At 35.4% G+C, this 167,399-nt stretch carries 142 protein-coding genes, 1 tRNA gene and 1 pseudogene (1 of these 144 cut by a window edge); 66 read left to right on the top strand and 78 right to left on the bottom strand.

The features are described 5' to 3' along the window. From BKH45_RS01235 to BKH45_RS01220, 4 genes are all read right to left on the bottom strand, one after another. The coding region (locus BKH45_RS01235; RefSeq protein ID WP_143428363.1) for a hypothetical protein at positions 1–1,374 on the bottom strand (1,374 nt) is incomplete at its 3' end. A 413-nt stretch (positions 1,375–1,787) separates the two neighbouring features. Beyond that, positions 1,788–2,462, bottom strand: a complete 675-nt coding sequence (locus tag BKH45_RS01230; protein WP_095273646.1) for a YggS family pyridoxal phosphate-dependent enzyme — start codon at positions 2,460–2,462, stop codon at positions 1,788–1,790. A 39-nt stretch (positions 2,463–2,501) separates the two neighbouring features. Beyond that, positions 2,502–4,346, bottom strand: coding sequence for a menaquinone biosynthesis decarboxylase (locus tag BKH45_RS01225; protein WP_095273645.1), 1,845 nt, complete (start codon positions 4,344–4,346; stop codon positions 2,502–2,504). Positions 4,347–4,418: 72 nt separating this feature from the next. Beyond that, the gene (locus BKH45_RS01220) at positions 4,419–4,913 is read right to left on the bottom strand and encodes a hypothetical protein (protein ID WP_095273644.1); all 495 of its coding nucleotides are present in this window, start codon (positions 4,911–4,913) and stop codon (positions 4,419–4,421) included. A gap of 171 nt (positions 4,914–5,084) precedes the next feature. Here BKH45_RS01220 and BKH45_RS01215 point away from each other — a divergent pair, with 171 nt between their 5' ends. From BKH45_RS01215 to xseA, 10 genes are all read left to right on the top strand, one after another. Then, positions 5,085–7,172 (top strand): RNA degradosome polyphosphate kinase, encoded by a 2,088-nt coding sequence (locus BKH45_RS01215; RefSeq protein WP_095273643.1) that lies wholly within the window; start codon positions 5,085–5,087, stop codon positions 7,170–7,172. A gap of 1 nt (position 7,173) precedes the next feature. Continuing rightward, the gene (locus tag BKH45_RS01210) at positions 7,174–7,707 is read left to right on the top strand and encodes a gamma carbonic anhydrase family protein (protein ID WP_095273642.1); all 534 of its coding nucleotides are present in this window, start codon (positions 7,174–7,176) and stop codon (positions 7,705–7,707) included. 65 nt (positions 7,708–7,772) lie between these two features. Continuing rightward, the gene (locus BKH45_RS01205) at positions 7,773–8,831 is read left to right on the top strand and encodes a quinone-dependent dihydroorotate dehydrogenase (protein WP_095273641.1); all 1,059 of its coding nucleotides are present in this window, start codon (positions 7,773–7,775) and stop codon (positions 8,829–8,831) included. Between the two features lie 20 nt (positions 8,832–8,851). Further along, entirely contained in the window at positions 8,852–10,144 is a 1,293-nt protein-coding gene (locus BKH45_RS01200) for a pitrilysin family protein (protein ID WP_095273659.1), read from the top strand. A gap of 10 nt (positions 10,145–10,154) precedes the next feature. Next, entirely contained in the window at positions 10,155–11,036 is an 882-nt protein-coding gene (dapA, locus tag BKH45_RS01195; RefSeq protein WP_095273640.1) for a 4-hydroxy-tetrahydrodipicolinate synthase, read from the top strand. Then, positions 11,033–11,833, top strand: coding sequence for an enoyl-ACP reductase (locus BKH45_RS01190; RefSeq protein WP_095273639.1), 801 nt, complete (start codon positions 11,033–11,035; stop codon positions 11,831–11,833). The genes dapA and BKH45_RS01190 overlap by 4 nt, the downstream gene beginning before the upstream one ends. Before the next feature lie 78 nt (positions 11,834–11,911). Continuing rightward, a complete protein-coding gene (locus BKH45_RS01185; protein ID WP_095273638.1) occupies positions 11,912–12,604 on the top strand; it encodes a hypothetical protein in 693 nt (230 codons plus the stop codon). Continuing rightward, positions 12,601–13,152, top strand: coding sequence for a CDP-diacylglycerol--glycerol-3-phosphate 3-phosphatidyltransferase (gene pgsA, locus BKH45_RS01180; RefSeq protein ID WP_095273637.1), 552 nt, complete (start codon positions 12,601–12,603; stop codon positions 13,150–13,152). The genes BKH45_RS01185 and pgsA overlap by 4 nt, the downstream gene beginning before the upstream one ends. Continuing rightward, complete coding sequence (rseP, locus tag BKH45_RS01175) at positions 13,143–14,198, top strand: RIP metalloprotease RseP (protein WP_095273636.1); 1,056 nt, start codon at positions 13,143–13,145, stop codon at positions 14,196–14,198. Before pgsA ends, rseP begins: the two co-directional genes overlap by 10 nt. Next, the gene (gene xseA / locus BKH45_RS01170; RefSeq protein ID WP_095273635.1) at positions 14,198–15,448 is read left to right on the top strand and encodes an exodeoxyribonuclease VII large subunit; all 1,251 of its coding nucleotides are present in this window, start codon (positions 14,198–14,200) and stop codon (positions 15,446–15,448) included. The genes rseP and xseA overlap by 1 nt, the downstream gene beginning before the upstream one ends. 31 nt (positions 15,449–15,479) lie before the next feature. Here xseA and BKH45_RS01165 read toward each other — a convergent pair whose 3' ends face one another. Then, positions 15,480–16,160: a hypothetical protein gene (locus tag BKH45_RS01165; RefSeq protein WP_095273634.1), complete on the bottom strand. Its 681-nt coding sequence runs from the start codon at positions 16,158–16,160 to the stop codon at positions 15,480–15,482. A gap of 66 nt (positions 16,161–16,226) precedes the next feature. Between BKH45_RS01165 and glyS the strand changes: the two genes are divergently transcribed. The 9 genes from glyS to BKH45_RS01120 all read left to right on the top strand — a co-directional run bounded on the left by glyS (position 16,227) and on the right by BKH45_RS01120 (position 28,890). Then, the gene (gene glyS, locus BKH45_RS01160) at positions 16,227–18,272 is read left to right on the top strand and encodes a glycine--tRNA ligase subunit beta (protein WP_343286787.1); all 2,046 of its coding nucleotides are present in this window, start codon (positions 16,227–16,229) and stop codon (positions 18,270–18,272) included. Positions 18,273–18,283: 11 nt separating this feature from the next. After that, positions 18,284–19,543: a hypothetical protein gene (locus tag BKH45_RS01155; protein WP_095273632.1), complete on the top strand. Its 1,260-nt coding sequence runs from the start codon at positions 18,284–18,286 to the stop codon at positions 19,541–19,543. 66 nt (positions 19,544–19,609) lie between these two features. Next, a complete protein-coding gene (locus BKH45_RS01150) occupies positions 19,610–20,869 on the top strand; it encodes a TolC family protein (protein ID WP_095273631.1) in 1,260 nt (419 codons plus the stop codon). After that, positions 20,869–21,924, top strand: a complete 1,056-nt coding sequence (locus BKH45_RS01145; protein ID WP_095273630.1) for a sodium:proton antiporter — start codon at positions 20,869–20,871, stop codon at positions 21,922–21,924. Before BKH45_RS01150 ends, BKH45_RS01145 begins: the two co-directional genes overlap by 1 nt. Next, a complete protein-coding gene (locus tag BKH45_RS01140) occupies positions 21,924–24,980 on the top strand; it encodes an efflux RND transporter permease subunit (RefSeq protein ID WP_095273629.1) in 3,057 nt (1,018 codons plus the stop codon). Before BKH45_RS01145 ends, BKH45_RS01140 begins: the two co-directional genes overlap by 1 nt. Positions 24,981–24,989: 9 nt before the next feature. Next, a complete protein-coding gene (locus tag BKH45_RS01135) occupies positions 24,990–25,274 on the top strand; it encodes a DUF3240 family protein (RefSeq protein ID WP_095273628.1) in 285 nt (94 codons plus the stop codon). 232 nt (positions 25,275–25,506) lie between these two features. Continuing rightward, on the top strand, positions 25,507–26,598 hold the full coding sequence (locus BKH45_RS01130; RefSeq protein ID WP_095273627.1) for a tartrate dehydrogenase: 1,092 nt from the start codon (positions 25,507–25,509) through the stop codon (positions 26,596–26,598). Positions 26,599–26,607: 9 nt separating this feature from the next. Next, positions 26,608–27,891, top strand: a complete 1,284-nt coding sequence (locus BKH45_RS01125; protein ID WP_095273626.1) for an MFS transporter — start codon at positions 26,608–26,610, stop codon at positions 27,889–27,891. Between the two features lie 9 nt (positions 27,892–27,900). After that, positions 27,901–28,890, top strand: a complete 990-nt coding sequence (locus tag BKH45_RS01120) for an asparaginase (RefSeq protein ID WP_095273625.1) — start codon at positions 27,901–27,903, stop codon at positions 28,888–28,890. A gap of 64 nt (positions 28,891–28,954) precedes the next feature. On the opposite strand, the gene BKH45_RS01115 is transcribed toward BKH45_RS01120, so the two are convergent. Further along, positions 28,955–29,926, bottom strand: a complete 972-nt coding sequence (locus BKH45_RS01115; RefSeq protein WP_257874466.1) for an ABC transporter substrate-binding protein — start codon at positions 29,924–29,926, stop codon at positions 28,955–28,957. Positions 29,927–30,014: 88 nt separating this feature from the next. Here BKH45_RS01115 and BKH45_RS01110 point away from each other — a divergent pair, with 88 nt between their 5' ends. Genes BKH45_RS01110 through BKH45_RS01100 form a run of 4 tightly spaced genes read left to right on the top strand, consistent with a single transcriptional unit; the run spans position 30,015 to position 33,044 of the window. Continuing rightward, positions 30,015–30,671, top strand: coding sequence for a ThiF family adenylyltransferase (locus BKH45_RS01110; protein ID WP_095273623.1), 657 nt, complete (start codon positions 30,015–30,017; stop codon positions 30,669–30,671). A gap of 3 nt (positions 30,672–30,674) precedes the next feature. Beyond that, entirely contained in the window at positions 30,675–30,842 is a 168-nt protein-coding gene (locus BKH45_RS08785) for a hypothetical protein (protein WP_180675562.1), read from the top strand. A 3-nt stretch (positions 30,843–30,845) separates the two neighbouring features. Continuing rightward, on the top strand, positions 30,846–31,727 hold the full coding sequence (locus tag BKH45_RS01105; protein WP_095273622.1) for a carbon-nitrogen hydrolase: 882 nt from the start codon (positions 30,846–30,848) through the stop codon (positions 31,725–31,727). Between the two features lie 12 nt (positions 31,728–31,739). Next, positions 31,740–33,044 (top strand): SLC13 family permease, encoded by a 1,305-nt coding sequence (locus tag BKH45_RS01100; protein WP_180675560.1) that lies wholly within the window; start codon positions 31,740–31,742, stop codon positions 33,042–33,044. Between the two features lie 13 nt (positions 33,045–33,057). Here the strand turns inward: BKH45_RS01100 and BKH45_RS01095 are convergent, their stop codons facing one another. Further along, entirely contained in the window at positions 33,058–33,771 is a 714-nt protein-coding gene (locus tag BKH45_RS01095; protein WP_095273621.1) for a DUF996 domain-containing protein, read from the bottom strand. Between the two features lie 97 nt (positions 33,772–33,868). Here BKH45_RS01095 and BKH45_RS01090 point away from each other — a divergent pair, with 97 nt between their 5' ends. Both BKH45_RS01090 and BKH45_RS01085 read left to right on the top strand, forming a co-directional pair. Beyond that, positions 33,869–34,414 (top strand): methyltransferase domain-containing protein, encoded by a 546-nt coding sequence (locus BKH45_RS01090; RefSeq protein WP_095273620.1) that lies wholly within the window; start codon positions 33,869–33,871, stop codon positions 34,412–34,414. Beyond that, positions 34,414–35,748 (top strand): MATE family efflux transporter, encoded by a 1,335-nt coding sequence (locus tag BKH45_RS01085; protein WP_257874465.1) that lies wholly within the window; start codon positions 34,414–34,416, stop codon positions 35,746–35,748. Before BKH45_RS01090 ends, BKH45_RS01085 begins: the two co-directional genes overlap by 1 nt. Here the strand turns inward: BKH45_RS01085 and BKH45_RS01080 are convergent. The 4 genes from BKH45_RS01080 to BKH45_RS01070 form a co-directional block, all read right to left on the bottom strand. Continuing rightward, on the bottom strand, positions 35,741–35,998 hold the full coding sequence (locus tag BKH45_RS01080) for a hypothetical protein (RefSeq protein ID WP_095273619.1): 258 nt from the start codon (positions 35,996–35,998) through the stop codon (positions 35,741–35,743). The genes BKH45_RS01085 and BKH45_RS01080 overlap by 8 nt on opposite strands. Positions 35,999–36,086: 88 nt before the next feature. After that, positions 36,087–36,590, bottom strand: a complete 504-nt coding sequence (locus BKH45_RS01075) for a ferritin (protein WP_095273618.1) — start codon at positions 36,588–36,590, stop codon at positions 36,087–36,089. Between the two features lie 85 nt (positions 36,591–36,675). Further along, a complete protein-coding gene (locus tag BKH45_RS08780; protein WP_180675557.1) occupies positions 36,676–36,837 on the bottom strand; it encodes a hypothetical protein in 162 nt (53 codons plus the stop codon). An 8-nt stretch (positions 36,838–36,845) separates the two neighbouring features. Beyond that, complete coding sequence (locus tag BKH45_RS01070; protein WP_095273617.1) at positions 36,846–37,370, bottom strand: hypothetical protein; 525 nt, start codon at positions 37,368–37,370, stop codon at positions 36,846–36,848. A 94-nt stretch (positions 37,371–37,464) separates the two neighbouring features. On the opposite strand from BKH45_RS01070, the gene luxS reads away from it, so the two are divergent. Beyond that, on the top strand, positions 37,465–37,962 hold the full coding sequence (gene luxS, locus BKH45_RS01065) for an S-ribosylhomocysteine lyase (RefSeq protein WP_095273616.1): 498 nt from the start codon (positions 37,465–37,467) through the stop codon (positions 37,960–37,962). Between the two features lie 390 nt (positions 37,963–38,352). Here the strand turns inward: luxS and BKH45_RS01060 are convergent, their stop codons facing one another. The 14 genes and pseudogenes from BKH45_RS01060 to htpG form a co-directional block, all read right to left on the bottom strand. Continuing rightward, complete coding sequence (locus BKH45_RS01060) at positions 38,353–39,504, bottom strand: DegT/DnrJ/EryC1/StrS family aminotransferase (protein WP_095273615.1); 1,152 nt, start codon at positions 39,502–39,504, stop codon at positions 38,353–38,355. Positions 39,505–39,512: 8 nt separating this feature from the next. Beyond that, on the bottom strand, positions 39,513–40,283 hold the full coding sequence (locus BKH45_RS01055; protein ID WP_095273614.1) for a MetQ/NlpA family ABC transporter substrate-binding protein: 771 nt from the start codon (positions 40,281–40,283) through the stop codon (positions 39,513–39,515). A 37-nt stretch (positions 40,284–40,320) separates the two neighbouring features. Further along, complete coding sequence (locus BKH45_RS01050; protein WP_095273613.1) at positions 40,321–41,100, bottom strand: MetQ/NlpA family ABC transporter substrate-binding protein; 780 nt, start codon at positions 41,098–41,100, stop codon at positions 40,321–40,323. 11 nt (positions 41,101–41,111) lie between these two features. Beyond that, positions 41,112–41,756, bottom strand: coding sequence for a methionine ABC transporter permease (locus BKH45_RS01045; protein WP_095273612.1), 645 nt, complete (start codon positions 41,754–41,756; stop codon positions 41,112–41,114). Then, entirely contained in the window at positions 41,753–42,760 is a 1,008-nt protein-coding gene (locus tag BKH45_RS01040) for a methionine ABC transporter ATP-binding protein (RefSeq protein ID WP_095273611.1), read from the bottom strand. Before BKH45_RS01040 ends, BKH45_RS01045 begins: the two co-directional genes overlap by 4 nt. 371 nt (positions 42,761–43,131) lie before the next feature. After that, a pseudogene (locus tag BKH45_RS01035) lies at positions 43,132–43,248 on the bottom strand (MetQ/NlpA family ABC transporter substrate-binding protein); the annotation flags it as partial. A gap of 53 nt (positions 43,249–43,301) precedes the next feature. Beyond that, positions 43,302–43,871: a YceI family protein gene (locus BKH45_RS01030; RefSeq protein WP_095273610.1), complete on the bottom strand. Its 570-nt coding sequence runs from the start codon at positions 43,869–43,871 to the stop codon at positions 43,302–43,304. 100 nt (positions 43,872–43,971) lie between these two features. Further along, positions 43,972–44,814, bottom strand: a complete 843-nt coding sequence (locus BKH45_RS01025; RefSeq protein WP_095273609.1) for an ankyrin repeat domain-containing protein — start codon at positions 44,812–44,814, stop codon at positions 43,972–43,974. A gap of 13 nt (positions 44,815–44,827) precedes the next feature. Then, positions 44,828–45,316, bottom strand: a complete 489-nt coding sequence (locus tag BKH45_RS01020; protein ID WP_095273608.1) for an HIT domain-containing protein — start codon at positions 45,314–45,316, stop codon at positions 44,828–44,830. A 9-nt stretch (positions 45,317–45,325) separates the two neighbouring features. Beyond that, positions 45,326–46,810, bottom strand: a complete 1,485-nt coding sequence (gene murF, locus BKH45_RS01015) for a UDP-N-acetylmuramoyl-tripeptide--D-alanyl-D-alanine ligase (RefSeq protein ID WP_095273607.1) — start codon at positions 46,808–46,810, stop codon at positions 45,326–45,328. 11 nt (positions 46,811–46,821) lie between these two features. Beyond that, on the bottom strand, positions 46,822–47,094 hold the full coding sequence (locus tag BKH45_RS01010) for an acylphosphatase (protein WP_095273606.1): 273 nt from the start codon (positions 47,092–47,094) through the stop codon (positions 46,822–46,824). Then, entirely contained in the window at positions 47,091–47,807 is a 717-nt protein-coding gene (locus tag BKH45_RS01005; protein WP_095273605.1) for an alpha/beta hydrolase, read from the bottom strand. Before BKH45_RS01005 ends, BKH45_RS01010 begins: the two co-directional genes overlap by 4 nt. Further along, positions 47,807–48,850, bottom strand: a complete 1,044-nt coding sequence (locus BKH45_RS01000; protein ID WP_095273604.1) for a D-alanine--D-alanine ligase — start codon at positions 48,848–48,850, stop codon at positions 47,807–47,809. Before BKH45_RS01000 ends, BKH45_RS01005 begins: the two co-directional genes overlap by 1 nt. Before the next feature lie 222 nt (positions 48,851–49,072). Next, positions 49,073–50,935 (bottom strand): molecular chaperone HtpG, encoded by a 1,863-nt coding sequence (gene htpG, locus BKH45_RS00995; RefSeq protein WP_095273603.1) that lies wholly within the window; start codon positions 50,933–50,935, stop codon positions 49,073–49,075. 338 nt (positions 50,936–51,273) lie between these two features. Between htpG and ureA the strand changes: the two genes are divergently transcribed. The 11 genes from ureA to BKH45_RS09005 all read left to right on the top strand — a co-directional run bounded on the left by ureA (position 51,274) and on the right by BKH45_RS09005 (position 72,818). Next, positions 51,274–51,951: an urease subunit alpha gene (gene ureA, locus BKH45_RS00990; protein WP_095273602.1), complete on the top strand. Its 678-nt coding sequence runs from the start codon at positions 51,274–51,276 to the stop codon at positions 51,949–51,951. A 9-nt stretch (positions 51,952–51,960) separates the two neighbouring features. Beyond that, entirely contained in the window at positions 51,961–53,670 is a 1,710-nt protein-coding gene (gene ureB / locus BKH45_RS00985; protein ID WP_095273601.1) for an urease subunit beta, read from the top strand. A 69-nt stretch (positions 53,671–53,739) separates the two neighbouring features. Further along, a complete protein-coding gene (locus tag BKH45_RS00980; protein WP_095273600.1) occupies positions 53,740–54,252 on the top strand; it encodes an AmiS/UreI family transporter in 513 nt (170 codons plus the stop codon). A gap of 6 nt (positions 54,253–54,258) precedes the next feature. Further along, the gene (gene ureE, locus BKH45_RS00975) at positions 54,259–54,786 is read left to right on the top strand and encodes an urease accessory protein UreE (protein WP_095273599.1); all 528 of its coding nucleotides are present in this window, start codon (positions 54,259–54,261) and stop codon (positions 54,784–54,786) included. Then, entirely contained in the window at positions 54,787–55,470 is a 684-nt protein-coding gene (locus BKH45_RS00970; protein ID WP_095273598.1) for an urease accessory protein UreF, read from the top strand. Positions 55,471–55,496: 26 nt separating this feature from the next. Further along, entirely contained in the window at positions 55,497–56,105 is a 609-nt protein-coding gene (gene ureG / locus BKH45_RS00965) for an urease accessory protein UreG (protein WP_095273597.1), read from the top strand. Positions 56,106–56,206: 101 nt separating this feature from the next. Further along, entirely contained in the window at positions 56,207–56,983 is a 777-nt protein-coding gene (locus BKH45_RS00960; RefSeq protein ID WP_095273655.1) for an urease accessory protein UreD, read from the top strand. Positions 56,984–57,136: 153 nt separating this feature from the next. Then, complete coding sequence (locus BKH45_RS00955; protein ID WP_095273596.1) at positions 57,137–57,427, top strand: hypothetical protein; 291 nt, start codon at positions 57,137–57,139, stop codon at positions 57,425–57,427. Positions 57,428–57,837: 410 nt separating this feature from the next. Next, complete coding sequence (locus tag BKH45_RS00945; protein WP_095273594.1) at positions 57,838–58,500, top strand: phosphatase PAP2 family protein; 663 nt, start codon at positions 57,838–57,840, stop codon at positions 58,498–58,500. An 824-nt stretch (positions 58,501–59,324) separates the two neighbouring features. Then, positions 59,325–72,533: a hypothetical protein gene (locus BKH45_RS00940; RefSeq protein WP_095273593.1), complete on the top strand. Its 13,209-nt coding sequence runs from the start codon at positions 59,325–59,327 to the stop codon at positions 72,531–72,533. Between the two features lie 153 nt (positions 72,534–72,686). After that, the gene (locus tag BKH45_RS09005) at positions 72,687–72,818 is read left to right on the top strand and encodes a hypothetical protein (protein WP_257874464.1); all 132 of its coding nucleotides are present in this window, start codon (positions 72,687–72,689) and stop codon (positions 72,816–72,818) included. Between the two features lie 1,449 nt (positions 72,819–74,267). Here the strand turns inward: BKH45_RS09005 and BKH45_RS00935 are convergent. From BKH45_RS00935 to BKH45_RS00915, 5 genes are all read right to left on the bottom strand, one after another. Beyond that, positions 74,268–75,134, bottom strand: a complete 867-nt coding sequence (locus tag BKH45_RS00935) for a DMT family transporter (RefSeq protein WP_095273592.1) — start codon at positions 75,132–75,134, stop codon at positions 74,268–74,270. 24 nt (positions 75,135–75,158) lie between these two features. Beyond that, entirely contained in the window at positions 75,159–76,652 is a 1,494-nt protein-coding gene (gene putP, locus BKH45_RS00930; protein WP_095273591.1) for a sodium/proline symporter PutP, read from the bottom strand. 26 nt (positions 76,653–76,678) lie between these two features. Further along, the gene (locus tag BKH45_RS00925; RefSeq protein WP_095273590.1) at positions 76,679–80,221 is read right to left on the bottom strand and encodes a proline dehydrogenase family protein; all 3,543 of its coding nucleotides are present in this window, start codon (positions 80,219–80,221) and stop codon (positions 76,679–76,681) included. Positions 80,222–80,636: 415 nt separating this feature from the next. Beyond that, the gene (locus tag BKH45_RS00920) at positions 80,637–82,079 is read right to left on the bottom strand and encodes an amidase (protein WP_095273589.1); all 1,443 of its coding nucleotides are present in this window, start codon (positions 82,077–82,079) and stop codon (positions 80,637–80,639) included. Positions 82,080–82,123: 44 nt separating this feature from the next. Next, positions 82,124–83,614 (bottom strand): alanine/glycine:cation symporter family protein, encoded by a 1,491-nt coding sequence (locus tag BKH45_RS00915; RefSeq protein ID WP_095273588.1) that lies wholly within the window; start codon positions 83,612–83,614, stop codon positions 82,124–82,126. Positions 83,615–83,992: 378 nt separating this feature from the next. Between BKH45_RS00915 and BKH45_RS00910 the strand changes: the two genes are divergently transcribed. From BKH45_RS00910 to dxs, 8 genes are all read left to right on the top strand, one after another. Further along, a complete protein-coding gene (locus BKH45_RS00910; protein WP_180675555.1) occupies positions 83,993–85,327 on the top strand; it encodes an amidohydrolase family protein in 1,335 nt (444 codons plus the stop codon). Positions 85,328–85,372: 45 nt separating this feature from the next. Beyond that, entirely contained in the window at positions 85,373–86,707 is a 1,335-nt protein-coding gene (locus BKH45_RS00905; protein WP_180675555.1) for an amidohydrolase family protein, read from the top strand. Positions 86,708–86,750: 43 nt separating this feature from the next. Next, the gene (gene ald, locus BKH45_RS00900) at positions 86,751–87,869 is read left to right on the top strand and encodes an alanine dehydrogenase (protein WP_095273586.1); all 1,119 of its coding nucleotides are present in this window, start codon (positions 86,751–86,753) and stop codon (positions 87,867–87,869) included. 265 nt (positions 87,870–88,134) lie between these two features. After that, complete coding sequence (gene hisC, locus BKH45_RS00895; protein WP_095273585.1) at positions 88,135–89,250, top strand: histidinol-phosphate transaminase; 1,116 nt, start codon at positions 88,135–88,137, stop codon at positions 89,248–89,250. 31 nt (positions 89,251–89,281) lie between these two features. Next, positions 89,282–90,982: a flagellar basal-body MS-ring/collar protein FliF gene (gene fliF, locus BKH45_RS00890; protein WP_095273584.1), complete on the top strand. Its 1,701-nt coding sequence runs from the start codon at positions 89,282–89,284 to the stop codon at positions 90,980–90,982. Positions 90,983–90,991: 9 nt separating this feature from the next. Beyond that, the gene (gene fliG / locus BKH45_RS00885; RefSeq protein ID WP_095273583.1) at positions 90,992–92,023 is read left to right on the top strand and encodes a flagellar motor switch protein FliG; all 1,032 of its coding nucleotides are present in this window, start codon (positions 90,992–90,994) and stop codon (positions 92,021–92,023) included. Beyond that, positions 92,010–92,837, top strand: a complete 828-nt coding sequence (gene fliH, locus BKH45_RS00880) for a flagellar assembly protein FliH (RefSeq protein ID WP_180675553.1) — start codon at positions 92,010–92,012, stop codon at positions 92,835–92,837. Before fliG ends, fliH begins: the two co-directional genes overlap by 14 nt. Position 92,838: 1 nt before the next feature. Continuing rightward, entirely contained in the window at positions 92,839–94,689 is a 1,851-nt protein-coding gene (dxs, locus tag BKH45_RS00875; protein WP_095273582.1) for a 1-deoxy-D-xylulose-5-phosphate synthase, read from the top strand. A 19-nt stretch (positions 94,690–94,708) separates the two neighbouring features. Here dxs and BKH45_RS00870 read toward each other — a convergent pair whose 3' ends face one another. The 3 genes from BKH45_RS00870 to sppA all read right to left on the bottom strand — a co-directional run bounded on the left by BKH45_RS00870 (position 94,709) and on the right by sppA (position 97,016). Then, positions 94,709–95,245, bottom strand: a complete 537-nt coding sequence (locus tag BKH45_RS00870; protein ID WP_095273581.1) for a DsrE family protein — start codon at positions 95,243–95,245, stop codon at positions 94,709–94,711. 66 nt (positions 95,246–95,311) lie between these two features. Next, positions 95,312–96,142, bottom strand: coding sequence for a formyltetrahydrofolate deformylase (gene purU, locus BKH45_RS00865; protein ID WP_095273580.1), 831 nt, complete (start codon positions 96,140–96,142; stop codon positions 95,312–95,314). A 7-nt stretch (positions 96,143–96,149) separates the two neighbouring features. Continuing rightward, the gene (gene sppA, locus BKH45_RS00860; protein ID WP_095273579.1) at positions 96,150–97,016 is read right to left on the bottom strand and encodes a signal peptide peptidase SppA; all 867 of its coding nucleotides are present in this window, start codon (positions 97,014–97,016) and stop codon (positions 96,150–96,152) included. Between the two features lie 128 nt (positions 97,017–97,144). Here sppA and BKH45_RS00855 point away from each other — a divergent pair, with 128 nt between their 5' ends. Beyond that, positions 97,145–97,342, top strand: a complete 198-nt coding sequence (locus tag BKH45_RS00855; protein ID WP_095273578.1) for a hypothetical protein — start codon at positions 97,145–97,147, stop codon at positions 97,340–97,342. A gap of 684 nt (positions 97,343–98,026) precedes the next feature. Here the strand turns inward: BKH45_RS00855 and BKH45_RS00850 are convergent. From BKH45_RS00850 to purH, 5 genes are all read right to left on the bottom strand, one after another. Continuing rightward, positions 98,027–98,497, bottom strand: coding sequence for a hypothetical protein (locus BKH45_RS00850; RefSeq protein WP_095273577.1), 471 nt, complete (start codon positions 98,495–98,497; stop codon positions 98,027–98,029). Next, a complete protein-coding gene (locus tag BKH45_RS00845) occupies positions 98,487–98,762 on the bottom strand; it encodes an AtpZ/AtpI family protein (protein WP_095273576.1) in 276 nt (91 codons plus the stop codon). The genes BKH45_RS00850 and BKH45_RS00845 overlap by 11 nt, the downstream gene beginning before the upstream one ends. Before the next feature lie 3 nt (positions 98,763–98,765). Next, positions 98,766–100,061 (bottom strand): glutamate-1-semialdehyde 2,1-aminomutase, encoded by a 1,296-nt coding sequence (gene hemL, locus BKH45_RS00840; protein ID WP_095273575.1) that lies wholly within the window; start codon positions 100,059–100,061, stop codon positions 98,766–98,768. A 128-nt stretch (positions 100,062–100,189) separates the two neighbouring features. Continuing rightward, complete coding sequence (locus BKH45_RS00835; protein ID WP_095273574.1) at positions 100,190–100,750, bottom strand: YceI family protein; 561 nt, start codon at positions 100,748–100,750, stop codon at positions 100,190–100,192. A 153-nt stretch (positions 100,751–100,903) separates the two neighbouring features. Beyond that, on the bottom strand, positions 100,904–102,436 hold the full coding sequence (gene purH / locus BKH45_RS00830) for a bifunctional phosphoribosylaminoimidazolecarboxamide formyltransferase/IMP cyclohydrolase (protein WP_095273573.1): 1,533 nt from the start codon (positions 102,434–102,436) through the stop codon (positions 100,904–100,906). A gap of 130 nt (positions 102,437–102,566) precedes the next feature. Here purH and BKH45_RS00825 point away from each other — a divergent pair, with 130 nt between their 5' ends. The 3 genes from BKH45_RS00825 (at position 102,567) to BKH45_RS00815 (ending at position 106,184) form a co-directional block, all read left to right on the top strand. Beyond that, positions 102,567–103,538 (top strand): SLAC1 anion channel family protein, encoded by a 972-nt coding sequence (locus tag BKH45_RS00825; protein WP_095273572.1) that lies wholly within the window; start codon positions 102,567–102,569, stop codon positions 103,536–103,538. Positions 103,539–103,740: 202 nt separating this feature from the next. Then, positions 103,741–105,480 (top strand): HAMP domain-containing sensor histidine kinase, encoded by a 1,740-nt coding sequence (locus tag BKH45_RS00820; RefSeq protein ID WP_095273571.1) that lies wholly within the window; start codon positions 103,741–103,743, stop codon positions 105,478–105,480. Next, positions 105,477–106,184, top strand: coding sequence for a response regulator transcription factor (locus BKH45_RS00815; RefSeq protein ID WP_095273570.1), 708 nt, complete (start codon positions 105,477–105,479; stop codon positions 106,182–106,184). The genes BKH45_RS00820 and BKH45_RS00815 overlap by 4 nt, the downstream gene beginning before the upstream one ends. Positions 106,185–106,208: 24 nt before the next feature. Here BKH45_RS00815 and BKH45_RS00810 read toward each other — a convergent pair whose 3' ends face one another. The 4 genes from BKH45_RS00810 to miaA form a co-directional block, all read right to left on the bottom strand. Beyond that, positions 106,209–108,053, bottom strand: a complete 1,845-nt coding sequence (locus tag BKH45_RS00810) for an aryl-sulfate sulfotransferase (RefSeq protein ID WP_095273569.1) — start codon at positions 108,051–108,053, stop codon at positions 106,209–106,211. 30 nt (positions 108,054–108,083) lie between these two features. Beyond that, positions 108,084–108,746 (bottom strand): protein-disulfide oxidoreductase DsbI, encoded by a 663-nt coding sequence (gene dsbI, locus BKH45_RS00805; RefSeq protein WP_095273568.1) that lies wholly within the window; start codon positions 108,744–108,746, stop codon positions 108,084–108,086. Between the two features lie 10 nt (positions 108,747–108,756). After that, positions 108,757–109,422, bottom strand: coding sequence for a thiol:disulfide interchange protein DsbA/DsbL (locus BKH45_RS00800; protein ID WP_095273567.1), 666 nt, complete (start codon positions 109,420–109,422; stop codon positions 108,757–108,759). 184 nt (positions 109,423–109,606) lie between these two features. Further along, positions 109,607–110,482, bottom strand: a complete 876-nt coding sequence (gene miaA / locus BKH45_RS00795) for a tRNA (adenosine(37)-N6)-dimethylallyltransferase MiaA (RefSeq protein WP_257874470.1) — start codon at positions 110,480–110,482, stop codon at positions 109,607–109,609. Between the two features lie 230 nt (positions 110,483–110,712). Here miaA and BKH45_RS00790 point away from each other — a divergent pair, with 230 nt between their 5' ends. Next, positions 110,713–111,627, top strand: coding sequence for a hypothetical protein (locus BKH45_RS00790; protein ID WP_095273566.1), 915 nt, complete (start codon positions 110,713–110,715; stop codon positions 111,625–111,627). 420 nt (positions 111,628–112,047) lie between these two features. Here the strand turns inward: BKH45_RS00790 and BKH45_RS00785 are convergent, their stop codons facing one another. The 6 genes from BKH45_RS00785 to BKH45_RS00760 all read right to left on the bottom strand — a co-directional run bounded on the left by BKH45_RS00785 (position 112,048) and on the right by BKH45_RS00760 (position 119,359). Continuing rightward, positions 112,048–113,061, bottom strand: coding sequence for a formate dehydrogenase subunit gamma (locus BKH45_RS00785; RefSeq protein WP_180675551.1), 1,014 nt, complete (start codon positions 113,059–113,061; stop codon positions 112,048–112,050). Between the two features lie 10 nt (positions 113,062–113,071). After that, positions 113,072–113,725 carry a formate dehydrogenase FDH3 subunit beta gene (gene fdh3B / locus BKH45_RS00780; protein WP_257874463.1) on the bottom strand — a complete coding sequence of 218 codons (654 nt, stop codon included), beginning with the start codon at positions 113,723–113,725 and terminating at the stop codon, positions 113,072–113,074. Positions 113,726–113,734: 9 nt separating this feature from the next. Then, the gene (locus BKH45_RS00775) at positions 113,735–116,572 is read right to left on the bottom strand and encodes a molybdopterin-dependent oxidoreductase (protein WP_095273564.1); all 2,838 of its coding nucleotides are present in this window, start codon (positions 116,570–116,572) and stop codon (positions 113,735–113,737) included. A gap of 15 nt (positions 116,573–116,587) precedes the next feature. Further along, the gene (locus BKH45_RS00770; RefSeq protein ID WP_095273563.1) at positions 116,588–116,794 is read right to left on the bottom strand and encodes a twin-arginine translocation signal domain-containing protein; all 207 of its coding nucleotides are present in this window, start codon (positions 116,792–116,794) and stop codon (positions 116,588–116,590) included. Positions 116,795–116,873: 79 nt separating this feature from the next. Further along, entirely contained in the window at positions 116,874–117,653 is a 780-nt protein-coding gene (locus BKH45_RS00765; protein ID WP_095273562.1) for a molecular chaperone TorD family protein, read from the bottom strand. Then, on the bottom strand, positions 117,653–119,359 hold the full coding sequence (locus BKH45_RS00760) for a 4Fe-4S dicluster domain-containing protein (RefSeq protein WP_095273561.1): 1,707 nt from the start codon (positions 119,357–119,359) through the stop codon (positions 117,653–117,655). The genes BKH45_RS00765 and BKH45_RS00760 overlap by 1 nt, the downstream gene beginning before the upstream one ends. A gap of 114 nt (positions 119,360–119,473) precedes the next feature. On the opposite strand from BKH45_RS00760, the gene fdhD reads away from it, so the two are divergent. Both fdhD and BKH45_RS00750 read left to right on the top strand, forming a co-directional pair. Further along, a complete protein-coding gene (fdhD, locus tag BKH45_RS00755; RefSeq protein ID WP_257874462.1) occupies positions 119,474–120,370 on the top strand; it encodes a formate dehydrogenase accessory sulfurtransferase FdhD in 897 nt (298 codons plus the stop codon). Then, positions 120,367–120,708: a LysR family transcriptional regulator gene (locus BKH45_RS00750; protein WP_095273560.1), complete on the top strand. Its 342-nt coding sequence runs from the start codon at positions 120,367–120,369 to the stop codon at positions 120,706–120,708. Before fdhD ends, BKH45_RS00750 begins: the two co-directional genes overlap by 4 nt. Here BKH45_RS00750 and BKH45_RS00745 read toward each other — a convergent pair. From BKH45_RS00745 to tig, 6 genes are read right to left on the bottom strand one after another with little or no spacing between them, the layout of a single operon-like run. Beyond that, positions 120,698–122,758 (bottom strand): heavy metal translocating P-type ATPase, encoded by a 2,061-nt coding sequence (locus tag BKH45_RS00745; protein WP_095273559.1) that lies wholly within the window; start codon positions 122,756–122,758, stop codon positions 120,698–120,700. The genes BKH45_RS00750 and BKH45_RS00745 overlap by 11 nt on opposite strands. A 57-nt stretch (positions 122,759–122,815) precedes the next feature. Then, the gene (locus tag BKH45_RS00740; protein WP_095273558.1) at positions 122,816–124,327 is read right to left on the bottom strand and encodes a YifB family Mg chelatase-like AAA ATPase; all 1,512 of its coding nucleotides are present in this window, start codon (positions 124,325–124,327) and stop codon (positions 122,816–122,818) included. 22 nt (positions 124,328–124,349) lie between these two features. Beyond that, on the bottom strand, positions 124,350–124,868 hold the full coding sequence (gene def, locus BKH45_RS00735; RefSeq protein WP_095273557.1) for a peptide deformylase: 519 nt from the start codon (positions 124,866–124,868) through the stop codon (positions 124,350–124,352). Further along, positions 124,868–125,944 carry a diguanylate cyclase gene (locus BKH45_RS00730; RefSeq protein WP_095273556.1) on the bottom strand — a complete coding sequence of 359 codons (1,077 nt, stop codon included), beginning with the start codon at positions 125,942–125,944 and terminating at the stop codon, positions 124,868–124,870. The genes def and BKH45_RS00730 overlap by 1 nt, the downstream gene beginning before the upstream one ends. Before the next feature lie 24 nt (positions 125,945–125,968). Then, complete coding sequence (clpP, locus tag BKH45_RS00725; protein ID WP_095273555.1) at positions 125,969–126,556, bottom strand: ATP-dependent Clp endopeptidase proteolytic subunit ClpP; 588 nt, start codon at positions 126,554–126,556, stop codon at positions 125,969–125,971. After that, complete coding sequence (tig, locus tag BKH45_RS00720; protein WP_095273554.1) at positions 126,556–127,965, bottom strand: trigger factor; 1,410 nt, start codon at positions 127,963–127,965, stop codon at positions 126,556–126,558. Before tig ends, clpP begins: the two co-directional genes overlap by 1 nt. A gap of 81 nt (positions 127,966–128,046) precedes the next feature. On the opposite strand from tig, the gene fliI reads away from it, so the two are divergent. The 3 genes from fliI (at position 128,047) to BKH45_RS00705 (ending at position 131,664) form a co-directional block, all read left to right on the top strand. Beyond that, on the top strand, positions 128,047–129,348 hold the full coding sequence (gene fliI, locus BKH45_RS00715; RefSeq protein WP_095273553.1) for a flagellar protein export ATPase FliI: 1,302 nt from the start codon (positions 128,047–128,049) through the stop codon (positions 129,346–129,348). Between the two features lie 128 nt (positions 129,349–129,476). Next, positions 129,477–130,646: a NifS family cysteine desulfurase gene (locus tag BKH45_RS00710; RefSeq protein WP_095273552.1), complete on the top strand. Its 1,170-nt coding sequence runs from the start codon at positions 129,477–129,479 to the stop codon at positions 130,644–130,646. A 37-nt stretch (positions 130,647–130,683) separates the two neighbouring features. Further along, complete coding sequence (locus tag BKH45_RS00705; RefSeq protein WP_095273551.1) at positions 130,684–131,664, top strand: iron-sulfur cluster assembly scaffold protein; 981 nt, start codon at positions 130,684–130,686, stop codon at positions 131,662–131,664. A 62-nt stretch (positions 131,665–131,726) separates the two neighbouring features. On the opposite strand, the gene BKH45_RS00700 is transcribed toward BKH45_RS00705, so the two are convergent. Further along, positions 131,727–133,046, bottom strand: coding sequence for a M99 family carboxypeptidase catalytic domain-containing protein (locus tag BKH45_RS00700; protein WP_257874461.1), 1,320 nt, complete (start codon positions 133,044–133,046; stop codon positions 131,727–131,729). 120 nt (positions 133,047–133,166) lie between these two features. Here BKH45_RS00700 and BKH45_RS00695 point away from each other — a divergent pair, with 120 nt between their 5' ends. From BKH45_RS00695 to BKH45_RS08770, 10 genes are all read left to right on the top strand, one after another. Beyond that, the gene (locus tag BKH45_RS00695) at positions 133,167–133,745 is read left to right on the top strand and encodes a flagellar FLiS export co-chaperone (RefSeq protein WP_095273550.1); all 579 of its coding nucleotides are present in this window, start codon (positions 133,167–133,169) and stop codon (positions 133,743–133,745) included. A 53-nt stretch (positions 133,746–133,798) separates the two neighbouring features. Continuing rightward, positions 133,799–135,127 (top strand): glutamate--tRNA ligase, encoded by a 1,329-nt coding sequence (gene gltX, locus BKH45_RS00690; protein WP_095273549.1) that lies wholly within the window; start codon positions 133,799–133,801, stop codon positions 135,125–135,127. Then, a complete protein-coding gene (locus BKH45_RS00685) occupies positions 135,127–135,423 on the top strand; it encodes a YggT family protein (protein ID WP_095273548.1) in 297 nt (98 codons plus the stop codon). The genes gltX and BKH45_RS00685 overlap by 1 nt, the downstream gene beginning before the upstream one ends. 1 nt (position 135,424) lies before the next feature. Continuing rightward, positions 135,425–137,065, top strand: coding sequence for a lytic transglycosylase domain-containing protein (locus BKH45_RS00680; protein WP_095273547.1), 1,641 nt, complete (start codon positions 135,425–135,427; stop codon positions 137,063–137,065). After that, the gene (galU, locus tag BKH45_RS00675; RefSeq protein ID WP_095273546.1) at positions 137,062–137,883 is read left to right on the top strand and encodes a UTP--glucose-1-phosphate uridylyltransferase GalU; all 822 of its coding nucleotides are present in this window, start codon (positions 137,062–137,064) and stop codon (positions 137,881–137,883) included. The genes BKH45_RS00680 and galU overlap by 4 nt, the downstream gene beginning before the upstream one ends. 12 nt (positions 137,884–137,895) lie before the next feature. Next, on the top strand, positions 137,896–138,294 hold the full coding sequence (locus BKH45_RS00670) for a hypothetical protein (protein WP_095273545.1): 399 nt from the start codon (positions 137,896–137,898) through the stop codon (positions 138,292–138,294). Between the two features lie 3 nt (positions 138,295–138,297). Continuing rightward, positions 138,298–139,566 (top strand): UDP-N-acetylglucosamine 1-carboxyvinyltransferase, encoded by a 1,269-nt coding sequence (gene murA, locus BKH45_RS00665; protein ID WP_095273544.1) that lies wholly within the window; start codon positions 138,298–138,300, stop codon positions 139,564–139,566. 66 nt (positions 139,567–139,632) lie between these two features. Next, positions 139,633–141,045, top strand: a complete 1,413-nt coding sequence (aspA, locus tag BKH45_RS00660) for an aspartate ammonia-lyase (protein ID WP_095273543.1) — start codon at positions 139,633–139,635, stop codon at positions 141,043–141,045. A gap of 23 nt (positions 141,046–141,068) precedes the next feature. After that, positions 141,069–141,704 (top strand): uracil-DNA glycosylase family protein, encoded by a 636-nt coding sequence (locus BKH45_RS00655; RefSeq protein WP_095273542.1) that lies wholly within the window; start codon positions 141,069–141,071, stop codon positions 141,702–141,704. Next, positions 141,701–142,936, top strand: coding sequence for a hypothetical protein (locus BKH45_RS08770; RefSeq protein WP_095273541.1), 1,236 nt, complete (start codon positions 141,701–141,703; stop codon positions 142,934–142,936). Before BKH45_RS00655 ends, BKH45_RS08770 begins: the two co-directional genes overlap by 4 nt. Before the next feature lie 45 nt (positions 142,937–142,981). On the opposite strand, the gene BKH45_RS00645 is transcribed toward BKH45_RS08770, so the two are convergent. Next, positions 142,982–144,040, bottom strand: a complete 1,059-nt coding sequence (locus BKH45_RS00645) for a cytochrome-c peroxidase (protein ID WP_095273540.1) — start codon at positions 144,038–144,040, stop codon at positions 142,982–142,984. A 445-nt stretch (positions 144,041–144,485) separates the two neighbouring features. Here BKH45_RS00645 and BKH45_RS00640 point away from each other — a divergent pair, with 445 nt between their 5' ends. Then, on the top strand, positions 144,486–146,963 hold the full coding sequence (locus tag BKH45_RS00640) for an autotransporter outer membrane beta-barrel domain-containing protein (RefSeq protein WP_095273539.1): 2,478 nt from the start codon (positions 144,486–144,488) through the stop codon (positions 146,961–146,963). Between the two features lie 81 nt (positions 146,964–147,044). On the opposite strand, the gene BKH45_RS00635 is transcribed toward BKH45_RS00640, so the two are convergent. The 22 genes from BKH45_RS00635 to BKH45_RS00535 form a co-directional block, all read right to left on the bottom strand. Continuing rightward, on the bottom strand, positions 147,045–147,485 hold the full coding sequence (locus BKH45_RS00635; RefSeq protein ID WP_095273538.1) for a copper resistance protein CopD: 441 nt from the start codon (positions 147,483–147,485) through the stop codon (positions 147,045–147,047). Positions 147,486–147,791: 306 nt separating this feature from the next. Continuing rightward, positions 147,792–147,866 (bottom strand) — tRNA-Asn (locus tag BKH45_RS00630). Between the two features lie 95 nt (positions 147,867–147,961). Then, on the bottom strand, positions 147,962–149,233 hold the full coding sequence (locus BKH45_RS00625) for a nucleotide sugar dehydrogenase (RefSeq protein WP_095273537.1): 1,272 nt from the start codon (positions 149,231–149,233) through the stop codon (positions 147,962–147,964). Beyond that, positions 149,233–150,330 carry a DegT/DnrJ/EryC1/StrS family aminotransferase gene (locus tag BKH45_RS00620; RefSeq protein WP_095273536.1) on the bottom strand — a complete coding sequence of 366 codons (1,098 nt, stop codon included), beginning with the start codon at positions 150,328–150,330 and terminating at the stop codon, positions 149,233–149,235. The genes BKH45_RS00625 and BKH45_RS00620 overlap by 1 nt, the downstream gene beginning before the upstream one ends. Next, positions 150,320–150,895, bottom strand: coding sequence for an acyltransferase (locus tag BKH45_RS00615; RefSeq protein WP_095273535.1), 576 nt, complete (start codon positions 150,893–150,895; stop codon positions 150,320–150,322). Before BKH45_RS00615 ends, BKH45_RS00620 begins: the two co-directional genes overlap by 11 nt. Beyond that, entirely contained in the window at positions 150,892–151,848 is a 957-nt protein-coding gene (locus BKH45_RS00610) for a Gfo/Idh/MocA family oxidoreductase (protein ID WP_095273534.1), read from the bottom strand. Before BKH45_RS00610 ends, BKH45_RS00615 begins: the two co-directional genes overlap by 4 nt. Further along, positions 151,845–152,912 carry a UDP-N-acetylglucosamine 2-epimerase (non-hydrolyzing) gene (wecB, locus tag BKH45_RS00605; RefSeq protein WP_095273533.1) on the bottom strand — a complete coding sequence of 356 codons (1,068 nt, stop codon included), beginning with the start codon at positions 152,910–152,912 and terminating at the stop codon, positions 151,845–151,847. Before wecB ends, BKH45_RS00610 begins: the two co-directional genes overlap by 4 nt. Positions 152,913–152,933: 21 nt before the next feature. Beyond that, on the bottom strand, positions 152,934–153,707 hold the full coding sequence (locus tag BKH45_RS00600; protein ID WP_095273532.1) for a glycosyltransferase family 2 protein: 774 nt from the start codon (positions 153,705–153,707) through the stop codon (positions 152,934–152,936). Between the two features lie 79 nt (positions 153,708–153,786). Further along, on the bottom strand, positions 153,787–154,233 hold the full coding sequence (locus tag BKH45_RS00595; protein WP_095273531.1) for a hypothetical protein: 447 nt from the start codon (positions 154,231–154,233) through the stop codon (positions 153,787–153,789). A 75-nt stretch (positions 154,234–154,308) separates the two neighbouring features. Next, a complete protein-coding gene (locus BKH45_RS00590) occupies positions 154,309–156,456 on the bottom strand; it encodes a glycosyltransferase family 9 protein (RefSeq protein ID WP_095273530.1) in 2,148 nt (715 codons plus the stop codon). 9 nt (positions 156,457–156,465) lie between these two features. Next, positions 156,466–157,374, bottom strand: coding sequence for a methyltransferase domain-containing protein (locus BKH45_RS00585; RefSeq protein ID WP_095273529.1), 909 nt, complete (start codon positions 157,372–157,374; stop codon positions 156,466–156,468). Continuing rightward, entirely contained in the window at positions 157,371–158,231 is an 861-nt protein-coding gene (locus BKH45_RS00580; RefSeq protein WP_095273528.1) for a class I SAM-dependent methyltransferase, read from the bottom strand. Before BKH45_RS00580 ends, BKH45_RS00585 begins: the two co-directional genes overlap by 4 nt. Before the next feature lie 102 nt (positions 158,232–158,333). Further along, on the bottom strand, positions 158,334–159,317 hold the full coding sequence (locus BKH45_RS00575; RefSeq protein ID WP_095273527.1) for a polysaccharide deacetylase family protein: 984 nt from the start codon (positions 159,315–159,317) through the stop codon (positions 158,334–158,336). A 9-nt stretch (positions 159,318–159,326) separates the two neighbouring features. After that, positions 159,327–159,794, bottom strand: coding sequence for a methyltransferase domain-containing protein (locus BKH45_RS09000; RefSeq protein WP_257874460.1), 468 nt, complete (start codon positions 159,792–159,794; stop codon positions 159,327–159,329). Beyond that, on the bottom strand, positions 159,791–160,060 hold the full coding sequence (locus BKH45_RS08760) for a hypothetical protein (RefSeq protein WP_180675548.1): 270 nt from the start codon (positions 160,058–160,060) through the stop codon (positions 159,791–159,793). Before BKH45_RS08760 ends, BKH45_RS09000 begins: the two co-directional genes overlap by 4 nt. Continuing rightward, on the bottom strand, positions 160,044–161,330 hold the full coding sequence (locus tag BKH45_RS00565) for a glycosyltransferase (protein WP_095273526.1): 1,287 nt from the start codon (positions 161,328–161,330) through the stop codon (positions 160,044–160,046). The genes BKH45_RS08760 and BKH45_RS00565 overlap by 17 nt, the downstream gene beginning before the upstream one ends. A gap of 7 nt (positions 161,331–161,337) precedes the next feature. Further along, a complete protein-coding gene (locus BKH45_RS00560) occupies positions 161,338–162,234 on the bottom strand; it encodes a LicD family protein (protein WP_095273525.1) in 897 nt (298 codons plus the stop codon). A 12-nt stretch (positions 162,235–162,246) separates the two neighbouring features. Next, positions 162,247–163,290, bottom strand: coding sequence for a phosphonoacetaldehyde reductase (locus BKH45_RS00555; protein WP_095273524.1), 1,044 nt, complete (start codon positions 163,288–163,290; stop codon positions 162,247–162,249). Next, positions 163,287–164,435 (bottom strand): phosphonopyruvate decarboxylase, encoded by a 1,149-nt coding sequence (gene aepY, locus BKH45_RS00550; RefSeq protein ID WP_095273523.1) that lies wholly within the window; start codon positions 164,433–164,435, stop codon positions 163,287–163,289. The genes BKH45_RS00555 and aepY overlap by 4 nt, the downstream gene beginning before the upstream one ends. A gap of 101 nt (positions 164,436–164,536) precedes the next feature. After that, on the bottom strand, positions 164,537–165,856 hold the full coding sequence (gene aepX, locus BKH45_RS00545; protein ID WP_257874459.1) for a phosphoenolpyruvate mutase: 1,320 nt from the start codon (positions 165,854–165,856) through the stop codon (positions 164,537–164,539). Between the two features lie 2 nt (positions 165,857–165,858). Further along, positions 165,859–166,824, bottom strand: coding sequence for a hypothetical protein (locus BKH45_RS00540; protein ID WP_095273522.1), 966 nt, complete (start codon positions 166,822–166,824; stop codon positions 165,859–165,861). 170 nt (positions 166,825–166,994) lie between these two features. Then, positions 166,995–167,399: the end of a fatty acid--CoA ligase family protein gene (locus BKH45_RS00535; RefSeq protein WP_095273521.1), read on the bottom strand. It continues 975 nt past the right edge of the window; only the last 405 of its 1,380 coding nucleotides appear in the window; its start codon lies beyond the right edge, outside the window; the stop codon is at positions 166,995–166,997.

Below are 167,399 nucleotides of genomic sequence, written 5' to 3'. Positions count from 1 at the left end.
ATTTTCGAGTTTAGCACCCTTATCCAGAGAAATATTGCCTTTCCCGCCAACCCCACCGGTATTGTGGAGATTGATAGAGTGATCTTTCATGGCATAGCCATTTGTGCCATTGCCTGAGAAGGTGACGTCGGTATTTACTGAATTTACTTTGCCATAACCGAAAAATAGTGGAACAGATTGAGTAATATTCCCATCAAGTTCGCTATTTTTAAAAGTTAGTTTCGTTTCAATAGGTTGTCGGTTGACGGTTGCTGCTTGCTCAGATGCGCTATCACTGGTTGAATTTGTAGTTATATTCCCTTTCATTTTGGTATTATTGAAGGTTACATCCATTAAGCCTAACTCATTGGTGATATTCCCTTTCATAGCATAATCAGTACCGTCCTTGTTGCCGTCAAAAGTTACTTTAGTTTCATTTCTAGATCTTAATACTGTTTGGAATCTATAAGGAGTGTTAGAAATATTGCCATCTAGAGTAGAGTTTTTAAAATCAAGCGTTGTGTCCAAAGCAAGTATCCATACGTCGGCATTATTGGCTGTAGTAATATTCCCTACCATCTTAGAATTTTTAAAACTTGCCTTAAGTTTATTGCCATTGTTGGTCATACTGCCTGTTAGATTAGAATTATTATAATTGAGACTCAAAAAATGGGCATCAGTATTAGGGTTTGCCGGACTAATATTAACATTCCCTTTCATGTTGGCTTGATTGTTGAAGTTAAAGGTGGTTTGCCCTACAGTTTCAGAAATATTCCCTACATAGGCATAACCCTTCACGCTAGCATCAGAGTTACCCTGATAGTTCCCATTGAAACTGAATGAAGATGGATTGGAAAACCCACCCCCGGTATTGGTAAAATTCCCTTTCCATGCAGAATCTTTGAAATCAGCATTTATGGTAGATCCATTGCCAATGGTAATGCCGGAATTCATTTGAGCGATGGACTTATTGGCGTTAAACATGATGATTTTGTAAGCAGGATTGTAAAACCCTGTAGCCGTGATAGACTTTTCATCAGAAGTGGTATCCAGAGTATCGCTATAGGTCATTTTAACAGAAGCTACACCATTATTATCATAATTGATGCCAATACAAGCAGAACTTGATGAAGTGGAACAACCTGATTGTCCTAAGTTTGTCGGCGCTGCTAATACTTGGTTTGAAAAAGGCAAACTCAGAGCGCATAGGGCTACAGAGACTAAAGAAGAGAATCTTTTGATTCTGGGAGAAAGGGATTGGGTTGAGGAGTTATCGGATGTTAGAAGAGGATGGATAATGGGATTTTGAACCTGCGGGGTTGAAGATGAATCCGGATTTGCCCCCCCCCCCATAGGCGATAATATTAAATGCTTATTGTTGAAAGTACTTTTCATAACTATGGCTCCTTATGTGTTATTGATTTTAAAATTTCTGTAAAGCCTAAACGAAGCTTTTATTATTTTTTGGATGAAAAGCAATTAAAACAACTTTTAAATAAAAAATAGCTTAATTAATAATAAAATCAATTTTATTTTAGTGTCTATTAGAGAAATATTCTTGACAAATTATAGTTATTTTGATGATATTTTGGACAATTATAGTTATTTTAGAAAATAAATAATTTATATTTTAAATAAAATATTATTAAATAACATTGATTTTAAAATCTCAATAAATTTTATACCCTTAAACATTTATTTTGATATATTCTGACATTGGATTAGCATATTTTTAAAATATTGTATAAAAGATATTTTAGTCTTTATAAAGATAGATTTAGATTGGAGAAAAGAAAACAAAAAATAGATTATTTTTCAAACAAAATAGAACCGATGCGCACCATATTGGCTCCATAGGAAATAGCAATCTCAAAATCATTGCTCATCCCCATGGATAGGGTTTTTGCTCCATACGGAGAGAGTTTGTCAAAAATATCTTTTGTGAGGGCAAAGGAATCTTGTATTTTTGATATTTCTCGGGTGTGTGCCCCGATACTCATGAGTCCATCTAGCTCGATATTAGGGCAAGATTTGAGGATATCAAGATAAGTTTGTATAGCTTCTTGAGGTTTGAGACCACTTTTGGTGGGCTCATTTGAGGAGTTGATTTGTAAGAGTGCTTTGAGGGTGATATTCTCTCTGGCACATCGATTTTGGATAGCCAGGGCAAGTTTGAAAGAATCAAGAGAGTGCAATAAGGCGGGTCTGAGGGCAAGCAAGGCATTGATTTTGTTCTCTTGGAGAGTCCCTATCATATGCCATTGCAAGGGTAAATCATGGAGCGCTTGTGATTTTGTTTTGAGATCTTGGACTTTGTTTTCTCCAAAGCTACGTTGACCGCATTCATAAAGGGTTTGGATATCTTGGATACCGGAATATTTGGATACGCCTACAAGCCGGATAATTTGGTGTCTGCTATAAGCTATCCTTGCTTTTTCTATTCTGGAGATAACCTTATCGAGATTGTTTCTCAAAATATTCATTGGGCATCCTTATATGATTGTTTGGTTTTTCATCATTTTTTAGGTTTGGGGAGATTCGCAGATATGAAATCGTTTCATAAATCCTTCGGTAATATCTTGCAATAATCCCTTTTCTCTCAAAGACTCAATAACTTCCAAAGAGCAATCTGTTTCAAGAGGCCATTGTCTTTTGTAATGATCATATTCATTTTTGTCAGTAGCATCTACAAAAATCATATCTTTGTAAATAGCGATATCTCGTTTGGCATCGATATTGTTGGCAATTCTCCATACAAGCATATAGAGATTTGCTAAGTCATTTTTATTGGCATCTACAAAAATAACAATCCGCAAAGAGTTTTGTAATTTTTGCAAGCTATCACAGGCTTGTAAAATGCTGCGTTTAGATTTTTGGACACCAAGGATACAAATAGGGTTTTTGGTTTGAGTAAAATATTGCCTTAAAATAAGCGCTTCTTCCATGAGAGACTTGATGAGATGGAGTAACTCACAATCTGAATAAAGCTCAAAGTCTCTTTGGGCGCATTCATCACCATCACTGACATCAATGCCAAGCTTACCCCCCAGAGCGTATTGGGGAGAAGAATGATCGAGGGCATCACAAATACCCTCGCTAATAAGAATATTTTGCGTTGAGAAATGATTGAGGATATATTCGGTGATATTTTTATAATCTTGGAGTGGGGGGGCTTTTTCATCTACAAAAATAGCATGTTTGAGGAAACTCATTTGCCCCACTCCCCAAAAATTATGCATGATCTGCCTGGCATGGCCGGGGTATTGAGGGGCGATTTTTGCCAAAAGGAGATTATGAAAAACTCCATTTTCAGGCATATGATAATCAAGCAATCCATGGGCAGTGGTTTGAGATAAAGGCAAAAAAACTCTCTCAGTAAGATAGCCCATATATTTGTCTTCTAAGGGAGGTTTGCCCACCACGGTCGCAAGATAAATGGGGGATTTTTTGTGTGTGATCGCACTGACTTCCAGCACAGGATAGGGCTCAATAGGTGTATAAAATCCTGTATGATCTCCAAAAGGTCCCTCAAGCCTAATTTCATTGGGATCCACCCAACCTTCAATGACAATATCTGCATCATGAGGGACACAAAGAGGGTTGGTAATACATTTGGCGACTTTTGGACTTGCTGATTTGATAAAGCCATAAAGCATTAACTCATAGATGCCATAAGGGAGGGGCGCTTGCCCGCACCATGTATAGAGGGGATCTCCGCCAATCCCGATACTTACGGGCATTTTGATATTGTTTTTTTTGTATTCATGAAAAAAGTGATTGGAGTCTTTGTGGATTTGCCAATGGAGTCCCAGGTGATTTTTGTCATAAACTTGCAAGCGATACATGCCCAGATTTCTTTTTTTACCATCAAGACTTTGGGTATATACTTGTCCCATAGTGATAAAAGCTCCTCCATCTTTTTCCCATGTTGTAAGGATAGGCAAGTCAAAGAGATTGATAGATTCTTTGATGTGGATGATTTCTTGAGAGGGAGGAGTCTTTTTGATTTGTTTGGGTAGGGTGTGCCTTAGGGCAAAAAAATCCCTGAGTTGGGTAAAAATTCCTCTCCAGTTTTTGGGTGGGCTAAAGTGGATAAGTTTTTCTAGATGATCGGGGATATTTTGTATGGGTTGGTCAATGATAAGTTCCAGACGCGAATAAGAACCAAAAATATTCATCAAAACAGGGATATTAAAAGTTCTGTTATTTTTTTTGTCTATAGGGTGGGTGAATAATAAGGCTTTGCCCCCATTGGGTTTCTTGACTTCTAAATAGGCCAGATGAGGGATCTCTAAATAAATATCTAAAGGGGTCTGTATGATTTTTAATTCATCATGCTTTTGGAGTAATTCAACAAAATCTTCCATCACTCATCAATCCTCTTTGGTTTTTAATGAAAAGCTCAAAGGGATTGTAGCAAAATTAACAAAAATATTTCTTTAGAAAGACACACCGATAGTAACACCAAATCGATTCATATTGATTCGTCCAAGAGCGGTTGTTTTGGGTTTTTGATAAGAACCATCTAAGCCAACAGTTAGAGGGATAAGAGGTATTTTTACTTTGATACCATAGTTGAAAGAAACTGTATCTTTAAGCCCCACACCCCAAAAAGTAGAATAACTTGCTCCTATATAGGGAGTTAGAGGTAATATAGGCACTTCAAATCCAACAAGAGCACCAATTTGCATATTTTTATAAGCTGTACTCATGTGATTTGATTTTGTAATCACGTCGTATTTGAATTGGGGTGCCAATACGATACGTGAGACACCCAACCATACTCTAGCATAGCCGCCATAGGTGAAATCATTCTTGTCGCTTTTTTGATAACTTAGATTCGCGCCTATTTCAGGGCTGATTTGATAATTACCAATCCCAATTCCAAATAGACTTGTAGCAGTAATTAGCAACGCTAAAGTTACTTTTTTCATTTTTTATCCTTTTATTTTTGGGTATTTAATCTTGAAAGTATATCGGATTTTTTTGCAATCCTAAAAATTTTAAATAATGTTATTTTTGATTTTTGCAATATTTTGCAATCGATTCTCAGTTTTTAGATAGAATGCCGGAAGTTGCATAAAAATTTATTTTAAGGAGAAGATATGGAACTTTCTGATCCAAAAATGTTTTTTAATCGAGAGCTTTCATGGCTTAAGTTTAATACAAGAGTGTTGAATGAAGCCCACAATGAATCTTTGCCTTTATTGGAGAGATTGAAATTCTTAGCTATTTATGGCACAAATTTAGATGAATTTTATATGATTCGGGTAGCGGGATTGAAGCGGTTGTATGCAAGCGGTATTGCAGAAACCGGTGCAGATAAATTGACACCTTCCGAACAACTCAAGCATATTCGGGATTATTTGCACCAAGAACAAAGCTTTTTAAAATCTCTCTTTGATACAATTAAATCTCAATTGGCAAAATCAGGTCTCATCATCAAGAATTTTTCTGAATTAAGCAAAACTCAAAAATCAGGCATTAAAGATTATTTTCAAAGCTATCTTTATCCTATTATTGTCCCTATTGTTGTGGATTCTACTCATCCTTTCCCACACCTCAACAGCCTTAGTTTTGGTATCGCCCTCAAGCTTAAGGGTGAGGAAGATGATGAAATCAAATACGGGATGATACGAATCCCTAGAGTTTTGACAAGGTTTATAGAAATTGAAAAGGGCTTGTTTGTCCCTGTTGAAACAATCGTAGGGGAGTTTGCAGGGGATTTATTTGAAGGGTATGAGTTGATAAGTTATATTCCTTTTAGAGTTACGCGTAATGCTGATATTGAAATAGAAGAAGATGAAGCAGATGATTTTATTGAACTCATGAGTGAAGGGCTAAAAGCAAGAAAAAAAGGTGAAATAGTCAGGCTTGAAGTGGGATCAGGGGATGAAAATTTGCTTGAATTTGTTAAAAAACAAATTGTGGTTACAAAAGAAGATATTTATGAAAGCAAGATCCCCTTAAATCTAAGCACATTTTGGGAACTTGTTGCATGCAAAGATTTTGCTTATTTAACAAGTACTCCTTTTAATCCCAAAATACTTCCTCCTCTGGATTGTCCAAGCTCAATTTTTGATATTATTGATAAACAAGATGTGATGGTGTTTCACCCTTATGAAAGCTTTGATTCTGTTGTGAAATTTATCCAAAGCGCAGCAAAAGATCCTGATGTACTCTCTATACGAATGACTTTGTATCGAGTGGGCAAAAATTCTCCGATTGTCAAAGCTCTTACAGAAGCAGCAGAAAACAAACAAGTAACTGTTCTTGTGGAATTAAAAGCCAGATTTGATGAAGAAAATAATTTGCATTGGGCTAAGGCACTTGAATCTGCAGGAGCTCATGTTATTTATGGTGTGCCTAAATTAAAAGTGCATGCAAAGGTGGCTTTAGTCATTAAAAAAATAGGGGACAAACTCCATGAATATGTCCATCTTAGCACGGGGAATTATAATAGTATTTCTGCAAAAATTTATACAGATGTGAGTTTATTTACTTCAAACAAAGAAATTGCAAATGATGTTATCAAACTTTTTCATTCTTTATCAACAGGGACTTCTCATAAAACCGAGTTGAATGTTTTATGCTTAGCACCTTTGCAAATAAAATCCAAAATTCTTTCTTTGATAGAAAATGAAATTGCCCAGGCCACAGAGGGCAGGATTATTCTTAAGGCTAACTCTCTTGTAGATGCAGATATTATTAAAAGTCTTTATAAAGCTTCAAGGGCAGGAGTCAAGATTGATTTGATTATTAGAGGAATTTGTTGTTTGAGACCGGGCGTAAAAGGATTTAGCGAAAATATCCGTGTATTTTCTATCATAGGAAAATACCTTGAACATGCCAGGATTTATTATTTTAAACATGCCTTGCCTCAAATATATTTTTCAAGCGCAGATTTAATGCCCAGAAATCTTGAACGCAGGGTTGAACTCCTAACCCCCTCTACTTCGCCATTTATGACACAAAGATTATTGGAAATTTTAAATATTCAACTCCAAGATAATATTCAAAATCATGAGCTTGGAGAAGATGGGGAATATTATAAAATCTATTCAAAAGAGGAATCTTTTAGCTCTCAAGTTATTTATGAGGAATATACTAATGAGCTTTATAATGCTGATAAAAATGAACAAGAACATTTTAAAGCCAGAAAAATTTTAGAAAAAATAAAAGGAGATTTGTAAAATGAAAGGCAATATAATTGGTTTCAATCAAAACACCCCGCAGATCCATGCTTCTGCAATTGTTTTTGAGGGAGTCCAAATTATTGGGAATGTATCTGTTGAGCAAGAATGCAGTTTATGGTTTGGTTGTGTGCTAAGAGGAGATGTCAATTCTATCAAAATTGGAGCCGGAAGCAATATTCAAGATCTCAGCATCATTCATGTTGCTTATGAAAATGAACATGGCGGGGGCGTAGAGATTGGAGAGGATGTTACCATTGGGCATAATTGCGTTATCCATGCTTGCACAATTAAAAATCTTTGTTTGATAGGCATGGGAAGCATCATTATGGATGATGCTTGCATTGGAGAGATGAGTATTGTTGGGGCAGGGAGTTTGGTTACCAAAGGCAAGGTATTTCCTCCAAAAAGTTTGATATTAGGCAATCCGGCAAAATTAATACGTGTTTTGAATGAAAATGAGATTCAAAGTATTCAAGTTTCCGCTAATGAATATGTAAAATTAGCCAAAGCTTATCAGAAAAACTCACTCTAAGTTATTTTTCCTTAAATATTTTTTGAGTAAAATAATTTGGTTTGTAAAAATAATTAAGGTTATGAATGTCTGCATATAAGAGAATACGTAATATTTTGTTTAAATTTGATCCTGAAATTATTCATAGCATAACTGAAACTTTGCTTCAAAAGGCATCTTCTTTGAGTTTGGTCCAAGAGATTTTGATAAAAAATTTTTGTTATGAGAGTGAAAAATTACACAATAATATTTGCGGGTTGAACTTTTATAATCCTGTGGGGTTAGCTGCAGGGTTTGATAAAAATGCCACATTAATTCAAGGCATGGGTGCTTTGGGGTTTGGATTTTTGGAGATTGGAAGTGTTACTAAAAATGCTCAAAAAGGCAATCCTAAGCCAAGACTATTTCGTCATGTAGAAGAAGAAAGTATTCAAAATGCGATGGGTTTCAACAATCAGGGTTCTCAAAAAATTGCTTCAAGACTTGCAAAATCTTATCCTTTCGTGTTACCTATTGGGATAAATCTGGGGAAAAATAAATCTATACCAATAGAAGATACTTTGAAAAATTATGAAGAAGTACTAAAAGATTTTTTGAGTTTGGGAGATTATTATGTTTTTAATCTTTCCTCGCCAAATACCCCTAATTTGAGAGATTTGCAAAATACTACTTTTGTAGGAGAACTTTTTTTGATGGCTAGAGAATATACGAGTAAGCCTTTATTTTTAAAAATCTCTCCGGATATGCCAATAGATTCGCTGCTTGAAGTGTGTCAAAAGGCTATTGATAGTGGTGGGAGCGGGATTATAGCGACAAATACAACTATTGACTATTCTTTGGTTTGTTCTCCAAAGAATATAGGGGGGATTAGCGGGGGAGCTTTGAGGAATAAAAGCGCGGAGATATTTAAAGAACTTGCTAAAGTTTTTTTTGACAAAACGATTCTAATTTCTGCAGGAGGCATTGATAGCGGGGAAGAAGCCTATAAAAGGATTAAAATGGGAGCTTCTTTGGTGCAAGTTTATACGGGATTGATTTTTAAAGGACCTTGTTTGTGTAAAAATATCAATCATGAAATTGAGGAGCTTTTGAATAAAGATGGATTTTTAAGTTTAAAAGAGGCTATAGGAGTAGATTTGAAGTGAAAAATGTATTTTTTATTTTAATGAGTTTAGGAGTGATTATGAGTAATTTGAATGCAAAAGTGCATACGTCTCTTCCGAAGTATGAGCAAATACAGCTTGAAAATGGATTGCAAGTTGTTGTTGTGCCGATGAAAAATGGAAGTGGTGTGATTGAAACAGATGTTTTTTATAAGGTGGGATCCAGGAATGAAACTATGGGTAAAAGTGGCATTGCCCATATGCTAGAACATCTGAATTTCAAATCCAGCAAACATCTCAAGAGTGGTGAGTTTGACGAAATTGTTAAAAAATTTGGAGGGCTTAGTAATGCTTCTACGGGGTTTGATTATACGCGCTATTTTATTAAATCCAGCAACACGAATTTAGATAAATCATTGGAATTATTTGCTGAATTGATGGCAAATTTATCTCTAAAAGAAGATGAATTTTTGCCTGAACGCAATGTGGTTGCTGAAGAAAGGAGGTGGAGAACAGACAATTCTCCCACAGGATACTTGTATTTTAGATTTTTCAATACAGCCTTCATCTATCACCCCTATCATTGGACACCTATTGGATTTATGGAAGATATTCAAAATTGGAATATTGAAGATATTCGTAATTTTCACTCAATCTATTACCAACCCAAAAATGCCCTTATTTTGGTAGCAGGAGATATTGATCCGCAATTGGTTTTTCAAAGTGCTAAAAAACATTTTTCTAAAATAAAAAATACAATTACTAAAATTCCTGAAGTTTATATGCAAGAGCCCAAGCAAGATGGAGCAAGAGATGGGATTGTCCATAAAGATACCCAAGTGCAGTGGTTAGCACTAGGCTATAAAATCCCGAATTTTGCACATAAAGATCAAGTAGCCCTAAGTGCTATCGCTGATTTACTCAGTAGCGGGAAAAGTAGTTTGCTTCAAAGTGAATTGGTTGATAAAAAAAGATTAGTTTCTCAAATTTATGCCTATAACATGGACTTGAAAGATAAGGGCGTATTTTTATTTATCGCAGGGGCAAATGAGGGCATTGATGCCCAAATAGTTAAAAAAGAAATTATTACTCTGATTGATCAGCTAAAAAAGGGTAAAATTACCCAAGCCCAACTTGATAAAATTAAACTCAATTCCAGGGCAAGTTTTATCTATAGCCTGGAAGATTCATCAAGTGTTGCTGCACTTTTTGGAAGTTATTTTGCAAGAGGGGATATTCAACCGTTGCTAACTTATGAGGAAGCATTTGATGCCTTGAGTATCCAAGATATTCAAAAAGTAGCTAATAAATATTTTGTTGATTCTGCTTCAACGACGCTTATATTGAAAAAATAGGAGCTAAAGTATGCTAAATGGTGCTATGAGTGCTTTAATTACGCCTTTTAAAAATTCTATGATTGATGAGGTAACTTATGAATACCTTATTAAAAGACAAATCAAATATGGCATGGATGCCTGTGTGCCTGTGGGAACTACCGGAGAATCTGCTACCCTTACACACAAAGAACACATGCGGTGTATAGAGATCGTATTAGAAGTTTGCAAGGGCAGTGGAGTAAAGGTTTTAGCCGGCGCAGGGAGTAACTCAACAGCTGAGGCTATTGAATTGGCAAAATTTGCTCAAAAAAGTGGCGCTGATGGAATTTTGTGCGTAAGTCCTTATTATAATAAACCCAGTCAAGAGGGGATTTACCAACATTATAAAGCTGTGGCACAATCTGTTGAAATTCCCTTAATGCTTTATAATGTTCCCGGTCGTACAGGAGTGAGTATTGAGGTGCAAACAGCCATCAGACTTTTTAAGGATGTTAAAAATATTTTTGCTATCAAAGAAGCTGCAGGCTCCATGGAGAGAATTATTGAGTTAAACCAAAATGCAAGTCAGATAGAGATTTTTAGCGGTGAAGATGCCATTAATTATCCTATCTTGGCAAATGGAGGGAGGGGCGTTATTTCTGTAACCGGAAACTTGTTGCCTAATAAAATTGTAGAACTTACAAAATCTGCTTTAAATGGGGATATGACTCATTCTAAAAGAATTAATAATGAACTTTATGATATAAATAGGGTTTTATTTTGTGAAAGCAATCCTATTCCAATCAAAGCCGGAATGTATTTATCCGGACTAATTGATAGTTTGGAATATCGCCTGCCTTTGGTAGCGCCAAGCAAAGAACACATGAAATTAATTGAAAAAACTTTACAAAACTATGAGGTGTTAAAATGACGAGTTTGCAAAATACAACAAATTATATGAGAGGGAAGACTTTGGTTATAAGTGGGGCTACCAGGGGGATTGGTAAAGCTATTCTTTATAGATTTGCTCAAAATGGTGTTAATATTGCCTTTACTTATAACAAAAACGAACAAGAGGCACAAAATATCGCTCAAGATGTAGAGGCAAAATATTCCATCAAAGCAAAATATTATCCCTTGAATGTGCTTGAACCTGAGCAATACGTTGAATTGTTTAAAAAAATTGACCAAGATTTTGAAAGGGTCGATTTTTTTGTTTCTAATGCGATTATTTATGGGAAATCAGTTGCCGGAGGGTTTGCTCCTTTTATGAGATTGAAACCCAGGGGATTGAATAATATTTATACAGCCACTGTTCTTGCCTTTGTAGTGGGTGCTCAAGAGGCTGCTAAACGCATGAAAGAAGCCGGAGGAGGAGCTATTGTTTCTCTCAGCTCTACAGGTAATCTTGTGTATATGCCAAATTATGCAGGGCATGGGAATTCTAAGAATGCTGTTGAAACAATGGTGAAATATGCTGCTGTTGAATTGGGTGAATATAGTATCCGAGTGAATGCTGTGAGTGGGGGACCTATTGATACAGATGCCCTCAGGGCATTCCCTGATTATATCCAGATCAAAGCTGCTGTTGAAAATCAATCTCCCCTCAATCGTATGGGGACTCCGGAAGATTTGGCAGGGGCTGTTTTCTTTTTGTGTGATGATACACAAAGTGCTTGGCTAACAGGTCAGACTATTGTTATTGATGGGGGCACTACATTTAAGTAATTTTATACACACAAAAAAGGCAATCTTTGAGTGAATTTTGATAAAATAAATTTATTTTATAATTTTTAAGGTAAGCAAATGGATAAGATTATTACTTTGCATATTCAAGATACTCCCCAACTAAGGATTGCAAGAAATTTTTTGATCATAAGTGTATTGATTTATATGCTAAGTTCTCTAATTTATTTTTTATTTTTATTAAATCAGAAAATGATTACTCTAACGCCACTTATTATTGTATCTTTTATTCTCAATATGTTTGGGATTTATAAATTATCCAAACTTGGTAGAAATATCAGGTTGTTTAAATATTATATGTTTTTAGTGCTAGGGAGTATTCTTTATACATTGATAATGGCTCTGCTTTCTAAAATATTTTTGGATACTTGGAATTTTGATTTGACTATGCTGCATTTAGAATCTTCACAAGATAAGGGAACTTTGGATTGGTTGAGAGTGCTTATAGGTTTTTTAATGATGGGGTATGTTTTATTATATTTTTATTGTATTTATAAAATTGCTTCGGAGCTTACAGGTTTGAGTGGGGATAAACTTTTTTTGACGGGCTATAAAATAGTGGCTTTTTGTTTTGTTTTGGTAGGGATTGGTTTGTTGTTGCTTACATTTTCTGTTGGATTTGCCAAAATTTTGATGACATTTGGAGGGATTGGGATGATTGGGGGATTTTTTGTGTTTATAAGCGGGTTTTTTAGACTCAAGCAAATTACTTATTCTATCCCCTATCAAGTATGCAATGAGGATAAAACTTGAAGAATTTGCCAAATGTTTTAACCATTTCCAGAATATTTTTATCTGTTTTTTTATTAATTTTTATTTTGCATGGAGATATTATTTTCCCTCAATGGATGCATAAAAGTTGGATAAATTATTTTTCTTGTTTGATTTTTTGTATTGCTTCTTTGACAGATTTCTTTGATGGATATATTGCAAGAAATTACCATTCAAAATCCGTATTTGGAGAGGTCTTTGATCCTTTGGCGGACAAAATGCTTATATTAAGTGCCTTTATAGGGCTTTTGGTAATCAATAGAGCAAATCCTTGGGCAGTGTTTATTATCCTTAGTCGTGAATTTTTTATTACAGGACTTCGCGTAGTGGTTGCCGGTAGCGGTAAAAGAGTGGGGGCAAATATGCTTGGGAAATACAAAACAGGTATCCAGATTTTGGCGATTGCATTTTTGTTGGCAAACTTTTTTCCGGGGGGAGAAATATTGCTTTGGATAGCGACTTTTGCTACTCTATACTCAGGAGGAGATTACGCATTAAGATACTATAAGAGCATGAAAATATGTGGCTGATTTTAGCGCTTCTTATTTTGTCTTTTTTGGTATTTTTTCATGAGTTGGGGCATTTTTTGGTCGCCAAAATCTTTGGCGTTCATGTTGAGGTTTTTAGCATAGGTTTTGGCAAAAAAATTTTGAGTAAGACTTATGGAGGCACTCAATATGCTATCTCTATAATCCCACTTGGAGGTTATGTAAAATTAAAAGGGCAAGATGATGCCAATCCATTGGCATTCAATGGCGACAAAAACAGCTATAGCACAAAAAATCATTTTCAAAAAATATCTATTCTTTTAGCAGGTCCTGTTTTTAACTTTGTTTTGGCTTTTTTGATTTATGTAAGCGTTGGGATACTTGGACAAAAAGCAATATTACCTATCGTAGGAGGAGTCCAACCAAATATGCCTGCTGCTAAGAGTTTGTTAAATGAAAATGATTTTATTTTGTCTGTGAATGACAAAAAAGTCAAAACTTGGCAAGAATTAAATCAGGCAATTATGGATGCAAAAGGAAATATCCATATTGTTTTTCAAAGAAATGGGAAAATAATGGACACAAAGATTGTGCCTAAAATTATGGAATCTAAAAATATTTTTGGAGAAAAAATTCAAAGAAATTTCATCGGTATTGTGTCTAAAGGCGAGATAGGAATTATAAGCTATGATTTTTTTGACTCTATTGTTTATGCTTATCATCAAACATTTCAAGCAAGCAAAATGATTTTAGAAGGTATCGAAAAAATGATTTCCGGTATTGTGTCTGTAAGTGAGGTAGGTGGGGTGATCAGCATTTTAAGCTTCATCTCACAAGCATCTCAAAACGGTATGGTTACGCTGTTGATTTTGGTGGCACTAATATCAGTAAATTTAGGAGTTTTGAATTTATTGCCTATCCCTGCTCTTGATGGAGGGCAGATTTTGTTTAATCTTTATGAACTCTTCACAAGAAGAAAAATCTCTGAAAATAGCCTTTATTACTTGACAATTTTTGGGTGGATCTTATTGATTGGGCTCATGGGGTTAGGGATTTATAATGATATTCATCGTTTGGTAATGCAGTAATGGATTCCAGGATTGTCAGTGTAAGTGAAGTGAATTCTCAAATTAAATCACTGATGGAAACTACATTTTTGAATATAAGTGTAGAAGGAGAAATTAGCAACCTGACTAAGCATACAAGCGGGCATATTTATTTTAGCCTTAAAGATGAAAACTCTGCAATTAAATGCGTAATGTTTAAAGGAAATACAAGTAGCTTAAAATTTGATCTTCAAAGAGGGCAAAAAATCGTTGTTCATGGTGGATTGAGTGTTTATATCCCCAGAGGAGAATATCAAATTATTTGCAAAAATATCCAACCAAGCGGTATAGGAGCATTAAGTCTGGCTTATGATCAACTTAAAAAAAAGTTGCAAGATAAAGGCTATTTTGATAAAGATAATAAAAAAGAACTTCCCTTATTTCCCAAAAAAATTGCTTTATTGACTTCAAGTACAGGGGCAGCCCTACAAGATATGTTGCGTGTGGGAACAAATCGATGGGGATTGGTCAAAATGGTCGTTATCAATACTTTGGTACAAGGGGAAGGGGCAAAGGATGATATTGTTAAAAATATCCAATATGCAGATAGTTTTTATGGGAGTCCTGAAGCCTTTGATATAATTGTTATTGCCAGAGGCGGGGGGAGTATGGAGGACTTATGGGCGTTTAATGAAGAAATACTTGCAGATGCTATTTTTAAAGCCAAAACTCCAATTGTTTCAGCGATCGGTCATGAGGTTGATTTTGTAATAAGTGATTTTGTTGCAGATTTGCGAGCGCCTACGCCTTCAGCTTGTATGGAAATGATTTTGCCCGATAGAGAAGAATGGCTTATGCGTCTGGATGAGATAGAAAATCTATTGTATTCTCAAATGCAAAATATTTTTTATCAAAAACAACATCATCTTAAAATACTTCATGATGGGCTTAAGCAAGTGAGTTATGAAGCAAAATTTGAAAAAAATATTCATGAGATTCTTGAATTAAAAAATTATCTCAATAAGAGTTTTCAAAATATTTTATATGCAAAATCTCAAACTCTTTCGTCCTTGCATTTTGATTCTGTCATGGAATATTTCTTTTTGATAAAGATAAAATTACTTAAAGAATTACAGCTACTCATTGAGGGGAAAAATCCAAAGAATTTCATCTCTTCCGGATATGCCCAAATTTTACATGAAGGTAAAATTAGCCCTCTCTCATCTCTGCAAAAAGATGATGTCATTGAGCTTATAGACACGAATATACAACTCAATGCTCAAATTCTTTAAGAAACAAAATTTTAGATTATTAAAATGAAAATTAAGGTTCGGGCATAATAAAGATTTTCTCTTGTTTCTTGGAGGGCGTATTTTTTGTTTTTTTGAGTTCTTGAATTGCATTTTTAATACCTTGATTTTTGTTCTCAAGCTCAATTTTTAATGTATTGTTGTGAGTCTTGGTATATTTAGGGATGTAGTTACGCAGTTTAAGGACTTTAATTTTGATGTCTTGATAATAAGATTCTGCAGATTCGTTATTGCGTTTGCTTTTTTCCCAACTGAATCCTTTGTTATAAGATTTGATAATGTTTTTATAATTACCTTTGCGTGTTTTTTGCCAAAAAAGCAAGTTGTCTAAAGCAACTTTTGAGGCAAACTCATGATCGCGCATCAAGAGCTCTCCAACAAGATTGCGTATAAAACTTGTATCTTTGTATTTGCTATATTTTTTGATCACTCCGGGTATATGGGCATGATAAATCCCTGCACTTGGATCGGAAAAATTGACAAGATATTCCCCTGCGCAAGATTCTTGCCATGCAATAGCAGCCATTGTGTAGCCAAGCCCTTTGGACGCTCCATAGTTATAAGCATATAATATTACTTTTTGTTGTTGAGGACTAAAATCTTTTGGTTCAATGCATTTTCCTATAACTTTGTCAAGAGGGATTTGCGCATAGGTAAAAGTAATTAAAGAAAATATTAAAAATATTCGAATCAATCAGTGCCTTTAATTTAGTATTTTGGTAAAATGCGCTCAAAGTATTATACAGATAAAGGAATAATTTTGGATACAAAAAATTTATTGGTAGAAATTCTTGTTGAAGAACTCCCTGCTATTCCATTTTTGAAAGAATTTCCAAATATCGCACGCAAATGGCAAGAGAGTGCTTTAAATTATGATTTGAAAAGTAATCCTACTCTATTTTATACACCTAGACGTATCGTGGTGCTGGATAATTTTTTTCCGGCAAAAACACAAGAAAAAAAAGAAGAATTTTTTGGACCTCCTGTTGGTATTGGCTATATTGATGGGGATATAACAAAGGGTTTGAGTAAGGCAGGAGAGAGTTTTTGTAGAAAATGCCAAGGAGATCCTAAAGAATTAAGTAGAGTTATAAAAGGGGATAAAGAGGTTTTGTATTTTTCCAAACAAAAACAGGGGGTTTTTGCTCAAGATGTTTTGGGACAAATTGTGTTGGGATTTATTGAAAGTTTGAATTTTGGAAAATCAATGCGTTGGGGATCATTATCAGAGAGTTTTATACGACCTATTAGAAATATTTGTGTATTTTTTGGAACACAAAATGTCCCTATAAAAGCCTATGGTTTTGAAGGGAAAGGGGCTACAAAAGTCCATACAAATGTGAGTTTTGAATGGATAAAAATAACAAGCATTCCTCAATATCTCCAAACTCTTCAAGAAGGATTTGTTATCCTCTCTCAAGAAGAACGTAGAAAAAAAATTCTTGATGAAATAGCCCAAATTGAAAAAATCAAAAATATTCAAGTTGAAATTGATGGAGATCTTCTTGATGAGATTGTGAGTATTACAGAGTATCCAAGTGCGCTGTATGGAGAATTTGAAGAAAGATTCTTAGAGCTTCCCCAAGAAGTTATTATCACATCAATGAAAGAAAATCAACGCTATTTTGCTGTGCGTAAAAATGGTATGCTCCATCATGGATTTATTGTGATAAGCAATGCCACAACATCAGATACAAGTAAAATTGTTTCAGGGAATCAAAAAGTTCTTAGGGCTCGTCTTGATGATGCAATGTTTTTTTATCATAATGATTTAAAAGTGGGTCTTGATCCTGAGAGATTAAGGGAAATTAGCTTTGTTGAGGGACTGGGAAGTATGAGTGATAAGGTCGTGCGTGAAAAGAAAATTGCACTCTACCTCACTCAAAAATACCAAGCAATCCTCAATCTTCCTTTAGCCAAAGAAATGATGGAGGAAACACTCAGTATCGCCAAGGCAGATTTAATGAGCGAAATGGTGTATGAATTTCCTGAACTTCAAGGGCTTATGGGGTATTATTATGCTAAGGCAGAAGGCAGAGATATGCGTATTTGCACAGCTATTAAAGAGCAATATTTGCCAAATAAAGAAGAATCTTTATTGCCTACAGAATTATTTGGAGCCATTGTAGCCATGGCAAATAAGCTTGATAGCATTTTTGCGCTTTTTAGTATTGGCAAAATCCCTACCGGCTCCAGAGATCCTTTTGCACTTAGACGTGCAAGCAGTGGGGTAATAAAAATTATTTTAGATAGAAATATTGCATTTGATTTGGATAAAGATTTAAGAAACCTTTATGAGATAGGAGGGTATGCATCTTTAGATATCAGTAAGATTAGAGATTTTTTTATAGAACGTCTTGAGGGGATCTTGATGCTTAATCCTTCTATTTTAAGAAGTGTATTGGGTAGTCATGAATATGATGTAGGGGCAATCATAGCTAAAGCTAGAGCTTTAAATAATTTTTTTGAGAAATCAGATAAAGAAGCTTTTATTAGCACATTTAGACGGGTTGCCAATATTACAAAAGATATGCAATCTGTTCAACAAATCAATACAAATCTCTTAAGATTACCTCAAGAATTACAACTTTATCAAGCTTATAAAGAAATTTTTCATAAAATATTTGATAATATTGAAGAAAAAATTCAAGCATTATTTTCACTTAAGAAGCCCCTGGATGATTTTTTTCTAAATGTGATGGTTAATGACACTCATAAAGACATTAGAGAAAATCGTAAAAATTTGATTTTTAATATTTATCAAAAATTTTTAGAAGTGGGGGATATTAAAGAAATTGCGTTTTAAATGGTGTTTCAATGAGATTTGTTTTTATATTTTTATTAGTAGGGCAAGTTTGTTTTGTTTTTGGGAATGATGGAGAGCAAAAATATTTTGAAGTTTCAGATATTCAAATAGGGCTTTTTAGTTCCGGGGGATTTGGTAAAAATCAAGGCAAACCTATTTCGGGAGGATATACCAACATTTTTGGTTCTCTGGATGTTTTGACACAAAGTTTTTATGGATTTGATTTTGGTATTGGGATCAGCGCAGTAGCACTTTTACACAAGGTAAAAAATCAAGATGTTTATTCCAATATTAATAATAATCTTATAGGGATTGGGTTTCGGATCAACAATGATGAAGCCAAAGATTTTAGATACACAAGTGATGATGTAGTCTTTCATACGCTTTATTTTCGCTATAGCAATTCATGGGGGAGTTTGACTTTTGGGCGATTTCCTTTGAGTTTAGATTGGGTAGGGGATTATGCTCAAGGGGTTGGAGTGGAGTTAAATAAATTTGATCATTATCGTATCCGGGCGGGTTGGTTTGATGAGCAAGCGTATGCAAGCCCGGAAGAAAATGTTCATTTTGGCTATATGAATAAATGGTATGGCACTTATGAAGGTTATCATATTCAAAACAATTATTATTTAGACGTTAGATTTAAAAACGAATCTATTTATTGGAATGCTTATTATAATTATTTTCAAAGTTTATTTAATTTGGCAGGTATCAAAGCAAATTGGAAATTAATTTTGAATGATTGGGAATTTAAAAGCATGGCTCATTATGTGTTTGTAAGCGCAAGTTCGCAATCACAAGAATATTGCAAAGATCCCAACCTTTCTTCTATAGCAGGGCTTGCTTGTTATGTCCCCGGAAGTATGGGGAAAGTGAATGGGTATTTGTGGGAGATTGGAGAGAGGGTAAAGTATCAAAATTGGTATTTATCGTTAGGTTATTTGCAAAATGACAATAAAGGGGCTACAAATAATATAGCTATTTATGCAGATGATAATCCTTTAGAGTATAATACTGTTATTTATGGCAGTGGTTCAAAAACAAGCTATATTACTCTGAAATATGAATATGATGGAAAGTATTTTTTGGGGTTAAAATATGGGGTGAGTTGGTATGGAACAGGTGAAGGTAAGTCTTCTCAAGGTCAATTCAATGCGCTAGGGGGGATAGATTTCTCTCATATGAATGTTTCGGTAGCTTATGTGAATATCAATGATGTGAGTGGTTATCAAAATAATATTGCCAGGATCTATCTGGGATTAAAATTTTAATCAATCTTAACAAAAACACAATAAAGATGTAGTTTAATTTCATTAAAATTTGAGTTTGAGGTTGCAATGTATAGATTGAAAAAATGCTTGTTAGTGTGCGCGTTTATAAGTGGGGTGAATGCACAACATATAAGCTTGGAAGAATTTCTTAAGGCGGTGGAGAGAAATTCAATTGAATTGATCGGGAATAAGGCGCAATATGAAAGTTTGCTTGAAGAACAAAAGACTTTGATGTCATGGGATTATCCCTATGTAGAGACAGATGTTTCTATAGTCAAGAATTCACAAGGGATAAATCAACCCCAAACAACAGCGCTTCTGATGCTAATCCCCAAATTGCCTTGGGTAAGTTCTATGCTTGCTCAAAGCCTTCATATCAAGACAATCCAGTATAAAAAAAGCTATGAATTGAGTAAAAATCTAACTTTTATTGCAGCCAAACGCCTTTATCTCACTTATGTCATCACAAAAGAAAAATATGATATTTACACAAAGCGTGAAGATAATTATCGATCTCAATTGGATATTGCAAAAGAGCGATTAAAAGCAGGCAGCATGTCTAAAAAAGATTATATTAATTTCAAAAATTCTTATCTGGAATCAAGACTTGCCAAGACAAATATCCAATCCATATTGATTAATCTGGAAAAAACCCTTGATACTTTGCTGGGTATTTTACGTCCGGATTCTAATGGGGGCAATGAGATTTTTTTAGATCAAGAGGAGGGTGTGAGTGTTTCGGGATTAGACTTTGATTATATCAAACTTGAAGAACCTGCTTTGAAACAAATCCTTGATCATTCTTTATACGTAGAAATTATTGATTTGAGTGCAAAAGATTATCAAACCAATGCCAAACTTGCCAATAGAGATAGGTTGCATGCCTTTGAGATTGGAGCGGGGATTGAAAATACCAATGCAGCTACAAATCTTTCCTTGAAGTTACAAATACCTTTGCCTATCACACCTAAAAATACTCATTTAAAGAGAAAATATATGGCACTTGAGAGCGGGGCATTGGGACAGAGTGAGGTTACTAAAAGAAATATTGTAATTAAAGCAAATTCCTATAGAGATCAACTTACTAATAAGCAAAAATACATTGAAATTCAAAAAGAGAATATTGCAAATAAAAAACTTTTGATGGATATGGGGAAGATCGCCTATGATTCTCAAAAGATTGGTTTGTTTGAATACCTGGCTTATCAAAATTCTTATATGGACTCTCTTATCGGGTTAGCTGATGCTAAGCTTGATTATATTGATACGACTGCCTTATTAGAAGAAACTTTGGGTGAGACTTTGACAAATATAGGAGAAAAATAATGAAACAATGGTTATTTTTGATGTTATTTATTTCAATAATATGGGGATATGATGAAATAAAAATTTCAAACCAACAACTTGATAAGCTTGGTATTCATATTATCACAGTGGATAACAAAACTCCAAGCAAAGGACTTCCTTTTAATGCTTATATTGATTTTAATGACAAAAGCTCTACTACACAAAGCTCAAGTTTTGATGTTATTGTTACAGCGCTTTATAAACGTGAAGGAGAAAGTCTCAAAGAAGGAGATGTTATTTGTGAAGTCAGCTCTATTGATTTAAGTAATTTATATTTTGAACTCCAAAATACACAAAATAAACTCAAAGTAGCCCAAGATATTACCAAAAAAGATAAAGAACTTTATCAAGCAGGTGTTATTTCAAAAAGAGAATACCAAACAAGCTATTTGGCAAGTCAAGAAATGGAACTTAAACTCAAACAAATTGAATCTACTTTGAGTATTTTGGGGATTGACTCGCACAATCCAAAAGGGAAATATGGTTTTCGTGTTATTGCCAAAGATAATGGAATTTTATCTGTTGCTCCTATAAAAACAGGCGAAAAAATCCCCGCATTTACTCCTTATATCCGAATTTCACGCGATAGTGATTTGCTTGCTAGAATCAAACTTCCAATCAGTATTTCTGAAAATGTTAAAAAAGGTGCTGTTGTTTTTGATGAATATGGTAAAAAAATTGGAGTTATCCAATCTGTATCTGTTGTTCTTGATAAAACATCTAATACGATTTTGGCAACAGCACTTTTAGATAAGGGAGATTTTAGAGTAGGTCAGATGATTGATGTTTATATTGATGGGATAAGACCTAAGGACTCTATTGTCATTCCCTCAAGCACAGTTATCAAAAACGGCAAGGACTATTTAGTATTTCTCAAGACAGATGAAGGTTTTTTGCCAAAGGCTGTTAAAATTATCGAAGAAAGAGACAATCAATTTGTCATCAACAATAAAGAAATCAAAATTGGAGATAAAATAGCCTCCGGGGCATTGATTGCCCTTAAAGGCATTATCAATAATATAGGTGAAGAATAATGCTGGCAAAAATTATTGAATTTTCACTCCGTCAAAGAATAATGGTCATTATTTGCGCTGTTGTTTTGTTTCTTTTTGGGACTTATAGTTTTATATCTATCCCTATTGATGCCTTTCCGGATGTTTCTTCTACACAAGTCAAGATTGTTCTGAAGTCTCCGGGCATGTCTCCTGAAGAGATGGAAAATCGTGTTGTGCGACCTTTGGAGATGGAGTTGTTGGGATTACAAGGACAAAAATCTCTTAGAAGCACTTCAAAATATGCAGTAGCAGACATTACGATTGATTTTGATGACAAAGTAGATATTTATTTGGCAAGGAATATGGTCAATGAGAAACTTGCCACGACTTTGCCCGAATTGCCCGAAGGTGTCGAGGGTGGAATGGCGCCAATTGTAACGCCGCTTTCAGATATGTTTATGTTTACGATTGATGGTGATTTGTCTGAGGTGGAAAAACGCCAATTGCTTGATTTTGTCATCCGTCCTGCACTCCGCACGATTAAGGGTGTTGCTGATGTGAATTCATTGGGGGGTTATTCTAAGGCAATTGTTGTTATTCCTGATTTTAATGATATGGCTAGGTTGGGTATTTCTATATCAGGTTTAGAAAACGTATTAAAGGCAAATCTAAAAAATGATGGCGCGGGCAGAGTCGATAGAGATGGAGAGACTTTTTTAGTCAAAATCCAAAGCGGGGCACTCAATGAAGATGAAATCAAAAGCATTACAATCCCAACCAAAACAGGGTATATCCATATAGGTGATTTTTGCAATGTTGTCTCTAATTATCGCACAAGACTTGGTTTTGTAACAAAAGATGGCATAGGAGAAACCACTGAGGGGTTGGTGCTTTCTCTTAAGGGGGCAAATTCCAGAGATACGATTACCCAAGTGAAGAAAAAACTTGAAGAAATTAAGCCCAATCTCCCAAAGGGTGTGAGTATTAATCCATTCTATGATCGTTCTGAATTGACCCAAAAAGCTGTCGATACTGTTTCAAAAGCTCTTATTGAAGCAATTGCCCTCATTATTATTACCTTATTTTTGTTTTTGGGAGATTTGCGTGCGGCTATTGCAGTGAGTGTGATTTTGCCTCTTGCATTATCTGTAGCTTTTATTTTGATGAAAATAGATGGAATGAGTGCTAATTTAATGAGTTTGGGTGGGTTGGCTATTGCGATTGGAATTTTGGTAGATTCTGCTGTGGTGGTGGTTGAGAATGCTTTTGAAAAGCTTAGTGCCAACAAATCCACTACCAAACTCCATGCAATTTATCGCGCTTGCAAAGAAATTGCCGTATCTGTAGTTAGCGGGATTATAATTATTATCATCTTTTTTATCCCTATTCTTTCTCTTGAGGGACTCGAAGGCAAGATGTTTCGTCCTTTGGCAGCCAGTATTGTATTTGCTCTGTTGGGATCTTTATTCCTCTCTATCACTTTGATCCCTGTTATTAGCTCTTTTGTACTTAAAGTCAAAGAACACAAAGAAACTTTATTGACAAGATTTTTTTATTATCTTTATAACCCCATGCTTGATTTTTCGCTTAAACATTCTAAAATGATGTTTGGAGGTGCAGCTTTATTTTTGATCGCGAGCTTCTCGCTTTTTCCTTTTATAGGTAAGGCTTTTATGCCTACGCTTGATGAGGGAGATATAGTTCTTACTGTTGAAACTACTCCTTCAATTTCTCTAGCCCAATCAAGAGAACTTATTTTAAAAGTGGAACAAAAAATCCGCCAAGATGTTTCTGAAGTCAAAACAATGGTAGCTAGGACAGGTTCTGATGAGTTGGGATTGGATTTAGGAGGACTCAATCAGACAGATATGTTTATTTCACTCAAACCCAAAGATGAATGGAGTGTGAAAACAAAATCACAACTGATTACAAAAATCTCTGATTCTCTGGAAGATTTTAAGGGAATTAGCTTTATTTTTACCCAACCTATTGATATGCGAATTTCTGAGATGCTTACAGGAGTAAGGGGAGATTTGGCGATTAAAATTTTTGGTGATGATATTGATGAGCTTAACAAATTGAGTGCCCAAATTGCCGGGTTACTTAAGGGGATCAGAGGTTCAAGTGAAGTTTTTACAACATTAAATGAAGGGGTGAATTATCTTTTAGTGACTCCTGAACGTCATGCAATGGCGAATGTAGGCATTACAAGTGATGAATTTTCTAAATTTTTGAAGTCTTCTTTGGAAGGGATATTGATTGATTATATCCCTACGGGGTTTGCCAGGATACCTGTAATTATCCGTCAAAATCCTGAAATTTCTACAGATATTACGAAACTAAAAAGTCTGGAAATGTCTTCAGATCGAGGTTATGCTGTCCCAATTACTTCAATTGCCCATATAGATGAAATTGATGGTCCTGTAAGTATTGTGCGTGAAAATAGCCGTCGGATGAGTGTGGTGCGAAGTAATGTGGTTGATAGAGACTTGGGTGGTTTTGTCGATGAAATTAAATCTAAAATCGCTTCACAAATCAAACTCCCGCCTAATTATTTTATCACTTATGGGGGACAATTTGAGAATCAACAACGTGCTAATATGCGATTAGCAACAGTTATCCCTATTAGTATTTTAGTCATCTTTTTTATTTTATTTTTCACATTTAGAAGTATTCCTTTAGCATTGCTTATTTTGTTAAATATTCCTTTTGCTATCACAGGGGGGTTGATTTCTTTATTTTTATCCGGAGAATATATTTCTGTGCCTGCTAGTGTTGGGTTCATTGCTCTTTTTGGGATTGCAGTGTTAAATGGTGTTGTTATGATTGGATATTTTAAAGAATTGCTTAAGCAAGGTAAAAGTATCGATGAAACAGTTGTTATTGGAGCAAAAAGAAGGTTGCGTCCTGTATTGATGACAGCATTTATTGCCGGACTTGGATTGGTGCCCATGTTGCTTTCTCATGGAGTGGGATCAGAAGTCCAAAAACCCCTGGCTATTGTCGTTCTTGGTGGTCTGGTTACTTCAAGTATTTTGACACTTTTGCTTTTGCCTCCAATGTTTAGAGTATTGGCAAAAAAAATTAAGCTTTAAGGATAAGGGATGGTTTTGCTTGAAATTTATGCAGATATAAGGCTCAAAGATAGTATCGTAGATACATTGCTTGAAGATGGATTTGATGATTTTTATTATTTTGAGTGCCATAAATATGCTGCAACTTCTTTACTTCTGAGTGAAAAAGAACAAGTAAGTGGCAGGAAAGATTATGGAGTTTTTAGAATTTTCCTTACAGAAGAAATAGCTGGGGCTCTTATAGAAAAGATTTATAAACTTTTTGGAAGAAATGAGGTGCGAATCATGTTTTTATCTTCCGTCAATGAAGTTTAAAAATTGAAAAATTTTATTATCCAAATAGATCAAAAAATTCACGCTAACATTAGGAATTTATCAATCCATCTATCAGATTGATAAAGTTTATTTAATATTTTGAATCTTATATTCATTATTAAATGTATAATTATGAAACACACTCTAACAAATAAAAATAAAAAATTTTTAAAATTTTATTTATTTATGAGATACTTTGATTAAATTCCTGATGGAGTATTTTGGAGTATAAATGAAAAAAGATATATTTAAGATTGCTGTAATTTGTGGTGATGGGATTGGCAATGAAGTGATGCCTGAGGGATTGAAGGTTTTAGAATGTGTAGGAAAAAAATTTGGTTTTGATCTCAAATTTGATCACTTTGATTTTGCAAATTGCGATTATTATCTAAAGCATCAAAAAATGATGCCTGATGATTGGTTTGAGATACTTAAAGGCTATGATGCAATTTATTTTGGTGCTGTGGGGATGCCGGATAAAGTCCCTGATCATATTTCTTTGTGGGGTTCTTTGTTGAAATTTAGAAGAGATTTTGATCAATATATTAATTTGCGTCCCGTGAGACTTATAGAAGGGGTACCTTGTCCATTAGCAGGCAAGAGTAGCAAAGATATTGATTTTGTTGTAGTGCGAGAAAATACAGAAGGAGAATATTCAGCTGTTGGGGGGAAGATGTTTGAGGGAACAGAGAATGAATTTGTAATTCAAGAATCAATTTTTACAAGACGCGGGGTGGATAGAGTGCTTGCTTATGCCTTTACTCTTGCACAAAATTCAGCCAAAAAAACTCTTAGTTCGGCTACAAAATCAAATGGTATTGCTATTAGCATGCCTTATTGGGATCAAAGGCTTGAAGAAATGGCAAAACGCTTCCCTGATGTCAAATATGACAAACAACACATTGATATTTTATGCGCAAGGTTTGTTTTGCAACCTGAAAGATTTAATGTTGTAGTAGCTTCGAATTTATTTGGAGATATTCTTTCAGATTTGGGTCCTGCATGCGCAGGTACTATCGGACTTGCTGCTTCGGCAAATATCAATCCTGAAAGAAAATTTCCTTCACTTTTTGAGCCTGTGCATGGTTCTGCCCCGGATATTTTTGGTAAAAATATCGCCAATCCTATTGGTATGATTTGGTCAGGGGCGCTGATGTTAGAATTTTTAGATAATGCAGAAGGTATCTATAAAAAAGGGGCGCAAGCTATTTTACAAGCTATCCAAAAAGTTATCAAAGAAGGTGTTAAAACTCCGGATATGGGAGGAAAAGCAACAACTTCCGAAGTGGGGGATAGTATTTGTGAAGTTATTAAAAATATCTAGGAGGATTCAATGCAAGTAAGACATACAAATTTTCGATATAAGATTTTCTTTTTGGTGCTGGTGCTTGCCCTTATTAATTATATTGATAGGGGGGCTTTGTCTTATTCAGGGGAATTTATTATCAATGAATATGGTTTAGATAAGCCTTCTTGGGGAAATGTGTTGGGCTTTTTTGGTTATGGGTATATGTTTGGAGCGCTTTTTGGAGGGATGCTTGCAGATAAATTCGGACCTAAAAAAGTTTGGCTTGTAGCCGGGATTGCTTGGTCAGTGTTTGAGATACTCACTGCATATGCCGGAAATATTGGACTTATGTTTATGGGGGGTTCTGTTTTGGCAGGGTTTGGGGTTATGAGAATTTTATTTGGTTTGGCTGAGGGTCCGGCGTATTCTGTAATCAACAAAACTATCAGTAATTGGGCAGCCCCCAAAGAGAGAGGATTTGTTGTGTCTATGGGTTTGTTGAGTACTCCTTTGGGTGCTTTGCTTACTGCTCCTGTGGCAGTATTTTTACTCTCTTGGACGCAGAGTTGGAGGATTACTTTTATTGTACTTGGAGTTGCAGGGATTGTGGCTTTATTTTTTTTAATGCGATCAATGACAGATTATCCTCATCAAAACTCAAAAGTTTCAGAACAAGAACTTGAAATTATTGGTGATATTGCCACAACATATTATGAAGAGGACAGACATTTAAAATGGTGGCATTTTTTTAAGAGCCCGACATTGATTTTTAACACAGTGGGGTATTTTGCTTTTAATTATGTAAATTTTTTGCTTTTGACTTGGACGCCTAAATATTTACAAGATACCTTTGGATACAATTTATCTTCCTTGTGGTATATGGGTATGATTCCTTGGATTGGAGCTTGTGTGACGATCCTTTTGGGTGGAAAAATATCAGATTTTTTGTTTAAAAAAACAGGAAGTTTGCGTATTGCACGAGGGTATTTTAGTGCGATTTTATTATTCCTGACTACACTTAGTTTTTTATCTGTAAATTTTGCAACTTCAGCAGCGATGGTTATTGCGATTATTACAGTAGGTAATGCGCTGAACTCATTTGCCAATACGGTTTATTGGACGGTAGTAATTGATACTGCCCCTGCTTCAAAAGTAGGAACATTTAGTGGAATTATGCACTTTTTAGGCAATATTGCTTCTGTTTTAGCCCCTACGCTTACGGGCTATTTGGTTTGGGCTTCAGGTTATAATGCAATGTTTATGGCTGCAGGTGTAGTTACCTGTATAGGAATGTTTTGTATGTTAGCTGTAAAACCCGGAAAATTATAGGAGGAAATAATGTCATTATCAAAACCAAAAATATCTATCGGATCTTTGGGCGGGACAATTTCAATGACAAAAAAATCACAAGGACAAGGAGTTGCTCCAAGTTTGAATGCAGAGGATTTTATTGCAGCCATTCCGGGGATTGAAAAACTTGCTTGCCTTCATGCTCAAGGTCTTTTTCAGCTCCCTAGCGGGCATTTGAAATTTGAAATGATTATGGATGCTCTGAATTGGGCATTTAAACAAGTAGATGAGGGGGCAAGTGGCGTTATCCTTACACAAGGGACAGATACATTAGAAGAAAGCGCTTTTTTGTGTGATTTGTTATGGGATAGGGCAGAACCTTTGATATTAATGGGTGCAATGCGAACTCCTGAATCAATTGGGGCAGAAGGAGTTAGGAATCTTTATAATTCTATTATTTGTGCAATAAGTCCAAATAGCAAAAATAGAGGGGTGATGGTTGTGATGAATGATACAATCCACGCTGCCAGATGGGTGCGAAAATCCCATAGCTTGCTTGTAAATACCTTTGAATCAGATGGCAAAACTTATGGTTTGATTGCTGAGGGGAGAGTAGAATACTTCTATCCCCCATTGTATCGAAAAACTTTTGATCTACCTAAAAGGCTTGATAAAAAAGTGTTTTTATATGAAGAAGTTCTTAGTGGTGGGGTAGAGATAATAGATTGGGTAGAAAAAACCCAAGATGGGTTAGTCATTGCAGGTTTTGGGGCAGGGCATGTTAGCGCAGAAATGGCTTATAAGATTGGCGAACTTAACAAAAAGATTCCTGTTGTTGTTTGCACAAGAACAACAGATGGTCCCAGTGTATATCAGACTTATGGTTATATAGGTGCAGAGATTGATTTGATGGCACGAGGGATTTGTATGGGAGGGTATTTGAGTGAAAGAAAAGCAAGAATTCTTTTGTGGGTGATTTTAAATAACCATTTAGATATGCAAGCATTTAAAGATTATTTGCAAACACTTGTTTGTTAAATTTGTTAAATAGGATATTTTTCTTCCATAAGCCAAAAATGGCTTATGAGTTTTGAATACTATTTTAATCCCATAAGAATTTTTTTGTTTGTGATGGGGTTAGATTGAAGATGTCTTGGTAATATTCTTGCAATAAAGCATTGATATGAATATCTTTAAAAGCTTGCGGATAAGCTTTTAGGGCAACAAAAAGAGATATAAGAGGTGTGCGCGGTCCTCCAATATCAATAGGAGGGAGTTTATAAACTTGTTTATTCTTGACTGCATTGATAGTTTGGAATTGTGGATTTGAAAGGATGTCTTGAGGGTTATAAGGGCTTAGCCACCAAATAAAAATAATATCCGGGTTTTGAGAAATAATGTTTTCAAGGCTGATTTGCGCCCGACCATTTTCAACATATTCTAAAGCGATATTTTTAACCCCTCCTTTCTCCAAGATATCTGAATCAAGGCTGTTTTTACCACTCACTTGATTTTGTTGGTGAAAAATTTCGATAGCTTTCTTTTGATTGGGGATATGCTTGAGTTTGTCTTGTATAAGCGCTAGAATTTCTTCCATTTTGGCTATTTTGGGTAGAGTTTGAGTTTCTTTGCCCAGTACTTTTGCTTGTGTGGTAATATCAGAGATGACACTTTGAATATTTGTATTTTTGAAAGATAAAAAATTGATACCAAATTTTTTAGCAAATTTTACAGCTTGAGGATTTCCTACATAAGTAATAACAAGATCCGGGGAGAGTTTTTTAAGCTCTTCAATATTGAGTGCGGCATAATGATCGTCGCTTAGTTTTTTAATTTTGCTTAAGTTTTTGGCTGTTGCTTGGACAATATCGCTTTTAAATCCATATTCTGCCATCCCTACAACTTTATCCCAAATGCCTAGCATAGCAGGAACTTCTGCATAGCTCCCTAAATAAATGACGCGATTAATTGGTTGGGGTAGAGTTTGGATACCAAAATAGTCCTTTATTTCAATAGAATTTCCTGCATGAAGCAACCCCCATACAGATAATATTAATAAAATTATTTTTTTCATACTTGTTCCTTTCATGATAATCTCTTGAACTTTAAAAGCCTTTTATAGTATGTTAAAATAATAACAAAAATTATTTAAGGGAAAATAGATGGATGATAGATTCACACGGACAAAATTTTTGTTTGGAGAGGATTTTAAACATTTTAGAGATAAAAAATTGATTATATTTGGCGTTGGAGGGGTAGGGGGATTTGCTCTTGATTGTTTATACCGCACAGGGATAGGAGAGATTAGTATTGTAGATAGAGATGATTTTGATATTACCAATCAAAACAGACAAATTGGAGCACATAGAGTAGGAGAGGGTAAAGTAAAAGTTTTATCTGAAATGTATTCAGGGGTAATACCTATCAAGAAAACTCTGGATTTAGAATTTTTAGAGAATTTTAATCCTGCCATGTATGATTATATTATTGATGCCATTGATGATATCCCTGCTAAAGTAGCCTTAGCTAAAAAATGCTCTTACCTGCCTTATGGGAAATATATCAGCTCTACAGGGAGTGCTAAGAAACTTAATCCTCTAGAGATTCGCGTAGATTCTATTTGGAAAAGTTATGGGGATAAATTTGCAAGAAAATTTAGAGATTTACTTAAAAAAGAAGATTTTTGTGGTGATTTTAAGGTAATATTTAGTCCTGAAAATCCAAAATGTAAATTATTAGGTAGCTTTAGTGCAGTAACGGGAAGTTTTGGTTTGCAAATTGGAAGCGAAGTTATTCGGGATATTTTAGAGAGGAGATAGGTTATGCTGGCAAAACATATTTACAAAATGTATCAAGATGATGAAATTGAAGATGAAGACTATGATGACGATTATCAAGATGATGAGGATAATAGTGATCAAAACCCTTTATATAATGGCTATGATGACGATGATTATGAAAACTCCGATAGTGAGTATGAAGAAGAGTAATTGATGGATAAACTTAAAGTTGCTGCTTTGCAGCATAGTTTTAAGGGAGATAGGCTTGCTACCATGATGCATACAAAATCAATGATACAACAAGCTTGTGCTCAAGAGGTAAATCTTGTCGTGTTAGAAGAGCTCCATTGCAGTGAGTATTTTTGTCAGAGTGAAGATGTATCCAAATTTGATTATGGGAGTCATTATGAGGAGGATATTCAATTTTTTAGTGAGATTGCAAAAACTCATCAAATAGTTTTAGTTACCTCATTATTTGAAAAACGCACAAATGGGTTATACCACAATACAGCCATTGTGTTTGAAAAAGATGGGAGTATTGCAGGAAAATATCGAAAAATGCATATCCCTGATGATCCGGGATTTTATGAAAAATTTTATTTTACTCCCGGCGATTTGGGTTTTGAACCTATTGTTACGAGTGTAGGGAAGTTGGGTGTATTGATATGTTGGGATCAATGGTATCCTGAAGCCGCAAGGATTATGGCTTTAAAGGGTGCTGATATCTTGATTTACCCTACAGCTATTGGGTGGTTTGACAAAGATAAAGCTGATGAAAAACAACGCCAAAGAGATGCTTGGATAGGTGTGCAAAGAGGTCATAGCATTGCAAATACACTTCCTTTGGTCGCTGTAAATCGAACCGGATTTGAAAGAGATGTTTCAGGTGTGCTTGAGGGGATTGAATTTTGGGGATCCAGTTTTATTTTTGGTCACCAAGGAGAATTGTTGGGTTTGGCAGATATACAAAATGATGAGATTTTGGTAGCAGAGATTGATTTAAACAGATGTGAAGAAGTCCGTCGTATGTGGCCATTTTTTAGAGATAGAAGAATCGATGCTTATACAGAGATTTTAAAAAGATTTTGTGATTAAAGGGGGAAGGGTTTGATTTTATTCAATCCTGTAGTTGTAGCTGTATTTGTGATGAGCGTTTTATGTTTGTTTCGTCTTAATGTGATGCTTGCTATTATCGGAGCTTCTTTGGTAGCAGGGCTGATCTCAGGAATGGGAGGGATTCAGACAATAAACATCATGATAGCAGGCATGAAAGGGAATCTTGAAACTGCCCTTAGTTATGTGCTTTTAGGCGCTTTAGCAGTAGCTATTTCACGAGGAAATTTGACAAAAATTTTAATCCATAAAATTGCGGCAATCATTAATGGAAGGGCTATTTTTTTATGTTTTTTTATTGCTTTTATCGCATGTTTTTCTCAAAATCTTATCCCTGTTCATATTGCTTTTATCCCTATACTAATCCCTCCGCTTTTGGGGTTGATGAATCGCTTAAAAATTGATCGCAGAGGGGTGGCTTGCGCTTTGACATTCGGACTTGAAGCGCCTTATATTTGCATACCTGTTGGGTTTGGGCTTATTTTTCATACAATCCTAAGAGATCAAATGATCCAAAATGGTATTGATGTGAAATTAAGCGATATTGCAAGTGTGATGTGGATAGGTGGGTTGAGTATGCTTGTAGGGCTTATTGCAGCTATATTGGTGCTTTATTCTAAGCCACGATCATATCGAGAAGAAGTTTTTATTCAAGAAGAAAATAAAGTTGCAAATGCGCATTTAAGTTTGCAAGATTATTTTACGATGGCAGGAGCTGTTATTGCTTTTGGCGTGCAGATTTATACAGGATCTTTGCCCTTTGGAGCATTTATAGGTTTGATAGTTATGCTTGTGGGCAAAGTTATCAAATGGAATGAAATGGATATGGTCATTGATGAGGGAATGAAAATGATGGCATTTATTGCCTTTGTGATGCTGATTGCTGCAGGTTTTGGAGAGGTGCTTAAAGAAAGCGGGGGGATTGGTGAGTTGGTAAGCACAACAGCTGCCATGGTAGGAGGGAAACTTGGAGGAGCAATATTAATGCTTGTGATTGGCTTACTCATTACGCTTGGAATTGGAACTTCATTCGGCACGATTCCTGTAATAGCAGCTTTTTATTGCCCTCTGTGTGTAGCGCTGGGATTTAGCAGTAGCGCTACAATTTTGCTTTTGGGTATTGCCGGGGCACTAGGGGATGCAGGATCCCCGGCATCTTCAAGCACAATGGGACCCACTTCCGGACTGAATGCTGATGGGCAACATGATCATATTTGGGATACTTGTGTCCCTACTTTTATTGCTTATAATATCCCTTTGATGGTATTTGGTGTTGTAGGGGCTATGATATTGGGATAAATTGTTTTGATAGTTAGATTTCTCTGGAGGGTCTAATCGTGTCCATTGTAAGCCATCCAAATAAAAAGAGGATATACCCTAATATCAAAATAAACCCTCCAATAACTAAAAATAAAGTAATATTGCCTATAAGGTAAAAAATTGCATACCATTTAAAGAGTCCATTGTTTGTAATTATAGATAATTCTGACATGCTTTTATACAGATAAACAAAACAAATAACACTCCCTAATAAAATGATGACAAATACCATAAAAAAGCTTGTAAAAATTCCTGAATTAAATAGAGTAAAACTATTTGAAGATATAGAAAAAATAAATGTAGGTCCTATAATAAAAAGTGCGATAATGATACTTAAACCAATGGCTATGCTTGAAATAAAATAGTTTTTAAAAAGAGTTTTGCTTCCGGAGATTTGGCCAATACGATAAAAAATATACAAAAAAACAACCAAAGAAGCAATCGTAGGGATAATAAAAAATCCCCCTGCCATTCCGATTATACACCCGACCACACCAAGTATTTTCAAAAAAGTGAGATCTTGAGTTTGAGGAGGGGTTGTATCTATAATAAGAAAAATTTCTTTGGCATTTTGTTCTTGAGGAATAAAATCCAGGCGATCCCCTTTTTTGAGAGGATTTTCTTCTCTAATATCTATAGGAGAATAAAGATAACGCTTACCATCATCTCCTAAGATAACTCCATTTGTTAATAATATGCCTTTCATTGCTAAATCCTTTTTATTATTTTAGCAACTTAGTCTCAAAAATGGAAGTTATTCAACGTGTTTGTAGTATGATTTCATAAAATTTACGAGAATATAAATGAAAGAAGATGCCCTCAAGTGGGATAAAAAATACAAGCAAGATTTGATGCCTACAACCCCAAGTGATTTTTTGATAAATTTTGTCCAAATATTACCTGTAGGAAGGGTTTTGGATATTGCTTGCGGGAATGGAAGAAATACAAAATTTTTGGCTCAAAAAGGTTTTGTTTGTGAATGTGTAGATATATCTCAAGTAGGTCTTCTTTCGTTGAAAAATATAAAAAATACAATCCCTATTTGTTGTGATTTGGATAATTATGAGATAAAAACTTTAGCTTATGATGTGATTTTGAATTTTTATTTTTTAGATAGAAGGCTTTTTGAGGGCATCTCAAAAGGCTTGAAATGCGGAGGTGTTTTATTGATGGAAACATTTATAGAAGATAAGGATTTTCCAACAGATATTGCAGCTCAAAAAATTCTTCAAAAAGGCGAACTTGAAAAAGCATTTCATGATTTTGAAATTTTGCACAAACAAGAAAAAATTATCTGCCGAAACCAACAAAAAGCCAAAGTAATTGAATTTGCTGTTAGGAAATCGTAGTGGAAACCTATAGTTTTGCGCAAAAACTCAAAAAAATATTTAATATTGCCCTACCTTCAGGGGCAAATTCATTTTTAGATATTTTTGTCATTGCTATTTCTATGTTTTTTATGGGGAGACTCTCAAGCGAACATATTGTTGCTGTTGGCGTGGGGTTAAATTTTTTCATGCTATTTTATACGATTAACGCGATTTTTTATATCGGAACAAATGCCCAAATTTCAAGATTTTTTGGAGCCAAAGATAAAAAGAATGCTAACTTAGTGTTTTCTACATTGCTGATTGGGTCATTTTTTATCTGCATACCGGTGTTAGGCTTAGCATTTTGGGGGTATCCGAAATTTTTAGATTGGATTGATATGGGGAAAAATTCAAGAGAATTGGCTGAAATTTATTTAAAAATCGTTATTTACTCTTTGCCTGTAATGTTTCTAAAAAATATCATGATTTCAGCTCTTGCTGCTATTGGGGATACGCTTACCCCATTTATGATGAGAATCTTTACTACTGTTATTTGTGTGGGGTTAAATTATGGGCTCATTTTTGGGAATTTTGGATTTCCCAGGCTTGAAATTGTAGGGGCAGGATATGCTAATGTTGCGACTGCTTACTTGGAATTCATTATTTTATTGGGTTTAATGCTCCGAAAATCCGGATTTTTAAGTTTTGAACTCAAATTTCGTTATAGATTTTTTCAAAATGCCCTAAAAATTGGTATTCCTGCAGGGTTGGAGAGATTATTGACATTATTTTCGCTAGTTTTGACAACAAAGTTTTTATCCGGGTATGGAGATAATGTTTTAGCCGGGTCTCAAATTGGGACTCGCATTGAAGCATTTTCATTTATGCCCGGTTTTGGTTTTATGGTAGCAGCGATGGCTTTAATGGGACAAAATCTTGGAGCTAATCGCATTGTTTTAGCAGGAGATTTTATTAAAACAATTTTAAAAATATCTTCCGGAATTATGGGTATTTTAGGTCTCATTATGGCTATTTTTGCTAAAGAATTTTCTTCTGTTTTTGCCACTCAAGAAGAAGTTATCCATATATCTGTGCTTTATCTTTTGGCAGTGGGGTTATCACAAATTCCATTAATCTGGGTATTTGTCCTTGATGGAGCGTTAAGAGGGGCAGGGATTACGAAGATTTCATTATGGATTAATGCGCTGAGTATTTGGACATTTAGAATTTTTCCAATGTGGCTATTGCTCCATTTTGGATTTGGAGTAGAATGGATTTTTGTAATGATTTTTATAGAAACCTATATCCGTGCAGTCATTTTTTGGCTTGTGTTTCGCACAGGAATATGGAAAAAGCCCGGCAAAACTATTTAGAATCAGAATTTTCTTTATTTTCTTTGCAAGTTTTAGGCAATACTTTTTCATGCAAAGATCCTCTTTCCATAATCTGTGAAACAGATCCCGGAATAACCTCGTTATGATCATTAATAAAGGCTCGATATAGATACCCATCAATACATTTTTCGATATGTCGAGGAAATTTTGGAGTTTGATGAGAGACAGGCAGATTGGATGCGTTTAAAAATACAGCAGCCATAACTGAAAAAAATAAAATCTTTTTCATTGAAATTCCTTTGGAATTTGAGTTTGTTTATTGTATCTAAAAGTATTATAGAAAGAATTTAGATGGCATATTTGCCATCTAAAGAAGATTATTTTTTTCTTGCTAAGGCGATGTTTTTAATGTATTGATCGGCAAGATACAATCCATTTCCGTTATCACCCATTAATTTGAGTTTATCAACTATATCTCTAAAAAGAGCTTCTTCTTCATGTTGTTCATTAACATACCATTGTAAAAAATTGAATGTTGAATAATCTTTATTTTTAAGCATATGATCGACAAGTTCATTGATAGAAATAGTGATTTCTTTTTCGTGTTTGTAAGTTTTTTCAAATACTTCAACTAAATTTTTGAATTTATTCTCAGGGGCTTCAATTTTTGCTAACTCTACGTGAGAATCAGTTTCGTTGAGATAAGTTATCAATCTTTTTGCGTGATCGCTTTCTTCTTCTGCATGATCAAACAAAAATAATCCGGCTCCATCAAAACTATTTTCATAGCACCAAGAACTCATACTTAAATATAAATTTGAAGAAAACATCTCCTTTTGAACTTGAGAGTTCAACAACTTAATAACTTCTTTTGTTAACATAATGACTCCTTAATTTTTAAATTTGTATCATAATTCTATCATAAATGAGAATAGAAAAGTAAATGTAAAATAAACATAATTATCATTATTGTTTTTCTTGAAGCCCTATACATTTTTGGTTGCAATTTTTGCCATCACAAACCATTTCACACTGAATGGTTGTAAAGGTTTTTTGGATTTGAGGCTTTTTTTGGGCGCAACCATAGCTTATAAACATTATCATGAAGATAACAATTATATTTTTCATGTAATCCCTTATTGGAAACTTTTGATCACTGAATGGTAAGCAGCTTCAAAAGCTTTGGTTATGGATTGTTTCTTATCTTCTTGAGTGATTTGGGAATCTTGCCCAATGCTAAGAATCTTTTTTCCATCAATTTGTATGGAGTTTTTGCCATCAAATGATTTGGTAGTAGTGGCGTTTTTGAGCCAAAGATGCACTTGGGTTTGGATAGTATTTTGGGATGTGGAGGTGGCAATATTTTCTTTAGAGGCACTTTGAGCAGAGGTTTCATAAGTAATTTTCATTTCATAAGTATCCGCATCTGAGGTTTGAGTTAAAATCAAGCAATGATCTTGCAGATTTTTTTCTAAAAGGGTTTTGAGTAATTCAGGTTTGATTTGGAGATCATTTTTTTCAGATGTAATGGAGTCTAAATGAATTTTTGCAAGCGGGGTAGAACATTTTTGCGTAGGGATTGAGATATTTGGACTTTGTGGTTGGAAACAACCATAGAAAAATAACAAGGCGCCGGTGCCTATTACAAGATGGTATTTCATATGTTTCTCCTTAGTAACAATAGAATTTCACTTTTATTATATCTTAACTTGGATATAATAAAAACATGTTATACCTCAATATTAAGGAGTTTTTATGCCTTTATTAGATAGTTTCAAGGTTGATCATACCATTATGCCGGCCCCTGCTGTAAGGCTAGCCAAAAGTATGCAGACCCCCCAAGGAGATAAAATATCTGTTTTTGATTTGAGATTTTGCAAGCCCAATCAAGATATTTTGAGTGAAAAAGGTATCCACACTTTAGAACATTTGTTTGCAGGCTTTATGAGAGAACATCTCAATAATTCCAAAGTAGAAATTATTGATATCTCGCCTATGGGTTGTCGCACAGGATTTTATATGAGTTTGATAGGAGATCCCAATCCTTATGATGTTAGAGATGCTTGGGAAGCAAGCATGCGAGATGTTTTGAGGGTCAAAGATGAAAAAGACATCCCTGAACTCAATATCTATCAGTGTGGCACAGCAAAGATGCATTCTCTTAAAGAAGCTAAAGAAATTGCTATGAAAGTCTTAGATCAAGGTATAGGCGTGATGAATACACAAGATTTACTATTAAAAGATTTTAAATAACCAAAAATACAAAATATCTTAAAAATTAAAAATAACTTTAATTTGGGGATTATAATCCCCTCTTGAGTATGACTTATTACTTTTGAAGCAATTCCAATAAGCTGCAATTATTTTTATTTTAGTTTATTTCTTGATTATCATTTTAAGCACGCTTAAAATGAATTTCTAAAAATCTTCTTGCTTTGATTTTATGAGAGCCCAAATTAAGAAAATTTTTGGATTTTCTTAATTTGATGGCTTCAAATAACATAAATATCTTTTACATTAAGAATACCGGCAAAAAGCTTAAGATTCAAAATGAATTATTTTGATACTAATTAATCATAAGAAATATTTATTTTAGTGAGACTTTTTAGAAAATAGTTTTTAGCATAATGGAGTATTTTTATATTAAAAGTTGCATGAGGTTTCAAACTCTTGAATTTTTTGGCAAATCAATTGAATTTCTTTTTGGCTGATGTGATTGCCAATAGGGAGACTTAGAATTTCTTTGGCATATTTTTTGGCATTTTTATTTGAGATGACCTTACAATTACAATGAGTTGTGATTATATCCAGACTTCCCAAATCAGAAGGATAATGAATCCCACAAGCTATATTGTTTTGTTTGAGGTGTCTTATCATTGCTTCTCTTTTTCCTTCCCATGAACCTACCATTCTAATAACATACAAATGCCATACGCTATTATCTTCAAAGCCCTCCAAAGAAGGAGGGAGAATATTTTTAAATATACTGAGATTTTCATGATAGATTTTGGCAAGTTGTTGCCGATAGGTATTTGAAGCTTTTAAATATTTGAGTTTGATATTTAGAATTCCTGCTTGGAGGGCATCCAGTCTTGAATTTCTACCGATGAGGTGATGGTTGTATTTATCGTGATTTTTTATACCATGATTAGCGATTTCAAAGCAAGTCTCAAGCAATCCTAAATCATTGCTAATGATAGCGCCCCCATCTCCATATGCGCCGAGATTTTTACTTGGGTAAAAGCTAAAGCATCCTACATCTCCAATACTTCCTATGCTTTTCTCTTCTCCACATACAATCGCCTTTGCTCCATGGGCTTGCGAACAATCTTCGATAATCTTGAGATGATGTGTTTGGGCTATTTGGATAATTGTTTCCATATCGCAAGCTTTTCCATACAGATGCACAGGCATAATAGCAGCTGTTTTTTTAGTAAGCGCATTTTGGATACACAAAGGATCAATCAAATAATCTTCTTTACAATCAACAAATACGGCTTGATGCCCGTTATTGAGGATTGCTTCAGCCGAAGCAATAAAAGAATTCGCAGGTAAAATAATCTCACTATTTGGCTCTAAATTTAAAGCCTTGATGGCAATTTCCAGTGCGTCTGTCCCATTCCCCACCCCAACACAACCTCGGGCTTGCATAAAATGAGCAAAATTAGTTTCAAATTCTTGAAGGTATTTTCCCCCAATAAAGGAGCTTGATTGTAAAATCTCATCCATAATACAATCAATTTCAGATTTTAAATGCGCATATTCTTGGCTTAGATCAAGAAACTTAATTTCCATAAAATTTCCTAAAAAGCCGGGATAATTTCACCTTGATAGGTATCCAGGATAAATTTTTTTACTTCTTTGGTTTGTAAGGCATTTTTTAACTTGATAATAGCAGGTCTGTTTTCATCTCCTTCTCTAACCACCAAAATATTGGCATAAGGGGACTCAATCCCTTCTGTAAAAATAGCATCTTTGGTTTTAAGCCCGGCTTGAAGGGCATAATTTCCATTAATGATAGCTCCATCCAGATCATGAAGAGATTTTCCCAACATGGCAGCATCCAGAGGTTTGATTTTTAAGTTTTTGGGATTTTTGATAATATCAAACTCATTTGCATAGAGATTTTTGGGATCTTTTAGAGTGATAAGCCCTTTATCATGTAACAAAATTAATGCTCGCCCCTCATTGCTAGGATCATTGGGGATACCAATACTGGCGCCATTTTTAAGTTCATTGATTGATCTTATTTTTTTAGAATAAAATCCTAGCGGCTCAACATGAATTTTGGCAATCCCTATGAGATGCAAATTTCTATCTTTGTTTATCTTGTCCAGATAGGGTTTGTGTTGCATGAAATTTGCATCTAAAGATTTATCTGCAAGCGCTAGATTCGGAGTTACATAATCAGTAAATTCAATGACTTTTAAATCTATGCCTTCTTTTTTGAGGGCAGGGATCACAAATCTCAAAATTTGTGCTTGTGGAATGGGCGTAGCACCGACCTTAATAACTTCTGCAGAAAGAATATGGAATGTAGCTATAACCAGCAAAAAACTAATCATTTTTTTCATTTTTTCTCCTTAGGTTTAAATTTTAAAGTATCATATCTTAAAAAGCCGGGATAATTTCACCCTTATATTTTTGTAAAATAAATTGTTTCATTTCAGGGCTTAAAAGAACTTTTGTGAGTTTGTTAATATCCGGGTTATTTTTGTTATTTTCTCTCGTAGCAAGAACATTAGTATAGATAGATTTATCATTTTCGTGAAAAAAGGATTCCTTGATGCTCATCCCTGCTTGAAGGGCATAATTAGCATTGATAACTGCTCCATCAACACCATCCAAAATTTTTGGCAACATGGCAGCTTCTACTTGCTTGAATTTGAGTTTTTTGGGATTTTTGATAATATCAAATTCTGTAGAATCCAGATTTTTGGGATCTTTTAGAGTGATAAGACCATTGTCATTTAAAAGAATCAAAGCTCTTGAATAGTTGGTAGGATCATTAGGCAATGCAATAACAGCGCCATTTTTAAGCTCATTGATTGATTTTGCTTTTTTAGAATAAAATCCTAATGGCACGACATAAATTGGATGGATAGCTGCTAATTTAAAACCTCTATCTTTATTCATCTTTTCTAAAAATGGTTTGTGTTGATAAAGGTTGGCATCACTAGATCCCTCATTGAGTGAAATATCAGGGGTAACATAATCTGTAAAACTTTGGATAATAAGATTCACTCCTTGTTTTGCCAGGATTGGTTTAGCAAATTCCAAAATTTCAGCTGCGGGCACCGGAGTAGCTCCCACCTTTAAATCCCCGCCAAAAGCCAAAGTACTTAAAATAGCGCTCAATAGAATAATTTTGTATCGTTTTATTTGTTTCATTGTTTTTTCCTTTATTTATTTTTTCGTAATCTTTTCAGGATCAAATCGCCACTTGTTTGAATAATCTGCACAAACACAATAATAGTAATAACAGAATAAAACAAGACATCAGGGCGATAAGTTTGATACCCAATCCGAATAGCCAAATCCCCCAGTCCGCCTGCTCCAACTGCTCCTGCCATCGCAGAATATCCAATGAGTGAGATAGTAGTAATAATGATGGCATTACTGAGGGAAGGGAGACTTTCTGCAATCATCATTTTGACAATAATAAATTTGTTAGCCCCCATGCTAAGGGTTGCCTCAATAAGACCTTTATCGACTTCTGCCAAAGCCCCTTCAAAAAGCCTGGCAACAAAAGGGATAGCAGAAATAGACAAAGGAATAATGGCTGCTGTACTCCCAATACTTGTCCCAATAACCAGTCGAGATAAAGGGAGCAATAAAATAATAAGGATAATAAAAGGGAAAGATCTCGCTGTATTGACAATCGCCCCTAAAATTTTATTGAGTGTGGGCATGGGGAGGATAGAGTCCTTTTTTGTAATACATAAAAAAACCCCTAAAGGCAATCCGAATATTACTGAAAAAATACAAGAAAAAAATACCATATAAATGGTCTCTAGCGTAGAGTTATAAATCATATCAAAAATCATTGATTATCTCCTATTTTTTGAATGGTTACTCCCTTTTGTTTGAGATAAGCAATACAATCAGTAATTTTATTCTCTTCCCCATCAAATTTGATAACAAGATGCCCTACATTTTGGGTCGCAAGCTCTTCAATATTTCCTGAAAGGATATTAGCATCAATACCAAAGCGTTTGATAACATCTGAAATAAGAGGTTCATTGGCATTCTCTCCGGTAAAGATAATTTTATATACATGGGTTTTGTCTTTGAGATGGGAGAGAATGTGCTCATTATCACCGGGAGGGAGATAAGAAATAAGCTCCTTGGTAACTTCATGCTGAGGATTTCCAAAGACTTCATGAACTACACCCCGTTCAATAATCTCTCCATTGCTCATCACACACATTTGATTGCAAATTTCTTTGACAACCTCTATTTGATGAGTGATAAGCACAATGGTGAGATTGAATTTTTTTTGAATATTTCTCAAAAGCTCCAGAATTGATTTTGTTGTTTTGGTATCCAGGGCGCTTGTTGCTTCATCGCAGAGTAAAATCTTAGGGTGATTGGCTAACGCCCTTGCAATGGCTACCCTTTGTTTTTGCCCCCCACTTAACTGACTTGGATAAAAATGCGCTTTTTCTTTTAACCCTACAAGATCCAGAAGTTCATCAACCCTTGCAGAAATCTTTTGCTTTTCCCAATGGGCTATTTCAAGTGCGAAGGCAATATTTCCAAATACATCACGAGAACTCAAAAGGTTGAAATGCTGAAAAATCATCCCTATTTTTTGACGTGTTTTTTGTAATTCTTTTGGCTTGAGAGACAAAATATTGGTTTTATCTATAATGATTTCTCCGCTACTTGGCTCTTCTAGACGATTGATAATGCGAATAAGCGTGGATTTCCCCGCTCCTGAATAGCCAATGATCCCCATAATATCTCCGGCTTTGACTTCCAAATCAAGTGTTTTAATAGCACAAAATCCATTTGGATAAGTTTTTGTAATGCTTTTTAGAGTAATAATGGATGCCTCCTTATGAGAAATAAAACTCTGAATAAATGCGAATTCTACTCAATTTTTTATAAACACGATATGTATTTAAATAATATTTTTGAAAATTATAATATAATGTTACAAATATACTCAATATTTATTTTTAAATTTGTAAATTTAGATTAAAAAATAGATTTTTTGATTTATCAATAAATATTCTATAAATAGAGCATATTTTATAAGAAGCCACAAAAGTTAATTTTTGTCAATTTTTGAAGGGCGTTTTTTATGAAAGAAGTTGATAAAGTTATTAAAATAAACTATAGGGAGGATATGAGATCGTTGTTTATAATTTTTAGAGTTTTAGGGTAATAAGAAAGGTATTTTCAAAGAATACCATCCAAGATTTTTGGTAACATGGCAGCTTCTGCTTGCTTGAATTTGAGTTTTTTGGGATTTTTGATAATGCCAAATTCTGTAGAATCCGGATTTCCAGGATCTTTTAGAGTGATAAGACCATTTATTTTGAAAGTCTATTGAATAGACTTTCAAGAAAATCAATTATTTATTTCTATTTAATATCTGCTTCTATACCAACTTCGACTTCTGTCCAAGTTTTCTTACCATGAAGAGCAGCAATTTGTTTATCTGTAGAGAGTGCGATATAAGAGTTATTGAGATCGAAGTCTTTAGACATGTCAATAGTGCCGCTTGCTTTAAATTTTCCATCAGCGAGTGTATATTTTAAAGGCACTTCTTTAGTAACGCCATTGAAAGTAATTTTTGCATTGATAGTTCCGGCGCTGTCATCACCGGTAATTTTTGTAACCTCTGCATGGATTTTTGGATCTTTTAGTTTGGCTTCAAAAGTTCTTTTGATGTTATTATCCCTCATCTTGTCTTTGGTGCTTTTATTGGTAAAACTTGCATCTGCTTTTGCTTTGTCCATGATTTGAGCAATACTCCCATTTGTAGTCGCGAAACTAAACTTAGCATCTTGGATAACACCGGGAACTTTTGTTTTGTTGTTCAATTTATAGCCAACAAAATATATTTTAGTGCTTGCGCTATCAAGAGTAAGGGCAGAGAGGGAATAACCGAATATGCTTATAAAAGTAAGTCCTAATAAAATTTTTTTCATTTCAATTCTCCGTTTTTAAATATAATATTTATTATTATAATATAAATGTGTTAATATAAATCCATATTTTTAGAGCAAGTCTATAAAAATTATTTTGGAATTACCACATTTGCATATCCACTCTAGTTGTTTTATACATACTTTTACCACTTCCGTTAATACTGTATTCTATGGCAAAACCATACTTAATATTTACACTTCCGGAGCGTTTGAGAGATAAACTTTTATAGGCATCTTTGGTAATAGGTAAATTACCTATATTGCTTGAAGCTTGGGGGGGCAATGTCCTGTTGAGTTTGGTTTCTGAAATAAGATCCCCATTGATATAAAGAGCAGCATAAGTAATGGTGATGAAATTCCTTGTGAGATTAGCAATATTGAAATTTACAGATCCTTGAGCAACGTTAAAAGCATTTGAAGTGAGCATAATATCATCATTATTAACCCTCATAGAAGGGACATTGACTTTGGAGAGTATATAGCGTGCAGGGGTGTCTCCATTGTTATTTTGGATATACATATCCGCGCCATATTTCATCAAAAGTGCAATCATATTTCTATCGTGTTTGGCTACTGCATAATGCAAGGGTGTATCCCCTCGAATACTATCTTTGATATTAGGATCTGCCCCTTCTTTCAGAAGAATTTGTGCGAATTTTAAATTTCCAAATTGGACTATTTTGTGCAGGGCTGTTTCTCCATGGCTGAGGGCATTGACTTTGGCTCCTCTATTGATAAGAAGATACAAAATATCTACATTATTTTTGCGTGCAGCATCATATAAAGGAGTGCTGCCTCGAAGCCGTCCATTCACATCAGCGCCCAGATCAATCCCCTTCCTTACTTGCGTGTAATTATTGCTAAAAAGAAGGTAGTCATATTTATTTGCATAAACACTTGAAATAAAAATACAAAAAATACAAAATAAACCAATTTTTTTCATACCTGCTCCTTGTCTATATCTTGAAATGTTTTTTTGCTAATTCTTTGATTTTGCGATAGACACAATCAAAATCTACCCCATAAGTTCTTGCTTGGGCAACTGTGGTAAAAAAGTTTGTATCCCCAATATATCGAGGTAAGATGTGTAAATGGATATGTTCGGGTATGCCTGCTCCACCGGCTTGTTTGATATTCATACCTATATTGATCCCGCTAGCTCCATATTCATACAAAAGTGGGATAGATTTTTGGGAAAGCTTATGGATATGTAGCCATTCTTCTTGAGGTAAAAGTTCAGGGCTATCTGTATGGAAATGAGGGATAATCATAAAATGACCCGGTATGTAAGGGTAGCGGTTCATCACACCAAAACAAATTTCATCTCGATAAAAAACTCTATTTTCTTCATCACGTTCCGGATGTTGGCTAATATCACAAAATGTGCAGTTTTTGTTTTTTGTTCCAAAGTATTGGCTTCGCCATGGAGAGTAGATTGTATCCATATTTTTCTCCTAAATATAACTTGGGGCATCATTGGCAAAAAGTATCAAATCCCCTTCATGCGTGCTTGCTTTTAAGATATTCTCCAGTTGTGTTTTATCTTTGAGAATAATTTTTTGTGGGTTTTGAATATGTTTTGATAAAAGATTTGAATTTAATTCTCCTGTGATGACAGCAATATCAAATACATCATCAATAGCCTTGGCTAAAGTGATATTAGAGCTTTCATCACTTTCAACGAGTCCGGGTGTAATGATAATCTTACGTTTTTCATACAGACTTGAAAGCCTGATAGCCTCAAGCATACCTTTTAAATTTCCATTAAAGCTATCGTCAATAATAATTTTTTGATTGACAGTGAGTAGATTGAGGCGATGGGGCACGGGTTGGAGTCGTGAAATACATTTTTGAATATTAGCAATAGGGATTTTGAGTGCATGAGCAACCAAAATAGCCCCACTGATATTGGTAATATTAAATGTCCCTAATATTTTTGTTTGGAATAAATGCCACTCATCTTGGATTTTCATTTCAAATGAAGTTCCCTCAAGCGTAGCCAAGATATTTCTAAGTTCATTGGGAAAGGTTTCAATCATGGATTTTTTCTCTGCCGGAATAGACTCGGGAATTGTGTTTTTTTCATAAACAAAAGCTTTTTTGAGGTTTTTAGAATCCAGAAGTTCAAATTTTGTTTGGATGATATTTTCAAAGGTTTTAAAATATTCAATATGTTGGGCTCCAATTTCTCCGATGATAGCATAATGGTGTTGGAGTAACGAAGTAATTTCTTTAATATCTCCTTTTTGTCTGGCCCCTGCTTCTGCAATATAAATATCAGTGCCAAAATCCATATTTTTGTTGATATCTTCCATCAATCCCTTTAACGTATTGACACTTCTTGGAGTGGCATATACATTGTATTTGTCTTGGAGGATCTGATAAAGGAAGTTTTTGATACTTGTCTTGCCAAAACTCCCTGTAATGGCTATGATTTTTAAGGATGCCATGAGGGTTAGCTTGTCTTTTGCCATTTGTCTATAGCGATTAATAAGAAGGCTTTCATAGAGTTTTGAAAATATATAGCCAAAAGGAAGAGGTAAAAGATAGAGAAAGTGAAGGCTTTGATTGAAATTTTTATAAACAAGGGTAAGGACTTCATTGAAGCTCATAAATGCAAAGCAAATCGCAAAAAATCGGATCACACGTTTGGTAAAAACCAATCTTTTATCTAATTTTGTTGCCCAAATGGTCAAAAGAGGTATTTGTATCAAATATAAATAAAGGTAGAAAATAATATTTTTTTCATAAAAACCACAGATCAAAAAAACACACACAGGCAGGATAAAATGGAGTGTATGCCATCTTTTTTTATGGTGTTTTGTAAAGATACGATAAAGGCTATAGTTATACCACTGCAAATTTGTGATCAGATAATAACTGATACAAAATATAAAAAGCCATCTGGAGATTATATCAATTGCTTCTGTCCAATTCATTGTTATTCCCGTTATTGTAAGATTTCAAATGTTTTTAGTTGTTTATGGGTAACAACATGGAAGTGTATTCCTTCTACTTTTGCTTTTTGAGGACCTATTTTTAAGGCAGATAAGAAACACTCCAGTTTATCTTCTTCTCCACAAGCATAAATTTCCACGCTTCCATCTTTCAGGTTTTGAGCACTGCCGGTTATTTGAAGTTCGTCTGCTTTTTGTTTGGAAAAATTTCGATACCCTACTTGTTGGACTATTCCACGCACTTGAATTTGAATAGTTTTTTTCATTCTATTTCCTTATGGTGATATTTTTCATCAATTATTTTACCTTGTTTGAGGAAAAAATAATGATCCCCTTCCAAAACAAAAAATCGATTATCCCTCATGAGTTTGGCGATTTTTTCCCCTGAACTTAGGGGAGTAGCCAAATCATCTTTTCCCCAAAAAATAGTTGCTTTTTTATTAGAACTTGCATAAATATCACTAAAATCTTCATCAACAACCTTCTTGAATACTGCATACATGGCTTCATTGAGATTATTTGCATCTGCGCTTCTGAGAGCATTTGATTTGATTTTTAGGATTTTAAATATTTTAGCCAGCATGATTTTTACTTTGATTTTCAAAGGCTTGGGGGTAGGGATTCCTGCAGAACTCAAAAGAATAATTTCATGGCATTGGCAAAGAAGCGCTACTTTTCCTCCAAAACTATGCCCCACAATAATATCAGGAAAAATACCGACACAATTAGCAAAGCTGTCAATAATGGCTGCATAATCAAGTGTAGAAATAACAATATGATTGGGAGTGTTTCCAAACCCGGGCATATCCACATAAAAGTGATTGTAATCACTAAAAGTATCTCTAAAAGCAAGCTCCATGACTTCTTTGTTGCTTCCCCAGCCATGTAAAAAAACAATATTTTTTTGGCAATGGTGATGAGAAAATGTATAAGAAATTTCAAATTCATTGCCATTATAGACAATCAATCGCTTTGCCATTATTTGCCTTTGGCTCTTTGGATTTTTTCTATATATTGATAAGAAACCTTGATAGATTCTTTTTTGGGAAGGTTGAGACTAAGATTTTCAAGTGTATCTGTAAAATTATCAAAAAGATAGTTTGCCATACTTCCGGGAATGGGATTGATTTCATTTAGAAAAACCTCATTTTCAATGACAAAAAAATCACAACGAATCAATGCCCCTTCAAATTTGTTTGTATAAATTTTTTTGAAAGCCTCTTGAATTTTTCCTTCAAGCTCTTCGGAAATATCAGCTTTGATGGCTTGTTGAGTGCGAGAAAAATCAAGGTATTTGTTTTCGAAATTCAATAAATCTTTTTTGTCAGGCTCTTCAATCATAGAAAAAATAAATTCATTATCGCCTATTTTACATCCGGCAAGATTATACTCTTTCACCCCTTTTATGAAAGGCTCAATCAAAACTTCATTATCAAACTCAAAGGCGCAATCAAGCCCATAATCAAGCTCTTCTTCTGAAGCAATCACATGAACCCCAATAGAACTCCCTAATCGGTTTGGCTTGGCAATCATGGGAAAATCACTTTTTATATTTCTCAAACTATCCTTGCCTAAGAGTTTAGAAGGAAGAGTTTTTACTCCTTTTTCTTTGGCATATATTTTAGTGAGATGCTTATTGAAACTCAACACACAAGCTTCTATACGAGGTCCTATAAAGGATATTTTATAAAAATCCAAGAGTGAAGCCAAAATGCCATCTTCGCCATCTCCGCCATGAATAAGATTGAGAAGCATACCTACATGAAGAGGTTTTTTTCCAAAAAATGAAGAGAGATAAAAACCACCTAAATTCATTTCTATTTGTCTGCATTTTTTATATTCTCCGCAGGAGAAGAAACCGGATTTCATGTTTTGAGTTTCAATCAAGAAAAAGTGGTGAGTACTCTCAAGAAAAATAAAATACTCAATCTTATCTTGAAGTATTTTTTTGAGTGAAATAGCGCTTACAATGCTAATTTCATGCTCCCAGCTCATCCCGCCAAATAAAATACTAAATTTCAAAATTTATCTCCTGCTGTGTGAATTTATCTATGCTGTGAGTTTATCTAAAAAATACTTAATTTTTATATCACCGGAATGAAACACAAGAGATAATTTTAACATTCAAAAAATATTACGGAAGTATTCAAAACATACCATTGCTCATAAAAATCAAAATGATTTAACTTTTATTATGCGCCTATTAATATCTGCCCTCTACCCCTAAGGATAAGAGCAGATATTTTAGAGTGTTTTTAAGATGATGTCATTGAGTCTGTTAGCAAAATCTTTAGCATTTTGAATAGATCCTGATTCTAAAAGTTTCGCGCTATCATACAGAAGATGCGCTGTATTAGCAAGCAACTCTTTGTCTGAGTTGTCTTTGAGTTTTTCCAAAATAGGGTGGTGGATATTTAGCTCCATTGTCTTTTTTTGAGGAGGTAAGTTTTGACCCATCTGAGCCATCAAATTTGCCATCATGGGATTTTGTTCTTCACCCACAAGGGCTACCGGAGAATTGAGAGAATTAGAAAGTGTAATGTCTTTGACTTCTTCTCCCAGTACTTCTTTGAAGGATTTGATGAGGTTTTCAAAAGATTTCCGAGTTTCTTCATTGATTTTTTCAGCGCCCAATTCTTCAAGTGTTTGGCTTGCATTGGCATCTTTAAGGGCTGTTTTGTCATATTCGCCAATACCCGGAATTACAAAACCATCTACTTCATCTGCCATCAACAAGACTTCATAACCTTTTTGAGTATATTTTTCCAAAATAGGAGAAGCCCTTAAAAGATCTAAATTTTCACCTATCATATAATAAATGCTTTTTTGATCTTTGGGCATTTTTTCTTTATATTCTTTCAGAGAAATCATATCTTTTTGAGTAGAAGTATGGAATCTCAAAAGCTCCAGAATTTTGTCTTTATTTTCATAGTCCCCATAAAGTCCTTCTTTGAGAACCTTGCCAAATTGAGTATAAAATTTTTCATAAGCTTCTTTATCCTGAGTGATATTTTGTATTTCTCCTAATATTTTTTTTGTAGAAGCCGATCGGATATTAGCAAGTATTTTATTTTGTTGGAGAATTTCTCGACTGACATTTAAGGGTAAGTCTTCACTATCTATTACCCCTTTGATAAATCGTAAGTATTGAGGGAGTAATTCTTTATCATCATCAGTTATAAAAACACGTTTTACATAGAGTTTGACTCCGGATTTATAATCTACACGATAAAGATCAAATGGGGCTACTTGAGGGATGAAAAATAAAGTGCTGTATTCTAATGTCCCCTCAACTTTGGTGTGAATCCATTTCATAGGTTCGCTATTATCATGGGCAAAGCTTTTGTAAAACTCTTTATAATCATCATCCTTGAGATCATTTTTACTCACTTTCCAAATGGCTTTAGCTGTGTTGATCCGGTCTTTTTTATCTTCTTTGATTTCTTTTTTATCCTCTCCTTCGCCCTCAAAATTGGTTTGGGTGTAGTTGAGGTAAATAGGGAAGGGGATATGCTCAGAATATTTTTTAACAATATTTTCTATCTCCCATTTGCTTGCAAAATTAGCATCTTCTTCTTTGAGATAAAGGGTGATTTGCGTGCCTTGTGTGTCCTTTTTGCAAACAGAAATTTCATATTCACCCTTTCCGTCACTCACCCAAGCATAAGCTTTGTCTTCCCCTGCTTTCTTGCTCTGAACAATCACTTTGTCTGCAACCATAAAAGCTGAATAAAATCCCACGCCAAATTGCCCGATCAAAGCTGAGTCTTTTTTCTTATCCCCACTCAGAGAGGACAAAAAACTTTTTGTACCTGATTTGGCGATAGTCCCCAGATTATCTGTCAATTCTTTTTCATTCATCCCAATCCCATTGTCTTCGATACTAAGAGTCTTTTTTTTCTCATCAAAGCTAAGCTCAATGCGAGGATCAAAATTTAAATCTTTGAGTTTCTCATCTGTTAAAGTTAGATAATTAAGCTTATCTAGGGCATCTGAAGCATTTGAGATCAATTCTCGCAAGAAGATCTCTTTATGAGAATAAAGCGAATGGATCATGAGATCCAGAAGTTGGTTAATTTCAGTTTGAAAGGTATGTTTTTTGCTCATTTGAAGCTCCTTATGGATAAAATTTCCGGCAATTATAGCAGATAAATGCCACAATTCAAAATATTTATATCAATTATATTAATATTATTTAGTCTTATTATATAAAGTTTTATTAGTCAATAGACATTAGAAGGAGTTATTTTGAAGTCCGGAAACCCTTAAAGTATTATGATTTTATTTTTAATATTATCTTGAACAAAAATTGATCAAATTATGAATTTTATGTCAAGATTTGAACAGCTATTAACTAAATGGGATTAAAATTTCTCCGCGATCTAGTTATCATTATTAAGAAAACTACTTCACAGAAGAAAATTTCATATTAAAAAGGAGAAAAGATGAAACTCAATCCAAAAGAGTTAGATAAGCTAATGCTCCACTATGCCGGGGAATTAGCCAGGAAGAGAAAAGAAAAGGGCATTAAGCTTAATTATGCTGAAGCAGTGGCTTTGATTAGTTCTGAAATTATGGAATTAGCCAGAGAAGGTAAAAAATCAGTAGCTGATTTGATGAGTGAAGGTAAAAAGATTCTAAAAGCTGATGACGTTATGGACGGAGTAGCAAGCATGATTCATGAGGTTGGAATTGAGGCAGGTTTCCCTGATGGGACTAAATTAGTAACCGTTCATACTCCTATTGAAGACAATGGCAAATTAACTCCGGGTGAATTTATTCTAAAAGAAGAAGATATAGAGATCAATAAAGGTAAAAAATCTATTGAAGTAAAAGTTACCAATAAAGGGGATAGAGCCGTCCAAGTAGGATCTCATTTCCATTTCTTTGAAACAAATAAACTTTTAGATTTTGATAGACAACAAGCTTATGGTAAAAGACTCGATATTCCTTCCGGAACATCTGTGAGATTTGAACCCGGCGAGACCAAAACAATATCTCTTATTGATGTAGGCGGGAATAAGCGAGTATTTGGCTTTAATAATTTAGCAGATTCTCAAGTCAATGAAGACAACAAACAAAAAGCAATACAAAATGCTAAAGCCAATGGCTTTTCTAAATAAGGAGTGACAATGACAAAGATATCCAGAAAACTATACGCTTCCATGTTTGGTCCAACTGTAGGCGATAAGGTCCGTTTAGCAGATACTGAATTATTTGCAGAAATCGAAAAAGACTATACAACTTATGGTGAAGAAATCAAATTTGGCGGAGGAAAAACTATCCGTGATGGGATGGCCCAAAGTGTGAGTGCAGATACTCATGAGCTTGATTTGGTGATTACCAACGCAATGATTATTGATTACAATGGTATCTACAAAGCAGATATTGGTATCAAAGATGGAAAAATTGCAGGTATTGGCAAAGCAGGCAATAAAGATATGCAAGATGGTGTTTGTGGAAATATGACTGTGGGAGCAGCTACTGAAGCGCTTGCAGGCGAAGGTATGATTATTACAGCAGGAGGGATTGATACTCATATTCACTTTATTTCTCCCCAACAAATCCCTACCGCACTCTATAGTGGGATTACTACAATGATAGGTGGGGGAACAGGTCCTGCTGATGGCACAAATGCGACAACTTGTACTCCGGGCAGATGGAATCTCAAAGAAATGATCCGTGCAGCCGAAGAATATACAATGAACTTGGGCTTTTTTGGTAAGGGCAACAGCTCTAATGAAGCTGCCTTAGCTGATCAAATAAAAGCCGGTGCTTTAGGGTTGAAAATTCACGAAGATTGGGGCTCTACTCCTTCTGTTATCAACCATGCTTTGAATGTTGCTGAAGAATACGATGTGCAAGTAGCTATCCATACAGATACTCTCAATGAAGCCGGTTGTGTTGAAGATACTATCAAAGCTATTGGTGGAAGAACAATCCATACATTCCACACAGAAGGTGCAGGAGGCGGGCATGCTCCGGATATTATCAAAATTGCCGGTGAGCCTAATATCCTCCCTGCTTCTACAAACCCAACCATTCCTTTTACCAAAAATACAGCCGATGAGCATATGGATATGTTGATGGTATGCCACCACTTAGATAAAAGGATCAAAGAAGATGTCGCTTTTGCAGATTCCAGAATTCGTCCGGAGACCATTGCAGCTGAAGATGCCCTCCATGATATGGGGATATTCTCTATCACAAGTTCAGATTCTCAAGCAATGGGACGTGTAGGCGAAGTTATCACAAGAACTTGGCAAACTGCGGACAAAAATAAAAAAGAATTTGGCAAACTCAAGGAAGAAACAGGTGAGAATGACAACTTCAGAATCAAACGCTATGTTGCCAAATATACTATTAACCCTGCTATTGCTCATGGAATTTCTGAATATGTAGGTTCTGTAGAAGTAGGTAAATTTGCTGACCTTGTTATGTGGCATCCTGCATTTTTTGGAATAAAACCTGATATTATTATCAAAGGTGGAATGATTGTGGCTGCCAGAATGGGTGATCCAAATGCTTCTATCCCTACTCCTGAGCCTGTGATATATCGTGAAATGTTTGGGCATCATGGAAAAGCCAGATTTGATACAAGCATTACTTTTGTTTCCAAAGCTGCTTATGAAGAAGGTATCAAAGAAAAATTAGGGCTTGATAGAGTGGTTCTCCCGGTCAAAAACTGCCGCAATATCACCAAAAAAGATATGAAGAATAACGATGTTATCACTCATATTGAAGTCAATCCGGAAACTTATGAGGTCAAAGTAGAAGGTAAAAAGGTTACATCAAAACCGGCACAAAAACTTAGCCTCGCACAACTTTATAATTTGTTTTAATTGTATCCTCCTTCCGGAGGGTATGAGACATTTTGATTATTTTAATTATTTCAAAAAAAGGATCTATTTATGTTAGGACTTGTATTGATGTATGTAGCCATAGTTTTGATGAATAATGGCTTGTGCCGTTTGATGAAAGCTGATGGCAAAAGCACGGCTGTAATGAATGTGTTTGCAGGTTTGCTTTCTGTCGTCGCTAATATTATTGTGATTGTTCATGGAGACTTCCAAAACAATATTGTAGATTTGTATGCTGCGGCAACCGGCTTATTATTCGGCTTCACTTATTTATTTGTAGCCATTAATAATATCTATAATCTTGATTGGAGACCTTATGGTTGGTATAGCCTTTTTGTAGCTATCAACTCTCTTCCTGCTGCGTATTTAAGCTATATAAGCGGCACTGAAGAAGGCTTTTGGTTTGCTATTATTTGGCTCTTATGGGGACTTTTGTGGCTTACCGGTTGGATCGAAACCGTGCTTAAAAAAGAATTGCCATGGGTGCCTTATCTGGCAATCTTTGAAGGTATCGTTACAGCTTGGATTCCCGCATGGCTTATTATCACAGGCTATTGGGGTTAATCAAAGATGCTTATTTCACGCTTGGAGGGTAACCTCCATAGCTACGATATTTCGAAGTTCAAGATTGACACTATTGATATCCAATGGTATGATACAAGGAAAAAAATCGCCAGATGGAAAAGCAGAAATGGCAAAGATGTTGCTATGAAGCTAACAGATGCTCCAAAAATGGGATTATCACAAGGGGATATTCTCTATCAAAAAGGAGATGAGATTTTAGCCATTAATATTTTACCTGCTCAAGTTTTATGTATCTATGCTCAGAGTTCTCAAGAAGTGGCAAAAATATGCTACGAAATAGGTAACCGCCATAGTGCGCTTTTTTTTGGTGAGGATGCTTTTGAGTTTAGGACACCATTTGAAAAACCCCTAAAAGCTCTCTTTGATAAGCTAAATATCAAAAATAGTGTCTTAAGCGCAAGATTGGATTCTGCTTCCAGAATTTCTGTAAGCATGGCGCATGCTGAACCAAATGTGGCTATCAAAGAAAGCCCTGATTTTAAAATCACTTTGTATAAGCAAAAGGAGGAATAATTGGCACTCAATAAAGATTTTTTACTTTTACAAATCAATGATGCACTTTTTCCTATCGGGAGTTATACGCACTCCTTTGGATTAGAAAGTTATATTCAAAAAGGCGAGGTTATCAATAAAGATACAGCTTTTTCTTATTTGCATGCCAATCTCTCAACACAGTTTCTTCATACTGAACTTTTGAGTCTCAAGCTTGTTTATGAAAATGCTTTGAAAGAAGATTTATCTTCAATCCTTGAGATTGAAGAGATCGTAAGCGCTTCTACCTCCCCTTTAGAGTTGCGTCATGCTAACACTAAGCTTGGAGCCAGATTTTTAAAAACCATTGCAAAAATGCGCTTACCTGCCAAAGACTTTTTTCAAAAATATCTTCAAGCTTCTGTAAATTCCACTCATTCAAGTGCCTATGGGGTATTTTGCGCTACTATGGACTTAGATTTGGCTGGAAGTATGCAGCATTATTTGTATGCCCAAAGTTCCAATATGGTAACTAATTGCGTCAAAACAATCCCTCTCTCTCAAAATGATGGGCAAGAAATATTGCTAAAACTACAAGATACCTTTGTAGATATTCTTTGTGCTTCGGACACTCTTGATCGTTCTTTTTTATGCGCTTCAAGTATCCATAATGATATAAAAGCCATGCAACATGAAAGTCTTTATTCACGGCTTTATATGTCTTGATCTCAAAATTAAATTAAAGGAAAAATATGGTAAAAATTGGAATATGCGGACCCGTAGGTAGCGGCAAAACAGCACTTATTGAAGCTCTTACAAGAATGATGAGTGACAAATACAGCATAGGCGTGATTACCAATGACATCTATACCAAAGAGGATGCTGAGTTTATGAGTAAAAATTCTGTCCTTCCCGCAGAGAGAATCATCGGTGTAGAAACAGGCGGATGCCCTCACACAGCTATCAGAGAAGATGCATCAATGAATCTGGAAGCCGTAGAAGAAATGATGAAAAGATTCCCTGATATTGAGATCATGCTTATTGAAAGCGGAGGAGATAATCTCTCAGCCACTTTTAGCCCGGAATTAGCTGATGTAACTATTTTTGTCATTGATGTAGCCGAAGGAGACAAGATACCCAGAAAAGGCGGACCGGGGATTACCCGATCAGATCTTTTAGTGATCAACAAAATTGATCTTGCTCCTTATGTGGGGGCTGATCTTGGTGTAATGGAGCGTGATTCTAAGAAAATGCGAGGGGAGAAGCCCTTTATTTTTACAAATATCAGATCCAAAGAAGGCGTAGATAAAATCATCGCTTGGATCAGCAAAAATGCCCTTTTAGAAGATCTTAAAGATTAGACCGGAATTTATCAATAAAACAAATAGGATAATCAAAGATTGAGCACTCTGAGAAGATCTCTACAATGATTACAAAAAGATTAGACCAAAAAAGGGATAAAATGACCAATTACGCACAAGAGAGTAAATTATCATTCAAAACCAAACTAGACCCAAGAGGTAAATGTATTCTTGAAGATGTTTTTTTCACCCCGCCCCTAAAGTTGATGCCCCCTTTTTATGAAGAAGAGGATAGGGCAAATTTGATGCTTATATCTGTAAGCGCAGGGTTGATGGAGGGGGATAATCAAGAAATAGATCTCGAGATTGGCAAAGATTGCAACCTCAAACTTAGTTCCCAAAGTTTTGAGAAAATCCATGATACAAAAGATGGGTTTGCTTCCAGAAATACCCGTATTCATGTGCATTCAAATGCTACTTTTGATTTTGCCCCCTTGCCGATTATCCCTTTTAAAAATTCTTGTTTTAAGGGCGACACTACGATTACTCTTGAGCCTTCTTCACGGCTTTTTTATAGTGAGATTATTTGTGCGGGGCGAGTAGGGAGAGATGAAATCTTTGAGTTTAGAAGTTTCAGCACCGGGCTAAAGATTTTTTTACAAGAGAAATTAGTATTTTTTGACAATACAATTTTAGATCCCCAAAAGACAGAGCTACGAAATAAATGTCTTTTTGATAAATATACCCATTACCTCAACCTTGTGATATTTGACCCTTCTGTATGTATTCAAAATATTCGAGAAATTCTCCAACGCACCCATTTGAATGCAGGAGTGAGTGAGTTAGCCTATAATGGGGGAATATGTCTGAAGGCTTTGAGTGATACTTCTGAGGATTTGTTGTTGCTTCGTGATAGTGTTTGCAATCTGAGAAAATAACTCCCGGATCTCATCAAAATCCTTTGGGATATCAACAAACGGATAAGCCCGGAATATTGTTGATTGAAAAAAACATTTCTATAAAGTGTGTCAAAATCATCTCAACAGAGTCTTGATCGCCTTTTATAGGAGACAAAATATCTTTAATGAGTAATGAGTCCTGTAAAAATCCCCTTTATTAATTTGGACATTTTCTATAAAGAAAAATTTGGAGACTACAGACAATACACCCAAGAAGAAGTCCCGGAAGCCTCAAGAGAACTTTCTATGCTAAGAGAAAATTATTTTAGAAATAATCAAAGTTTTGTAATGGAAAAAATCATTCAAACCCCTGATTCTCCGGATAAGCTACTCCAAAAAGCCAAATTCTATGGCTTTGAAACTTCATTGTTTGATATTGGCACTAGTGATACACTTCAAACTTTTGTTTGTTTTTGTGTTTGAGATAGTATCCGGGCATGTTTGGATCTCAAAAATATGGATACCTTAATTTTTCAGGTTTATTTTATTTGTGTTTGAGAGTCTTTTGGAAACTCTATACTTGCAGATTTTATAAACTTTTCAAATCCCAAATATCTCCAAATATTTTTATCCATCAATATAAAAATCTTTCAATAGGATTTTATTATATTTATAAGAACGAACGCTATGAGATAAGTAGCTTTATATTTTTTGCTATAATGATGGCTTTTAGGTTTTTTATAAAATAACTAAAAACTAAAATCACAATACAGAGTCATAAGAACCATCAAAAACTATAAACAATGACTCTTTATGCTAAATAATGCCGGGAAATTTTAATAAATACAGAGATTTGTTTGATAAACTTTGAAGCCTGCAAGGAAAGGGATTTTATGAAAATCACGAAAACTCCAAAACCATTTTTTATCTTAGCCATTGGTTGCGCACTCTTGGTGCTTTTTGTCTTAGAGACTTATAGCATTGTCTCTCATGCTCTTTGGGTAGAGAAATGGGATACTTTTATCATCGCGCATATTCGCCATACCATCACGCCTGCTCTGACTTTTTTGATGAGGTTTCTCACTCATTTGGGATCTACAGAGACTATTGCTATATTGAGTATTTTTATCATTATTATTTTGTTTTGGAATAAGTATTTTAGATTGGGTTTATGGTTTGGGGGCACGATCATAATTTTCGGAGTGCTTCTGAAATACCTCAAGGTTTTACTCGCTCGCCCTCGCCCTGATAGCGCTACTTGGTTAGCTCATGCCTCAGGGTTTAGCTATCCCAGCGGGCATGCAAGTGCGACAAGTCTTTTTTGCACACTCATAGCTTTGTTTTTAATAGCCAACCCGATGAATATTTCTACGAAGATTTTCATTGGTTTGCTTGCTTTAGCCATGACTTTTTTGATCATGTTTTCTCGTATTTATTTGGGGGTGCATTACCCTACAGATGTGCTTGGGGGGTTTTTATCGGGTGGGGGCATAGGGTTTATTGGAGTAGGGAGTTATTTGTTGTTCCTTCCCTCGTTTAAGCGTGCAAAATCTTAGCCAATAACTCTTAAGAGGATTTTGTAACCCAAAATTCAATTTACTTCAATAACAATATTTTTACCCGGGAGATATTTGAATTCTCTTTTAAATACCGTTATTTTATTGAGTTTAAAAAATACCAAAAAATATATTTGATCAAAAATGTCTCAAGAAGTTATTAAAGACCCTGAAAAAATCATTTTGAAAATATCAGATATTAGCGCTTTTGAAAGATTAAAAGACAAATGAATGATTTTAGCGCGCTTCCTCAGGATGGCAACCAATTTATTATCACATTTTTGATCCGACATCTGAGATGACATGATCGTCTCTCAAACTTCTTGATGTTATGTTATTAATATGAAATTTAATCATAAAAAATTTAAATTATTTGAAGTTTAAAAATTTATAATCCAAGTAAAATAAATATTCAAAAATATTTTTTGCAAATTTCTCAAAAATACCGGTTTTTTTCATTTACTTTCCATTTACCTTATATTCACGGAGTTATCAAAAATACAAAAATACATATTGTATTTAATAAATTATTTCCTTCACTTTCTTTTACCTTTCTCAAAATCTCCCTATTTTTTTCATAAAGTTACATTTTTATTTTTATCTCAAAATTTTCTCCCTATAAGAATCAAAACAATCCCAAAATACGATACTCCCAAAAAATTCAAACAATAATATTTATCATCAATATTTTTAAATATATCTTCTATCTCACCCCCCCCCCCCCCAGAATTTTTAAGTATTTTTTTATCTTAATAGTGATTAAATGCTAAAAATAAACTTAGAGTAAAGACTGCTCTATAGATTTTTAGATAAAAAGGATTCTTATGACGTTTAAAGGTAATAAAGATAATAAAATCATCACAAAGTTTGACATCAATGGTGCTTCCGGCTATTGTAGCGAGGATTTGGCAGCCCGAAGAAACCAAACTAACCTACCAAGCAACGAAATCAAAACCGCTCAAGCCAACCATACCTCAAACAAGCTAAGCCAACGAGATCAAACCCGACTAAACCAAAGCCAAGCCGGCCAATCAAGCTGTGATATGCTCACCCCCCCCCCCCCACAATACGCTCAAAAGCCCTATATTCATGTCTCTAACGATCCGCAGAGACTCCAAGAATCCCAGTCCCACACATCTAATCCATACTCTCAAGCTAAGCCTTCCAAGAAAGCTTTTGCCCCTTTAGTTTCTTTGGTCCTTTCAAGTCTCTTGCTCTCTTTTAGCGCGGAGGCATTGCACGCAGCAGATACCAACACAGCCATCAATGAGTTTCTCTATAGCCCCAATAATATCTCTTGCTCTATAGATTCCGGCGTCCCTTGCGCGATCATCAGCTATACCGCACCCGGTAGTACGACCCTTGCAAAATACACAAATTTCAATGATATGTTCCAACTCTACATAAAAGATTATACCTCTGCTGCAAAACATGCTACCCTCACAGTCAAAGACTCTGTTATTGTTGTTGATGATTCTGACACTATTGCGGGAGCATATCTCCCCAGAAAAGAAAGCAACTATGCCGGGGTTGATTTTGTGAATAAAGGTATTTTGTCCTTTTCAAGCGGTGCGTATATGAATGCTACTTTTAAAAATTCTGCGCTAAAAGGGAATTTGGCTTCTTATGTCTCCCAAAATGGTAAAGGAGGAGATAAAAATCATGTAGTTATCCCCCATACCATAACCTTTGAGGGGAACTATGAGGGCAACTCCGATGTTGCTGTGAAAGGCTATGCACTCCTGGGCAATCTTTATCTGGGGGCGAATACTTCTAACATAGTCTTTGATAGCGCTAAGATGAAGGGGAATATTTACAATATGGGTACTTGGTATGATGTTAATGAGAAGTCTCCCATAAATGACGCCAATATTGTTTTTCAAAACAACTCTACTCTTCGAGGCAATATCGGAGTAGGGCAATATGCTGAGAGATCTTATCTCAATATCACATTTGATAATTCTACTTGGAATGGATCTATTAACACAAGTTGGGGAAATTATAACTTCGTTTTTAAGAACCACTCTACCATGACCGGAGAGTATGTCAATACGACCAATGCAACTTGGAATTGGAAAGTAGAAGATTCCACACTCAACCTCACCAGAGCAGAAGTAGGCAATTGGGCAAATTTTGAACTTAATCTCAAAAACTCTACCCTCAATCTCAAAAATGCTTCTAACCAACCCATCTCAGTGAAAGTTGGCGGGACCGGGGATTTTAAACTCAATCTGGATAATTCAAAAGCATATGGTCTCAAAGGTCTTAATCTCAATGGATCTAAGCTATTCACCATTACTCTGGCTAATAATTCTATTCTCACTTTGGATGCTTTTAGCGATGTTGCTGCCGCAGATAATTCCATCGGTCTGACCAGTTTAAGAGGCAAAAGCGCTATTACTTCTGACACTACCAAAATCCTCAAATACCAACAAGGAAAATTCATCTTAGATGTCGATGCAAATTCTAACATTTCCAATCTGGATACAATCTATATGGGAGGGAATCGCTCTAGGATCACTATCAATCTCAAAGGACACCATTGGGATAACAAACTCATCCTCTCTGATCACAACGGCATCACTTATAACTACAACCTTGATGAGGGCGCTTCTTTCAATACGGGCTTCCAAGATAATGAGAGCGGAGAAATCGCTAGCAATGAAACTCTCAATCTCTCTGCAAAAAACAAATCCACCTTCAAGCACAACGTCATCAACAATCAAGGAACTATACAAGGTAGTTTTGATGATTCTTATATGGAGAATCAATTTGTCCTCAAAGCAGGGACTACGAATGTTAGTTTTGCCAACAACTCCCAAGCCAGAGACGATTTTAACATCACCGGAGGGAATAACACCATTAGTTTTGCTTCAGGATCGCGTATGAAAAAGGATATGGCTGTTTCCGGAGGGACTACGAATGTTAAGTTTGATGGGAGTGGCACCGGAAATGACGCTACTTCCAAACTCAAATCTACCAAAGGAGGCACACTCAATGTCTCTGCGACCAATGGCGCTTATCTCCAAGGCCAAGTCCGATCTGAAGGGGGGATTACCATCTTGACCCTGGATAATGCCACTGCTGATGGGGTAGGCTATACGGGTGATAGTGGTGGGCAAGATAGCTATACCATGTATCTGAAAAATGGGGCAAAACTGGGGAGTTTTGGATTTGATGGGAGTAAGGCTACTGTCGTGGTCGATGGCGCTTATGTGAAGAACTTTGTCAATGGGACTTTCCCCGGAGCTAAGGGCACAAACTTTAGTCTCAGTGGGAAAAACTTGGATATGGTGAGTGATAGCAAGTATGGAGAGGGAAGTATTGATGCCTCTAATCCCAATGATTTCTCCACCGATCCTTCCAAAGCCAAAAATGACATCACCCTCTCTGATTCTAAACTCAACCATCTGTATCTCTCAAGATCTACAGCCAATGTTAGCCTCACAAATACAAGTTTTAGAAATTTCTACAATACTCACAAAACCTCTGTTTTTTCTATTACCAACACAAAAGCAGGTCTGGATATGGGAGATCTCAACTTGTGGGGCAAACTCAACTTAAAAACCACACTCTCTAATATAGGAGCTATCCACAACCATGATGCCAACTCTACTCTTGATCTTGGGCTTACTGTAGGCAAGAGTATTGGCAAAATCGATGGAGTTACCTACAGAGAAGATGGATCTAAGAACAAAGCCGGGGCTAGCGTGGTTACAGATACTGCATTTAGCGGTAAAAGTCTCAGCGCTACTTTTGACTTCAGAGATGCCACCAAAATCTCTGCTTATAGAGTCCCTAGCAGTTCGAATGCTGCAGGGGATTATGTAGGGGTGCAAACTTCTGCTCTCAAAACAGATGCACTGGCCACACAAAATCTCTCCAAATTCGATGGCTTCTTGCATGCGACTTCTGATCAAGCCGCATCTATACTCACCTTCAACGACGACAAAAGCACTTCCCCTGTTTATGGCAAAATAGACAATATTGTTACCACCGCCGGTGTGAAAAATAACCTTACTTTTATCTTTGGAGGTAAAGATACTTCCAAGTCTGATGGCTCTGTACTCAACAAACAAAACGTCACTATCACCGGAGGGAACAACCAATCCGGCTATACCTTTGTCCATGCAGGCACTCTGGATGCATCTAATTCCTCCTCTCTCGTTACTCTGGCAAAAAACACAGGGATCACTTTCTCTTCTGTCAAGGGAACTATAGGGATAGAGGCGACTTCTATTGTGCTCAAAAATGGCAATGCTTTAGACAAAGCCACTCTTGCATCTCTCACAGGGATGCCCAATACCACTGATTTCATAGGCTCTAAGCTTGTTTTTGGAAATGCCCGACTCATCTCAGATCCCAATGGACAATTAGTCTTGGTAGCCAACAACCCTACCAATCCAAGCGATATTGCAAGTTTTGCCACCCTCACCCAAAAGGGCAAAACTCATAACTCATCTGATAAATCCTTTGTGAGTTCGAAATCTTCAGATGGAGATATTGGCACTGGTAGTGATGGCTTCAGACAAGATGTTTCTTTCCTCTTTACCCCGGGCACCTTTGATATTGCCAAAAGACAACAAGGTTTTACAGGGAATATCAAAGGGGGTACCAAAGATTCAAGTTATACTTTTTATAACGCAGGTGTGCTCAATACCTCACAACTCTCTGATACCTTGAGCGGACAATCTCACCTCACTTTGGTCAATACTGCCCTTTTTGGGATCATTGGAGAATCTGTCAAATCAACTTCAGGAAGCAGTGCTACCCTCACTCCTGTAGATGTGAATTTGTCTCTTGATTATTCGGGGAATTCCCACCAATCCAAAGGTCTTGCTATTGTAGGGCAAGGCAAACATACCATTAGTTTTGATTTTACAGGCAATACCCAAGCCATTAAGTTTGAAGGAGCCCTTTTAGGAGGGAATTCTAAATCTGTTTTAAGTTTTATTAACCTCAAGGGTCTTGATACTCAGAGCACTTCAAGCACTACTTTATTGCAAGCCTTTAAAAATGCAGGGATTCGGGGGATAAACAACAAAGATTACTATTCTATCCGACGTGATAGCACAGACTTCTCTCTCTCAAGTGTTGATAACGCTGACAAAAGCCCTATAGACACAAGCGCCACTTTTGAACTCTTTGGGACTTCTCTCAAAGGAGATATCGCCCAAAAAGATTATGGTCTCACACTCCACTTTGATACCACCCCATCCGGAGGTACTTCTTCTGCAGGAGTGCCTTATGAGAGCGCAAGCTATAGTGGCAAGAACCTTGATTTATCCGGGAATACTCACCCTATTGTGTTGGATTTTATCGGGGCAGATTCTATCAACCCAAGATCTTCTCAAGCCCTCACTATCAAAGCTCCCTCAAGTAGGATCAATCTCAATCTCCAAGATACCGGGGCGACCATAGCCCTCCAAAATGCTGCTAATATATGGGATAATTCTTCTTTGAATGTCTCCGGGAGCAACTTCATTGGGGACTTTGTCAAAGGGAATATTACAGCTAATTTTGACAAAAGCCATAAATTCTATGGGACTCTAGGGGGGAATAAGACCAAAGATCTCAGCATAACTCTTGGAGAAGATTCTTTGTATGCCAACACCGACCTCACGATGAAAGCTTTGTATTCCGGTGTGCTAAAAGTAAGCACAGGATCTTCTAATGTTTATGGATCGAGTCTCTTAGATTTTAGCAATTCTGCTAAGAAACATTTGGTCTTGGAAAATCCGGGTCAAACTCTGGTACTCAAAGGACTCAAAGCTCCATCAACTTCAAGCGCCACAGATGGCTCTTATCTTGATAATACTTCTGTTTTGACTATCACAGATAACAAGACTTCTTTGATAGGGGATCTTTATGGCACTTGGGAGAGTTTCTCAAATTCAGGTGGCAATACCTTTAACAAATCTACCCTCCAAGTCAATCTCAACTTCGATACCTCCAAAGCAAACAAAGAAAATGGGGGGAATTATTATCAAGGCAATTTGATTGGAGAGTTGGCTACAGGTTCTTCTCTTAAATTCACAGGTCCTCATGCGATCCGATCGACTTCTTATAGTGTCGATACTAATGGGATCATCACCGATAGTGGCAAAATCTCTATTGCGCTGGGGGGAAGTGATAGTATTGACCTCACCCTCAATAATACCCAAGCCAATGTTACCTTCACCCAAGATGGCAACAAAACAGGTTGGAATGTAATGGGGAATTTTGATATTAGAGGGACAAATATTGTCTTAGATAATGGGCTGAATTCCGCTGATGTTATTTCTGTGAAAATGGCTTTTGCCAATGCCAGGGTTGATTCTAAAAACAACCTTCTCAAAACCAAAGACGGCTCTTTGCTCACCTCTGATAAAACTTTCAACGGGGTGGCTAAAGAGATTGATGATTATATTGCCAACTCTTCTTTGTCCATCAACCAAGCCGTAGTCATGAGAGGAGGGGATAATGTCTTTAGTTATTTTGGCGATGCTTCTTTAATCCCTTCCTCTCCAACTGCTACGCTCAAACTCAATAATGATGCCAAAGCCACTTACAATATGATCAATATGGGCAAAGCCCTCGAAACCAAGATTGGAACAGGAGATAACGCTAAGAGTGCGGCAGATTTGATTTTTGGAGGATCTAGCGGGGGGATCTCAGATCCTGATCAACTCCCAAGCTATACTTATAACCTCAGGGGGACTTCACTCAAAGATGCTCATTTTAATGCCGGTGCTATTACCTACCAAGTCAATTCTACAGACACCATCTCTAAAAAAGTAGCTATCAATCTCAATGCCATCTTTGATAATCGTGATGTTTCGAACAAATCTGAGGATGAGAAATACTACCATGATTCTACAATGGGCAATGCCCAACTAGAGATTGCCAAATCAGCCTTAGAGGGTAAATTGGTCTTAGATGATGGAGTCCATGCAGCAATAGACTTCATCGGAGAAGGGGCTTTTGCCAAAAATGCCCAAATTACCGGAGGAGCCGATGATTCTAATTTTACCTTCAGAGATACTACGCTTTATTTTGGGGTCAGTAGCGCACTCTCGAATCTGGACACAAAAGGTAATATTACTTTGGATAAAGCTAGCGCCCAAGGAGTCTTCAACCCTACCAAAAACACAACTTTTAGTGTTGTCGGACTCAAAAATAGCTCCGGGGGTGCTGTAGAAAAAAACAATATTTTGGTCTTCAAGGATTATAGCGATACTCAAATTTCAAGAACTTCTTTGAAAGATATCGGGGGTTATGATTATTCAGGAGTAGCGCAGGGATCTCATTTTATTGGTAGCCTGGCAGCAACTAATACTTCTTATATCTTTACCTTCATCGGAGAGAATGCATCCGGATTTGGCAAAAGCGCTACAGAAAGCGAAGATACAGATTCGCTCACCCCTGTCGCACCCCAAAACACCAAATTTGAAAGCGATGTGAGTAATTACACACTCAATTTCATTGATAGTGGTGTCCTCAAAACTTCAAACTTGGAGACTTTGAGTTCCGGGTCCAACAATGCTATCGCTCTGTATGGTAAGAGTGCTCTTAGCCTAAATACCAATACAACCACCGGCAAAAAAGAACTTTCCCTCAAAGCCCCTCTCACAATTAGTGCTACAATCAATCAAGATAATCTTGATCTTTGGGAAGGAGATAGCGATTCCAAAACACTCGATTTTAATATTACCTCTCCTGTTGGTTCTCAAACTCTCTATAACATCACTTTTGATGGAGGGATCTCTTACCCCAACCCTAATATTCAGTTTTTCCAAGGAAGCATTGGGACTTTGAATAAGGATTCAAGTTTTAGTTTTAAAAATGCAGGCTTCCTCCAAGATAGCCAAATCAACAAAACCCAAGCTTTAGTTACTCTGGAGAAAACCTTAGTCAAAGGTAACATTTCTATAGATAATTTAGTATTGGATTTTAGCCCTGTAGCTTCTATATCCGGAGCAGAGCAAGGCTTAGATGCCCTTAGTGGGAATATTATCTTGGCTAATGAGGACACTCATATCAAAGATATTACCTTCAACTTTAGCGGCAACTCCAAAGCAAGCAAAATCAAGAATGCTTCTGCTTCTGATAAAAAATATTATTTAGCAGGATCTTCAGGATCCGGTTTTAGTTTCGTCAATCTTGCCAATAGTATGACCCACACAGATACCCCTTCTGCTTTGGACTATATTACTTGGACGCATGAGGGAAGTAATGTAGCATCAAACAAAGGCAATGATAGTGTTTTCAAGACCTTAAGCGCTGCCGGGATTGAACTTCGCCCTGCTGGAACTGAGGAAAAAGCTTATGTGGAAGGCAAAGAAGTCAGCCAATCCTTAGATGCCAATACGACCTTTGGTTTTTATGGGAGCACCATCCATGCCTCCTCTGCCTTGAATAATACCTTAGATCCCATCAACTCTACCTATAACCTCAAAATGTCTTTTGATACCACAGGTTCTGTTAAACAAAAAGATATCCCTCTCTCCTCCTCTTCTCTGGAAGCTTCTAAGTTTGAGACACAAGGAGACTTAAGCCTGTCTTTTGTGGGCAAAGGATCACTCAACCCTGAGTCCTCCGCTCCTCTTACTGTCAAAATCGCTGCTGATAAATCCTTTAGCCTCAGAGCTTCTAACCCCAATAAAGATGGGCTTATTGGAGAAGTCAAGATCGATACTGCCGGGAATACTTCTTTCAAAGGGGGCAATCTCAATATTGATAACTTATCTTTAAGCGGGACTTATCTCACAGCCAAATCAATCCCGGCTAGCGCTGCAGTTACAGGGAGTGACGGATCTGTTACCACCCCGGCTACTCTTGGATCAGCTGATGGGAATATCTCAGCGAAATTTGACGATACAGCCCGTTTGGGAGACAAAAGCATTTTGGGTTCAAAAGACGGAGATGTCTCTATTTCTATTGCCAACCTCACTCCCTCGACCAATACTTCCTCCAATGCTCCTATCATTGTCATCGGAGATGGCAAAACCAATTTGAGTTTCAAAAATGCCGGTATCATCAAAATCAACTCCACAAAAAGCAAAATAGGATCCGGTAGTTTTATGATCTCTGAAGGATCTGCTCCTGTTGGAGGTGTTTTTACACAAGGATCTACCCTAAGCTTGCAAAATACAAGCTTGATAGGATCTCTTTTTGGAGATGTTACTAAGAATGAGAGCACTTCTTCTTCAACCCTCAAACTCAACTTAAGCTTTGATACCACTACCCTTAACCCGACTTATTATCAAGGCGATAATATTTCTGTGCTCAAGAGTGGATCGATCCTCTCCTTTAAGGGCAAAGATTCTATCAAGGCTCTAGCCGGCGGTGAAAACAAAGTCATTACCTTTGATATTGGAAGCACAGATACCCATTATGTCCTCAACAATACAGGGGCTTCTATTGCCTTCCATCAAAACGGTTGGAATACTGCCGGAGTCTTTGATATTCGAGGTACGAATGTAGTCCTCAAAGATAATCTGGATTCCGTTAGCAACATCCGCGTGCATATGGTCTATGCTAATGCCAATAGTGCCAAAACAAATCAGTTGTTAAAAACCAAAGACGGATCTTTGCTTACTGATACTAAATATACTTCTTTTGGTATGGATGATGGCTCTGATAGTGTGCCCGGAATTTCCATGATGGCGGATAAAGATATTGCTGATTATATCCTCCCCTCTACTTTGAGTTTCGTCTCCGGAGGAGCCAATCTCAGAGGCGGGAGCAATGACTTCACTTTTATCGGGGATAAGAGTGTGGATATGCAAGGTTTCTTTGCTCCCCTCACACTCAACTATAATGCCAAAGCTACCATCAACCTCATCAATATGGATAGTTTCTTGACCAACCAACTCCGAGATATCATGACAGCCAAACTCACTGCCATGACCAAAGGCTCCACTACTATTCCTGATAGCAGCACAATCACTACGATGCTCAATGCTGCTATCTCATCTCTCCCGGAGTCTTCCAAAATCACAACAGTAGCAGACTTACTCTTTATGAGTTCTGATGGAGGTGGCGATGGTAGCGTTAATTTTGTTTATAACCTTGCAGGGACTTCTTTGGGTGATGCTTATATCCGTAGCCCCAAAACCAAAACCTCCACTACTGCGAGCACTTATAACCAATCTAAGGTTACCTTGGACGCTACTTTTGATCAAAGAGAACTCTCAGCCAGAGAAGAAGCCGACAAATACTACACCAACTCCAATGCTATAGGCAATGCCCAACTAGAGATTGCCAAATCCAAATTAAGCGGTAAGCTGGAGCTTGATAGTTTTGTGAGCGGTCATTTGAAATTCTTAGGCACTACTGCCTTTGACTCGGGTGCTTCACTCTCAGGAGGCACAGCTGATTCTTGGGCTTTCTTTGATGGAGCTGTTTTTGGAGATTATTCTAAAATCAAAGATTTCAAAGGATCTATCCGTTTGATCAATGCTTCTTTGAACTCTGATTTGAAAAATACCACTGTTACTACCCCTGCAGTCCAAGTCAAATCCGCTGCCCCCTCTTTTGGGATTAGGGCAGTTTTCAATCAAGCTTATGATGATAATACCACTTTAAGCTCTCAAGCCCTCAAATATATCCAAGAAAATATTGATGCTTCTCTAACTCAAAGAGGCTATAGCTTTGATAAGAGTGAGTCGCATGTTTTTTCTTCCGGTATTGGTTATACCGCTTCTGCTTTGAAACTTGATTTTATAGGCAAGGACTCTGTAGATAGCACTAATTTTAAAATCGAAAGCTCTGCAGATAATATTGATAATGTCTATACCTTTATTGACTTTGGAAAAATCGATCTCAAAGCTATCTCTTCCAATGGTGATGGCAAAATCAATGGGAGTATCTATTGGATAGGGAACTCTTATCAAACAGGTTTGATTACCAATGGTGTTGATGCCTTTATTGATCTCACCCAAACCAATAATGATCTCAAAGACAATATTTATCGAGCCACAGAAGGGATTCAAAATATTACCTTTGATTTTGGAGGGAATAGTAGCCTTTCTACCGGGGTTATCCAAGATGGCAAATCCACTAATGCCAAAGGATATACACCCCGCTCCAATTATACCTTTAGCCATGTTAGTTCCAACTCGATTGTTTCGAATAAAAACTCTGATTTTACAGACACACTCAATCACATCCTTGTATCAGACTCAATTACAGATTCTTCCAAATCCCCTATTGCGCTCACTACAGGACAAATCACACTGGCTAATACTTCTGTGAAAGGAGATATCAAGCAGGGTATTACCAAAGATACTTCAGGAACTGTCTCTAAAGACATTGCTTTAGGACTCATCTTCAATACCTCCGATCACAAAGTCTATAACGTTCAGGACAAAACTATCCAAGAAGCCGCCAATAATATCTTTAGCTCTCTCTCAGGATCATTGAGTGGGGATGCCAAAAAAGAAGCTCTCTTTATTGGTGTCGGTGCCTTTGACTCTCAAAACAAAGATTCAAATATCACCGAGGGCACAGAAGATTCCAGCTACCGCTTTGTCGATAGTGGCTTACTTGATGATGATAAGCTTGATAATATTCTCAATGGAGGGCATTCAGCCAGAGGCGTGGGTGTGAAAACCAATAAAGGGACTTTTAGCTTTGATGGGCAAGGAAGCTTGCACGCTGATATTGTAGATCAAGTTTCTAATATGGAGAATATTAAAAACCAAGTCATTCATATTGCTCAAGATACTACTCTCTCTCCTTATGGGATGCAATTTGTAGGGAGTATTGCAACCCAAGCCAAAGAGTTCAAAGCCAGATTTGGACTCGGATCTGTAGTCAATATCACCAATAGGAGCGGGAATGCCGTTTATGATTTCTCTGCTTATGCCAATACTTCTATGCCTGTAGTCGCCAGTATCGATCTTGATTCTTATACTCAAGATACCCCCGCTGCGGTCAAAGGATTTGATGGAAATGTCTCTTTGATAGGAGCACTCCATGATATCAATACTGCTACAAACACTTATACCTTCAAAGGAGGCAGCCATTCTCCCAAAGGATCTCAATGGGCGATCCAAAACTCTTCAGAAGTCAATAAGGTTACTATTATTAATGATTCTTTGGACTCAAAAGACAGCCTGCTTCCAAGTATTGGCAATCACCTGGCGATTATTGACTTAAGAGGGGATAGAGATGTTCATAATAAGCATGCCTTAGAAGATGTCAAAAACTATGCTTCACCCAACCCCATCGCCCCTCAAAACCTCACTCAGAGTGCGACTCTTTTGGGAGCGCAAAATACGGGAGACAATGGGGTTGAAGGTTCTTTTGTCCCTCATAAGCTGACTATTGGTTCTTTGAATGCCAAAAATGCGCTCTTTAGAGTTGGGGTATCTCCTTCTAGCGGGCAAGGGGATGTCCTCCAAGTCGCTGCTATCTCTTCTAATAAAGATGCTACCAACTATCTCCAAGCTTATCTTTATGGAGAGGCTAAAGATATTACTTCTCCTATCCTGGTAGCTTCTATTGGAGATAAAGTAGATTCCAAATATCTTTCCGGCTTGGTTTCTAAACTGGGGATTTATCTTTATACCCCCACCCTTACAACCAAGGTAACACAAGTAGATTCCGGCAATACCGGGACTTCTGAAAGCTACAATACAAGTTTCTATCTCTCTCATCTGCAAGCATCTATCAATGCTGAGATCTCTGATCCTGTAATCAATGGTATAGGCAGCGTGTATAGAGACTTTAGAGTAGAAACCAATAACTTACATCTGAGAATGGGAGAACTTCGAGGGATCAAAGCCACACAAGGGGTATGGGCTAGAGTGGTCAATGGAATGGGATCGGATGCTTCTGACAACAGAGACTTCTATACCACACTCCAAGCAGGTTATGATTATAAGTTTGATGTTTTAGGCGGGGTGAATTATGTAGGAGTCAGCGCAGATGCCAGTTTGTTAAGCTCTAAGGGTGATGCTTATAACAGCAGTGGGAGAAATTTAGCTTTAGGAATTTATAATACCTATATCATGGATAATGGCTTTTATGTAGATGCCATCGCTAAATATATGAATCTCTACAATAATTTAAGTCTCTCAGGGAATTCTCAACAAATCTATAACAATGCCTTCTTATTAGGAGGAGAAGTGGGGTATCGTTATTCCTTAGATAATCTCTTTACTCGTATGAGGATCGCTCCAAATGCTTATACCAGAGGGTATTTTGTAGAACCTCAATTAGAGCTTATTTATGGGTATATTGGGGGATCTGACTTCTCATTCAAAGCAGAAGAAGGTATCATGGCTCAAGCCAACCTCGAAGGGAATAATGCCTTTATCACCAGGGTAGGTGGCGTGATTGGCAAACGCTTTGAAAGCAACACCGGGTTTAAAGCTGATGTGCGTCTGGGTCTTGCTTATCTCAATGAGATCAACACAGGGGGAGATGTGATTCTTAAAGATACATCCAACTTGGAAGCTTATAAAAAATCTACTCCTATGAACAATGCCCTTAAGCTTTCTTTGGGAACTAATATGATTATCAATGATGATTGGAGAGTTTATGGGGATATTTCCAGGACTTTCTTAGGAACATACAATATTGATTATAACCTCAATATTGGAGTGAGATGGAATTTTGGAACCAAAGGAGCTAAGAAGACCAAACCCAAAGCCACTCCCCAACAATATGCGCCCCAACCAAGCCAACCTCAAGCTAAACCGATGAGTCAAGAAGAAGTGGCTTTATTCAAAAATAAGCAAACAGTTATTTTCAAAGGAGGTAAGACTCAATGTCAAGGTTGCCAACCGGAGAGTGGGTATTACTTCCAAATCGTGGTGCTAAGCAAACCAAATGCAGCACTCACTAAAGAGTTGCAAAAATTCTCTTATCGTGCTTATTCCTTTAAGAATTTTAGCGGGCAAGTCCTCACACGCTATTTGGTAGGTCCTTTTAAAAGCACTCAAGAACTTCTCCAAATCAAACCTTTTGCAGATAAGCTGGCTCAAGAGGCTAACAACAACAAGCAAGCTTATGCTGTGGTTTATGAGATCAAAGACAAATAAATAAGTCCGGATGAGAGAAATAAAAACTGATGAGAGGAAGCTTCCGACTCTTCTCATCCATCAAAAACAAAGGAGCAAAATTTAAGAATATCAAAAAATAATCTCAGATAATCTTTGAGAAATGATCTCAAAAAGATCAACAAAAGATTCAAAATGAAGGGAAAATCCCTTGTGTTCTCTAAAATATTATTTGTTTGTTTGACTGATAGTAAGCTTGAAAATCACTCCAAGCGCTCCAAACCTATCCGGACTATGAAGGCAAAAACATCAGAAGTGAAAGTTTGACAAAGATGTTTGAAAGATTGCTTGCTTGGAGTTTGTTAGCTATATTGAGGGTGTTTATTTTGTGTTCCGTTATTACCCGTTAAAATTTCTGAAAGCGTTTTTTATTTTTTACCTATGTTGTTGTAAGTGGGTCTTTGGGGAGGAACAAAATAAATCTAATAAATCTTAAGTAGCTAAGTTAGCTTGAGCTACAAAAGAGCATCCAAAGTATATAAAAATTAAGAAAACAAATCATAACCGGCAAGGTTGCAGCAAGAGTGCAACAAAATCCTATTGAGAGATCGAGAGGTTTTTATATTGAGGGATAGGATTTGATAGATTTGTGAGAATGATCATTCCTAAAGATTAAGGATAAAACGGGGATCTTAATTGTGAGAAGCTTGGAGATATTTGGAAACTTTCGGGATTCCTAAAGTTGATTGAGTTTTGCAAGAATTTAGAGAGTTTCCGGAGGGTTTGCCAATTCATTTAGAATCTGAAGAGATTCCTAAATCCAAAGCATTGATAGGTTTAAAAGATTTGTAATGATCTTAAGTTTATTTGAAGATTTATAAAATTTTCCGGAGTTTATAAAAGATTCCTAAAGTATTTTTAAGTTTATTAAAAGACTTGAGACATACAAAGATCTGAAGAAATATTTGAAGTTTGAGAGTTTAAGAGATGATAGATACTTATTTCCTTATTTTGTTGTTGTCTATATTGGTGATAGGGTATCTCATCGCAGTGAGAGATTAAGTTTATTTGGTTTGGTTTTATTCCGTTATTACCCGTTAAAATTTCTGAAAGCGTGTTTATTTTTACCTATTATTGTTGTAAGGTAGGTCCTTTGGGGAGGAATACAAACCAAATCTTAAAGTGCCAAATAAATTTTTAAATTCTTGACTCTTAAAGATAGTTCTAATTATACAGAAATCATCAAGAATAGATTTCTAATAAGCAAGAATATAAAATAAAATATCAATATAAATATTAAATAAATAAAAATGAAATAAATAAAAAATTAAAGCTAAAAATAAGAAAAATAAATCTTTCAAAAAATAAAATATCCAAAAACTAAAAAAGAAGCAAGATAAAAAATAATCTTGAGTTTGATAGAATATTTGGCAAAATTCTAAAGAAAAATCCTAAAGAAGATGACTGATACTCATTCCCTTGTTTTTTGTCTTCCATCTTGGAGATAGAGTTGGAGAAGCGTATTTTATCACCATGAGAGATTAGAAGAGATTAGACTTGTTTGGATTAGCCGTTTTATTAGTCCGGTTTTGGTCGGCTTATTTGATTGATTTGATAATTTCCGGTTTTTAGTTAGGCTTGTGTTTGGTTTTTTATGTAAAAAACTGCACTTCAAGAAGATTGATATCAAAATCAAAAATGTTTTTTGAAGGCGAGTGAATTTAATCTTAAGGGTTGGTATTTTAGGTATGCTAACCTTAAAGTATTGGTTTATCTTTATCCGGACGAATTGTATTTTGGTTTTGATTGATAAAAATTGATAAGATAGATAGCCCCCAGTGCGATAGATCCGCCTATAAGGGTATGAATCTTGGGGGTTTCACCCAGAAGAATCCATGAAAATATCAGAGCCCCAATAGGGACTAACAAAATAAAAATACCCCCTTGCATAACCCCTAAAACTTTGATCCCTCTATAAAAAATCGTTGTAGCAAAAGTGGTGGATAAAATCGTTACATTAAACATCGCTATCCAAAAAGATAAACCTGTATTTTTAAGGGGCGCTAACTCTTGTGTGAATAAAAAGGGCAAAAATAAAACAAAAGGAAAAATAGAGCTATAGAAATTTACTATGATGGGGTGGCTTGATTGTGTAGCGTATTTTGAACTGATTGTAAGAGCTGCCCATAGGAGCGCTGCGAATACATAAATGATATTGAAAAAAGAAAACAAAGTATTAGGGTGGGCAATATCTACCAAAAAAGCTGCTGCAATAAGCCCTAAAAACAATCCAATCTTTTCTTTTTTCAAAAGGGTGGATTGTTTGATAAAAGTATAAATCACAGTGGCAAACAAAGGAGATAGCGCTTCAGCAATAACCCCTGCACTTCCGGCATCCCCATGTGGGAGACCAATCAAAAGGAGATAATTATAAATAGTATTAAAAATCCCTATTAAAAAAATAGGGATAAGGGATTGTTTGGGGATGCAAAAGGGGATTTTGAGATAAATTATCACAGGGATGAAGCTTAAAAATACAATCCCACATTTAAGACAAGCAATCTGAAAAGGGCTTACACCTGCTTCCATCATTATTTTTGATGCCGGCCATGTAAGCCCCCATAACATCATCGCCAGAAACATTAAACCTTTCATGAGGTGTTGTGATTAATGTTGGATACGAATTTCTTTCAACATGGTTTCAAAGGCTTCTTTTGTGCCTTTTCGAACGGGTTGCAACAAACTCACGATAATAATAGCGAGACTTGCACAAACAAATCCGGGAATAATTTCATAAATTCCAAAATGTTGAGAGAGAAAATTTTTATACACAACAACGACTACTGCTCCAACAATCATGCCCGCAATAGCCCCCATTCTAGTCATACGTGACCAAAAAAGTGAGAATAAAATAACACTACCAAAGCTTGCTCCAAATCCTGCCCATGCATAAGCTACGATATGCAATACGCTTGAAGTTTTATCTGTAGAGATAAAAAACGCCACACAAGCTACGATCAAAACAGCAATACGCGAAAAGAACATTACCTTTTTGGGAGAAGCTTCTTGATTGAACATTTTTTTATAAAAATCTTCCGCAATGGTCGAGGAAGAAACCAGAAGTTGCGAACTTGCTGTGCTCATAATAGCAGCTAATATCGCACTCAGTAGAATCCCTGCAATCCAAGGGTTGAAAAGCAACTGACTCATCACGATAAATATTTTTTCAGGATCATTGAGTGAGATATTGAACTTTTGAATATAGGCAATACCCAAAAATCCTAACACACAAGCCCCAATCAAACTAATAACCATCCATGAGATCCCAATGGTTGTCGCTGTGGGGATCTCCTTGATAGATCGGATAGACATAAAGCGCACGAGGATATGAGGTTGCCCAAAATAGCCCAATCCCCATGCCATGGAAGAAATCACCCCCAAAAGACTCACGCCTGTGCTAAAAGAAAGGGCTTGGGGCTTGATATCTCTGATTAGTGCGGTAGCCTCTCCTATCCCGCCTAAATGATAAAGCATTACACAAGGTACAACTACAAGCGCTCCCATCATCAAAAGCCCTTGAATCAAATCTGTCCAACAAACTGCCTTATACCCTCCAAAAAATGTGTAAGCTACAATGATTAACGTCCCTACGATTAAAGCATAGTTGTATTGGATACCAAAAGTAGCTTCAAAAAGTTTCGCCCCTCCTACAAGTCCTGAAGAAATATAAATAGTGAAAAATACCAAAATAACAAATGCAGAAATAATCCTTAAGATATGCTTGTCATCGGAAAATCTTGTTTCGAAATAATCAGGGATTGTAATGGAGTTGGCAATGACGCTTGTATAAACACGTAATCTTTTGGCTACAAAAGACCAATTGATAAAAGCGCCAATACTCAAACCAATGGCAATATAACTCTCAGCCAGACCCCCGACATATAATGCGCCGGGTAATCCCATCATGAGCCACCCGCTCATGTCTGAAGCTCCGGCTGAAAGAGCGCTGACAAAAGGACCTAATGAGCGGTTACCTAAAAAATAATCCTCCGTTGTTTTGTTTTTGCTGTAAAAATAAAATCCAATAAAAAGCATCACCAACGCATAAATGATGAAAGTCGCAATAATTGGGAAACTTAAAACAACGGTTTCTAAATTCATTTTTATCCTTTGTAAGTTAAATTAAGTTATGTTTTTTGAACTCCTTTTTGTAGAGCTCTAGCACCGAGATTACCATATCGATGATAAGATATACTAACAGATTTTTCCAAATGATAATAGAGTAACTCAAAACGACCATTGATAAGGGGTTTTGAAGAGGCAATGATAATTGCATTAGCTGCGCCGGCTTGATAAAGGTTGTCTTCTTTGTCCGGTTTGGCAAAATATCGCACACGTCCAAATGAAGAGATTTGTTTTGCAAATTCTTCCGAACTTTCGTAATGGATAGTGGCTTTGAGCCCCATTTTAGTGAGATTTTGTTCTATAAAAACAAAATAAGGGTTGCTTTCTCTGGAATCAATGCTTATAGTAAGAGGGATTTGACATGTATTCGCCCCTATAATCACGCCCATAATATCGACCAAATTGTCTTCTTTGGTAACACGATACCCGATAGATTTGACTTTTGTATAAGAGAATAAGTTGTCTTCACCACGGATATTAACATAGTCTTTTTTGGTTTCAAATTCATGCTTATGATGATAAGCATAACTTTTTGCCATAGCAACAATTGTTTTGAGTGCTTCTTGTTGCTCTTTGTTGAGACCTGTAGATTGCGTAAATTGTTCCAGTTTTTTGGAAATAGGGCAACTCAAGAGGTTAGCATCAGGGGTTTTTTGAGAAATATTCATAAATTGTGTTACATAGTTAAATATCCCTACTTTGCGTCCAAAACCAATGGCTGATTTTTTGATCCCGCCAAAGGGCTGGCGCAATACAATAGCGCCTGTTGTGGGCTTGTTAATATAGATATTCCCTGCTTCAATATGTTCAACATAATAATCCCATTCACGTTCATCCAAAGATTCTAACGCGCTTGTTAGTCCATAACCTGTAGCATTTGCCAAAGAGATAGCATGGGGAAGGTCTTTGGCGCACATAACAGAGAGGATAGGTACAAAAAGTTCTGTTTTGTGAGTATAGTCTCCTTCTTTTGTGCCATACTTGATAGCCGGTTTCATAAGGTAAGGATTTTTGTTTTCAAAACTTGGTTCAATCAGCCACTCTTCATAATCTTCTTTGGAGTCAATAGCTTTTTGGACTTTGTCATTAACTTTGTCTGCCAGAGTGCCTATTTTGTTTTTGAAAACAAAAGGATCGCCTACTGCCATGCTTTGAGCGGCATCAATAAAGGTTTTCTTAAAGTTTTCATCGTTATAAACTTCTTCTTCTAAAATAAGCAAGGAAGTAGCGGAGCATTTTTGACCTGAATTACTAAAGGCTGAATGAATAATATTTTTGATAGCTTGGTCTCTATCTGCCATTTTGCTAACAATAGTGGCATTCTTGCCTCCTGTTTCTGCGCTGAGGAGGAGGGCAGGATTGGCTTCAAGCATTCTATAAGCAGTATCTTCCCCACCTGTAAGGACAGAGAAACTGATAGCTTCATCTGTCAAAAGATATTTGCTAATATCAGATCCTTTTGCGGGGAGATAGATGAGGGCATCTTTTGGGATGCCTGCTTCCCAGAAACATTCACACAATAAATAACCTGTAACACCAGATAAGCTTGAGGGTTTGTATATTACACGATTCCCTGCTGCCAGAGGAGCTGCTATAGTTCCTGCTGAGATACCTACAGGGAAATTCCATGGGGCGATCACTACCCCGATACCTCTAGGGGCGAAATTTGTTTGTGGGTTTTGATCTTTGAGGGTTTGAAGGCTGTAGGGATAAAATTCCAGAAAATCAATGGCTTCACTGACTTCTGCATCCGTTTCTGCATAGGTTTTGCCTACTTCTAGAGCTGCTATACCGATGAGATCACCTCTTTTTTCACGCAATTTTTGTGCGACTTGGGAGAGGAGCTTGTGGATTTTATGTGAATCCATTTTTGAGAACCCGCTATTATCTTCTTTGGCGATGTTGAGGACTTGTTTGATTGCTTTTTCGTTCGCATTATGGATAGTGGCAATTTTTTTATTGACAATCTTGTCAAATATTTCTACTTTTTTCATGCCTTCAACTTCAAGCTTGTCTCCGGCAATCGGATAAATTTCTAAAGGAGAGAGATTTTGATATTTATCTTTAATATTTTTTGCCCATTCTCTGTTGTGAGCAAGGATGAAGTCTGTATCACTTTCATTGCTAAAAGTTTTGTGATCATAAGTGCTTTTGCCACTTTGCGGGAGGAGACGATTTTGTGTTCTATGGGTAGAATTGTCAAGCTTCGCGACATTTGCCAAGGAGTCTAGGAAGAGTTGTTTTTGAATTTCCCAATTTTTTGATCCTACTTTGAGATTGAAAAAATATCTCATAAAGTTATCTTCACTGGTATTTTCATCAAGTCTTCGGACCAGGTAAGCAATGGCATTATTAAAATGTTCTTCATTGCAAACAGGCGCATAAAGAATAAGTTTGTGCATATGGCTAAGCTCATAAGATGCTTGCAAACTCATTCCTTCCAGCATTTCAAAGGTGAAGCTATCTTGAGCGCCTTTTTCATAGATTCTTGTATAGGCATAAGCGATCTCAAAGATATTATGAGAAGCAATACCAATCTTGATATATTTATAGTTATCGCCTTTTAAGACAAAATCAAGCATTTTGTTATAGTTGGAGTCTGTATCCATTTTTTTGTCAAAAGTGGGAAGTGCCCAGTCTTTTTGGGAAGCAATGGTTTCTTCAGATTCCATATTGGCACCCTTGACGAAACGGATTTTAATGGCAGGTTTGCCGGATTTGACCCTTTCTTTTGAAAAGGCATGGAGTTTTTCCAGATACATCAATGAATCAGGGATATAAGCTTGCAAAACAATCCCTGCATTGATGTCAAATTTTTCAATAGATTCCATAAAGGCAGCTACTGTTAATTCCAAGTCCCTGAACTCTTCCATGTCTAAGTTGATAAATTTCTCTACACCATGGTTTTTCTCATATTCTTGAGCGATACTATAGAGAGCATCTAATCTTTTGACTACTTCGGATTTTGAGTATTCAAAATCAATGATATTAATTTGTGAAAAAATTGTAGTGATTTTGATAGAAATGTATTTGATATGCTTGGATTTTAGAGCATCTTCATATTTATGCATGCGGTAGTGAGATTCAGCTTCGCCCAAAACTTCTTCTCCAATAAGATTGACATTCAGAGTGATGCCTTGGGCATCTCTTTTGATGATATGGGCATCAAGTTTTGATTTTTCTTCATCTAATACCATAGTTTTGGTATCTTCTCGAATATAATTTACAAAGAAAGGCACACTCATATTAGGTGCAAGTTTCCCCGCAGAGAGAAAAGCCATTAAAAGAAACTTTTCATAAGCGGAAAAAAAGTCTGCAATTCCATATTTACCTAAAATATATTCAATTTCATTAAACCTGGCTTTGTTGTCAAAACATCGAAAACTCCTATCCAGTAATTCAATGAGCATTACTTTATTTTTAGGATTTTCTAAAAGTTTTTGCATCTTTTTATGGAATTTTTTTTCTACCGAAGAAATATTTTGAGTAATTTTTTCTTGCAATGTTTCTGCTAATTGAAGCGATTTAGAGACTAGTTGATCCATATTTTCATCCTCGACTTATTTTGAATTTTGCTAATAAGATATTTAATTTTTTCTTAAAATTTTAATAAAAATGATAGATAAGATGAAAATTTTTACTCAAAAGTGTAAAAATGCTACATAATTGGGTAATTTTAAGCTATTTTTGAGGATTCTTAATTATTGTTATTTATAAAAATTATTATTAAAATATTTATTTTTATAAGAATCATTACTATATTTTTAGTATCATAAATTTACAAAAATATTAAAAATTAATTTATTTTGCTTGCTATTTTTTGATGATAAAATAAGCAGCGTGTATCAAAGCAAATAAAAAGAAATATAATATAAGGATTATTATTTTCAGAGGGGTATCTTCTACCCCTTATTCTTTGTGTTAAGCTAAAGATTGTCCCCTTCTCTTTGTAAATCGGGATTAATCAAACTTGAAAGGCATTTTCGCATGGCGTTCAATATCTTCTGCTACTTGCAAGCATAAATCAGCTCGGTAATCAGAAGCAAAAAGTTGCACACCTTGAGGGATATGTCCATCTTTAAGTCCCGTAGGGACACTCATGCTGGGATAATTGAGACATACAAGGGCAAGCAAGGGGATTTGTGCAGGCATAATAACTTCTTTGAAATAATCATCGCCCCTTAAATCATCCCCATGTTTGAAGGGTTCTTTGCCTGATACAGGCAGCATAATTACAGGATAAACATCTAAGATTTCATTATAAATTCTTCTAAGCTCATCTCTTTTAGCAATCCCTAACATATATTCACGCATATCTTTTGCGCCCGGGGCTCCATACACCATTCCCTTCCAAGCTTGTTGTACATCTTTTGATCCATAATCATCAATATAATGACCTATCATGGTTGTTTTCTCGGCAATAAGGATCTTACCCCATACTTCCGCAGCGATATTAAAATCCGGAAGTTTGATTTCTTCGACAATATAACCATCTTCTTGAAGCCATTTAGCTGTCTTGATAAGATTTTCTTTGATGGACGGTTGAATTTCCATCCCATCAATTTGAGTTACCAGGGCGACTCTTTTAATCCTGCAATCATCATAAGTGAGTGGGGCAGGGACCCAAACTTGATCATAAAGACTGCCTTTGGAGAGGACTTCCAGACCCAATCGGATATCTTGGACATTTCTTGCCAAAGGTCCTTCAATAGAAAAAAACTCGCTTGCAAATGTTCTCCCTCCGGGACTGCTTGGATCAAATTGGGGGATTCTGCCCCATGTAGGTCGCAATCCTACCACGCCACAAGCATAAGCCGGGTAACGGATAGATCCCCCTATATCATTCCCATGCCCGATAAAACACATCCCGCTCCCTACTGCTGCAGCAGCCCCCCCACTGCTTCCCCCGGGTGTGAGAGAGTCATCCCATGGGTTGAGTGTCCTTCCAAAAAGAGGGTTTTCGCTAAACCACCTGATAGCAAACTCAGGAAGATTGGTCATTCCGATGGTTACACATCCTGCAGCATTAAAATTAGTAGCAATGGTGCTGTCACCTTGGCAAATTCTCTCTTTGAAAATCCCTCCGTTAGTGTTTCTTTCTCCTTTGACATCTACGTTATCTTTGATAGTTACAGGGACGCCATGTAATGGAGAGAGAATAATGCCTTGAGCGATGAGATCATCAGCTTGTTTAGCCTGTTTGAGTGCTTTTTCTTTCATCAAGTTGATAATAGCATTGAGTTTGGGGTTGATTTTTTCTATTCTGTCAAGCACGCTGAGAGTAGCCTCTGTAGAGCTAATGGCTTGATGCCTGATGCCCAGTGCGACATCTGTGGCACTCCACTGCCAAATAGGGGAGGTTGGAAGAGTTTTTTGTATTTCTTTTTCTCGATTAAAATTCATTTTTTTTCCTTAAAGTTTAAAATTGGTATTTTTATGGTTTTTACTTATCTAATTATTTTATTTCGATCACCATCATCACTGTCCCAGCATTCGGCATTTTTAATGCCGAGTTTTTTGGCATTAAAGGTGGGTTCTATCCCCTTTTTCCTTTGTGAAACGTAGTCTTTGAGGGCAATTTTGACTACATTGGCCAGCAAAAAGATGGCGATGATGTTAATAGTTGCCCCAATACCCATCACGACATTTGCTGTTCCCCAAGCAAGTGTCGATGAGGCTTGTGCCCCCACATAAACAATCACAATAGTAATCACACGATACAAAAACAAGACAATAGGGTTGTCCTTGAGGTATTTGACATTCATTTGTCCTACATAATAGGCTCCAATGATAACTGTCGCTGTTAAAACAACAATCAAGAAGGTGATATAATAATCTCCCCATATCCCAAAACTTTCTTTCATAGCCGCTTGCACAAGAGGCATATCTGTAAGTCTTTCTCCGGAAGCGTTTGTAACTCCTTGAGTATAAACGTCGCTAAAAAGGATAAAAAATACAGTTAATGTGGCAATGACGGTATCAATAAACACACAAAAAGCTTGCACGATACCTTGTTTGACGGGATGGCTTGTATGGGCTGATGAAGATGCTCCCGGGACAGATCCTAAACCTGCTTCATTGGCAAAAAGTCCTCTTTTTATCCCGATAACGACCACACTTCCGGCGAATCCTCCAAAGATTGTTTTAAAATCAAAGGCGCTTGAAAAAACTTCTTTGATAACATACAGAGTTTTGGTGTAGTGCATACCAATACTGATACAGGCAATAATAAGAAAAAGTCCTGCCATAAAAGGAGTAACATAACTTGTAAATTTAGCAATATAACGCCCCCCGCCAAAAAACATAATGCCGGAAAATATGGCTAAACAAATTCCTATATAAATACTGAGATTATTTGTTGTTTGGGCTATAGGGTAGGCTTCAAAGGAGCTATAAATAATGTAACTGTAGAGTCCAATAAAAGCCCATCCAATCAGTATTGTTACCACGCTATATAAAATAGCCGTTTTTTTGGCGTGGAGTCCTTTGGTCAAGTAATAAGCAGGACCGCCTTTAAATGCCCCTCCATCTTTGCTTTTATAAATTTGTCCCAGAGTATTCTCAGCAATAGCAATCGATCCGTTTAAAAAAGCAGCCACCCATATCCAAAATATAGCTCCGGGACCTCCCAACACAACAGCGACAGCCATCCCTACGATGGTCCCCATCCCTACTCGAGTCCCCATGGAGATCATGAGGGCTTGATAGGGGGATATATGATCTTTGTTGCCTTTGGCATTGGCGTCTCTTTCTGTGATGACATGGAAGGCATCTTTTGTGAGCACCACTTGAGGAAAACCTAACTTAAAACTATAGTAAATCCCGGCCAGAAGAAGAAGTACGACTAAATAATAACCCCAAATAAAATTATCTGCATTGCTTATAAAATCGGAAACAACGCTTATAAAATCAAACTTTCCAATATTTTCTATTCCCATAATGTTCCTTTAAGATTAAATTAAAGTTATAATTTCTTATCTTTTTTTATTCTACAAATAATATTTATTTTTATGCTATTTATATTTCTAAAATACCATGAAAATATTTTTATTTGTTACTTTTATACTCATTAATATTTTTAAAAACAGGATTAAGAGTGCTTTGAAAAGCCCTCTATATTTGATGAAAATTTACATGAAAAAATTAAAGGTATTATTTTTAAATTTAAAAATAAATAGCAATTTGTTATATTATGAAGAAAGTATTAGATAGTTATTTGATAAAAATAAATATTTTTGATATATTTGTTTTGCATTAAAGCTTGAAGAATACCATATTCAAGTTGATTATAGAAATATTTTAAAAAGGATTCAATGATGATGACAAGAAGAAAAGCCATTGCAGGTATGGGGGCTGTAGGGTTAGGGATAAGTTTGGGTTTTGGATCTGAAAAAAAACCTCAAGATAAAAATATTTTAATTAAAAATGCCGTTGTTTTTGATGGATACAATCAATTAAAAGGACTTCAAGATATCTTAATTAAAAATAACAAGATCACACAAGTAGCTCCCGGTATCAAAGCTCCTTCTGATGCTCAGATAATAGACATCAAAGGGAAATTTTTAATGCCCGGTCTTTTAGATGCTCATTGGCATACGATGCTCGCAGCTGCTCCTATGAGTGCTTATAATTTACCTGATGACGGGTTATTGGTAGCTGCGGCTGTAAAAGAAGCTAAAAAAACAGTTTTAAGAGGCTTTACCACCATAAGAGATATGGCCGGAGGAGTATTTGGAATCAAAAAAGCTATTGATGAGAAAATCATTTCAGGACCCAGAATTTTCCCTAGTGGCGCATTTATATCCCAAACTGCAGGGCATGGGGATATGAAACCCATTACGGATGCCCCGACATTTTATGGAGGGACACAAGTGCCTATGGAGCAAAGAGGTGATTTTGTTATTGCTGATGGTGTGAGTGAAGTTTTAACAGCTGTGAGATGGCAACTCAAAAAAGGAGCCAGTCAGATTAAGATTGGTGCGGGGGGAGGAGTTATCAGTGAATTTGATCCGATGGATTCCCTCCAATTTAGCCCGGAAGAAATGAAAGCTGCTGTTCAAGCTGCCTCTAGCTGGGGAACTTATGTATGCGCTCATGTTTATTCGGATGTTGGGATTAATCGTGCTGTGGATGCAGGGATTTTATCAATTGAACATGGACAATTAGCCGGTGAAAAAACAATCAAAAAAATGGCAGATAAGGGAGTGTGGCTAAGCACTCAAGCAATGGAGACCAATCAATATTGGCCTAAACCTCTAAGTCCCAAAGGAGCAATTTTAGATCGTAAATGGAGAAAAGTCCTCCAATATGCAATCAAAAATAAATGTAATTATGCTTTTGGGACAGATTTTTTATTCTCACCTCATGCTGCAAGTGGTCAGAATTATAGTCTTTACCTCTTTTCGGAGGTTTTAGGCGCTTTAGATGCCCTCAGAATGGCAACTTCAGGAAATGCAAAATTACTTGGAATGAGTGGGGAAAGAAACCCTTATATAGATGGTAAGATAGGAGTTATCCAACCGGGAGCTTGGGCAGATTTGATTGTTGTTGATGGCAATGTACTCCAAGATTTCAAATTGATCTATGAATATGAAGATAAATTTCATCTGATTATCAAAGATGGTGATGTGGTTAAAAATATTCTTGCATAAGTGTTGTATAAATAAAACTTAAATTACAAAAAAAAGGATTCAATGATGATGACAAGAAGAAAAGCCATTGCAGGTATGGGGGCTGTAGGGTTAGGGATAAGTTTGGGTTTTGGATCTGAAAAAAAACCTCAAGATAAAAATATTTTAATTAAAAATGCCGTTGTTTTTGATGGATACAATCAATTAAAAGGACTTCAAGATATCTTAATTAAAAATAACAAGATCACACAAGTAGCTCCCGGTATCAAAGCTCCTTCTGATGCTCAGATAATAGACATCAAAGGGAAATTTTTAATGCCCGGTCTTTTAGATGCTCATTGGCATACGATGCTCGCAGCTGCTCCTATGAGTGCTTATAATTTACCTGATGACGGGTTATTGGTAGCTGCGGCTGTAAAAGAAGCTAAAAAAACAGTTTTAAGAGGCTTTACCACCATAAGAGATATGGCCGGAGGAGTATTTGGAATCAAAAAAGCTATTGATGAGAAAATCATTTCAGGACCCAGAATTTTCCCTAGTGGCGCATTTATATCCCAAACTGCAGGGCATGGGGATATGAAACCCATTACGGATGCCCCGACATTTTATGGAGGGACACAAGTGCCTATGGAGCAAAGAGGTGATTTTGTTATTGCTGATGGTGTGAGTGAAGTTTTAACAGCTGTGAGATGGCAACTCAAAAAAGGAGCCAGTCAGATTAAGATTGGTGCGGGGGGAGGAGTTATCAGTGAATTTGATCCGATGGATTCCCTCCAATTTAGCCCGGAAGAAATGAAAGCTGCTGTTCAAGCTGCCTCTAGCTGGGGAACTTATGTATGCGCTCATGTTTATTCGGATGTTGGGATTAATCGTGCTGTGGATGCAGGGATTTTATCAATTGAACATGGACAATTAGCCGGTGAAAAAACAATCAAAAAAATGGCAGATAAGGGAGTGTGGCTAAGCACTCAAGCAATGGAGACCAATCAATATTGGCCTAAACCTCTAAGTCCCAAAGGAGCAATTTTAGATCGTAAATGGAGAAAAGTCCTCCAATATGCAATCAAAAATAAATGTAATTATGCTTTTGGGACAGATTTTTTATTCTCACCTCATGCTGCAAGTGGTCAGAATTATAGTCTTTACCTCTTTTCGGAGGTTTTAGGCGCTTTAGATGCCCTCAGAATGGCAACTTCAGGAAATGCAAAATTACTTGGAATGAGTGGGGAAAGAAACCCTTATATAGATGGTAAGATAGGAGTTATCCAACCGGGAGCTTGGGCAGATTTGATTGTTGTTGATGGCAATGTACTCCAAGATTTCAAATTGATCTATGAATATGAAGATAAATTTCATCTGATTATCAAAGATGGTGATGTGGTTAAAAATATTCTTGCATAAGTGTTGTATAAATAAAACTTAAATTACAAAAAAAAGGATTGTTATGATTATAGGTATTCCAAAAGAAACAATGAACCATGAACATAGGGTGGGGCTTATCCCTTCAGACGTAGAAAGATTGAAAAAATCCAATCTTAAACATCAAATTTTAGTGCAAAAAGGTTTGGGTGAGGCTATTGGCTTCACAGATAATATGTATCAAGAAGCCGGAGCAGAGATTATTGCAGATCCTAAAAATGTATGGGAAAAATCTGAATTGCTTATCAAATGTAAAGAGCCCTTAGAAGATGAATATCATTATTTGCGTAAAGATATGATTTTGTATAGCTTTTTGGATTTGGCATATTCAAAGGAATTAGCCCAAGCTTTGGTAAAATCAAAAGTAACTTCAATTTGCGGGGAAACGATACCGGGACCTAAAAATAATTATCCAATTTTAGCCCCTATGAGTGAAGTAGCCGGAAAGCTTGCTGCTCAACTTGTAGCAGAATATTTTTGCACCCAAAAAGGAGGCAGAGGTATTTTGATTGGTGGGTGTGCGGGTGTCCCTCCTGCTAGAGTTGTTGTAGTTGGAGGGGGTGTAGTGGGCATGAATGCTGCAAAAACTCTTGTAGGAATGGGGGCAGATGTATGGGTACTTGATGTTGATATGCATAAAGTAGCTACTCATCCATTGGTGATTGAGAATAAAGTTAAACTTCTTTATGCTTCTGAAGAAGGGATTAGAACAGCACTTAATGGCGCTGATGGTATTGTAGGAGCAGTTTTAGTAACAGCTACTCAAACCCCTAAAGTTATCAAGCGTGAGCATTTGAAATTAATGAATCCCGGTGGGGTGATTGTAGATGTAGCTTGTGATTTGGGAGGTTGTATTGAAACTATCCATCAAACTACACATGATAACCCTACTTATTTTGTAGATGGTATTTTGCACTACGGGGTGCCTAATATGCCCGGAGTTGTTGCGAGAACCTCAAGTATTTGTTATTCTAATGAGTCCATGCCTTATGTTTTAAGTATTGCTAATGAAGGTTGGAGAGAAATGCTTAAAATGCCTGGCGCTTTGATGGGGCTTAACGCTTATGATGGTAAAATTGGTCTCAAAACAGTCGCAGATGCTTTTGGGTTGCCTTATGTAGATGCAAAAACACTCATTCATTGAGTCTCTTAGAGCTTGTCTCTAAGAAGTATTGTGAAAAATTTTTAGAATTTTTATTTTTAGAATTTGGAGGATAAGACCCTTGTTTATAATATTTTTTTAAGTTATTTGTCCAAAGATAGGAAAAAAACTCATCTTTTTTCGTGCAATAAAATTTATTTTTTTATTTTTATTGAGTTTTTGCTATAAAAATATGTTCTTAAATGTTTTAAATTTTATGTGATTTTAGATACAATCTACACAAAAATTTTTAGCAAGAAAGGCTTTGATGAATTTTAACCGCGAGTTGGCAAATATTGTTGTTTATGAAGCAGGAAAACCTATTGAACTTCTTGTGAGAGAGTTTGGGATTGATCCAAATCATATTATTAAACTAGCCAGTAATGAAAATCCTTATGGTTGCTCTCCAAAGGCAAGTGCAGCTATTGAAGAAAATATAAAAAAAGTTAGTCTTTATCCGGATGATTCAATGTTTGAGCTCAAAGCCGGGTTAGCCCAAAAATATGCCTTAAAATCTGAAAATATTATCATTGGTTCAGGGAGTGATCAAATAATTGAATTTTGTCTTCATGCTAAATGCAATCAAAAAAGTTCGGTTTTGATGGCAAAAACAACTTTTGCAATGTATGAGATCTATGCCAAGCAAGTAGGTGCAAAAATTATCAAAACCCCTAGCCATAGCCACAATATTTCTGAATTCATACAATTATATAAACTCCATCTCCCGGAAGTTGTGTTTTTGTGTGTGCCTAATAATCCTCTTGGGGAATGTTTGGATAAAAACCAAGTGTATGAGTTTATTTCCCAAACAAGCCCGGATACTTTGGTAGTTATTGATGGGGCTTATCAAGAGTTTGCTCAAGCTAAGGATAAAAATAAAGCGATCAACCCTGCAGAGATCCTTGAAAAATTTAAAAATGTTATTTATTTAGGCACATTTTCTAAAGCTTATGGATTGGGTGGTATGCGTGTGGGTTATGGGCTTGCATCAGATGAAATTATTAAAATTTTGCATAAAATTCGTCCTCCTTTCAATATTGGTATTTTGAGTCTGGAAGCTGCTATTAGCGCACTTAAAGATGAAGAATTTGTTAAAAACTCCGTTCATGCAACTTTAAAAGAAATGCAAAAATATGAAGATTTTGCCAAAAAAAATGCGATTGATTTTATCCCTTCATGGACCAATTTTATTACTTTTATTTTGAATGATAATTTTTCGAGCACGCAATTATGTGATTGGCTTTTGCAAAAAGGGGTAATTATCAGAAATCTCAAATCCTATGGCATGAATGCTGTTAGGATCACTATTGGCAAACCCGATCAAAATCACAGAGTTTTTGAACTGATTGAAGAATTTTTAGATCACAGAAGGTCTCAGCATTGATTAAAATAAATAGAAATTTAAGAGGATAAAATTGGATATCAAAGCACTACTTAGGCAAGCTACCGGACTTTTTTCCAAACTCAATAAAAAACAAAAGATAATTATTATTGCTACGAGTGTTTTAACAGTCAGTTTTCTTGTATTTTTGTTAGTTTTTCCCATAGGAGGAAAAGATTATGCAAAGGGGAATTATGCTGTTTTGTTTGAGGGAATGAATCCCAGTGATAATGCCTTGGTGTTGCAATACCTTCAACAAAATCAAATCCCTTATAAAGTTCCAAGAGATGATACAATTCTTATCCCTAGAGATAGGGTCTATGAAGAGAGGATTGCACTAGCTACAAAGGGAATTCCCAAAACAAGTAAAGTCGGGTTTGAAATTTTTGATGTGAAAGATTTTGGAGCAACTGATTTTGATCAAAAAATTAAATTCATACGTGCTACAGAAGGAGAGCTTTCACGCACGATTGAGAGTCTCAATCCAATTCAAAAAGCTAATGTCCATATTGCAATCCCTAAAGATACAGTGTTTGTTAGCAAAGAAGTTCCCCCTACTGCCTCTGTAATGTTAAAAATCAAACCTAATATGCGTTTGACGCCTGCTCAAATCATGGGGATTAAAAATCTTGTAGCCGCTTCGGTTACAAAACTGACTCCTGAAAATGTTAAGCTTGTAGATGAAAATGGAGAACCACTGGGAGAAGGGGATGATTTTAGCACTTCTAAAGAGCTTGCTGCTACACAACTTAAATATAAACAAAATTTTGAAAATATTTTAGAAAATAAAATTATCAATATCCTTTCACCGGTTGTAGGGGGTGGTGATAAGGTTGTTGCACGGGTGAATGCTGATTTTGATTTTGCACAAAAAAAGAGCACAAAAGAAACTTATGATCCTAATAATGTCGTGCGTAGTGAGCAAAATCTTGAAGAAAAAAGAGAAGGCGGCCAACCCAAACAAGTTGGAGGAGTTCCCGGAGCAGTAAGCAATATAGGACCTGTGCAAGGGTTGGAAGATGAAAAACTAAAAGAAAAATATGAAAAATCTCAAAATACAACTAACTACGAAGTAGGTAAAACTGTCAGTGAGATTAAAGGAGAATTTGGGGTATTGTCTCGTCTGAGCGCGGCTGTCGTGGTCGATGGCAGGTATAAAAAAGTTACCAAAGATGGCGTAGAAACTCTGGAATATATCCCTTTAAATGAAGATGAAATGCATAAAATTGATTCTTTGGTCAGACAGGCTATTGGTTATAATCAGAGTCGGGGGGATAATGTTACGGTAAGTAACTTTGAATTTGATGCAAAAGCTGATAACTACGTGCCATTAGATAGGTTCGAAAAATTTTCTTTGACAGTTGAGAAATATCTGGGTCCTTTTATGCCACTTTTGAAATACCTGCTTGTGGCAGTAGTAATTTTTATTTTTTACAAAAAAGTTATTTCGCCTTTTGCAGAACGAATGCTTGAGATACAAGAAAACGAAGAAGATAAAGTCGAATCATTGTTTGAGATTAACGATGAAGATGATACTGATTTGAATAAATTTAGCGAAATGCGTAAGCGTATTGAAGATCAATTGGGGATTGGAGATAATTTTAGTGAAGATGAAGTAAAATATGATGTTTTACTTGAAAAAATTAAATCCAGCATTGAAGAAAAACCCGAAGAAATTGCTGCTTTGTTCAAGACTTTGATTAAAGATGAAATTGCCCCTGAGGGTAGGGGATAGGAGTAGATAATGGCTACAAAACTCACGCCAAAACAAAGAGCCCAGTATGATGAACTTTCTATGGCAGAGAAAATTGCTATTTTACTCATACAAGTAGGGGAAGAGACAACAAGTGAAGTTTTTAGACACTTAGATATTGAGAGTATCACAGAAATCAGCCGTCAGATTATGCAACTCAATGGCACAGATAAAGTCATTGGTGGGGCAGTGTTGGAAGAATTTTATGCTATTTTTCAATCCAATCAGTATATCAATAGCGGTGGGTTGGATTATGCAAGAGAATTATTGAATAAGACTTTAGGACCTGAAGAAGCTAAAAAGGTTTTAGATAAATTAGCCAAAAGCATGCAGTCTGCAAAGAACTTCTCTTATTTGATGAAAATCAGACCCCAACAACTTGCAGATTTTATTGTCAATGAGCACCCTCAAACAATTGCGCTTATCCTCGCTCATATGGATTCTTCAAGTGCTGCTGAAACTTTGGGTTATTTTCAAGATGATATGCGAGCGGAAATTTCTATCAGGATGGCTAATCTTGGGGACATCTCCCCGAATGTAGTCAAAAGAGTCTCAACTGTTTTGGAGAATAAACTTGAATCTCTTACAAGTTATAAGGTTGAAGTTGGAGGTCCTAGGGCTGTTGCTGAGATGTTTAATCGATTGGGACAAAAAGCAGCTAAAGCTACTATATCTTATATTGAACAAATTGATGAGCAATTAGCCAGTGAGATTAAAGAAATGATGTTTACATTTGAAGACATTTCTAAACTTGATAAAAATGCTATCCGAGAGATTTTAAAAATTGCTGATAAAAAGGACTTAATCCTTGCTTTGAAATCTTCTCCTGATGAACTTAAACAAAAGTTCTTGGATAATATGAGCACACGTGCCAGTGAACAATTTGTTGAAGAAATGCAATTCTTGGGCGCAGTAAAAGTCAAAGATGTTGAAAGCGCTCAACGAAAGATTGTTGAAGTTGTCCAATCATTGTCTGAACAAGGGTTGATACAAATTGGAGAGGAGGAAGATGTTGTTGAGTAACTTTGAAGAAGATAATTTGATCGCAAAAACTGATCTTTCTAAACATAATGTCCAGAAGTATGAATTCAAATCAATTGCTAAAAATACTTTAGAAGATTTTGAAGAAATTCCTGTGGTTGAAACTCCTATTCCTATTACGTCTTTGAATGTAGATGCTTCTCTTAAGGAATCTCAAGAGATAAAAAAATCCGGAGGTTCTTCATTGGAAAGAGATTTAATTGAAAGGCTATTACAAAAGACAGATGAACTCTCAAGCAATCTTGCTAAATTGCAAATTCAATTTGAAAAACAACAACTTGAGATTGAAGAAAGGGTGGCTTTAGCAAGAAGCGATGCCTATAAAGATGGCTTGAGAGAAGGAGAAGAAAAGACAAAAAAAGAAATGTTTGATGAGATTGAAAAACAAAAAGCCACATTGATTCAATCTGTTATTACTCTTGATAAAGAAATGCAAAAATCTCAAACTCATCTTGAAACGCTTGAGAAGGAGTTAAGTGGGATTGCCGTAGATATTGCTAAAGAAGTGATTATTAAAGAGATCGATACCAATAGTCAAAAGGTTGCGCTTGCTTTAGCAAAAGAGCTTTTAGGGGGTATTGTTGATGCAACAGATATTCATATCAAAGTCAATAGCATTGATTATCCTTATTTAAATGAGAATCTCAAAGATTCCCATAAAATTAAACTTGAAGCAGATGATGCTATTTTGAAGGGTGGTGTTATTATTGCGTGTAGCAATGGCAATATTGATGGCAATATCATGGCGCGTTATAAGGCGCTTAAACAAAGTGTATTGGATAATTTGAAGGTCTGATATGAATTCTCTTATTCCAACAAATTATTCAGATATTGCAAGAATGGATATGCCTGCTTTAAAAAAAATTTGTGAGGACATACGCAGCAGAATCTTAGAAGTAGTGAGTAAAAACGGAGGTCATTTAAGTTCGACATTAGGGGCTGTAGAGCTTATTGTAGCTATGCATTTTGTATTTAATTGCAAAGAAAATCCTTTTATTTATGATGTGAGTCATCAAGCTTATGCACATAAGCTTATTACAGGCAGATGGAAAGAATTTGAGACTTTAAGGCAATTTGGAGGGCTTAGTGGGTTTATAAATCCTTCAGAATCTGTTTATGATTATTTTATTGCAGGGCACAGTTCTACTTCTATATCTATTGGCGTAGGGATTGCTAAAGCATTTGTTTTGGAGGGCAAAACAGGTGTGCCCATTGCTCTTATTGGGGATGGGAGTATGAGTGCAGGGTTGGCGTATGAAGCACTTAATGAATTAGGTGATAGAAAATACCCTATGATTATTGTCCTCAATGACAATGAAATGAGTATCGCTAAACCTATAGGTGCGATCAGCAAATACCTTTCTCATTTGATTGCAGGACCCATGTACCAATCCTTCAAAGATACTGTTAAAAAACTTTTATCAAAAATGCCTGATAGTGCGACTTATATCGCCAAACGTTTTGAAGAGTCTTTTAAGTTAATTACACCGGGTATGTTGTTTGAAGAAATGGGGATTAATTATATTGGACCTATTAATGGGCATAATTTAGAAGAGATTATTCATGCCTTAAAATTAGCAAAAGAAATGAAAGCCCCTGTTATTATCCACGCCCAAACAATTAAGGGAAGGGGCTATGAAATCGCTGAGGGCAAGTATGAAAAATGGCATGGAGTAGGTCCCTTTGATGTTCATACAGGCAAATCAAAAAAAAATTCTTTTACCAAAAGCCCTACAGAAGTCTATTCAGAAGCTTTGCTTGAGGCTGCAAGTCAAGATGAAAAAATCGTAGGGGTAACTGCTGCGATGCCTGGAGGAACAGGATTAGGAGCATTGATTGACAAGTATCCACAGCGTTTTTGGGATGTGGCTATTGCCGAACAACATGCTGTTACTTCTATGGCAGCAATGGCAAAAGAGGGATTTAAGCCTTTTGTGAGTATTTATTCGACTTTTTTACAACGTGCCTATGATCAGATTGTTCATGATGTGGGTATTATGTCTTTGCCTGTAAAATTTGCAATCGATCGAGCGGGGATTGTAGGGGAAGATGGAGAAACACATCAAGGTTTATTAGATGTTGCTTATTTGCGCGTAGTGCCCAATATGGTTCTTTTTGCCCCACGTGATAATGCCTCATTAAAACAAGCTATAGCTTTTGGAACAAATCACTCAAGTTCGCCTTGCGCTTTTAGATATCCAAGAGGGAAATTTGTGCTTGATGAAGGAGTATTTGGAGATAATGGTTTTATAATAGGAAAATCGGAGCTTTTACTCAAAGGAGAAGATGTTATTTTGATAGGTTATGGAAATGGAGTGGGGAGGGCATATGAAGTTTCTAAGGTTTTAAGAGAAAGAGGAGTAAATCCAAGTCTCCTGGATTTGAGATTTGCAAAGCCTTTAGATGAGAATTTGAAAAATATATTGCCTTCTTATCGTTTTGCTTTTGTTTTTAGCGATAATTACAAAATCAACGGCATTGCTTGCGCATTGCTTGAATATATTGCAGAATACAAAATCAAACTTGAATTGCATACTTTTGAAGTAAAAGATAGCTATATCCCCCATGGAGAAACTTCTGTTGTTGAAAATTCATTGGGTTGGAGTACTTCTTCTCTTGCCCAAAGCATTCTGGAGAGGATCAGATAAGTCCAATCCTCTTTAGAATTTATAGAGGGATAAGCACATAACCTTTTTCTTGAAAAGAAATTAGTGTTGTAGCGCCTGAGAGGGCTAATAAAACATTTTTATATACCCATTGGGGTTTATAATCATGTTCCGCCCATGCTTGAGAGCATACGCTAATTTGTACTCCCAGTTTTTTGAGATCATCAATCAAGGCTAGATTGGGGTTATTAACACCAAATTTTTCATGATAATGGGCATTATCAAGAGCCAAAGGTGTTGCATCTCCACTCGCTACAGCAACAATTTTTAGAACTGAAGGCGAAATGCCTACAGCAGCATAAAGATTGATAGTCCTTGCTATTCTATCCAGAGAGGGATTGACTTCTTTAGGCGAAGAAGATCCTTTTGTCAGATCAAATACCATTTTGTGTTCAGGCATTGATTTATCGGGTTTGAATTGAGTATTTGGCATCAGATAAATTTTGCCATAAGGGGCAGGAATAGGATCAGTAGTTTTTGCAATTAAAGGCAAAAATAACATCCCTATTGAGAGTATAGAAAAAATAAAATAACGCATTAAAACCTCCTAAAGTGTGTTTAGGGATTTATTTTAATACATTTTTTCAAATAAAAAATACTCAGACTAAAATACAACTGTTTTGTTTCCATAAATAAATATTCTATCATTCAAAGCCAAAGTGATTGCTTTGGCAAAGACAACTTTTTCTACATCTCGACCTGCTTTTTGCATGTCTTGCCAGCTGTAAGTGTGATCAATTTTGATAATATCTTGAGTGATAATAGGTCCTTCATCTAAGTGATTATTCACAAAATGTGCTGTCGCCCCAATGATTTTGACTCCGCGCTGAAATGCTTGTTTATAAGGATTTGCTCCAATAAAAGCAGGCAAGAAACTATGGTGGATATTAATGATTTTGTTTTGATATTTTTCTACAAAAGAAGGGGAAAGAATACGCATATATTTTGCCAAAGCTAAAAAATCCACTTCAAATTCATCGCATTTTTCTAAAACAAGGCGTTCATGTTCTTCTCTGGAAATGTTTTGAGTAGGGATATGAAAAAATTGGATATCAAATTTTTTTACTAAATTTTCAAGATCTGTATGATTGCTGATGATGGCTTTGATATTGGCATCCAATTCGCCGCTATCATATCGAAGCAATAAATCTCCCAAGCAGTGATTTTCTTTTGTGCAAAGAATAATAATAGATTTTTTCTTTTGTTCAATAACATTAACTTGGGCTTGCGTAGGTAGGGAATTTTGAAGTTCATTTTTAAGTTTTAAGGAATCTGTATGTCCATTAGCAAGTGTGCGCATAAAAAACCAATTGCTTTGCTGATCGACAAATTCGTCATTGCGTTCAATATTTAGCCCATGTGCAAATAAAATAGAAGAAATTTTAAAAACCAAACCTTGCATATCCGGAGAACTAATAAGGATAGTATGCTTCATGGCTGTCTTATCGCAATTGATAACTCAAGGTATTTAACATCATTTGTGTGCTTGTTTTAATGATTTTATCCAGATAGGCTTCAAATTTATCTTTTTTAAGCCAAGTAGCATCTTTTACTTGTGAGAGATTTTTAAGCATATCAATGGCTTGAGCTTGTGTGCCTACAACATCAATAAGTCCAAGTTTAAGCGCTTTTTTAGCGCTAAATATTTTGCCTTGTGCGTATTGATTGGCTGCTTTGATTTCAAGCCCTCTGGCATCGGCAACATCTGAAACAAACATCTCATACTCTTCTTCAATAAGATTTTTGAGAAATGCTCTCTCATCGGGCGTCCATTTTCTCAAAAAAGTGCCCACTTCTTTATATTTCCCTGCTGCAATTCCTTGTTCTTTGATGCCTAATTTATTAGCAAGTTCTTCAATATTTGCTCCACTAAAAATCACACCAATAGATCCAATCAGCGATCCTCTGTTAGCATAAATCTTATCTGCATACATACCTGCATAATAACTTCCACTTGCCATTGCGCCTTGTACATAGGCAATTACAGGCATTTTTTCTTTAAGTTCTGCAATCATATCGCTGATTTCTACACTTGCTCCTACAGCTCCTCCGGGGGAGTCTATAACCAATAATACACCTTTGATGGTTGGGGTAGTCAAAATTTTGTCTATTTGTTCGTGAATATCTTCGCTGCTAAGAATGGGTCCTCGAAGATAAATTTTTGCCAAATTTGGGGGGTTGATTTTTGAATCACTTGGGATTATTGCAAGAATCAACAAGATTAGAATGACTAAAAATACTAATGCTTTAAAATATTTAGTAATAAAATCCAAAGGGATTGTAAAAATATGAAAAAATTTCTTTATCATTTTATGCCTTATAACTGGAATCTCTTGAAATTATATTTAAGAAATGCTTAATTTTATTTGATAAATGTATTTTTTAGTTCATTTGGGTTATGATAGAAAATCATAAAATTGATCCAAAAGGAATGATGATGGCATGTAAATTATGTCCTAAAATTAGGAAAATTGATATTATTTTTATCATCATAATTTGTGCGGGAATGTATGGTGTAGATAGATATCAAAGTCATAAAAAAGAAGTTGAAAAATTTAAAGCATTTGAGCAATTACAAAAAGATTGTTTGTTTGGAAATCAAAAAGCTTGTAGGGAAGTTTATGGAGAAAAATAGGATCTTTAGAAATAGTAAAATTGGAATAATTCAGACTTAGGAGGGTTCTAAGCCTGAATAAATTTGCGTTTTTATATTTTCTATTTTACAACATACAAACAAAAAAAGGAGGAGTCCATTAAATGATTAATGGACTCTTGTATTATAACTAATGATTTTGATAAACACAAATAATGGTTTTTAGAATCAAAAAATTAAATATTTTACATTATTTTTATAATAAAAAATAAATAGTATGAAATATAATTTTTAGATACTCCTATATTATGAATAAATATAATGGTATTTTAAGTTTTTTATTATAGAAGATGAAACTTATAAGCATTATTTAATGCCAATGAGATACGCCAAGATAGGTCTAAAAATTATATTTCATCCCTGATTTTATAAGAAATATTCAAAAATATTCAATAAATATAGCAATATAATATCTTATTATATTTAATTTATTAAAAATTTATTTTTAATAAAAAGTATTAAATTAAATAATTTTAAATTAATTTTAAAAAATTTTATAGGTTTAGAATGTGCATGGATAGTTTTTAAAAAGTAATGGGATAAGAGTAAAAATGAGAGCAATTTTTAGAAATACTCAAAGAATTCAAAAAATTAAGTTAGCTAATTAGGTATTATTTTTAGATTTGCAAATATTTCATTTAGAAGACTATAAAAAATATTTAGAATTTATTTAGAGGGAATTTTAGTTTTATTTTGATTTTGGGTATTGTTGGCTGCTTCAGATAGATATTTTAGCCCTGTAACACTGCTTAAACAAACGCCTATACCAATAATATAGGGGATAATCATAAATATATTCTTATTTATCAAAAGTATGAGAGTGCCAATCAAAATGATATAAGCAAAAATTCTAAAAAACCCCATAGAAAGCTCTAAGCCTAAGATAAGATTTGAAAAATTAAACTTAGTTTTAGGTTTTTTTTCTTCCGGATCTTGGGCTTGTGCGCTTGCTTGTGCAAGTTCTTTTTTGATTTTTCGTTTGAGACTTACATAAGTGCTATAAAGCACTAAAAAAAAGCTAAAAAAACCTACTTCAAAATTGAGTAGGCCAATTATTTCCCAAAAAATCACACATAAGATCGCACTGATTATGTTAATAAATAAAAATACCAAAAAACAGCTGTATTTACAACTCATCGGGATTTTCTTTATAGCTGTATTTGAGTTCTTTTGCCAGTTCATCAAATTCTTTTTTTGCTCTCTTGTAGGCTTTGTAGATATTAAGTATAGCCCCCCCAATTCCCCAAGCCACTCCAAGCCAAAATAACCAAGCAATGCCGCTAAATTTTTGGAGTAAATATCCAAGCCCTACACCCAACAAAATAGCAACAACTATGGAAATTCCAAGACTCAAATCATTTGCTCCAACTACCACTTTTTTAAATTTAGGATCTTTTTGCATGCTTTAGATTTCTCTTGAAATAGCTTCAAATGAATTTTTAGCTGCATTAATGGCTTCATCAATAATACTTTCATTCATTGATGTGCAAATAAAGCCGGTTTCAAATTGCGAACAAGCCAAATAAACGCCATTTTCAAGCATTTTTTGATGAAATTTTGCAAATAATTTGGTATCACTTTTTTGAGCATCTTCAAAATTATTAACCTTTGAGGTGTTGAAGAAAAATCCAAACATACTCCCGCGCACGCAAGTTTGTAGTGATATGCCATAGTCTTGCGCAGCCATTTGAAACCCTTGTGTTAGTCTGTCTGCCAGGGACTTGAGATATTCATAGATATGGGGATTTTTTTTGATTTTGCAAATTGAGGCGAGTCCGGCAGATACGGCAATAGGGTTACCACTAAGTGTTCCGGCTTGATAAACCCCACCTACAGGGGAAAGTAAATTCATAATATCATCTTTGCCTCCAAAAGCAGCCAATGGCATGCCTCCACCTATAACCTTCCCGAAACAAGCCATATCAGGGACAACATCACAATAGCCTTGCACACCCTTTAATGAAGCTCTAAAGCCACTCATTACTTCATCAAAAATCAATACTGCTCCATATTGATTGCATAACTTCCTGAGATCTTTGAGAAATTCTATTTTTGCAGGCACTAACCCCATATTTCCTGCAATAGGTTCAATAATAACACAACCTACATGACCGCTTGTTTCAAAACATGCTTTGAGTGAATCAATATCATTATATTCGGCGATTAATGTATGCTTGCTAAAGTCTTGGGGGATACCCGGAGAAGAAGGCGTTCCAAAGGTTGCGCACCCACTCCCTGCATTTACCAAGAGACTATCACTATGCCCATGATAACACCCTTCAAATTTGATAATATCATCTTTTTTGCTATAGGCACGAGCGAGTCGGATAGCACTCATTGTAGCTTCTGTGCCGCTGCTAACCAGACGTATTTTTTCTATCCCTTCATAAGATGAGATGATTTCTTTGGCAAGTGCGGTTTCTATTTCTGTGGGTGCACCAAAACTTAAGCCATTTTGTAGAGCTGTATGGACGCTAGCTTGAATATCAGGATCGCAATGTCCAAAGATTAGGGGTCCCCAACTTTGAACAAAATCAATATAACGATGGTTATCTGCGTCAAATAAATAACAACCTTCTCCTCTAAGAATAAATAAAGGTGTGCCCCCTACGCTTTTAAATGCTCTTACGGGTGAATTAACACCTCCGGGAATAACCTGTTTGGCTTCATTAAAATCATTGATACTATGCAATAAATCCAAGTATTTCTCCTAATTATAAAACTATTGTAAAACTTAGGGTTATTATACCTGTTTTGTATAAAGATTTTTGAGGGAATCCGGGGTTGCGGGAAAAACCCGCAATGATGTAAAAACTATTATTTACAAACTTATTGAATAGGAGCACTAAAACTAATGCTTACTTGAGACCAAGTCATGCCCTCATGAAGATCATGGCAACCAACTGCAAGTTGCTTGTAAGCTTCATTGAGTCCAAATTCTAAAACATCAAGCACTCCTGTTGCTGTAAATTTCCCATCTTTAATGCTATATTGCATAGGGACTTTGATGCTTCTTTCATTCATTTTTACAAGTGCCAGAATAGTTCCTTGATCTTTTCCTTCTACAACATTTTTAAATGTAACTTTAATTCCCCCTTTTTTAAAGTGAGAAAAGAAATAGTTTTTTACATTTTTATTTTTAGCATCATTATGCAAATTAACTTTCATCGGATCGATTGTGGCTGTAGCTCCTTCAAGGGTAGAGGCGATACTATCGTGTTTTTTACCAAATTTATATGCAATATCATCAAAAGTCCCTCCAACACCAACTTTATTGGCTGTTTTATAGGCTGTCCAACCGGTTTCTACCTTTGTAGTATCAATTGTGGCTGCGTTTGCAATCATTCCAAATAGGGCAATTGCCAGAATACTTGCTATAGATTTTTTCATTTTATCTCCTTTATAATTTATTTTGAATTTATAGCCTAAATACTTTAGTCTATAATTATTAATGGTTTGCTTATAGAACTTTATTTTAATCTTTATAATGATTATATTTAATTTTTGATTATATTTTGTAATTAGTTACCATATATTTATTTATTAATGTAAAAAATGTCGTATTCCTGTGAAATAAAGTGCAATATTATGTTCATTTGCGCTTTGAATTACTTCATCATCACGAATGCTTCCTCCGGGTTGAATAATGGCGCTCACCCCAATCTCTGCTGCCATATCAACACTATCGCGAAAAGGAAAAAATGCCTCAGAAGCCAGAGAAGATCCTTTTAGAGATATTCCCATATCTTTTGCTTTGCTTATGGCTGCTTTGGCAGCATCTACACGGCTTGTCATCCCCATTCCTATGGCAACGAGTGTGGCATTTTTTACATAAGCAACACAATTAGATTTGGTAAATGCAGCAATTTTATAAGCAATTTCAAGGTCTTGAAATTGTTCTTTGGTGGCTGGAGTTTGGCTCATTAATTTTGCATTTGAAATTTCATTATTTGCAATTATATCTGCTTGTTGATAGACAAATCCCCCTTCAATATGTTTAAAATCAATTTTATCTTGTGGAAATTTGAGTGTATTTTCCCCACAAGAAAAGATTTTTATCCTTTTCTTGGATTCAAAAACGCTTAGGGCTTGGGGAGTGAAACCAGCTCCAATGAGTACTTCAATAAAAGTTTGATTGATTTGTTTTGCAAGAGGTTCATCAATGATTCCATTCACAGCTACAACACCTCCATAGGCGCTGATAGGATCGCATTTCAAGGCTTCTTGATAGCTTGCAAGAAGATTTTCTTTGATAGCAAAACCACATGGGTTGGCATGTTTGATAATACAAACTGCAGGGGCATCTCCAAAATTTGTGGCAATTTTTATAGCAGCATTCATGTCTGTGAGATTATTAAAACTGATTTCTCCTTTGTGAATTTTGAATGTGTTATGGTAAAAATTGTCAAATTCATAAAGCGCTCCTTTTTGATGGGGATTTTCTCCATATCGTGTTTGATAAACTTTGGAACCTGTTATAAATACCTTTTCTCCCATACCCTGAGAAAAACGTTTATTCATATAATTGGCAATCAAACAATCATAAGTTGCTGTATGTTCAAAGGCTTTTATCATCATTTTGCGACGAAATTCCGGGGTATTTTGATGATTTTTGAGTGTTTGAATAACCAGGGCATAGTCGTTTATATCTGTGATGACAAGGACATCTTGGAAGTTTTTGGCGGCTGCTCGGATCATTGAGGGACCACCAATATCGATATTTTCAATGATTTCTTCAAAGTCATCTGTCTTTTGTGTGGTTTGTTTAAAAGGATAAAGATTGACACAAACAATATCTATGGAGACTATATCATAGTTTTTGAGTTGGGCTGAGTCATTAGGATTATTCCTGCGATGCAAAATACCTCCATGAATTTTGGGATGAAGTGTTTTTACTCTGCCATCAAAAAGTTCGGGACTTTGGGTATATTGGCTTATATTTTTAGCCTCAATAGAATTTTCTAACAGGATTTTAAGTGTCCCTCCTGTGCTTAATATTTCATAACCCATAAAACAAAGACCCTTGGCAAATTCGACAATCCCTTCTTTATTGCTTACACTTAATAATGCATACATAAATCTTTCCCTTCTTTTAGCTTTGAAATATTCTAAAAGTATAGCAAAAGCCATATTAAGATTTTATATTTTTATTTATTAGATAAAATTTTTGTTTAGATAAATTTTAGCATATATAATAGGAGAAAAAATGTTACAGGAAAAGGGCTATTTTAGCTATTTGCCCATAAGTTTATTTGGGAGTGTTATGGGGTTGAGCGGGTTGAGTGTTGCTTGGGAATTGGCATCTCAATTATATGGTATTACTCTTATTGTATCTCAAGTTGTTGGCTGGATTGCAATTTTGGCTTTTGTGATTTTGGCAATTGCTTATGGACTCAAAATAATTACAAATTTCGATAGTTTTTGTTCAGAATTTAAAAATCCTATTTTAAAAGGATTTTTTGGAACATTTATTATCTCACTTTTGCTTTTACCTATGGTGATTTATCATTATTCTCCTCTGATAGCCATGATTATGTGGATCATAGGAGTTATTTTAATGTTGTTGTTTGCATGGCATATGGTGAGTTTTTGGATTTGTTCCAAGCAAGAGCAAGGACATGTAACTCCGGCATGGATTATCCCTGTTGTTGGGACTTTGGATATTCCTTTAGCTTCTCATTTGTTTGGTTTTTATCAGAGGGTTTATTATTTAAATGTTTTAGCCCTTTGTATTGGATTATTTTTTGCCTTGCCTATTATCACTCTTATTTTATCTCGAATCTTACTGGTAGATAAACTCCCCAATAAATTAATGCCTACTCTGATGATTCTTGTAGCTCCTTTTTCGGTAGGATTTTCAGCTTATTTAAACATCGTAGGGGAGATTGATTTATTTGCATTGAGTTTATTTTTTTTAGGATTGTTTATTTTTTTGGTCTTGCTCCCTCAATATATGACAATAATTAAGTGCTGTCCATTTCGTATAACATGGTGGGCTGTAAGTTTTCCTTTGAGTGCGTTGGGAGTTTCTATGCTTCGGGTTGTAAAAGAATTTGATAGTCCTTATTTGCATTTTTTGGTTTTGTCGTATTTGATTGTTTTTACATTATTGATGTTGTGCTTGATAACTCGCACCCTTAAAGGAATATTTAATGGAGAGCTTAGAGAGTTGAGTTAAAAATCAATCAGTACCCAACTTTTTAATAAAGTTTAAATTAATATCAAATATAATACTCAGATTATAAAATGAATCTGTAATTTTTAAGGATTATGATTTAAATATATTTAAATTTTAAATCAAGAGGCAATTAGATTTGCTAAATTTAGCTAATAATCTGTAGATTTTATAAATTACAATTTCAAGCTAAAAAAGGTTGGATTTGGAGTTCTTTAACACAAAACAATTCAAACAATGGGGTAGTAAAATTATTCGCTTCGTTGTTCAAAAATCTTATCAATACAGGATCTATCTCCAAAAAATTGAGGATTATAAAGTCTATTTGATTTTGATTACTTCGGTGGTCTTTTTTGTGTTGATAGGAGCGAATGTTTTTTATCAGATTCAAAGCTTTATTCATAATCTTGCTCAACAAAATAAAAATTTAATTATTTCAGATATGAAATATATGATTGAATCTTGGATTAACAATAAAGTTTTGCTTCTTGAAGAAAGTTCTAACCATATTGTCAAAGCAAATCTGTTGAAACACCCTAAAGAATTTAAAACTTTTAGTGAAAATATTCTTAAGCGTTCTTCGTTTTCATTCGACTCTATTGAACTTTTCCTTGATGATGGTAAAATGTATATTGATGGTAAAAAATTTGACTATTCTACTTCCAAAATAAATCCTTTTAAGCAAGAGTGGTTTTTGAAAATCAAAAATTCTTTAATTCCATCTATCACCAAGGTAGATTTTCATCCATATTTAAAACAAGAGGCGATTAATATTTGCACACCTTTAAGTATTGACAAACTCAAAGGTGTGTTGTGTGGGGTTATAAAAATTCAGTCTTTGTTTGAGAAAATTCAATCGCTGCATACTTATAAGGCTTATTTTTTTATAACTGATGAGCATCTAAAAATTATCAATCATCTCCAAGATGAGAAATTTCAAAATAGCTTACAGAATTTCTTGGATTCTTTGAATTTTTCATTAAAAACTAACCCTATTGAAATCAATCAACACTCTATTACGCTTTTGCATTTAAAAAAATTTGATTGGTATATTGGAGTAGGCTTAGATACCAAAGAAATTTTGAAAGAAAATCTTAAGAATATTATTTGGCAAGAAGGGATTTTCTTTTTATGTTTTGTATTGCTGGTAATTATTACAAATACTTGTTATGAGTTTTTGCGTCGCAGGGTAGATTTGAAAAAAAAGGAATACGAGCACATTTTGATTTATCGATCTAAGCTGATTGAAATGGGTGAAAATCTCGGCGCGATCAATCACCAATTCCGACAACCCATCAATGCGCTTTCACTTTTGATTCAAAGCATGCTTTTATTGCAAAAAGATGGTATTTTAAGTGAAGATATTTTGATGCAAAATTTAAATTTATGCAAAAAATCTCTTGATGTATTAGAAAATACTATAGAGGTATTTAGAAAATTTTATCGTTATGAAGCTGTGATTAAAAATTTTAATCTTTCAAATTGTATTCAGGATGTTTTGGATATTTTGGGACCGGAAATGAATCTTAAAAACATTGCAATACAAACAAATCATTATCAAAATATTGAAGTTTGTTCATTTGAAACCTATATCCAACAAATTTTGTTTGTTCTGCTTCAAAATGCCAAAGATGCTCTTATAGAATCCAAAGCCAAAAAAATTCCCTGTGACAATAAGATTCTTATTTGCGTAGAAGAAAAAGATAATTTGGTTGCAATTAGCATTACAGATTATGGGATGGGGATTGGTGAGAAAATCAAAGCAAATATTTTTTTAAAAATTCAAACTTCCAAAAGTTCTAATGGAATGGGTTTTGGATTATATTTTTCCAAAAAAATAGCTCAAAAAAAACTCAAGGGTGATATAGAAATTACTTCATTTCAAGATCCCACAACTTTTAAATTGACATTTTCAAAATACTTAAATCAAAATGAGGGAACATGAATCTACAAACACTGAATTTACTCCATAATATTTCATGCTTATTGGTAGAAGATGACAAAATAGCTTCTATTGCTATTGAGCAGAGTCTAAAACCTTATTGTAAGAATTTTTTGGTTGCTAATGACGGGGAAGAGGGATTAAAATTATATAAACAGCACTTTTTTGATATGATTATTACAGATATTAATTTGCCCAAAATAAATGGCTTTGAAATGATTCGAGAGATTTTGAGTATCAACCCTATGCAACATTTTATTGTTATCACTTCTTATGACACAGATGATAATATCCTTACAAGTATCAAAGAGGGAGCTTACATTTATATGAGAAAACCTCTTAGCCTTTTAGAACTTCAAACACATTTAATTATGTTTTCTCAAAGAAATAATCTCAAAGATGATAAAATACAGCTTTCAAAAGATATTGTTTTATGTCTTCAAACTCAAATCATCTATAAAAATAATCAAGAAATTTTTTTATCCCCTAAACTCAATAAGATTTTTTGGCTTCTTTATTACAATAAAAATAATATTGTTTCTTATGATATGATTATTTCTTATGTTTATAACGATGAGGAAACTCATATCAATACGATTCGAATGGCTTTAGCTCGGTTAAAAAAACAAATTGGAAATGATTTGATACAAAACATTTCCAATATAGGCTATATCTTAAAAACAAATTCTAACAATACATCTTCATAAGCTTGCTTGCCCCTCCTTATTTATCTATTTACTAAAGGCTTTTTGCACGCTAAATGGAAATGCTTGATAGCCTTGTGTATCATGAATTTGTATTTCTACAGAAGGTTCTTTTTCAGGAGCAGGGGATTTGGGATTCCACTTAAACTCATTGATATAAGGACTTGGGGCAGATAAAAATGCTCCAGTTTTTAGATCAAATTCTGAACCTGCAGTAGCTGAATATACCATGACAGAATTTTTGTCTGTTTGGAATTCTACAAGGCTTGTTACAGGGCTAAACCATTTGTGACCTCTTTCTTTGCCATATTCCCACAGTTGTTGCACGGTTTTTTTAGCTTGGTCAATTTTGTAAATAACAGCTCGAGAGTATTTATCGCCCGGGAAGAGAGGTTGTTCCATACCTCTGGAATCACCATTATCAAAAACAGAGAGGTATAAAATATTGCCCTTAGATTTAGAATCAATTTTAAAGGCAGTATGTTGTGTCCATGTCCAATCAAAATTACCTTCACATTTGCTATTTTCACATTTGACTTTTTTGCCATTGGCATCTATAGGAGTGAGGATTTTGTCTTGAAATTTTTTATTCCAGCCTTCCGGGCTTGATAAAATCCATTTAATTTGTTTGTCTCTGCCTATTTTGACAACAGCGCTTTGATGTCTGGAACTGATAATGATGGAATCATCGGCATCATCATAATCAACACTATTAACATGCGCCCAATTTCTTCCGGCTCCGGTTCCTACAATATCCCCAAACAAATCAGAGCTATCCAGTGCTGCTAACTCTTCTTTTGTGAGTGTTTGACCGGCTTTTGAGTTGTCTATATTGAGACAAACAGCTCCTTGATCGAGTACTTTAAGGACAACATCTCTATAAGGATCTAAAATATCATATAATCTCCAATCATCAACGACATTGCCATTTTCATCAACTTCTGCAATCACATCTCGAACAGTCCTGACATTTTTGCCATCATCTCTTTTGTAGTTTGAGCTTCCTACGCGGAGGAAATAATGTCCATTAGAAGCATTATCCATAGAGTGAGAAAAATCATTATAACCTGCAGGCAATTCACGATTAAAAATTTCTCTACCTAAAATGTCATATTTGACATATCTTTGACCATATCCCCAACTCATTGCTCCATCTTTATTTTGCTTGAATCCCATCATAACCCCTGCATGATAAATAGTTTTGATATCATAAATTGGAGTAGCGAACATATACCATCTGACTTCGCCTTGTGTATCAATAATGAAATTCTGCGGATAATAATTCCATTCTAATGCTCCACCGGTTGGATTATTCCATACAACGCGAGTGCCTTGCCCATTTTTTTCTGCCAGGTTATTGACAAAATAAAGTCTATCTTTAAATTCCGGAGCTACTTTTTTAACACTAATAGAACTAAACATAACTCCTTTTTGCAAGGGCAGTCCTGTTACTTCTGCATATAGGGGTGGGGCATACATAGTATAAGTTTCTTTTAAATGATCCTTTTTTCCTTTATAAATCCTGTCATATTCAACATTGACTTGATTGATATAATCAGAATAAAGACCAAAAACAGGAATACCTCCATGTGTTCTCAGGTGTTTATCAGCAACTTGATAAGAAATACTCTGTCCTCCTTTTTTAGGGACAATGCTCACTTTAACATTGCTGAGTGTGTATCCGCCATCTTTAATGATAGCAGTAAGGGGCGCTATGCCATAAGGATTCATCACTACTTCTCCAATTTGCCCTTGTTTGACATAATCTGTATGTGGTCCGGACGCCCCACCAATAGCCATAGTTGCTGTAGGGATTAGTGATCCGATACAACCTGCAATTAAAATACTTGCTAAAATTTTACTTATTTTCATTGATACTCCTTTTTGTTTTTTTGGGTAATTTTATTTTTTGATTGCTTGATATATCCAACTTGCTGCCATTGCTATTAATATCACCAGACAAATTACATAAGCAAGCAAGCAAGCTTGTGCCATATTCATAAAATGATGAGAGGGGATTAAATACCACCCATCATTATAAAAATCTACCATTGCTTTTCTTATCCCTTCAAGCACAACTCCATCAGGAACCATTGGGTTGTCAAATCCACAATCCCCTGTGGGTTGAAACCAACCGGGAAACCATTTGTCTAAAGGGAGACCAAAAGGGAAACTAGGCTCTGCTGAACAACCTTGCACTCCAAACATAGCCTCAGGATCGGGACTATGGGCTGCATGATGGATATTATTTAATGTAAGGCTATAGCCAATACCAATAATACTTCCATAAAATCCTAAGATATAGCCAATAATTTTAAGAATGATTTTTTTGGGGTTAATAGCTGCAATAACCCCAGCAAAAAACATTACAAAAAATGCGTATCGGATATAGACACATTGCTCGCAAGGGAGCATATAAACATAGTCTTGAAATAGAAAATGGGCTACAAAAACCAAGCCTAGTGTAACAATTGCCATTAACAGCCATAAAAATCTTTTATTTTGCCATTTTGCAATTGTAGGGACAGGAGAGGAGATAAACTCTTTCCATAATTTTTTTATCATAACAACCCCTTTACATTTTTAGCAAATCGTTAATAATTTGCTCTAAATGATCAATAGAGCGGATTGATTTGGTGTAGATTAAATATTTTCCATTAACAACAAAAGCCGGAACACCTTGGATTTTGGCAATTTCATAACTAATATCCCATGTTTTTAAGAGATTCAATACCGCCGGGTTTGATTTTTCTGCATTGAATTCACTCTCACTCATTCCGACTGCATCAAGTCCTGTTTTTAAGAAACTTTGAGGATCAGCACCATCTTTCCAACGATTTTTTTTGACATGGTATTCATCAAAATATTTATATTCAGCTTTGTGAAACAAAGATGCATCGCTATTGATATCAATACCATTTTTTTGATCTTTAACAGCCAAGACAGCGAATAACTCACTTGCTTGCACGCCATATTTACCTTTTGTTTTAAGATGAAAAGGTTTAAAAGCCACACCTTTTGGGAGATCTTTGACTATTTTTGGAACAATTTTAGAATACTTAAAACAAAAGGGGCAATCATAACTGAAAACCTCTATAACACTATTTTGAGCATTGGGAACAGGATCGGGCAATACCATGTATTCTGTCCCTTCTTTTGCAGCATGTAAGCTTATGGATCCAAACAATACGGCTATGCCAATAAGCCTTGAGAATTTTGTCAATAAACTTGATTCTTTCATAATAACTCCTTCATGATTTGATAAAGAGATTATAAAAAGAAGGCATAACAAAAAAATCACATTCAGCTTACAAATAACTTAAGAAATTAAAGATTTATTTTTTGTAGAAAGATTTATGATGTAGATTTTATTTTAAAATTTTATAATTGAATTTTAATAATAAAAAATAAACCTATCTATTTTATTAGATTTGTTCAAGATTTAAGATAGCATTAAAAATTTCTTCTTTGCTTGATAAGGTGATGTCTTGAAATTGGGTTTTATTAAAGGTATTTTGACGTTTGGCAAGTTGTGTAGTATGGATGAAAATAAGATTTTCAAGCGCTTCTTGGGTGATGTTTCCTTCCAGATAAGAAATACATTCTTTGGGTCCGATAGCCTTAAAAGGTTGGGAATTTTTAGGGTATTTTTGTATTAAACCGGCAATTTCTTCAATAATACCCTCTTGAAGCATGGTTTGTGTGCGGTGCTTGATAGTTTCTCTTAATTTTTGGCGATCACAAACAATCCCATAAAGTTTTATAGGGTGCATAAAGGGTTGCTTAGGGTGTGTAGCAAAATAGAGACTTGGAGGGGTATGTGTAGCAAAATATATTTCCAAAGCTTTGTGAATACGATAAGTATCTTTAGATTTGATATTTTCGGCATAACAGACATCAATTTGTTTGAGAAAATCATAAGGAGATTTTAGAGCATTAATCTGTTTATGGATGTTTTGTTTTTGAGACTCACAAAGTGTAGGGACAGGGCTTAATCCTTCAATAATAGATTTGAGATAAAAGCTACTCCCTCCTGTGATAAGGAGTGTTTTTTTGGAAGTTTTTTTGATGGCCAGATCTAAAAAATTTCTAAATACCATTGCATTGTTGGGCTCTGTAATATCTAGTTCATTGATTCCATAATGTTTAATAGACATAAGTTGGGATTCTTTGGGTTTGGCAGAAGCAATATTGATCTCTTTGTAAATGCTGAGTGAGTCCAGAGAAAAAATTTCTGCATCAATAGTTTGGGCTATTTTTATGGCTAAAGCAGATTTTCCACTTGCTGTGGGTCCTAGAATTGCTAAAAGATTGATATTTTTCAAGTTAGCCAATGACTTCCTTATTTTTATTTTACAAAATAGATTATATAAAAATTCTCTATTTTTTTGGATTTTATAAATTATGGTTTGGTTCTTTGTGGTAAATTATCTCCGAATTGTTTGTGAGGGAATTGCACAATTTTATGTGCAAAATGTAGTCAGTATATGGGCGTTATATAAAAATATACAATTAAAATGGAGATAAGGAGATGAAAACAATTGATAGGATTATTGCCATTTATAATCGCTATGGTATGAGTATTTCAAGATTTTCTCAAATTATCAATAAAGATCGGAGAACATTGACATCATGGATAGATAAAAGCACTTCAAAAGAACCTTCCGGCCAAGTCAAAAATGCAATTTGCGCTTTTTTCAGATATCCTCAAAATATTTGGGATTGTCCTGATGAAGAATTTGAGGAGTTATTAGGAAAAATCCCTGAGGCGCAAGTTAGAATTATTGATGAGGGTTGTGATGGGGGACTTGCTTATATTTTTGACAAAGAAAGCGAAGAAAGACTCGTGATCCATTCTCGATTTCCGGGGTATGCTTATGAATATAAAATTATTGATTTTCTCTATAAAGATTATTCTTTTTTTGTTAAAAAATTCCAATCTCAAAGTGCAAGAATTCTAAATTACAGTTTTCGTTCTGTTGAATGGTATAGTATTGAATCTGTTTTGAAATTTGCATTCTCCCGGATTGGAAATTTTTATAAAAAAGATGAAAAAATCAGGATATTAAAACTTGTTTATGATACTTTTAATGACAACTACAACAAGGGTTTATATTTATTTGATTCCCATTCAACAAAAATGGATGGATTGGATAAAATTTATATTTCTATTAACAATAAGCAAAAAATTCTATTTTTTAAAATACCTATTGATTGGTTGATTGTTGAAGTTTCAAATCCGGCGCTTGTAGATAGGTTTCATCGATATTTTACATCAATGTCTCAAACACCTAAGCATATTTTACGCACAGACTCTCCAAAAATTTTATGGATACTGTTAGAATGTATCCAAAAGAATCAAACTTTGTTGGAATTTTATGAACAAGTATCTTCACAAACCTCTTACGGGAGTCTCTTTGCTAATAATATTTCTTTGGAAGTTTAATTTTATTTGTTTTGACTGAGTTTTTGCCAAACCCAAGATCATTTCGCAAGAAGCCTTGCTTACATTCCCAAGTGCAGGATTATATCCTGCTGATAGGGAGTATCAAAGTTTTATTTGTCTTGATTAGAGTTGCAAGCAACCTTAAGATCACTTACACGAATCCAATTCATATTCACTTTTAAAGTTATTGGGTTACATCCTGCTACCACAGGAGTATCAACCCGGTTTTATAGGATTTGATTGACATTTTTGGGAATGCTAAAACCACTCCTTGTATATTTGCCACTGAGTTAGCGCCCTATTTATCAGGGAGTGTGCAGGGGTAGGAGGGAGTTTTATAGACTGCCCAAAGATTTAAGATCGCTTAAGAAATCTGCCCCCTATCCCTTTAGAGACGTTTTTAAGATCTACGAAGAGGGGTTATTGTTTTGCTATTAGTTCTTTATAATAAAAACTATGCATAATAGCAAGTTCTTCTTCGCTCATATTGCCATCCAAAATGGAATCCAAAGCTCCCTCAATAGCAAATATAGACATATAAATATGCGTGATAAGCATAGCAATGACGCCAAAACCTAAAACATTATGAATAATAGCTGTAAGTCTTAAAAAATTAATATCGCCATAAAAATAGTGCATAATAAGACCTGTAGCTGCCATTATAAATCCACCTAATGTAGCGATCCAAAACCAAATTTTTTGTCCTGCATTAAATTTTCCTGCAGGGACAGGATTTTTGGCTTGAGAGAGATAGCCCCCCATAATCTTAAACCACCCTATATCATAGAGTTTGAATAAAGAAGGTTTCAGCCACATTAAAAACATCAAAATTCCAAATACTATGAAAACAAAAGTAGCTATGAAATGAATATTTTTGGCGCTCCTAATAAGCAAACCTCCCCCTAATTTATCTCCAAAAACCATCATTAATCCTGTAACACAGATAATTACAAAAGGTATAGCTGCTCCCCAATGGACAAAAATATTATATTTGGAAAATACTTTGAATTTTTTGCCATGATGATTGAACTTTCTAGATCCTATGATTTTGTAATGTCCAAAAAAAGCAGCAATTACAACAATAATAATCCCTAAAAATATAGGTGCAAAAAATTTGTTTTGCAAAAGAGTAAATATCTGTCCAAGACCGGAAATACCGCGTATGCCTGTAATTTTATCTCCGGAATCAAGCGCTCCGACACTCACTCCATGCATTTGCATGACAGAACCACTCACAACTCCTGCAGTTGGGGAAGAAATTCCCCAGTTTTTAATAGCTTCAATTTGATGGGTGCCATAAATTTTCTTGTTATAACTAAAATCAACAGGCTCTTTCACTCCTTGGTTTCCATAGCTTATCTGAAAACTTAAGGTTAGAAAGAGAACAAAAAACAAAATACTTTTAAGTGAAGAAATTATTTTTATTAAATACATCGTTTGCTCCTTAAGAGTCTCCATAAGCCTTACTCCAAGTGTAAGGAATTTCAGCTGTTTGACTTCCTCGATTAAATGCACGGGTCCTAATAATCAAGCTTACTTCTTTAGAACTTCCTGCCAAGAGAGCTTTGGTTGAGCACATAGCAGCGCATGCCGGGACTTTTCCCTCTGCAATTCTATTTTGCCCATAAAGTTCAAACTCTTTTTGACTATGAGTGGGGGCAGGACCTCCTGCACAAAAAGTACATTTATCCATAGAGCCTCTAGAGCCAAACACATCATCTGTTGGGAATTGAGGTGCTCCAAAAGGGCAAGCATAAAGACAATACCCACATCCGATACAAGTTTCTTTATTATGCAATACAATCCCATCTGATCGGATATAAAAGCAATCTACAGGGCATACTTTTGCACATGGAGCATCAGAGCAATGCATGCAGGCAATTGAAAGAGATTTTTCTTTGCCTGCAATACCTTCATTTAAAGTTACAATTCTTCTACGATTGACACCTACAGGTAAATGATGCGCTTCTTTGCAAGCAACATCACAACCATGGCAGTCAATACAGCGGTTATCATCACAATAAAATTTGATTCTGGAATGATCAGGAATATCAAATCCGCCATTATTTTTTGTAGCATTTGGCATTAAATTACTCATATTATCTCCTTATGCTTTTTCTATACGGCATAGCCCGCATTTAGTTTCGGGGATTTGAGTTACGATGTCATAACCATAATTGGTTACTCCATTGATATTTTCCCCTATGCTATAAGGGATATAACCTTGAGGGTATTTTTCACTCAAATCTTTTCCTCTGAAAATTCCTGCCCAGTGGAATGGGGCAAAGGCTACATTTTCTTTGAGACTATAAGAGAGTTTAAGCTTAATTTTTGCTTTTCCTCCCTCAGGACTATAAACCCAAACCATATCTCCTTCTTGGAGTCCCAGATTTGCTGCTGTGTTGGGATGAAGATTGATAAACATTTCAGGATTAATTTCGCTCAAAGCAAGACTTACTCTTGCCTCAATCCCTTGTCCATTATGAGTAACCAATCTTGCAGTATTTAATTGGATAGGGAAATCTTTTGTATAGTCTTTTTGCAAGGATGCGTATTTAGTATCCACACGCCAATGATTTGGTTTGTCTTTATAAGTGGGGTATTTGGCAATAAGATCGGGTCGTGGGGTATGAATGGGTTCTCTGTGGGTAGGAACTTTATCTACCCATGTGCTCACATACATTCTTGCCCTACCATTCCCAAATGGACATAAACCTGCTTCAAGGGCTTTATTAACAAGGATCATGCTCAAATCTGTTTTCCAGTTTTTGCCCTCAGTAATTTGCTTCTCTTCTTTGGTGAGTTTTTTGCCTGTGAGGGCTTCAATGTTTTGTGCGGTGATCTCAGGATAACCTCCATCCACGCTTGATCCTGGAGGATTGCTGCCATGAGCAGCAAGCATATCATAAGTTTTCTCACCTATTTTTTGAGTGAGCCCGAAGTTTTGTCTAAAGCCACTTCCCCCTTGAGCTACAGGTAAGCTATCATTATATAAATTAGGTGTTCCGGGGTGTTTTTCATTCCAACAAGGCCATGGAAGTCCATAATATTGATCCTTCATGGGACCTATACCTTTGAGTGTAATAGTGTCAAATAAACCCCAATTATCTGTATGTGCCTTGAGTCTCTCAGGTGTCCAACCACTAAGCCCAATTGTCTTCATTCCTAAATTGATCTCTCTTGTGGCATCTTCGGGCCATTGGAATTCTTTTCTTCCTTGCTGTTTGGCAATGCTGTAGAGAGATTTTGTAAATTGTTCATAAAATCCTAATTTTTTAGTCAATGCAAACAAAATATCTTGATCGGGTCGTGCTTCATAAATAGGTTTGACGACTTGATATCTCCACTGCCCGGATCGATTTGTGGCTGTTACAGATCCGCTCGTTTCAAATTGTGTGATGCCCGGGAGTAAATAAACCCCATCTTTTTTATCTGTATAAGCAATAGCATCATGAGGGAAAGGATCGACGATTACAAGGAGTTCCAGATTGTCTAGGGCTTCTTTGACTTTGTTGGTTTGGGCTATAGAAATGATACCATTCCCCATTACCATCATTCCACGTATCTTTCCTGATTTGCCGTTATAGATTTTTTCGTTATCTCCTTCCAGTACCCCTTGCCACCATCTGGCAAGCGTGAAGCCATCTTTGTTCATCATTTCAGGATCAAATCTTGTTTTTATCCACTCATAATCCACTCCCCATACTCCGGACCAATGTTTGAATGCGCCTTCTCCAAGCCCATAATAACCCGGGAGTGAATCTGAATTACAGCCCAAATCAGTAGCTCCTTGAACATTATCATGACCACGTAAAATATTAGTGCCTCCTCCACTCACCCCAATATTCCCAAGTATGAGTTGCAAAATAGGGGCTAAACGTGTGTTGCCTGTGCCAATGCTGTGTTGGGTTAAGCCCATTGCCCAAATAAGAGTCCCCGGTTTTGTAGTTGCATAGAGTTTGGTAACTTCAAGAAGTTGTTCTTTGCGAACACCACAAACATCAGCGACTACTTCAGGTGTATATTTTTGGGCTTCTTTTTTGATTTCATCAAATCCAAAAGTTCTATCTTGGATATATTTTGTATCTGCCCATTTATTTTGGATAATTAATCGAATCATTCCATACATGAAGGCAATATCAGTGCCTCCTCTAATTTGAATAAAAATATCTGCTTTCGCAGCTGTGCGAGTAAATCTTGGATCAATAACAATGAGTTTTGCCCCATTGATTTCTTTAGCTTTTAAAAAGTGTTGGAATCCTACGGGGTGATTTACCGCCGGATTGGCTCCAAAGATAATAATCGCTTTTGATTTTTGAATATCTGCCAGATGATTGGTCATTGCTCCATAACCAAATGTATTCGCCACACCGGCGACTGTGGAGCTATGTCAGAGTCTTGCTTGATGGTCGATATTATTGGTCCCAAACATAGCGGCAAACTTACGATAATAATAAGCTTGTTCATTCCCCAGTTTTGCAGAACCAAAAAATACCATACTATCAGGACCATGTGTTTCTCGAATATTTCCTAATTTTGTAGAAATTTCATCAAGTGCATTTTCCCAACTCACTCTTTCCCATTTGCCATTAACTTTTTTCATTGGATATTTGATTCGTTTGGCGCTTCGGACAGAATCAATCATATCTGCGCCCTTAGAACAATGTCCTCCAAGACTGACCGGATGATCTTGGGCGACATCTTGTCTAAGCCATACGTCATCTTTAACTTCTGCAATAATGCCACAACCTACAGAGCAAGCTGCGCAGATAGTTTTAATTTTTGAAGACCCTACATAGGCTTCAGTTAATTCTTGTTTGGTTGCTTGACGGACAACGCCCTCAGAGGCTACCAAAGACCCTGCGCTTATGCCCAAGCCTAATGCTGTCATTTTGAGGAAACTTCGACGGGAAGTTTTTGGGATATTTAGTCCTTGTTCGCTCATTTTCTTTCCTTTTTTTTATTTAGCTACGCGATAGTAGGCTTTCCAATATTTTGTATCTCCTTGATATAAAATCTCTTCTTTGTTTGATTTTCCTTCTATAACACCGCTTTGTTTAACTTCGCTATCACTGCAAGCGCTTATTGCCAATCCTCCTATAGCGGCAATTGCTCCTGCTTTTGTGGTTGTTTTGAGAAACTCACGACGAGAATTTTTTTCTTCCATTATTTCTCCTTCTCTTTAAGGTTATAGGATTTTATCCTATTGTATAAATTTTGATTTTAAATTCATACAATAGGATAATTTACTTATCTGCTTTGGCTACAATTTCCTCCATACTTATAGGTGTTTTTTGACGTTTTTTGAGTTTGGGATTTTTTTCTTGATATAAAGCTTCACTTTTATCAACAAAAGCTTGGTATTTTTGCATATGCGCATCTAAATAAATTCTTTCAAACTCCATAAAAGAGGATAAAATTCTTGCAACAGGTTTATAAAAAATTGCTTGAGTATTTTTGAGGATTTCAACAATAATATAATTAACATAAGGATTGATAATTTTTTCAAATATTTCTTTTGCAAGAAGAATGGATTCCTCTTTGGTATCATCTAATAAAGTTGCATTGAGCATACATAAAAATCCTAAGTCGTCTTCTGTTTCGACAAAGCTTTCATTTCTGCGGAATTTACTTTTTTTGATAAGTTGTTTAGCCAGAAGGTATTTTTCTCCTCTTTCATAGCCTTCATCATAATAAGACATTGTAAGATTGATAGCTTTTGTATTGAAATTATTGATAAATAATTCGTTAAATTCATAAGTTATATTTTTTGTTTGATGGGATTCAAGCTCCTTGAGAAGTTTGAATATATCATCTTTAGCGGTTTCATTCATTGGATTGGTAAAAATTTGTTCTAATATGTTGATGATTTTGTCATATTTTTTTTCTAATTCCCCATAGATAAATAAAATTCCAAAAAGATTATAATACATGCAACGAGCTTTGTTGATGACCGGTTGTTGATCTTGGGCTATTGATGAGGTTTTAGCTTTGTTTTTTTCGTTGTTGATATGAAGGATTTCCATCAGACTACCTTTTCAAAGTGGTTTGCAAACATTATTTTAACCTTGCAATCAGGGCAGCACTCCAGAGTTTTTAGTTTAAGAGGATCGTTTTTGAATAAGGGATTCATAATGGATTTTATTTTTTCTATAGATTTTTGTGTGGCAAAACCTTTTCCACATTCTACGCAAGTAAATATCTTGTCTTGAGCCATTATTTTGTTTTCAAACCAAGTTGGATTGAGTGAAATTCCGGAAAGTTCCAATGAAATAGCATCTTCAGGGCAAGAGTCCAGGCAATACCCACAAGTTGTGCAAACAGAAGCATTAAATAATAAAGAAAAATTTGCCCCATCTCCACTTAGACTTCCAACATTGCAAGCCCCCACACAACTCATACATAGAGTGCAAGTTTCTTGGTTGATATGGATTTGCCCATATCGAATAAGCTCACCACTTATACCACTGCTTACTTTGCCATAATCATTATCTTTGATGGCAAATCTCAAACGTTCTGAGAAATGTTTTCTCCTGTGTTCATCCGGACTTGGGGTATAGCTATAAGATTGGATTGGTTGTAAAGATTTGAGATGAGTGCGGAGTTCTTTAATATTTTTGGCTACGTAAAAACCTTTTTTTTGATAAATTTTTTGATAGATATCATTGATAAGAGTGATAGCTTCACTTGATGGACGAGAAATGATTTGGGAATAATACACACAAGATGCTCCACTTTCTTGCAATAAAGCTAAAATATGGGCTTCAGAGAGAAATTTTTCCCTATTGATAATAAGCGGGGAGATATGTTCAGGGATTTCAAAATCCTCAAGATCTTCTAAGAAGGGCTCTGCGATGAGGAGAATTTGAGTTTGATGATAATGCTTGAGCGCTGTATCAAAAGCTTCCATGCTAAAAGGTGCATAATCAATTGCCCCACTTGGACATACAGCAACACATCCCCCACATCCAATACAATCAAGCTGAGAAAAGTTTAATTCCATCAAAGAATCATCTTTGGTAGCACCAAATGTGGGGCAGACATTGACGCATTTATGGCAATACCCTTCTTGATTTTTATCAGGTCTGCGGTGATGATATTGACAACTTTGGGTTTGATAAGTAATAGTTGTTTTGTAATGATAAGTCCCTACACGAGAATCAAGTTTTTCTAGCAATGCTTGTGGATTTTTATAATCATTTGCTTTTTCAATCCCCATAAAACGCACTAAATCTTTATCTTCATAAAAAATCACCCCTTGCCCAAAACAGACTTGTTTGACTTCTCCTGCAATCATAAATTTTGCTTGAAACTCTCCCAAACTTCCTGAAATAGAAAGAATATCCTTAGGGGGGATCAAACCTGCTTCATAAGAGGTTTTTTTGTATTTTTGAACAAATTTTAGAAAATCTTTTGCTTCCTCATTTTCGCCTATAATGAGCAAGGTAGGGGGTGTAGGAGTAGAAAAATCCCTATCAGTGCCATATTCATAGCGTGCCATGCGAGAATAATACATACGCTTGATATTTTGAGCTTTTATTTCCGGAGATGCTTTGGAATTCTTGAGATACCAGTTAATCTCAGGAGCATAAATATCGCAATTTGAAGAATAATTAGAAACAACAGCATGATTCTTTGGAGAGGAGGAAAACTGAATTGAATCTTCCAATAAGGGTTTTATCTCATCAAATTGGTTGTCATCATTGATAAGTAAAAATTCGCATAAATCCATGATTAAACCTTCGCATTATCTCTTTGTAACTAATTATATATTTTTTTTGTTGAAAATGAGGAAAATAATTCTCCGTTTGTTTCTACTCTAACGTTGTTTTTATGGCTATACTTTATGGAAAATACACATAACGTAGGTTTTTATTCAAAAGATAATTGTATTTATTTTGCAAAATTTTTAAATCTCGATAAAATCAAAAAAAATTTAGGAGTTTATCTTATGGAAATACTCAAAACTATTGCAATCAAACGTTATGAAGATGGACATCAGTTCTCAAAAAATGATCTTGTAATCTTAGAAAGCAGAGTCAATATTTATCTTAATGGAGAAAAAATCATTTCTACAATGTGTATCCCAATGGATCAAGATGCCCATGCAATAGGATTTTTGCTTAGTGAGGGTGTGATTGATGGAATAGGGGATCTGGACTTGATTGAAGTGAGTGAGGATGGTTTAAATGTTAAAATTCAAGCACGTGTAAACCAAGCAAATTTAAAGAATCTTTACAAAGAAAAAACACTGGTTTCAGGGTGTGGGGGAGGGATAAGCGGGAATATTCAAGATAACATAGAAGTACCTTTTAATACAAGTGATTTGCAAGTAAATCCAAAGAGAATCTTGAAGAATATTACACAATTTTATAAAGAAAGTGAGTTATATCTCCAAACAGGCTGTGTTCATAAGGCGATGTTATTGTTTGAAAATGATGCAAAAATTGTGAGCGAAGATATTGGAAGACACAATGCCATTGATAAAGTTGCCGGAAAAGCAAAAATGAATGAATTAGATGTTTGTAGAGCAATTTTAATGGTTAGTGGGAGATTGAGCAGTGAGATGGTAATCAAAGCAGTCATGCACCATATCCCTATTGTAGTCTCACGCACAGCCCCTACTTTTCTAGGCGTCAAAACAGCACAGATTCATGGTATCACACTTATAGGATTTGCTAGAGGGAAGGGAATGAATATTTATACTCATCCATCAAGAATCCTCAATGAGGAAACATTATGAAAGTAAAAATAAAAATATGGCTTGAAGACGAAGAAGAGAAGATGGTCTTTGGTGATGGGAAGGCGAATTTACTTTTAAAAATCGATGAATTAGGTTCAATATCAAAAGCAGCTCTTGCTTGCGGGCTTGATTATAAAAAAGCTTGGAATCATATCAATGTACTTGAGAATAATATTAAAGAAAATATTATTATTCGTAAAAAAGGGGGGAGAGATGGGGGAGGGAGTGAGCTTACCCTTAAAGGCAGAGAGTTGGTGAGTGCGTATAAAAAACTTCGTGAGGTTATGAATAAAGAATGTCAAAAATATTTTGAAAAAATTTTTGATGTTAATTTTTGATACGCATTGCTCGCATGGCATTTGCCATTGCAATTAAAGCCACACCTACATCTCCAAATACAGCCTCCCATAAAGTAGCCAGACCAAAAAGTCCTAATATAATAAATATTGATTTGATTACAAGGGCAAAAATAATATTTTGCCAGATGATATTCTTTGTTTTTTTAGAAATTTTAAATGCTTTTACAATAGAGAGTATGGAATTATTGGTGATAATAACATCTGCGCTTTCTTTGCTTACATCACTTGCCCCACCCATGCTGATCCCTACATCGGCGCTTGCCAGAGTTGGAGCATCGTTAATGCCATCCCCAATAAAGGCACTTTTGCCATTGCTTTTGAGTTTGAGGTCTTGAAAAATTCTTGCTTTATCTTCGGGTAAAAGATTCGCAAAATACTCACACTCTAATATATTAGCCACTTTTTTAGTCGCATAAGTATTGTCTCCACTTAAAATAGTGATATTTTCTATGCCCAATGATCGAAGGTTTTTAATGCCTTCTTTGGCATCTTCTTTGAGTTCATCAGAGATAATAATATGCCCGATATATTTTCCATTTAGCGCTATATGCACTACAGTGCCTTCAATATCACAAATATCATGAGGAATATTGAATTTATGAAGGATTTTATCGTTTCCTGCAACAATGAGATTGGTATCACATATCACGCGAATCCCATGACCTCCAATCTCTTCATACTCATCAATATGGTGTGTGTGGTGGGTATCTGTGTAGGCTTCTTTAATGGATGTAGCAATGGGATGATTGGAGAGGGCTTGGGCACAAGAGGCATATCTGAGAACATCATCTTGTGTATAGCCCTCACAAGGAACAACTTGAGTTACTTTGAACACTCCCTTAGTAAGAGTCCCTGTTTTATCAAATGCGATTGTTTTTACAAGGCTAAGTGTTTCCAGATCATTAGCCCCTTTAATGAGAATACCATTTTTACTGGCTGCTCCAATCCCGCCAAAATATCCCAATGGCACAGAAATTACAAGGGCACAAGGACAGCTTACCATAAGCATGACCAGCCCTCGATAAACCCAGTCTTCCAAATTTCCCCATCCCATTAAAGGTGGGACAAAAGCCACACAAAGCGCAATAGCAAACACAATAGGAGTATAATACCCTGCAAAAACAGTGATAAATTTTTCAGTTTTAGATTTTTTGCCGGCTGCATTTTGGACAAGTTCAATAATTTTAGCTACAGAAGAATTTTCATATAATTTATCTACTTGGACTTCAATAGCACCTTCCAGATTGATACTTCCCCCAAGCACTCTTTGACCTATTTTGACACTTAAGGGGATGGATTCTCCTGTAAGCGCTCTTTGATCGACACTACTTTCACCCTTAATAACAATACCATCGGTGGGGATTTTTTCTCCGGGTTTGATAACAAGGATATCATTGATCTTTAATTTTTGAGGGGTAGTTTGGATAATTTGGTTTTCTTTTTTAAGATGAGCGATATTAGGAGCCACATCAAGCAAGGATTTGATGGAGGCTTTGGATTTAGAAAGGGCAAGGTCTTGGAGAAACTCTCCTGCAGCAAAAAATAACATTACAGAAACAGCCTCTTCATATGCTTGTATAAAAAATGCTGCAATAGTAGCTACAAGCATTAAAACATTTTCATCAAAAAATTGCCCTTTTTTAAAATTTTTGTAAGCGCCCAGAAAGACACCCTTTCCCGATATAATATAAACAAATCCCAATATAACATAGCTTAAAACATGTATCCATTGGGTATGGGAAAAGTTCAACAGCCCAATCCCTATAAAAAAAGCTACAATAAGACATCCCATAAGAATCCAATGAGAGTGTTCTTCATGTTCTTCTTGCGGTTCTTTGGTAATAATGACTTGAGGTTTTATTTTTTGAATAATCTCAGAGACTTTTTTGAAATCACCGGTATCAATATAGAGTGTATTGGTGGTAAATGAAACCCTGGCTTCTTTGACAATAGCAAGTTTATTTAGTTGTTTTTCTAGTTCATTGGCATCTTCAATGCAGCCTAGATTTTGAAGATTGTATTTTTGCATTTCTAACTCTTTAAAAAATAATAATGGTTATTATAAGATGATTAGCTAAAGAAAACCTTAAGATTTTCGGTAACTAAGCGCTTCGAGTAAATGGTTTTTTTTGATAAATGCACTTGCATCTAAATCAGCTATTGTGCGCGATAGTTTCTTGATTTTATGCACAGATCGTTCTGAGAGATCAAAACGCATCCTTGCTTGAGAAAGCAGATTTTTTCCTTCCTCATCAAGAATGCAATAGATATCTGTTTCTTTCTCACTCAATTTTCCATTAAGGTGTTTTTGTCCTCTTTGGATTTGTAATTTAAAAGCTTCAAAGACTTGTTCTTGCATTTGTTGAGAATGGATACTTGTTTTTGCATCTTCTTGTGTTTCATTCATTTGTACAAACATATCAATTCTATCAATAAAAGGTTGGCTTAATCGGTTTTTGTAAGCAATAATTTCTTTATCTTGGCAACGACAAGATTTGGTTTTACTTAATAGATTCCCACAAGGACATGGATTTTGTGCGCCTATAAATAAAAATGAAGTGTCATATTCAATTTTACTATGCACCCTGGAGACAACTAATTGATTGTTTTCTAAGGGTTCTCGCAAGGATTCTAAAATTTCTTTATTGAAATGAGGGAGTTCATCAAAAAATAAAATCCCATTATGGGCTAATGCAATTTCCCCGGGTTTGGGTTCATTGTGGGTTGCCGTGCCTAAAATGCTAGATTTTGAGGCGCTTTGATGAGGGTTTCTAAAATTTCTCAAAGGACTATAAGAAGCAGATTGGTTGCCTAATGTTTGGAGTTTGACACTTTCAATCATTTCTTTGAGTGTGAGTGGGGGAAGAATATACTTGAGACGTTTGGCAATCATGCTTTTACCACATCCCGGACTTCCTTCAAGTATAAGATTATGAAACCCGCTTGCAGCAATCAATGCCGCACGTTTAGCAAGCTCTTGTCCTTTGACTTCGCAAAAGTCCAGTTCAAAATCTCTATGGTAATAATATTTTTCTTGATTAATTTCAAAAAAGGCAAACCCCAATTCTTTGGTATAGGTATCCGGGATTGGATTTTCTTGTTTGATAAAATTTAGGGCTTCATTGAGGTGATCTGCGTAATAAAAATTAAGGTTAGGGATTAAACAAAATAAATCTTTGCCTCCCTTAGGGACAATGACATTTGCTTGAGGGCACGAAAGTGCAATATCAAGCAAAAGAGGATAGATATTATCATTATGTCGGATATGACCATCCAGTCCTAATTCTCCGAATGCAAACCATTCCCCGGAAGGGATATTCTCTTTTTGCAAGCTGACAAGAATGGCAATGGGTAAATCAAAATGACTTCCATTTTTGGGTAAATCAGAAGGAGAAAGATTAACAACAATCTTCAATGGGGGGATTGAAAAATGATTGTTTTGGAGAGCCGCTTGGACTCTTTGTTTGGCTTCTTGAATAGCGTGATTTGCAAGACCTGAGATAATAAATGCCGGAAGGGCTCGATTAAAAGTAGCTTGAACTTCTACAATTTTGGCTGCTGTTCCAAATTTTGTAGCACAAAATATTTTATTAACCATGTCTTAAATGCCTTTTTGAAGATTATCCGGTTTCTTTTTGATTTTTTTTGAGTTCTTTTTCAAACTTTTTTCGTTTCAAAATAGGGAGTTTATCTACAAACAAAATTCCATTGAGATGATCTGTTTCATGCTGGATAACTACTGCTAAAAGTTGGCTTGCTTGGAGAATTTTTTTTTCACCAAAACGATCTTGGTAAGCAAGTGTAATTTCCTCAAACCTATCCACTTCTTCATAAAATTCAGGCACAGACAAACAACCCTCATTCCATTTGATATTGCCTTCTTTTTTTAAGAAAACCGGATTGATAATCTCTATTAATTCATCTTTGTGCTGTATATCATCTTGTGCGGGGGGATTTACAAGGAGTATCCTTTTGTCAATACCTACTTGGATGGCTGCTAATCCTATGCCATTTTTTGCTATCATTGTTTCATACATATCATCAAGGAGTTGATGAAGATTTGTATCAAAATCTTTCACTTCTTTTGATTTTTTTCTAAGAATGGGATGAGGGTATTTTAAAACCTTCAAAATAGCCATTAGCCTTCATCCTCAGGAAATATTTTATAATCTTCTTGTTTATCAAGAGCGCTTTGAAGGGCTGATAAGGCAGCGCTTAGAGAGTCATCAGCACTTCTTTGGGGAGAAATTTTGGCTAATCCTGTAGATATGTTCAGAGCTATATCTCTATCGCCTAAAAATATATTTGTTGTTTTGACAGAACTAATGAATCTCTCTGTAGCCTTAAGGGCGCTAGGGATATCTGAGTATTTAAGACCTATCCCAAATATACCATCGCCTAAATAGCCTATAATATCACTTCTCCTGGAAGTTTTTAGTAAGAGTTTTGCAACACTTTTTAAAAGTATCATCAGTGTAGATTTATCTTCAATGCTATTTTGAATTTCTCTAGAGAGAGAAACAACTAATATACTTGATGAACGATTGAATTCTTCCATTAATTTATTTTCTTTTTCAAGCAAAACCATAAAATAACGCTTATTGTATATGCCAAATCGAGAATCATAAACTGTATTTTTGTTGATATCAGAAATGACTTTAGCGGTTTTTTGATAAAGATCTTTAATCTGAGAGAGTTGGCTTGAAGTGATAGAATTAACTTTATCAATGTCTTTTACAAAAAGCGTGATGGCATTTGATAGAGCAATTTTATTGTCGATCTTCTCAATCCCTTGAATATGCTTGTCTGTAATAGTTTGCATGAGTTGAAGGTTTTTATAAAGTATAGCGATAAAATCTAAAATTTGTTTGATATTCTTGAATCCCTCTTTAACACTTTTTTCAAATGAAACTGCCCTATCTTCTGTAATAGATTGCAGATCCATAACGCTTTGGATTTTTTGTTTAAAAGAGGTTTCTTCTTTTTCAAGCAGACGTTCAAAATATAATTGATAATTTGCCGGAAATGCAGGTAAATCTTCTCTCTCAAGTTCTTTGACGGTGTCTTGGGCAATTGCGCTTACTTTGCTTGCAACGCCTTCTTCCAGAATGTAACCATTACTCTGTTCTTGGACTTCATGGACTTCCGGATCTAATTTTCCAAAAAATACATTACTTCCAAAATCATTTGATTCTTCTTTTTTATTTTTTTCCATATTTATAACCTCTTAATCTTAAAGTTATTTTAGACTTTTTTCAAGTATTTTGTCAATGATACCATAATCTTTTGCTTCTTTAGCGCTCATAAAAAAATCTCTTTCTGTATCTTGGGATATTTTTTTAAGTGTTTGAGAAGTATTTTTTGCCATGATGTTGTTGAGGATTTGTCTAAGACGTAAAATTTCTTTGGCTTGGATTTCTATGTCGGTTGCTTGACCTTGTGCCCCACCGAGTGGTTGGTGAATCATGATTCTGGAATTAGGTAGAGAATATCTTTTTCCTTGTGCCCCACAACTCAGTAAAAATGCTCCTGCAGAAGCAGCCTGCCCAATACAAATTGTGCAAACATCAGGTCTTATATATTCCATAGTATCATAAATGCTAAAAGCACTTGTAATCACCCCTCCTGGGGAATTGATATAAAGATTGATATCTTTTTCAGGATCTTCAGCTTCAAGAAATAAAAGCTGGGCAACGATTGAAGAAGCAACGCCATCATTAATTTCGCCACTTAATAGAATAATGCGATCTTTTAATAGCCTTGAATAAATATCATAACTTCTCTCGCCTCTGCCTGTTTTTTCTATTACATAAGGGATATAATTCATCACTCAGCCTTAGTTTTTGATTTTTTTACAGTTTTTGTTTGAATGGGTTCTTTAGGTTTTTTAGATTCCTTTTCCTTAGATTCTTCGTGTTTTTGAGAGCTTTTTTCTTTAGATTTATTGAGTTTCTCATCAAGCAAGTAGGCAAGTATCTTATCTTCAATCATAGCCATTTTGATGGCAGGTAAAAGATTATTTTTCTTATAATACTCAATTGTTTCTTTTGGATTTTGTCCATTCATCATGGATTCGTAATAGATAGTTTGGAGGACTTCATTGTCTTGTACGGAAATTTTTTCTTGTTTGGAGAGGGCATCAATGATAAAGGTTATTTTGACACTTTTTTTGGCTTCCGGTCGGAAACTTTCACGCTTTTGTCGGGCTTTGTTTGCATCAAGTTTGAGTTCTTCAAACTCTTTAGGATCAAGAGTGTTGAGTGAGTTTCTAAAAAGCAAATCCATCTCTTGCTCAACAATAAGATCAGGGAGTTCAAATTCAAAAGTATTATCAAGATTTTTTATCAATTCTTCTTTAAGCTCTTCGTTATAAAGTTTTGTCTTTGTTTCCAGTTCAAGTTGTTCTTTGATTTTTTCTTTTAGGAGACCCAAGGAAGCATTTTTTTCTTGAGGCAAGAGAGATTTGACAAGTTCATCATCAATTTTTGGAGTATCTTTGAGTTGGATTTTGTTGAGTTTGACTTTGAATACAGCAGGTTTTCCTGCTAAATTTTGTGTGTGATAGCTTTCAGGAAAAGTAACAGAAATTTCTCTTTCTTCCCCAATCTTCATCCCAATAAGCCCATCTTCAAAGCCCGGAATGAATTGACCACTCCCGATAGTCAAATCAAAACTTTCTGCTTTCCCTCCCTCAAAAGGTTTCTCATCTACAAAACCTTCAAAATTAATATTTGCTATATCATTCTTAGTAAGTTTTTTGTCTTTTTTAGCTTCAATAAGAGGTGTTTTTGATTGGGCAATTTCTTGGAGTCTCTCATCAATTTGTTTTTCAGTAATACTTTTAAGCTTGACTTCAGGGACACAAGAGTTAAGGGTGTCCAGATTAAAACTAGGTTTAAGACTTATTTTTATTTCTATATCAATAGAATTATCTTTCTTGTCAAATTTTGTAATGATAGGATCACCAATAACTTCTTTGCTATCAATGTTGAGATCTTTGAGTGCGAGTTGGAGCATTTCTTCTGTAGCTTCTTTTTGCGCATCTTGCTCAATATGTTCTTTATAGCGAGATTTAATCACATTTAAAGGGACTTTTCCTTTTCTGAAGCCATCTATTTTGATTGTTTTGCTTATTTTAGTTGCTATTTTATTTAGCTTTTCTTCTAAGTCCTTTAGAAGTATGCTTCCATTGACCAATGCGTTTGCAGCGTTTATTCTTTTTGTCGTTAAATTCATAGAATTCCTTAGCAATATTAAAGTATAATTTTGTATTCTAACAAAAAAATCTTTAATAAAAGCAAAATCTTAAGGGTGCGTATGTCGCTTGAAGAACTCAAGGAAAAACTTCGATCAAATGTAAATCTTTCGCCTCAATATGGCATGATTAAAAAAATTTCTCCAAATATTGTGTATGCAGATGGCATTACTCCTTCGGTAGGGGATATAGTCAGAATAAACAAAACAGATGGCAAAGAATGTCTGGGAATGGTTGTAGTGAGTGAAGAAGATAAATTTGGATTCACACCATTTTCATTCATAGAAGGGTATAAAACCGGCGATAAAGTTATGCTGGAGAAAAAAGGCTTGGTTTTTCCTGTGGGAGAAGGTATGCTTGGGAGAGTGTTGGATTCATTGGGGAATCCTATAGATGACAAAGGATCTTTGGGAGAGGTTTCTTTTGTGCCTGTTATTACTCCTCCTATTAAAGCAATGAAAAGAGGTATTATTGATGAAGTTTTTCCTGTAGGGATAAAAAGTATTGATGGGTTGCTAACTTGTGGCAAAGGGCAAAAAATGGGTATATTTGCCGGGAGTGGCGTGGGCAAATCTACACTGATGGGAATGATTGTAAAAGGTTGTTTGGCTCCAATTAAAGTTATTGCGCTTATTGGCGAACGGGGTAGAGAAGTGCCTGAATTTGTTCAAAAAAATCTTAATGGGGATTTAAGTAACACTATTTTGATTGTTGCTACCAGTGATGATTCACCTCTTATGCGTAAATATGGTGCTTTTTGTGCTATGGCGGTTGCAGAATATTTTAAAAATCAAGGCAAAGATGTGCTTTTTATGATGGATTCTGTGACACGATTTGCAATGGCACAAAGAGAGATTGGGTTAGCCCTTGGTGAGCCTCCTACCAGTAAAGGTTATCCTCCTTCTGTATTGTCTTTATTACCACAACTGATGGAACGAGCAGGCAAAGAAGAGGGTAAGGGGTCTATTACTGCATTTTTTACAGTGTTGGTAGAAGGCGATGATTTGTCTGATCCAATTGCCGATCAAGCTCGCAGCATATTAGATGGGCATATTGTTTTGAGTAGAGAATTGACAGATTATGGAGTTTTTCCTCCTATTAATATTCTTAATTCTGCTTCACGAATCAGTAATGAAATCATCACAACCCAACATAAAGAATCTGCCCGTAAATTTCGCCGTCTCTATGCGCTTTTGAAGGAAAATGAAATTCTTATTCGTATTGGTTCTTACCAAAAAGGCTATGATAGTGAGCTTGATGAAGCAATTGAGAAAAAACCTCAAATGGAAGATTTTCTCAAGCAAGATGAGAGAGAGAAATTTGCTTATCAAGAGAGTATAGATAGATTAATAAATATGATGTAAAATTCTTTCCCATAATTAGAATTTAAACTTTTTAAAAGATTTTTATTTGTAGATTTCGCTTGACAAAACACGACTCAAACAATGAAACAACTTTAGTTTTGTCCGGTGAATCTTGATTAGGAGATAAAATGCAAAAGCGAATATACTTAGATAATAATGCAACAACTATGGTAGATCCTAAAGTAAAGGATTTAATGGATCCTTATTTTTGTAAATACTATGGAAATCCCAACTCATTACATAAATTTGGAACAGAAATTCATCCTGCAATTAGTGATGCCTTGAATAAGCTTTATGAAGGAATTCATGCACGCAATGAAGATGATATTATCATTACAAGTTGTGCGACTGAGAGCAATAATTGGGTTTTAAAAGGTGTGTATTTTGATAAAATTTACACAGGTCAAAAAAATCATATCATCACTACAGAAGTGGAGCATCCGGCAGTAGGTGCTACTTGTAGATTTTTAGAAAGTTTGGGGGTTAAGGTTACTTATCTCCCTATTAATAAAGATGGTACAATTTCAGCTAAACAAGTCCAAGAAGCCATCACTCCACAAACGGCTTTAGTAAGCATTATGTGGGCAAACAATGAAACCGGATTAATATTTCCTATTGAAGAAATTGGAGCTATTTGCAAACAAGCAGGGGTGTTATTCCATACAGATGCCGTTCAAGCAATTGGTAAAATTCCTGTAGATGTAGTTCAGGCAAATGTAGATTTTCTTTCTTTTTCTGCACATAAGTTTCATGGTCCTAAAGGAATTGGCGCTTTGTATATCCGATCAGGGCTTGAGCTAACTCCTTTATTGCATGGTGGCGAACACATGCGCGGCAGGCGGAGTGGGACTTTAAACGTGCCTTATATTATTGGTATGGGCGAGGCGATGAGATTGGCTGTAGAGGCTCTCTCTTATGAACAAAATGTGGTAAGTAAATTACGCGATAGACTTGAAGATGCTTTGCTCAAAATTGATGATGTCTTTGTTATTGGCGATCGCAAACATCGTGTTCCCAACACTACGCTTGTAAGTGTAAGAGGGATTGAAGGTGAAGCCATGCTGTGGGATTTGAATAAAGCAGGGATCGCAGCTTCTACAGGTAGCGCTTGTGCAAGTGAGGATTTGGAGGCAAATCCGGTAATGGTTGCTATTGGGGCAGATAAAGAATTAGCCCATACAGCCATTAGAATATCTCTTAGTCGGTTTAATACTCAAGAAGAGATTGACTATGCGGTGGAAGTATTTTACAAAGCGATTCAAAGATTAAGAAACATTTCCAGCTCTTATGGGGCTTAATAATTAAAAAATAATTGATATATTTGAAGGAAGAAAAATGGCAAAAAATGACTTGATAGGCGGTGCCTTATGGGATGCGTATTCAAAAAAAGTTAGTGAAAGGATGGATAATCCCACTCATTTGGGTGTCTTGACACAAGAAGATGCAAAAACAAAAAATGCTAAGTTAATCATAGCAGATTATGGGGCTGAGGCTTGTGGAGATGCAGTGAGGTTATATTGGCTGGTAGATGACAATGATGTTATTATTGATGCAAGGTTTAAAAGTTTTGGTTGTGGCACAGCTATTGCAAGTTCGGATATGATGATTGAACTTTGTTTGGGCAAAAAAGTCCAAGAAGCTGTAAAAATCACTAATCTTGATGTTGAGCATGCTTTGAGAGATGATCCTGATACTCCTGCAGTCCCCGGACAAAAAATGCACTGTTCAGTGATGGCATATGATGTTATCAAAAAAGCTGCAGGGATTTATTTGGGCAAGGATATTCAAGATTTTGAAGATGAAATTATCGTGTGTGAATGCGCTCGAGTGAGTTTGAGTACAATTAAAGAAGTCATTCGATTAAACGATCTTAAAAGTGTAGAAGAAATTACAAATTATACAAAAGCAGGCGCTTTTTGCAAAAGCTGTGTGAGACCCGGTGGGCATGAGAAAAGAGAACATTATCTTGTGGATATTTTAAAAGATGTGAGGACAGAAATGGAAGCTGAAAAACTTAAAGAAAATGCTCAAAAATCAGCAAGTGGCGAGTTATCTTTTAAAGATATGACAATGGTGCAAAAGGTTAAAGCCGTGGATAAGACTATTGATGAGACAGTCAGACCTATGCTCATGATGGATGGGGGCAATATGGAGATTATTGACATCAAAGATACCGGTGATGGGCATATTGATATTTATATTCGCTATATGGGAGCATGCAACGGGTGTTCCAGTGCTGCTACAGGGACTTTGTTTGCAATAGAAAGTGTTTTGCAACAAAATCTGGACGAAAATATTCGTGTAATGCCTATTTAATTAGAATTTTTAAATTAAAACTAACATCTCTTGATAAATTTAAAGAGTTTAAAGAGATGTTTTTATAAAAATTTCATCAAAATCATTCCGCTGAAAGCATCGCCTTTATAAATTTCTATACGAAAGATTTTTCCTGCTTTGTCAATAGAAAATTTTGGAATACAATCTTTTTGGCTAATAAGAATTCCTGTCTCATTGGGCTTAGCAGATGTGTCATTAGGGATAACATATCCAATCACATTAACACGATACCCATTGATGGGAGGAATTTCGAAATTTTCTTTAACTTCAATAATGCTTGGAACGCGAACATTTTGTTCTTTTCCATCAACAATCATTGTAATTTCTTTAAGTGAATGATCAAACTCCATATATTCCGGGTTGATGCGACTCATTAGCTTGTTACCATATTTGAGCCATACTTGATTATTCTTTGGGAGTAATCCCAGAATATAGGCTTTTGAAGTTAGGGGGATTTGGGTTATTTGTATGTCTTTGGGAAGTGGAAAATAATTGATTGTGGGTCTTAAGCCATAAAGAGGCAACAAAATATTTTCATCAATGACTACATCTAAAGATTTATCATTGATGAGATGATAGAGTGTATTTGGTGTTAGATTAAAATCTTTTTCATACCGGATACCTAATTCATCAAGCATTCCCTCAATAGCGAGCAAATGATAATATACTCTTTGTTCCAAAGAAAGTTTTTTACTTGCTTCATTTGCAAATGCCGGCTTGTTGTGTCGGATAGCAAAAAAGGTGAGGGCTTTTTCCATTTCTTTATCGCCTCTAGCTGTGTGGGTATCGCGAATATAGTATTTATGGATAGGTTTGAGGAGTTTTTTGTTGATTTGGTCTGTGATGTGGGTGAGGATTTCTTTGAGGTTGCCATATGGAACATCTTTTAGATTCTCTTGATCGATAATAGAAGAATTTCCCCATCTGTTGGGGTTAAGCAAAGGAGATTCATATGTGGGGCGGTAAAAACCACTGCCATCATGAAGGTGAAAAATAGCATTAACTTCCGGATTAAGTATAAGCGATTTGATATGCTTAATAATGTTATATTCAGGGTCTTTGGGAGAAAGGGCGGCAAATTTACGATTCATATCATCATAAATTCCACGATGATTTAAGAGCATAGAATGTTTGTTGAGTACAGGGACTACCCATACATTCCCATCAAGTATCTTATAATGCATGAGGAATATATTAGTGGCATTAAATCCTCCCGGTTCATCTCCTTGAATACCTCCCATAAGCAAAAGAGTAGGATCATTGGGATTATTTTGAAGTTTGATAACATCAAAATCAATAGGAGCGAGAGGTTTGGCAAAAGCCATTGTCCAAAAGAGAGCCAAAATAAATAATTTTTTCAAAAGTTTCCTTGGTTATCTAAAATTTGCCCAGTATTATATCTAAAAAGTAGTGGAACAAAATGTGCTTTTATTCTACAGATTTTAGAGATATTTATAGAATTCATCCACAAAGGCAATATTATGTTTGAAAAAGATGTCTTAGCAACCTTTAAAAAGCATTTAGAAGGTATGGATAAGCCCAAAGAAGTTGGTGTGCATACAAATATTTGGAATAAAACTACCAAGATCCATCAGTTTGGAGAGGATATGAAAAGTGCTAATGAGTTTATAGGGGCGATGCAAATTTTAAATATTGCGATCAAAAAATTGATTGCATGTTCTCAAAAAATGCTTATTGATAATATTGATGAAAACATAAAAGATACTTCTTATGGGCATTTAAAAGGAATGGTCTCCAAAGAAATGAATGAAATTATAGAGAAATGTACTTTTATGGGAAATGCATTAATAGATGTAAATTTAAGCATACAAAGCGAATCTAAAGCAATAGAATTTGAGATTTCAAATCCAATGCCTTTGTTTGAGAGAGAAGAATATGAAAGCGTGATTGCCTATCTTGAAGATAAAATAGAGGATCTTCAGTATTCTTTGGAGCTTGTAAGTGCAAAAATATCTAGTCAAAATATATTTGATGCATCTGTTTCAAATACCCCTTCTTATGAGCATTTTAATTCAAAAGATTTTCTAAAAAGATTTTAGTTGTCGGTATTTTGGTAAAATTCTCCAAAATTAAATTATGAAAAGGTTAAGTTATGTTGCGTTTTGCTCCTTCGCCGACAGGGGATATGCATATTGGCAATCTTCGAGCTGCTTTGTTTAACTATATTATTGCTAAGCAAAAAGGAGAAAAATTCCTTATTCGGATTGAAGATACAGATTTGCTTAGAAATATAGAAGGCAAGGATAAAGAGATTTTATCTACCTTGAATTTATTTGGACTCTTATGGGATGAATTAGTATATCAAAGCCATAATTTTAAACGTCATCATCAATTCGCAAATTATCTTCTTGAACAAGGCAAGGCATTTTATTGTTATTGTACAAAAGAATTTTTGGAAGCTAAAAAACAAGAAGCTATTGATTCTAAAATACCCTTTAGATATGACGATTCTTGGGCACAAATTCAAAAACATCAAAATCAAAATCCGGTTGTGAGACTTTATGGATCAAAAGAGACGATTAAGTTTAATGATGTCATCAAAGGAGATTTGGAGTTCTCTGCTTCTGAAATCGATAGTTTTGTAATTTTGCGTGAAGATGGTGTCCCTACTTATAATTTTGCTTGCGCTTGTGATGATATGATTTATGATATTAGTTTTATTGTGCGTGGGGAGGATCATGTGAGCAATACGCCCAAGCAAATTTTGATTCAAAAATCCCTGAATTATCAAAAACAAATCGGATATGCCCATTTGCCTATTATACTTGGAGAAGATGGCAAAAAAATGAGCAAACGTGATAGCGGATCAAGCGTAGCATGGCTTTTAAATCAGGGATTTTTGCCTCAAGCTATTATCAACTATCTTATTAGTATGGGGAACAAAACTCCTGTTGAGGTATTTAGTCTCCATGAAGCTATTGAATGGTTTGATATAAAAAATATTGCAAAATCTCCGGTGAAATTTGATATTAAGCGTTTGCGTTATATCAATCGAGAACATCTTAAAAAATTAAGCGAAAGTGAATTTGCTATGCTTTTGAATACAAAAGACGAAACAATTGGGGCAATTGCAAAGCTTCATTTGGAAGAAGCAAGCACGCTGGAAGAAATTATTCAAAAAATAGAGTTGATATTTGAACCCAAAGATATCACAAGGCAATACGAAGGAGAGAATTTTGAGATGGAATGTAAAAAGCTTTTTAGCATACTCCAATCAATGCTCATTCAGGATTTTAAAGCTTTAGATGAATATGAGACATTTAAAAACGAGATGATGGCGCGCAGCAATCTTGAAGGTAAAAAGTTTTTTAAGTCTCTTCGAATTTTGTTAACAGGGCAATCTCATGGAATTGATTTGGGGGAGTTATATCCTCATATACGCTTACATCTTAAAGATATTTTGCAGATCAAAGGAGAATAATGATTCTAGGGAGCATTTTAAATGCAATTGCAACTATTTTGGATACCCTTATTACATTGTATATATGGGTGGTAATTATTGCTGCTTTGGTTAGTTGGGTGCGTCCTGATCCTCATAGCCCTATTGTGCAAATACTTTCCAAACTTACACAACCTCTATACGATAAGCTAAAAAGTAAAATTCCTCTTGTATATAATGGGATTGATTTTGCTCCTTTGTTTGTGATTATTGTTTTGCAATTTATCAATATGACTTTGATAAAAATATTATTAGTATATGCTCAAAAGTTATCTTAAGATGAAGAAAATATTTTTTTGTATTGCTTTATTTTGTTGTTTTAGTTTTGGCAAAGATATTACTTTGAAATTTTTAGAAAGTAAGCCACAAGGAGTTGTGAGAGATTTTTATATCTGGCGGTTTATTTCTGAACCAAAGACTTCTATTGAAGATGCCAGACGCGCTTATGATCTTGTGGCAAACAAAATTCCCAGAATCCAAAAGGCAATGGAAGCCAAAGGAATTCCTACGCAAATGCCTGAGGATATTTTTTGCAAAAATCTAAATTTTGAAGAACTCAAAACTCAAGATGGGCAATGTATTGCTTTTGGACTTAAGTTATCTGATGTATTAGAAATTAGCGATCAAGATGCTGCATTGATCTTAGATAAAGTGCATTCAAACAATCCCGATCTTTTTGAGGAAATCGTTATTTTACGCAGTAAAAATATTCTAAAGGCAATGCTTAATACAAATGCAAAAATTTTTGGGACAATTTTTAATGGGCTAAGTTATACGCAAAAGCTTAAGATTTTTGATGGATCAATCCCTTATAAAAAACTTCAAACCCTTGCTAATGAAAATAATGCTGTTTTTAATAAGGTTTTGCACAGCATTATTTTAGACCCCAAATTTCAAACTTTTAAAAAGTCTTTAACCAAAGCTGATATTACAAAATCAAATGCAAATACATTTTTTTTATTGGGTATTAACGAGCTTATGCACAAACGTGAGCACAAGGCAATTGTATATTTTCAACGATCCCAAGAAGCAGCTATTGATCCATTTATGAGAGATAGAGCCTTATTTTGGCAATATCTGGTAAGCAAAAATAGACTTTTTTTAGAGCAATTAGCCCAAAGTGATTTTGTGGATATTTTTTCTATTTATGCCAATCAAAGGCTTCATACTAAACCAAAATATCAAATTGTTTCCGAGTTTGCAGATATTAGTGATAAAAAGCCTGATTTTAATATTAGAGATCCTTTTGAGTGGCAGATTTTGAAGGATAATATTTTTGCCATTAATGACAATGAAGAATATAAAAAAGTTTTGAAATATTTTAAATATGATAAGACACTCCCTCATCTCGTTTTTTTTCTTAATCGTTTGAATAAATATAAAATTAATTATTTTGTTACTCCTTATGAAGACTTGCTTCTATGGAAAGATGATGATGAAAAATCAATGGTCTATGCCATAGCCAGACAAGAAAGTCATTTGCTTCCGGCTCTCATATCACGATCTTATGCGCTGGGGATGATGCAAATTATGCCCTTTAATGTTCTTCCTTTTGCTAAAGAAATGAATCTTAAGGATATCGATCTTTTTGATATGTTTGATCCTAAAACAGCTTTGAATTTTGGAAATTATTATCTCAATCATCTTAAAGAGGAGTTTGTCCATCCTTTATTTGTCTCTTATGCTTACAATGGAGGACCGGGATTCTTACGTAGGTTATTGGCAAAAAAAGAATTATTTTTGAAGGGTAGAAAATATGAGCCTTGGATCAGTATGGAGCTTTTGCCATATGAAGAATCAAGATTTTATGGGATGAAGGTAATAGCAAATTATGTGATTTATCAAGAACTTTTTGGGCATTATATTGATCTGGAAAAATTGCTGCAACAAACCCTTATTTACACAAAGGACAAAAAATGATTAGTAAATGCCTTTTTCCGGCAGCAGGATATGGAACGAGATTTCTCCCTGCAACTAAGGCAATGCCTAAAGAAATGCTTCCTATTGTCAATAAGCCTTTGATTCAATATGGGGTTGAAGAAGCTCTTGAAGCAGGGTGTCAAATGATGGCTATTGTTACAGGAAGAGGGAAAAGAAGCATTGAGGATCATTTTGATATCAGCTATGAGTTAGAGCATCAGATTAAGGGCACGGATAAAGAAAGTTATCTGAGAGAAATTAGATCTCTCATTAATGCTTGCAGTTTTTCTTATACGCGTCAAAATGAAATGAGAGGACTTGGGCATGCTATCCTTACAGGAGAAATATTGATAGGAAAAGAAGCTTTTGCTGTTATCCTTGCAGATGATTTATGTACCAATTTACAAGGAAAAGGAGTGCTTGCCCAAATGATAGATTTGTATAAAAAATACCATTGTTCTATTGTGGCTATTGAAGAAGTGCCTATGGAAGAAGTTGATAAATATGGGATTATTGAAGGAGAAGAAATCCAAGAGGGGGTATATCGCGTATTTAATATGGTTGAAAAGCCTTTAAAATATGAATCTCCAAGTAATTTAGCCGTCATTGGCAGGTATATTTTAACTCCAGATATTTTTGATATATTAAGGGTAACAAAACCGGGAAAAAAGGGAGAGATTCAAATTACTGATGCCCTGCTTGAACAAGCAAAATCAGGGCATGTACTTGCTTATAAGTTTCAAGGCAGGCGCTATGATTGCGGTAGTATTGATGGGTTTGTAAAAGCTACTAATGATTTTTATCAGTTATTGCATTAATGGAGATAGTTAATGTATGATATTTGGTTTTATTTATTTTTTTGGGCAATAGGGATTTTTTTTGCTTTGCCTATTGTGATGATGGGGTTTGCATGGATAATCCTGCAAAAATCTACGACTCATAAGGCTGTGGCATTGAGAGATATTGAGTTATTGGTTGATGGGAGTAAGAAACCGGAAGATTTTGAACAAGCAATAAGTAAATTTTTGAAATATTTTAAAAGTTTGCCCCAAGGAAAAAAGGACCTGAAATATTGGCTGGAGATTGTAGAAAAAATCGCTTCTTCTGAATATTTTGACAGCAATTATGCAAACGAATTTACAGAAGAACTTGAGAATGCTAATGAAGATATACAAAAAGATATTGCTGATAAAATTACAACAGCATTGAAGAATCGAAAAAAAGGTTAAGTTATGGATTATTTACAAATTACAGGGGGCAAGACTCTCAAAGGAGAGGTAAGAATTTCAGGAGCTAAAAATTCTGCTCTCCCTATTTTGGCAAGCGCATTATTGTGTAAAAATCTCTTGAGAATTTCAAATCTTCCTGATGTGGCAGATGTAAAGACTTTGGCAAAACTTTTGGAGCATTTGGGTTCAGAGATTGAATGGGTTTCTCCCAATGAGCTTTTAATTCACTCTGAACGCATTATTCATACAAAAGCTATTTATGATATTGTGCGTAAAATGAGGGCTTCTATTTTGGTTTTAGGTCCTTTGTTGGCTAGATTTGGAAAATGTGAAGTGAGTTTGCCGGGAGGTTGCGCAATTGGCGCTAGACCTGTGGATTTGCATATTAAAGCAATGGAAAAAATGGGGGCAGAAATTTCTATAGAAGGCGGGTATATTGTTGCTAGAGCGCCAAAAGGTTTGAAGGGCGCTGATGTAATGTTTGATAAAATCACAGTTACCGGTAGTGAAAATATTCTTATGGCAGCTGCTTTAGCAAAAGGAGTTACACGCATTATTAATGCTGCAAAAGAACCTGAGGTTGTCCAGCTTTGCCAAATTCTCCAAAGTGCAGGGGTTGAGATACAAGGAGTAGGGAGCAATGAGCTTTGCGTACGGGGGACTCAAGGGGAACTATTGGAATTTAAAGATATTTCTGTCATACCTGATCGCATTGAGGCAGGGACTTATTTATGTGCAGGGGCGATTACAAATTCTGCCATTACGATTAAAAATATCATTCCCACACATTTAGAGGCGATGATAAGCAAGCTTGGAGAAATTGGTTTTAAATTTGAGAATACTCAAAATAGCCTAAAAATCTTACCTGCTTCAAAGCGCTATGCTTTTGAGATTGTTACAACAGAATATCCCGGATTTCCAACTGACATGCAAGCGCAATTTATGGCTTTAGCTACTCAATGTCAAGGAAGTAGTTCTATTGAAGAGAGATTATTTGAGAATCGTTTTATGCATGTGAGTGAATTACAACGTTTAGGAGCTCATATTACCTTGCGAGGAAATGTAGCTAAAGTAACAGGAGGAGAGAAGCTTATTGGCGCAGATGTAATGGCAACAGATTTGCGGGCTTCTTCAGCTCTCGTCTTAGCAGGACTTGTTACAGAAGGTAACACAAAAATACACAGAATTTATCACCTTGATAGGGGTTATGAACATTTAGAAGAAAAATTTTCTAATTTGGGAGCGCAGATCAAGAGATTAAAAGAAAAATAAACTTTTTATTTAGTTTTATTAGATTATAATCTAATAAAATAATTAAAAATATGTGAGGAGTTAAAAATGTCAAGAAGAAAAGAACATGATTTTATAGGCGAATTAGAAATTGATAATGACGTATATTATGGGATTCAAACTCATCGAGCGATTGAAAATTTTCATATTACCAATGAAAAACTATCTGATTTTCCAATATTTATCAACGCCCTTGTTCAAGTTAAAAAGGCTGCAGCACTGGCAAATTATGAATTAGGTTTGCTTGATGCTAATATTAAAGAGGCTATCTGCAGAGCCTGTGATAAGATTCTTGCAGGGAATTATCATGATCAATTTGTTGTAGATATGATTCAAGGAGGGGCTGGCACAAGCACTAATATGAATGCCAATGAAGTGATTGCAAATCTTGCTCTTGAAATTATGGGACATAAAAAAGGCGAATATGATTATTGCCACCCTAATGATCATGTCAATCTTTCTCAATCTACTAATGATGCCTACCCTACAGCATTGAGAATTGCTTTGTATGAGAGATTGAGCGGTTTGACTGAATCAATGCGTATTCTTAGAGATGCCTTTGCTAAAAAAGCAGAAGAGTTTAAAGATATTCTAAAAATGGGTAGGACTCAATTACAAGATGCTGTTCCAATGACTTTAGGACAAGAGTTTAAGGCTTTTGAATTGATGATTAACAAAGATATTGAGCGCGTACTGGATGCCAGAAATTTGGTGCGAATTATCAATCTTGGAGGGACAGCAATTGGCACGGGGATTAATTCTCATCCTGATTATAAAAATATTGTAGAGCAAAAAATTCAAGAAGTTACGGGCAGACCTTTTGTTACGGCAACAGATTTGATAGAAGCCACCCAAAGCACAGGTGCTTATGTCCAAATTAGCGGTGTACTCAAAAGAGTATCTGTAAAGCTTTCAAAAATATGCAATGATTTGAGACTTTTAAGTTCAGGACCTCGAGCAGGGATTAATGAAATCAATCTTCCCAAAATGCAACCGGGAAGTTCTATTATGCCCGGTAAGGTAAATCCGGTTATTCCTGAAGTGGTCAATCAAGTATGTTTTGCTGTTATTGGGCATGACATTACGGTAACAATGGCTGCAGAGGGAGGACAATTGCAACTTAATGTGTTTGAACCTGTGATTGGCTATAGTTTATTTAATTCAATCGTTATGCTCAATCGTGCGATGGTAACACTTGCACATAAATGTGTAGATGGGATTACGGCTAATGAAGATGTATGCAAAAATTTTGTATTAAATAGTATTGGGATTGTTACAGCGCTTAATCCTTATATTGGGTATGAAAACTCTGCTTCTATTGCCAAAGAATGTTTGAAAACAGGCAAAAGTGTTTATGATGTTGTTTTGGAGAAAGGTTTGTTGAATAAAGAACAATTAGAAGAGATTTTCAAACCCCAAAACATGATCAACCCCCATATGTATAAGAAAAATAAAGCTTGATAAGAAAATAAGGGTACTCTAAGATGCATGATATACAAAAAATGTTTTATTTACGCCTTTTGTATTATCAAAAAATGCTTGGAGAAAAATATGTAGATGCTATCAATCTTAAGCCTACAACTCAAAGCTTAAGTTTGCCAAAATCTTCACTCCAAGATATTATCTCCCATTGTGTCTTATGCCATAGAAGCAAGAAGGCTTTGCCTGCTTTTGGTATTTTGCCCTCTAATGCGAAAGTGATTTTTGTCTCACAACTACCTTTAATAGATGATTCAAACGTATTTTTGCCAAATAAAAGTGCTCAAATGCTTCAAAATATTATTCAAAATATTTTTGCCTTACATACCGGAGAATATGGCGTGTTATCTTTGGTAAAATGTAATCAAGGCGATTCTCATATAGCAAATTCAGAGATTTTGATGTGCAAGCAATATTTAGATGAACAACTTAGAATGGATCATACTCAGATTGTTGTTTTATTAGGAGAGCTTGTATTATCGCATTTATTGGGGTTGGATTTTGACGATCATAATGGTCGGATTCTTTTGCAAAAAGGTAAGAAATTTCTCGCTACTTATTCTTTAGGTCAGTTATTAAAAAATCCATCTTTGAAAAAAGAAGCTATGAAACATTTTTTACTTGCAAAAGGAGTATTATGAAGAATAAAGGGATTGTTTTTGTTATTTTGTATTTTGTGGGCTTTTCTTTCCTTTTTGCTAAAAGCTATATTATATCCCCTCTTCCTCTGCCTAAACAAGAAGTATTAGATATTACAACAGATAAATGTGATGAAAAATGTCTCCAAAAGCTTTATGATGAGGGAAAGATTTTTTCGTTTGTAGCAAAGTTTAAAAATGATACTCAAAATGTAGAGTTGCGGGCGAATTTATCTGTAGCATTATCTGAGATTGATTCTTTTATGCAAAGTTCAATGTATCAAAATATAAAAAATTCTCAGATAAAAATTGCCCTTTTAATCCCCAAAAAAATCGTTGGGCGTTATTCGGTGGCGAGTATTGATACCATATTGGCTTATTTGATGACACGTGGGGGAGATTTTAATTTCAAAGTTTTTGATAGTGGGGGGGAAACTTCTTCAGATCTCAATGATGCTTATACAAAAATTGAGCAAGAAAAATATGAGTTTGTGATTGCTGTGCTTACTCAAGCGGGTGTGGAAAATTTTATTCAAGGGACTTATATGAGTATCCCTACGTATATCCCTACTATCAACAAAAATCAACTTACGATTTCAAATTTGCCTAAGAATTTGTATTTCGGAGGCATCGACTATAAAGCCCAAATGCAAACGATAGTAGCCTTAGTAGGGGATAATTCAATTGTAGAATATGATGATGATAGCCCTGTAGGATTGGTCTTGGGAGATATTTTGGATACTCTGGATTCTAATGTGGTTTATAAAGATGTTGTTTCTTCCCAACAAGCTGCAACATTTGCAAAAAATCTAAAAATCCAAGAAGATTTTTTGGAAAATAGTGTCATTGTTTTGAATACGCCTGTTGTCAAAAGTGGCTTGATGCTTTCTCAACTGGCTTTTTCTACTAAAAAACCCATTAAAATTCTCTCTACTCAAATTAATTATAACCCTTCTTTGTTGATGCTTGTGCGGCCCAAAGATAGACAAAATTTCTATATTGTCAATGCTATTGGACACACCAATCAAAAATTAATCGAATATGGAGCACTTCTTAGCAGTGATTTGCGTTATGATTGGGTAAATTATTCAACCGCAATTGGTGTGGAAATGTTTTTTGATTTGCAAGATCCTAAAATTAACAAATTTTTCTCTGAACTCATTAGCGATAATCAAGTCCAATATATTAATACTCTTTATCGTGCAAAGGGTTCTATATTTGAGCCAATCCGCTAATTTATGGATAAAAAACTTTATTTGGGGAATCTCCCAAATAAAGAATTAAAAAATTGGTTTTGGAGTTTTATCTGTAACAGGAGCTAAGACAGGATAAGTGATTGTTGGTTTTGTGCCTGTAAGGGATTGGAAAAAGGTTTCGATCTTTTTAGCTTCTTGGTCATTGATGGTAATCCCCAATTGGATAGCTCCCATTTCTTTGATGGCATCTTTGACATCCCAATATTGTCCATTATGAAAGTAAGGCATTGTTTCTGCAATATTTCTAAGTGTTGGGACTTTGACCATGCCATTAGCATCGCCTTTAAAGTCACCTACATTAGCAAACTCATAAGGTTTGACAATACCAAAAGGTTGCATAGTGCCCCCTAAATTGATACCATTATGACATGCAATACAACCTTTATCAATAAAAGTATTTAACCCTTCTTGCTCTTGTTTGCTTAAAGCTTTTGGATTGCCATTGAGAAAATCATCATAACGACTAGGTGTTACAAGTGTTTCTTCAAACATCGCAATAGTATCTCCAATTAATTTAAAATCAATTTTTACTTTATTGCCATAGGCTTTTTTAAATTCATCAACATAAGCAGGGATAGAGGTAATTTTTTCAACTACAAGTTTTGGGGTTGCTGCCATCTCCACAGGGTTTTGAATGGGACCTTGAGCTTGGTCTCCTAAATGAAAAGCTCTCCCATCCCAAAATTGAACAGAATTAAATACAGAGTTATATACTGTGGGGGAGTTGAGGTGATGAGGGTTGGGCTGCCATTTTTCTCCAATGGCTACAGGCACTACATCGACCCCGCCTAGGGCAAGGTTATGGCAAGTATTGCAAGAAATAAGATTAGAGCTTGAGATTCTGGGATCAAAATAAAGTTTTTTGCCAAGTTCAATTTGAGCTTGTGTCATTTTGGGGTTATAACCGGTGGCCAGGTCTGTGTCTTTGGCTTTTTGTAATTGGTATGCTGCTAGGGCTTTACCGCTAGGGATAGGTTGTAGCCCGGAATTTTTGGCTTTTTGAATCAACTCTTGATTGATTGCGCCAAAAGCATTAATGGCACAAAATGTAATTACACTTCCTATTAAGGCTGTTTTTTTCATTGTTTTCTCCTGTTTGTATGTTGTTTTTGTTATCAATTATAACTCAATAATAGTAAATATATAAATAAAATTTATTATATAATAAAATATTTTGGATTTATAAAGATATGAAATATAAAAAATTCATAAGAATTCATTGCTTCTATCATCATAGAACTACATTTATTGAAAAATATTGAAAACACGTGTTAATAAGTGCTGTAGCAATAAAAAATAAAATGACTCAAAACTAAGAGTTGCAGGTTAGCCATAGAGTTTTGGATTTTTTAATTGTCTTTGATCTTAAGAAAACAGAAGATGAATTAATGGTTATTTTTTTGCAATAAAAAATTTATTTTAGAATCTGTTTTACAAAATAATCATAAAAATTTTAATTTTTAAAAATATACATAAATATTAAATTATAAAGATATAATTTAAGTAATAGCATATAATCAGGTATGTAATGAAAAAAATATTAATTCTATTATTTTTGGAATGTGCGCTATTTGGAGAAGAGTGGGCAGAGTTGCCTTCCACCATATTTTTAGAAAATGCTGAAATAAAAACTATTCAAGTAGTGGGTAAGCTTGGTAGTTTTGGAAGTAATCATTATCTTTATAACAAAAATTCTTTTGCTTATTCCAGTAGGGGTCCAACACCTTCAAAATTAATCTTAGAAGCCAAAAATCCTATCACGACATTTTATATGGGAAATATGTCTATTAACCCAAATTCCAATCTTGTTTTAAATCTCAATACAAATTTTGCTATGGACAAAAATCAAGCATACACAATTGCTCAAGATGCTAAATTTCAAGCTAATGGAAGTGAATTTACGATGTATGGAGGATCGTTTTCTAATGGTGGTGCGGGAGAGTTAAACTTTACAAATTCTGTGAATATTGGGGGTAGTCTCATAAATGAAGGAGGCGAACTTAGTATTAATGTAGGGACTTTTAATAATGGGCGTTATGATATGGGATTGGGCACTTATGGAAGCTTGATAACTTCAAAGGGCGGGGTGAGTGTCGTGAATGTTGCTAATGAATTTGATAATTTTGGTTATGTTTATCAGATACAAAATGGAGAGATTATTGGCGATAAAAAACTCAATGCAAAGTCAAAGATCCTCATTAAAGAACATTCCAAACTCAGTATTCAAGGAGGAGATGTTTATAATGGAGTAGGGTTTGGATTAAGTGGTTCCGGTATTTATTATTCAGGGGCAGGTTTTATTAGCGTTGATAATAGTGAGTTTAGGATAGAAAAAAGTCTTATTTCTCAAGGGAGTGGGCGTATGCTTGATCTGAGTAAATATGATAATGCGAGTATCGTTCATTCCCAAATTATAGCAAACAACAAAGGTTATATTCGCATTGGGGGAGATTTTACCAATAGAGAATTTAGTGATATTACTTTAAATGGAGGGACGATAGAAATAATAGGGGCTTTTAAAACTGCTCCGCACACTGAGATTGATTTTGGCGGGAATTGCGATGCCTCTCTTGGAAATGTTTTTGGAAAAATCATAGCCAATAGTGTTGCCCTCACAGATGCAAAAATAGAATTTTATAAAGGAAACGCTAAGACAGATACCCCTTATGTGTTCGTAGATGCCAAAACTTCTTTACAATATAACCCTACTCTCCTTGGCGCACAAGAGGTTTTTTCAAATGATGGCACTCCAAGTGCATTTTATCAGGCTATGGTTACAAATGATGGCAATAAGCTTAAAATTATTTTTAGTAACAAAAACAATGGGAGCAGTATTTCTGAAATCATTTCAAATAATATTCCCTTAAGTGAAAATGAAAAAAATATTATTGATAGTATCCATAGACAATCTCCTTTGCTTCATTTTGATATTACTAATATGGGGCTCCATCAGATTAAAAATATAGCTCAAGATATCTACAAAGGTTTGAATGATTTTGTAGTTAATAAAAACAAATTAGCCAGATTGGGATTTGATATCAATAGGGCGAGTATTTTTGATCGCATGGCAAAATCTATGACTTCAAACACGACTCTAGCTTCCAATGTTGCCTATAATCATTATGCAGCCAATACGGTTGGGGATTATCACTCTGAAGTTTATGGACAATATGATCCAATCTCACCCTCAGTTTTTCAACAACAGATTTTAAAAAATAAGAGTGATAATAGCGTTTATATTGGTTTGTTGGGAGCTTATCAAAAAGATTCTCCGGGGAATGGATATGGTTATGGGATCAATGGAGGCTATGATCGTTGGATTAATAAAAATCTTTTTTTAGGCGCATATTTAAGCTATATGGGAGGGGGAAATCAAAGTGATTTTGTTGATATTACTACTCAAAGTATGCAAATAGGCGGGTATGGGCGTGCGCTTATTTCTATTGTGGAAGCAGATGCCATTATAGGCTATGGTTATAGCGCCAATCAAGCAATCAGAAATGTTTCTATACTTGGGAAAACTTATAAAAATGATTCAAAATACCATACCCATTCATTGAATTTTTTACTCCAAACAGGTCCTAAATTTAATTTGGGTCATCATGTGCTTAAGCCTTATATAGGTATGAATTTTATTTTTGATCGAAATCATTATATAAGTGAAGATAAGGGAGTGTTTGCCGGTTCATATCTTTTAAAAAATGATACTTTTATGGGAGTAGAAGTTGGAGTGGAATACCGCAAAATGATTCAAAAAGGGTATTTTTTTATTCGCTCTTCTTTGGAATATACTTTTTATAGCAATCTCAAAAATACTCAAATTATTTTTCTTGATAGTGTTGTTTCTATCGGTGCTCCCTTTAGAGAAAACTTTGCTTCTGTGATCGTGGGTGGAGAAATACCCTTGAATCAGAGTTTTTTTATAAATCTCAATGCTTCTGCAAAACTCTCTAATCAAAAGACTTTTATCACCACAGCAATGGCATCTTTGAAATTTATTTTTTGATTTGATAGAAGAGATTTATTTTTAGGTTAAAATTATAATAAAAATCCGGATTTTTAATCCGGAGATAATTTGCAGATATGTTTAGACATAAAACATTAATTTTGCTAGAACAACTATAATAATCCCTAAAGTTAATGCGACCGGATGGATAATTTTTCCAATAGGGCTTGGTTTTTTGAAAATAAATTTATAGCTTAATGACACGATAATCATCGCAAAAATAAGGCATGCCAGGAATATTTTGAGTATTAGAATTTTCTGAAAGGTTGAGTGAAAATACCCCAAATCCCCTCCGATGTAATTGCTTACCATCATCCCCCCACTAATAGCAAGAATGAGAACGCATATAGGCATAATTTTAGTGCCTCGTTTAGAAATGCCTTCTGCTGCCTTTGAAGATATTTCTTCGCCAAATGTTTTTTGTATGCTTGGGAAAATAACCACATCAAAAAATAGATAACCTATAAAAATAATCGCACAAATTAAATGAATGATCAAAAGAAATGGATAAATAGCTTGCATATTTTCTCCTTTTTGGAAATTATGTGGAGCAAGTATAACAGAAAAGTTAGATCAAATTTTTTTATTTAGGGTAAAAAGTTAATCATATGTGAAAATTAGTAACTTTTAAATCTATGTAAAAATTTTTATTTTTTCAAAAATCTATCAAAATATAGAGAAATATAGACTGACAGTTATATTTTGTAGTCTTTAACTATTGAAAAATATTAAAATTAATAAAAATTTGCAAATAAATAAAAATCTCACGTAATTTTCAAAAAATATAAAAGGAAATCTAGCTTGAGTGGTTAATTTATAAGAAGATAGTGGCTCCAGATGTAGGATTCGAACCTACGACCAAGCGGTTAACAGCCGCCTACTCTACCGCTGAGCTAATCTGGAATAAATCCTAAACTCATATATTTAAGAGGTGCAATTATAAGTTAATTTGGTGTATAAGTCAAGCTTTTAGAAGGATTTGAGTAAAAAACAGCGCATTAAAGTCTTGTACTTGCCTTAAATTTTAAGAATGCTTTTAAGTCATAAACAACACCATTTTTTTGGATAAGTAAGGGAATTTTGAGGTTTTTAAATAAATCATGAGCAACACTCAAAATAATCCCGTCGTATTTTTTGATATTTGCATGGTAGTAAATTTGAGAAATATCTAAAATATCAAATCCATAGGTCTGATTGACTTGAATTTTATCTGCAAGAGGATCGCAAATTTCGACATGACAACCAAATTCTTCAAGTTCTTTTTTGACATAAGGGACTTTAGAATTGCGTATGTCTTTACAGTTTTCTTTAAAAGTAATACCAAGAATGAGGATTTTGCTTCCCAATGTTTGAAGATTATTTTTTGCCAGCAGTTTGATCATTTTTTGAGCAATAAAAGATGGCATGGCATCGTTGATAAGTCTTCCTGCGGAGATGATTTTGGGGTGATAGCCCATGCGTGCAGCAATATGAGTAAGATAATAAGGATCAACACCAATACAATGCCCTCCTACAAGACCTGGGGAGAATGCCAAGAAGTTCCATTTGGTTTTGGCAGCTTCAAGTACTTCATAAGTGTCCATGTCTAATTTGTCAAAGATAATTGCAAGTTCGTTGATAAAGGCAATATTAAGATCTCTTTGGGCATTTTCAATGGCTTTGGCAGCTTCAGCGACCTTGATAGAAGGGGCTAAATAAGTTCCCCCATCAATAATAGAGGCATAAAGAGAATCAATTTCTTTAGCCACTTTTTGAGTGCTTCCTGAGGTGATTTTTTTGATAGTAGTGAGGGTATTTTTTTTATCTCCGGGATTGATGCGCTCCGGAGAATAACCAACAAAAAAATCTTGATTATAAAATAAATGGGAGGTTTCTTCCAAAATAGGCACACAGTCATTTTCTGTGCAAGTAGGGTAGGTAGTGGATTCATAAATAACAATATCCTCTTTTTTCAACAAACTTCCTACCATTCTGGAAGCTTCAAGGAGAGCAGATATATCAGGAGTTTTGTAGGAATCTATGGGCGTTGGGACGGTGATGATATAGATATGGGCTTGGGCAATTTCATGCAAGTTATGGCTAAAGCTAAGGTATTTGGCATTTAAAAAGTCTGTTTGTGTGCTTTGGTCGTTTTTATCTTGATGATTTTGAAGTTCTTCAATACGTTTAGTATCTATATCAAACCCAATAGTTTTATAGAGTTTTCCAAACTCTATAGCTAGAGGGAGCCCCACATATCCTAAACCAATAATAGCAATTGTTTTATTCATTAAAGACACTCAAGAATAGCTTTTGAAATATATTTGATTTCATCTTCTGATAAATAGGCATTCATAGGTAGGCTTAAGATTTCATTAGACACTCTCTCAGCTATGCCAAAATCTCCTTGATGATAATTCAGATATGCAAAACAATCTTGTAAATGGAGGGGCTTGGGATAATGTATCGCATAAGGAATTTCATAGGAGGAAAGATTTTTTTGCAAACCTTCCCTGTCAGATGTGAGGATGCAATATTGTGCATATACGTTTTGTGTTTTTGTATCAGTATAAGGGAGGGTAATGGACTTGTTTTGAAGGTGTTTGTTATAAAGCATGGCTACTTTTTGACGTCGGGCAATTTGGTCGGGATAGTGCTTGAGCTTGATCCTTAATATTGCAGCTTGAAGAGTATCTAATCTTGCATTTAATCCTATCATAGAATGTTGGTAACGTTTTGATTGTCCATGGATTCTTAGAGTCTTGATTTTATCAGCCAAGTTTTTGTCATTACAAAAAACTGCTCCGCCATCACCATAACAACCCAAAGGTTTAGAAGGAAAGAAGCTTGTTATGGCAAGAGGACTTTGGTTGCCACTTTTTCTGGATTTATACATAGCCCCAAAACTTTGAGCACCATCCTCGATGACTATCAAGTGATGTTGTTTGGCAATTGCATTGATAGTGTCCATATCAGGGATTTGCCCAAAAAGACTTACAGGCATAATAGCTTTGGTTTTAGGCGTGATGGCTTGGGGGATATATTTTGGGTGAATATGGAAAGTTTGAGGGTCAATATCTACAAATACAGGTTTAGCCCCTAAGAGCGCAATCATTTCTGCCCCGGCAATGAAGCTAAAAGGCGATGTAATGACCTCATCTCCGGCTTGTATGCCTGCACCCATGAGGGCAAGCAAAAGAGCGCTAGTGCCATTAGAACAAGTAATAGCATATTCACACCCAACAAAATTAGCAAGCTCTTCTTCAAGGGCTTGTATTTCTTCGCCCATGATAAAGGAGGTATTTTGGATTACTTTTTGAATGGCAAAATTAATTTCATCTGCATATTCTAAATGGGCTTTTTTAAGATTTGCAAAATCAATCTTCATCAATGACAACTTGATTGTTTTGTAGTTTATAACGGCTTTTATCGTAGCTATCAATAGCAATACCTTGTGGATCAAAAATCATCTTGCATCCTCCCTTATCTACCCAACCAATTTGTTTGGCCGGTACACCCACGACCAATGCAAATGCCTTTATATCTTCTCTAACAAGGCTGCCTGCCCCTACTAAAGCATATTCGCCAATACTAACTCCACAAACAATGGTGGCGTTTGCGCCAATAGAACATCCGGTTTTGAGAAGAGTTTTTTTATATTGATCTTTGCGGGAAATAAAAGCTCTGGGATTATATACATTTGTAAAAACAACTGAAGGACCTAAAAAGACGTTATCTTTGCACTCAACCCCTTCATGGATACTGACATTATTTTGGACTTTGCAACCATTCCCGATTTCTACATGAGGACCTATGACGCAATTTTGTCCAAAGGAACAATTCTCCCCAATCTTCACCCCACTTAAAATATGACAAAAATGCCATATTTTTGAATTTTTGCCAATGATTACACCTGCATCAACCAAGCTTGAGGAATGGACAAAATAATTCATTGGGACACTTTTTGGCAAAAGGGGTGGTAATCTCCAACAGCCCCTATTGGAGAAGTATTTCTTATATCATGGACAATTTGGATACATTCTTTGGTATCTTCAAGTCCAAAACCCTTGTGCGCTAAAATATCTTGATAACTCAAGGTGTGTAGATTCTCAAAACCTTCACTAAATTCGATTTCTTCATTATCAACAATAATAGATCGATAAGTCTTTTTGCCCATTGCTTGGACATCTTGGGGTATGTAGTTATGATTTATGGACAAAAACCATCTAATATGGGCATGTTTGAGTTGGAGATACCCGCTTGCACAATCCGGCTTTGAAATATGGACAATATTATTTTTGGGAGCACCAAAAATAAAAGAAAGCATATCAAAAAAATGCACACCAATATTTGTAGCTATTCCCCCACTTTTTGTAACATCTCCCTTCCAGGATACAAAATACCACTGACCTCTGCTTACTAAATAAGTAAGAGTAATGTCATAGATTTTATTGGGATTGTTTTGAAGTTCTTGTTGTACTTTTTGTTTGAGAGATAAAATACCGGGATGCAAACGGAGTTGTAAGATATTATAGACTTTTTTACCGCTTTCCCTTTCAAGATCTCTGAGTCCATCAATATTCCATGGGTTTAATACAAGGGGTTTTTCACAAATAGCATGCGCATTGCTTTTTAGGGCAAAGCGGATATGGCTATCATGGAGATAGTTAGGAGAGCAAATAGAAATATATTTTACCCCTTCTTTTTTGCGCGCAAGCTTATCAATATGACGATCAAATCGTTCAAATTCAGTAAAGAAATTAGCCTGTGGAAAAAAACTATCTAAAATCCCTACAGAATCTCTAATATCAAGAGCACATACAAGAATATTGTTTGTGTCTTTGATCGCTTTGAGGTGTTTGGGGGCGACATACCCTCCTACGCCAATAATCCCAAAAGGTATCATATCATCTCCAGAATTTTTTTTGCGATAAATTCCCCTGATTGCCCTTGACCATAGAGATTTTTGGGAAAAGGTTTTGCAAATAAATAAGGTATATTACCAAAAGATTGAATAATTTTTTCTTTATGTGTTCCTACTAAAATACCACATTGATGTGTAACTAACTCTTCCCATTCACTTTCTTCTCGGAGAATCAAACAAGGCTTGCCAAAAAAATAAGCTTCTTTTTGTAGTCCTCCGCTATCAGTTAAAACAGCTTTTGAATGTTTGAGTAACCAAATCATTTCAAGATAACCTAAGGGATTTGTCAGGGTAATATGTTTTGGAACGATATGGAGATTTGAGAGCGTTTTAGCTGTGCGCGGGTGAAGGGGAAGGATGATTTGTGTTGTAGAAGCCAGCGTATCAAGCGCTGCTATTAGGGTATGTATTGTTTGGGGATCATCAGTATTGCAAGGGCGATGAATAGTTGCAAGGGCAAAATCTTTTTGGATAGGGATAGGGGGTTTTTTTGCATATGGGGAGTAATAAAGCAGAGAATCAAGCATAATATCCCCACTTTTGTAGATTTTGCAAGGAAAGTTTGAGAACCCTTCATCCATGAGATTATCAAATGCTTTTTGGCTGGGGCAAAAAAGAAGCCAAGAGATTCTGTCTGTAAGGATACGATTGATTTCTTCAGGCATTTTGAGATTGAAACTTCGCAAACCTGCTTCAATGTGAATGATGGGTATATGGAGTTTGGCGCTGCTAAGTGCTCCTGCAAGGGTGGAGTTGGTATCTCCATATACCAAAGTCGCATCCGGTTTTATATCTTGGCTAATTTTTTCAATCTCCTCCATCATTTCCCCTGTCATGGTTGCATGGCTTTTATTTTTTATTTGAAGAGAATAGGTGGGTTTAGGGATATGGAGTTGTGAAAAAAATATATCACTCATTTGGGGATCAAAATGCTGTCCTGTATGGATAATAATTTCTTGAATTTGAGGGTAATTTTTTAATATTCTGCTGAGTGAAGCTGCTTTGATGAATTGGGGTCTAGCCCCTAAAATAGTCAAGATTTTCATAAAAAAATTATACTCAAATTTTCAGTGATTAAAATATTGCATTATTTTTTTTAATAATTTTAGGGGGATAAGCCTGAGTGGTGGGCTAACTCCATTATCCCTCCAAGCTTGAAGACATTCGAAATTAGCCAGTAAAATATTTTTGAATGATTGGTTGCTTTTGCCTCCAAGTCTCATTTTGACAAAGGTTTGGGGAATATATTTTGAGTGGATTTGATGGATTTGCAAGAATCGAAACATGATTTCATAATCAGCAGCAATTTTGTAAGCAAGAGAAAAATTTCCATACATTTTATAAATATGTTTTTTGGCATAAAATGTTGGGTGTGGGGGATGCCACCCTTGCTGAAAGGCATTGTGGGCATAAGGAGAGCTTTTCCAATAGCGCTTGGTTTTTAATGTGGCAAAATCCACGTATTCGAGATCTCCAAAAACACAATCAATACCCCAATCATCAAAACCTTTAGCAATCGTAGATAAGACGCCGGAATGGGTAAAAAAATCATCAGAGTTTAGAAATCCAATAATTTCCCCATCACTAAGAGCTATCCCGCGATTCATGCCATCATAGATACCATTATCCGGTTGGCTGGATACTGCCAGAGTGATTTGTTTATCGGCATATTGGGGTTTATAAGTTTCTATGATTTCTAGCGTGGCATCCTTGCTTTGATTGTCGATAATAATGTGTTGTATATGGGGGTAGTCTTGGGAGAGCACCGAATTAATGGTATCTGCAATGGTTTTTGCAGAGTTGTAAGTAGGGGTGATAATAGAGATTTTTGATCCGTCCATTAAAAAATCTTATTTTTTATTATAATACAGACACTGAGTAATAATTTCTTGTGTCTGAGAAACAAGGAGTATGATAGGGTTAAGATCTCTCATAAAGTTTTGTCCTTATTTTTTGCAATAAAGAAGTTGGGATAATTTTTTTGATAAAATATTTACAGCCGGCGTAGAGAAACTTTGGGGTATAAAAGATGAAATAAAATTTATTGTATTTTTGACCAATTTTTAAGTCTTCGAAACCGCCCCTAAAGAAACTGGTCGAAGAAATTCCTTCAATATCATAAATAGACACAATTTGATTGAGTGGATAAAATTGATACCCCCTATGATAAAGTTTTGTAAAAAAATCATTATCCGCACAAATTTTAAAAGACGTATCAAAGCCGTATTTTTTCAACAGTTCTGTTTTGACAAAGACACTTTGATGGCAAAAGGGCATTTTGTATTTTGGGTTTGAAGAGAAGGGAATCTTGAAATAACTCCCCTTAAGAACAAAAAGTGTATCGCCAAACAGGACGCTTGTATCCATGCAATTCCTTAATTGAATTTTGAGTTATTATGATTTTGATTTAAGATGAAAGAGTATTTTATCCAATTTTATCTTTTAAAGATATTTTTTTCCCAACAAGACACGAATTTTGTTTTTGATACAAGAAGGCAAGCAAGATTTTATAAGAGTTTTAGGAAGGATACAAAAAAGATATAAAGAACCTAAAAAAATAGGGAAAAGTTTGTGGTAGCCATAGCCAATCTTACAATCTTCTTGAAACCCCTTCCATGAAGGGCCATCAGATATGCCATTGGCATTAAAAATTGAGATAATTTGCTCAATTTTTAAGAATTTATAGCCTTTATTATAAATTTTGGTGAAAAAATCTGTATCCCCGGCAATTTTGAAACGAGTATCATATTTATAAAAGGCAATGAGTGAAGTTTTTATAAAACTGGATTGATGGATAAATTTGTGGTGATAACGATGATTGTTGGATTTTGTATAAAGAATTTTACTTTCATGGGGAGCATAATAAATTTGGGTATGCCCATAAATTACGCTATAGCCCCCCCCCCATTCAGTTTTTAGAGTATTAAAATATTTTTTAAAGCATTCTTCAATCGTATTGGTTTGATAAAATTTATCCCCACTATTCATGAAGTTGCACCATTCCCCACTGGCAAGGCTTACTCCTTTGTTCATGGCATCATAGATCCCCTTGTCTTTTTGACTTAAAAATTTGAAACAAAAATGAGGATTTTGATTGTGAGTAGCCTCAAGATAGAATTTATCAGGAGAGTCATTTTTTTGGGTTATTGTGGCTAGAATTGAGATTGTTTTTAAAATCAACTCTTTTGTGCCATCACAACTATCCCCATCAATAATGATATATTCTATATGAGGATAAGTTTGGGTAAAGATAGATTCCATGGTTTGGGCAATATGATTGACATCATTATAAACTATGGTAATTACAGAGATCTTTACAGGATGAGCGATGCTTTTGGAGGTTTTTTCTGAAAAATGAAGAGATTTGGGAGCTTGATTAGGGTGAGTTTGGAGAATTTCATCAATTTTGGGATAAATGTCTTTTGCTTGAATATCATGGATACAAAGGGGATTTTTTTGATGAGAATCAGAGAGAGTTTGAGATTTTTTTTCGTCGTTTTGGATAGCCCAAGGTAGGATTAAATAATAATTTTTATAACTTTTAGGAGGGGTAAATCTGAATAAATGATTCCCGTTAGAGAGGACAATACAAGGCTTTTGAAGAGCAAGGGCTACATGAGGTGCGCTTGTTTCATTTGAAATAAGAAGATCGCAAAAATATACCAAGCTTGCAAGTTGGGTAAGAGTGGTTTTGCCTACCATGTTAAATACTTTGGTCTGAATTTGCGTGCTAAGCTTATCTTGAATCATTTGAGCATCAAGGATATCTTCTTTTCCTGAGCACAAAACAATATTTTGATGATGATATTTTGCCAAATAAAGGGCAGTTTTTAGAAATCCTTGTTGATTCCATTTTCTTTTAGGAGAGCTTGCCCCTATGAAGAGGATACTATAAGGTTGGCTAAGGGGAAATTCTTTAGTGAAGTTTTCCGGAGACATCAAAGAAGACGGGCTTATATGTAAGGAAGTAGAAAGATTTTTTTCCAAAAGATGCTCAAAAAATTCCTTATTTCTATCAAATTCATATAAAATCTCTGTTTTTGATGGGAGTAATTTTGTATAAATGGCATCCCCTTTGGACTTAAAAAGAGAATTGGTATTAGAATGATCTCCTATGGAAGCTATTTTTTCTTTGGCATAAATGATTTTACATAAGGCTTGGTCAGAATAAAGATGCCTTGAATAACTTGGGTTGATAAGAACATCATACCCTTGTGCGGATATTTTTGATATGAATTTGAAGCGATAAAAAGGCTTGGTCAAAAAAGATCTTCGTTGAAGCCAAATAAATGCATCCACAAATGATTCATCCCAGCTTAGAGCCAAATCTTTAGAGTTGGCATTTGTTAAAAGCGTGATATGATAATTGTGATAAATAGAAGAATTCTTGATGACTTCCAGAAAATTGCGAAATAAAATATAATCTCCTATGCCATCGGTTTTGACGATAATCAAAGAGTTTTTGTTGCATTCTTTGGGGTGTTTTTGTGCAAAATAATCAAGTGTAGAAAAAAAAGCATACAAAATAGAATCTAAAATATTTTTGCTTATTTTTTTGATAAGAGTTGGTTTTTTGAGTCTAAATTGCATTGGCGAGGGTTAGTTTTTCTTATAGACTGCCAGGACGGTATGCCCGTATGCATTTTGTGGAATTTGGATAAATTTCGTGCCTATTTTGCCCAATCGATTGATGATTTTACGTTTTAGCTTTCTGTCAATGAGAGGAGAAAGGGGGAGGAATTTTTTTGCCCATATGACAGATTTGTAGTATTGGGTGTGCTCGGGTTGGACATTTTCATGATAAATCTCACATAATTTCAAATTAAAAATATGGGCTACACTTTCCAAACACCGATCTGAGAAGCGACTCACATGATGAGGGGGCATATTTAAAATATTATTAACCCAATCTTTAGCAAAACTATCTTCAGAAGGGATAGCAATAATCATTAACCCTCCTTTTTTGAGGACTTCAAGTTTTGATTGCAAGAAACTTCCGGGATCGCTAACATGTTCCAAAACTTGGAAACTACACACTACATCAAAATTATTTTGATGTGTTTGGGCATATTCTTCAATAGAGATATTTTCAATACAAATCCCTTCTTTTGCCGCCATTTTTTTTGCTTGTGTGCTAAATTCTAATCCTGTGTAATCTTTGGTAGGCAAATATTTTGCAAATGCCCCCTTGCCACAACCTACTTCTAAAACCTTATCTGTAGGATTGATATAGTTTTTGGCGAATTTATATTCATTTTTTTCACCCATATAATACCAATGGAGTTGATTGAGCGCACTATAAAATGAATCATCTCCTGTGGGCATTTGTCCGTTGCTATCCAGAAAAAATCTCAAATCACAATGTTTGCAGTAAGCATAAATAATATCTGAATTTATCATAGAGGAAATATCTATATGAAAAACTTTTTTATAGAGATCATATAAATCATTTTTTTGAATAATCTCTTGTGTAATGCAATCTTGTTCATGACACAAAGGGCATTTCATTTCGTTCCTTTCAGTTTGCGTTTTATATATCTTTTGATAGGTCTGAGCATAGGTCTCATAAATTCTACTGAAGAGATGAGCTTATAAAAGATTCTACTGCCCCCCCCCCCTATGGTTTTAATATAAGGATTAATTTCTTGCTTTTTAAGCTTCTTAAATAAAGTGGCATGGGTATCTTGTAGAGGTCCTAAATTTTTCAACCCCATCCAATGGGTAAAGGCATTGAAACTGTAGCGATAGTGGAAGTTATGGGGCAAATGGCATTGGATACAAGGATAAAAACAATTTGCAATAATTGCTTCTCCTCCAATTTTTAGACTATTTAGCATTTGTCCAAATGTTTTTAGGGGGTCTTGGACATGTTCTAAAACATCTGTAGCAATAATACAATCAAAAAAATTATCTTCAAGCTTAGATACAAAATGAATATTATCATAATGACGGATACATTTTTTTGCGTATTGACTTGGATATGGTTCATAAATATAGACTTGTTTGTGCGGGGCTTTGTGCGCTATGGTTTTTGCAAGTGTCCCAAACCCTCCCCCATAATCTAAGATATTTTGAAAATCTGATGTTGCAATATATGAGGCAATATTTTGACGGATTTGGATAGAGAGATCATGATTTTCGATAAAAAGTCCGTTTAGCAGCCAAACAGGGTGGTTGTAGTATTGCGCAATTTTGTTCCAATCAAGTTTTGTATTATCGCAACCCATCTCATCCCATACTTTATCCATCAAATACCAAATTTGTTCTAAATCATCCGTGATATTGGGATTTTGAGATTGGAGTAGATTTTGAATACTTTGGCGTTCATTGGGACTTAAATCTTTATTATCAAGTGCTATTTGCATTTATTTCTCCTTGTTTTTTCCTTGCTATGGGTAGATAAAATCATTTTATTTTCATCTTTTTGTTAAGTATTATACAGAAAAAGCCATTATTTACGATGAGATTTAGTCTGTAACAATTATTTTTTTGCGTATTTTAAAGCAATCTTGTATCTTAAAACTTTCATTAAAAAACACTCTGGGGAGGGCGCTCAAATATTTTTTGTGTTGGGGGTATAAAGTGCCTTTTCTGGTAGTTGTAGCTGTTTTGAATCCTGCATTTTTTAGGATTTGGAAATGTTTTTTGCTCACTTCTGCCACGCTTCCAAACGGATAGGCGAAGTGCTTTGGAATATACCCTAAATGAAGAGAAAACAAATCATTGCTCAAAGTGAGTTCAGAGATGATTTGGTCATCAGCAAGATTGTTAAAAATTGGGTGAGTATGGGTGTGATGCCCGATAGTAGTGATTTTGTTATTTAGCATGATTTTGATTTCTTCCCAACTCAGAGCCAAGGAGTCATAATCTCCGGGATTATAGAAAATCCCTAATTTTTCCATGATATTTCCGGCGTCTTGATAATTGCTTGAATTTGCAATGATAACTTCTCGGAATTTTAAAAATACCTCTTGTTTGGCTTGCAAGGTGTTTATATCTATGCTTTGTCCAAAAAAATCAACCCTGTGGTGAGTAAGCAAATAATCTTCAAGTCCAAACCACCACATATTATGCTCACGTTGCGGAAAAGAAGTGCATACATAGATACAAAATGGCACATCATGTTTGGCAAAAATAGGGTAACCAAATTCTAGATTGTCCTTATAACCATCATCAATGGTGATTATCAAAGATTTATCTTTGAGAGTATTTTTGCACAAATCTTCATATAAACTGTCTAATGAAATAAAGTTATACCCCTCTTTTCTGGCATGCACAATAAAATTTTCCAGAAATTCCGGGGAAACTTTCATGTTTTCATTGGCGGGGAGTTTATGGGGATTTAGAGGGGCAATGCGGTGAAGCATTAAAATAATTGCTTTGCCTTGATAGATTTTTTGAACCCGCCAAAAGTTAGAGAGTTTGTTGATGATTTGGCTTTTTAAACTCATGTCTTCCTCTTAAATATTATTTTTGATTGCTTTGATTGTGATGACGACTTGGTAATCATTGTCTTCTTGTAGCAACTCTTCTTCTGTAAGTTCTTCCGCAGCAATTCCTTGAAGTTCTCCCATGGCGCTTAAAACATTGCCATAAGCCTTGACTTCAATATTTTTTTCTCCAAATACTTCTCCAAAGGCTTTTTGCATGCCCATATCCGTAAATCGATGATAATCTCCCCAACGATCATAATCATACCGACTGATTTGGATAAGTCCTGCTACACTAACAAGGGCTACTCCATTTTGTTTTAACATAGAGTGAATGGTTTGTATGGCTTTTTTATATTCATCAATAAAATTAAGCGTGAAGGTGCAAATAAAGCAATCCAGATAATCTTTGGGGAGGGTATCTTTTTCTCTAAGATCCCCAATAATTGTAGCTTTTGGATTATCGGATGTGTAATGGAGTATTTCGTATTTATTCACTTGCCCCCCCCCCATCTGATTGTATAAGTTGATTCTGCAATTTCACATACAATTCCGCGAATACATGAGGTGTGCTTGCTTAAAAAAATATCTGTATAAAATCTATCTATAGGCGTACCCCTATCAAGTCCAAAGATTTTTGAAACAGGCTTTGTGCTTCTTAGATTATGCCATTTAGGCTTATTAAAAAGGCGATTATAAGGTTTTCTAAGGGCATGGTAGAGTTTTTTACATATTCTAAAGGGCAGTTTAAGAAGTGGGGGCATTAAGGATCTCCTTGTAATTTTGGATATATTGTTTTGCAATTTTTTGCGCATTGAATGTGGTCAGTACTTTTTTTCTGCCTTCTTGGGAGAGACTTTGATAGGCTTGCGGATCTAATCCCAGCACCCACTCTATCCCTCTAGCCAAATCCAATGGATCAAAAGCTTTAGCAAGGTAGCCGGTTTTTTGATGATCAATAATATCTTTAAGCCCGCTTGTGTCAAAACACACTACCGGAGTCCCACAAGATAAGCTCTCACTGGCTGTTTGTCCAAAAGATTCACAAAGACTTGGAGTTACCATGACATCAGCCGCGCTATAAACAAGCCTGAGACTTATATCATCTTGAAGATGCCCCAAATAATGAGTTTGGATTCCACTAACATCCGGGGTCTCTCCATTCTCATCCCCACTTGCTCCAAAAATCACAAGCTTGAGACGATCTTTGTTTTTCAAGAATTTCAAGGCTTCTTTAAGTTCAAAATAACCTTTGCGTGCCAGGCTTGTCGCACTTAGTGCCCCAAAGGCGATGATTTTTTGGGATTGGTGGAGTTTGAGAATATCTCGGGCGCTATCTTTGGGGATAGGGCAATAAATATTTGTGTCAATGGGGTTAGGAAGATTGATGATTTTTTTATCTTTGAGAAGGGCAGATTCTTTGGCGCATTGTGTTATCCAACGACTTAAGCCATTAATGGTGAGGTTGAGTTTGGAATAAGTTTTTGCTTTTTTAGCAAAAATCCAAAAACTCAAATCAAATTTAAAATGAGATTTTAAAAAAGGGCATTTTTGGCAATGGGTTTGGGCTTGGTTGCAATGAGGATAAACGACATGACAACCTCCTGTATAGGCATTGCTGTCATGCAAACTCCAAAGTAGGGGGGCTTTTATTTTTTTCAAATCTTTAATGTTTAAAAATCCATTATTAATCCAATGCAAATGGACAATATCAGGTTGGAGATGATTAATGGTCTTGATAAGATGAGGGTTGGGGATGAAATCTGTTGAGAATATATCTTGATGGCGTTTGGGATAAAATATTAACGGAATCCTACAAAGGGCAGGGCGTGCTTTTTGCATGATTTTTTGGGATGTTGTTTTAGCAAGTCTCAAAACACTTTTGTAATCAGTGCTTTTTTCTTGGACAAGCATGAGGGATTCAATGGATTCATTTGGATGGGCATTTGCTTGATCAAGGAGTGCAAGATGAAGTCTTAGCGCTGCTCTCCCTGCCCCGCCAAAATCTTGAGATACTAAATGGAGGATTTTCATTTTTGGTTTATCTCAAGTAAGGGGGTTGGTATTGGGCAAAAGGTAACTCAAGATTGACATAATAAGGCATATGCCCTGTTTGCTCACTGATAGGAGGAGGGGTCATATAATCTCCATATAACCGACTCAAATAGGTTTCATAGTTGTTAGGAGCACGGAATTGAGTATCTTCAAAATCCAGCATAACATAGGGGATAAAGTCTTTTTTGAAATGGATAGCATCCGGGTAGTTGGACAATACAAAAGGGCTTGCTATAATTTCTGAATCATCAAAGTCGTATTTTTGACTCAAATTTTCTATCTTGTGTTTGAAATGATCCAAAACAGGCTGAAACAACAAATGAGATCGGGTATTGAGTATAATTTGCTTGATTTGTTTGATAGGGAATTTATTCCTGTTTGAAGCAATGGGTTTCCAGTATTTTTCATATCTTCGACCCCCTAATTTCATCAAAGTCTCAAAATGTTTTTTGGCTTCTTGTATATGATTTCCTCCTCCATCAAGGATAAAAATATCAATCCCAATCCCTCCTTTATAATTGACCTTGTTTTGTGCAATAGTGGATTCAATCACGGTCGTATTTATGTCTTCAAGTTTCGCAAAATTCCAAATATAATGGGGTGTTTTGTCCCAATGTTTGAAAATAAATTTTTTGTCAAATACATGATGAGTGTTATTTAAAGAGTCTTGTTGATCTAGGGCTATGAGTTTCTCATAATCACTTCTTGGCATATAAAAATCCATATCATCATCCCATGGAATAAAACCTTTATGTCTGGCTGCTCCAAGTGTAGTCCCACAAGACATGAAATATCTAAGGTTGTATTTTTCACAAACTCTTTTGAATTCTTTGGCGACTTCTAGAGTTTTGCTTTGTATTTGCTTGAGAAGATGTTTATCCATTGGATATTTCCTTTATTTGATGAGTTTATTTTGTATCGCTTCAAGATCAAAAATGCTATTTTTTGCTCTTGAATTGAGTGAGTGGAATATATCTTCTATGTCTTTGGGGGTGATGCCATAGTCTTTGAAATCTGTTTTGACATGAAGTTGTTCGAAAAGATTTTTTATATCTTTTTGATAAGGAGAAAGGATATTTTTTGGGTTGCCCTCAGGGAGATTATCTAATAAAAAAGGGATACTAAAGCTGCAAGCAATGCCATGAGGGATATTTTTTTGCATTGTAATAGGGTAGCTTATTGCATGAGCCAAAGCTGTTTGAGTAGCACAAAATGCCAGCCCTGCAAAAATGCTTGCAAGGCTGATTTGCTCTCTTAAATAAAGGGAGTCCGGATTATCAAGAAGTTTGGGCAGGTTTTCTAAAATAAGTTGTATGCCTTTGAGGGCATTATTTGTAGAGATGGGATTTGCATTTTTGTTCCAAATAGATTCTATACAATGGGATAGGGCATCCAGAGAAGTAGCAATGGTAATATCTCTAGGGAGTGTGAGCATGAGATGAGAATCATAAAAAGCTTTTTTGCAATAAAGATTTTCATGGTGTAAGGAATATTTTTTTTGATCTTTTTTATCCCAAATAGTTGCCCAAGGAGTAAGCTCAGAGCTTGTACCTGCAGTTGTTGGAAAGGCAAAAACATCAATAGGGGATTTGTTTGGTTTGGGGATGAGGAGATTGTTTTGAATTTGCAAGGATCTTGCAATGCTTAGGGCTTTTGCACAATCAATCACACTCCCCCCACCGAGTGCGATAATACAATCAATAGAATCTGTAGCCCCTTCCAGAGTGTTAAAAAACTGAATTTGAGGATTTGGAGCGATATGATGGAGAACTTTTTTGAGTTTATGATTGAGGATACCCTTTATTTTATCGACAATCCCTCTTTTTTGAAATCCATCTGAAGTAACCAGCAGAATATTTTGAGATTTTATTTTTGAGATTTCTTCTAAATATTCAATGCCAAATTCAATTTGGACAGGGTTGTAAAAATTAAAATTCATTTGCCATTCTCTTGAAGAAAATTTTGCAATCTCTCTTTGACTTCATAGGGTTTAATTTTTGGACGTCCAAGATCTTTTTTGCTCCCTTTTTGGATTGATAAATAAATAAAAGTAGCTCCGGTTTTTTCATCACAATTAATAAAATCAACTAAGGCATTTTTAAAATCTTCTAAATTATTGGCATAAAAGACTTTTTTGTAGCCACAATTATAGGCAATTTGAGCCAGATTGCAAATAAAAGAGAGACTAAATTGACCCCCTGTAGAATCATGGCTTTGATTGTCCAAACAAATATGGCAAAAGTTTCCTTTTGCGTAATAGGCATTTGTGCTCATATTTCCCATTCGCATGAGTAAGGCTGAGTCTCCATCAATGGCTATGACTTTTTTATCATTTTCAAGAGAGACTCCCAGTCCAAACGAAGAGATACATCCCATAGACCCAACCATATAGAGATAATTTTGGCTATCATTTATTTCATAAAGCTCTCTGCCTGTTTTGCCGGTGGTTGCCAAGACAATGAGATTTTTGTTGTTGAGGGAATCTATGACTTCCAATGCCTCCAGTCTTTGGGGTAGAGTAGGTTTGGTCGGTTTTTGTATAAAGTATTTTTCTCCAATTTGGTGAAAATGAGGTGCTTGCAAACTAACAGAGTCAAAAGTGTCTTTACAAACAATGAAAAAGAAGCTTTTGTTTTGATTGATAATCTCTTCGGCTTGGGCTACTTGTTTGGCGGCTATATTTATATCCGGACTTAAAAAATCATAATCAATTTGACAAGTTTTTAAAATTTTATCTGTGATAGTGCCCAAGAGTTCATGTTGAGGTTCATCGCAAATACCTTGCTGCCCTCTTAAAGAAACGAAGCCAAGAATAGGGATTTTGAAAGTATAATTGAGACTTGTAAGAGGAGAGAGCGCATTTGAAAGACCGCTATTTTGCATAAGCACAACACCTGTTTGTTTGGAATTCAGGCTGATTCCGGAAGCAATGGCTACCCCATCACCTTCGTTGTTAGCCATAATAAAGGCATTTTCATTGATAGCGTAGTTGATAAGGGGATTGAGAAAAGAGCAGGGCACGCCGCTAAAAGTAACAAAACGATGTTGTTTGAGGATCTCTCCAAAATCTTTAGTGTTGAGCATATGTTTCCTTTGGGTGATGTGTGAGACATTGTATAAGTCTCAAGCCGGCTTGTTTTTTGTGAGATTGAGTGCAAATTGAAAACTTTATTTTTGGAGTCATTTTATTTTGTCCCCGGAATGAGATTTAGAATTTCTTTAATGTCCATACATTTATCTTCAATTTCTTTGCTTCTATCAAATTTCAAGATTCCCTCAGCGACATTTTTCATCGCCGGGTATGCAGAACGCAACAAATGGTTTGCATAAATGATGATATTCCCTCCGGCTTCTCCTAACTCTTTAGCTGTGATCTCATTGAAACTTGTAGGCACTAAAACAACGGGGGTATGAGCATCATATGCTCTAAAAATTTTGAGAAATTCAAAAATTTCATTGGGATTTTTTTGACGTGAATGGATCATAATCCCATCCGCCCCTGCTTGTATATATGCTTTTGCCCTTATAAAGGCATCCTCAATGCCTTTTTCTAAAATAAGGCTTTCAATACGAGCGATAATCATAAAATCTGATGTGACTTGAGATTTTTTGCCACTGCTGATTTTGAGGCAAAAATTTTCTATGCTATCTTGTTGTTGGGCAACTTCATTGCCAAAAAGAGAGTTTTTCTTCAAGCCAATTTTGTCTTCGATAATAACAGCGCTTACGCCTGTGCGTTCAAGAGATTTTATTGTGAAGACAAAATGTTCGATTTTGCCCCCTGTGTCAGCATCATAAATCAAAGGCTTTGTGGTTACTTCAAAAATCTCATTAATAGTGGTGAGTCTTGATGTGAGATCAACAGCTTCAATATCGGGTTTTCCTCTGCTTGTAGAATCTGTAAGTGAGCTTGACCAAATCCCATCAAATTCAATTTTGCCATTACCCTCCCCATTGGGTTGTGCATAGGCATTTTGGACAATTAGAGCTGAGATGGCATTGTGGGCTTCCAGAAAACGTAAGGGCTTTTTGGCTTGAATGAGTCTTCTTAGGAGAGACAATCTTGCATTGGTGCTAATGCCAATAGCTCTGGCATTTTCATTAAGCAAACTGGAGGAAATACCCGGAGTATAAGTGGGTTCTATAAGTTTGCCCTTGCCTAATTCTTTAAGAATATCAATAACATTTTGTCTTGTTTTTTCTTGAGGACCGCTTTTCCAATCATCGCCATGGACAACAAAATCAGGTTTAAGTTTGCGGATATTTTCTTCGTAACTTAGGGTTGTTTGGGGGATAACTTCACAGACATATATAAGTGTTTGTATGATTTCCTTTCTTTGTTCATAGTTCATATAAGGGAGTCTTTTGTAAGAGGCAATTGCTTCATCTGTTAGTAGTCCTACGATTACTTTTCCATAACTTGAGGCTATCTTTAGAATATTGATATGTCCCGGATGGATAAGATCCCCACTCATTCCAACATAGACGATTTTTGATGTTTCCATTTTTAACCTTTTTTAGTTTTTAGTTTTTTGTAAATTGGCAAAAATATTTTATAAAGACCTATGCTTTTGAGAAAAGGAATTATCAAATCGGCTCTATAAGAATAAAAAGCCTTTTGATAATTTTTGGCTAGAGTCTTAGAGTATAGAATATTTTTTATAAGTTTGGGACAAAAATCCGGGATTAGTTCTTGATTTTGCCAAAACGGATTGACCCCACAATGTTCTCCTCTCCCATCATGACCAACATTAACCGATAGAGGCTTGATAGGGTAGAGGGTGTAGCGATTGGTTTTAAACATGTTAAAACATATCATCACATCAGCATGTTTTTTGTTGTTCTCTAATGTGTCTTTTAAGATAGGAAGCATATGTGTTGAAATAGCATTAAAGGCTTTGATTTGTTTTTTGTCTTTGATAAATTCTTCCACACCTTTTAACTCCCAATCAATGCTTTCATATCTATCCTTCCACATACCTGTTCCCCATGGTGAAAACATCTTTAAGAGAAAAACATCATAAGGATAATTTTTGGGGATTATTTTTTTGTTATCATAATGAACGCTAGAAGTGATAGATATAATTTCTTGATTATCTTTGTAGAGTTCCAGGGCTTGGTTCATATATTCCAGAAACTTATTAGAGACCAAAATATCATCTTCAAATGAAATGAGTCTTTCGTATTTGGAAAAAATATAATCTGTAGCCTCTTTTCCTGAGTTAAAACTACCTTTGTTAGATTGCCAAAATATCCCTTCCACACTTTTAAACAAAGATGTATGGCTTAAGGTATTGATATAATCTCTGACTTCTTTGATAGCTTTTTGATGTTCCAGCTTATAGGGCGCATCAGATACAATAAAGACATCTGTATGTCTTGCCAATGAATTTTTTGCCAATGACTCTATGGCATTCTTGAGGCAATCAAGGCGATCATAAACCATTATCATTACAGGAGCAAGATTTTCCATATGATTTTACTTACCTTCTTGTTGGATATAGTGATAAAATTTTATCTAAATTATATGAAATATTCTACATTAGTGAATACACAACAAAAGCTTGCAAGACAAAATGATTTAATAAGTCTTCTAATAAATTATATATAAATTTTAATTTATATAAAAAGTGGATTATATTTTTATTTATAATTTATTTTATGATTTCTTAATCTCTTAAACCTCTCACTCATATTCAAATGTTCTTGAATAACCACTTTTGTAGGGATTTTATAATTAGGGAGATAATTTTTGCAATAATCCCTGATTAACTTCTTTAACCCCAGCTTATCATTGGGATTTAGTTTATGCGTATCTACTACAAGGGCAACACTAATACTTTGTCCTGTAAGGATATGAGGTTCTCCATAAACAAGACAATCTTGAATACCTTCTATTTGAGTAATGATATTTTCAATTTCTTGAGGAAAAACTTTTTCTCCCCCTACATTAATAATTTCTTGAGTGCGTCCTATGATTTTAAGATATTCTTCTCCATTTTCTATCATAGTCTCTACTTTATCCCCTGTGCAAAACCAACCATCTTG

This window comes from Helicobacter sp. 11S03491-1 (genome assembly GCF_002272835.1).
Classification (GTDB): Bacteria; Campylobacterota; Campylobacteria; order Campylobacterales; family Helicobacteraceae; genus Helicobacter_J.
Note: the sequence above shows the minus strand (reverse complement) of the source record. Positions and strands in the feature narration are given on the sequence as shown.

Excerpts from the sequence above, each read along its gene's own strand:
- BKH45_RS00905 (WP_180675555.1), top strand. The coding sequence starts at position 85,373 with ATGATGACAAGAAGAAAAGCCATTGCAGGTATGGGGGCTGTAGGGTTA.
- murA (WP_095273544.1), top strand. The coding sequence starts at position 138,298 with ATGGATTATTTACAAATTACAGGGGGCAAGACTCTCAAAGGAGAGGTA.
- BKH45_RS00910 (WP_180675555.1), top strand. The coding sequence starts at position 83,993 with ATGATGACAAGAAGAAAAGCCATTGCAGGTATGGGGGCTGTAGGGTTA.
- BKH45_RS00745 (WP_095273559.1), bottom strand. The coding sequence starts at position 122,758 with ATGCAAAAATACAATCTTCAAAATCTAGGCTGCATTGAAGATGCCAAT.
- BKH45_RS09005 (WP_257874464.1), top strand. The coding sequence starts at position 72,687 with ATGAAGGGAAAATCCCTTGTGTTCTCTAAAATATTATTTGTTTGTTTG.
- BKH45_RS08785 (WP_180675562.1), top strand. The coding sequence starts at position 30,675 with ATGCTGGCAAAACATATTTACAAAATGTATCAAGATGATGAAATTGAA.
- BKH45_RS00615 (WP_095273535.1), bottom strand. The coding sequence starts at position 150,895 with ATGAATTATTTTGTCCATTCCTCAAGCTTGGTTGATGCAGGTGTAATC.
- BKH45_RS00695 (WP_095273550.1), top strand. The coding sequence starts at position 133,167 with ATGTTTGAAAAAGATGTCTTAGCAACCTTTAAAAAGCATTTAGAAGGT.
- BKH45_RS01060 (WP_095273615.1), bottom strand. The coding sequence starts at position 39,504 with ATGGAAATTAAGTTTCTTGATCTAAGCCAAGAATATGCGCATTTAAAA.
- BKH45_RS01155 (WP_095273632.1), top strand. The coding sequence starts at position 18,284 with ATGAGATTTGTTTTTATATTTTTATTAGTAGGGCAAGTTTGTTTTGTT.
- dxs (WP_095273582.1), top strand. The coding sequence starts at position 92,839 with ATGAATTCTCTTATTCCAACAAATTATTCAGATATTGCAAGAATGGAT.
- BKH45_RS00770 (WP_095273563.1), bottom strand. The coding sequence starts at position 116,794 with ATGGAAGAAAAAAATTCTCGTCGTGAGTTTCTCAAAACAACCACAAAA.
- BKH45_RS00555 (WP_095273524.1), bottom strand. The coding sequence starts at position 163,290 with ATGAATTTTAATTTTTACAACCCTGTCCAAATTGAATTTGGCATTGAA.
- BKH45_RS01145 (WP_095273630.1), top strand. The coding sequence starts at position 20,869 with ATGAAACAATGGTTATTTTTGATGTTATTTATTTCAATAATATGGGGA.
- ureA (WP_095273602.1), top strand. The coding sequence starts at position 51,274 with ATGAAACTCAATCCAAAAGAGTTAGATAAGCTAATGCTCCACTATGCC.
- BKH45_RS00845 (WP_095273576.1), bottom strand. The coding sequence starts at position 98,762 with ATGCAAAAAGATCCTAAATTTAAAAAAGTGGTAGTTGGAGCAAATGAT.
- BKH45_RS00915 (WP_095273588.1), bottom strand. The coding sequence starts at position 83,614 with ATGGGAATAGAAAATATTGGAAAGTTTGATTTTATAAGCGTTGTTTCC.
- BKH45_RS00920 (WP_095273589.1), bottom strand. The coding sequence starts at position 82,079 with ATGAATTTTAATCGAGAAAAAGAAATACAAAAAACTCTTCCAACCTCC.
- BKH45_RS01110 (WP_095273623.1), top strand. The coding sequence starts at position 30,015 with ATGGATGATAGATTCACACGGACAAAATTTTTGTTTGGAGAGGATTTT.
- BKH45_RS01130 (WP_095273627.1), top strand. The coding sequence starts at position 25,507 with ATGAAAAAAGATATATTTAAGATTGCTGTAATTTGTGGTGATGGGATT.
- BKH45_RS00580 (WP_095273528.1), bottom strand. The coding sequence starts at position 158,231 with ATGCAAATAGCACTTGATAATAAAGATTTAAGTCCCAATGAACGCCAA.
- BKH45_RS01075 (WP_095273618.1), bottom strand. The coding sequence starts at position 36,590 with ATGTTAACAAAAGAAGTTATTAAGTTGTTGAACTCTCAAGTTCAAAAG.
- BKH45_RS00955 (WP_095273596.1), top strand. The coding sequence starts at position 57,137 with ATGAGTCCTGTAAAAATCCCCTTTATTAATTTGGACATTTTCTATAAA.
- aspA (WP_095273543.1), top strand. The coding sequence starts at position 139,633 with ATGTCAAGAAGAAAAGAACATGATTTTATAGGCGAATTAGAAATTGAT.
- BKH45_RS00740 (WP_095273558.1), bottom strand. The coding sequence starts at position 124,327 with ATGGTTAATAAAATATTTTGTGCTACAAAATTTGGAACAGCAGCCAAA.
- hisC (WP_095273585.1), top strand. The coding sequence starts at position 88,135 with ATGAATTTTAACCGCGAGTTGGCAAATATTGTTGTTTATGAAGCAGGA.
- BKH45_RS00940 (WP_095273593.1), top strand. The coding sequence starts at position 59,325 with ATGACGTTTAAAGGTAATAAAGATAATAAAATCATCACAAAGTTTGAC.
- BKH45_RS01025 (WP_095273609.1), bottom strand. The coding sequence starts at position 44,814 with ATGAAAAAAATTGGTTTATTTTGTATTTTTTGTATTTTTATTTCAAGT.
- fdh3B (WP_257874463.1), bottom strand. The coding sequence starts at position 113,725 with ATGAGTAATTTAATGCCAAATGCTACAAAAAATAATGGCGGATTTGAT.
- BKH45_RS00850 (WP_095273577.1), bottom strand. The coding sequence starts at position 98,497 with ATGAGTTGTAAATACAGCTGTTTTTTGGTATTTTTATTTATTAACATA.
- ureE (WP_095273599.1), top strand. The coding sequence starts at position 54,259 with ATGCTTATTTCACGCTTGGAGGGTAACCTCCATAGCTACGATATTTCG.
- BKH45_RS00685 (WP_095273548.1), top strand. The coding sequence starts at position 135,127 with ATGATTCTAGGGAGCATTTTAAATGCAATTGCAACTATTTTGGATACC.
- BKH45_RS00610 (WP_095273534.1), bottom strand. The coding sequence starts at position 151,848 with ATGATACCTTTTGGGATTATTGGCGTAGGAGGGTATGTCGCCCCCAAA.
- BKH45_RS01105 (WP_095273622.1), top strand. The coding sequence starts at position 30,846 with ATGGATAAACTTAAAGTTGCTGCTTTGCAGCATAGTTTTAAGGGAGAT.
- BKH45_RS01030 (WP_095273610.1), bottom strand. The coding sequence starts at position 43,871 with ATGAAAAAAATTTTATTAGGACTTACTTTTATAAGCATATTCGGTTAT.
- xseA (WP_095273635.1), top strand. The coding sequence starts at position 14,198 with ATGGATTCCAGGATTGTCAGTGTAAGTGAAGTGAATTCTCAAATTAAA.
- BKH45_RS08780 (WP_180675557.1), bottom strand. The coding sequence starts at position 36,837 with ATGAAAAATATAATTGTTATCTTCATGATAATGTTTATAAGCTATGGT.
- BKH45_RS00760 (WP_095273561.1), bottom strand. The coding sequence starts at position 119,359 with ATGGATTTATGCGAATTTTTACTTATCAATGATGACAACCAATTTGAT.
- BKH45_RS00590 (WP_095273530.1), bottom strand. The coding sequence starts at position 156,456 with ATGCAATTTAGACTCAAAAAACCAACTCTTATCAAAAAAATAAGCAAA.
- fdhD (WP_257874462.1), top strand. The coding sequence starts at position 119,474 with ATGGAAAATACACATAACGTAGGTTTTTATTCAAAAGATAATTGTATT.
- ureB (WP_095273601.1), top strand. The coding sequence starts at position 51,961 with ATGACAAAGATATCCAGAAAACTATACGCTTCCATGTTTGGTCCAACT.
- BKH45_RS00925 (WP_095273590.1), bottom strand. The coding sequence starts at position 80,221 with ATGGATCAACTAGTCTCTAAATCGCTTCAATTAGCAGAAACATTGCAA.
- BKH45_RS01115 (WP_257874466.1), bottom strand. The coding sequence starts at position 29,926 with ATGAAAAAAATAATTTTATTAATATTATCTGTATGGGGGTTGCTTCAT.
- BKH45_RS01050 (WP_095273613.1), bottom strand. The coding sequence starts at position 41,100 with ATGAAACAAATAAAACGATACAAAATTATTCTATTGAGCGCTATTTTA.
- BKH45_RS00815 (WP_095273570.1), top strand. The coding sequence starts at position 105,477 with ATGAATCTACAAACACTGAATTTACTCCATAATATTTCATGCTTATTG.
- BKH45_RS01205 (WP_095273641.1), top strand. The coding sequence starts at position 7,773 with ATGTCTGCATATAAGAGAATACGTAATATTTTGTTTAAATTTGATCCT.
- BKH45_RS01125 (WP_095273626.1), top strand. The coding sequence starts at position 26,608 with ATGCAAGTAAGACATACAAATTTTCGATATAAGATTTTCTTTTTGGTG.
- BKH45_RS00710 (WP_095273552.1), top strand. The coding sequence starts at position 129,477 with ATGCAAAAGCGAATATACTTAGATAATAATGCAACAACTATGGTAGAT.
- BKH45_RS01220 (WP_095273644.1), bottom strand. The coding sequence starts at position 4,913 with ATGAAAAAAGTAACTTTAGCGTTGCTAATTACTGCTACAAGTCTATTT.
- BKH45_RS01135 (WP_095273628.1), top strand. The coding sequence starts at position 24,990 with ATGGTTTTGCTTGAAATTTATGCAGATATAAGGCTCAAAGATAGTATC.
- BKH45_RS00680 (WP_095273547.1), top strand. The coding sequence starts at position 135,425 with ATGAAGAAAATATTTTTTTGTATTGCTTTATTTTGTTGTTTTAGTTTT.
- fliG (WP_095273583.1), top strand. The coding sequence starts at position 90,992 with ATGGCTACAAAACTCACGCCAAAACAAAGAGCCCAGTATGATGAACTT.
- BKH45_RS00960 (WP_095273655.1), top strand. The coding sequence starts at position 56,207 with ATGACCAATTACGCACAAGAGAGTAAATTATCATTCAAAACCAAACTA.
- BKH45_RS01200 (WP_095273659.1), top strand. The coding sequence starts at position 8,852 with ATGAGTTTAGGAGTGATTATGAGTAATTTGAATGCAAAAGTGCATACG.
- tig (WP_095273554.1), bottom strand. The coding sequence starts at position 127,965 with ATGAATTTAACGACAAAAAGAATAAACGCTGCAAACGCATTGGTCAAT.
- BKH45_RS00825 (WP_095273572.1), top strand. The coding sequence starts at position 102,567 with ATGTTACAGGAAAAGGGCTATTTTAGCTATTTGCCCATAAGTTTATTT.
- BKH45_RS01005 (WP_095273605.1), bottom strand. The coding sequence starts at position 47,807 with ATGGCAAAGCGATTGATTGTCTATAATGGCAATGAATTTGAAATTTCT.
- BKH45_RS00730 (WP_095273556.1), bottom strand. The coding sequence starts at position 125,944 with ATGGAAAAAAATAAAAAAGAAGAATCAAATGATTTTGGAAGTAATGTA.
- sppA (WP_095273579.1), bottom strand. The coding sequence starts at position 97,016 with ATGATAAAGAAATTTTTTCATATTTTTACAATCCCTTTGGATTTTATT.
- BKH45_RS00575 (WP_095273527.1), bottom strand. The coding sequence starts at position 159,317 with ATGAGTTTAAAAAGCCAAATCATCAACAAACTCTCTAACTTTTGGCGG.
- BKH45_RS00785 (WP_180675551.1), bottom strand. The coding sequence starts at position 113,061 with ATGTATTTAATAAAAATAATTTCTTCACTTAAAAGTATTTTGTTTTTT.
- BKH45_RS00560 (WP_095273525.1), bottom strand. The coding sequence starts at position 162,234 with ATGGATAAACATCTTCTCAAGCAAATACAAAGCAAAACTCTAGAAGTC.
- BKH45_RS01070 (WP_095273617.1), bottom strand. The coding sequence starts at position 37,370 with ATGAAATACCATCTTGTAATAGGCACCGGCGCCTTGTTATTTTTCTAT.
- fliI (WP_095273553.1), top strand. The coding sequence starts at position 128,047 with ATGTCGCTTGAAGAACTCAAGGAAAAACTTCGATCAAATGTAAATCTT.
- BKH45_RS00945 (WP_095273594.1), top strand. The coding sequence starts at position 57,838 with ATGAAAATCACGAAAACTCCAAAACCATTTTTTATCTTAGCCATTGGT.
- BKH45_RS00635 (WP_095273538.1), bottom strand. The coding sequence starts at position 147,485 with ATGCAAGCTATTTATCCATTTCTTTTGATCATTCATTTAATTTGTGCG.
- BKH45_RS01045 (WP_095273612.1), bottom strand. The coding sequence starts at position 41,756 with ATGATTTTTGATATGATTTATAACTCTACGCTAGAGACCATTTATATG.
- clpP (WP_095273555.1), bottom strand. The coding sequence starts at position 126,556 with ATGAATTATATCCCTTATGTAATAGAAAAAACAGGCAGAGGCGAGAGA.
- murF (WP_095273607.1), bottom strand. The coding sequence starts at position 46,810 with ATGAATTGGACAGAAGCAATTGATATAATCTCCAGATGGCTTTTTATA.
- BKH45_RS00935 (WP_095273592.1), bottom strand. The coding sequence starts at position 75,134 with ATGTTTCTGGCGATGATGTTATGGGGGCTTACATGGCCGGCATCAAAA.
- BKH45_RS00765 (WP_095273562.1), bottom strand. The coding sequence starts at position 117,653 with ATGGAAATCCTTCATATCAACAACGAAAAAAACAAAGCTAAAACCTCA.
- BKH45_RS00705 (WP_095273551.1), top strand. The coding sequence starts at position 130,684 with ATGGCAAAAAATGACTTGATAGGCGGTGCCTTATGGGATGCGTATTCA.
- ald (WP_095273586.1), top strand. The coding sequence starts at position 86,751 with ATGATTATAGGTATTCCAAAAGAAACAATGAACCATGAACATAGGGTG.
- BKH45_RS01215 (WP_095273643.1), top strand. The coding sequence starts at position 5,085 with ATGGAACTTTCTGATCCAAAAATGTTTTTTAATCGAGAGCTTTCATGG.
- aepY (WP_095273523.1), bottom strand. The coding sequence starts at position 164,435 with ATGCTCAACACTAAAGATTTTGGAGAGATCCTCAAACAACATCGTTTT.
- BKH45_RS01230 (WP_095273646.1), bottom strand. The coding sequence starts at position 2,462 with ATGAATATTTTGAGAAACAATCTCGATAAGGTTATCTCCAGAATAGAA.
- purU (WP_095273580.1), bottom strand. The coding sequence starts at position 96,142 with ATGAAGCATACTATCCTTATTAGTTCTCCGGATATGCAAGGTTTGGTT.
- BKH45_RS01225 (WP_095273645.1), bottom strand. The coding sequence starts at position 4,346 with ATGGAAGATTTTGTTGAATTACTCCAAAAGCATGATGAATTAAAAATC.
- BKH45_RS00540 (WP_095273522.1), bottom strand. The coding sequence starts at position 166,824 with ATGGAAAATCTTGCTCCTGTAATGATAATGGTTTATGATCGCCTTGAT.
- BKH45_RS01080 (WP_095273619.1), bottom strand. The coding sequence starts at position 35,998 with ATGAAAAAGATTTTATTTTTTTCAGTTATGGCTGCTGTATTTTTAAAC.
- def (WP_095273557.1), bottom strand. The coding sequence starts at position 124,868 with ATGGCTATTTTGAAGGTTTTAAAATACCCTCATCCCATTCTTAGAAAA.
- aepX (WP_257874459.1), bottom strand. The coding sequence starts at position 165,856 with ATGGAAACATCAAAAATCGTCTATGTTGGAATGAGTGGGGATCTTATC.
- wecB (WP_095273533.1), bottom strand. The coding sequence starts at position 152,912 with ATGAAAATCTTGACTATTTTAGGGGCTAGACCCCAATTCATCAAAGCA.
- BKH45_RS00750 (WP_095273560.1), top strand. The coding sequence starts at position 120,367 with ATGAAAGTAAAAATAAAAATATGGCTTGAAGACGAAGAAGAGAAGATG.
- BKH45_RS01190 (WP_095273639.1), top strand. The coding sequence starts at position 11,033 with ATGACGAGTTTGCAAAATACAACAAATTATATGAGAGGGAAGACTTTG.
- BKH45_RS00980 (WP_095273600.1), top strand. The coding sequence starts at position 53,740 with ATGTTAGGACTTGTATTGATGTATGTAGCCATAGTTTTGATGAATAAT.
- BKH45_RS00855 (WP_095273578.1), top strand. The coding sequence starts at position 97,145 with ATGGCATGTAAATTATGTCCTAAAATTAGGAAAATTGATATTATTTTT.
- BKH45_RS01150 (WP_095273631.1), top strand. The coding sequence starts at position 19,610 with ATGTATAGATTGAAAAAATGCTTGTTAGTGTGCGCGTTTATAAGTGGG.
- fliH (WP_180675553.1), top strand. The coding sequence starts at position 92,010 with ATGTTGTTGAGTAACTTTGAAGAAGATAATTTGATCGCAAAAACTGAT.
- dapA (WP_095273640.1), top strand. The coding sequence starts at position 10,155 with ATGCTAAATGGTGCTATGAGTGCTTTAATTACGCCTTTTAAAAATTCT.
- BKH45_RS00585 (WP_095273529.1), bottom strand. The coding sequence starts at position 157,374 with ATGAAATGCCCTTTGTGTCATGAACAAGATTGCATTACACAAGAGATT.
- BKH45_RS00835 (WP_095273574.1), bottom strand. The coding sequence starts at position 100,750 with ATGAAAAAATCTATAGCAAGTATTCTGGCAATTGCCCTATTTGGAATG.
- purH (WP_095273573.1), bottom strand. The coding sequence starts at position 102,436 with ATGTATGCATTATTAAGTGTAAGCAATAAAGAAGGGATTGTCGAATTT.
- BKH45_RS01010 (WP_095273606.1), bottom strand. The coding sequence starts at position 47,094 with ATGAAAAAAACTATTCAAATTCAAGTGCGTGGAATAGTCCAACAAGTA.
- luxS (WP_095273616.1), top strand. The coding sequence starts at position 37,465 with ATGCCTTTATTAGATAGTTTCAAGGTTGATCATACCATTATGCCGGCC.
- BKH45_RS00600 (WP_095273532.1), bottom strand. The coding sequence starts at position 153,707 with ATGGACGGATCAAAAATCTCTATTATCACCCCTACTTACAACTCTGCA.
- BKH45_RS01055 (WP_095273614.1), bottom strand. The coding sequence starts at position 40,283 with ATGAAAAAAATGATTAGTTTTTTGCTGGTTATAGCTACATTCCATATT.
- dsbI (WP_095273568.1), bottom strand. The coding sequence starts at position 108,746 with ATGATAAAAAAATTATGGAAAGAGTTTATCTCCTCTCCTGTCCCTACA.
- BKH45_RS01210 (WP_095273642.1), top strand. The coding sequence starts at position 7,174 with ATGAAAGGCAATATAATTGGTTTCAATCAAAACACCCCGCAGATCCAT.
- BKH45_RS00565 (WP_095273526.1), bottom strand. The coding sequence starts at position 161,330 with ATGAAAATCCTCCATTTAGTATCTCAAGATTTTGGCGGGGCAGGGAGA.
- BKH45_RS00625 (WP_095273537.1), bottom strand. The coding sequence starts at position 149,233 with ATGAATAAAACAATTGCTATTATTGGTTTAGGATATGTGGGGCTCCCT.
- BKH45_RS01185 (WP_095273638.1), top strand. The coding sequence starts at position 11,912 with ATGGATAAGATTATTACTTTGCATATTCAAGATACTCCCCAACTAAGG.
- BKH45_RS01140 (WP_095273629.1), top strand. The coding sequence starts at position 21,924 with ATGCTGGCAAAAATTATTGAATTTTCACTCCGTCAAAGAATAATGGTC.
- BKH45_RS01020 (WP_095273608.1), bottom strand. The coding sequence starts at position 45,316 with ATGGATACAATCTACTCTCCATGGCGAAGCCAATACTTTGGAACAAAA.
- galU (WP_095273546.1), top strand. The coding sequence starts at position 137,062 with ATGATTAGTAAATGCCTTTTTCCGGCAGCAGGATATGGAACGAGATTT.
- BKH45_RS00645 (WP_095273540.1), bottom strand. The coding sequence starts at position 144,040 with ATGAAAAAAACAGCCTTAATAGGAAGTGTAATTACATTTTGTGCCATT.
- rseP (WP_095273636.1), top strand. The coding sequence starts at position 13,143 with ATGTGGCTGATTTTAGCGCTTCTTATTTTGTCTTTTTTGGTATTTTTT.
- gltX (WP_095273549.1), top strand. The coding sequence starts at position 133,799 with ATGTTGCGTTTTGCTCCTTCGCCGACAGGGGATATGCATATTGGCAAT.
- BKH45_RS00595 (WP_095273531.1), bottom strand. The coding sequence starts at position 154,233 with ATGGATACAAGCGTCCTGTTTGGCGATACACTTTTTGTTCTTAAGGGG.
- BKH45_RS00790 (WP_095273566.1), top strand. The coding sequence starts at position 110,713 with ATGAAAACAATTGATAGGATTATTGCCATTTATAATCGCTATGGTATG.
- BKH45_RS01090 (WP_095273620.1), top strand. The coding sequence starts at position 33,869 with ATGAAAGAAGATGCCCTCAAGTGGGATAAAAAATACAAGCAAGATTTG.
- BKH45_RS00655 (WP_095273542.1), top strand. The coding sequence starts at position 141,069 with ATGCATGATATACAAAAAATGTTTTATTTACGCCTTTTGTATTATCAA.
- BKH45_RS00800 (WP_095273567.1), bottom strand. The coding sequence starts at position 109,422 with ATGAAAGAATCAAGTTTATTGACAAAATTCTCAAGGCTTATTGGCATA.
- BKH45_RS00870 (WP_095273581.1), bottom strand. The coding sequence starts at position 95,245 with ATGCGTTATTTTATTTTTTCTATACTCTCAATAGGGATGTTATTTTTG.
- BKH45_RS08770 (WP_095273541.1), top strand. The coding sequence starts at position 141,701 with ATGAAGAATAAAGGGATTGTTTTTGTTATTTTGTATTTTGTGGGCTTT.
- BKH45_RS08760 (WP_180675548.1), bottom strand. The coding sequence starts at position 160,060 with ATGCCCCCACTTCTTAAACTGCCCTTTAGAATATGTAAAAAACTCTAC.
- BKH45_RS00670 (WP_095273545.1), top strand. The coding sequence starts at position 137,896 with ATGTATGATATTTGGTTTTATTTATTTTTTTGGGCAATAGGGATTTTT.
- BKH45_RS01120 (WP_095273625.1), top strand. The coding sequence starts at position 27,901 with ATGTCATTATCAAAACCAAAAATATCTATCGGATCTTTGGGCGGGACA.
- BKH45_RS00810 (WP_095273569.1), bottom strand. The coding sequence starts at position 108,053 with ATGAAAATAAGTAAAATTTTAGCAAGTATTTTAATTGCAGGTTGTATC.
- BKH45_RS00640 (WP_095273539.1), top strand. The coding sequence starts at position 144,486 with ATGAAAAAAATATTAATTCTATTATTTTTGGAATGTGCGCTATTTGGA.
- BKH45_RS00620 (WP_095273536.1), bottom strand. The coding sequence starts at position 150,330 with ATGAAGATTGATTTTGCAAATCTTAAAAAAGCCCATTTAGAATATGCA.
- htpG (WP_095273603.1), bottom strand. The coding sequence starts at position 50,935 with ATGAGCAAAAAACATACCTTTCAAACTGAAATTAACCAACTTCTGGAT.
- ureG (WP_095273597.1), top strand. The coding sequence starts at position 55,497 with ATGGTAAAAATTGGAATATGCGGACCCGTAGGTAGCGGCAAAACAGCA.
- BKH45_RS01095 (WP_095273621.1), bottom strand. The coding sequence starts at position 33,771 with ATGAAAGGCATATTATTAACAAATGGAGTTATCTTAGGAGATGATGGT.
- putP (WP_095273591.1), bottom strand. The coding sequence starts at position 76,652 with ATGAATTTAGAAACCGTTGTTTTAAGTTTCCCAATTATTGCGACTTTC.